Annotated in this window: 154 protein-coding genes, 5 tRNA genes, 1 pseudogene and 1 riboswitch; of the genes and pseudogenes, 123 read left to right on the top strand and 37 right to left on the bottom strand. The window is 55.2% G+C overall.

Annotated elements, in window-relative coordinates:
• Positions 1 to 169 precede the first annotated feature (169 nt).
• The 49 genes from KO499_RS01650 (at position 170) to rplQ (ending at position 34576) form a co-directional block, all read left to right on the top strand.
• Positions 170 to 1135, top strand: a complete 966-nt coding sequence (locus tag KO499_RS01650) for a biotin--[acetyl-CoA-carboxylase] ligase (protein ID WP_215981999.1) — start codon at positions 170 to 172, stop codon at positions 1133 to 1135.
• Entirely contained in the window at positions 1132 to 1866 is a 735-nt protein-coding gene (locus tag KO499_RS01645; protein WP_215981998.1) for a type III pantothenate kinase, read from the top strand. Before KO499_RS01650 ends, KO499_RS01645 begins: the two co-directional genes overlap by 4 nt.
• Positions 1863 to 2537 carry a hypothetical protein gene (locus KO499_RS01640; protein WP_228339712.1) on the top strand — a complete coding sequence of 225 codons (675 nt, stop codon included), beginning with the start codon at positions 1863 to 1865 and terminating at the stop codon, positions 2535 to 2537. The genes KO499_RS01645 and KO499_RS01640 overlap by 4 nt, the downstream gene beginning before the upstream one ends.
• A 31-nt stretch (positions 2538 to 2568) precedes the next feature.
• A tRNA-Thr gene (locus KO499_RS01635) sits at positions 2569 to 2644 on the top strand.
• Positions 2645 to 2684: 40 nt separating this feature from the next.
• Positions 2685 to 2769 (top strand) — tRNA-Tyr (locus tag KO499_RS01630).
• Positions 2770 to 2780: 11 nt separating this feature from the next.
• Positions 2781 to 2855, top strand: a tRNA-Gly gene (locus KO499_RS01625).
• Positions 2856 to 2869: 14 nt separating this feature from the next.
• Positions 2870 to 2945: transfer RNA gene (locus KO499_RS01620), tRNA-Thr, on the top strand.
• 51 nt (positions 2946 to 2996) lie between these two features.
• Positions 2997 to 4193, top strand: a complete 1197-nt coding sequence (tuf, locus tag KO499_RS01615; protein ID WP_215981997.1) for an elongation factor Tu — start codon at positions 2997 to 2999, stop codon at positions 4191 to 4193.
• A gap of 37 nt (positions 4194 to 4230) precedes the next feature.
• A tRNA-Trp gene (locus tag KO499_RS01610) sits at positions 4231 to 4306 on the top strand.
• 33 nt (positions 4307 to 4339) lie between these two features.
• Positions 4340 to 4708, top strand: coding sequence for a preprotein translocase subunit SecE (gene secE / locus KO499_RS01605; RefSeq protein WP_215981996.1), 369 nt, complete (start codon positions 4340 to 4342; stop codon positions 4706 to 4708).
• Between the two features lie 12 nt (positions 4709 to 4720).
• Complete coding sequence (gene nusG, locus KO499_RS01600) at positions 4721 to 5254, top strand: transcription termination/antitermination protein NusG (RefSeq protein WP_215981995.1); 534 nt, start codon at positions 4721 to 4723, stop codon at positions 5252 to 5254.
• A gap of 119 nt (positions 5255 to 5373) precedes the next feature.
• Positions 5374 to 5805, top strand: a complete 432-nt coding sequence (gene rplK, locus KO499_RS01595; RefSeq protein ID WP_008174831.1) for a 50S ribosomal protein L11 — start codon at positions 5374 to 5376, stop codon at positions 5803 to 5805.
• 1 nt (position 5806) lies between these two features.
• Complete coding sequence (rplA, locus tag KO499_RS01590) at positions 5807 to 6505, top strand: 50S ribosomal protein L1 (RefSeq protein ID WP_215981994.1); 699 nt, start codon at positions 5807 to 5809, stop codon at positions 6503 to 6505.
• Positions 6506 to 6730: 225 nt separating this feature from the next.
• Positions 6731 to 7261 (top strand): 50S ribosomal protein L10, encoded by a 531-nt coding sequence (gene rplJ, locus KO499_RS01585; RefSeq protein ID WP_215981993.1) that lies wholly within the window; start codon positions 6731 to 6733, stop codon positions 7259 to 7261.
• Between the two features lie 39 nt (positions 7262 to 7300).
• The gene (gene rplL, locus KO499_RS01580) at positions 7301 to 7678 is read left to right on the top strand and encodes a 50S ribosomal protein L7/L12 (protein WP_215981992.1); all 378 of its coding nucleotides are present in this window, start codon (positions 7301 to 7303) and stop codon (positions 7676 to 7678) included.
• Positions 7679 to 7919: 241 nt separating this feature from the next.
• Entirely contained in the window at positions 7920 to 11999 is a 4080-nt protein-coding gene (gene rpoB, locus KO499_RS01575; protein ID WP_215981991.1) for a DNA-directed RNA polymerase subunit beta, read from the top strand.
• A 76-nt stretch (positions 12000 to 12075) separates the two neighbouring features.
• Entirely contained in the window at positions 12076 to 16290 is a 4215-nt protein-coding gene (gene rpoC / locus KO499_RS01570) for a DNA-directed RNA polymerase subunit beta' (RefSeq protein ID WP_215981990.1), read from the top strand.
• Between the two features lie 162 nt (positions 16291 to 16452).
• The gene (gene rpsL, locus KO499_RS01565) at positions 16453 to 16827 is read left to right on the top strand and encodes a 30S ribosomal protein S12 (protein ID WP_008174844.1); all 375 of its coding nucleotides are present in this window, start codon (positions 16453 to 16455) and stop codon (positions 16825 to 16827) included.
• Positions 16828 to 16941: 114 nt separating this feature from the next.
• Complete coding sequence (rpsG, locus tag KO499_RS01560; protein ID WP_215981989.1) at positions 16942 to 17412, top strand: 30S ribosomal protein S7; 471 nt, start codon at positions 16942 to 16944, stop codon at positions 17410 to 17412.
• A gap of 18 nt (positions 17413 to 17430) precedes the next feature.
• Entirely contained in the window at positions 17431 to 19536 is a 2106-nt protein-coding gene (fusA, locus tag KO499_RS01555; RefSeq protein WP_215981988.1) for an elongation factor G, read from the top strand.
• Between the two features lie 35 nt (positions 19537 to 19571).
• Complete coding sequence (tuf, locus tag KO499_RS01550) at positions 19572 to 20768, top strand: elongation factor Tu (RefSeq protein WP_215981987.1); 1197 nt, start codon at positions 19572 to 19574, stop codon at positions 20766 to 20768.
• A 186-nt stretch (positions 20769 to 20954) separates the two neighbouring features.
• The gene (gene rpsJ, locus KO499_RS01545; RefSeq protein ID WP_004580743.1) at positions 20955 to 21266 is read left to right on the top strand and encodes a 30S ribosomal protein S10; all 312 of its coding nucleotides are present in this window, start codon (positions 20955 to 20957) and stop codon (positions 21264 to 21266) included.
• A 76-nt stretch (positions 21267 to 21342) separates the two neighbouring features.
• On the top strand, positions 21343 to 21981 hold the full coding sequence (rplC, locus tag KO499_RS01540; protein ID WP_008174858.1) for a 50S ribosomal protein L3: 639 nt from the start codon (positions 21343 to 21345) through the stop codon (positions 21979 to 21981).
• 11 nt (positions 21982 to 21992) lie between these two features.
• On the top strand, positions 21993 to 22598 hold the full coding sequence (rplD, locus tag KO499_RS01535) for a 50S ribosomal protein L4 (protein ID WP_215981986.1): 606 nt from the start codon (positions 21993 to 21995) through the stop codon (positions 22596 to 22598).
• Positions 22595 to 22888, top strand: coding sequence for a 50S ribosomal protein L23 (gene rplW / locus KO499_RS01530; RefSeq protein ID WP_041341428.1), 294 nt, complete (start codon positions 22595 to 22597; stop codon positions 22886 to 22888). Before rplD ends, rplW begins: the two co-directional genes overlap by 4 nt.
• A 17-nt stretch (positions 22889 to 22905) precedes the next feature.
• Positions 22906 to 23733, top strand: a complete 828-nt coding sequence (gene rplB, locus KO499_RS01525; RefSeq protein WP_215981985.1) for a 50S ribosomal protein L2 — start codon at positions 22906 to 22908, stop codon at positions 23731 to 23733.
• Positions 23734 to 23756: 23 nt separating this feature from the next.
• Positions 23757 to 24032: a 30S ribosomal protein S19 gene (rpsS, locus tag KO499_RS01520; protein ID WP_007154011.1), complete on the top strand. Its 276-nt coding sequence runs from the start codon at positions 23757 to 23759 to the stop codon at positions 24030 to 24032.
• A 16-nt stretch (positions 24033 to 24048) separates the two neighbouring features.
• Positions 24049 to 24381 carry a 50S ribosomal protein L22 gene (gene rplV, locus KO499_RS01515; protein ID WP_008174870.1) on the top strand — a complete coding sequence of 111 codons (333 nt, stop codon included), beginning with the start codon at positions 24049 to 24051 and terminating at the stop codon, positions 24379 to 24381.
• A gap of 11 nt (positions 24382 to 24392) precedes the next feature.
• Positions 24393 to 25076, top strand: a complete 684-nt coding sequence (gene rpsC, locus KO499_RS01510; RefSeq protein WP_008174872.1) for a 30S ribosomal protein S3 — start codon at positions 24393 to 24395, stop codon at positions 25074 to 25076.
• A 12-nt stretch (positions 25077 to 25088) separates the two neighbouring features.
• Entirely contained in the window at positions 25089 to 25502 is a 414-nt protein-coding gene (rplP, locus tag KO499_RS01505; RefSeq protein ID WP_008174875.1) for a 50S ribosomal protein L16, read from the top strand.
• On the top strand, positions 25502 to 25693 hold the full coding sequence (rpmC, locus tag KO499_RS01500) for a 50S ribosomal protein L29 (protein WP_215981984.1): 192 nt from the start codon (positions 25502 to 25504) through the stop codon (positions 25691 to 25693). Before rplP ends, rpmC begins: the two co-directional genes overlap by 1 nt.
• A gap of 1 nt (position 25694) precedes the next feature.
• Positions 25695 to 25961, top strand: a complete 267-nt coding sequence (gene rpsQ, locus KO499_RS01495; protein WP_215981983.1) for a 30S ribosomal protein S17 — start codon at positions 25695 to 25697, stop codon at positions 25959 to 25961.
• Between the two features lie 18 nt (positions 25962 to 25979).
• Positions 25980 to 26348, top strand: coding sequence for a 50S ribosomal protein L14 (gene rplN, locus KO499_RS01490; RefSeq protein ID WP_012139776.1), 369 nt, complete (start codon positions 25980 to 25982; stop codon positions 26346 to 26348).
• A gap of 17 nt (positions 26349 to 26365) precedes the next feature.
• Positions 26366 to 26686, top strand: coding sequence for a 50S ribosomal protein L24 (gene rplX, locus KO499_RS01485; protein WP_069185083.1), 321 nt, complete (start codon positions 26366 to 26368; stop codon positions 26684 to 26686).
• 15 nt (positions 26687 to 26701) lie between these two features.
• Complete coding sequence (rplE, locus tag KO499_RS01480) at positions 26702 to 27241, top strand: 50S ribosomal protein L5 (protein ID WP_215981982.1); 540 nt, start codon at positions 26702 to 26704, stop codon at positions 27239 to 27241.
• A gap of 12 nt (positions 27242 to 27253) precedes the next feature.
• Positions 27254 to 27559 carry a 30S ribosomal protein S14 gene (gene rpsN, locus KO499_RS01475; protein WP_008174884.1) on the top strand — a complete coding sequence of 102 codons (306 nt, stop codon included), beginning with the start codon at positions 27254 to 27256 and terminating at the stop codon, positions 27557 to 27559.
• A gap of 88 nt (positions 27560 to 27647) precedes the next feature.
• Entirely contained in the window at positions 27648 to 28040 is a 393-nt protein-coding gene (gene rpsH, locus KO499_RS01470; protein WP_215981981.1) for a 30S ribosomal protein S8, read from the top strand.
• A 9-nt stretch (positions 28041 to 28049) separates the two neighbouring features.
• On the top strand, positions 28050 to 28583 hold the full coding sequence (rplF, locus tag KO499_RS01465) for a 50S ribosomal protein L6 (protein ID WP_215981980.1): 534 nt from the start codon (positions 28050 to 28052) through the stop codon (positions 28581 to 28583).
• 9 nt (positions 28584 to 28592) lie between these two features.
• Positions 28593 to 28940: a 50S ribosomal protein L18 gene (rplR, locus tag KO499_RS01460; RefSeq protein ID WP_041341459.1), complete on the top strand. Its 348-nt coding sequence runs from the start codon at positions 28593 to 28595 to the stop codon at positions 28938 to 28940.
• A 12-nt stretch (positions 28941 to 28952) separates the two neighbouring features.
• Positions 28953 to 29453 (top strand): 30S ribosomal protein S5, encoded by a 501-nt coding sequence (rpsE, locus tag KO499_RS01455; protein ID WP_048497752.1) that lies wholly within the window; start codon positions 28953 to 28955, stop codon positions 29451 to 29453.
• A 4-nt stretch (positions 29454 to 29457) separates the two neighbouring features.
• Complete coding sequence (gene rpmD, locus KO499_RS01450; RefSeq protein ID WP_012139786.1) at positions 29458 to 29646, top strand: 50S ribosomal protein L30; 189 nt, start codon at positions 29458 to 29460, stop codon at positions 29644 to 29646.
• A gap of 1 nt (position 29647) precedes the next feature.
• Positions 29648 to 30082, top strand: a complete 435-nt coding sequence (gene rplO / locus KO499_RS01445) for a 50S ribosomal protein L15 (protein ID WP_215981979.1) — start codon at positions 29648 to 29650, stop codon at positions 30080 to 30082.
• 17 nt (positions 30083 to 30099) lie between these two features.
• Positions 30100 to 31422: a preprotein translocase subunit SecY gene (secY, locus tag KO499_RS01440; protein WP_215981978.1), complete on the top strand. Its 1323-nt coding sequence runs from the start codon at positions 30100 to 30102 to the stop codon at positions 31420 to 31422.
• Positions 31423 to 31451: 29 nt separating this feature from the next.
• On the top strand, positions 31452 to 31565 hold the full coding sequence (rpmJ, locus tag KO499_RS01435; RefSeq protein WP_008174902.1) for a 50S ribosomal protein L36: 114 nt from the start codon (positions 31452 to 31454) through the stop codon (positions 31563 to 31565).
• 140 nt (positions 31566 to 31705) lie between these two features.
• On the top strand, positions 31706 to 32062 hold the full coding sequence (gene rpsM, locus KO499_RS01430) for a 30S ribosomal protein S13 (RefSeq protein ID WP_008174904.1): 357 nt from the start codon (positions 31706 to 31708) through the stop codon (positions 32060 to 32062).
• Positions 32063 to 32075: 13 nt separating this feature from the next.
• Entirely contained in the window at positions 32076 to 32465 is a 390-nt protein-coding gene (gene rpsK, locus KO499_RS01425; RefSeq protein ID WP_007153992.1) for a 30S ribosomal protein S11, read from the top strand.
• Between the two features lie 18 nt (positions 32466 to 32483).
• Positions 32484 to 33104, top strand: a complete 621-nt coding sequence (gene rpsD / locus KO499_RS01420; RefSeq protein WP_215981977.1) for a 30S ribosomal protein S4 — start codon at positions 32484 to 32486, stop codon at positions 33102 to 33104.
• A gap of 35 nt (positions 33105 to 33139) precedes the next feature.
• On the top strand, positions 33140 to 34144 hold the full coding sequence (locus KO499_RS01415) for a DNA-directed RNA polymerase subunit alpha (RefSeq protein ID WP_215981976.1): 1005 nt from the start codon (positions 33140 to 33142) through the stop codon (positions 34142 to 34144).
• A gap of 33 nt (positions 34145 to 34177) precedes the next feature.
• Positions 34178 to 34576, top strand: coding sequence for a 50S ribosomal protein L17 (gene rplQ, locus KO499_RS01410; RefSeq protein WP_215981975.1), 399 nt, complete (start codon positions 34178 to 34180; stop codon positions 34574 to 34576).
• Between the two features lie 76 nt (positions 34577 to 34652).
• Here rplQ and uvrA read toward each other — a convergent pair whose 3' ends face one another.
• Entirely contained in the window at positions 34653 to 37475 is a 2823-nt protein-coding gene (gene uvrA / locus KO499_RS01405) for an excinuclease ABC subunit UvrA (RefSeq protein ID WP_215981974.1), read from the bottom strand.
• Positions 37476 to 37660: 185 nt separating this feature from the next.
• Between uvrA and KO499_RS01400 the strand changes: the two genes are divergently transcribed.
• Together KO499_RS01400 and ssb are read left to right on the top strand one after the other, a co-directional pair.
• Positions 37661 to 39028 carry an MFS transporter gene (locus KO499_RS01400; protein WP_215981973.1) on the top strand — a complete coding sequence of 456 codons (1368 nt, stop codon included), beginning with the start codon at positions 37661 to 37663 and terminating at the stop codon, positions 39026 to 39028.
• 58 nt (positions 39029 to 39086) lie between these two features.
• Positions 39087 to 39617: a single-stranded DNA-binding protein gene (gene ssb / locus KO499_RS01395; RefSeq protein ID WP_215981972.1), complete on the top strand. Its 531-nt coding sequence runs from the start codon at positions 39087 to 39089 to the stop codon at positions 39615 to 39617.
• A gap of 182 nt (positions 39618 to 39799) precedes the next feature.
• On the opposite strand, the gene ntrC is transcribed toward ssb, so the two are convergent.
• The 4 genes from ntrC to glnA form a co-directional block, all read right to left on the bottom strand.
• Positions 39800 to 41227, bottom strand: a complete 1428-nt coding sequence (gene ntrC, locus KO499_RS01390) for a nitrogen regulation protein NR(I) (protein WP_215981971.1) — start codon at positions 41225 to 41227, stop codon at positions 39800 to 39802.
• Positions 41224 to 42321, bottom strand: a complete 1098-nt coding sequence (gene glnL, locus KO499_RS01385; protein ID WP_215982006.1) for a nitrogen regulation protein NR(II) — start codon at positions 42319 to 42321, stop codon at positions 41224 to 41226. The genes ntrC and glnL overlap by 4 nt, the downstream gene beginning before the upstream one ends.
• 255 nt (positions 42322 to 42576) lie before the next feature.
• The gene (locus tag KO499_RS01380; protein WP_215981970.1) at positions 42577 to 43104 is read right to left on the bottom strand and encodes a DUF4124 domain-containing protein; all 528 of its coding nucleotides are present in this window, start codon (positions 43102 to 43104) and stop codon (positions 42577 to 42579) included.
• A 174-nt stretch (positions 43105 to 43278) separates the two neighbouring features.
• Positions 43279 to 44682, bottom strand: coding sequence for a glutamate--ammonia ligase (glnA, locus tag KO499_RS01375; RefSeq protein ID WP_215981969.1), 1404 nt, complete (start codon positions 44680 to 44682; stop codon positions 43279 to 43281).
• 569 nt (positions 44683 to 45251) lie between these two features.
• On the opposite strand from glnA, the gene typA reads away from it, so the two are divergent.
• The 5 genes from typA to KO499_RS01350 all read left to right on the top strand — a co-directional run bounded on the left by typA (position 45252) and on the right by KO499_RS01350 (position 51138).
• Positions 45252 to 47063, top strand: coding sequence for a translational GTPase TypA (gene typA, locus KO499_RS01370; RefSeq protein ID WP_323133305.1), 1812 nt, complete (start codon positions 45252 to 45254; stop codon positions 47061 to 47063).
• Between the two features lie 112 nt (positions 47064 to 47175).
• Positions 47176 to 48138: a prolyl aminopeptidase gene (pip, locus tag KO499_RS01365; protein ID WP_215981968.1), complete on the top strand. Its 963-nt coding sequence runs from the start codon at positions 47176 to 47178 to the stop codon at positions 48136 to 48138.
• A gap of 91 nt (positions 48139 to 48229) precedes the next feature.
• Complete coding sequence (gene dtd, locus KO499_RS01360) at positions 48230 to 48688, top strand: D-aminoacyl-tRNA deacylase (RefSeq protein ID WP_215981967.1); 459 nt, start codon at positions 48230 to 48232, stop codon at positions 48686 to 48688.
• A gap of 486 nt (positions 48689 to 49174) precedes the next feature.
• A complete protein-coding gene (locus tag KO499_RS01355) occupies positions 49175 to 50179 on the top strand; it encodes a porin (RefSeq protein WP_215981966.1) in 1005 nt (334 codons plus the stop codon).
• Positions 50180 to 50271: 92 nt separating this feature from the next.
• Positions 50272 to 51138, top strand: coding sequence for a CYTH domain-containing protein (locus KO499_RS01350; protein WP_215981965.1), 867 nt, complete (start codon positions 50272 to 50274; stop codon positions 51136 to 51138).
• 19 nt (positions 51139 to 51157) lie between these two features.
• Here the strand turns inward: KO499_RS01350 and KO499_RS01345 are convergent, their stop codons facing one another.
• Complete coding sequence (locus KO499_RS01345) at positions 51158 to 52336, bottom strand: potassium channel family protein (RefSeq protein WP_215981964.1); 1179 nt, start codon at positions 52334 to 52336, stop codon at positions 51158 to 51160.
• An 80-nt stretch (positions 52337 to 52416) separates the two neighbouring features.
• Here KO499_RS01345 and glnE point away from each other — a divergent pair, with 80 nt between their 5' ends.
• The 3 genes from glnE to KO499_RS01330 all read left to right on the top strand — a co-directional run bounded on the left by glnE (position 52417) and on the right by KO499_RS01330 (position 56822).
• The gene (glnE, locus tag KO499_RS01340) at positions 52417 to 55323 is read left to right on the top strand and encodes a bifunctional [glutamate--ammonia ligase]-adenylyl-L-tyrosine phosphorylase/[glutamate--ammonia-ligase] adenylyltransferase (protein WP_215981963.1); all 2907 of its coding nucleotides are present in this window, start codon (positions 52417 to 52419) and stop codon (positions 55321 to 55323) included.
• A gap of 76 nt (positions 55324 to 55399) precedes the next feature.
• Positions 55400 to 56326: a branched-chain amino acid transaminase gene (locus tag KO499_RS01335; RefSeq protein WP_215981962.1), complete on the top strand. Its 927-nt coding sequence runs from the start codon at positions 55400 to 55402 to the stop codon at positions 56324 to 56326.
• Positions 56327 to 56414: 88 nt separating this feature from the next.
• Positions 56415 to 56822: a DUF6165 family protein gene (locus tag KO499_RS01330; protein ID WP_215981961.1), complete on the top strand. Its 408-nt coding sequence runs from the start codon at positions 56415 to 56417 to the stop codon at positions 56820 to 56822.
• Between the two features lie 69 nt (positions 56823 to 56891).
• On the opposite strand, the gene KO499_RS01325 is transcribed toward KO499_RS01330, so the two are convergent.
• Positions 56892 to 57956: a glycosyltransferase family 9 protein gene (locus tag KO499_RS01325; protein WP_215981960.1), complete on the bottom strand. Its 1065-nt coding sequence runs from the start codon at positions 57954 to 57956 to the stop codon at positions 56892 to 56894.
• Between the two features lie 121 nt (positions 57957 to 58077).
• Here KO499_RS01325 and KO499_RS01320 point away from each other — a divergent pair, with 121 nt between their 5' ends.
• The 4 genes from KO499_RS01320 to KO499_RS01305 are packed head-to-tail and all read left to right on the top strand — an operon-like array spanning position 58078 to position 61778.
• On the top strand, positions 58078 to 58830 hold the full coding sequence (locus KO499_RS01320) for a 3-deoxy-D-manno-octulosonic acid kinase (RefSeq protein WP_323133304.1): 753 nt from the start codon (positions 58078 to 58080) through the stop codon (positions 58828 to 58830).
• A gap of 28 nt (positions 58831 to 58858) precedes the next feature.
• Entirely contained in the window at positions 58859 to 59971 is a 1113-nt protein-coding gene (locus KO499_RS01315; RefSeq protein ID WP_215981959.1) for a glycosyltransferase family 4 protein, read from the top strand.
• A complete protein-coding gene (locus KO499_RS01310; RefSeq protein WP_215981958.1) occupies positions 59968 to 61041 on the top strand; it encodes a CDP-glycerol glycerophosphotransferase family protein in 1074 nt (357 codons plus the stop codon). The genes KO499_RS01315 and KO499_RS01310 overlap by 4 nt, the downstream gene beginning before the upstream one ends.
• Positions 61038 to 61778, top strand: a complete 741-nt coding sequence (locus KO499_RS01305) for a glycosyltransferase family 25 protein (RefSeq protein ID WP_215981957.1) — start codon at positions 61038 to 61040, stop codon at positions 61776 to 61778. The genes KO499_RS01310 and KO499_RS01305 overlap by 4 nt, the downstream gene beginning before the upstream one ends.
• A gap of 14 nt (positions 61779 to 61792) precedes the next feature.
• On the opposite strand, the gene KO499_RS01300 is transcribed toward KO499_RS01305, so the two are convergent.
• Genes KO499_RS01300 through KO499_RS01290 form a run of 3 tightly spaced genes read right to left on the bottom strand, consistent with a single transcriptional unit; the run spans position 61793 to position 66113 of the window.
• Positions 61793 to 63796, bottom strand: coding sequence for an O-antigen ligase family protein (locus KO499_RS01300; RefSeq protein ID WP_215981956.1), 2004 nt, complete (start codon positions 63794 to 63796; stop codon positions 61793 to 61795).
• Positions 63790 to 64695 carry a lysophospholipid acyltransferase family protein gene (locus KO499_RS01295; protein ID WP_215981955.1) on the bottom strand — a complete coding sequence of 302 codons (906 nt, stop codon included), beginning with the start codon at positions 64693 to 64695 and terminating at the stop codon, positions 63790 to 63792. Before KO499_RS01295 ends, KO499_RS01300 begins: the two co-directional genes overlap by 7 nt.
• The gene (locus tag KO499_RS01290) at positions 64692 to 66113 is read right to left on the bottom strand and encodes a mannose-1-phosphate guanylyltransferase/mannose-6-phosphate isomerase (protein ID WP_215981954.1); all 1422 of its coding nucleotides are present in this window, start codon (positions 66111 to 66113) and stop codon (positions 64692 to 64694) included. The genes KO499_RS01295 and KO499_RS01290 overlap by 4 nt, the downstream gene beginning before the upstream one ends.
• 132 nt (positions 66114 to 66245) lie before the next feature.
• Between KO499_RS01290 and KO499_RS01285 the strand changes: the two genes are divergently transcribed.
• Positions 66246 to 67040, top strand: coding sequence for a glycosyltransferase family 2 protein (locus KO499_RS01285; RefSeq protein WP_215981953.1), 795 nt, complete (start codon positions 66246 to 66248; stop codon positions 67038 to 67040).
• 21 nt (positions 67041 to 67061) lie between these two features.
• Here KO499_RS01285 and KO499_RS01280 read toward each other — a convergent pair whose 3' ends face one another.
• The 4 genes from KO499_RS01280 to lpxL are packed head-to-tail and all read right to left on the bottom strand — an operon-like array spanning position 67062 to position 71215.
• Positions 67062 to 68117 carry a glycosyltransferase gene (locus KO499_RS01280; protein WP_215981952.1) on the bottom strand — a complete coding sequence of 352 codons (1056 nt, stop codon included), beginning with the start codon at positions 68115 to 68117 and terminating at the stop codon, positions 67062 to 67064.
• The gene (locus KO499_RS01275) at positions 68114 to 69226 is read right to left on the bottom strand and encodes a glycosyltransferase family 4 protein (protein ID WP_215981951.1); all 1113 of its coding nucleotides are present in this window, start codon (positions 69224 to 69226) and stop codon (positions 68114 to 68116) included. The genes KO499_RS01280 and KO499_RS01275 overlap by 4 nt, the downstream gene beginning before the upstream one ends.
• Positions 69223 to 70218: an ELM1/GtrOC1 family putative glycosyltransferase gene (locus tag KO499_RS01270; protein ID WP_215981950.1), complete on the bottom strand. Its 996-nt coding sequence runs from the start codon at positions 70216 to 70218 to the stop codon at positions 69223 to 69225. Before KO499_RS01270 ends, KO499_RS01275 begins: the two co-directional genes overlap by 4 nt.
• Positions 70219 to 70267: 49 nt before the next feature.
• On the bottom strand, positions 70268 to 71215 hold the full coding sequence (gene lpxL / locus KO499_RS01265; RefSeq protein WP_215981949.1) for an LpxL/LpxP family Kdo(2)-lipid IV(A) lauroyl/palmitoleoyl acyltransferase: 948 nt from the start codon (positions 71213 to 71215) through the stop codon (positions 70268 to 70270).
• Between the two features lie 121 nt (positions 71216 to 71336).
• Here lpxL and waaA point away from each other — a divergent pair, with 121 nt between their 5' ends.
• A complete protein-coding gene (gene waaA / locus KO499_RS01260; RefSeq protein WP_215981948.1) occupies positions 71337 to 72590 on the top strand; it encodes a lipid IV(A) 3-deoxy-D-manno-octulosonic acid transferase in 1254 nt (417 codons plus the stop codon).
• A 51-nt stretch (positions 72591 to 72641) separates the two neighbouring features.
• Here the strand turns inward: waaA and KO499_RS01255 are convergent, their stop codons facing one another.
• Entirely contained in the window at positions 72642 to 74009 is a 1368-nt protein-coding gene (locus tag KO499_RS01255; protein ID WP_215981947.1) for a TolC family outer membrane protein, read from the bottom strand.
• 179 nt (positions 74010 to 74188) lie between these two features.
• A riboswitch (TPP riboswitch) is annotated at positions 74189 to 74310 on the top strand.
• A gap of 88 nt (positions 74311 to 74398) precedes the next feature.
• On the opposite strand from KO499_RS01255, the gene thiC reads away from it, so the two are divergent.
• From thiC to cpdA, 4 genes are all read left to right on the top strand, one after another.
• Positions 74399 to 76276 carry a phosphomethylpyrimidine synthase ThiC gene (gene thiC, locus KO499_RS01250; RefSeq protein ID WP_215981946.1) on the top strand — a complete coding sequence of 626 codons (1878 nt, stop codon included), beginning with the start codon at positions 74399 to 74401 and terminating at the stop codon, positions 76274 to 76276.
• 61 nt (positions 76277 to 76337) lie between these two features.
• Positions 76338 to 76955 (top strand): NUDIX domain-containing protein, encoded by a 618-nt coding sequence (locus KO499_RS01245; RefSeq protein ID WP_215981945.1) that lies wholly within the window; start codon positions 76338 to 76340, stop codon positions 76953 to 76955.
• A complete protein-coding gene (locus KO499_RS01240) occupies positions 76955 to 77440 on the top strand; it encodes a DUF1249 domain-containing protein (RefSeq protein ID WP_215981944.1) in 486 nt (161 codons plus the stop codon). The genes KO499_RS01245 and KO499_RS01240 overlap by 1 nt, the downstream gene beginning before the upstream one ends.
• Positions 77441 to 77640: 200 nt before the next feature.
• Positions 77641 to 78447, top strand: coding sequence for a 3',5'-cyclic-AMP phosphodiesterase (cpdA, locus tag KO499_RS01235; protein ID WP_215981943.1), 807 nt, complete (start codon positions 77641 to 77643; stop codon positions 78445 to 78447).
• Here cpdA and metE read toward each other — a convergent pair.
• Positions 78441 to 80723 (bottom strand): 5-methyltetrahydropteroyltriglutamate--homocysteine S-methyltransferase, encoded by a 2283-nt coding sequence (gene metE, locus KO499_RS01230; protein ID WP_215981942.1) that lies wholly within the window; start codon positions 80721 to 80723, stop codon positions 78441 to 78443. The genes cpdA and metE overlap by 7 nt on opposite strands.
• A 173-nt stretch (positions 80724 to 80896) precedes the next feature.
• Here metE and KO499_RS19945 point away from each other — a divergent pair.
• The 3 genes and pseudogenes from KO499_RS19945 to KO499_RS01215 all read left to right on the top strand — a co-directional run.
• A pseudogene (locus KO499_RS19945) lies at positions 80897 to 81229 on the top strand (LysR family transcriptional regulator); the annotation flags it as partial.
• Between the two features lie 141 nt (positions 81230 to 81370).
• Entirely contained in the window at positions 81371 to 81763 is a 393-nt protein-coding gene (gene gcvH / locus KO499_RS01220) for a glycine cleavage system protein GcvH (RefSeq protein WP_215981941.1), read from the top strand.
• A 135-nt stretch (positions 81764 to 81898) separates the two neighbouring features.
• On the top strand, positions 81899 to 83095 hold the full coding sequence (locus KO499_RS01215) for a class I SAM-dependent rRNA methyltransferase (protein WP_215981940.1): 1197 nt from the start codon (positions 81899 to 81901) through the stop codon (positions 83093 to 83095).
• On the opposite strand, the gene KO499_RS01210 is transcribed toward KO499_RS01215, so the two are convergent.
• Positions 83092 to 83748, bottom strand: a complete 657-nt coding sequence (locus KO499_RS01210; protein ID WP_215981939.1) for an HAD family hydrolase — start codon at positions 83746 to 83748, stop codon at positions 83092 to 83094. The two genes, KO499_RS01215 and KO499_RS01210, sit on opposite strands and share 4 nt — an antisense overlap.
• A 173-nt stretch (positions 83749 to 83921) precedes the next feature.
• Here KO499_RS01210 and KO499_RS01205 point away from each other — a divergent pair, with 173 nt between their 5' ends.
• The 3 genes from KO499_RS01205 (at position 83922) to KO499_RS01195 (ending at position 88124) form a co-directional block, all read left to right on the top strand.
• Positions 83922 to 84452: an RNA pyrophosphohydrolase gene (locus tag KO499_RS01205; protein ID WP_215981938.1), complete on the top strand. Its 531-nt coding sequence runs from the start codon at positions 83922 to 83924 to the stop codon at positions 84450 to 84452.
• 15 nt (positions 84453 to 84467) lie between these two features.
• On the top strand, positions 84468 to 86774 hold the full coding sequence (ptsP, locus tag KO499_RS01200; protein ID WP_215981937.1) for a phosphoenolpyruvate--protein phosphotransferase: 2307 nt from the start codon (positions 84468 to 84470) through the stop codon (positions 86772 to 86774).
• Between the two features lie 108 nt (positions 86775 to 86882).
• Entirely contained in the window at positions 86883 to 88124 is a 1242-nt protein-coding gene (locus tag KO499_RS01195; RefSeq protein ID WP_215981936.1) for a patatin-like phospholipase family protein, read from the top strand.
• A 52-nt stretch (positions 88125 to 88176) separates the two neighbouring features.
• On the opposite strand, the gene hslU is transcribed toward KO499_RS01195, so the two are convergent.
• The 6 genes from hslU to KO499_RS01165 form a co-directional block, all read right to left on the bottom strand.
• Positions 88177 to 89505: an ATP-dependent protease ATPase subunit HslU gene (gene hslU, locus KO499_RS01190; RefSeq protein ID WP_215981935.1), complete on the bottom strand. Its 1329-nt coding sequence runs from the start codon at positions 89503 to 89505 to the stop codon at positions 88177 to 88179.
• A gap of 12 nt (positions 89506 to 89517) precedes the next feature.
• Positions 89518 to 90048 (bottom strand): ATP-dependent protease subunit HslV, encoded by a 531-nt coding sequence (gene hslV, locus KO499_RS01185; protein WP_215981934.1) that lies wholly within the window; start codon positions 90046 to 90048, stop codon positions 89518 to 89520.
• Positions 90049 to 90138: 90 nt separating this feature from the next.
• On the bottom strand, positions 90139 to 90774 hold the full coding sequence (locus tag KO499_RS01180; RefSeq protein ID WP_215981933.1) for an SPOR domain-containing protein: 636 nt from the start codon (positions 90772 to 90774) through the stop codon (positions 90139 to 90141).
• A 6-nt stretch (positions 90775 to 90780) separates the two neighbouring features.
• Positions 90781 to 92466 carry an arginine--tRNA ligase gene (argS, locus tag KO499_RS01175; RefSeq protein WP_215981932.1) on the bottom strand — a complete coding sequence of 562 codons (1686 nt, stop codon included), beginning with the start codon at positions 92464 to 92466 and terminating at the stop codon, positions 90781 to 90783.
• 405 nt (positions 92467 to 92871) lie between these two features.
• Complete coding sequence (locus KO499_RS01170; RefSeq protein ID WP_215981931.1) at positions 92872 to 94794, bottom strand: Ig-like domain-containing protein; 1923 nt, start codon at positions 94792 to 94794, stop codon at positions 92872 to 92874.
• Positions 94795 to 95019: 225 nt separating this feature from the next.
• Positions 95020 to 97206, bottom strand: a complete 2187-nt coding sequence (locus tag KO499_RS01165) for a primosomal protein N' (RefSeq protein ID WP_215981930.1) — start codon at positions 97204 to 97206, stop codon at positions 95020 to 95022.
• A gap of 249 nt (positions 97207 to 97455) precedes the next feature.
• Here KO499_RS01165 and rpmE point away from each other — a divergent pair, with 249 nt between their 5' ends.
• Together rpmE and KO499_RS01155 are read left to right on the top strand one after the other, a co-directional pair.
• Positions 97456 to 97680: a 50S ribosomal protein L31 gene (rpmE, locus tag KO499_RS01160; RefSeq protein ID WP_215981929.1), complete on the top strand. Its 225-nt coding sequence runs from the start codon at positions 97456 to 97458 to the stop codon at positions 97678 to 97680.
• A gap of 216 nt (positions 97681 to 97896) precedes the next feature.
• The gene (locus KO499_RS01155) at positions 97897 to 99162 is read left to right on the top strand and encodes a malic enzyme-like NAD(P)-binding protein (protein ID WP_215981928.1); all 1266 of its coding nucleotides are present in this window, start codon (positions 97897 to 97899) and stop codon (positions 99160 to 99162) included.
• A 64-nt stretch (positions 99163 to 99226) separates the two neighbouring features.
• On the opposite strand, the gene KO499_RS01150 is transcribed toward KO499_RS01155, so the two are convergent.
• Positions 99227 to 101755 carry a penicillin-binding protein 1A gene (locus KO499_RS01150; protein WP_215981927.1) on the bottom strand — a complete coding sequence of 843 codons (2529 nt, stop codon included), beginning with the start codon at positions 101753 to 101755 and terminating at the stop codon, positions 99227 to 99229.
• 196 nt (positions 101756 to 101951) lie between these two features.
• Between KO499_RS01150 and KO499_RS01145 the strand changes: the two genes are divergently transcribed.
• From KO499_RS01145 to KO499_RS01090, 12 genes are all read left to right on the top strand, one after another.
• Positions 101952 to 103013 (top strand): pilus assembly protein PilM, encoded by a 1062-nt coding sequence (locus KO499_RS01145; RefSeq protein WP_215981926.1) that lies wholly within the window; start codon positions 101952 to 101954, stop codon positions 103011 to 103013.
• Complete coding sequence (locus KO499_RS01140) at positions 103013 to 103576, top strand: PilN domain-containing protein (protein ID WP_215981925.1); 564 nt, start codon at positions 103013 to 103015, stop codon at positions 103574 to 103576. Before KO499_RS01145 ends, KO499_RS01140 begins: the two co-directional genes overlap by 1 nt.
• Positions 103576 to 104187: a type 4a pilus biogenesis protein PilO gene (locus KO499_RS01135; protein WP_215981924.1), complete on the top strand. Its 612-nt coding sequence runs from the start codon at positions 103576 to 103578 to the stop codon at positions 104185 to 104187. Before KO499_RS01140 ends, KO499_RS01135 begins: the two co-directional genes overlap by 1 nt.
• A 2-nt stretch (positions 104188 to 104189) precedes the next feature.
• Positions 104190 to 104738: a pilus assembly protein PilP gene (locus KO499_RS01130; protein ID WP_215981923.1), complete on the top strand. Its 549-nt coding sequence runs from the start codon at positions 104190 to 104192 to the stop codon at positions 104736 to 104738.
• A 65-nt stretch (positions 104739 to 104803) separates the two neighbouring features.
• Positions 104804 to 106870 (top strand): type IV pilus secretin PilQ family protein, encoded by a 2067-nt coding sequence (gene pilQ, locus KO499_RS01125; RefSeq protein WP_215981922.1) that lies wholly within the window; start codon positions 104804 to 104806, stop codon positions 106868 to 106870.
• Positions 106871 to 107006: 136 nt separating this feature from the next.
• On the top strand, positions 107007 to 107573 hold the full coding sequence (gene aroK / locus KO499_RS01120; RefSeq protein ID WP_228339710.1) for a shikimate kinase AroK: 567 nt from the start codon (positions 107007 to 107009) through the stop codon (positions 107571 to 107573).
• Positions 107566 to 108654: a 3-dehydroquinate synthase gene (gene aroB, locus KO499_RS01115; RefSeq protein ID WP_215981921.1), complete on the top strand. Its 1089-nt coding sequence runs from the start codon at positions 107566 to 107568 to the stop codon at positions 108652 to 108654. Before aroK ends, aroB begins: the two co-directional genes overlap by 8 nt.
• 61 nt (positions 108655 to 108715) lie before the next feature.
• Entirely contained in the window at positions 108716 to 110278 is a 1563-nt protein-coding gene (locus tag KO499_RS01110) for an AAA family ATPase (RefSeq protein ID WP_215981920.1), read from the top strand.
• 211 nt (positions 110279 to 110489) lie between these two features.
• Entirely contained in the window at positions 110490 to 114938 is a 4449-nt protein-coding gene (gene gltB, locus KO499_RS01105) for a glutamate synthase large subunit (RefSeq protein ID WP_215981919.1), read from the top strand.
• A 75-nt stretch (positions 114939 to 115013) separates the two neighbouring features.
• Positions 115014 to 116432, top strand: coding sequence for an FAD-dependent oxidoreductase (locus KO499_RS01100; protein WP_215981918.1), 1419 nt, complete (start codon positions 115014 to 115016; stop codon positions 116430 to 116432).
• 127 nt (positions 116433 to 116559) lie between these two features.
• Positions 116560 to 117624 carry a uroporphyrinogen decarboxylase gene (hemE, locus tag KO499_RS01095; RefSeq protein ID WP_215981917.1) on the top strand — a complete coding sequence of 355 codons (1065 nt, stop codon included), beginning with the start codon at positions 116560 to 116562 and terminating at the stop codon, positions 117622 to 117624.
• Between the two features lie 141 nt (positions 117625 to 117765).
• On the top strand, positions 117766 to 118134 hold the full coding sequence (locus tag KO499_RS01090; RefSeq protein WP_215981916.1) for a PilZ domain-containing protein: 369 nt from the start codon (positions 117766 to 117768) through the stop codon (positions 118132 to 118134).
• 6 nt (positions 118135 to 118140) lie between these two features.
• On the opposite strand, the gene radA is transcribed toward KO499_RS01090, so the two are convergent.
• Both radA and ettA read right to left on the bottom strand, forming a co-directional pair.
• On the bottom strand, positions 118141 to 119517 hold the full coding sequence (gene radA, locus KO499_RS01085) for a DNA repair protein RadA (RefSeq protein WP_215981915.1): 1377 nt from the start codon (positions 119515 to 119517) through the stop codon (positions 118141 to 118143).
• Entirely contained in the window at positions 119517 to 121178 is a 1662-nt protein-coding gene (gene ettA, locus KO499_RS01080) for an energy-dependent translational throttle protein EttA (RefSeq protein ID WP_215981914.1), read from the bottom strand. The genes radA and ettA overlap by 1 nt, the downstream gene beginning before the upstream one ends.
• 290 nt (positions 121179 to 121468) lie before the next feature.
• Between ettA and glyA the strand changes: the two genes are divergently transcribed.
• The 8 genes from glyA to KO499_RS01040 all read left to right on the top strand — a co-directional run bounded on the left by glyA (position 121469) and on the right by KO499_RS01040 (position 128097).
• The gene (glyA, locus tag KO499_RS01075; RefSeq protein WP_215981913.1) at positions 121469 to 122722 is read left to right on the top strand and encodes a serine hydroxymethyltransferase; all 1254 of its coding nucleotides are present in this window, start codon (positions 121469 to 121471) and stop codon (positions 122720 to 122722) included.
• 77 nt (positions 122723 to 122799) lie between these two features.
• Positions 122800 to 123318: a transcriptional regulator NrdR gene (gene nrdR, locus KO499_RS01070; RefSeq protein ID WP_215981912.1), complete on the top strand. Its 519-nt coding sequence runs from the start codon at positions 122800 to 122802 to the stop codon at positions 123316 to 123318.
• Positions 123315 to 124430, top strand: coding sequence for a bifunctional diaminohydroxyphosphoribosylaminopyrimidine deaminase/5-amino-6-(5-phosphoribosylamino)uracil reductase RibD (gene ribD, locus KO499_RS01065; protein WP_215981911.1), 1116 nt, complete (start codon positions 123315 to 123317; stop codon positions 124428 to 124430). Before nrdR ends, ribD begins: the two co-directional genes overlap by 4 nt.
• 64 nt (positions 124431 to 124494) lie before the next feature.
• A complete protein-coding gene (gene ribBA, locus KO499_RS01060) occupies positions 124495 to 125613 on the top strand; it encodes a bifunctional 3,4-dihydroxy-2-butanone-4-phosphate synthase/GTP cyclohydrolase II (RefSeq protein ID WP_215981910.1) in 1119 nt (372 codons plus the stop codon).
• 47 nt (positions 125614 to 125660) lie between these two features.
• On the top strand, positions 125661 to 126137 hold the full coding sequence (gene ribE, locus KO499_RS01055; protein WP_215981909.1) for a 6,7-dimethyl-8-ribityllumazine synthase: 477 nt from the start codon (positions 125661 to 125663) through the stop codon (positions 126135 to 126137).
• A complete protein-coding gene (nusB, locus tag KO499_RS01050) occupies positions 126137 to 126613 on the top strand; it encodes a transcription antitermination factor NusB (protein WP_215981908.1) in 477 nt (158 codons plus the stop codon). Before ribE ends, nusB begins: the two co-directional genes overlap by 1 nt.
• 3 nt (positions 126614 to 126616) lie before the next feature.
• Positions 126617 to 127573 carry a thiamine-phosphate kinase gene (gene thiL, locus KO499_RS01045; protein ID WP_215981907.1) on the top strand — a complete coding sequence of 319 codons (957 nt, stop codon included), beginning with the start codon at positions 126617 to 126619 and terminating at the stop codon, positions 127571 to 127573.
• Complete coding sequence (locus tag KO499_RS01040) at positions 127570 to 128097, top strand: phosphatidylglycerophosphatase A (RefSeq protein ID WP_215981906.1); 528 nt, start codon at positions 127570 to 127572, stop codon at positions 128095 to 128097. The genes thiL and KO499_RS01040 overlap by 4 nt, the downstream gene beginning before the upstream one ends.
• 18 nt (positions 128098 to 128115) lie before the next feature.
• Here the strand turns inward: KO499_RS01040 and KO499_RS01035 are convergent, their stop codons facing one another.
• Positions 128116 to 128319 carry a DUF6316 family protein gene (locus KO499_RS01035; protein WP_215981905.1) on the bottom strand — a complete coding sequence of 68 codons (204 nt, stop codon included), beginning with the start codon at positions 128317 to 128319 and terminating at the stop codon, positions 128116 to 128118.
• A gap of 269 nt (positions 128320 to 128588) precedes the next feature.
• On the opposite strand from KO499_RS01035, the gene KO499_RS01030 reads away from it, so the two are divergent.
• A complete protein-coding gene (locus KO499_RS01030; protein WP_215981904.1) occupies positions 128589 to 129284 on the top strand; it encodes a DUF2057 family protein in 696 nt (231 codons plus the stop codon).
• 33 nt (positions 129285 to 129317) lie between these two features.
• Here KO499_RS01030 and KO499_RS01025 read toward each other — a convergent pair whose 3' ends face one another.
• Positions 129318 to 130847, bottom strand: coding sequence for a WS/DGAT/MGAT family O-acyltransferase (locus KO499_RS01025; RefSeq protein WP_215982002.1), 1530 nt, complete (start codon positions 130845 to 130847; stop codon positions 129318 to 129320).
• 115 nt (positions 130848 to 130962) lie between these two features.
• Positions 130963 to 131874 (bottom strand): LysR substrate-binding domain-containing protein, encoded by a 912-nt coding sequence (locus KO499_RS01020; protein ID WP_215981903.1) that lies wholly within the window; start codon positions 131872 to 131874, stop codon positions 130963 to 130965.
• A 160-nt stretch (positions 131875 to 132034) separates the two neighbouring features.
• Between KO499_RS01020 and KO499_RS01015 the strand changes: the two genes are divergently transcribed.
• Positions 132035 to 133021, top strand: a complete 987-nt coding sequence (locus KO499_RS01015) for a glutathione S-transferase family protein (RefSeq protein ID WP_215981902.1) — start codon at positions 132035 to 132037, stop codon at positions 133019 to 133021.
• Positions 133022 to 133069: 48 nt separating this feature from the next.
• Here KO499_RS01015 and ispB read toward each other — a convergent pair whose 3' ends face one another.
• Entirely contained in the window at positions 133070 to 134038 is a 969-nt protein-coding gene (gene ispB, locus KO499_RS01010) for an octaprenyl diphosphate synthase (RefSeq protein WP_215981901.1), read from the bottom strand.
• Positions 134039 to 134282: 244 nt separating this feature from the next.
• Between ispB and rplU the strand changes: the two genes are divergently transcribed.
• From rplU to proB, 4 genes are all read left to right on the top strand, one after another.
• Entirely contained in the window at positions 134283 to 134594 is a 312-nt protein-coding gene (gene rplU / locus KO499_RS01005; protein ID WP_215981900.1) for a 50S ribosomal protein L21, read from the top strand.
• Between the two features lie 36 nt (positions 134595 to 134630).
• Positions 134631 to 134891, top strand: coding sequence for a 50S ribosomal protein L27 (gene rpmA / locus KO499_RS01000; RefSeq protein WP_215981899.1), 261 nt, complete (start codon positions 134631 to 134633; stop codon positions 134889 to 134891).
• Positions 134892 to 135035: 144 nt separating this feature from the next.
• Positions 135036 to 136229, top strand: a complete 1194-nt coding sequence (cgtA, locus tag KO499_RS00995) for an Obg family GTPase CgtA (RefSeq protein ID WP_215981898.1) — start codon at positions 135036 to 135038, stop codon at positions 136227 to 136229.
• A 35-nt stretch (positions 136230 to 136264) separates the two neighbouring features.
• Entirely contained in the window at positions 136265 to 137389 is a 1125-nt protein-coding gene (proB, locus tag KO499_RS00990; protein WP_215981897.1) for a glutamate 5-kinase, read from the top strand.
• Between the two features lie 63 nt (positions 137390 to 137452).
• Here the strand turns inward: proB and rpsT are convergent, their stop codons facing one another.
• On the bottom strand, positions 137453 to 137722 hold the full coding sequence (rpsT, locus tag KO499_RS00985; RefSeq protein ID WP_215981896.1) for a 30S ribosomal protein S20: 270 nt from the start codon (positions 137720 to 137722) through the stop codon (positions 137453 to 137455).
• 264 nt (positions 137723 to 137986) lie between these two features.
• Here rpsT and murJ point away from each other — a divergent pair, with 264 nt between their 5' ends.
• The 12 genes from murJ (at position 137987) to KO499_RS00925 (ending at position 152219) form a co-directional block, all read left to right on the top strand.
• Entirely contained in the window at positions 137987 to 139567 is a 1581-nt protein-coding gene (murJ, locus tag KO499_RS00980; RefSeq protein WP_215981895.1) for a murein biosynthesis integral membrane protein MurJ, read from the top strand.
• An 81-nt stretch (positions 139568 to 139648) separates the two neighbouring features.
• Positions 139649 to 140620 carry a bifunctional riboflavin kinase/FAD synthetase gene (ribF, locus tag KO499_RS00975; protein ID WP_215981894.1) on the top strand — a complete coding sequence of 324 codons (972 nt, stop codon included), beginning with the start codon at positions 139649 to 139651 and terminating at the stop codon, positions 140618 to 140620.
• Positions 140621 to 140694: 74 nt separating this feature from the next.
• Complete coding sequence (gene ileS / locus KO499_RS00970; RefSeq protein WP_215981893.1) at positions 140695 to 143514, top strand: isoleucine--tRNA ligase; 2820 nt, start codon at positions 140695 to 140697, stop codon at positions 143512 to 143514.
• The gene (gene lspA / locus KO499_RS00965) at positions 143514 to 144038 is read left to right on the top strand and encodes a signal peptidase II (protein WP_215981892.1); all 525 of its coding nucleotides are present in this window, start codon (positions 143514 to 143516) and stop codon (positions 144036 to 144038) included. The genes ileS and lspA overlap by 1 nt, the downstream gene beginning before the upstream one ends.
• A gap of 5 nt (positions 144039 to 144043) precedes the next feature.
• Positions 144044 to 144496: an FKBP-type peptidyl-prolyl cis-trans isomerase gene (gene fkpB, locus KO499_RS00960; RefSeq protein ID WP_215981891.1), complete on the top strand. Its 453-nt coding sequence runs from the start codon at positions 144044 to 144046 to the stop codon at positions 144494 to 144496.
• A gap of 17 nt (positions 144497 to 144513) precedes the next feature.
• The gene (gene ispH / locus KO499_RS00955; RefSeq protein WP_215981890.1) at positions 144514 to 145464 is read left to right on the top strand and encodes a 4-hydroxy-3-methylbut-2-enyl diphosphate reductase; all 951 of its coding nucleotides are present in this window, start codon (positions 144514 to 144516) and stop codon (positions 145462 to 145464) included.
• A 203-nt stretch (positions 145465 to 145667) separates the two neighbouring features.
• Positions 145668 to 146153, top strand: a complete 486-nt coding sequence (locus KO499_RS19695; RefSeq protein WP_323133301.1) for a GspH/FimT family pseudopilin — start codon at positions 145668 to 145670, stop codon at positions 146151 to 146153.
• Positions 146153 to 146593, top strand: coding sequence for a type IV pilus modification protein PilV (pilV, locus tag KO499_RS00945; protein WP_215981889.1), 441 nt, complete (start codon positions 146153 to 146155; stop codon positions 146591 to 146593). The genes KO499_RS19695 and pilV overlap by 1 nt, the downstream gene beginning before the upstream one ends.
• The gene (locus KO499_RS00940) at positions 146590 to 147693 is read left to right on the top strand and encodes a PilW family protein (RefSeq protein ID WP_215982001.1); all 1104 of its coding nucleotides are present in this window, start codon (positions 146590 to 146592) and stop codon (positions 147691 to 147693) included. The genes pilV and KO499_RS00940 overlap by 4 nt, the downstream gene beginning before the upstream one ends.
• On the top strand, positions 147671 to 148330 hold the full coding sequence (locus KO499_RS00935) for a pilus assembly PilX family protein (protein ID WP_323133300.1): 660 nt from the start codon (positions 147671 to 147673) through the stop codon (positions 148328 to 148330). The genes KO499_RS00940 and KO499_RS00935 overlap by 23 nt, the downstream gene beginning before the upstream one ends.
• A gap of 11 nt (positions 148331 to 148341) precedes the next feature.
• Entirely contained in the window at positions 148342 to 151803 is a 3462-nt protein-coding gene (locus tag KO499_RS00930) for a pilus assembly protein (protein ID WP_215981887.1), read from the top strand.
• Positions 151800 to 152219, top strand: a complete 420-nt coding sequence (locus KO499_RS00925) for a type IV pilin protein (RefSeq protein WP_323133299.1) — start codon at positions 151800 to 151802, stop codon at positions 152217 to 152219. Before KO499_RS00930 ends, KO499_RS00925 begins: the two co-directional genes overlap by 4 nt.
• 23 nt (positions 152220 to 152242) lie before the next feature.
• Here KO499_RS00925 and KO499_RS00920 read toward each other — a convergent pair whose 3' ends face one another.
• The 3 genes from KO499_RS00920 to KO499_RS00910 all read right to left on the bottom strand — a co-directional run bounded on the left by KO499_RS00920 (position 152243) and on the right by KO499_RS00910 (position 156030).
• Positions 152243 to 152806: a pilus assembly FimT family protein gene (locus tag KO499_RS00920; protein ID WP_215981886.1), complete on the bottom strand. Its 564-nt coding sequence runs from the start codon at positions 152804 to 152806 to the stop codon at positions 152243 to 152245.
• Between the two features lie 129 nt (positions 152807 to 152935).
• Complete coding sequence (locus KO499_RS00915) at positions 152936 to 154318, bottom strand: sigma-54-dependent transcriptional regulator (protein WP_215981885.1); 1383 nt, start codon at positions 154316 to 154318, stop codon at positions 152936 to 152938.
• Positions 154319 to 154374: 56 nt separating this feature from the next.
• Positions 154375 to 156030: an ATP-binding protein gene (locus KO499_RS00910; protein ID WP_215981884.1), complete on the bottom strand. Its 1656-nt coding sequence runs from the start codon at positions 156028 to 156030 to the stop codon at positions 154375 to 154377.
• Positions 156031 to 156123: 93 nt separating this feature from the next.
• Between KO499_RS00910 and KO499_RS00905 the strand changes: the two genes are divergently transcribed.
• Positions 156124 to 157794: an NAD+ synthase gene (locus tag KO499_RS00905; protein WP_215981883.1), complete on the top strand. Its 1671-nt coding sequence runs from the start codon at positions 156124 to 156126 to the stop codon at positions 157792 to 157794.
• Between the two features lie 51 nt (positions 157795 to 157845).
• On the opposite strand, the gene KO499_RS00900 is transcribed toward KO499_RS00905, so the two are convergent.
• The gene (locus KO499_RS00900; protein ID WP_215981882.1) at positions 157846 to 158679 is read right to left on the bottom strand and encodes an outer membrane protein assembly factor BamD; all 834 of its coding nucleotides are present in this window, start codon (positions 158677 to 158679) and stop codon (positions 157846 to 157848) included.
• 134 nt (positions 158680 to 158813) lie between these two features.
• On the opposite strand from KO499_RS00900, the gene rluD reads away from it, so the two are divergent.
• The 3 genes from rluD (at position 158814) to clpB (ending at position 163333) form a co-directional block, all read left to right on the top strand.
• The gene (rluD, locus tag KO499_RS00895) at positions 158814 to 159791 is read left to right on the top strand and encodes a 23S rRNA pseudouridine(1911/1915/1917) synthase RluD (protein ID WP_215981881.1); all 978 of its coding nucleotides are present in this window, start codon (positions 158814 to 158816) and stop codon (positions 159789 to 159791) included.
• Positions 159781 to 160536, top strand: a complete 756-nt coding sequence (pgeF, locus tag KO499_RS00890) for a peptidoglycan editing factor PgeF (RefSeq protein ID WP_215981880.1) — start codon at positions 159781 to 159783, stop codon at positions 160534 to 160536. Before rluD ends, pgeF begins: the two co-directional genes overlap by 11 nt.
• Positions 160537 to 160756: 220 nt before the next feature.
• The gene (gene clpB / locus KO499_RS00885; protein WP_215981879.1) at positions 160757 to 163333 is read left to right on the top strand and encodes an ATP-dependent chaperone ClpB; all 2577 of its coding nucleotides are present in this window, start codon (positions 160757 to 160759) and stop codon (positions 163331 to 163333) included.
• Positions 163334 to 163383: 50 nt separating this feature from the next.
• On the opposite strand, the gene KO499_RS00880 is transcribed toward clpB, so the two are convergent.
• On the bottom strand, positions 163384 to 163845 hold the full coding sequence (locus KO499_RS00880) for a DUF4124 domain-containing protein (RefSeq protein WP_215981878.1): 462 nt from the start codon (positions 163843 to 163845) through the stop codon (positions 163384 to 163386).
• A 521-nt stretch (positions 163846 to 164366) separates the two neighbouring features.
• On the opposite strand from KO499_RS00880, the gene KO499_RS00875 reads away from it, so the two are divergent.
• From KO499_RS00875 to pssA, 4 genes are all read left to right on the top strand, one after another.
• Entirely contained in the window at positions 164367 to 166085 is a 1719-nt protein-coding gene (locus KO499_RS00875; RefSeq protein WP_215981877.1) for an acetolactate synthase 3 large subunit, read from the top strand.
• Between the two features lie 2 nt (positions 166086 to 166087).
• Positions 166088 to 166579: an acetolactate synthase small subunit gene (gene ilvN / locus KO499_RS00870; protein WP_215981876.1), complete on the top strand. Its 492-nt coding sequence runs from the start codon at positions 166088 to 166090 to the stop codon at positions 166577 to 166579.
• Positions 166580 to 166643: 64 nt separating this feature from the next.
• Entirely contained in the window at positions 166644 to 167660 is a 1017-nt protein-coding gene (ilvC, locus tag KO499_RS00865; RefSeq protein WP_215981875.1) for a ketol-acid reductoisomerase, read from the top strand.
• 89 nt (positions 167661 to 167749) lie between these two features.
• Positions 167750 to 168568, top strand: a complete 819-nt coding sequence (pssA, locus tag KO499_RS00860) for a CDP-diacylglycerol--serine O-phosphatidyltransferase (protein WP_215981874.1) — start codon at positions 167750 to 167752, stop codon at positions 168566 to 168568.
• 232 nt (positions 168569 to 168800) lie between these two features.
• Here pssA and KO499_RS00855 read toward each other — a convergent pair.
• Positions 168801 to 169050 (bottom strand): hypothetical protein (locus KO499_RS00855; protein ID WP_215981873.1); only part of this gene is annotated, 250 nt, incomplete at its 5' end.

Raw genomic sequence — 169050 nt, 5'->3', positions numbered from 1 at the left:
CCCCTCAAGCATCGTTTCCGCGGAACGGAATCAAATAGGCTTCGTTTGATTAATGGAAGTAGTCCGATTTGGCCACTACGGCTTCGCAAAGTCGGGTTGCCGGCTTTGTCTTTTTTCCTTCCCTGGTGTTTAATCCGGCCTTACCTAATCTCATGGCTGGATACGTCTTATGAAATCCAAGGCACTAATAGAGCTCCTCAGTGATGGACAGGTCCACTCCGGGGAGGCCCTGGCCGAGAAGCTCGGAGTGAGTCGAACGGCGATCTGGAAACAGGCCCGGCGCGCGATGGATGACGGTGTTGAAATCGCTACCATCCGCGGTCGGGGGTATCAGCTTATGTCCCGGATTGATCTGCTCGACCGGGGCATGATTCTGGATAGTCTTGCGTCTGCGCGGAAAGAGCAGATTGTGCTTAAAGTGTTCGATGAGGTGGATTCAACGAATGCTGAAGTGGTCAGATTGATGGCGCATGGGGTCAATGGGGTCCCAGTGGTTATAGCCGACGGACAAACATCTGGCCGAGGGCGGCGAGGGAGAGTCTGGCAAAGTCCTCGAGGGGAAAACCTGTATTTGAGTATGGGGCTCACGTTTCATGGGGGCTTTGCGGTCCTGGATGGTTTAAGTCTGGTCTTGGGTGTCGCTGTTGCGAATGCTCTTGAGCGGCTAGGTGTGCCTGAGGTGGGACTAAAATGGCCGAATGATATTTTTCAGCCAGATGGTAAGCTCGGGGGTATTCTCGTTGAGCTCCAGGGAGAGCTGGAGGAGGGGGTGGTTCAAGTGATCGCCGGTATCGGTCTCAATGTGCATATGTCTCAGGCCGACCACGTTGATCAACCCTGGAGTAGTCTGGTTGGAGCATGTCCAGGGATCGCTTGGTCCCGTAACCAGATTGCCAGTAGTATTATCGATGCTGTCATCGATGCAGTCTCCTTGTTTTCCGATGTAGGGTTTGCGGACTTTCGTGAGCCCTGGCAGCGCCGGGATATCTTTATGGGTAAATTGCTTCAATCGAGAGGGGGAGACGTACAGGGTGTTGGTTGCGGTATTGACGAAACCGGAAACTATCAGATAAGAACTCAAACAGGCATCGTTCCGGTTCGGGCAGGTGAAATCAGTCTCCGGGTAATGCCATGAAACTCTTTATTGATTCCGGAAATACCCGCCTGAAATGGTGTCTCGATGATCGGGGAGGCCCGCTGGCATGTGGGACCGGATCCCTTGCGGACGAAAACCCATTGGCTGGCGCTGGAGACAGGCTCAGGGACGTTAAGAGTGTAGCCGTATCTACGGTTGCCTCTGAGCAAAGGCGAGCGCTGTTGAGCGAGCTACTTGCACGAGTATGCGCAGCGTCTGTGGATTTCTATTGGTCTGAGCGTGCCCGTAACGGCCTCGTTAATGCCTATCAGGATGTTGGGAAAATGGGAGCCGATCGATGGCATGCCATGTATGGTGCCTGGCTCGCACACAAACTGGGATATGTTGTGGTGGATGCGGGTAGTGCAATCACCGTCGATTACGTGGATCGGAGTGGTCAGCACCTGGGCGGCTATATCCTTCCGGGCCTGCAGATGATGTTGCGGAGCCTCAGGACAGATGCTGCACGAATCGACTTTGAAGCGCAGAGCGAATCGACTATCTATCCTGGCAAGAGTACGGGCGAATGCGTGAATCATGGGCTTTCCTGGCTGTTGTCAGCCATGATTCAGCGTCTCAATGCTGATGCTCGGAGATTAGCATTATCCGATGTGTTGGTGACTGGCGGAGACGCTGCGCGACTAATGGATCTTGGCTTGCCCGGCATGCTGTGTCCTGATCTTGTCCTCAAGGGTCTGCGGGCGATCCATGCTGAGGAAGCGTGCGAATGAGGCTGTTAGCGCTTTTGCTTTTGTTGCTCAGTGTGGCGCTCTATTACCTGCCGGCCCTGATTGGACCGTCTGGTGGTATGGCCAGTTTTGCGACCGGCAGTTTACCCAGAGTTGCTAGCTTGAAATCCCCGGAGCCGGACACCGCGGGGCGTGAGCATTTTTCCTCGCCGGTTCCGATAGTAAACTCCTGTGTGCGTCTCGGGTGGCTGGAAACTGCGGAGCGCGCACGAAACCTCCTAGATGGGCAGCCTCTTGCTGGCGAAACGGCTATCACGGTAGAGGAGGTCAACAGAGAGCTGCCGCCACTACATTGGATTCTGATTCCCCCTCAACCGGAGGATGTGGCGTTGAGGCAGTTTCGGGCAATTCAGCGGCAGGGTATCGATTCTTATCTGGTGACCGAAGGCGAGAACCGTAACGCCATCTCTCTCGGGTTGTTTGAATCACGTCAATCTGCAATATCCGTGCTCGAAGAAAAAAAACGCCAGAATCTTAATGCGGTACTGGTCAACTTCCCCCGAAATCAGATAAGCTACGCGCTCTCTTTTGAGGCAGAACCAGAGCTCGCTAACGAGTTGGTTCAGGCGGTTAAAGCGGATTACGGCAGCAATTTTGATTTCGTTGAAATTAGGCCTTGTGAAGGTGTTGCAACGCCAGAAAAAAATCCGTAGTATACCGCCCTCGCTGATGAGGCGAATGTGAGCTGGCGTAGCTCAGTTGGTAGAGCAGCTGACTTGTAATCAGCAGGTCGGGGGTTCGATTCCGTCCGCCAGCTCCACTTTTTAGTTTTGACGGGTTTGTGTATTCAAGCCCGACTCGGAGGGGTTCCCGAGTGGCCAAAGGGATCAGACTGTAAATCTGACGGCATCGCCTTCGCAGGTTCGAATCCTGCCCCCTCCACCACTAAATTGCTCGCGGGCATCGTATAGTGGCTATTACCTCAGCCTTCCAAGCTGATGACGCGGGTTCGATTCCCGCTGCCCGCTCCAGTTTATTTTGCAATGCTCATGTAGCTCAGTTGGTAGAGCACACCCTTGGTAAGGGTGAGGTCGGCGGTTCAAATCCGCCCATGAGCTCCATTATTTATCCGGTCAACGTTACGGTCCTGGTTGATTAGGGAGATTGGTCGAATGTCTAAGTCTAAGTTTGAACGTAATAAGCCGCACTTGAACGTGGGCACCATCGGTCACGTTGACCATGGTAAGACCACTCTGACCGCAGCGCTGACTCGTGTGTGTCACGAGGTGTTTGGCACTGGCGAGAGTCGTGCGTTTGACCAGATCGATAATGCGCCGGAAGAGCGTGCGCGTGGTATCACCATCGCGACGTCTCACGTTGAGTACGATTCTCCGACCCGTCATTATGCGCACGTGGATTGCCCGGGTCACGCTGACTATGTGAAGAATATGATCACTGGTGCGGCGCAGATGGACGGCGCTATCCTGGTTTGTTCTGCAGCTGACGGCCCCATGCCGCAGACTCGTGAGCATATCCTGCTGTCACGTCAGGTCGGTGTTCCTTACATTATCGTGTTCCTGAACAAGGCGGACATGGTTGATGATGAGGAGTTGCTTGAGCTGGTCGAGATGGAGGTTCGTGACCTGTTGAGTCAATATGACTTCCCTGGTGACGATACTCCGATCGTGACCGGTTCCGCGCTGATGGCCCTGGAAGGCAAAGACGACAACGAGATGGGTACTACCGCTGTCAAGAAGCTGGTAGAAGCTCTGGATGCTTATATTCCTGAGCCGGAGCGTGCGATTGATCAGCCGTTCCTGATGCCGATCGAGGACGTCTTCTCTATCTCTGGTCGTGGTACGGTTGTAACCGGCCGTGTTGAGCGTGGCATCATCAAAGTTGGTGACGAAGTGGAAATCGTTGGTATCAAGGATACCGTGAAGACCACTTGTACCGGTGTTGAGATGTTCCGCAAGCTGCTGGACGAAGGTCGAGCTGGTGAGAACGTTGGTGTTCTGCTGCGTGGTACCAAGCGTGACGACGTTGAGCGTGGTCAGGTTCTGTGTGTGCCAGGCTCCATCAAGCCGCACACTAAGTTCGAATGTGAAGTATACGTACTGAGCAAAGAAGAAGGTGGTCGTCATACTCCGTTCTTCAAGGGCTACCGTCCGCAGTTCTACTTCCGTACCACCGACGTAACCGGTTCTTGCGAACTGCCAGAAGGTGTGGAAATGGTAATGCCGGGTGACAACGTCAAAATGGACGTTACCCTGATTGCACCGATTGCCATGGAAGATGGTCTGCGTTTCGCGATTCGTGAAGGTGGTCGTACTGTAGGTGCCGGTGTCGTTTCCAAGATTATCGAGTAATTAGCTCGAGAGTAAGTGCGCTGAGTTGTTTCGGTGCAGGCCAGTAGCTCAATTGGCAGAGCAGCGGTCTCCAAAACCGCAGGTTGGGGGTTCGATTCCCTCCTGGCCTGCCATTTTTTAACATCCAGATACATAAGTTGATTCCTATGGAGTCAAAAGCCGTTCAGTCAACCAGCCGTTTCGATATCGTGAAGTGGTTGGTTGTTTTCGTTCTGATTGCCATCGGTGTGGTGGGAAATCAGTATTTTGGTGCCGAGTCTCTGCTGTACCGGGTTCTGGCTCTCGTGGCTTTGTCGGTTGTTGCGGCGCTTGTTGCCCTTCAAACCGATCGTGGTCGTCGTTTCGCGGCGCTGCTGAAAGAGGCGAGGGTAGAGATCCGGAAAGTGGTATGGCCCACCAGGCCTGAGCTCGTGCAGACGACAGCTATTGTTGTGGTTTTTGTGCTGGTTGTGGCTCTGTTGTTGTGGGGTATGGATTCGTTGATCAGTTTGCTGGTCGCCGGGTTTATCGGTTAACAGGAGTGGGCAATGGCTAAGCGCTGGTACGTCGTTCATGCGTATTCTGGCTTCGAAAAGCAGGTGATGCGCACTCTCAAGGAGCGTGTGGCGCTGCACGAGATGGAAGATCGTTTCGGTGATATCCTGGTTCCAACCGAGGAAGTCGTCGAGATGCGCGAAGGGAAGAAGCGCAAAAGTGAGCGCAAATTCTATCCCGGATACGTACTGGTCCAGATGGAAATGGACGATGCGACATGGCACCTTGTAAAAAATACTCCGCGGGTTCTTGGGTTTATTGGTGGCACAAAAGATAAACCTGCGCCGATTACTGAAAAGGAAGCAGAGGCGATCCTTCGCAGAGTTGAAAGTGGTTCAGACAAGCCTAAACCGAAAACGTTGTTTGAGCCTGGAGAAATTGTTCGTGTCATTGAAGGACCTTTTGCGGACTTCAATGGTGTGGTTGAAGAAGTTGACTACGATAAGAGTCGGGTCAAGGTTGCTGTCCTGATCTTTGGGCGTTCAACTCCGGTGGAGCTGGAGTTTGGGCAGGTCGAAAAAGACTGATCGGCAACAAAAAAGCTGAAAGCTCGCGCGCTCAAGCGACGCGGGCTTTTTGTGTCTGCTTCTGGCAGTTGTAACTACACGGGGAGCCGCAAGGCGATTGAACCCAAAGGAGAACTATTATGGCAAAGAAGATTGAAGCCTACATCAAGCTTCAGGTTGCTGCCGGCAAGGCCAACCCAAGTCCCCCCGTTGGGCCTGCATTGGGCCAGCGTGGCGTGAATATCATGGAATTCTGTAAGGCGTTCAACGCTCAGACGCAGGATATGGAGCCTGGGCTTCCAATTCCTACCGTGATCACTGTCTATAGCGATCGTAGTTTCACGTTTATCACCAAGACACCGCCCGCACCGGTCCTGCTGTTGAAGGCGGCTGGCATTAAGAGCGGTTCTGGTCGTCCGAATACCGAGAAAGTCGGTACGGTAACTCGTGAACAGCTTGAAGAAATTGCCAAAACGAAAGAGCCGGATCTGACTGCAGCCGATATGGATGCAGCAGTACGTACCATTGCAGGAACAGCCCGTAGTATGGGCCTGAACGTGGAGGGCCTGTAACATGGCAAAGCTGAGCAAGCGTCAAAAGCTTATTCGTGAAAAGGTAGACTCTGCACGTTCATATTCTGTCGATGAGGCAGTAGCGCTGCTGGTCGAGCTGGGTCAGAACGTTAAGTTTAAAGAATCTGTCGACGTTGCTGTCAACCTTGGTGTTGATGCGCGTAAATCGGATCAGGTTGTTCGTAGCAGTACGGTTCTGCCGCACGGCACCGGAAAGACTGTTCGAGTTGCTGTATTTACTCAGGGTGCCAATGCTGAGAAAGCAACAGCTGCCGGTGCAGATATCGTTGGTATGGACGATCTGGCGGATGAAGTTAAGAAAGGCAACATGGATTTCGATGTGGTTATCGCCACGCCGGACGCTATGCGTGTCGTTGGCCAGCTTGGCCAGATTCTCGGCCCGCGTGGCCTGATGCCGAACCCGAAGGTGGGTACTGTGACCCCTGACGTTGAGACTGCGGTCAAAAACGCCAAGGCTGGTCAGGTTCGTTACCGGACCGACAAAAACGGCATCATCCACGCACCGCTGGGTAATGTTGAGTTCTCTGCTCAGAACATCAAGGAAAACCTTGAGGCTCTGGTAGCAGATCTGAAAAAGGCCAAGCCATCGTCGGCGAAAGGTGTGTATCTCAAGAAGATCACCGTTTCTTCGACTATGGGCCCTGGCCTGACTATCGATCAGAGCGGTCTGGTTGTCTGACCTTCTGAACGATAGTTGCTTTGTAGTCTAGGCGGAAGCCAAGGCTGTCAAAGACCGCAGGCCCCTGAAGCGTTTCTGGTCCGATCGGAAACGCTGGAGGGGTTAAAGTAACGCCTGCGCAGACGGTGTGAAGACGTTCTCTCTGAACCCAAACACCGTTAGGAGCCCCGTGAGGGGTATATGTGGGTTTGCCGGGAAATTCCGGCGAAATCGAGGAGAAATCCAGTGGCAATTAGACTCGAAGACAAGAAAGCGATCGTCGCTGAAGTCAACGAGACTGCCGGTGGTGCCCTGTCTGTGGTTATGGCTGACTACCGTGGTGTTACCTCTGGTGACATGACGGCGCTTCGTGCCAAGGCTCGTGCCGAAAACGTGTGTCTGAAGGTTGTACGTAACAACCTGGCGAAGATCGCGATTCGTGGTACTGAGTTCGAGTGCATTGATGAAGCGTTGGTTGGTCCGACCATTCTGGCATTCTCTATGGAAGATCCGGGCGCGGCAGCGCGCCTGCTGAAGGATTTTGCCAAAGAGAAAGAAGCGTTCGAGATTAAAGGACTGGCCGTCGGCGGAGAGCTGATGGGTGCAGACCAGATCGATCGTCTTGCCAAGCTGCCAACACGTCACGAAGCGCTGACAATGCTGGCCGCTGTAACACAGGCACCGATCACCAAGCTGGCACGGACACTGAACGAAGTTCCTTCGAAAGTGACTCGTGCTGTAGCGGCAGTTCGCGACCAGAAGCAAGAAGCTGCTTGATTCTGTTGAACACCATTTTTTTATTTTTGGGAGAAAGTCATGGCTCTGTCTAACGAAGACATTTTGAATGCAATTGCTGAAATGAGCGTAATGGATGTTGTTGCGCTGGTTGAAGCAATGGAAGAGAAATTCGGTGTTTCTGCTGCTGCAGCAGTTGCTGCCGCTCCGGCCGCTGCTGGTGCTGGTGATGCTGGTGCTGAAGAGCAGACCGAGTTTGATGTTGTACTTACCGGTCCTGGTGAGAAGAAAGTAAACGTAATCAAGGCCGTTCGCGAACTGACCGGCCTGGGTCTGAAAGAAGCTAAAGAAATGGTCGACAGCGCGCCTTCCGTTATCAAGGAAGCAGCGAGCAAAGACGACGCTGAAGAAGCCAAGAAGAAGCTTGAGGAAGCAGGCGCTTCTGTTGAGCTTAAGTAAGAGTTGGCTGTTGATTGAAGCCGTGCGATAAGCATGGACAGGCTGGTGGCTTTGGGCCACCGGCCTTTTTCTGTTGTATATGCTATAGAGTCTGGTGAGCAATTGCAGGTTGATGTCAGATCTATAACCTACAGCCAGAGTCTTGTTCAAGACGGCGCGATAAGCCGAGCAATTCGGCCCCGAAGCAGAACAATGGTTGCTTCTTGATACCAGGTATCAGGTCTAAAGCTGGGGAATGCAGATGACTTACTCCTACACTGAGAAAAAGCGGATTCGCAAAGATTTTAGTAAATTGCCTTCCGTGATGGACGTCCCCTATTTGCTGTCTATTCAGCTGGATTCGTTCCGGGACTTCCTCCAAATGGAAGCCGCTCCTGAAGACCGCCGGGAAACCGGTCTTCACGCAGCATTCAAATCCGTATTCCCGATTGTCAGTTATTCTGGCAATGCCGCGCTCGAATACGTTAGTTACCGTATTGGCGAGCCGGTTTTTGATGTCAAGGAATGCCAGCTTAGGGGCGTAACCTATGCAGCGCCGCTGCGGGTGAAGGTCCGTCTTATCATTTATGATAAGGAGTCGTCGAACAAGGCGATCAAGGACATTAAAGAGCAGGAAGTCTACATGGGCGAAATGCCCCTGATGACCGAGAACGGTACCTTCGTTATCAATGGTACCGAGCGTGTTATTGTTTCCCAGCTCCACCGGTCACCGGGTGTATTCTTCGATCACGACAAGGGTAAGACCCACTCGTCAGGCAAGCTGCTGTATTCTGCCCGGGTGATTCCTTACCGTGGTTCCTGGTTGGACTTCGAATTCGATCCGAAAGACTCAGTATTTGTTCGAATCGATCGTCGTCGGAAACTTCCGGCGTCCATTCTTCTGCGTGGTCTTGGATACACATCCGAGCAGATGCTTGAGATGTTCTTCGAAACCAGTAAATTCAGCCTGGGCGCGGAAGTGTGCAAGCTGGAACTGGTGCCGAGCCGGCTGCGTGGCGACATCGCGACCTTCGATATCAAGGACAACGACGGCAACGTGATTGTCGAGGAAGGCCGCCGGATAACTGCTCGCCACATCAAGCAGTTGGAAAAAACAGGTATCAGCGAGCTGGAGGTGCCAACCGAGTACCTGTACGGCCGTGTTCTGGCGAAGGATATGATCGACCAGGCTTCTGGCGAAGTACTGGTAGAATGCAACTCCGAGCTCAGCGAAGAGCTAGTGACCAAGATTCTGGATGCAGGTGTGAAGGAAATAGAAACCCTTTACACGAATGATCTGGATTGTGGTCCGTTCATGTCTGACACCTTGCGGATTGATCCGACTCGCACGCCGCTCGAAGCGCTGGTTGAGATTTACCGCATGATGCGCCCGGGCGAGCCGCCTACCAAAGAGTCGGCGGAGAATCTGTTCAATAACCTGTTCTTCTCCGAAGAGCGGTATGACCTGTCTGCGGTAGGGCGAATGAAGCTCAACCGTCGCTTGCGCCGCGAGGAAAGTACCGGCGAGGGCATCCTGACCCATGAAGATATCATCGACGTTCTGAAGACGCTGATCGATATTCGTAACGGTCAGGGCAATGTGGACGATATCGATAACTTGGGTAACCGCCGTGTTCGCTGTGTTGGTGAAATGGCTGAAAACCAGTTCCGCGTCGGCCTGGTAAGGGTTGAACGGGCAGTTCGTGAGCGTCTGAGCCTGGCAGAAAGTGAAGGCCTGATGCCTCAGGATCTGATCAATGCCAAGCCAGTTGCGGCGGCAGTGAAGGAGTTCTTTGGCTCCAGTCAGTTGTCCCAGTTTATGGATCAGAACAACCCGCTTTCGGAAGTGACTCACAAGCGCCGTATCTCGGCCCTTGGTCCAGGTGGTCTGACCCGCGAGCGTGCCGGCTTTGAGGTTCGTGACGTACACCCGACTCACTACGGTCGTGTGTGTCCGATCGAGACGCCGGAAGGTCCGAACATCGGTCTGATCAACTCTCTGGCAACCTACGCCCGTTCCAACTCCTACGGCTTCCTTGAGAGTCCGTACCGTAAGGTTGTAGACGGCGTGGTCACTGATGAAGTGGTCTACCTGTCGGCCATTGAAGAAAGCAACTACGTTATCGCCCAGGCCAGCGCGGCCATGGACGAAAGCACTAAGCGCCTGACAGACGAACTCGTTACTGTTCGGCACCAGAACGAATTCACCGTTACTCCGCCGGAAAGCGTCAACTTCATGGACGTTTCTCCGCGCCAGGTAGTATCGGTTGCTGCGTCTCTGATTCCGTTCCTGGAGCATGATGATGCTAACCGGGCACTGATGGGTGCGAACATGCAGCGTCAGGCCGTTCCGACCCTGCGTTCTCAGGTGCCGTTGGTGGGTACAGGGGTTGAGCGCACGGTAGCACAGGACTCCGGTGTCTGTGTGACGGCGCGTCGTGGTGGTGTTATCGAGAGTGTGGATGCGGCCCGTATCGTGGTCCGTGTCAAAAACGAAGAAACCGAAGCGGGTGATGCAGGTGTGGATATCTACAACCTGACCAAATACACCCGTTCGAACCAGAACACCTGTATCAATCAGCGTTCCATTGTTCGTCAGGGCGATGTCATTGCTCGTGGTGACGTGTTGGCAGACGGCCCGTCCGTAGATCTGGGTGAGTTGGCGCTGGGTCAGAACATGCGCATCGCGTTCATGCCCTGGAACGGCTACAACTTTGAGGACTCGATCCTCATCTCAGAAAAGGTGGTTCAGGAAGACCGTCTGACGACGATCCACATCCAGGAACTGACCTGTGTGGCTCGGGACACCAAACTCGGAAGCGAAGAGATTACAGCGGACATTCCGAACGTTGGTGAAAGCGCGCTGTCCAAGCTGGATGAGTCTGGCATCGTTTACATCGGCGCAGAAGTGGGGCCTGGTGATATTCTGGTCGGCAAAGTGACGCCGAAGGGCGAGACCCAGCTGACGCCGGAAGAGAAGCTGCTGCGTGCGATCTTTGGTGAGAAGGCGTCCGATGTTAAGGACACCTCTTCCCGTGTGCCGACCGGTACCCGCGGTACCGTTATCGACGTGCAGGTCTTTACCCGTGATGGTATCGAAAAGGATCAGCGAGCCCAGTCCATCGAAAAAGAGCAGTTGGATCAGTATCGCAAAGACCTGAAGGACGAGTACCGGATTGTTGAAGGTGCGACGTTCGAACGTCTGATGAATGCGCTGAAAGGGCAGGAAGTGATCAGTGGACCTGGCCTGAAAAAAGGCCTGGCCCTCGAAGAAGGCTACCTCGCCGAGTTGCCGCGTTCCGACTGGTTCAAGCTCCGGATGAAAGACGAGAGCCTGAACGAGCTTCTTGAGAAGTCCGAGCAGGGTCTGGAGGATCGTAAGAAAGAGCACGAGGCCCGTTTCGACGACAAGAAGGGCAAGCTTCAACAGGGTGATGATCTCGCGCCGGGCGTCCTTAAAATCGTCAAGGTCTATCTGGCAATCAAGCGTCGGATCCAGCCGGGTGACAAGATGGCCGGTCGTCACGGTAACAAGGGTGTTATTTCCTCGGTAATGCCAATTGAGGACATGCCTTACGACGAGTATGGCAATACCGTTGACGTGGTGCTCAACCCGCTGGGTGTTCCTTCGCGGATGAACGTAGGTCAGGTGCTTGAGACACACTTGGGTGCGGCAGCCAAAGGACTGGGTGAGCGAATCAGTCAGATGCTGGATGAACAGCGTAAGGTGGCTGAGTTACGCAAGCTGCTGGATGAGATCTACAATCACTCAGATGAAGTTTTCAAGGTGGACCTGGATTCCCTGACCGATAAGGAAATCCTGGAAATGTGCCACAACCTTCGGGGCGGTGTGCCCATGGCGACGCCGGTCTTCGACGGCGCCAAGGAAGCCGAGGTCAAGCGTATGCTTGAACTGGCGGGAATGAGCACTACCGGGCAGACCAAGCTTTACGATGGTCGTACCGGTGATGCTTTTGATCGCCCGGTGACGGTTGGTTACATGTACATCCTGAAGCTGAACCACCTGATCGACGACAAGATGCACGCTCGTTCGACCGGCTCTTACAGCCTGGTTACCCAGCAGCCGCTGGGTGGTAAGGCGCAGTTTGGTGGCCAGCGCTTCGGTGAGATGGAAGTGTGGGCCCTCGAGGCTTACGGCGCAGCATACACGCTGCAGGAAATGCTCACCGTTAAGTCTGATGATGTGAACGGTCGGACCAAGATGTACAAGAACATTGTCGATGGCGATCATCGGATGGAGCCGGGCATGCCCGAATCCTTCAACGTTCTTGTCAAGGAAATCCGCTCGCTGGGTATCGACATCGAGCTGGAATCCGAGTGAGCCGAATTGTTTTTGGCAGCGTGAGCGGGTACGACCTGTGCCCGCCCGAGATTAACGCCATCCGGAGCTTTTACTGATGAAAGATTTGCTGAATCTTCTCAAGAGCCAGAACCAAAGCAAGGAATTCGACGCTATCCGTATTGGCCTGGCGTCGCCTGACATGATCCGTTCCTGGTCCTTCGGCGAAGTGAAGAAGCCTGAGACCATTAACTACCGTACCTTCAAGCCCGAGCGCGACGGTCTTTTCTGCGCCAAGATCTTTGGCCCGATAAAGGACTACGAGTGCCTGTGCGGCAAATACAAGCGCCTCAAGCATCGCGGTGTAATCTGCGAGAAATGTGGCGTTGAGGTTGCGCTTGCCAGTGTGCGTCGTGAGCGCATGGGGCACATCGAGCTGGCCAGCCCGGTAGCACATATCTGGTTCCTGAAGTCACTGCCGTCCCGTATCGGTCTGATGCTGGATATGACCCTGCGCGACATCGAGCGGGTCCTGTACTTTGAATCGTTTATTGTGATCGATCCGGGGATGACCACTCTGGAGAAGGGGCAACTGCTGAACGACGAGCAGTACTACGAAGCCCTTGAAGAATTCGGCGACGAGTTCGATGCGCGTATGGGTGCTGAAGCGGTCAAGGAGCTTCTCGAAGGAATCGACCTGCAGGAAGAGGTTGATGCACTGCGTGAGGAGATTCCTCAGACCAATTCTGAAACCAAGATCAAGAAATTCAGCAAGCGCCTGAAGATTCTTGAAGCGTTCCTGTACTCCGGTAACAAACCGGGCGATATGGTTATGACCGTGTTGCCGGTTCTTCCGCCGGATCTGCGTCCGCTGGTACCGCTCGATGGTGGCCGTTTCGCGACGTCTGACCTGAACGATCTTTACCGCCGTGTGATTAACCGGAACAACCGTCTCAAGCGCCTGCTGGAGCTGAACGCTCCGGACATCATCGTGCGCAACGAGAAACGGATGCTCCAGGAAGCCGTGGACGCACTGCTGGACAACGGTCGTCGTGGCCGGGCTATTACCGGCACCAACAAGCGTCCGTTGAAGTCTCTGGCTGACATGATCAAGGGTAAGCAGGGCCGCTTCCGTCAGAACCTGCTTGGTAAGCGTGTGGACTACTCGGGTCGTTCCGTGATCGTGGTTGGTCCCTACCTGCGTCTGCACCAGTGTGGTCTTCCGAAGAAGATGGCCCTGGAGCTGTTCAAGCCGTTTATTTTCTCCAAGCTGGAGCATCGCGGCCTGGCTACGACCATCAAGGCCGCCAAGAAGATGGTTGAGCGCGAGGAAGGCGTGGTCTGGGATATCCTGGATGAGGTCATCCGCGAGCATCCGATCATGCTGAACCGTGCGCCGACTCTGCACCGTCTGGGTATCCAGGCGTTCGAGCCGGTTCTGATCGAAGGTAAAGCGATCCAGCTGCACCCGCTGGTCTGTGCGGCCTACAACGCCGACTTTGACGGTGACCAGATGGCGGTACATGTACCGCTGACCCTCGAAGCTCAGCTCGAAGCCCGTGCGTTGATGATGTCTACCAACAACGTACTGTCTCCGGCTAACGGCGAGCCGATCATCGTGCCATCCCAGGACGTTGTACTTGGTCTGTACTACATGACCCGTGAGCGCAAGAGTGCCCTCGGTGAAGGCATGGTGTTTGCCGATGTTAAAGAGGCGCACCGGGCCTATGGTGCAGGCATGGTGGATCTCCAGGCAATTGTGAAGGTCCGGGTGAAAGAGGTATCGATTGCCGAAGACGGTTCGCGCTCAGAAGAGTACAAGATCGTTGAAACAACGGTTGGGCGAGCTCTGTTGTTTGATATCGTGCCAGATGGACTGTCCTATGAGCTTGTTAACAAGCCCATGGTCAAAAAGTCCATCTCCAACCTGATCAACACCTGTTACCGCGATGCCGGTCTGAAAGACACCGTGATCTTCGCAGATCAGCTGATGTATATGGGGTACCACTACGCCACCGTCTCTGGCATTTCGATCGGCTTCAACGATTTCGAGATTCCTCCGGAGAAGTACGAGCTGGTTGATGCGGCATCCGCAGAAGTAAAGGATATCGAAACCCAGTACGCGTCTGGTCTGCTGACCCAGGGCGAGAAGTACAACAAGGTTATTGATATCTGGTCTCGCGCCAACGATAAAGTCTCCAAGGCAATGATGGAGCGTCTGGCAAAAGAGCAGGTTATCGGGCCGGACGGGAAGCCTGTGAAAGGTGAAGACGGCAAAGACCTGATGCAGGAGTCGTTCAACTCGGTTTACATGATGGCGGATTCTGGTGCACGGGGTTCGGCCGCACAGATTCGTCAGCTTGCTGGTATGCGTGGCTTGATGGCCAAGCCGGATGGATCCATCATCGAAACGCCGATCACAGCGAACTTCCGTGAAGGTCTGAACGTACTGCAGTACTTCATCTCGACCCACGGTGCTCGTAAGGGTCTGGCAGATACGGCTCTGAAGACCGCTAACTCCGGTTACCTGACCCGTCGACTGGTGGATGTTTCACAGGATCTGGTCGTCACTGAGACCGATTGTGGTACCGATGAAGGCCTGCTGATGACGCCGCACATTGAAGGCGGCGACGTGGTCGTTCCCCTCGGTGATCGGGTTCTCGGTCGTGTTACTGCTCGTGATGCCTTTACACCGACCGACAAGGATAACGCGGTTATTTCCGCAGGTACTTTGTTGGACGAAAAGGCTGTTGAAACGCTTGAGCGTGCCGGTGTGGATGAGGTCTGGGTTCGCTCCGCGATCACCTGCGAAACCCGTCACGGTATCTGTTCTATGTGTTATGGCCGTGATCTCGCTCGTGGTCATGAGGTCAACGTTGGTGAGGCAGTGGGCGTTATCGCGGCACAGTCCATCGGCGAGCCGGGTACTCAGCTGACCATGCGTACGTTCCACATTGGTGGTGCGGCGAGTCGGGCATCTGCGGTCGACAATATCCAGGTCAAGCATGGCGGCACTGTTCGCCTGCATAACCTGAAGTCGATCGAGAAGAGCGATGGCTCCCTGGTAGTTATCTCTCGCTCCTCGGCATTGGCGATTGCGGATGATCAGGGTCGTGAGCGTGAATGGTACAAGCTCCCATACGGTGCAGTGCTTTCAGTCAAGAATGGCGATGCGGTAGAAGCTGGCGTTGTGGTTGCCAAATGGGATCCACACACCCACCCGATCATTGCCGAAGCGGGCGGTACTGCGAAGTTTGTCAACATGGATCAGGGCATCACCGTCCGTACCCAGACCGATGAACTGACCGGCCTGTCCACTATGGAGGTTATTGACCCCAAAGAGCGCCCTGCTGCTGGTAAGGATATTCGTCCGGCCATCCAGCTCATTGATGAGAAAGGCGAGGAAGTGCAATTGCCGGCAGGCGGTGCCGCAATCTTCTTCCTGCCGGCAAACGCGCTGGTGACCATGGCCAACGGTGCGAGGGTCGAGCTTGGTGATGTTGTGGCCCGTATTCCACAGGAAAGCTCGAAGACCCGGGATATTACAGGTGGTCTGCCAAGGGTTGCCGACCTCTTCGAGGCACGTCGTCCGAAGGAATCGTCCATCTTGGCTGAAATCAGCGGTATGGTCTCGTTCGGCAAAGAGACGAAGGGCAAAAAACGCCTGGTGATCACGCCAAAGGATGCGGATGCATACGAAGTGCTGATTCCCAAGCACCGACAGCTCAACGTTTTCGAAGGTGAGACCGTTGAGAAGGGCGAGGTGATTTCAGACGGGCCGTCCAATCCGCACGATATCCTCCGCCTTTTGGGCGTGGTTGAGTTGGCCAAGTACATCACCAACGAAATCCAGGACGTTTATCGTCTGCAGGGTGTTGTCATCAACGATAAACACATTGAGGTTATCGTTCGTCAGATGCTGCGTAAGGTCGAAATTACCGATCCGGGTGATACGACTCTGCTGTCCGGCGATCAGGTAGAAATTACTCAGGTGCTGGAAGAAAACGAGAAGGCTGAGGCCGCAGACAAGGAACCGGCAAGGTTCGATCGTCTGCTGCTGGGTATCACCAAGGCTTCCCTGGCTACAGAGTCGTTCATTTCCGCGGCTTCGTTCCAGGAAACCACCAGGGTACTCACCGAGGGTGCGGTTACCGGCAAGCGTGATTACCTGCGCGGCCTGAAAGAGAATGTTGTGGTTGGTCGACTGATTCCTGCGGGTACCGGTCTGGCCTACCATAGCGAACGTCGTCGCAAGCGTGAACTGGAAGAGCAGGGCGTGACCGCGGCGGATGTGGAAGAAGCGCTGAGTGCAGAGCTCAATCGCGAGAGCTGAGTTGGCGCACTGCCTCCGGGTAGTTACCTACCCGGGAGGTGGTTAAAAAGAGATCAGTCGTCTTGACTGTCCGGGGACGCAGGCTTACACTTGCGTCCCTTAAATTTTACCCCCTGCACAGGGGGTAAGTTTCATTGAAATGGTTTTTTGGAGTTTGCTTACATGGCAACGATTAATCAGTTGGTGCGTAAGCCTCGTAAGCGCAAGGTAGCCAAGAGCGATGTTCCTGCTCTTCAGGCCTGCCCTCAGCGCCGTGGTGTGTGCACTCGTGTATACACCACAACGCCGAAGAAGCCGAACTCAGCACTCCGTAAAGTGTGCCGTGTTCGTCTGACCAACGGCTACGAGGTTTCCTCATACATTGGTGGTGAAGGTCATAACCTTCAGGAGCACAGTGTTGTGCTGATCCGTGGTGGTCGAGTAAAAGACCTTCCGGGTGTGCGCTATCACACTGTTCGCGGAACGCTGGACACCCAGGGTGTGCAGAACCGTAAGCAGGGCCGCTCCAAGTACGGTGCAAAACGACCCAAGTCCTGATGTCCCTAGTGGATGTCTTTTATCGTTGCTTGTCAGAACGGTAAGAGTAAGGCTGAGTAGCATGTGCTATCTCAGGGGTTCCTGAAGACCTTTTAGATATATAAGGGCTTATCGATGCCTAGAAGAAGAGTTGCAGCTAAACGGGAGATTATCCCGGATCCGAAATTCGGCAGTGCACGTCTTGCCAAATTCATCAACCACGTGATGGAAAGTGGCAAGAAGTCTACGGCAGAGCGCATTGTTTATGGCGCTCTGGATATTGTTGCCGAGAAATCCAAGGAAGAGCCGATCGAGATGTTCGAGAAGGCGCTGGAGAGCATTCAGCCGATGGTTGAGGTTAAGTCCCGTCGTGTTGGTGGTGCTACGTACCAGGTGCCTGTCGAAGTGAGGCCTTCCCGTCAGAACGCGCTGGCCATGCGCTGGCTCGTAGAATTTTCACGGAAGCGCGGTGAGAAGTCCATGGCACAGCGTCTGGCTGGTGAAATCCTGGACGCCGCTGACAGCAAAGGCTCCGCTGTTAAGAAGCGCGAAGACGTTCACCGCATGGCAGAAGCCAACAAGGCGTTCTCTCACTTCCGTTTCTAATCAGCCGAGGTTTATACAGTGGCACGCAAGACTCCTATCAAGCGTTACAGAAACATTGGTATTTGTGCGCACGTTGATGCGGGCAAAACCACAACCACCGAGCGGGTGCTGTTTTACACAGGTATCTCCCACAAGATCGGTGAAGTTCATGATGGTGCTGCCACCATGGACTGGATGGAGCAGGAGCAGGAGCGTGGTATTACCATTACCTCTGCTGCGACTACAACATTCTGGCAGGGTATGGACAAGCAGTACCCGGAGCATCGGATTAACATTATCGATACCCCGGGCCACGTTGATTTCACCATCGAAGTAGAGCGCTCGTTGCGCGTGCTTGATGGTGCCGTTGTCGTGTTCTGCGGCTCCTCTGGTGTTGAGCCTCAGTCCGAGACTGTTTGGCGTCAGGCCAACAAGTACGAAGTTCCTCGTATGGTGTTCGTCAACAAGATGGACCGTGCCGGGGCGAACTTCCTGCGTGTGGTTGATCAGATCAAGCAGCGTCTGGGTGCAAATTGCGTCCCCATTCAGCTCCCGATCGGGGCTGAGGAAGACTTCGCTGGTATTGTGGACCTGATTCGTAACAAGGCCATTTACTGGAACGAAGCCGATGCTGGTGCCACCTACGAAGAAAAAGATGTGCCCGCGGAGATGGTGGACGATGTCGCCATGTATCGCGAGCAGATGGTTGAAGCAGCCGCAGAAGCCAACGAAGAGTTGATGGAGAAGTACCTTGATGAAGGTGAGCTTTCCGTCGAAGAGATCAAGAAAGGGCTGCGCATGCGTACCCTGGCTAATGAGATCGTGGTTGCGACCTGTGGCTCGGCGTTCAAGAACAAGGGCGTTCAGGCGGTTCTGGATTCCGTTGTTGAGTTCTTGCCAGCACCAGACGAAGTCAAGGCCATTCGTGGTGAAGTAGACGACGAAGGTACTGAAGAAACTCGTCCGGTTGATGATGAGGCTCCGTTTGCTGCTCTGGCATTCAAGATCGCTACCGACCCGTTTGTGGGCACGCTGACGTTCTTCCGGGTCTACTCAGGTAAGCTTGAGTCCGGTAACGCTGTTTACAACTCGGTCAAGAGCAAAAAAGAGCGTGTCGGCCGTATGGTGCAGATGCACTCCAAAGATCGCCAGGAAATCAAAGAGGTTCTGGCGGGCGACATCGCAGCTGCGATCGGTCTGAAGAGTGTTACCACCGGTGATACTCTGTGCGATGAGAATAATAAAATTATTCTCGAGCGTATGGAGTTCCCTGAGCCGGTAATCTCTGTGGCTGTTGAGCCGAAGTCCAAGGCAGATCAGGAGAAGATGGGTGTTGCTCTGGGTAAGTTGGCTCAGGAAGATCCGTCGTTCCGCGTTCGTACCGATGAAGAGTCCGGTCAGACCATTATCTCCGGTATGGGTGAGCTTCACCTTGATATTATCGTCGATCGCATGCGTCGCGAGTTCAAGGTAGAGGCCAACATCGGTAAGCCGCAGGTGGCGTATCGTGAGTGCATCCGCAAGCCGGTAGACGTTGAAGGTAAGTTTGTACGTCAGTCTGGTGGTCGCGGTCAGTACGGTCACGTTAAGTTGAAGCTTGAGCCTCTGCCTCTGGATGATGAGGACGGCGAAAACTTTATCTTCGTGAATGAGATTGTTGGTGGTGTTGTTCCTAAGGAATACATCCCGGCAGTTCAGCAGGGTATTGAAGAGCAGATGCAGAACGGCTGTCTGGCCGGTTATCCGCTGCTGCGTATCAAGGCAACCCTGTACGACGGTTCCTATCACGATGTCGACTCCAACGAAATGGCCTTTAAGGTCGCTGGTTCCATGGCAATGAAAAAGGGTGCTCTCGAGGCAAACCCGGCATTGCTCGAGCCGATTATGAAAGTTGAAGTTGTGACGCCGGAAGACTACATGGGTGACGTTGTTGGCGATCTTAACCGTCGTCGTGGTGTCATTCAGGGTATGGACGAAGGTCCTGCTGGAAAGGTCATCCGCGCAGAGGTTCCGTTGTCGGAAATGTTCGGTTACGCCACCGATCTGCGTTCTGCAACGCAGGGCCGGGCGTCCTACGCGATGGAGTTCTCTGGTTATTCAGAGGCCCCTTCGAACATTGCCGAAGCGATCATTAAAAAGGGTTGATCCCCAGGACTTAAGAAACAGTAAGAGGTGTAACCGTGTCTAAAGAAAAATTTGAGCGTAGTAAACCGCACTTGAACGTAGGCACCATTGGTCACGTAGACCATGGTAAAACCACTCTGACCGCCGCTCTGACTCGTGTATGTCACGAAGTTTGGGGTACAGGTACGGCCAGCGCGTTTGACCAGATCGATAATGCTCCGGAAGAGAAGGCTCGTGGTATCACTATCGCGACTTCCCACGTTGAGTACGATTCTCCGACCCGTCACTACGCGCACGTAGACTGCCCGGGTCACGCTGACTATGTGAAGAATATGATCACTGGTGCGGCGCAGATGGACGGCGCTATCCTGGTTTGTTCCGCAGCTGACGGCCCCATGCCGCAGACTCGCGAGCACATCCTGCTGTCACGTCAGGTTGGCGTACCTTTTATCGTCGTGTTCCTGAACAAGGCGGACATGGTTGATGACGAAGAGCTGCTCGAGCTGGTCGAGATGGAAGTTCGTGACCTGCTGAGTCAGTACGACTTCCCGGGCGACGACACTCCGATCGTAACCGGTTCTGCGCTGATGGCCCTGGAAGGCAAAGACGACAACGAGATGGGTACTACCGCTGTCAAGAAGCTGGTAGAAGCTCTGGATGACTACATTCCTGAGCCGGAGCGTGCGATTGATCAGCCGTTCCTGATGCCGATTGAGGACGTCTTCTCTATCTCTGGTCGTGGTACGGTTGTAACCGGTCGTGTTGAGCGTGGCATCATCAAAGTTGGTGACGAAGTGGAAATCGTTGGTATCAAGGATACCGTGAAGACCACTTGTACCGGTGTTGAGATGTTCCGCAAGCTGCTGGACGAAGGTCGTGCTGGTGAGAACGTTGGTGTTCTGCTGCGTGGTACCAAGCGTGACGACGTTGAGCGTGGTCAGGTTCTGTGTGTACCAGGCTCCATCAAGCCGCACACCAAGTTCGAATGTGAAGTATACGTACTGAGCAAAGAAGAAGGTGGTCGTCATACTCCGTTCTTCAAGGGCTACCGTCCGCAGTTCTACTTCCGTACCACCGACGTAACCGGTTCTTGCGAGCTGCCGGAAGGTGTGGAAATGGTAATGCCGGGTGACAACGTCAAGATGAGTGTTACCCTGATTGCTCCGATCGCCATGGAAGATGGTCTGCGCTTCGCGATTCGCGAAGGTGGCCGTACCGTTGGTGCCGGTGTAGTTGCCAAGATCATCGAGTAATCCGCTCGTTTGATCAGGAAAAAGGGGCTGATTCTTCAGCCCCTTTTTCTGTTTCAGTCGCAAAGCTCACCTGGCCCGGTCAATTAGCATAGCTGTTGACAGGGTTGGGTATTATGCATACAATGCGGCTCCTTTTTTTTGAAGGTCGGCTAACTAGTAGCTGCTACGAGTGGAGTTTGGTGCATCATGCAAAGCCAAAAAATTCGAATTCGGTTGAAGGCGTTTGATTATCGCCTGATCGACCAGTCCACGCAGGAGATTGTCGATACTGCTAAGCGGACCGGCGCTCAGGTGCGTGGTCCTATCCCTCTGCCGACGCGGAAGGAAAAGTACACTGTGTTGATTTCTCCGCACGTCAATAAAGACGCGCGTGATCAGTATGAAATTCGTACGCATAAGCGTTTGCTCGACATTGTTGAGCCGACGGAAAAGACAGTAGATGCTTTGATGAAGTTGGACCTGGCAGCAGGTGTAGACGTTCAGATCAGCCTCGGCTAATACCGCCCGGTATTAGTCTGTGTAACTGTCATAAGGCCATAGAGGGTGAGAGCCCCGTACACTTAAGAGGTGAAACATGGCAATTGGTGTTGTCGGTCGTAAGGCCGGTATGACCCGTATTTTTACGGAAGACGGGCAGGCGCTGCCCGTAACGGTAATCGAGGTTGAACCTAACCGCATTACCCAACTGAAAACTCTTGAAAGCGATGGCTACCGCGCCGTTCAGGTGACAGTCGGTACTCGTCGTTCCTCTCGTGTTACCAAGAGTGAAGCGGGCCACTTTGCGAAGGCTGGCGTTGAAGCCGGTCGTGGCATGTGGGAGTTCCGTCTTGCTGATGGTGAAGGTGAAGATCTTGCCGCTGGTGGCGAGATTACGGCTTCTGTATTCGAAGACGGTCAGGTGGTTGATGCCATCGGTCAGTCCAAGGGTAAGGGCTTCCAGGGCGGCGTAAAGCGCTGGAACTTCTCCATGCAGGATGCCACTCACGGTAACTCTCTGTCTCACCGTGCACCGGGTTCCATTGGTCAGAACCAGACTCCGGGCAAGGTATTCAAGGGCAAAAAGATGGCGGGCCAGATGGGTAATGCTCAGGTAACTGTGCAGAACCTGAAGATTGTCCGTGTCGACGCCGAGCGCAACCTGCTGCTGGTAAGTGGTGCCGTCCCCGGCGCAACTGGCGGCGATGTTGTCATCAAGCCTGCAGTTAAAGCCTGAGGAGCGGTGCGATGGAATTGACTATTACAGGTAGCGGCAAAGGAATCTCTGTTTCCGACGCTGCATTCGCCAAAGATTTTAACGAGTCGCTGGTTCACCAGGTGGTAACTGCCTATATGGCAGGTGCGCGTCAGGGTACCAAGGCTCAGAAGACGCGTTCCGAAGTTAGCGGTGGCGGTAAGAAGCCATGGCGTCAGAAGGGCACCGGTCGTGCTCGTGCCGGTACTATTCGTAGTCCGATCTGGCGTTCTGGTGGTGTTACCTTTGCAGCAAAGCCGCGTGGCTTTGAGCAAAAGGTTAACCGCAAAATGTACCGCGCAGCGATGCGCTCCATTTTTTCCGAGCTGGTTCGCCAAGAGCGCCTGGTTGTTGTCGACGAGATGAACGTTGATAGCCCTAAGACCAAGGCATTTAATGCGAAACTGAAGGATATCGGTGTGACCAATGCGCTGATTCTGTCCGACAGCGTCGAGCAGAACCTGCATCTGGCCTCACGTAATATTCCGCATGTTGATGTGCGCGATATTGCTGGTCTGGATCCGGTGAGCCTGGTTGCGTTCGAGAAGGTCGTTGTGACCGTTCCCGCTCTGAAGAAGATCGAGGAGATGCTGGGATGAATCAGGAACGTATTTACAAGGTCCTGCTTGGGCCGCACGTATCTGAAAAAGCTTCTCTGGTGGCCGAGCACGGCCAGGTAGTATTCCGGGTTGCCCCGGATGCAACCAAGCCCGAGATCAAGAAAGCCGTTGAGCAGCTGTTCAACGTCACCGTAGAAGGTGTTCAGGTTCTGAACCGCAAGGGTAAGCTCAAGCGTACTATCCGCGGGTTCGGCAAGCGTAATGACATTCGTAAGGCTTACGTCAAGCTGGCAGAAGGTCAGGACATCGATTTTCTGGATGTGGAATAAGGTAAAGGGGTCGTAATATGCCGATCGTCAAAACCAAGCCAACATCTGCCGGACGCCGTCACGTTGTAAAGCTTTACAACCCGGATCTGCACACTGGGCGCCCATACGAGCCGTTGGTAGAAAGAAAGAACAAGACGGGTGGTCGTAACAATGTAGGCCGCATTACAACCCGTCACACGGGTGGTGGTCACAAGAAACACTACCGCGTTATCGATTTTAAGCGGACTAAAGATGGTATTCCGGCGGTTATCGAGCGCCTCGAATACGATCCGAACCGCTCTGCGCACATCGCACTGTTGAAGTATGCCGATGGCGAGCGTCGTTACATTATCGCTCCCAAAGGTATGCAGATTGGTGATCCTGTGCGCTCCGGTATCGACGCACCAATCAAGGTGGGTAGCACGCTTCCTATCCGGAATATTCCGGTTGGTTCCGTTATCCATTGCGTCGAACTCAAGCCTGGCAAAGGTGCTCAGCTGGCTCGCTCTGCGGGCGCATCCGTACAGCTGGTTGCTCGGGAAGGTGCATACGCCACCATCCGCCTGCGCTCAGGTGAAATGCGTAAGGTGCTTGTAGATTGCCGTGCAACGCTGGGTGAAGTATCCAACAGCGAGCACAGTCTCAAGCAGCTTGGTAAAGCGGGTGCATCACGTTGGCGCGGCAAACGGCCAACAGTACGTGGTGTTGCTATGAACCCAGTTGACCACCCGCATGGTGGTGGTGAAGGGCGTACCTCTGGCGGGCGTCACCCGGTTACTCCGTGGGGTGTTCCGACCAAAGGGCATAAGACTCGTAAGAACAAGCGTACTGATAAGATGATAGTGCGTCGTCGTTCGGCCAAGTAAACGACTACATAGAGGTAATTGCTGTGCCACGTTCTTTAAAGAAAGGTCCTTTTATAGACCTGCATCTGTTGAAGAAGGTCGAGGCAGCTCTGGAAGCTAACGACAAGCGACCGATCAAAACCTGGTCCCGCCGGTCAACAGTATTTCCGGAGATGGTAGGCCTGACCATTGCAGTCCACAACGGCAAGCAGCACGTGCCGGTTTATGTCACCGAAGATATGGTAGGACATAAACTGGGTGAGTTCGCGGCAACGCGTACTTATCGTGGTCATGCGGCCGACAAGAAAGCTAAACGCTGATTCTGAGGTAATCGAAATGGAAGTAGCAGCCAAGTATAAGGGCGCTAACCTCTCAGCTCAGAAAGCACGTCTTGTCGCTGACCAAGTACGTGGCAAGGCTGTTGAGGATGCCCTGAACATTCTGACTTTCAGCCCGAAGAAGGCGGCGGTCGTGATCAAGAAAGCTCTTGAATCCGCCATCGCCAACGCTGAGCATAACGAAGGTCTGGACGTTGACGAACTGCGGGTTTCCACCGTAATGGTGGATGAGGGTCCGACGCTCAAGCGAATCAAAGCTCGAGCCAAGGGGCGCGCTGATCGAATTTTCAAGCGCACCTGCCATATCACCGTCAAGGTCGCCGACAAGTAGGAGATGCTCAGATGGGTCATAAAGTAAATCCAACCGGCATTCGCCTGGGTGTGATCAAAGAGCACAACTCAGTCTGGTATGCCGATAAGAAGGAATACTCCAAGAACCTGCTGAATGACATTCAGGTTCGTGAGTTCCTTGACAAGCGTCTGGTTAAGGCGTCTGTCAGCAAGATTGTGATCGAGCGCCCTGCTCAGAACGCCCGTATCACGATCCATACTGCCCGTCCCGGTATTGTTATCGGTAAGAAGGGTGAAGATGTTGATCGTCTGCGTCGTGAAGTCAGCGACATGATGGGTGTGCCTGTGCACATCAACATCGAAGAAGTCCGCAAGCCGGACCTCGATGCCCGCCTGGTAGCGCAAAACGTTGCCGGCCAGCTGGAGCGTCGTGTGATGTTCCGTCGCGCTATGAAGCGCGCGGTTCAGAACGCTATGCGCCAGGGTGCCAAGGGTATCAAGATCCAGGTCGGCGGTCGTCTCGGGGGTGCTGAAATTGCGCGTTCCGAGTGGTATCGCGAAGGTCGTGTTCCGCTGCACACATTGCGTGCAGATATTGATTACGCAACCTACGAAGCGCATACCACTTACGGCGTAATCGGCGTCAAGGTATGGATCTTCAAAGGTGAGATTCTTGGCGGTATGGAACAGGTCCGTGCTGACAAGAAAGCCTCTGGGAAGAAAGGTTCTAAGTAAAGGGGCACTCTTATGCTGCAACCAAAACGCACCAAATTCCGAAAGGTAATGAAAGGCCGTAACACTGGTCTTGCTCACCGCGCTAACAAGGTGAGCTTCGGTGAATACGGATTGAAGGCTACCAGTCGTGGGCGTATAACTGCGCGTCAGATTGAGGCAGCGCGTCGTACCATGACTCGCCGCATCAAACGGGGCGGTAAAATCTGGATCCGGGTATTCCCGGACAAGCCGATTACTGGTAAGCCGCTTGAAGTTCGAATGGGTAAAGGTAAAGGTTCTGTCGAGTATTGGGTGGCTGAGATTCAGCCGGGCCGCATGCTCTACGAGATGGAAGGTGTTTCCGAGGAAATCGCTCGTGACGCATTCACTCTCGCAGCGGCCAAACTGCCGGTACAGACCACCTTTGTAACGAGGACGGTGATGTGATGAAAGCAACAGAGCTGCGTGATAAGTCAGTCGAGGAGCTGAACAACAAGCTGATCGACCTCCTGAAGGAGCAGTTCAACCTGCGCATGCGCAAGGCGACGGGTCAGCTGAATCAGTCTCACCTTCTCGGCAAGGTGAAGCGCGAAATTGCTCGCGTGAAAACAGTATTGAATGAAAAGGCAGGACAGTGACATGACCGAAGCTACCCAAACTGCCAGAACTCTGAGCGGCAAGGTCGTGAGCAACAAGATGGAGAAGTCCATTGTGGTGCTGGTCGAGCGTCAGGTGAAACACCCGCTGTACGGTAAGTACATGAAACGTTCAACCAAGATCCACGCTCACGATGAGAGCAATCAGTGCAACATTGGTGACACTGTGACCATCCAGGAAACCCGTCCGGTCTCGAAGACCAAGAGTTGGGCCCTGGTGGAAGTCATCGAACGTGCATCTAAGGTGTAATTCGCCCGGAGAACAACCATGATTCAGACTCAAACAATGCTTGAAGTCGCGGATAACAGCGGTGCGCGTCAGGTGATGTGCATCAAGGTCCTGGGCGGTTCACACAGGCGTTATGCCAGCGTTGGGGATGTCATCAAGGTGACCGTAAAGGAAGCCATCCCCCGCGGTAAGGTGAAGAAAGGCCAGGTCCTGAAAGCTGTCGTGGTGCGCACTCGTAAGGGTGTACGTCGTCCCGACGGTTCGCTGATCCGTTTCGACGGAAACGCGGCAGTACTTCTGAACAATCAGGACGCTCCTATTGGTACCCGTATCTTCGGACCGGTTACCCGTGAACTGCGAAATGAGAAGTTCATGAAAATTATCTCACTGGCACCCGAAGTACTTTAAAGGACCAGAGGCCGGTTATGAAAAAGATCAAACGAGATGACGAAGTAATCGTCACCACGGGGAAAGATAAAGGCAAACGTGGTAAAGTCCTGAAGGTTCAGGACGATGGCCGCATGGTTGTTTCTGGGATCAACATGATCAAGAAGCACACCAAGCCAAACCCGATGCTGGGCACCCCAGGTGGCATCGTCGAAAAAGAAGCGCCTATCCAGGCTTCCAACGTGGCTATTTTTAATCCGCAGACCGGCAAAGCCGATCGTGTAGGCTTCCAGATCAAGGAAGACGGCGCGAAAGTGCGGATCTTTAAGTCCACGAACGAAGCTGTCGATAACCAGTAAGCGGTGGTGGTTACGATGCTTAACAGCAAAGAGCAATACAGTCAGGAAGTGGTACCCGCCCTGCAGAAAGAGTTCGGCTACAAGAACATCATGCAGGTGCCCCGTATCGAAAAGATTACCCTTAACATGGGTGTCGGCGAAGCGGTTGGTGACAAGAAGTTGATCGAGAATGCCGTCGCAGATCTTGAGCGTCTGGCAGGTCAGAAGGTTGTTGTTACCAAGGCTCGTAAATCCGTAGCGGGTTTTAAAATCCGTGAAGGTTGGCCGATCGGTTGTAAGGTTACCCTGCGCGGTGAGCGTATGTGGGATTTCTTTGATCGCCTGGTTCACATTGCGGTTCCCCGCATTCGTGACTTCCGTGGTCTGAATCCCAAGTCGTTCGACGGCCGCGGTAACTACAGCATGGGTGTGCGTGAGCAGATCATTTTCCCTGAGATCGAGTACGACAAGGTCGACAAGATCCGTGGTCTGGACATCACCATTACCACCACTGCCGGTACCGACGATGAAGGTCGCGAACTGTTGAAAGCCTTCGGCTTTCCGTTCAAGAAATAAGGAACGAGTGTAATGGCTAAGGTTTCCATGAAAAACCGTGAGCTCAAGCGCGAAAAGACCGTTGCGAAGTTTGCAGCGAAGCGTGCAGAGCTCAAGGCGATTATTAAGAACCCGAATACCAGCGATGATGACCGTTGGGATGCACAGATGAAGCTCCAGCAGCTTCCTCGCGATGCTTCTCCTTCGCGTCTTCGTAATCGTTGCCAGGTGACTGGTCGTCCCCACGGCGTTCTGCGCAAGTTCGAGCTTTCACGGATTAAACTCCGTGAATACGGCATGCGCGGTGACGTTCCGGGCCTGACTAAGGCAAGCTGGTAAGATAGGCACCCTGACTTCGGTCAGGTGCCTGTTGGTAAGCGGTGCGGCACGCCGCTGCACAACTAAAAAGATCAGGAGCCTCATACCAATGAGTATGCAAGACACGCTTGCGGATATGATTACCCGTATCCGTAATGCTCAGATGGCATCAAAAGCAGATGTTACGATGCCGTCTTCAAAAATGAAGATCTCTGTAGCCCAGGTCCTGAAGGACGAGGGTTACGTAGACGATTTCTCCGTTTCAGCCGACGTGAAGCCCGAGCTGACGATTACTCTGAAATATTTCGGCGGCAAGCCGGTTATTGAAGAGATCAAACGGGTCAGCCGTCCGAGTCTGCGCCAATACAAAGGCGCTGGGGAACTGCCGAAAGTATCCGGTGGTCTGGGAGTCGCGATTGTCTCAACGTCCAAGGGCGTTATGACAGACCGCGCCGCACGAGCTGCTGGCGTGGGTGGCGAAGTCATCTGCACCGTATTCTAGGAGATACACATGTCCAGGGTTGCCAATAATCCTGTCGTGCTGCCTTCCGGTGTTGAGGTTAAGCTGAACGGACAGGAAATTAATGTGAAGGGCTCCAAGGGAGCGCTTCAATTCACCATTCACCAAGCGGTTGAAGTAAAGCAGGAAGAAAACGTTCTGCGCTTTGCGGCTCGCGATGGTGCAACAAAGTCCCGCGCTCTTGCTGGTACTACTCGTGCATTGGTCAACAACATGGTGACCGGTGTTACCACAGGCTGGGAGCGTAAACTCCAGCTGACGGGCGTAGGTTACCGTGCCCAGGCGCAAGGTAAGAAGCTCAATCTTACGCTGGGTTTTTCACACCCGGTCGAGTATGAGCTGCCCGAGGGGATTACCGTAGAAACTCCGTCCAATACGGAAGTTGTGATTCGCGGTATCGACAAGCAACAGGTTGGCCAGGTCGCTGCGGAAGTTCGCGCGTTCCGTCCGCCCGAGCCTTATAAGGGTAAGGGTGTTCGTTATGCGGATGAGCAGGTCAGACGCAAAGAAGCCAAGAAGAAATAAGGCGGGACTATGAGCGCGAATAACGAAAGATTGCGTCGCGCACGCAAGGTGCGCATGAAGATCCGTGAGCTGGGTACTAATCGTCTGTGTGTTCATCGCACTCCACGTCACATGTACGCCCAGGTTACGACAGCAGATGGCAGCAAAGTGCTGGCTTCTGCCTCCACGTTGGATAAGGAACTGCGCCAGGGTGCAACCGGTAACGTGGACGCTGCCAAGAAGGTTGGTCAGCTGATTGCTGAGCGAGCCAAGGCAGCAGGTGTAGAGCAGGTTGCTTTTGACCGCTCCGGTTACCGTTATCACGGCCGTATTCAGGCTCTGGCAGATGCAGCCCGTGAAGCTGGCTTGCAATTCTAAGAGGTGGAGAAGATGAGCGTTAACGAACAGAAGGCGCCTGAGCTCCAGGAAAAGCTGGTTCAGGTCAATCGTGTCGCCAAAGTTGTTAAAGGTGGCCGTATTTTCGCCTTCACCGCACTGACTGTAGTGGGTGATGGTAAAGGTCGCGTAGGTTTCGGTCGTGGCAAGGCGCGTGAAGTGCCAGTTGCTATCCAGAAGGCCATGGAAGCTGCACGCAAGAACATGGTAGATGTCCCGCTTGACGGTACTACCCTGCAATACCCGGTCAAGGCTCAGCATGGCGGCTCCAAGGTCTACATGCAGCCTGCGTCCGAAGGTACTGGAATCATCGCCGGTGGCGCGATGCGTGCAGTGCTCGAAGTAGCGGGTGTTCAGAACGTACTGTCCAAGTGTTACGGGTCTACCAACCCGGTGAACGTGGTACGTTCCACCATCAAGGGTCTCCAGGCAACGCAAGCGCCTGAAGATATTGCAGCCAAGCGCGGTAAGACCGTGGAAGAGATTCTGGGTTGAAGTCATGGCGAACGCAAAAACGATCAAAGTAACTCTGACCCGCAGCCCCATCGGCTGCCAGCCCAAGCACAAACTGTGTGTTAAGGGCCTGGGTCTTCGTAAAATCGGTCACACCGTGGAAGTGGAAGACACTCCTTCTATCCGCGGCATGATCAACCGGGTTGATTACCTGGTTCGGGTTGAGGAGAACTAAGATGCGTCTTAACGAACTTAGTCCGGAGCCCGGTTCACGCCAAGCGCCAAAGCGCGTTGGTCGTGGTATCGGTAGCGGTCTCGGTAAAACAGGTGGTCGCGGTCACAAAGGTCTGAAAGCCCGTTCCGGTGGCAGTGTCGCTCCCGGTTTCGAGGGTGGTCAGCAGCCGTTGGCCCGTCGTCTGCCGAAGTTTGGCTTCACGTCCCGTCAGCAGCGCTACGTTGCTGAAATTCGCCTGAACGAACTGGCGAAAGTAGACGGTGATGTGGTTGATCTGGAAGCCCTGAAGAAGGCGGACATCATTCGCGAAGAGATTCGCGATGCCAAGGTTATCCTGTCTGGCGAACTGAGCCGGGCCGTAACCGTTAAGGGACTTCGGGTAACCAAAGGCGCGCGCGAGGCAATTTCTGCCGCGGGTGGTAAAGTCGAAGACTAAGGCGAGTCGAGGACTAAATGGCCAAGAACGCATCATTGCCTGCGGGCGCGGGTAAAGGACTGGCGGAGCTACGATCACGGCTCTGGTTTGTCTTCCTGGCATTGCTGGTGTACCGGATCGGTGCCCACATACCGGTGCCGGGCATCAACCCCGACCGTCTGGCGGCACTGTTTGAACAGAACCAGGGCACAATCCTGAGCATGTTCAACATGTTTTCCGGTGGTGCGCTTGAGCGCATGAGTATCTTCGCTCTCGGTATCATGCCGTATATCTCGGCTTCTATTATCATGCAGCTCATGACTGCGGTCAGTCCGCAGCTTGAGCAGCTGAAAAAGGAAGGCGAAGCAGGGCGTCGCAAGATTAGCCAATATACGCGGTATGGTACGGTTATCCTGGCCCTGGTTCAGGGCTTTGGTATTTCGGTCGGTCTGGCATCTCAGGGTGTCACTTTCAATGACAGCTTCAGCTTCCACTTTGTGGCGGTGGTGTCATTTGTAAGTGGTGCTGTGTTCATGATGTGGCTTGGCGAGCAGATTACGGAGCGGGGTGTTGGAAACGGCATTTCACTGCTGATCTTTGCCGGGATCGTCGCGGGGCTCCCCGGGGCTATCGGTCAGACGCTCGAGCAGGCCCGGAATGGCGAGATGAGTGTGTTCCTTGTATTGGGGATCGGCGCTCTTGCAATCGCGGTGATCGGCTTCGTGGTGTTCATGGAGCGTGGTCAGCGCAGGCTGACGATTAACTATGCCAAGCGCCAACAAGGCCGCCGGGTATTTGCTCAGCAGTCCAGTCATTTGCCCTTGAAGGTGAATATGGCAGGTGTGATTCCTCCCATCTTCGCTTCGTCTATCCTGCTGTTCCCTGCGTCACTGGGGCAGTGGTTTGGTCAGGGTGAGGGAATGGAGTGGTTGAGCGATGTCTCCCAGGCTCTTGCGCCTAGCCAGCCGTTATACATCATCCTGTTTGCTGCGGCAGTTGTTTTCTTCTGCTTCTTCTATACAGCGTTGATGTATAATCCGAAAGAAGTTGCGGATAACCTCAAGCGCTCTGGAGCGTTTATTCCGGGCATTCGTCCTGGTGATCAGACCGCCAAGTATATCGATGGTGTTCTGACGCGTCTGACGCTGTTCGGTGCAATGTACATTGCAGCAGTTTCCCTGTTTCCTCAGTTCCTGATGGTTGCCGGGAATGTACCGTTCTATCTGGGTGGTACCTCTCTGCTGATTGTTGTAGTCGTGGTGATGGATTTCATGGCGCAGGTTCAGTCGCACCTGATGTCTCATCAGTATGAGTCTCTGATGAAGAAGTCTAATCTCAAGGGCTATGGTCGGAACGGTTAATCCGTTCCCCTTGAAAACTGGAGTCGACAATGAAAGTACGCGCTTCGGTAAAGAAAATTTGCCGTAACTGCAAAGTAATTCGTCGCAATGGCTCGGTACGGGTCATTTGCTCGGAGCCTCGTCACAAGCAGCGCCAGGGTTGATTCTGAAAGGAATCGCTCTTGGCACTGTAGGGTTTCGGAATAATGGCGCTTGACTCCATACGGGGTCAGGCGCTATTATTTCGCGCCCTTTTTGTGGCGGAAAATTCACACAGCAAAGCTTTGAACGCGGAGTAATTTGGATGGCACGTATAGCCGGTGTCAATATACCCGATCACAAACATGCTGTTGTCTCGCTGACCTACATCTTTGGTGTTGGCAAGACCACAGCCCAGAAGCTTTGCGACGCAACCGGTGTAAAGCCGGACCTTAAGGTCAAGGACCTGAGCGACGAGCAGCTTGAAGCACTTCGTACTGAAGTGGGCAAGGTGTCTGTCGAAGGCGATCTGCGTCGCGAAGTACAGATGAACATCAAGCGTTTGAAGGATCTCGGATGTCACCGTGGTCTGCGTCATCGTCATGGACTACCGGTCCGTGGCCAGCGCACCAAGACCAACGCACGCACCCGTAAAGGTCCACGCAAACCTATTCGTAAGTAACAGGTAGGCAATCATGGCAAAGCCAGGTACACGTACCCGTAAAAAGGTGAAAAAGACGGTTGTTGATGGCGTCGCGCACATTCACGCGTCCTTCAACAACACTATCGTGACCATTTCTGACCGTCAGGGCAACGTCCTGTCCTGGGCCACTTCTGGTGGTTCCGGTTTTCGTGGGTCACGCAAGAGTACACCTTTTGCTGCGCAGGTAGCAGCTGAAAGAGCCGGTAATGCGGCTGCTGAATACGGCCTTAAAAACCTGGACGTAGAGGTTAAGGGTCCTGGGCCCGGACGTGAGTCTGCAGTTCGCGCGCTGAACGCGTGTGGCTACAAGATCACCAACATCACCGATGTGACGCCGATTCCCCACAACGGCTGTCGTCCGCCCAAGAAGCGCCGCGTCTAACACAGGAGACAGTGAATTATGGCTCGTTATATAGGCCCGAAGTGCAAGCTGTCTCGTCGTGAAGGGACAGATCTTTTTCTGAAGAGCGGTGTTCGCGCGCTCGATTCAAAGTGCAACATCGAGACTCCGCCGGGTATGCACGGCGCGCGTCGCGGTCGTCTGTCCGAGTACGGCGTACAGCTTCGTGAGAAACAAAAAGTTCGTCGTATTTACGGCGTACTGGAGAAGCAGTTCCGCAACTATTACAAAGAGGCAGCCCGTATCAAAGGTGCAACCGGTGAAAACCTGCTGCAGCTTCTGGAAGGTCGTCTCGATAACGTTGTATATCGCATGGGCTTTGGTTCTACCCGTGCAGAAGCCCGTCAGCTCGTCTCTCACAAGGCGATCCTGGTCAATGACAAGTCGGTTAATATTCCGTCCTATCAGGTCCGTCCGGGTGATGTTGTGAGCGTGCGTGAAAAGGCGAAGAATCAGCTGCGTGTTAAAGGCGCGCTGGATCTGTCTGCAAGCCGTGCACCGGTGAGCTGGGTAGAGGTCGACGCCAACAAGATGTCCGGAGTTTTTCAGTCAGTACCGGAGCGTACTGAACTGCCGGCGGACATCAACGAGAACCTCATCGTCGAGCTTTACTCCAAGTAAAGCCCAGTTAGCAACGATAGCAGATAGGGGCGTCTATGCAGCGTTCAGTACATGAGTTATTGACACCTCGTACCATTGACGTGAAGGAATCAAGCGCTACGCGTGCCAAGGTCACGCTGGAGCCTCTCGAAAGAGGCTTCGGGCACACCCTGGGTAGTGCACTGCGCCGGATCCTGTTGTCTTCGATGCCGGGCTGCGCTGTGACTGAAGCGCAGATTGACGGTGTCCTGCACGAGTACAGCGCCATTGAGGGTGTCCAGGAAGACGTTATTGAGATTCTTCTGAATCTCAAAGGCGTTGCCGTAAAAATGAACGGTCGGGATGATGCCGAGCTTTCGCTTAGCAAGAAAGGCCCGGGCGTTGTGACAGCCGGTGATATCAAGCTGGATCATGACGTTGAGATTGCCAACCCGGAGCACGTGATCTGTCACCTGAGCGCGAATGGTGAAGTGAATATGCGTCTCCGTGTTGCCCGCGGTCGCGGCTATGAGCCGGCAGACCAGCGTGGTCTCGATGAGGATGAAACTCGCGCTATCGGACGCCTGCAACTGGATGCGACATTCAGTCCGGTTCGTCGTGTCGCTTACGCCGTGGAAAGTGCACGGGTTGAGCAGCGTACCGATCTGGACAAGCTGGTTATTGATCTGGAAACGAATGGAACGATTGATCCGGAAGAAGCGATTCGCCGGGCAGCGACCATCCTCCAGCAACAACTTGCTGTGTTTGTTGATTTCGATCATGAAAAAGAACCCGAACGTGTTGAGGAAGAGGAAGAAATTGATCCGATTCTGCTGCGTCCGGTCGATGATCTGGAATTGACAGTGCGTTCAGCTAACTGCTTGAAGGCTGAGAATATTTACTACATCGGCGATCTTATCCAGCGCACAGAAGTAGAGCTGTTGAAGACGCCTAACCTTGGTAAAAAGTCGCTGACCGAGATCAAGGACGTTCTTGCGTCCCGTGGTCTGTCACTGGGAATGCGTCTTGATAACTGGCCACCGGCTAGCCTTCGTGGCGACGACCGGGTTCTGGGCGGTTAATCGCCGATTAGTTTAAGGTAAGGGATAAGAGCAATGCGTCATCGTAAGAGTGGTCGTAAGTTCAGCAGGACCAGTGCGCATCGCAAGGCCATGTTCCGTAACATGACTGCGTCACTGGTTGAACACGAGCTGATCAAAACAACGCTGCCGAAAGCCAAAGAGCTTCGTCGGGTAGCTGAGCCTTTGATCACGCTCTCCAAGAATGATTCGGTAGCGAATCGTCGTCTGGCGTTCGCTCGCCTTCGCGACGATGCTGCGGTTGCCAAGCTGTTTGATGAGCTTGGTCCCCGTTATAGCGAGCGTCCGGGTGGTTACCTTCGTATCCTGAAGTGCGGCTTCCGTGCTGGCGACAATGCCCCTATGGCATTCGTTGAGCTGGTTGGCCGTCCGCTGGACATCGAAGCGGAAGAGGTGGACGAAGGCGAGGAGTAAGTTCCTCGGCTTCGGCCAACAAAAAAACCGGGTTCCGAAAGGTTCCCGGTTTTTTTGTGCCTGGCTTTCGGATTTGTCAGCTCTGGAGTATAGGTTTCAGGTAGCGGCCTGTGTGTGAGGCGGGGTTCTCGGCGACATGTTCGGGTGTACCCTCGGCGATGATCTGGCCTCCGCCGGATCCACCTTCGGGGCCGAGATCAATGATCCAGTCAGCCGTCTTGATTACGTCGAGGTTGTGTTCGATGACCACTATCGTGTTGCCGTGATCTTTCAGGCGCGCGAGAACGTTCAGTAACTGCTGGATGTCATAAAAGTGGAGGCCCGTGGTGGGTTCATCCAGGATGTACAGGGTTTTCCCGGTATCGCGCTTGGAAAGTTCTTTTGCCAGCTTTACCCGTTGGGCTTCGCCGCCCGAGAGCGTGACGGCGCTCTGTCCCAGGCGGATATAGGAGAGGCCGACATCGATCAGGGTCTGAAGCTTACGGGCCAGGAAAGGCACGGCGTCAAAAAACTCGCGGCCTTCCTCAACGGTCATTTCCAGAACCTCGTTAATGTTCTTGCCTTTGTAGCGGACCTCCAGTGTCTCCCGGTTGTAGCGCTTGCCCTTGCATACATCACACGGAACATAGACATCCGGAAGAAAGTGCATCTCCACCTTTATTACACCGTCACCCTGGCATGCCTCGCAACGTCCGCCTTTTACGTTAAATGAGAAGCGTCCGGGTTTGTAACCCCGGGACCGGGCTTCCTGGGTGCCGGCAAAGAGTTCACGGATTGGTGTAAACAGGCCGGTGTAGGTGGCGGGGTTGGATCGAGGTGTTCGACCGATAGGGCTCTGATCAATGTCGATGACCTTATCCAGGTGGTCGAGCCCCTTGAGCGATTTGTAGGGGGAGTGGCTCAGGCTGGTTGCCTTGTTGAGCTTGGCGGCTGCGACCGGGTAGAGGGTGCTGTTGATCAGTGTCGACTTGCCGGACCCGGAGACACCGGTAATGCAGGTCATCAGTCCCAGGGGCAGGTTCAACGTGGCATCTTTCAGATTGTTTCCGGTCGCTCCTGACAAAGTTAGGGTTTTGCCGTTGCCTTTGTTACGTTGTTCGGGGATGGCAATTTCCCGGGTGCCATTCAGGTACTGGCCTGTTAGTGAGTCCGGGTTGTCGATGATCTGCTGAGGGGTTCCCTGGCCGATGACGTGGCCGCCATGGACGCCGGCGCCTGGCCCTATGTCGATGACATAATCCGCTGCACGAATGGCGTCTTCATCGTGCTCCACGACAATTACGGTGTTGCCCAGATCCCTGAGGTGGGTCAGGGTGGCAAGCAGTCGGTCGTTATCCCGCTGGTGCAGCCCGATTGAGGGTTCGTCCAGTATGTACATCACGCCCACGAGCCCGGCGCCAATCTGGCTTGCCAAGCGGATGCGTTGGGCTTCACCCCCGGACAGGGTGTCGGCGCTGCGCTCCAGGGTAAGGTATTCCAGACCCACGTTGACCAGGAATTGCAGCCGTTGACGAACTTCCTTCAGAATTTTTTCTGCTATTTCTCCTTTTCTGCCTGGTAGCGCCAGGGTTTCGAAGTAATCATGCGCTTCTCCAACGGGCAGGTGCGTCAGGTCAGAAATATTGTGTTCTTCAATAAAAACATGTCGGGCGCTTTGGCGGAGGCGGGACCCTCCACATTGTTTGCAGGGCTGTGTGCTCAGATTGCGGGCCAGCTCTTCGCGCACGCTCTGGGAGTCGGTTTCCCGGTAGCGGCGTTCAAGGTTGGGCAGGATGCCTTCGAACGGGTGGGCCTTTTCCATAATGTGGCCCCGGGAGTTCACATAACGAAAAGGGATGTCCTCACTACCAGAGCCGAACAGCAGAACCTCCCGAAACTCTTCGGGAAGGTCTATCCAGGCTGTCTCAAGGTCAATGCCGTAATGTTCGGCGACACTGCCCAGCATCTGGAAGTAATAAACCGCCCGGCGGTCCCACCCCTTGATGGCCCCGGATGCAAGTGTTGCCTCCGGATGCTGGACAATCTTCTCGGGGTCAAAGAACTGCTTGACGCCGAGCCCGTCGCAGGTGGGGCAAGCACCCGCTGGATTGTTGAATGAAAACAGTCGGGGCTCAAGTTCGCTCAGGGAATAGCCACACTGAGTGCAGGCGTAAAGGGCTGAAAACGTGTGTTCCTCGCCTTCGCCGTCCATTGGCGCCACCAGGGCAATTCCCTCGGCTAGACCCAGGGCGGTCTCAAAGCTCTCGGCCAGACGCTGCTCAAGTCCCGGTTTGACCTTGAAGCGGTCGACGACTACGTCAATCTGGTGTTTGCGTTTCTTGTCCAGAGCCGGCACATCGTCAATGTCGTAGACGGTGCCGTCCACGCGCAGGCGGATGAACCCCTGGCTGCGCATGGTTTCAATAACCTGCAGGTGCTCCCCTTTGCGATCGCGGATTACCGGCGCCAGGATCATCAGCTTGCTGTCTTCAGGCATGGCCAGTACCTGATCCACCATCTGGCTGATGGTCTGAGCTTCCAACGGTTGGCCGTGATCCGGACAGCGTGGCTCACCTGCCCGGGCAAAAAGAAGGCGCAGGTAGTCGTAAATTTCGGTGATGGTGCCGACCGTAGAGCGGGGATTATGGGAGGTGGATTTCTGTTCGATGGAAATGGCCGGCGACAGGCCCTCAATATGGTCGACGTCCGGTTTCTCCATCATGGATAGAAACTGGCGGGCGTAGGTGGACAAAGACTCCACGTACCGGCGTTGACCTTCGGCATAGAGTGTGTCGAATGCAAGGGACGATTTACCGGAACCTGAGAGGCCGGTGATCACGATCAGCTTATCCCGAGGCATATCCAGGTCGATGTTCTTCAGGTTGTGGGTTCGTGCCCCTTTGATCTGGATATGGTCCATAACACCTCGCTCAAATGAAAACGGAAATTATACCGCGTTGGGCCTGTTGCGGCGAAAATGATGATGACTTCAGGCATTCGGGAGCGGTCCCCCGATAGGGCACCATCTGCTACAATGCGCCGCCTGCGAGGGATATCTGCCCTCAATCTGACCGCTTTCAACCCCGGCTGAGGTACGTAATTGCCATGAATGCGCTGGAAAAACGCTCCGTAATGGCCCTGGCGTCTGTTTATGCCATGCGCATGCTCGGACTGTTCATGGTGATGCCGGTGTTCATGCTCCTGGGTGAAGACCTGAAGGGTGCTACTCCGGCCCTGCTCGGTCTTGCCATTGGCGCATACGGACTCAGCCAGGCCCTGTTGCAGATTCCTTTCGGTATGCTGTCGGACCGGGTTGGTCGCAAGCGCATGATCTACATCGGGCTATTGCTTTTTGCTGCGGGCAGCCTGCTAGCTGGCGCCACGGATTCCATATACGTTGTGATTGCCGGTCGGATTCTTCAGGGAGCCGGAGCAATCGCCAGCGTCCTGATGGCACTGCTCAGTGATCTCACCCGGGAAGAAGAGCGCACCAAGGCCATGGCGACCGTGGGGATTACCATAGGGTTATCCTTTTCGGTCTCGCTGGTCCTTGGGCCTTTACTTGGTGCCTTGTGGGGCTTGTCGGGTATTTTCTATGTTACCGCGGCGCTTGCGGTGGTGGCGTTGGTAATCGTCAATCGTTTGGTTCCGACGCCGCACCAACATAAAACAAGCGCCGACACCCATCCTGCCATGGGTATGCTGGCCCGGGTAGTTTCCGACGGCCGTCTGTTAAGGCTGGACTTTGGTATCTTCGCGCTGCATCTGGTGCTGACAGCTCTGTTTCTGGTATTTCCTTCAATGCTGCAGCAGCAGCTCGGTCTTGCCAGCAGTTCCCATTGGTGGTTTTACCTGAGTGTCATGGTGACGTCTTTCTTTGCGATGGTGCCTTTTATCATCATTGGTGAAAAAAAGCGCAAGATGAAGCCAGTGTTGTGCGGAGCGATAGGGCTGCTGACACTGGCCACTGCCGGGTTGTCCGGTGTATCAGGAAGCTTGATAGCGGCCTGGTGCGTACTGTTCTTCTTCTTCATGGCCTTCAATCTGCTTGAGGCCAGCCTGCCGTCGCTGATCAGCAAGGAGGCACCGGCGGCAAGTAAAGGTACTGCGATGGGGGTGTATTCCACCTCCCAGTTCATGGGCGCGTTCCTCGGGGGGGCGTTGGGTGGCTTCCTGCTGGAGGCAGCCGGTATTCAGGGCGTGCTCTGGTTTATGGTTTCGGTGCTTGGTCTATGGTTGCTGCTGGCTTTCACAATGCCTGCTCCCGGCTACACGACCAGTTTCGTGGTACAGTTGCACCAGGTCATGAACGACCAGTACGAAGACATTGATGACCATCTTCGTCGCCTTCCAGGGGTGAAAGATGTAGTCATTGTGGAAGGTGCTGCTGCCTATCTCAAGGTGGATCGCCAACAATTTGATGAAGCGTTACTTGCGGACTTTTCGTTTGTCCGGCAGGCTAACAATTCTTGAAATCCGGAAGCTCGCAAGGAACGCGGGTTGTCCCTGAAAACAGAGTCAGGAGCAGAACATGGCACGAGGCGTAAACAAAGTAATTCTTATCGGTAATCTGGGGCAGGACCCGGATACCCGCTACACCCCCAACGGCAACGCCGTGGTGAACCTGAACCTTGCAACAGATGAAAGCTACAAGGACCGTCAGACGGGTCAGTTGGTTCCCAAGACCGAGTGGCATCGGGTCGTTATGTTCGGCAAGATTGCCGAAGTCGCCGGCCAGTACCTGCACAAGGGGTCGAAGGTTTACATCGAGGGCAAGCTGCAGACCCGCAAGTGGCAGAACAAGGAAGGTCAGGACGTTTACACCACGGAAGTGGTGGTCGATATCAATGGCCAGATGCAGATGCTTGACAGTCGGGGTAGCGAGGGCGGCATGAATCAGGGTGCGCCAGCGGGACGTCCGCAGCAGGCTGGTTATAATGCGCCGGCAGGGCAGCAGAACAACCCACCACCGCAGCCTCAATCAGGCGGCTACAGCAACCAGCCGTCACAGGGCGGTATGCCCGAGCCGGTTGATGATTTTGATGATGATATTCCCTTCTAGGATTTGGCGGGGAATTATTGATTAGATGGTATTTTTTATGGCCCTGAATTTTCAGGGCTTTTTATTGTTTGTACCGTTGTTCGATGAGGGTTTCTAACTTCTCTTGGACTGGTCTGAAAGAAAAAAAGGCAGAACCTGAGTTCTGCCCCAAAACATCAACGAACCCGGCGGTTCGCCAATCGTCAATCTTCTTCGTGTTCGGGATGGTCCATCCCCAGCTCATTGATCTTCCGAGTCAGCGTATTTCGTCCCCACCCCAACAGAATTGAAGCATCACGGCGCCGACCTCCGGTATGTTTCAGTGCGGTTTCAATCATGATTTTCTCGAATTCCGGGACAGCTGTATCGAGAATGCCTTTTTTGCCCCGCTTGAGTTCCTGTTCCGCCCAGTTCTTGAGGCCTTCCTGCCAGGTCGTGCCCGTGGTTGGTGCTTCGGCCTGGTGCAGTAGCTCAGGCGGGAGGTCGTCAATGTGGATCTCACGGCCGCTGGCCATGACGGTCAGCCAACGACAGGTATTTTCCAATTGGCGGACGTTGCCGGGCCAGGGCAGGGTAGTGAGATATTCTTCCGCTTCTTCTCGGAGAATCTTGGGCTCTACAGCCAGCTCTTTTGCGGCCCGTTTCAGGAAATGCTGCATCAGCCTGGGGATGTCTTCCCGACGTTCGGCCAGCTTGGGGAGGTGCACACGAATTACATTCAGGCGGTGGAACAAGTCTTCTCGAAACGTCCCGGCCTGTACCAGTCTTTCCAGGTCCTGGTGTGTTGCGGCTATGATGCGCACGTCCACCTTTATCGGGGTTGTACCACCGACGCGGTAAAACTCGCCATCGGCCAGAACACGCAGTAGTCGGGTCTGGGTGTCGGCGGGCATGTCCCCGATTTCATCCAGAAATAGCGTGCCGCCATTAGCTTGTTCGAATCGACCCTGTCGAGCGCCACCCGCTCCAGTAAAAGCGCCCTTTTCGTGACCAAACAGTTCGGACTCAATCAGGTCTTTCGGGATTGCGGCCATGTTCAGTGCAATGAACGGATGCTTGGCTCGTGGGCTATGATTATGCAGTGCCTGGGCAACCAGTTCTTTGCCGGTGCCGCTTTCGCCGTTGATCAATACGGTGATATTGGAATGCGACAGCCGCCCGATAGCGCGGAAAACTTCCTGCATGGCGGGTGCTTCACCGATGATTTCGGCGCTGCGCTGAACCATCTCGGCCTGAGGCTCGCCATTAGCGCGCTTCTCGTGGCTGTGGGCGACGGCGCGTTTGACCAGCGCTACGGCGTCATCCACATCAAACGGCTTTGGAAGATATTCAAATGCGCCAGTCTGATAACTGGTTACAGCACTTTCCAGATCCGAGTGAGCTGTCATGATGATGACAGGTACGTCCGGGTGGGCGTCCACGATCTGGGACAGCAGTGTGATACCGTCGATTCCAGGCATCCGGATATCGCTTACGATGGCATCCGGCTGTTCATGTTCCAGCCGCATCATGATGCTTTCACCACTGTCAAAAACTCGAGGCTGCATACCGGCCTGGTTAAGGGCGCGCTCCAGCACCCATCGAATACTGCGGTCGTCGTCTATGATCCAGACGTTTGCCGGTTGGCTCATGGGGTGTCCTCCAGAGGCAGGAAGATGATGAAGTCGGTTCGGCCTGGTTCGCTCTCGCATTCAACCAGTCCACGGTGTTGGCCGATGATGCTCTGGGTAATTGACAGGCCCAGACCGGTGCCACTGGCACGGCCACTGATCATCGGATAGAAAATATTCTGTACAAGCTCCGGCGGAATGCCGGGACCGTTGTCGATAACGTCGATACGACATACCAGCCGGTGGCGTCGATTTCCGATAGTGAACTGGCGGAAGGTTCGAGTGCGGAAGGTAATTGTTGGCGGCTCTTCAGAGCTGTGGCCGCCCTGGTTCTCGAAAGCGGCTTCCATGGCATTTCGGGCAATATTCAGAAACGCCTGAATCAACTGCTCCTTGTCGCCCTTGAATTCTGGGATGCTGGGGTCGTAATCCCGTCTGAAATTCAGGCGCCCTTTACTTTCCGCCTCAAGTAACGTGCCCACTCGTTCGAGGATTTCATGAATGTTGGTTGGTGCAAGTTTGAGGGCTTTGTTGGGGCCTAGCATCCGGTCTACAAGGCCTCTGAGCCGATCGGCTTCATCAATGATGACCCGGGTATATTCCCGCTGGTCTTCACTGTTGAGTTCCCGGTCAAGAAGCTGAGCTGCGCCCCGGATGCCACCGAGCGGATTCTTGATCTCGTGGGCCATGCCCCGAACCAGAATTCGAGTGGTTTCCTGTTGGGAGATGATGTCTTCTTCCCGGCTGATTCGCATCAGCCTGTCCCTGGGCTGGATTTCGATCAGCAGTTCAGTTGGGTCCAGGCTGATAGGCGTTACGGAATAATCGACGGTCAGTCGTGAGCCACTTGTAAGGTGAAATTCGGCTTCACGGCGAGTATAGGATTGTCCGTTACGGGCTGACGAGAACAAAGTTTTCAGGGCGTCCTCAGATTCGACCAGAATGTCCTGGAACGATTGGCCATAGCTCCGAGTCATGCTTGTTTCGAACAGGCTTTCGGCCGCTGGATTGAGATACCGGATGGTCAGGGTGCCCTCAAGTACCAGGACGGCCGTGGTGAGGCTGTCGAGTATGCTCTTGTATCCGGTTTGATAGGGGGCCGAAGGCAGTGCCATGCGTGAATCCCGTTGGTTCGACATAATGTGACCTCCGGAGTTTTGCAAAAAGCGAACCACTTTGAACCAAGTTCGCAAATGAATGGGCAAAGGGCGAGCAGAGGGTACGTATCAGCGCCAAAACGTGACGTAAGCTGGTGCAAATGGAAGGGGCGCCCCCGATCTGCGCGGATGTGCCGCCCCGTTGCCGATCAAAGCATAGCGCGTTTCTGGTGCGAGCGCACCACAACGGTGCGCTCTGGTTGAGGTGCTCGATTAGTTTAGTGCAGAGGGGCGGTGAACGGTGAAGGTAATCTGTGAACCGGTTTTTATCTGAACTCCGTTTTCATCCACAATATGAGCACGTGCTTCGTGGGTGCCACGGAAGACGTTGTTGACAAGAATCGAGCCTGACTCACTTTGCCCGATTGGCTGTCCGTCCAGGGTAACTTCGTATTTATGGCCTGACTGCAGGGGAGGGGTGCTGCGCACCTCGAACTGGACGTCGCCACTGCCACTGTGAAATGCCTGGTTGTTGTTCGGAGAGGTGAAAGAAACGCTTTCGTAGGCTGCGCCCTGTCGCTGAACTTCTTCGCGCAGCTTTATGGTTTCCTCCACAACCTCTGGCTTGGGCAGGGTAATTGTCGTGACCGGTTTGACATCGATCGTTTCAGAGCCCTCGCTGGGCTCATCAGAGTAGGTGACGTTGCCGTAAGCATCGACGTTGCGGTAAACCTCGGCAGAGACCGCCGGAGCCGTCAAAACAAACAGAAGGCTGATAACCAATCCAGACTTTGGATTCATAAGCTCACCTGATATAGAGTTTTCCCGATTATCGGCGGCACCCATTGTCTTTTCAACGCCTGCGGCCCCGGATATTGGTTACATATCGTTAAGGGCTTCAGGTAGTGTGCATTTGCGCACAAAAAAAGCCCCGCACGAGGCGGGGCTTGTCTGCTGATTCTCTCGGGAGAGAGATTAGCAGGAGTAGTACAGATCGAACTCGACCGGGTGAGTGGTCATGTTCAGTTTTTCCACTTCACCGCGCTTCAGCTCTACGTAGCCTGCGATCATATCTTCGGTGAATACGCCGCCACGAGTCAGGAACTCGTGATCTGCTTCCAGGCAATCCAGCGCTTCAGAGAATGTCTCGGCAACGGTCGGAATGCTCAGGGCTTCTTCCTTCGGCAGGTCGTACAGATCCTTGTCCATGGCATCGCCCGGGTGGATCTTGTTCTGGATGCCGTCGAGACCAGCCATCATCAGAGCTGCGAACGCCAGGTACGGGTTGGCAGACGCATCAGGGAAGCGTACTTCGATACGACGCGCTTTCGGGCTGTTGACGTACGGAATACGGATTGAAGCGGAACGGTTGCGGGCAGAGTAGGCCAGCATAACCGGAGCTTCGAAGCCCGGAACCAGACGCTTGTAGGAGTTGGTGGAGCTGTTGGTGAAGGCGTTGATGGCCTTGGCATGCTTGATAACGCCGCCGATGTAATACAGGGCGGATTCGCTCAGGCCAGCGTAGCTGTCACCGGCAAACAGGTTCTTGCCGTCTTTGTTCAGAGACATGTGAACGTGCATGCCAGAGCCGTTGTCACCTACAACCGGCTTGGGCATGAAGGTGGCAGTCTTGCCGTATGCGTGAGCTACGTTGTGTACGCAGTATTTCAGGATCTGAACTTCATCAGCCTTGCGAGTCAGGGTGTTGGCGCCAACGCCGATTTCGCACTGGCCAGCGGTTCCCACTTCGTGGTGATGAACTTCAATTTCGAGTCCCATGGATTCCATGGCGGCACACATAGCACCACGCAGGTCGTGCAGGCTGTCGACCGGCGGAACCGGGAAGTAACCACCTTTAACGCCCGGGCGGTGACCGATGTTGTTGCGATCGAAATCTTCGCCGGATACCCAGGCGGCTTCTTCAGAGTGAATGCTGTACATCGCACCCTGCATGTCGACATTCCACTTCACGGAGTCAAATACGAAGAACTCCGGCTCCGGGCCAAACAGGGCGCCGTCAGCGATGCCGGTAGACTTGAGGTATTCCTCTGCACGACGGGCAACGGAGCGCGGGTCGCGCTCATAACCCTGCATGGTAGAAGGCTCTACGATGTTGCAGGTGATGTTCACGGTGGTTTCTTCGGTGAACGGGTCGAGAACGGAGGTCTCGTCGTCCGGCATCAGGATCATGTCGGATTCGTTGATGCCTTTCCAGCCCGCGATGGAGGAGCCGTCAAACATTTTGCCATCTACAAAAAAGTCTTCATCTACTTCGGTGGCGGGCAGTGTAACGTGCTGCTCTTTACCGCGGCTGTCAGTGAAGCGCAGGTCAACCCATTTGACTTCGTGTTCTTTGATCAAATCAACTGTCTTGGACATTGTGCATGCTCCGTAAGTTATACCGCACAGGCGGCTATATTCATGTTCGTGGTGACGGATCGCCCGGTTTTACGGCTTCCGATCTGCTTCTCAGGTTTTCGCAGCTTAGCAAATGCCGTTGCGTCTTACCTGTAAATTTCGGCTGAGTTCGTTAAAGCAAGGCGCTTGCCAATTTTTAGGGCATGCTCCAGAGCGGCGCAACTGCAAGGGTTTGGGGCGCATTGGGAAGAATTTTGAGGCTGCCCGAACGTTCTTTGCACTTGATTGGCGCACCAGTGTGGTGCATTAATTTTGGCGGCGCGCCAAAAAAGTGCGGAATATTTGTTTTCAACTGTTTGGGCGGTAGGCGTTTTTCTTCATATTAACGACACAGACTTTTCGCTATACTGCGCGCCGCTTCATTTTTTACCCTGTCACTTCCTGGTTAATGGCCGGAAACATCGTGCAGGGTGCCGGGCAATCAGCGCCGGTGAATGAGTTCATTTTACGGATTTGAGACGGCATGTGCTGGGATTGTCCCTGCGAACGACCTTCTCAGGTCATTGAGTGCATGCCGCAGGAATATTTTTGTGATTGAAAAACTTCGTAATATCGCCATCATCGCCCATGTTGACCATGGTAAAACCACCCTTGTAGACCAGTTGCTGCGCCAGTCGGGCACGCTGGAGCGCAAGGAGCTCGACAGCGAGCGGGTCATGGACTCCAACGACCAGGAGAAAGAACGGGGCATCACCATTCTGGCCAAGAACACTGCTCTGAAATGGAACGACTACGATATCAACATCGTAGACACACCTGGGCACGCTGATTTCGGTGGCGAAGTCGAGCGGGTAATGAGCATGGTTGATTGTGTGCTGTTGGTGGTTGATTCCATTGATGGCCCGATGCCACAGACCCGCTTTGTAACCCAGAAGGCATTTGCCGCTGGCCTTCGCCCCATTGTGGTCGTCAACAAAATCGATCGCCCGGGTGCTCGCCCGGATTGGGTCGTTGATCAGGTGTTTGATCTGTTTGATGCTCTTGGCGCTACGGATGAACAGCTCGATTTTCCGATCGTGTATGCCAGTGCGCTGAATGGTATTGCCGGTATGGATCATGAGAGCCTGGATGACAACATGGACGCCGTGTTCCAGGCGGTTGTTGATCATGTGCCGGCACCGAGTGTTGATCTGGACGGTCCGTTCCAGATGCAGATCTCCCAGCTGGACTACAACAGCTTCCTGGGCGTCATTGGTATCGGTCGTATCATGCGCGGAAAAATCAAGACCAATTCGCCGGTAACGGCGATTGGCGCTGATGGCAAAAAACGCAACGGCCGTATCCTGAAAATCATGGGGCACTCCGGTCTGCAGCGTGTTGAGGTGGAAGAGGCCCAGGCTGGCGACATCGTGTGTGTCAGCGGCATGGACGAGTTGTTCATCTCGGACACACTGTGTGATCAGGCTAACGTTGAGGCTCTGCCTGCACTGACTGTCGATGAGCCGACGGTATCCATGACTTTCCAGGTTAATGATTCGCCTTTTGCCGGTAAGGAAGGCAAGTACGTGACCAGCCGGAACATCAAGGAACGGCTGGAAAAAGAGCTGCTGCACAACGTGGCTTTGCGTGTTGAGGAAGGTGAGTCGGCAGACAAATTCAAGGTTTCCGGTCGTGGTGAGCTGCACCTGTCGGTACTGATTGAAAATATGCGTCGTGAGAATTTCGAGCTGGCCGTCGGTCGCCCGGAAGTTGTTATTCGCGAAGTTGACGGAGTGAAGCAAGAGCCGTACGAGAATGTCATCGTCGACATTGAAGAGCAGCATCAGGGCCCGATCATGGAGCAAATGGGGCTGCGCAAAGGCGATCTGACCAACATGGTGCCGGATGGCAAGGGGCGGATGCGTCTTGAGTACACCATCCCAGCCCGTGGCCTGATCGGCTTCCGGAACACCTTCCTGACCATGACTTCAGGCACGGGTATTCTGACGTCTACCTTCAGCCATTACGGTCCGATCAAGGTTGGCGATGTCACCAGCCGGCAGAACGGCGTCATTGTATCCATGGCAACAGGCACCGCACTGACCTACTCGCTGGAAACACTGCAGAGCCGGGGCAAGTTGTTCCTGGATCCCGGGCAGGAGATCTATGAAGGGCAGCTGTGTGGTATCCACAGTCGGGACAATGACCTGGTGGTTAACCCGACCAAGGGCAAGAAGCTCGATAACATGCGCGCCTCTGGCAAGGATGAAGTTATCGGTCTGGTGCCGCCCATCAAGTTTACTCTTGAGCAGGCTTTGGAGTTCATTGATGACGACGAGCTGGTAGAGGTGACGCCGAAGTCCATTCGGCTGCGCAAGAAGCTGCTGACTGAGAACGAGCGTAAGCGGGCCAACAAAAAATAATGGGCTGACGCTTTCAGATCGAATTGGAAAAGGGCCGGGTGATTCATTCATTCGGCCCTTTTTTTATGGCCTTGAGCTAAACTCCCGGTAAATCCTCTGTACGGAGCCGTCCATGCTCACTTTGTACCCGGAAATCAAACCCAACGCCCAGCATCGAATTGCTGTTGATCCTCCCCACGAGCTGTATGTCGAGGAAAGCGGGAACCCGGACGGGATGCCGGTTCTGGTGGTGCATGGCGGCCCGGGTGGAGGGTGTGAAGACTATCACCGGCGTTTCTTCGATGCTGAGAGGTTTCGTATTATTCTGATGGATCAGCGGGGTGCCGGGCGCTCCACCCCGCTGGCAGAGCTTGAGGGCAACAGCACAGACAAGCTGGTGGCGGATATCGAGGCGGTGCGGTCGTTTCTGGGTATCGACAAGTGGCTTTTGTTTGGTGGCAGTTGGGGTGCAACCCTGAGTCTTGTTTATGCGCAGGCTTACCCGGAGCGAGTCTCTGGGCTTGTTCTTCGGGGCATTTTTCTCTGTCGGCCCCGGGATATCCAATGGTTCTATCAGGACGGTGCCAGTCGTATCTTCCCGGATTACTGGTCGGATTTTGAAGCGCAAATCCCTGAATCTGAACGGGGCAATATGGTGGCGGCCTACTACCGAAAACTGACCAGCTCCAACGAGTTGGAGCAGATTCAGGCCGCCAAGGCCTGGTCTGTCTGGGAAGGCCGGTGTGCGACGCTGCATCCGAATCCCAGAGTGGTGGAGCATTTCGGCCATCCGCATGTCGCCATCGCCCTGGCACGCATTGAATGCCACTACTTTATGAATTCCGGTTTCCTTGAGTCAGATCAGATCGTTCGCAATGCTGATCGGCTGGCGGACATTCCAGGAATTATCGTTCACGGACGCTACGATATGGTCTGCCCGCTGGAGAATGCGCTTGTACTCAGCCGGGCCTGGAAAGAGGCGGAACTCCAGATTATTCGTGATGCGGGCCATTCGGCTTCAGAGCCTGCCATCGTCGACGCGCTCATTCGGGGTATTGAATCCGTGGTGGCGAAAACGGAAAAAAGTGCAGGCTGAATTCCATTGACAGGGTTGCGACCCTTAATCGTCATGGATACACTCTTTCTAAATCTTAATTTTGCCTGTTCAATGGTCCCCGCGTCCGTTAATGAAAGGTCTGATCCAGCGTGTATCTCAAGCCAGTGTTACTGTGGATGGGGAGGAAATAGCCTCAATCAACGCAGGCCTTTTGTTGTTGCTGGGTGTCGAGAAGCACGATGGCGAGGGTGAAACAAAGGAGCTTTGCCGGAAAATCCTCAATTACCGAGTATTTCCCGATGACGCAGGTCGGATGAACTGCAGCTTGCTTGATATCGGTGGGGATCTCCTTGTTGTCCCGCAGTTCACCTTGGCGGCGGATACCTCTTCCGGAGCCAGGCCCGGGTTTTCCCTGGCTGCGGCCCCTGATGTCGCCAAAAAGCTGTACGGATCGTTTTTGGCAGATGCTCGATTGCAGCTTGGCGTGGGCAAGGTGAAGGAAGGCAGATTTGGCGCGGACATGAAGGTGGGGTTGGTCAACGAAGGGCCTGCGACCTTTATGCTGGAAAGTAGATTAAAGGGTGGATAGGTCGTTGCCCTGCTATTGTGCGATTGCCGTCATGCCGGTCTGTATTGGTGCGGAATTGTCTTGGTGAACGTTGATGGTTTGGGTGGAAAGGCACCTAACATTTTGTTTATTAAGAGTTAATGTGAATCTGGCCTCGGATTTGAACGCAACTGTAACGCCGCTCGTGAGTACGAAATGGCATAAACACTTGCGTTTCTGCTGTGAAAAGAGCTAAAACTGCCGCGCAGTTAATTTGCAAAATGAGAACTATTGTATTAAAACAGGTTCATCATCCAGAGCTTTAAAAAAGTTCTGTAAGTGTTTGAGCTGTATAGATCTGGAATTTGTCCGATTTATTCAAAAAGAAGAAAAGCTATTCCTCTGTCATGAAAGTGACATAGGGGTAATGCAGAATCGGCCTCATCCAGCCTGGCTGGTGAAGCCATACAAAATCGGGATAAGAACCCGTCGCTAAAACCTGAGTTAACTCAAAAAGGAAGACGCAACATGAAAAAAACGCTCATTGCCTCAGCTATTGCAGCAGCGACATTCTCCGGCTCAGCGCTGGCTATGGAGAGTGCATCTGAACTGGCCGCTAAAATGGACTCCATGCCGGAAGTATACGGCAACATCCAGTATGCCCTCACGCACACAAACGTAGACGGCTCTGGTTCTGTTGTTGATCATTCCGATAACGGTTCAACCCTCGGCATCAAGCACGACCACGAAATCGCTCCTGGTATCACTGGCTTCTTCAAACTGGAGCTCGAAGGTATCAACGCTGACGACAAGTCCAGCAGCAACGGTATTGACGGCCTGGATGAAGCCTACATCGGTGTGAAAGGCGACAGCTTCGGTCAGGTTTGGGTTGGTTCTGACGACTCTGTTTACGAAAGTGCCATCGTTAAGATTGGTAACTTCCACGAAATCGGTTCTGACATCTTCGCCAACTACTCTACCGGTGAAGGCGACCTGGTTCAGTACATGTCACCGTCTTTCGGCGGCCTGACTGTGTCTGCCGCTGTTCAGGTTAATGGCGACAACGACACCAAAGGTGGTTCTGACAAGTCTTACCCTTACCAGCTGGTAGCTACCTACGCAGTTGACGCTCTGGAAATCTCTGCCGGTGTTGATTCTAACGACGGCGCTGGCGTGAACAACGAAAACAGCTACGGCCTGAGCGCAACTTACAGTGCTGGCGATTTCAGCCTGATCGGTGAATACCAGACTCGCAAAGACGTTAGCGACATCATGGGTGTGATGGGTGTTTACACCATGGGCGCGAACCAGTTCGCTCTGTCCTACCAGGTACAGGACGTTGACGCTACTGATGACAAGAACGACACCATCATTCTGCAGGCTCTGCACAACGTGTCTGATCACATGTACGTCTACTTCGAAGGCTACCTGTCCAGTGCTGACGCAGATACTTACTATGCCGATCCGGACGGTGTTGCTGCCGGCGGTGACGAGCGCACTATCGCAGCTGTTGGCGCTGTATACTACTTCTGATCAGCCAATCGGCTAATCCAGTAGTATGAAAACCGGCGATCTTCGGATCGCCGGTTTTTGCGTTTTGGAACTCTGAAAAACAGGCCGTTGAAATGGCAACCGAGCTGGAAATCAAACTCAGTGTTTCTGCCGGTGCGCAGACTCGGGCAGTTGAGTGGTTATCTTCCTGCCCACAGGTACGTACGGGTACTTTGAAGTCGTTAATCAATCGTTATTTTGACACCCCCAATGCTGACCTGAATCGCGCCAAGGCCGCATTGAGGGTTCGTAAAGGCGGTGATGGCTATATCCAGACCCTGAAAACACAAGGTCAGTTTGTTGATGGCGCTCATCGTCGCGAAGAGTGGGAGTGGCCGGTATCCGGACCAGAACTCGATTCGTCATTGCTGGGAGGAACGCCGTTGAGCGCTGAGTTGGATCTCAGCAGCCTTCAGGTGGTTTTCGAAACCAACTTTCAGCGCCAGGTACTCTGGCTCGAAGAGAGACAGGCGGTGATTGAAATCGCGGTTGATTCCGGCAGTGTCTCTGGTAATACCGTCCAATGGCCGCTGCACGAAGTGGAGTTTGAACTGAAAGACGGGGAAAGCGGACAGCTTGTCGCATGGGCGCTCGAACTGGCCCGGGAAGTGCCGGTTTTCCTGAATTTTGTCAGCAAAGCCGAGCAGGGCTATTTTCTTGCAGGGTTGTATCGTCCGGAGGTTGCACACTCCGGGCAGTTGCTCAGTGTCATCGAGTTTCTCCGGGCACTAAGCGTCTGTTGGCTGCTGGATAAAACGTTCGAGGCAGGGCAGTACGATCTTTCAGAGATTGCAAAAGCCGCCGAAGCAGCAGGCTGCAGGCAGCTTTGGCAGCAGGTGGTTTCCGATCTTTCCAGCGGCGCTGGTGTTCGGGAGCTGGCGGAAGGATCCACCGGGCTGGGCGTTCTTCAGTTGCAGCTCGCTGCATTGAAAAGCAGCTGATCTTCGATGGGAGGGGCCGTCAAGGATTGGCCCCTGTCTTCGGTGGTTGCTTTTCTCCTGTTGCCTCAGAGGCCGACTGCTGGCGCCATTGTTTCAGGAATGCCCGGTATCGGTCCAGGGCCTCTATCACCACAGATACATCCGGTGTTTCAGTGGAATTTACCAGCACAATCAGTCCTTTACCTTCAACCTCCTGATTCGACGAAGGGTGACAGATTACTTCGTTGTCGTTATCAATGTAGGCGAGCGCGGTTCCGATACCGTGGCGTACCAGAGCACTGACGATATCGGCCCAGTTCAGGTCGTCCAGTTTCAGGTCGTATCGGTGGGGATGGTCCTTCTCGTAACTGAACAGATCCTCCAGCACTTTCTCCGAGCCCGGCGCCACGACTGAGCGGACCATGATTTCCGGGTAAGTCCGAACCGGACGGATGATGGTACGGACCCCCAGGGTCTTGAAGCGCTCCCGGTTCTCGTCACTGACGGCTTCAACAATGGTGTGGTTGCCAAGGTTCAGCTCTGCCAGGCGGTGGGCAATGTCGAAGGTCAGGCTGTCGGAATAGGGGTCAGCCTCGTCGGCTGCCAGAACAATGATGTGGCGAGCGCTGCCTGCGTGAACTGCTTTCAGTGCCGTCTTGTCAAAACCGGCGCCGTGGTAGTGAACAACTCCGATGTCTGACAGCTCCTTCGGAAGGCCGGAAGGGAACTCGCGAGTCAGAAGCATAATGGGAATGGTTTCGTAGCCGGGTATTGCCCGAATCTGCGAGGCGAAGCGCATAAAATACTGCTGCCCGCCGTTCTTTGGCGTGTTGATGATGACTATGTGATCTTTCATCTTGTAGATCCATCTCCCAGTAAGGATACGTTCACGGCGGTAGAAGCGGTACTCGATATAATCACTGACAATCAGTGTCATCAAGGTGATCGCGGTAATGAACATCAACACGATGGTGCTGAGTCGCCCGATCAGCGTTTGGGGGGCGTAATCGCCGTAGCCTACCGTCACCAGCGTGGTCATGGTCAGCCACGCAGACTCGAAAATAGTCAGGTCCTCTGCCGTCCAGAGAATCAGAGTCTGAACCGAAAGCAACAAACCCAGTATCGCGAAAAGCCGTCTGATACGGCCCCGAATCATCCCCCCCATTGGCAGGTGGGTTTGTTGGTGCTCCGGATTCAGCGGGCGGCGGTTTCTTAGCATCCGTAGGGGCGACCTGTTCAGTTGCGGGTAAGTTCGTTATACAGTACCGGAAATATAACAGAGAGACAGGGGTTTGCATTATGTCCGAGCCATGGCACAGCCTTCCGAAACTGCTGGCGGATGAAGTATCCGGTTGTTGGCATTCAGTGTTTCCGGAGGGAGTGCCGGCGTGGCTCACGTCGTCAGAAGGCATGGATGCCTCTGTGGTTGCGACTGCGATTTCCCGCAGCCTGTTCCTGCGTCAGACTCTGGAGCGCCATTCCGAACAGGTTCAGTCTCTGCAGTCATCGCGAGCCCTCACGGAGCCGACTACTTCCAGCTACCTTGAGAGTCGCTGGAAGGAATACCTGGCAGGGGTGGACAGCGAGCCGGCCCTGCATTCAGCCTTACGCCAATTTCGCATGGAGTCCCAGTTCCGGATTATATGGCGGGATTTGATGCGGTGGGCAGATCTGGCCGAAACCATGGCTGCAACCAGTGCCTTTGCTGGCATCTGCATTGACGGCGCACTGGAGTGGCTGCACCAGGATGCGTGTGAACAGTACGGCACGCCTCGCGCTGTGGATCCGGTGACCGGCCAGGAATCAGACCAGAAGATGGTTGTCCTGGGCATGGGGAAACTTGGTGGCCGTGAATTGAATGTCTCTTCGGATATCGACCTGATTTTTGCGTTCCCTGGCAATGGGGAAACGGTCGGGGGGCGACGGTCTCTGGATAATCAGCAGTTTTTCGTTCGCCTGGGGCAGCGGTTGATTCAGGCTCTCGACCAGATAACGGCGGATGGCTTTGTTTTTCGGGTTGATATGCGCCTGCGGCCCTACGGTCAGAGCGGAGCCCTGGCCCTGAGCTTTGCTGCCCTGGAGGCCTATTATCAGGATCAGGGGCGGGACTGGGAGCGATATGCCATGGTCAAGGCCCGGGTGGTGGCGGGGGATCAGCTTGCCGGAGAGGTTCTGATGGAGAGCCTGCGTCCGTTTGTTTATCGCAAGTACATCGATTTCAGTGCCTTCGAATCCCTCCGCAGTATGAAGGCCATGATCAGCCGGGAAGTGCGTCGGAAAGGGTTGGAAAATAACATCAAACTCGGAAGCGGTGGTATCCGTGAGATCGAGTTTGTCGTGCAGGCCTTTCAGCTCATTCGTGGTGGTCGTGACAGAGAGCTTCAGCAACGCGAATTGCTGGTGATCCTGACCGAGCTTGAAGAATTGGAGTTGTTACCTTCACCTGTGGTTCGTGAACTTCGGGAAGCCTATGTGTTTTTGCGCAACCTGGAACACGCCCTTCAGGGTATGGAGGACAAACAGACGCAGCTACTGCCGGACGATGAGATGTCGCAGGCGCGGGTGTCGGCGATCATGGGGTTTGATTCGTGGCAGGCCTGTGAGCAGAGTCTCAGAGAACACCGGGAACGAGTGGCCACCCATTTTGCCAATATCATCACCACTGAAGATGAAGAGGATAAAGGGCAGGCATCACTGGATGAGGGATGGTTCGAGCTTTGGCTGTCCGAAATGGAAGAGGACACAGCCGTTGATTGGCTGAAAGGTCAGGGATACGAAGCCCCAGAGAAGACGCTGGCCGAGCTGGCTGAGCTGCATGACAACCGAACGGTACAGAATCTTCAGACCCAGGGGAGAGAGCGGTTAAACCAGTTCATGCCTAAATTGCTGGAGGCGCTCACCCAGGTTCATAACCCCTCCGAGACCCTATCCAGGGTGTTGCAGCTGGTAGAGGCCATTCTGCGACGCACGGCCTACATGGTGTTGCTGCTGGAAAATCCGGGCGCCAGTACTCAACTGGTCCGCCTGTGCAGCGAGAGCCCCTGGATTGCCCGGCAGCTGGCGGAGACGCCGTTACTGCTGGATGAGCTCCTGAACGCGGAGAGCCTCTACCACCCGCCGGCCAAGGCCGAGTTACAGGATGACTTGCGCCAGCAGATGCTGCGGATTCCGTTTGAGGATCTGGAAGAGCAGATGGAATCCCTGCGGCATTTCAAGAAAGCGCACATCCTGCGGGTAGCCGCTTCCGAGTTGAAAGGAACCTTGCCGTTGATGAAGGTCAGTGATTATCTGACCTGGATTGCCGAGGTTGTTCTGGATCATGTCGTGGATGTTGCGTTTGCCAATCTGGTCAGCCGTCACGGCTACCCACGCAGAGCTGATGGTTCTGCCTGTGAGACGGACTTCGTCATCATAGGCTATGGCAAGCTGGGCGGGATTGAGCTTGGGTATACCTCGGATCTGGATCTGGTGTTTGTGCACAATGCCGATCCGGAATTGTCGACCGATGGCGACAAGCCCATTGATAATGCGGTTTTCTACACCCGGCTGGGACAAAGGGTTGTTCACATCCTCAATACCCAGACGCCGTCAGGGCAACTCTACGAAGTGGATATGCGTCTTCGACCGTCCGGTAACTCCGGACTCCTGGTCAGCACCTTGCAGGCTTTCGAAAAATACCAGCGCGACGATGCCTGGACATGGGAGCATCAGGCACTGGCCCGTGCCCGGGGCGTTGCCGGGTGTGGCGAGACGCTTGAAGCCTTTGAGTCCATCCGCCGTGACATCCTCTGCCAGGCACGTGATCGTGAAAAGCTGCGTACCGAGGTGGTCGATATGCGCGAGAAAATGCGTGCCAACCTTGCTACGCCTGAGAGTCGGCAGGCGGAGGTCTTCCATATCAAGCATGATACCGGAGGTATTGTTGATATCGAGTTTCTGGTCCAATACCTGATGCTGGCCTGGTGCTCGGAGCATCCGGAGCTGACTCAGTGGTCCGACAACATTCGTCAGATGGAGGAGTTGGGCCGCGCCGGTGTCCTTGCGGTGGAGGATGCTGAAAAACTCAGAGAAGCCTTTATCGCACTCCGTTCCACGATTCACCGGCGGGCATTGCAAAACCTGAACAGCCAGGTCGCCGGCGATGCCTTTACCGAAGAGCGTGATTACATCCGGGCCATGTGGAAAAAAGTCATGATTGATGTCTGAGGCAAATTCAATTCCGGCAGTTTTTCCTGCTAGAATGCCAATTCCCCTCAAAACGCTTTTTTAGGAGCAATGAAGAATGTCGATGGCTGATCGCGATGGCGTTATCTGGCTGGATGGTGAAATGGTTCCCTGGCGGGAAGCCAAGACTCACGTCCTGACTCACACCCTGCATTACGGCCTCGGCTGTTTTGAAGGTGTGCGAGCCTACAATACCGCGAATGGCCCGGCTATTTTTCGCCTGAAAGAGCATACGGACAGACTGTTCCGTTCGGCCCATATCCTGAATATGAAAATGCCGTTCACCAAGGACGAACTGAATGAGGCGCAGTGTGCAGCCGTTCGCGAAAACAACCTTGATGAAGCCTATCTGCGTCCGATGGTGTTTCTGGGGTCAGAGGGTATGGGGCTGAGAGCCGACAACCTGAATGTACACGTGATGGTTGCAGCCTGGAGCTGGCCTTCCTACATGTCCCCGGAAGCGAAGGAAATGGGGATCAAGGTTCGCACGTCGTCCTATACCCGACACCACGTGAATATCACCATGTGTAAGGCCAAGGCCAACGGCAACTACATCAACTCGATGCTGGCGTTGAATGAGGCTATTTCTGGCGGAGCTGAGGAAGCCCTGCTTCTGGACAACGAGGGATACGTTGCCGAAGGCTCCGGGGAAAATATCTTTATCATGCGTGATGGTGTACTGCATACGCCGGAGCTCACTTCCTGCCTGGAAGGGATTACCCGTGCCACGATCCTGGATTTCGCCCGCGAACTGAATATTCCGGTCAAGGAGCGCAGAATTACCCGCGATGAAGTCTATATCGCTGATGAAGCCTTCTTTACTGGCACGGCGGCAGAGGTGCTTCCGATTCGTGAGTTGGATGGCCGCATGATCGGTGCCGGCAAGCGTGGCCCGGTGACAGAGAAGCTTCAGAGCATGTACTTCGATGCCGTCAAGGGCAAGCTGGACAAGCACAGCGGTTGGCTGACCCACGTTAAAGGCTGATTACAGTCGCACTCGCAAGCCGCCGTTTACTGTTTCAGCACGGCGGCTTTGTTGTTTTACGCACTTTGTTTACGGGCGGGACGAGCAAATGGCAGATGTTATCAAGGTACCAGTGTCTTTCGGCGAGGTACTGGACAAAATCACCATCCTGGAAATCAAATCTGAGCGCATCAAGGATGAAGCAAAGGTTAAAAATGTACGGCTTGAACTGAATGAGCTAAGTGCCACCTGGGACGAAGCAGTGAGCGGCAAAGCAACTGAAATTGCCGATCTTCGCAAGCAGCTCAAAGCGGTCAACGAAGAGCTTTGGGTGATTGAAGACGATATCCGTGACCAGGAAGCGGCCCAGGATTTTGGCCCGAAGTTTATTGCTCTGGCCCGCGCTGTGTATGTCACCAATGATAAGCGTGCAGCCATCAAGAAAGAGGTTAACCTGGCCCTGGGGTCACGTTTTGTGGAAGAGAAATCCTATCAGGATTATACGGCCCGCAAATAACCAGTGCTCCGTCTGCCGGTGGGTCTGATTGGCAAAACCTGATCCGGCAAGCTCATGGAACGGCGCCCGTCAGCTCTGCTCGGGCGCCGTTTGTGTTTCCGGGGCCGGATGAGTTTCAACCCACCGATCCAGCATATCCGTTGCATCGGCCACTGCAATCATCTCCATCGCACCTTCGAACTCCGCTTTTGCCCCCCAGCGAGCCTGCTCGATAGTTTTGTCGGTGAACTTTTCCAGAGCCTCGGGATAACGGTTCACGCACCACTGAAGTGAATTATACGGCCCCGACCTGTAAGGATTGCTTGCAGCAAATAACCCCAGAACATCTGTGCCGACCGAACTGGCAATATGGGTCGGCCCAGTGTCGGGTGCCACCACCAGATCAGCGTGGGTCAGCAATGCGGTCAGCTGTTTGAGGGTATCCTTGCCGCAGATATTATGGGCTTTCTCTTTCATTGCCGCTGTAATTGCGGCGCAAAATTCGGCCTCGAAGGGGGCAGGGCTACCTACAAGGATGACCTTCATCCCGTGGATTCGGGCCGCGTGATCGGCGAGCTGGGCATAGCGCTCAACAGGCCAGTTGCGCAAGATGTGGCTGGCGCAGGGGCTGATCACAATGTTTCTGCGATCGACCGCGAGTTGTGCTCTGGCAAACTCATGGTCTGAATCACTCAACGGAATCTGCCAGCGCGGCGGGGCTGCCTCAAGCCCCAACGGCTCCAGGAAACTGGCGAGACAATCCCGAACATGCTGCTGCGGCGCCGGTTTGATCCGGCGGTTTATAAACAGGCTGTGGAGGTCTTTGCTTCGGGCCTTGTCATAACCAATTCGAATCCGGGCAGGAATACAGGCTGCGGCGAGACTGGCTCTGAATGCCACCTGCATGTGAAGCAGGGCATCAAACTTGCGGCCTTGCATCTGTCTGCGAAGCTCCATATAGCCTTTCAGGCCGGCCTTTTTGTCGAAAACGATGAACTCAACGCCGGGCAGATCGCCGATCAGCTTTGCTTCTATCTTGCCAATGACCCAGGTGATTTTCACGCCGGGAAGCTGTTCCTGGAGGCTCAGAACGACAGGTATCACATGGGTCACGTCGCCGATGGCAGACAGACGAAGAATGCAGATGGAGTTCATCAGGTTTTGATCCGGTTCAGGTTGTGGCCTGGTGCTGTGGAGCTTTGTCGCCAATCATTGGTAAACTGGCGACCATTCTAACGCACTCGCGCCGGTCCGTCCCGGCGTGGGCGGGCGAGGTGTGTCTTCTTTCATTTTCGGTGACCGGGTGTCCAGCATGGTGGAGTCTGAAATCTGTATTCGGGAAAGGGCTTCGGCAATGCTGATTCACCCCGATTACGAGGGCCGGGTTGTCGAAAACTGGTTCAATGCCGCTTACTGGGGCGAAGATGCGTGCCCGGTAAGCAGTGGCGGCCGGGGTGGAGCCTGGTTTTTGCAAGCCGGAGAGGACAGTCTGGTACTTCGGGAATATCGTCGGGGCGGGTTGGTCGCGAAAGTGTCCTCAGCGGCTTATTTGTATACCCGCGAATCCGAGGTTCGCTCCTTCGCCGAGTTCAGGTTGCTGAATCAACTGGTGTCTTTTGGTCTTCCTGTTCCTGCTCCTGTGGCTGCCTGGTATCGCAAACTCTCGCCGATTCAGTATCGCGCCGCCATAATTATTGAAAGACTTGAAGGGACAACACCCCTCGCTGAACTATTCCAGACCTTGAACCATGAGGCCTGGGCTGCACTTGGTGCGACTATCCGCGAGTTTCACGATGCTGGCGTCAGGCATGCGGACCTGAACTGTTTCAATGTTCTGGTTCGTGGAACGGAATATTTCCTGATCGACTTCGATAAGGGGGCAATCTGCACGCCAGATTCTAACTCGGGCTGGAAGGAGCAGAATCTTTCCCGGCTTCGTCGTTCACTGGTGAAGGTCAACGCTGGAGAGAGTGCCTCTCTGAGTCAGGCCTGGCAAGCATTCCTTGCTGGCTACCGCCGATCTTCCTGAATCTACCATCATTTTCTGACAGGCAACTATGACTTCGAAGAGTAACGCGCCGGTTGTACTGTGCATTACGGATTCCTGTGATTTACCTGAATCCGAGCTGTTCATCGGGCTGCATAAGGCAGGTTTGGCCATTGAGGTAATGGCCAATCCGAAAGGCCGAAACTACCAGCGGATTGTCGATGCAGGTGTTCCGGTATCCCCCATTGCCTTGAAAGGACGTTTTGATCGGGATGGAACCCGGCAGATTCGTGAAACGTTGAAAACCCGCCCCTTTACAGTGGTGCAGTCCTTTAACCCCAGGGCCTTGGCCTGTTCTCTCCGGGCGTCCCGAGGAATGGACGTGAAAATTGTTGTATACCGGGGTGTTATCGGAAATGTTGGATTGTGGAGTCCGGAATCCTGGATTACGTTCCTTCACCCGCGCGTGGATCGGATAATGTGTGTTTCGGATGCTGTGAAGCACTACTTCCTGAATATCCGCTGTCTGGGGAAAACAATTCCGCCGCACAAGATTGTTCGCATATACAAGGGCCATAACCTGGAGTGGTACACCTCACCGGCAGCAGATATTTCCGGGTTTGCTTTCCCGGACAATGCCTTCGTATTTTGCTGTACTGGTCGTGATCGACCCGGCAAAGGGTTTTCAACACTGATTGATGCCATGGGGTATCTGGATGAGGGGTCACCCGTTCACCTCTTGCTGGTGGGCGATATTCTGGATAATCAGGAGCTGGCAGCCAGAATCCGCGAATCCAGGCACGCCAACCGAATCAAGCTGGCGGGATTCCGAACCGATGCCCCCCAGGTCGCTGCGGCCTGTGACGGCCTTGTATTGCCGTCCGAGAGCGAAGGGTTGCCTCGGGTTGTGATTGAGGCTATGGCCTACCGGCGGCCCGTGGTTGTAACCGAGGCCGGTGGTATGCCCGAACTCGTTCGGGATGGGGTAGACGGGTTGGTGGTCCCGATAAAAGATCCCGAGGCTTTGGCCCTGGCTTTAGACAGGGTTGCTCGTGATCCCGGGCTGGCCAAGACCTTCGGTGACAATGGCCACCAACGCATCAGTACAGACTTTAATACTGACAAGACAGTACAGCAGACACTTGAGCTCTATCAGGAGCTGACCGATGAGCTTCACGCATGAAAAAATACCTGTTCTTCGTTAATCAGCCATACTCCTATTCCATTCTTCGTCCGTTGCAGGAAGAAATCCGGAAGCGTGGAGATGAGGTTGCGTGGTTTGTGGCAGGTTGTACGGCTGCGCCGCTTGGGCCGGACGAAAAACACTTGAAAACAGTGGCTGAGGTTATGGATTACAACGCCATTGCCACCTTCGTCCCCGGGGATTGGGTGCCCTATTTTTTCCCTGGTATCAAAGTCGAGGTGTTCCACGGTATGGCCCGTAACAAACGGGGCCACAGCAGCGAGGATGAAAGTGACCACTACCGTATTCGCGGCTGGTTCGATCTATACTGCACACACGCCGAGCGGGACACCGCCAAGTTCAGGGAGCTGGCCGGGAAGTATCGCCATTTCTCGGTGGCCCATACGGGTTGGCCAAAACTGGATCCGTTGTTGTCTCAGCCGGTGCATGGTCAGACGGCGCGCGAAGAGGGCGAACCGCCGGTGGTGTTTTATGCCTCAACGTTCAGTCGATCGGTTACGTCAGCACCGGCTCTGGTAGAGAAAATCGGTGAGCTTGCCAGAAGTGGTCGCTGGCGTTTCATCGTTACTCTTCATCCTAAAATGGATGCCGAGATCGTGGAACAATACCGAAATCTGGCCGGTGAAAATCTGCGCTTTGTGGAGAGCGATGAGGACCTTCTTCCCATTCTCCCGGAAGCAGATGTCATGCTGTGTGATACCTCATCAATCATGTTTGAGTTCATGTTTCTGAACCGGCCGGTAGTGACCTACCGCACGAAAATGCCCGGGCAGTATCTGATCGACGTGGAAGACGTTGGGGAGGTTGAGGTTGCGTTGAAGAAAGCGCTGGAATACCCGGCTGAACTTATGCAGGCCACCCGGGCGCTCTGTGACGATCTGCATAGTTTCCGGGACGGCTGTTCCAGTGCTCGAGTTCTGGATGCGGTGGAGTACTTTCTGGCCTCCGAATATCACAACCTGGACAGGAAACCCCTTAACCTCATTAGAAAACTGAAAGTCAGGCGCCGGTTAAGGAAAGAGTTGAGAAAGGGAGGGCTCATTCAGTGATCCCGATTCTGGTCATTAACATTGAATCGGCTGAGGAAAGATGGAACAACGTTTCTCGCCAATTGAAGACCTACTGGGAAAACGTTCAGCGTTTTGACGCGGTGAATGGCAAAGACTTTGACCATTTCCTTTTTGAAAACTATGACGCCGCTTTGAGAAAGCGGCGAAAAGGAGGGGAGCTCTCTCGTGGCCAGCTTGGCTGTTTTGCAAGCCACTATCTTGCCTGGGAGGCGTGCGTCCGTATGGGCCGTCCGGTCATTATTCTTGAAGATGACATAACGTTGATCGAGCCTGAGTTTTCAGATTTCTATGACAAGGCCAGGTTGCTTGATTCTCGCTTCGAATGTGTGCGTTTGTTTGCCAATAACTCGAAGAATCACAATGAAGTGCCGGTTGCCGATGCGCCTGGCATTGGCATTGTGAAATATACCAAAGGGCCAATGAGCGCTATGGGGTACTACCTGACGCCTGCCGGTGCAAAGAAATTCCTCTCGAACTCTAAGCCCTGGTTTTTGCCCGTTGATATCTATATGGACCGGTTTTGGAAAAACGGTGTCGAGTGCTATGGCCTGAAAACGCCAGTTGTGAAGCATGAACACATTTTCGAGTCCATGATTGGTTATGAGAGGGATCGACCAAAACGACCACTGACACTGACGTTAAAGCGTGAGTGGTTCGCCGTTTTCGAAATAAGCAGACGATTTCTTCACAACCTGCGTTTTAGGATGATTCGCTGATCTGATCCGTTACTCTAATCGCGGGTTTTGTGTCTGTTCAGCGTCCACAGGCCAGCATACTTGTTGAAGGTTACCTGCGCATAGGTAACCGCCGTAAGGTACCCCACGGCGCCGTCAAGAAACCCGAAACGAATAAAATACACCTGCACAAAGGTCAGAAGTCCCCGCAGAGTGGGGTAGATCATGGTGCGGGTCTTCTTGCCTTTACGATGCTTTTCCAGAGAGCCAAGCCAGGCGTATTTTGCACTTTTCTCAAGGGAGTGGCCGAAATCCCGATGTGTATAATGCGTGAGTCGGCCTCTCAGGGTTTTGACCTTGCGACCGGCCGGGATCAATATCCGCTCGTGTACCAGGGCGTCGGAAAAGCTCACACCGTCCCGACGGAACAGGCGCAGTGGTGCTCGTCCGCTGCGTCCGAAATCCAGGCGGCTGCCGTAAATGGTTACCGCCCAGGGGAGCTTGTAGGCGTCCGCGTCAGGGTTGGCCAGGTGATCATTGATCTCCCTTGCCAGCTCTGGAGTGATACGCTCATCGGCATCCAGTGATAACACCCACTCCCCGGTAGCTTTCTCAAGGGCGCGCTGTTTCTGGATGCCGAAACCCGGCCAGTCCGTCACTTCAACGATATCCGCCAGTTCTTTCGCCCGTTCTACCGTTCTGTCGGTACTGCCGCTGTCCAGCACGATGATCTCATCGGCAACCAGTCTCGCTGACTTCAGGCAGTCGGTAATGTGGTCTTCTTCGTTCTTCGTGATGATGGTCGCTGTTACTTTCCGGGCCCTGTTGCGAACGTACGAAGCACTCAACTCTGTGAACATGGCAGAGGCGATGGAGGCAACCGTCAGCAGGTAGAAAGTAAGGAACAGGGTTCGATTGAAGGTGGCCTCTGTCAGGCCAAAGAAAAAGTAGCCAACAGGCACCATGCAACCGGCTGCTGCCAGGTGAGCCGTTGCAGCGTGACGGCTGAACAGGTTTCTGGCAAAGATGGCCAGAGGTATGAAGATAAGCAGTGCCCAGCTGAGAATGCCCGGAATGCCGATGGTGGCGGCATTATTGAGAAGGTCGTTATGGGCATGCCCGCTGCAGCAGTCCAGGAAATATGCCGGTAATTCGCCACTGGCAACTTCCGACTCGATTCGATGGGTGTACCCACCCAGGCCAGCCCCGGTCCAGGGGTTTTCGCTGAGTAGGTTCAAGGCTTGCCCCCACACTTCCAGGCGAGCTTGCATGCCGGCATCCAGATGATCATCCTGCAGCAATCCCTGTACTGTGCTGGACATCCGGTCGCTGGTGACAAGTGCGCCGGCAACGAGCAGTGGAACGACGATCAGTCCGGCAATTCGGAGTCGTTTGCCAAGCAGCGGAACAAGGGCGACCAGCAGGAAGGGCAGAGCGACGAGATTGCTTCGGGTTTCCGACAGCATGGAGATCAGGACCGCAGCGGTTCCGCCGGAGAAGAACAGTATCGCCACACCCAAGCGCTTGTCCCGGATAAAAAAGTGAGCCGCTACAATGGTAAGCATGCCGCCAAGGAGAGCGAGATTGCCAAAGCTGATGGGATTGATTCCACCGCTGAAACGGGAATTCAGCACTTGCTCCAGAGCGCCATCGTGGGAAAAGGCGGCTGCCAGAAAAATTGCTATAACGGATACCGCCAGAAGACCGAAGGCCGAAAAGGTCGTGCGGGCGCCGGTTCGGGCATAACTCATGGCAACAATCAGGGGCCAGAACAGGATAAATCTGGCATGTGTGCCAAAGGTTTTCCCCCCCTCATAATCAAACCCTTCAAGGGCCCATGAAAGAAAACTGACCAGCACGAAAAACCAGAACGCAAAATGCAGCAGTCGTAACTCTTTAGGCTTGTCCCAGCCGGCTTTGTGCAGTGATTTCCGAGTGCTGAGTACCAGGCCGGCAATTGCGAGCAACAGGGTGGCGGCGGCCAGAATGCTCGAAGACAGGAGTGCGCCGCCCAGCCCGATGATCAACAGCGCGTTGAAGGCGAGTCTGGTATTCAGCATACGCGGTCCGGATTGTAGGGATTGATCTCGCCGGGCGGCCGATGACGCATACGCTTGTACTCCCATTGATACTGTTCGGGAATCTCTCTCACGCATTGCTCGATGGCCTGATTCATGGCTGTGGTTGCGGCGACAGGATCCTTGTCGCCCAGACCCGGACCTGTCTCACGCACGACGATCCGGAAACCGGAAGCGTCCGGCAGTCGCTCGGCGTAGGTGATCAGCACGTTGGCACCTGTGCGTTGGATCAGTTTGGACACCAGCGTCATGGTCTTTACTTCCATGCCAAAGAAAGGCGCAAAGGCGTTGCCTTTTCCCCGGGGAGACTGATCCGGCAGGATGCCGGCAACGCCGCCTTCCCGAAGAATTGACGCAAGCCGGGCGAGGCCGCGCCGATCACCCCGGACCAGTTCAGATCCGAGCCGCCCGCGAACTTTGATCATGTAGTCTTCCAGCTCAGCCATGTTAGGCGGGCTGTAAAGTGCGGCCATCTTGTAACGTGAGGAGAAAAACAAGCCTGCCAGTTCCCAGTTACCGAGATGCGGCGCAAGCAATATAAGCCCTCTGTCGTCAGCCATGGCCTGGTCGACCAGGTCGAGGCCTTCGGTTTCCCGGATCAGCTCAAGGCATTTCTCTACCGGCCACTCCCACATCAGGGGAACTTCGAGTATGGTCATGCCCGTATGGGCAAGGGACGCCTTCGACATGGAGGCGCGCTCAGCGTCAGAAACCTCGGGCAGGCAAATGGACACGTTAATGTCGGTAACCTGCCGCGACTTGGTGGGCAGTCGCCACACCAGGTAGCCAACGAGACGACCCACTCGCTGGGCGCCGGCAAGCGACAGCCAGCCGGCGATCCTGAGCAGCCCGGCAATAACGAAATACTTCAGCTTACTCATTTCCGGCCGTACCGATCCTCATAGCGAACAATGTCGTCCTCGCCGAGGTAAGATCCTGACTGGACTTCAATAAGCTCCAGGTCAATCACCCCCGGATTTTCCAGCGAGTGTACCTGGCCAATTGGAATGAACGTGGACTGGTTTTCGGTGACAAGATAGGTTTTTTCACCATTAGTCACCCGAGCGGTACCGCTCACTACGATCCAATGCTCGGCGCGATGGTGGTGCATCTGCACAGAAAGCTTGGCTCCGGGTTTTACCGTAATGCGTTTGACCTGGTAGCGGGTGCCGTTGTCGATTGAATCGTAAACACCCCAGGGGCGGTAAACTTCCCGATGGTTCATGTGCTCGTGGCGACCATCGGTTTTGATGCGCTCCACCACGGTTTTAACGTCCTGGACTTTGTCTTTATGGGCAACCAGCACGGCATCCTTGGTTTCGATAACCACCAGGTTATCCACCCCAACCGTTGCCACCAGCCGGTTGTCGGCCCGGACAAGCGTGTTTATCGTATCGTGGGCAATTACGTCGCCTGTGAGGCTGTTGCCATCACCGTCCTTGTCACTGACTTCCCAGAGTGAGGACCAGGAACCGATATCACTCCACCCGGCGGCCAGGGAAACCATGGCCGCTTTGTCCGTTTTTTCCATGACGGCATAATCAACCGACTCGGCCGGACATTCCGCAAAGCGTTCGGCGTTGATCCGGGTAAAGTGCAGGTCGTCCGCAGTCTCGGCGATGGCGGAACGGCATGCAGCGAGAATGTCCGGGCGATGGGTTTCCAGTTGTTCCAGATATTCCCGGGCGCCAAACAGGAACATCCCGCTGTTCCAGAGATAATCGCCGGAATCCAGGTAACTGTTGGCGGTCGCCTGATCCGGTTTTTCGACAAAGGTATCCACCAGGTAGCTGTCCGGGCCCAGTTCAGTGCCTTGACGGATGTAGCCGTACCCGGTTTCCGGATGGTTCGGGATGATTCCGAAGGTCACCAGCCTGCCTTCCCGTGCGAGAGGGATGGCCTTTTTTATCCCTTCCTGAAACGCCGCAACATCTTTAATCAAATGGTCGGCAGCCAACACCAGCATCAGAGGATCGTCATCAGCATCTTTTGCCGCTTGGGTTAATTGCAGCGCTGCCAGAGCGATTGCCGGCGCGGTATTCCGGCCGCAGGGCTCCAGAATGATCCGCGAGTCTTCGTGGCCGGATTGCCGCATTTGTTCCGCAGCCAGGAACCTGTGTTCTTCGTTGCAAATCAGAAGAGGGTTCGCTGCGTCCATGCCCTCAAGCCGCGCCACGGTAGCTTGCAGCATTGACAAGGAACCGTTGGTCAGGCTCAGGAACTGTTTCGGATTCAGCTGGCGGGACATGGGCCAAAGGCGTGAGCCGGTACCGCCAGCCATAATGACGGGGTAAATCATCTGTACACTCCGGGTTTGAGTAAAAGATTGCCACGGATAACATCAAAATCAGGTGCGTCATCTTATCATAAGGCAACCATGATATTGTTCTGACCATTCCGTTAACTGATGGCTCTGAAACCAGGAATTGCGATGAAGTTACCGCTATCTGTTTATTACATTACCCAGAACGAGGAGCTTCGGTTGCCGGAGTCCCTGGCGAAGGTTTCCGGTTGGGTGGATGAGGTTATCGTTGTTGATTCCGGCAGCACTGACGGAACCCGAGAAATTGTCGAAGCGGCGGGAGCGAGGTTTGTTCATAACGACTGGCAGGGATTTGCCTGCCAGAAAGCCTTCGCGGCGAGCCTGTGTCGCAATGACTGGGTACTGGATCTGGATGCCGATGAAGTGCTATCTGATGAACTGGTGGCCAACATCAAAACGTTGTTTGCAAAGCCGGTTGACTCTGATATTGCCGGGTTCAGGATGCGTTGGGTACTGTCTCAGCCGGACCCCCGGCATCCCTTCCGTCACGATAAATCGAAGAAGATTCTCAGGCTCTACAATCGCAACCGAGCGGTGATTGAGGCTGAAAAGGACAGCAACAATGACCGTCCACAGGTAAAAGTTGGCCGGATCGTGGATTTGAAGGGAGACGTATTGCATCGTACGCTGATTTCCCTGGAGCAGATGGAGCGCAAGTACTGTCAATTATCGACGGAGCAAGCCCGCTTCATGGCCAAAAAAAGAAGGCGCATCTCCGGTGTCCGGCTGTTCGCAGAGTTCCCTCTGAAGTTTCTAAAATACTACCTGTTGCACCGCCAGATTCTGAACGGCTGGTTTGGCCTGAGCGTTGCTATAGTTGCGGCGAACCGGAACTTTATGCGACTGGCGAAGGCTCGTGAGATGCAGATGCTTTCTGAGTTTGATAAGGACCGTACCCGGTAAGTTTCCTCATCAGAATACCTGTCAGGTGCTCCGGCGCCCGGCCGTTGCACGCAGGTACAGGGCTTCCGTTTGTTCAGCCATCGCGTTGACCGTCAGCGTTTCACGAGCAAATGCCATTGCGGACTGTTGGCTCTGTTTCAGCGTCTTCAGATTACTGAGCGCCAGGTTCATCAGATCGGCGAGATCCTGTTCCTGGATCCCCGAACTGAGCGAGGCCGCCGGGAGAAGGTCCCGGGGGCCGGATACTGGCGTAGAGATAACCGGGCAGCCAGAGAGAAGCGACTCTGCCAGTACGTACGGAAAACCTTCCCGTTCGGAACTGATCACCGTCAAGTCGGCTTGGCCGTAGACCGGCGCCAGATTCTGTCTGAATCCTGCCAGAGTGACCGAGTCTCCGAGAGCTGATTGATGAATGAAACGCTCCAGATGTAACCGCTGGCTTCCGTCGCCGAAAATCGTCAGATGGCAGCGGTCCGGAGACGCATCAACTATTGCCCAGGCCTTGAGCAGTCGATCAAACCCCTTGACCGGCTCCAGTCGCCCCACGGCAATCACATTGGTGACCCCTGTGGGGAGTGTCGGTGCAGCCTCCGCCAGACTTGCCTGGTGCTCGATGTTCACACCGTTGTAGATGAGATGTTTACGGGGATGTCGAAGAGCAGCCAGTATCCGGGGGCTCACTGCAATGACCTCGTCCAGGCGGTCAAAGGCCTTGTGGCTGGACTTGGTGCCGTGCACCGTTCCGACTCGTACGCAGTGGTGCGCACCGGTTTTTCCTGCCAGTTGAGCGGCCTTGTTGCCCTGGGCGTGAAGAATGTCCGGCGATAATTGGCGAAGGTGTCGTCGGAGAGTCAGTAGGAGCCAGGGGTTCCGTCGTCCGAGCTGAACGGGAATGGAATGAAAGTGGGCTGAGGCCGGGAACTTATTCCGGTAGGTTTTGTGACCAAACACATGAACGCTGTGGCCCCGTTTCGCTAGTGCAAGTGCCAGGTCGGCGGTGTGCTGCTCCATACCGCCCCAGGTGGTTCCGGGTGTGGCGAGCAGGAGGGCAACGGTTAATTGGCGAGCAGGGGTCATGATCGACCAGTGTTTTTCAGCACGTTTTCATAGACCTGCAAACTGGCCTCGGTCTGTGCTTCCAGTCGGAATCGATAGGGAATCTCGAGGGTGGGCTGTTCGGCATCCAGCAGCCGGGAAACGGCCAGTGCAAACTCTTCCACGTTATCCGGTGTTACCAGTCCATCCCGGAAGCAGGCCTGCAGGGTTTCTGCAGCGCCCCCTCTGTTATAGGCCACTACGGGGGTTCCGGAGGCCAGTGCTTCCGTCACTGTCCGACCAAAGGGCTCTGGTTTGGTGCTCATATGGCAAACCACATTGGCGAGCAGGTATAAGGTCGTCATATCATTGCGCTGACCAAGGAAGCTGATCTTGTCGGTCAGGCCCAGGCGGGTCCGTTCCTTTTCGAGCTCATCGAGGAAGTGTTCTTTACCCGGTTCCGCGCCTCCCACGATAATGCCATGGCAATCAGGCCTGTCCCGCACCAGCTTCGCCATCATGGCCAGGAAGTCCAGCTGGCCCTTCCAGCGCGAGATCCTGCCCGGCATCATGATGATTTTCTTGCCGGCGAGCTGCGGGTATTGGCGGAACCAGCGGTCCAGCCATTGCTGGCTGAGCTCCCGTTGGCGGAAGGCCTCCACATCGACACCGCGCTGTATAACCGTCAGTTTTTCTGCTGGTACGGGGTAATTGTTCATAACGTAGTCCCGAACGCACTGAGACACGGCAATGATGTGGTCTGCGCGGGTCATGATGGCACTATAAGGTGTGACCGAGTACATGCCGTGGAATGTCGATACCACCGCAGGGCGTTCGTGCTTCGGCATGCTTTTCAGGGCAAGGAAAATAATCCAGGCGGGCATGCGCGAGCGGATATGTACGATGTCCGGTTTCAGCTCAAGAAGCAGTTTTCGCATCGGCAGGATTTGTCCGAAGGACGCCGGGCTTTTCCGGTGTATCGGCATAAAAAAATGGGTTGAACCCTGTCCTCGCAGTTGCTCTGCCATGGGGCCGCCTTTGGAGACGACAAAGGACTCGTGACCACGTTTGACGAGGTCGGCGGCGAACTCTACGGTGCCTCTTTCAACACCACCGCTGTACAGCGCTGGAAGTGCCTGAAGAATTCTCAAGGTTTGATCCCCTTGTGCAGGCGTTGATTGGTTTTCCGGCTCGTCGGCAGAAGTCCGTTATCGAGTATCCACCGGGCTGCGCGATTGGCTTCCCAGAGAGACCGGTCATGGTTGGTCCTGCCTGCCATCACACTGGCATGGTCTGTCCACTGGGCAACGTACCCGTCCCGGATCAGTCGATCCACGCCGTCGGCGACCCGGCTGCCGGGTCTGGTCGGCAGTTTGAAAAGGCCTGTTGGTACCCCGGAGGTAGCCGCCTCACTGACCATGGACATGCTGTCAGGGGTTACCCAGGCTGCCCGTGAGGCGGACAGCTGATGGCTTAGCCAGTCTTCGTGGGTCCGCTCGGGGTGGACAACGGTAATCCGCAGTCCTGCCATTTCGTCGAGGCGTTCGTGAATGGACTCCGGTGTGCGGCGCGAGGTGCTGATGGTCCAGCGCCAGTCGGGGTAGTGGCCTATCAGATGAGAAATCTGGCCAAGGACGACATCGTCGTCCCAGTCGACATGAGGTGAAGGTCCGCCAATCAGCAAAAGCGCTTCCCGTTTATCGGTGATTCTGGCCAGGGGGGTAATGGTATTCAGAACACCCTCGGTGAATAGAATCTTCGGGCCGGGCTGGACGCGATCATGGGCGGGAATCAGGGCGCCGCTGATCAGAGACAGCGGGAACGCGGGCTTCATGATGACCAGTGTCCGCAGTCCGCGTAGTTTGCGCAGTGCCAGTAGCAATCGGTGCGTGCCGGATCCGGCTGCGATAACCAGGTCGGGGCGGGGCAGTGACGCCTCCATTTTTGGCGGGGAAGCCAGCAACGCGCGCCAGAGCGGTACCTTCATGGCGGTGGCATCGACCCAGTAGGTGCTTGCCCCGGCAAGAACGCGAAGCCGGTTGCCTAGCCCTTTCAGCTGATTCCGGTGGCCCGGTTTGTTATCGGTCAGAAGCCATACTACCGGTGTGGATGCATCCTGCGTTCTAAGCTCGGGTTTGACCATGGTGTTCCGGCATGCGATACCGGCCTCCGTGTTGCCTGAGTTTTCCGTTTCACCGGTGTTTGTAGAACCCCGGGTCCTTCTCATCCGGGCGGGTTTTGAAGCGCCGGTGCATCCACAGATATTGATCCGGCGCTCGCCGCACCTCTTGCTCGATCGTCTGGTTGATCCGTATTGCATCCGTCAGATCATCGCCACTGGGGAAGTTTTCAAGAGCAGGGTGGAAGTAAATATCGTAACCCGGCCCATCTTCACGCCTGAAATGGCTGAACGGAACCACCGTGCATCCACTGCGTTCTGCGATTCGGGACGTGGCGGTAATTGTTCCCGCCGGTATCCCGAAGAACGGTGCAAAGACAATATCCTTACGGCCGTAATCCTGATCGGTGGCATACCAGACTGCCCGGTTTTTCTTCAGGCTTCGGAACAGTCCCCGTAGGTCTTTGGCGCCCAGAACTGTGCCATAGCGACGTTCCCGGGCTCTTGTCATCACTGCGTTCATCAGCGGGTTGTTATGGTCCCGTTGCATGACATCCGATTCGATAAACTCGGTTGCCAGACATCCCCCGAGATCCAGGGTGCTGTAATGAGCCCCCAGCAATAGAACGCCTTTGCCCTGCTCAAGGGCGCGCTCAAAATGCTCCAGGCCATGTACCTTGGTGATAGCCGTCAGTTTGGACGGATCACGAAACCAGGCAATGCCAAGTTCCAATAAGCCAATACCGTTGGCGATAAAGGCGTTTCGAACCAGAGCGGTTTGCTGGCTGGCGGTCAGTTCCGGGAAGCACAGGCGGATGTTGACTTCAGCGATGTGTCGGCGACTGTGGGCAAGGCGGAACGCAATGAGGCCGGCCAGCTTGCCCAACCACCACTGGACGCGTATCGGCAGTCTTGATACGCACCACATCAGGGAAATTCCCAGCCAGGTCGGCCACCAGCGCGGATGGCGGTAGGCAGAGTAATCAGTATTTCGCGGTAATTTGCGATATTTCTTTTTCACGTAGAACGGATCCTGCCAAGTCTGAATTGACTGACGGTGGCACATTTGCCGGACCGATCAATCAGAAGCAAATCAATAGGTTTTGCGCTATGATAGCGCACTGTTTTGCCCGGAGTCCTGTGTGCTGCAATTTATCTATTCCCAGCTTATTCGGCTGATTCTGCCGTTCATTCTGCTGCGCCTGTGGTGGAACGGACGCAGGGCTCCGGAACTCAGGCGCAACTGGTACCAGCGCCTGGGCATTGTACCCAGAGCAAGCGGAACAGTTGTATGGGTGCACGCCGTTTCAGTGGGTGAAACCATAGCGGCGGCGCCAATGGTGCGGCGCCTGCTTGTCCGGAATCCGGGTATTGTTATCCTGATGACCGCTATGACTGACACCGGTCTGGCGCAGGCGCGCAAGATGTTCGGTGATCAGGTACATTACGCTTACGCACCCTATGACACTCCGGGTGCTATCCGCCGTTTCCTCGACCGGGCCAGTCCACGGATACTGGTTATCATGGAGACCGAGATCTGGCCAAACATGATTCGCCAGTGTCGCGCCCGTCGAGTTCCCGTTTTTCTGGTTAATGCCCGCCTTTCCGAGCGATCAGCTCGTGGTTACGAACGAGTTCGCAGCCTGGCAGCCCCTATCATGCGCAGTATCAGTTGGGTGGCGGCCCAGGCCGAGAAGGACGCTGAGCGATTTCGGCGGATAGGCGTCGCACCATCGAAAGTGGCGGTCACGGGAAGTGTGAAATTCGATGTGGATATTCCGGACGATGTGCGAGCAGCGGCTATGGCGCTGCGCCAGACACTGGGAGGTCGGCCAGTCTGGATCGCCGGGAGTACGCACGGGGTTGAGAATGATCAGCTTCTGGCTGCCCATGGCAAAGTACTGGAAGATCACCCGGAGGCTTTGCTGATTCTGGTACCCAGACATCCTGACCGTTTTGAACCCGTGGCAGAGAAAGCGGTGCGTGAGGGTCTGAAACTGGCCCGTCGGTCAAAGGAAGAGGACCCGAGTCAGGTGCAAGTGTACCTGGGGGATACCATGGGAGAGCTGATGATGCTCTATGGAGCCAGTGACCTGGCCTTTGTCGGTGGTTCGCTGATTGAGCGTGGCGGTCATAATCCTCTTGAACCTGCAGGATGGGGAATTCCGGTGTTTTCGGGCCCGCAGATCTTCAATTTTGAGACAATCTACCAGCGCCTTCTTGATGACAGGGGGGTCAAACTGGTCAGTGATGCCGATGAGCTGGCCGTCCACGTGTCGTCCCTGTTCAGTGATGAGCAGGAACGTAAGGCCATTGGCCAGAGGGCACTGGAGGTGGTCAACAAGAACCGGGGCGCCCTGGATAAAGTGGTCGATGGCATTATCGAACGGGTCTGAGGGTGTGCCACGGTGTGAGGTGCGGGCGAGCCGTCCGGCTCGCCCAATGGATCACTGGGTCGGATCGTCCAGTGTTTCTTCTTCGTTAGCCAGTGCTTCGATACCCATAGCTCCGTCGCTGAGCCAGTTATTCAACTCAAGAAGGTCGTTCGGGCTCAGGATGCCGGCCGCCTGCTTCAGCTGAAGACTGTTAACGACGTAGTCGTAGCGGGCATTGGCATAGTCACGCAGAGCGACATAATAGGCCCGCTCGGCGTCCAGGACTTCCACGATATTTCGTGTACCCACATCGTAACCGGCCCGGGTGGCGTCCAGTGCACTCCGGCGGGAGATGATGGTCTGTGCCAGCGCGTTGGCTGTTTCAACATTGTTGTTGATGGTCAGGAACAGGCTCCGGGTATTGACCCGGACATCCCGGCGTGCGGTTTTCAGGTCTTCTTCAGCTCCGGTCACCAGCGAGCGCTGCTGCCTGACTCCAGCCTGGGTTCCGCCCCCTGAATACAGCGGAAGGTTCAGCGACAGGCCGATGACCTTTTCGGTACCTTCCGATGCAGTCGAAAAAGCATTTTCCAGACCAATGGTGGCGTAGGATGCGGTCAGGTCCAGTGTCGGCAGGTGACCTGATTTCGCCTGCTTCAGGTTTGCTTCACTGACATTAAGCTGGGACAGGGCTGCCTGGATGGACCAGTTCTGCTCGAGTGCTGTGCTTTCCCAGGCAGCCGGATCCGTTGGTTCCGGACGGCCAAGCGGGAAGTTCTGGCGCAGATTTTCCAGGTCTTCCGGATATTCGCCTATCAGTCTTGCCACTTGCTCACGAGCGACGTTCAGCTGGTTTTCCGCAGCAATGCGCTGGCTTTTGGCGTCATCGTAGCTGGCGCGGGCTTCATAGACTTCGGTGATGGCAATCAGGCCGACATCGAAACGTTCCTGGGCCTGATCGTACTGGCGCTGGATCGCCGCTTCGGTAGCCTTGGCCGTGGTCACTGTGTCCTGGGCTCTCAGAACGTCAAAGTAGGCGGTAGACACATCCAGCATGAGTTGCTGTTGGGCCAGATTGTACTGGGCTTCTGCCGCGTCGGTCTGGAACTGGCTGGCGTCATACTGGAACCAGGTCTGCGCCCGGAAAAGGGGCTGACTGAGCTGCACGCCATAGTACAGGGTGCGGTAGCTGTCGTCCGTTGCCGTACCGGCTTCGGGTTCAAAGTCGGTGTGGTCTGCCTGGGCGAAAGCACTGATTTGCGGCAGCAGCTGGCTCTTACTGACGTCTGTGGCAGATTGTTGCGCCTCAAAGCTGGCCCGGGCGGATGCGATTCCGGAATCGTAAGACAGCGCCTTTTCATAGGTATCCATGAGGTCCAGAGCCAACGCAGGCTGGGCAGCGAACAGGGTGATCAGCCCTGGAAGTAAGCGGTTCTTCATTTTTTCTCCTGACAAACTGTCTCCGGGCATCCCTGGTCCTGAAAATGGCCGGAAGCCTCTGGGTAATTGAGCCCCCGGTTTCCCGGACTCTGGAATGGAAAGGGACATTATGGACAATAATGGTTCCCGTCTCTACACTTGCAATTGACACCCATTGTGGGTGTCATGAATTACAGATTCGCGTCTTGACGGGGTGCTGGTCTGCTTTCCTGAATCTGGAAGCAGCTGGCTGAGATTGCATCGCAGAACCCGCGACCTGATCCGGATAATACCGGCGTAGGGATTTAAGACCATCGTGCAGAGTGATCAGTGTTCTCTCCGAAGGGAGAGCGCGCGTCGAGAGCTCCGTCATACGCGACCCGAAAACCAATTTGTTCCGGGAGCGAATGATGACTGACTTGCCTGATTACCTTAGCGATTCCGCCCAGGTGGATACCGCCGCTATTAAGCCCCTTCCCAGTTCACGCAAAATCTACGTACAGGGTAGCCGACCTGATCTGAAGGTGCCTATGCGGGAAATTACCGTTCAGGACACGCCAACAGAAATGGGGGGTGAGAAGAATGCTCCGGTTGTTGTCTATGACACCTCCGGCCCCTACACCGATCCAGAGGCTGGCATTGATCTCCGCAAAGGACTCCGGCCACTCCGCGCGGCCTGGATCGACGAGCGGGGCGATGTTGAGTTGTTGCCCGGTTATTCCTCAGAGTTTACCCGCCGCCGCATGAAAGACCCGCAGCTTGACCCGTTGAGGTTCATGGACGAGCGCAAACCTCTGAGGGCAAGAGCCGGCTGCAATGTCTCGCAGATGCACTATGCTCGCCAGGGTATCATTACCCCGGAGATGGAGTTCATCGCGATCAGGGAAAACATGAAGCTGCAGGAGGCGCGGGAGCGTGGTCTTTTGCAGGATCAGCACCCGGGGCAGTCCCACGGGGCCAGCCTGCCGGATGAGATAACGCCGGAATTTGTTCGCGATGAGGTGGCTCGTGGGCGAGCTATCATTCCGGCCAATATCAACCATCCGGAAATTGAGCCGATGATTATCGGCCGCAACTTCCTGGTGAAAATCAATGGCAATATCGGCAACTCAGCGGTCAGCTCCTCTATTGAAGAGGAGGTGGACAAGCTGACCTGGGGTATCCGCTGGGGCGCCGACACCATCATGGACCTGTCGACGGGCAAGAACATCCATGAGACCCGTGAGTGGATCATTCGGAATTCCCCGGTTCCCATCGGTACGGTGCCCATTTACCAGGCTCTGGAAAAAGTTGGCGGTGTCGCTGAAGATCTGACCTGGGAAATCTTCCGAGACACCCTGATTGAGCAGGCTGAGCAAGGGGTCGATTACTTCACTATACATGCGGGTGTCCGTCTCCATCACGTACCGCTCACCGCCAAACGAACCACCGGCATCGTTTCCAGGGGTGGCTCGATCATGGCCAAATGGTGTCTTGCCCATCACAGGGAAAGCTTCCTGTACGAGCATTTCGAAGACATCTGCCACATCATGAAGGCGTACGATGTGTCCTTCAGTCTCGGGGATGGTTTGCGTCCCGGCTCCATCGCGGATGCCAATGACGAGGCTCAGTTCGGTGAGCTGGAAACGCTTGGCGAGCTCACCAAAATAGCCTGGAAACATGATGTCCAGTGCATGATCGAAGGCCCCGGCCATGTGCCCATGCACCTGGTAAAAGAGAACATGGACAAACAGCTGGAATGCTGCGACGAAGCTCCGTTTTATACCCTCGGCCCGCTGATCACTGACATCGCCCCGGGCTACGACCATATAACCTCCGGCATCGGCGCCGCCATGATCGGGTGGTACGGCTGTGCCATGCTCTGCTATGTGACCCCGAAAGAGCACCTGGGCCTGCCCAACAAGGATGACGTAAAAACCGGCATCATTACCTACAAGATTGCCGCCCACGCCGCCGACCTTGCAAAAGGCCATCCAGGTGCCCAGATTCGAGATAACGCCCTTTCCAAGGCGCGCTTCGAGTTCCGCTGGGAAGACCAGTTCAATCTCGGCCTGGACCCGGATACGGCCCGCGCCTATCACGACGAAACCCTGCCCAAGGAATCGGCCAAGGTGGCGCACTTTTGTTCCATGTGTGGCCCGAAATTCTGCTCGATGCAGATATCTCAGGAGGTGCGGGATTATGCGAGGGAGCGTGGCCTTGATGACGTATCGGCGGTGGATGCCGGCATGCAGGAGAAGTCCCGCGAGTTTCTGGAGTCCGGAAGTAAGCTGTACGACAAGGTTTGAGCTTGAAGTAAGGCCCAACTAAAGGCTATCGTTCAACGTCGATCCTTCAATCGGGTAACAGATGGCCAAGCCGTTCCAGTTCAAAGCTAACGACGTCAACGTCGAAAAACGTGAGACTGTTTTCCAGGGCTTCTTCCGCATGGATAAGCTCTGGTTGACCCATCCGCGTTTTGATAACAGGGAGATGCCGGTCTTTACCCGGGAACTCTTTATCCGGGGCGATGCCACCTGTGTGTTGCCCTACGATCCAGAGCGGGACGAAGTGGTACTTCTGGAACAGTTCCGCCTGGGAGCGCTGGGGCGTGACCAGTCGCCGTGGTTGCTTGAGTTGGTCGCCGGCATGAATGAGGAGGGTGAGAGTCCGGAAGAGGTTGCCCAGCGTGAGGGGCAGGAAGAAGCCGGACTGAGCTTTGATCCGCTGGAAAAAATCTGCGCTTACCTGGTGTCCCCCGGCGGCAGTACCGAGATGATTCATCTGTATTGTGGCCGGGTCAGCACCGAGGGTGCAGGCGGGCTTTATGGTATGGAGCACGAACACGAGGATATTCGTGCCCATGTGGTGTCGTACGAAGATGCCATAGCGATGATCCACGATGGTCGTATCAACAACGCCGCCGCCATTATTGCGCTCCAGTGGCTCGAGCTGAATCGGGCCCGTTTGAGGAAGGGGTGGCAGTAATGGGTGAGTGGGCCATGAAACCCAAGCCGTATGTTCCGGATTTGAGGCAACTGGGTGCCCTCTGTGAAGGAAATTATCGGCGGTTGGAGAAGCTGCGGCAGCTTGAGGTGGGCGGTAAACCTGTGTGCGAGTTTGAACTGCATCGGGAAAACCACTATATGGGGCGCGTTCGGATTCAGGTGCTGCAAACCGCAAAGTTCACCGAGACCCTTTTGCTTGAGCAGATCCACAACTCCGGGCGCTGGCTTAACAACCCCCAGATGACCGTCCGTGTCTACCACGATGCCAATCTGGCAGAGGTGATCAGCTGTTATCGAGATCGTCAGATCGCCCCCGTCAATGATTATCCCAATCGATTCATGCACCATCCCGACGAAAAAGTTCAGGTTAACGGCTTTCTCGCCGATTGGTTGGACTATTGTCTGCGATTCGGTCATTTACCGATGGAACATGCCGCCTGGTCCGCGGGCGAGGGCGTCGACTGACGCGGGGTTTGCGGGCTCAGCCAGTCCTGACGTGGTGTGGCGACGACCTTCCTGTGTGCCATAGTTGTCAAAAACTGTAATATTTCACCAGCGCTTGATCAGAATGTGATCTCTGTTCCATTCAGTAGTGATGAATCCGGGAACTGGCGTCGTAAACTTGGGTGTAAACCGAATATCGCCACTGGGTAGATCCGAAAGCCATGACCATGAAGGAATCATCCGGGCCACTCCGGGTATTGCAGCTGACCGACCCGCACCTGATGGCGCATGCTGAGGGGGCCCTGTTGGGAGTGAAAACCCGGGACAGTCTTCAGGCGGTCATTTCCGATGTTCTCAGAGAGCACGGCCAGCCAGACCTTATTCTGGCCACCGGCGATATTGCTCAGGACGGCTCGATTGATGCCTATCGGGTGTTTGGCGAAAGTCTGAAAGCATTTTCGTGCTCCTCAGCCTGGATTGAAGGTAATCATGATCATGCGGGTAACCTGGTCAAGGTCGCGGGTGAGTACAATGCCGGTGCCCGCCACATTACTCTGGGTGGCTGGCAATTTGTCATGCTGGACTCGTCCGTGCCCGGCAAGGTTTTTGGGGCCCTGGCCGATTCGGAGCTGAAATTCCTCGAGGAAACCCTTGAGCAGCATCCTGATCTGCCTGCGGTCGTTGCCTTGCATCACCATCCTGTGGACATCGGATCTGACTGGATGGAAAAAATCGGCCTTACTAACCGGGAGGCGTTCTGGCGGGTTCTGGACCGTTTCCCTCAGGTCAGAATCGTCCTGTGGGGGCATATTCATCAGGAGCATGAAGTCGAGCGGAACGGCGTGCACCTTATGGCGACGCCGTCCACTTGTATCCAGTTTACGTCCGGCTCCAGCAAATTTTCAGTTGAGAATGTGCCGCCGGGCTACCGCTGGTTTGAGTTCCATGACACCGGAGAATTCACAACCGAAGTCTGCCGGGCCAAAGATTTCCAGTTCGAGCTCGATCAGAACAGCACAGGTTATTGAACGGTCTCCCGCAATTCCCTGGCTGCAGCAACCATGTTTTTCAGAGCTGGAAGGACTTCATCCCATTGGCGGGTTTTCAATCCGCAGTCCGGGTTAACCCATAGCCGCTCCGCCGGTATCCGCTCGGCCGCCTTGATCATCAACGCCGTGATCTGCTTGCTCTCCGGTATGTTCGGTGAGTGAATGTCATAGACACCGGGACCGATATCGTTCGGATACTGGAAACCACGGAAGGCATCAAGAAGTTCCATGTCAGACCGCGAGGTCTCGATGGTTATGACGTCTGCGTCCATGCGGGCGATGGACTCGATGATGTCATTAAACTCCGAGTAGCACATATGTGTGTGGATCTGGGTTTCATCGCGCACGCCGTTAGCGGTAATCCGGAATGCTTCGATAGACCAGTCCAGGTAGTTTGCCCAATCGGACTGTCGCAACGGCAAGCCTTCTCTGAGGGCCGCTTCGTCAATCTGAATGATCCCGACCCCGGCGGCTTCCAGGTCAAGAACTTCCTCCCGGATTGCCAGTGCCAGTTGAAAACAGCTATCCCGTCGGGGTTGATCGTCTCGTACGAACGACCAGTTAAGGATCGTAACGGGACCTGTCAGCATACCCTTGAGCGGCTTTTCAGTGAGGGACTGAGCATAGTTGATCCATTCGACGGTCATGGCTTGTGGGCGGGCAATGTCACCGAACAGGATGGGAGGCTTCACGCACCGTGAGCCATAAGACTGGACCCAGCCGAACTGGCTGAAGGCGTAGCCGTCCAGCTGTTCGCCGAAATACTCGACCATGTCGTTGCGCTCCGCCTCGCCGTGAACCAGAACATCCAGTCCAAGAGCTTCCTGCTCGGCAACACAGCGTCGTACTTCCTCGCGGATCCGCGTGGTGTAGTTTGCTTCGGTCAGTTCGCCCTTGCGGAATTGCAGGCGGGTCTGACGGATATCCGGCGTCTGGGGAAAAGAACCGATGGTGGTCGTTGGAAAGCGGGGTAGCTCCAGCTTCTCTTGCTGGATTGCGATGCGTTCGGAATAGGGACTTTGGCGTTGCCCGAGCTCTGCGCGGATCTCCGTCGTCCGGGAACGAACCGAGGGATTATGAACTCTTTCTGAGGTTCTTCGGGATTGCGCGGCCGAAGAAGAGCTTGCCAGGGCCTCGCGAACGACGTCCCTGCCATCATTCAGGGCAGTCGCAAGAATGTTCAGCTCATCCAGCTTCTGAATCGCAAATGCCAGCCAGCTGCGAAGCTCGGAATCCAGCTTCTCTTCGCTATCAAGATCGACCGGCACATGGAGCAGCGAGCAGGATGGTGCAAGCCACAGACGGGCTCCCAGCTTCTGGTAAGCCGGTTCCAGCCAGTCGAGCACTTTCTCCAGATCCGTGCGCCAGACGTTCCGGCCATTGATGACGCCCAGGGATAATTGTTTGTGTGGAGGCAGCCAGTCAACAACCCGGGCAACCTCCTGGGGGGCACTGATGGCATCCAGATGCAGGCCAGCCACAGGCAGTTCACAGGCCAGTTGCAGGTTTTCCCTTAATTCACCGAAGTAAGTGGCTACCAACAGTTTTGGCGCGCAGGTTTTCAGATGGTGATAAGCCAGGGTAAACGCATGGCGCCAGTCGGCATCAAGGTCAGTAACAAGCGCTGGTTCGTCCACCTGAACCCACTCGACGCCTTGAGCTGACAGCACATCGAGTAGCTCGGAGTACACCGGGAGAAGTGACTTGAGCAGAGCCAGCCTGTCACTCTCATCCTTTGTTTTACCGAGCCAAAGGTAGGTTACGGGCCCGATGATGACAGGTTTCGGGGTGAGTCCCTGAGCTCTGGCCTCTGCGATTTGGTCAATCAGCCGGTCGGCATTAAGCTGAAAACGGGTATGTTGGTGGAATTCGGGCACGATGTAGTGATAGTTGGTGTCGAACCACTTCGTCATTTCACCGGCGTGCACGCCTTCAAATGATGTGGTTTCCTGTCCGGAGCGCCCCCGGGCTGCCCGGAAATACTGGTCGAGCTCAGTGCCACCAGTCTCTTTCACCCGCTTCGGCAGGTTGCCCAGGGTGGCACTCATGTCCAGTACCTGATCGTAAAAGGAAAAGTCACCAACGGGGACAAGATCAAGCTGGCGCTGATTCTGCCAATGCTTGTGCCGTAGTTCGGCACCGGTAGTTTTCAGTTCCTCTTGGCTGATCTGGCCTTTCCAGAAGCTTTCCTGAGCGAACTTCAGCTCGCGGCGGGCGCCGATGCGCGGGAACCCGAGGTTGTGTGTGGTTACCATGGTGTGTCCTCTGCTTGATTCTATCGTGTGTAAGAGCGTGCAGAATATTCGTCTGGTAAGATGAATAATAATGGTATTATTTCAGGTATCGATGAATTTTAGTCATGTAGGGATTGGCAATGATCGAGCGTAGCCATCTGGAGATTCTCAGAGCGATCAAACAATAAGGTTCCCTGACAGCGGCGGCCAAGCGGCTGCATCTCACTCAGTCTGCCCTCAGCCATTCCATTCGCAAGCAGGAACATCAGCTTGGTACCGACGTCTGGCTGCGGGAAGGGCGACAACTGCGATTAACCCAGTCAGGTGAATATATGCTGTCTCTTGCGAACAGGTTGTTGCCGCAGATAGAGCATGCTGAGATGCTGATTGGCCAGTTTGCCAAGGGGCAGCGAGGTACGTTGCGCATCGGGATGGAATGCCACCCCTGCTATCAATGGTTGCTTAAAGTGGTGGGGCCCTATCTGGAACTCTGGCCGGGCGTAGATGTGGATGTGAAGCCGGGATTCCCAAGCAGATCTTTCTGGGCCTTCGTGAGCGGAATCGGGACGTGGATTACCTGAATTCTTTCATGAAGCTGGCAAGCGAGGTTCGCTGGCGTTAATGTCTTCGGTTAAACTGCGCAAAAAATCTGTTCAGGAAATCAGACTATGAGTGAAACTCCCGCAGACCTGAAATACATTGAAACCCACCAGTGGGTTCGTGTGTCCGACGACGGCACTGCGACCGTCGGCATTACTGATTTTGCCCAGGAGCAGCTGGGCGATGTTGTTTATATTGGTGTTCCGGACCTGGGCGTGACGGTCAACGGTGGCGAGGAAGCTGGCGTGGCGGAATCCGTAAAATCGGCTTCGGATGTATTCAGTCCGGTCACTGGTGAGGTTATCGAAGTGAACGAGAGCCTGGAGGATGAGCCGGAGAAAGTTAACGAGGATCCGTATGGCGACGGCTGGCTTTATAAGGTCAGGCTTGAGGATGCTGGTGAGCTGGACGGCCTGATGGACGCGGCCGCCTATGCGGAGCATGTGGCTGCCGAGCAGTAGTGGTTTTCCCGGGACCATGAGCGGACGGGTATGGCTTTCGAAAGGCCTGCCTCGCCTGCTCAGGTCGTTTGGATGTTGTCCTTCCCTGTTCATGTATAATCCTCGCCCCGAATTTACCTCTGTCTGGTGGTCTATATGAATTTTCCCGTTCTGTATCTTCGAAAAGGCGCAGAGCGCCGTCTCCGCGCTGGCCATCTCTGGGTTTACAGCAACGAGGTGGATACCCGCCGCAGTCCGTTGTCGGACTTTGAGGCCGGTGCTCAGGCAGAACTTCGGGCTTCGAATGACAAGCCTTTGGGCACGGTATTTGTGAACCCTCATGCACTGATCTGCGGTCGGCTGATCAGTCGGGACTCTGGCCATGGAATGACGCCACAGCGTCTGACCCAGCGGATGGAGGCGGCACTGGCGTTGCGGGAGCGGCTGTTTGACAAGCCATTTTACCGTTGGGTGTTTGGTGACAGTGACGGGCTTTCCGGGTTGGTGATCGACCGGTTTGGCTCCACGGTGGTGGTGCAGATCTCGACGGCCGGTATGGAGCTGATGAAGGAGGCGGTGGTCCGGGCGGTTCAGCGCCTGGTTCACCCCGAGGCGATCATTCTCAAGAACGACGGCAAGATGCGCAAGGTAGAAGGGCTGGATACTTATGTGGAACTGGCCTACGGAACTGAGGTCAGCTTGCTGGAGGTCGAGGAGAATGGTGTCCGGTTTGAGGTGCCTTTGGAGGGGGGGCAGAAAACGGGCTGGTTCTATGACCACCGGATGAATCGTGCGCGCCTGCAGGCCTATGCGCCGGGCAAGAGGGTTCTGGATGTGTTCAGTTACGTTGGTGGCTGGGGCATTCAGGCGGCCTGTGCCGGAGCCACGCAGGTGACCTGTGTGGACAGTTCGGCCGGTGCCATTGATTCGGTTCACCATAACGCGAGGCTCAATGGTCTCGATAATGTTGAAACCATTGAAGGCGATGCCTTCGAGGCCCTCAAAGCGCTGGCGGATGAGAAGGAGAAGTACGATGTTGTGGTGCTGGATCCGCCGGCACTGATTCCCCGTCGACGGGATCAGAAGGCAGGGGAAGAGGCCTATGCCCGGCTGAACCAGCTTGGTCTGCGTTTACTCGAGCGCGACGGTATCCTGGTTTCCGCGTCCTGTTCGATGCACCTTTCACAGGAAAAGCTGGTAGATATCATTCGCGGTAGCGGTCGAAAAATTGACCGCTTTGTCCAGCTCCTGGAGCAGGGGCATCAGGCCCCGGATCATCCGGTGATTCCAGGTATTCCCGAGACCGATTACATCAAATCCTGCTTTGTCCGCTCACTGACGGGGTTCTTTTAATCCCGCAGTGACATTACCTTCCAGCCGTTGTCCCGGGCATATTTTTCCAGGGTTGGGTCCGGATCAACGGCGACCGGGTTATCTACCAGCTTCAGTAGTGGCAAGTCGTTGTGGGAATCGCTGTAGAACCACGCCCCTTCAAGTGTCCTTTTATGGGCGTTCAGCCAGTCGTTCAGCCGCGTTACCTTGCCGTCCTGAAAGCTCGGGGTGCCAGCCACTTCGCCGGTGTAGTGGCCGTTAACCAGTTCTGGTTCGGTGGCGATCAGATGCTCGATGCCGAGCGCTTGGGCAATGGGTTCGGTTACAAACCGGTTGGTGGCGGTAATGATCATCAGGGTGTGGCCCTGATCGCGATGGCGGTTAAGGAGGGCTTTGGCACCCGCCAGCATCATGGGACGCACTTTTCTCTCCATGAACAGGTTTCGCCAGGCTAACAGCTCGCTCACGTTGTGATTTGCAAGTGGCTGAAGGGCAAAGCCGAGGTAACGCAGGATATCCAGTTCGCCGTTCAGGTATTCCTGGTAAAAGCGATCATTGGCAAGACGATATTCTTCAGCATCTACAATGCCTTCTTCTACCAGAAACTCACCCCAGGCATGGTCGCTGTCGCCGGCCAGAAGGGTGTTGTCCAGATCAAAAATTGCGAGCGTCAAGCAGTTACCTCCGATCATCACAGGGCTTTCGGGAAAGCGCCAAGTCTAACACGACCTCTTCCCAACGGCTTCGTTTGCTGAACCCTTGGGTTTCTGTAAGAATGAGAGCAACTTGGACAATTCCGACCGGTGAATTTTTGTACCGGTCCACCGACTTTTGAGAGGACTGTGCCGTGATCGATTCAGACGGTTTCAGACCCAACGTCGGAATCATTCTGGCCAATCACAGAGGGGAAGTTCTCTGGGCAAGGCGAATAGGGCAGGATTCCTGGCAGTTTCCCCAGGGCGGCATCAAACATGATGAATCCCCTGAGGACGCGCTTTTCCGGGAACTTGGAGAGGAAGTTGGTCTGTGTGCAAATGATGTGGAAATCATCAGTTGTACGCGAGGCTGGCTGAGGTATCGACTCCCGAGGAGGATGGTACGCCAAAACTCCCACCCCGTTTGTGTGGGCCAAAAACAGAAATGGTTCCTGCTGAGGATGTTATCGCCGGACGCGCAGGTGTGTGTGGACGGTACGGATTCACCGGAGTTCGACGGCTGGCAGTGGGTAAGTTACTGGTATCCGTTGGGACAGGTGGTTTCATTCAAGCGAGAAGTATATCGACGTGCGCTGAGAGAGCTCGCGCCAAGACTGTTCTACAACATGGAGCAGTGGTATCGGGCGGAACAGAATCAGCGTTTACAGGAACAAAAGAAATGACGGACTGACACCGCCATGCTGAGCATTCTGCGAAGTCTTGTACAAGAGGTAAACAGCGCCCGCGATCTGCAGGAGGCGCTGGATATCATTGTATCGCGGGTGCAAAAAGCCATGGGAACCGAGGTCTGTTCCGTCTATCTGCTAGATCCTGCCACCAACCGCTACATTCTGATGGCCACGGAAGGTCTGTACCGAAAGGCCGTTGGCGAGGTGAGTCTGGCATATTCCGAAGGGCTTGTCGGGCTTGTGGGCTCTCGCGAAGAGCCCATCAATCTGGAAGATGCCCCCTCCCATCCCCGATATCGCTATTTCCCTGAAACTGGTGAGGAGCGGTTCCGCTCTTTTCTGGGTGTGCCGATTATTCACCATCGCCGAGTGCTGGGAGTACTGGTTGTTCAGCAACGGGAAAGCTCCCGGTGTTTTGATGAGGGTGAAGAGGCCTTTCTGGTCACCGTTTCCGCCCAGCTGGCGGGAGTGATCGCCCACAGTGAGGCGACCGGGGCTATCAGCGGACTGTCATTGACCGGGGAAGAAGCCCACGATGTCAGTTTCAATGGTGTACCGGGCGCTCCGGGTGTCGCCATTGGTGAAAGCGCGGTGGTCTACCCGGCAGCCGATCTGGACGTTGTCCCGGAAAAACCAACCGATGACATTGATCAGGAGCTGGCGCTCTTCCGGTCGGCGGTGACGGCGGTTCGTGAGGATATAGAGCGTGTGGCGAAGCGTCTCGCTTCGCAGTTGCGTCCGGAAGAGCAGGCGCTGTTCGATGTGTATTTGCGGATGCTGGGTGACGACGCGCTGCCGGGAGAAGTATCCAACCGAATTCGTGAGGGTATATGGGCCCAGGGGGCTCTGAAACAGGTGGTGCAACAGTATATCCGTCATTTTGAAATGATGGACGATCACTATCTTCAGGAGCGCGCAGTTGATATCAGGGATCTGGGCCGCCGCCTGCTATCCCATCTCCAGGCCGGTGAGCAAAAGCATCTGAATTACCCGGAGCGGACGGTGCTGGTCAGTGAAGAGCTGACGCCTGCGATGCTTGGGGAGGTTCCCAAAGGGCAACTGGTGGGCCTTGTGTCGGTCAAGGGATCCAGTAATTCTCACGTGGCGATCCTTGCCCGTGCTATGGGAGTCCCCACGGTTATGGGGCTTGTGGATATTCCCGTCAATCAGCTCGATGGCAAGGAGCTGATCGTCGATGGTTTCGAGGGCCAGATATTTGCCTCACCTTCTTCCGACCTCCGCTCTTACTATCAGGCGATTTGTGATGAAGAAGATGAGCTGGTCCGGGGGCTCGAGGTACTCAGGGACAAACCCTGTGAAACCACGGACCATCATCGGGTTTCATTGCTGGTCAACACCGGTCTGATGACGGATGTTGTCCGGTCACTTTCTCACGGTGCCGAGGGAATTGGTCTGTACCGCACCGAAGTGCCTTTCATGATCAAGGAACGTTTCCCTTCTGAGCAGGAACAGCGTGAGTATTACCGGGAGCAACTTGAAGCCTTCGCTCCCAGCCCGGTGACCATGCGCACGCTCGATATTGGCGGCGATAAGTCGCTGACCTATTTTCCGATCCAGGAGGAAAACCCGTTCCTCGGCTGGAGGGGGATCCGCGTTACGCTGGATCATCCCGAGATCTTCCTTGTCCAGGTCCGGGCCATGCTCAAGGCCAGTGAAGGCCTGAATAATCTCCAGATCATGCTTCCGATGATTTCGAATATTTCGGAAGTCGAAGAGTCCCTGCATCTGATTTACCGGGTATATCACGAGGTTCGCGAGGAAGGTTTCGACATCCATATGCCGAAAGTGGGTGTAATGGTCGAGATTCCTGCCGCCGTTTACCAGATTCGGGAGCTGGCAGACCGGGTGGATTTCCTCTCGGTGGGTTCCAACGACCTGACCCAGTATTTGCTGGCGGTGGACCGTAACAATCCGAGGGTGGCCCAACTCTATCATTCCTATCATCCGGCGGTACTTCAGGCACTGGTAAGGATTGCCCAGGATGCTCACTCGGTGGGTAAGCCGGTAGGGATCTGCGGTGAGCTGGCGGGGGATCCCGGTGGCGCACTTCTGCTGATGGCGATGGGGTACGACTCGCTATCGATGAATGCGGCCAGTTTGCCCAAGGTCAAGTCGGTGATTCGCAGTGTCAGCCGGGAGTGGACCATGCAGCTGCTGGAGGACGTGCTGTTGCTGGATTCGCCGCACGTTATAAAGAGTTGCGTCGATCTGGCGTTGCGGAATGCGGGGTTTGGCCGTTATCTGCGCCCCGGAAAGTCGACAGCCATTACTGTATCGGAGTCTGCCACTTCCTGATCAACCGTCGGGTTTCAGGTTTGTAGGGTGTGTACTCTAAACATGGCTGTTATCTTGGTGCTGAGTTAGCCGTCGGTTCTGCATTCTTTACACGGAAAAGGGAAGGCCATGACATCGCCATCTGATCATAAATCCGCTCCCCGCATAGGGCTTGCCCTGGGTGGTGGCGGGCCTTTGGGGGGGATTTATGAAATCGGAGCTCTCCGGGCTCTGGATGAGGCGCTTGATGGACTCGACTTCAATAACATCGATGTATACGTTGGCGTCAATGGTGGATCCTTTGTGGCGGCGAATCTCGCCAATCAGATGACCACGGCCCAATTGTGCCGGATCTTCGTGCGGAACGAAGCGGAAGTGCACCCTTTCCACCCAGAAGTGTTCTATCGTCCGGCCTTCCGGGAGATCGGCAGTCGATTACTGGCAATACCCGGGTTGGTTTCCACGGCGGTGAGTCGTTTCGTCAACAACCCTTACGATCAGAGTCTGCTGGAAGCGATGACTATCCTCGCCCAGGCAGCTCCGGCCGGATTATTCAATAATGAGGGCCTGCATGAGTATCTCAATCGGGCCTTCAGTATGCTGGGGCGCACCAATGATTTTCGTCAACTCAAGCGCAGTCTTTATATAGTCGCGGCCGATGTTGAAAGTACCGAGGCGGTTTGTTTTGGTGCTCCCGGCTTTGATCATGTGCCTATTTCCAAGGCCATTCAGGCCAGTACCGCATCGCCGGGACTGTATGTGCCGGTAGATATCGATGGCCGCTATTATGTGGATGGCACTCTCCGCAAGGGCTTGCACGCCTCCGTAGCATTTGAAGACGGGGCCGACCTTGTCTTCGCAGTGAATCCCCAGGTTCCTATTGATGCCAGTGCCGCAGTCAGATCGGGGTCCATGAAGCCCGGTGAACTGACCCGCTCAGGAATGCCCAACCTTTTGTCCCAGACGTTAAGAACCATGGTGTACTCGAGGATGCAGTCTGGCATTGCCCAGTACGCCCGGGATTATCCGGACAAGGACATTCTCCTGTTTGAGCCTACCCGTGACGACGCCAAGTTATTCTTTTCCAACGTGTTCAGTTTTCAGTCGCGCCGGATGGTATGTGAACACGCCTATCAGATGACCCGGCAGGATCTGCTGAGTCGCGCCGATCAACTGGAGCCCAGGCTGGCTAAATATGGGATCACGCTGCGACGGGATCGTCTTGAAGATGAACAGCGTACCATCAGCACCAGTCTCTATGGCGAGATGTTGCCTCTGTATGTGGCCAAGGGCAGGAAAAACAAAGCAGAAAAGGGGCGGTTGGCCACTGGTCTGGGGAACGTTTCGCACCTGTTTTCGAAGGCGCAATAGTCTTGAGACGTCAGGCGGGGGAGACGAAGCCTTCATCTCCCCCGCCTGAGGTTTAGAGGATATAACGGCTCAGATCTTCGTCTTCAGACAACTCTCCAAGCTTCTCGTCTACGTACTCAGCGGTAACTTCAAAGCCATCGGTAACCTTGTCGCCTGCATCAAAGGACAGAGTCTCCAGCAAGCGCTCCAGTACGGTATGCAGCCGTCGGGCACCGATGTTCTCAGTGCTCTCGTTCACCTTCCAGGCAACCTCGGCAATGCGGGCGATGGCATCTTCCCGGAACGTCAGTTGCACACCTTCGGTCAGCATCAGTGCTTCGTACTGTTGCACCAGAGAGGCATCGGGTTCGGTCAGAATGCGTTTGAAGTCCTCCGGTGTCAGGGCCTGAAGCTCCACGCGAATGGGTAGGCGCCCCTGCAGCTCTGGAATCAGATCGGAAGGCTTTGACAAGTGGAACGCGCCGGAAGCAATGAACAGTATGTGATCTGTACGCACAGAGCCGTATTTGGTGCTTACGGTACTGCCTTCGATCAGCGGTAGCAGGTCACGTTGAACGCCCTCGCGAGAAACGTCTGATGACGTGTTCTCGGATCGCTTGGCCACCTTGTCGATCTCATCCACGAAGACAATGCCATTCTGCTCTACGGCTTGAATGGCCTTGTGTTTGATCTCCTCTTCGTTGACCAGTTTCGCAGCCTCTTCTTCCTTGGCTCTCTTGAGTGCGTCGGATACCTTCATCTTCCGGGTTTTACGCTTGTCGGAAGACAGGTTGGAGAACATGCTCTGCAACTGGTTTGTCATCTCTTCCATGCCCGGCGGTGCCATGATTTCCACACCGGCGCTGGCATTGTGCAGGTCGATCTCGATTTCCTTGTCATCAAGTTCGCCTTCCCGGAGTTTCTTCCGGAACAGTTGGCGAGTGGAGGAATCTGAGCTGCGCTGGCTGTCTTCGTTAAAATCTCTGGGTGGCGGAATCAGGGCATCGAGGATGCGCTCTTCCGCGCAATCCAGCGCTCGCTCTTCGTGGCGTTTCATTTCCGCTTCACGGAGCATTTTGACGGCCATATCGGCCAGATCACGGATAATGGACTCGACATCACGGCCCACATAGCCGACTTCCGTGAACTTCGTGGCTTCTACTTTCAGAAACGGGGCATCGGCCAGCTTTGCCAGGCGCCGGGCAATCTCGGTTTTACCGACACCAGTGGGACCGATCATCAGAATATTCTTGGGCGTGATCTCATCGCGCAGGCTGCTGTCCAGTTGCATCCGGCGCCAGCGGTTTCTGAGGGCGATGGCTACCGCCCGCTTGGCTTCTTCCTGACCCACGATGTGTTTGTTGAGCTCGTGGACAATCTCACGGGGAGTCATTGCAGACATGGTCGCTCCGGATCAGTCGTTTGAGGAGAGCACTTCAAGGGTGCGATTGTGGTTGGTATAGATACAAATGTCAGCGGCGATATCGAGACCTTTTTCGACGATCTCGTGGGCAGACAGATCGGTATTCTCGAGCAGTGCGCGGGCGGAGGCTTGGGCAAACGGGCCCCCCGAACCAATCGCAATCAGGCCCTGCTCGGGCTCTATGACATCGCCATTGCCGGTAATGATCAGCGAGGCTGTTTTATCCGCCACCGCCAGTAATGCTTCGAGTTTGCGCAGTGCGCGATCTGTCCGCCAGTCTTTTGCCAGCTCCACGGCAGCTCTGGTGAGGTTGCCCTGGTGTTTCTCAAGCTGGGCCTCGAATCGCTCAAACAACGTAAACGCATCGGCTGTGCCGCCCGCGAAACCGGCGATTACCTTGCCGTTGTATAGGCGGCGCACCTTCCGGGCATTGCCTTTCATTACTGTATTGCCGAGGGAAACCTGGCCGTCGCCACCCATGGCAACTTCGTCATCGCGCCTGACGGAAAGAATGGTAGTCATTTGGGCTCCAATTGCCTGATTGAAATTGGTATCCCGTTGTTATGGAGGCTTCTGTTGCGAATTCAAGGTGCTTGTGCCGAGCCCGGAAGATCAGCCCTGCTTGGGAATCTTCCGGACCAATGGCTGGATATTGAGAGACACCAGTTTGTCGATTGCGGAATTCATCTGGCTTCGGGAAGTGAAGGGGCCAACGTTCACCCGATACCAGACGGACCCACTGTCCAGATCGATCCGCTGGATCGTCGCGCGCAAACCCTGGAACGCAATCTGGGCACGCTGCCGCTCGGCGTCTTCCTTGCTTCTGAAGGAACCAGACTGAACCAGATAATTAAAGTCCTGTCGGGTCGGGCCTGGTGTGTACTCGTCGACTTTGGGCGGAACAACCTCGGACTCCGGCAACATTTCATAGAAGCGGAAACCGGGGGCCTCCTCTTCGCTGGCAGTCTCGGGGGATTTCTGTACCGGTTTTTCCACGGATTTTTGTGCCGCTGGTTGCGGTGTTCCGCGACTGGCTGGCAGTGAGTTCAGGTAAACGATAAACCCGATAAAGCCCCCGACAGCGGCCAGGGACAGTATCCATTTCAACGACAAGCCACCGTGCTGGGAACGCGCACTTGGTGCGGGCTTTGGTCGTGCAGACTTTGGCTTCGACTGCTTTGCAGGCTTCCTGCGCGACGTGGCTGAAGCCTTGGCGGGTTTGTCCTTGCGGGCATAATCTCGGGACATTCGTTTTTACATCTCTTCCGGTGCGCTGACGCCCAGCAGATCCAGACCGTTGGCGATAACCTGTCTGATCGCGAGATAGAGGCTGAGTCTGGCATCACGAACTGCCGTGTCCTCAATCAATACCTTGTGGGCGTTGTAATAGGTATGGAACTGGCCCGCCAAATCCCGCAGATAGTGGGTCAGGTGATGAGGCTCCCGCTGATCGGCGGAATTAGCGATCAGTTCCGGGTATTTCGCCAACTGGTTCGCCAGGTCTTTTTCCTCGTCCAGAGTCAGCAGTGACAGATCGCCTATGCATTCGTTGCGGCCACGCTCTATTCCCTCCTCTGCCAGTTTACGAAGAACGCTGCAGATTCGCGCGTGGGCATACTGAATGTAATACACCGGGTTTTCATTGGTCTGGGAGCGCGCCAGATCGATATCGAAGGTCAGTTGGGAGTCTACCCGGCGCGCGGCCAGAAAGAATCGGGTTGCGTCGCGGCCAACTTCATCAATCAGATCCCGGATTGTCACGTAGCTGCCAGCGCGTTTGGAGATTTTCACCTCCTGGCCGGAGCGGGTCACCATCACCATCTGGTGCAGTACGTAGTCAGGCCAGCCCTTTGGAATGCCGGCATTGAGCGCCTGCAAGCCGGCGCGAACCCGTGTAACGGTCGAGTGATGGTCGGCACCCTGTTCATTGATAACCGTGGTAAAGCCTCGCTGCCACTTGTCGAGGTGATAGGCAACGTCCGGCAGGAAATAGGTATAGCCGCCGTCCTTCTTGCGCATGACCCGATCCTTGTCATCGCCGAAGTCGGTGGTCTTCAGCCACATGGCGCCATCCTGCTCATAGGTATAGCCATTCTCCTGCAGGCGCTTGACCGTAGCTTCAACCTTTCCGTCCTCATACAGCGAGGACTCCAGGAAATAGACATCGAACTGGACGCCGAAGGCTTTCAGGTCAAGATCCTGTTCCCGACGCAGGTAGGCTACGGCAAATTCGCGGATAGCGTCGCGGTCTTCCGGATCCCCTTTGGCGGTGACCTCCCGGTCGTCGGCAGTCACCGTTTCGCCGGCAAGGTAGGCATTGGCGACATCAATAATGTAATTGCCCCGGTACCCATCGGCGGGCCAGCTCTCGTCTTCCGGCGACAGACCGGATACCCGGGCCTGAACAGAGAGTGCCAGGTTGTTGATCTGGGCGCCTGCGTCGTTGTAGTAAAACTCACGGGTGACGTTGTACCCGTTGGCTTCCAGTAGCCGGCAAAGGCAGTCACCAATTGCTGCACCGCGACCATGGCCGACATGCAGAGGGCCCGTGGGGTTGGCGGAAACAAACTCCACCTGAACGTTTTCGCCTTTTCCGTGATTGTTGCGACCGAAACGATCGCCTTTTTCAAGGATGGCATTGACGACCTCAAAAGCACTGGCTGTGCTCATGAAAAAATTAATGAAACCGGGGCCGGCAATCTCTACTTTCTCCACCGCCTTGCTCTGAGGCAGGTTTTCGATCAGCGCTTCCGCCAGTTTTCGCGGTGGACAGCCAGCTGCCTTTGAGGCAACAAGGGCGATGTTGCAGGCATAGTCCCCGTGGGACTTGTCCTTGGTGTTCCCTACCTGAGGGGTAAAGGACTGGTCCGCAGGCAGGGTGCCATCGGCTTGGAGTGCTGCCAGTGCAGACTGGAGCAGATCGGAAACGGTCTCTTTCATGCTGTCAGATGACTCGGTTTACAGGAGAATTAGCTTCGGGGCAGGAGGCCCAATGAAAACAGAAGGCAGCTATTATCGCGGAAAGTTTGGGTGTAAGCAAAAGCTCGATGTGGACGCGATGGAAAACTGCCTGTTCACAACGTGTCGGAATATTTATTGTCTGGGTCGATAAAGAGGAAGATGCCGTGACGGCTCCGGTCAGTACGAAAGTTTATGCCATACATTGCTAGCTAAGTGCGAAGATTAGTCAATAACTTGAATCAGGGGCTTAATTGTGAACGTTCCTTATTGCAAGGCAGTTCACAAAATAACCGTGAACAATGCCACGGTTATTTTGTGTGGTCGGAAGGCTGCGCTTAAGCAGTCTTGTATGGCCTGCTATCCTTGAGGATTCTATTAAGTCGGTTAGTCATTGATCGAGCAGCTTAGGACGTTTCCGTATTTACCTTCGACACCGAAAGTGGTATCCGCCGTACTTTCAGCTGGGGGTGTGACCTCAGGGTCTTGCAGGTCAGAAGCCGCGCACGGCAATGTAATCGTTGCTTCTTCTCCATACTCTGTGCCGTCCACGCTAGTTCTAGCTTCCACTTTTACATCTACCCAGGCACAGCTGCTTTGCGCGTAACGAATATCGAAATGTGCGGAGCCATCGGATGCGGTGATATTATCGTCAACAACTGCAACAGCGTCATTCGTTGGTTCGATGTTGCCAGAATTGTTGGTGTCCGATTCGCTGACATCGAGAATGCCGTTACCATTCAGGTCTTCAGATGGACAGGAGAATTCGTTGTCCGCCGCCCAATAGTCATATTCACCGTCATCGTCTTCGTCAATGAGTATAAAATTGCCTTTTCTGTAGGCAACTGGCGTTACAGATAACTCAACATCTGCTCCTTCCACTGGCTGTCCATTTGCGTCGCTTACAAATACCACCCAGTCCTTTACATAGTGATCAGCGTCTGGCTCTGCCAGTGTGTTACCGGTTCCAACAGTAAGACGGAGTGCTCCGTTTGAGACGGTTAAGGCAATGTCGTCGGATATGGCTGTGTTTTTAACTTTTGTTGAAATAATAACCCCATCTCGGCCGGTTGAACTCTGTCCAGCAGTGTAGGTAACCGATGAGCGACCTAGCGAGTCGGTGGTTCCTGTTGCGGAGGAGAGAACGCCGCCACTTACATCTGACTCGATCTTAAATTCGACGATCTTATTTTTGACCAAATTTCCCGCACTATCTCTTACGACCGCAGTTATGCGGGACTGTTCATTCGCTATGAGCTGTGTCTTGCTAGCTTGGGCTGTCACAAGAGCAGGCGTTGTGGCTACAAACTCTACAGTCTGTTGGGTTGAGATCGATACGTTAGTGTCTGGATCGGTAGCGTTTGCAACGATCGTTGCTGGACCAGCTGTGTCTCCCTGAATGGAGATGGTTGCATTGCCGTTTCCGTCTGTAATTGCTGTGGGGTTCGAGAGCGTGCCTCGTGTGCTCGCAAAAGAAATGCTTTCAGTTGCGATGCCTGCTCCACCAGCTGTCCACTGCAGTGTAACGTTTGCTGGAGTGTTAAGAGGGATTTCCTGGTCTACGCTAGGGGTCGAAAACCGGAATGAGTTATCTGAAACAGAGATTGTTGTAGACGTCGTTAGATCGCCCGAAAACGCGGACGCAGTAATGGTGTCGCTTCCTGAGGAATTTGCATCCAATGTAAATTGGATTTCACCACTGTCACCAGTTGTATTGGTGCTGAAGCTGATAGAGTTGTTTGGGTTGCTGTTGGTTATCGCAATTGTTTCAAGCGGAATGCCTTCGTTGGCCGAGTCGGCAAGGCTGGCTGTAAAAGTGGCTGAATTCCCTGCCGATACCGCGCTCGGGCCATCAAGTGATAAGGTTGTGCCGCTTATAGCAATAGAGATTGAGCTTTCCTGATTGCCAGCAGATGCGGAAACGGTCGCTATTCTATTGCGTGGATCATTAAGAGGTCTGAGGGATGCAAGTGCACTGCCGCTAGCGTCAGTAATCTCACGCTCTACTTGAAGAGAGGAGCCAGCACTTCCGCTAAATTGAACAGGAACGTCGGGAACCAAAATGTTGTCTTCGTCTCTCACGTAAACAAGGATTTCTGATTCTGCGTTTGAGGTGGTCCCTATTTGCACAGGGCTTGCACTGATGCTAAGAGATCCTACAGTAACCCCTTCTGGTGTGTCGGTTCCATCACTGCCCCCACTCTGATTGTCTGTACCGACTAGCTTGGAAGAGCTATCATCTCCTCCGCACGCTGCAAGAACCAAAACCAGCGAGACAGCTGACGCACGCGCTAGGATTTTCCCCGACATTATCTTTTTCTCCAGTTTCCGTATTGGCGGCACAACGCCTGTATATATTGCGGAATCTTGTTATCGACTGGATTCCGATTCAAAAAATTTTAAAGGCATTCCCTTATATTATGCAGAGATCATAGCACATAGTTTTTGAAGGAAACTCTTTAGGTGTGGGCTTTGTGAAAAAGTTTGTAACGAATCGCATTAACGAGTGTTGAGTCTCATATTAAGCTAAATTCCTTACCCTGTTTCCTGAGGGTCAACATCAATCATCCATTTGACCCCGGGCGGTCGTTTTCTCTGATCCAGCTCCTGGCAGATTCCTGACAGTAAATTGTTCAGGTGTTTTCGGTTTCGAGCGTTGAGAATGAGCTGTGCCCGGTATTTGTCGGCACGTCGGGCAATCATGGCAGGGAGTGGGCCCCAGGTTTCGATGCCAGTGCTGTTGGTGAGGGGTTTTATCGAATCCAGTACTTGCAGGCTCTTCTCCATGGTGTCTGCTTCGGCACGGAAGATGGCCATCGCGCGAAATGGTGGGAACTGACCTTCCTCGCGCTCTTTGAGGAGTTGCTCTGCGATATCAAGATATTTGCCCTCGCAGAGTGTTTTCAGTAGCGGGTGGTCGCTGTGGCAGGTCTGGATCAGGACTTTGCCGGGCTTTGTGCCACGACCGGCGCGACCACTGACCTGGAGAAGCGTCTGTATGAGTTGTTCGGGCGCCCGGAAGTCCACGCTGAACAGGCCTCCGTCGGCATTGACCACCACAACGAGCGTCACATTGGGGAAGTCGTGCCCCTTGGCCAGCATCTGGGTGCCGACAAGAACGCATGGTTTGCCGCTGTTTACCCGGCTCAGAATGCTCTGAATACTGCCCTTGCGTTGCGTGCTGTCGCGATCCACTCGCACAACCGGAGTGTCCGGGAAAGCTGTGGTGAGTATCTCTTCGGTTCTTTCGGTGCCTTGTCCCAGGGGCTTGAAAGCCGCGCTGTGGCATTTCGGGCAGTGTTCGGTGGCTGCCGTCTGATAATCGCAGTGATGGCAGCGCATTGCTCGGTCGCGACGGTGGTAGGTCAGGCGGGTGTCACAACGAGGGCACTCGACCATGTGACCGCAGTCAAAGCACATCATAACGGGGGCAAATCCGCGTCGGTTGACGAAAACCAGGGCTTGTTCGCCCCTGGCCAGGGTTTGCTGGATGGCATTCATTGCTGGCCGGGACAGGCCGCCTTCCAAAGGTCGGCTGCGGATGTCCAGCAAGCTGACCATCGGCGGTGCCGCCGCGCCTGCGCGCTCTTCAAGTTTTGCCAGTCGATATTTGTCCTGCTTTGCGTTGTGTATGGATTCCAGTGACGGTGTCGCGGATCCCAGGATTACAGGGCAATTATTCAGGTGAGCCCGGTAGACTGCCAGGTCGCGGCCCGAGTAACGGAAGCCATCGCCTTGCTTGTAGGAGCTGTCGTGTTCTTCGTCGACAATGATGGTGCGCAAGTTGGTAAAGGGGAGTAGCACCGCCGACCGGGTGCCTACCAGTATAACGGGTTCGCCGTTGCGGACTTTCAGCCATGTTGTCAGACGCTCTCCGTCGTTCAGGGCTGAGTGCCATACCACGATCCGTCTGCCGAAATAGTGCTCAAACCGAGCCACGGTTTGTGGTGTGAGATTGATCTCCGGAACCAGTATAAGGGCCTGGTCACGGGCACCAAGGTGTTGTTTCAGATAATGCAGGTAGATTTCGGTTTTTCCGCTGCCGGTGATGCCGTATAAAAGGGATGCGCCAAACCCTTCGCCTGGCGTTGTCAGTTCGTCTGCTGCCAAGGCCTGGGCACTGGACAGTACGGGGTGTCGGGCCAGGATTTCAGGCGCTTCATGGTCTGTCTCGGCGCCGGGAGTTGAAATGGTTTCTATGAGCCCCTTCTCCCGAAGGGCATTGAGTTGCGTTCGGCTGAAACCGGCCTTTATGATATCCGTTGCCGGTGCGCCATTGGTGTGGTGGCGGAGCCAGTCAATGAGCGCCTTTTGCTTATGGGCATTTGCCGGGAGTGATGCGTCATTATCGAGCGTTCTCCACCATTCGGCCTTTTTCGCTTCCGCTTTATTTCCTCGTCGAAGACCCGGGGGCAGGGCGGTGAAGAGGCATTCTCCCAGTGGATGCTGGTAGTAATCGCTCGCCCAGCTCAGAAGTCTGAAGGTTTCTTCGGGTAGTGCTGGCCATTCCTCGGTGACGGCTGTCACCGGTTTCAGGGTTATTCCCGGGGGAGGTTCTACGCCAGTCTGAACAACGAGGCCGGTCGCTTGCTGGCGGCCAAACGGGACTTGCACTCTCTGGCCCGGAATCAGCTCAAGGTGTTCTGGGACGATGTAATCGAAGAGTCGGCGCAGCGGACGATTCAGGGCAATGCGTGCTATCAGGGGCACTGAGTGTTCCATTGGGTTGCGATTGTCACGGTTTTTCCTTGTCCTGTTTTGGCTCGAGGCCAGCAGTGATGCCTCGGTCGGCGGATCCGAAATCAAGGTGTGGCTTGCCTGTAGTCGTATTTGCAAGTAAGATTCGCGAGCTGTTGCCGACAGGGCATGATTGTGCCCCGTCTTCTCAATTGATTCAAACATGCGGTGCCTGGCGCCTGGGTAAATATAAGCCCCGTGATCAGGTAGCGGCATGACCTAACGAGGTTCGCCATGAAAGAAGGTATTCACCCTAAGTACGAAGAAATTACCGCAACGTGTTCCTGCGGAAATTCATTCAAGACTCGTTCTACTTACACCCATGATCTGCAGTTGGATGTGTGCTCCCAGTGTCACCCGTTCTATACTGGCAAGCAGAAAGTGATGGATACAGGTGGCCGTATCGATCGCTTCCAGAAGCGGTTCGGTGGTCGTATCGGCGGCAAGAAAGAAGACTGATTGCTGCGGATCGAAAAAAGCGCCTTCGGGCGCTTTTTTTTGTGCCTGAATTCCGATATGTATTCAACAAGTACATACGCAATTAGCACTATTGACTGTTTGCGAAATGTTCATGGGCCACTTGTCGTTTCGAGTTTGGCGAGCCATAATGGCGCGCTCCGCTGGGCAAGCTCTGGCGGTTCATTACCTTTAAACGTGACAAACGGAACAGTGGCAATGTCTCAAGATCTGAAAGAAGCAGCCCTTGAATATCACGCCAAGCCGCGGCCTGGTAAGGTGAGCGTTGAAATCACCAAGCCGACCAAGACTTCCCGCGATCTTTCCCTGGCGTATAGCCCCGGGGTTGCCGAACCGGTCCGCGAGATCGCAAAGGACCCAGAGAATGCATACAAATACACCGCCAAGGGCAACCTGGTGGCTGTAATCTCTGATGGTTCCGCGATTCTTGGTCTGGGTAACCTGGGTCCGCTGGCAAGTAAGCCGGTTATGGAAGGCAAAGGCGTGCTGTTCAAGCGCTTTGCCGGAATTGATGTTTTCGATATTGAGGTCAATTCCGAGAGCCCGCAAGCGTTTATTGAAACAGTTGAGCGTATTGCGGATACCTTTGGTGGTATCAACCTGGAGGATATCAAGGCGCCTGAGTGTTTTGAGATCGAGCGTGCACTGATTGAAAAATGCAACGTGCCTGTCTTCCATGATGACCAGCATGGTACTGCTATTGTAACAGCCGCTGGCATGCTCAATGCCCTTGAGTTGCAGGGCAAAAAGATTGAAGAGGCGAGGGTGGTGTGTCTGGGTGCCGGTGCGGCCGCCAATGCCTGCATGAAGATTCTTGTCAGCTGCGGTATTCGCTCTGAAAACATCTACATGATCGACCGTAAGGGTGTGATCCACTCTGGTCGTGATGATCTGAATCAGTACAAGGCAATGTTTGCCACCGATACAGACAAGCGCACTCTGGACGACGCCATTGAAGGTGCTGATGTGTTTTTGGGGCTGTCTGGCCCGGATCTGCTGACGGCGGATCAGCTGAAGAAGATGGCTCCCAAGCCAATTGTCTTTGCCTGCTCAAATCCGGATCCTGAAATCAGTCCGGCAATTGCCCTGGCTGCCCGTGATGACTTGATCATGGCTACCGGCCGCTCGGATTATCCGAACCAGGTCAATAACGTGTTGGGCTTCCCGTTCATTTTCCGTGGGGCGCTGGATGTGCGTGCTACCACGATCAATGAAGAAATGAAGGTGGCGGCCGTCAACGCAATCCGTGAGCTGGCTAAAGAGCCTGTGCCTCAGGAGATCTGTGAGGCTTACGGTGTGGACAGCTTTGAGTTCGGGAAAGAGTACATCATTCCTAAACCGATGGATGTCCGCTTGCTTGAGGTTGTGCCGGCAGCTGTTGCTCGGGCTGCTGTGGATTCCGGGGTTGCCCGGAACGCATATCCTGCGCACTACCCGCTCAAATCGATGGATGACATTATCTGATCGATTGTTCGGAATGAAAAAAACCGGCGGTGATCCCGCCGGTTTTTTTGTGCCTGTCTGAAAATCAGAAGATTCGTCGTGACAAGTCGTCTTCTGCGGAGTCGCCGTTACGATCGCTCTCAGATTCTGATGTCAGAGGCGGCGGTGCATCTTCTTCCCGGAATACCTCAAATACACCGTCTTCACCTGGTCGCGCACGTTGTCCGGTGTTTGGATCAATGCGTATGTTCACGAGTCCATTGGGACGCGGCATAAAGGAAGAAGGGGTGCCCTCAAGCGACGCTTTCATGTAATCGAGCCAGATGGGCAAGGCGGTGCTGGCGCCAAACTCGCGTCTGCCGAGCGGAGCGGGCTGATCCAGTCCGACCCAGGTGGTTGTGGCTATATCGTGGTTGAAGCCTGCAAACCAGGTGTCTTTCTGTTCGTTGGTGGTGCCGGTTTTTCCTGCAATGTCGTCCCGTCCGAGAGCCAGAGCTCGCCTGCCTGTGCCGCGGCGGACAACGTCTCGCATCATCGAGTGCAAAATGAAGACGGCGCGTTCATCTGCCAGTCTGGGCATTACGCGAATCTCCGGTGATTCTTCGCTGGTTACCGAGGCGTCTGTGTTCGTGTCCGCCTCGCTTTCTTCTGTGCCGGAGGTCTCTTGCATTTGAAGCTCATCACAGGCGGTGTCACACAGGATGGTTTTCGGCGCCTGGTAGATGATCTCGCCGTTGAAGTCCTTGATGGTTTCAATCAGGTAGGGTTTCACGTCGTAACCGCCATTGGCGATAACGGCCATCCCCCTTGCCAGCTCCATGGGGGTGAGTTGTCCGCTACCCAGGGAGAGCGACAGGTTATCTGGCATATTTTCAACTGGGATTTTCAGCTGCTCAAGATAATTCAGAGTGTTCTTTATGCCGAGATCGCGCAGAAGCCGTATCGAGACGAGGTTGCGAGAACGGTAGAGGGCTTCCCGAAGGCGCGTGGGGCCATAAAATTGTCCGGATGAGTTCTGGGGGCGCCATGCGGTTTCCAGTTCCGAGTCGTCGAACACAATAGGAGCATCGTTGTAGATCGTTGCCGGCGTCATGCCGTTTTCGAGTGCGCTCAAGTAAAGAAAGGGTTTGAAGGTTGAGCCCGGCTGGCGGCGAGCCTGGATAGCCCGATTGTATTTGCTCTGGCCGAAGCTGTAGCCGCCGCTCAGAGCCTCAATGGCACCTGTTTCGGCCTTGAGGGAGATTAGCGCGCCTTCGACCCTCGGCACTTGGGCGAGAGCGACGTTTGCTGTGGCAGATTGTTCTGGCTCGCCGTTTTCAGGTCTGTTGTCGTTGCCTCCGTTATCTGGTGGCGTCAGGTTCGGGGTTTGAGCGCGCACATAGACAACATCGCCGGGAGAAACAACGTCTGACGGTTTTTCCGGCTCAGGACCTGTGTAGTTTTCGGTTTTGTACCGGCTTGCCCATGTCATGGTTTCGAAAGGCATTGTGGCCGGACCAATGCGGCGCGCGTGGACTCTCACCTCGGCTGCAGCGTCATCAACGTCCGTTACGATTGCCGGCAGCAATGACTCCACCCGCCGATAGTTCAGGACCAGGTCGGACAGTTCGCCGGAGGCCAGTGTTTCCGGGTCAATCTGCCCGATGGGGCCGCGAAAGCCGTGGCGTCGATCATAGGCTTCTAGTCCGTTTCTGAGCGCTTCTGTGGCAACCTGTTGTTTTTTGCCATCAACTGTCAGGGTGACAGTGTAGCCGTCGGTGTAAGCCTCTTCTCCGAATCGCCTAACCATTTCGGAGCGTGCCATTTCGGCAATGTAGTCGGCGTCAACTTCCGTTTCCGTGCTGTTATAGCTGGCCGTGATAGGGGCTGACACAGCGAGTTCGTGGGCATCCGGGGTGATGTAGCCCAGGTCGCGCATGCGTCCGAGAATCCAGTTTCTCCGGATCATCGCGCGATCCGGGTTGGCCAGAGGGTTGAAGGCTGAGGGTGCTTTGGGCAAACCGGCAAGCATGGCCATCTGGGCAAGTGATAGCTCGGCGACCGGTTTGTTGTAATAAACCTGGGCGGCAGCGGCAATTCCATAGGCGCGATTGCCAAGGTAAATCTTGTTCAGATAGAGCTCGAGTATGCGGTTCTTATCCAGTTCACGTTCAATCTGAAGAGCTAGAAGTATCTCGTTGAACTTCCGAATAAAGGTTCTGTCCCGTGACAAAAAGTAATTTTTTGCAACCTGCATTGTGATCGTACTGCCTCCGGACTGGATCCTGCCGGTTGAGACAAGTTCGATGGCAGCCCGCGCCAGGCCTTTGATGTCGACCCCGTAGTGCTCGTAAAAACGGGAGTCCTCAGCAGCCATAAAGGCTTGTAACTGAATTGTTGGGATCTGTTCGATTGTGATCGGTGCCCTTCTCTTTTCACCGAATTCTGCTATTAATCTGTTGTCTTTGCTATAGACCCGTAATGGCGTTTGGAGCTTGATGTCCAGAAGTTGATGTACGGGTGGTAGGCCAGGACGTAGGTAAAGATAGAAGCCTGAGGTTACGATAACGGCGACACTCAGTCCGGTAAGAAACAACCAGGCAAAAAGGCGAGATGTGCGCAACAAATGAGACATTTTTTTCTGACAACTGTTGGATATAGGTCTATCATTTGAGAAATTGCTTTAGGAAGGAAGAATCGCTTCGCTGTCGCAATAGTTCTCGGCTAAAAAAGAACAGGTATTGTAGACGGAATGTTGAAGGAATTCTCTTAAATAAAAAACACATAAGTTACGTAACCGGGTGCATCTAACCAGGTAATAGGGTGAGCGCGTGTTTGGATTAGGAAAGAAATCCAGTGCAGTGCTGGGCGTGGATATAAGCTCCAGCTCGGTCAAGCTTCTGGGGCTGTCAAAGCAGGGTGACCGGTATAAGGTCGAGAGCTACGCAGTTGAGCCATTACCGGCCAACGCTGTGGTCGAAAAAAATATTACTGACGTTGAGGCAGTGGGCGAAGTGATGAAGCGCGTTGCCTCAAAGTCTCGCTCAGGCGTCAAGCAAGTTGCAGTGGCCGTATCCGGCTCTGCCGTCATTACCAAGGTTATCCAGATGGACGGTGGCCTGAACGAATTCGAAATGGAAGATCAGATCGCTCTTGAGGCCGATCAGTACATTCCATACCCGCTTGATGAAGTGGCGATCGATTTCGAAGTTCAGGGACCCTCTGAAAGCAACCCCGATCAGGTGGACGTTCTCTTGGCTGCATGCCGGAAGGAGAATGTCGATATCCGTGAGGATGCACTCGAGATTGCTTCGTTGACGACCAAGGTGGTTGATGTCGAGGCCTATGCCCTCGAGCGCGCCTATGAATTGATCGAGCCCCAGCTGGACTCACAAGGTGAGGAGCTGGTGGTGGCGATTGTGGATATTGGTGCGACCATGACCACTCTGAGCGTTCTGGCCGATGGCAAGACCGTTTATACGCGCGAACAGATTTTCGGTGGCAAGCAGCTGACTGAGGAAATCCAGCGTCGCTACGGCTTGTCGCTCGAAGAGGCTGGCCTGGCCAAAAAGCAGGGCGGGTTGCCGGATGATTACGAATCCGAAGTGCTGACGCCATTCCGGGAGGCGGTGGTGCAGCAGGTTGCCCGGGCGCTTCAGTTCTTCTTTGGCGCCAGTCAGTACAATGCGGTTGATTATGTCGTCCTGGCGGGCGGCACTGCTTCGATACCGGTCCTGACAGAGATGGTTGAGGAGAAAACAGGGACGCCGGCACTGGTTGCAAATCCGTTTGCCGACATGGCTGTGGGGTCTCGGGTTAATGCATCGGCACTGAGCAATGACGCGCCATCTCTGATGATTGCCTGCGGCCTGGCAATGAGGAGCTTTGACTGATGGCAAAGATTAACCTTCGACCGTGGCGCGAAGAACTTCGTGCCGAGAGACAGAAGCAGTTCGTGGTTATGATCCTTGGTGCCGCGATCATTGCCGGTGGTCTCGTCTTCCTCTGGAAATCTGATATGGATAGCAGAATTGCCTATCAGCAATCCCGTAACGCTTACATCGAGACAGCGGCCAAAAAGCTCGACGAGCAAATCAAAGAAATTGAAGACCTCAAGCGTAAGCGTGATGAGCTTCTCGCCAGGATGCAGGTGATCCAGGATCTTCAGGGTAAGCGTCCGGTTATTGTGCGAGTCTTTGATGAATTGGTCAGGACATTGCCCGATGGCTTGTTTTACACAGATATCAGGCGCTCAGGTGATTCTTTAAGCATTGTGGGTATGGCTGAATCCAACAGCCGGGTTTCTTCGCTGATGCGTCAATTCGATGAGTCCGACTGGTTCACGGATCCCAACCTCGCTAACGTATCTGCCGCCGATGATCTTCGAGCGGGTTACAGCGAGTTCAACCTGTCCGTAAAACAAAAAACGCCCGAGCCCGAAGGGGAGGATGAATAATGAGCCTCGCGGACTCTTTCAAAAGCCTTAGTGAATTTGATGTCAATGATCTCGATATCAACAATGCGGGTATCTGGCCAGCGCCAGTCAAGGCCATCGTCGTATTGCTTGTTTTTGGGCTCATCGTCGGAGGCGGTTACTGGTTCGTTATCAAGGATCAGTATACGCAGCTTGAGCGCGTGGAGCAGACTGAGCAGGAACTGCGCAAAACCTATGAAGAGAAGGCCTATCAGGTAGCGAATCTCGAGGTTTTCAAGGCTCAGATGTTGGAAATGGAGGAGACCTTTGGTGCTCTGGTACGACAGCTTCCAAGTGAAACGGAAGTGCCGGGGTTGCTTGAAGACATTACCAATACGGCTTTGGGTAATGGTCTCGCGCTGCAAGAAGTGAAGCTGCAGCCGGAGCAGCGTCGGGATTTCTATTCCGAGCTGCCAATCAACATTCGGGTGTCGGGCTCTTATCATGAGCTGGCGTCGTTCGTTAGCAGCGTTGCGAGCCTGCCACGGATTGTGACGCTGCACGACCTGACCATAAAACCAATTGGCGTAGACGGAGATCAGCTTGATATGCAGGTTGTGGCTCGTACTTATCGCTACCGGGCTGGAGAGTGAGCATGAGAAAACAGCATGCGGTAAAGGCCTGGATGGGTATTTGTCTGGCGTCTCTCCTGACAGCCTGTTCCCAGGGCGGAGGATTCTCGGATCTTGATCAGTTCATGGCCGAGACGAGAGCAAAGCCGAGGGGGTATGTCGAACCTCTGCCGGAGTTCAAAGCCTATGAGGCTTTCAGTTACTCTGCGGCGGATCGTCGAGCGCCTTTTGAGCCGCCCATCGATGTGCAGTTGACTATGGTGGACGAGCAACCTGTCAGCGATGTTGAACCGGACCTGGATCGGCCGAGAGAAGTTCTTGAGAACTTTGATCTGAAAGCGCTTGAAATGGTCGGAACGCTTCAGGGCGCATCGGGTAACCTGTTTGCGCTAATTGAAGATGATACCGGCGGAATCCATAGGGTTCGTACCGGCAATTACATGGGGCAGAGCTACGGCCGTATTGTGGGCGTCAGTGAAACCCGGATTGAGCTCATTGAAATCGTTCCCAATGGCCGGGGTGGCTGGGTCGAGCGTCCTCGCTCCCTGACCCTGGATGAGGGCGCAGGCTAAGGAGCGGCTGAATGAAAATTGAAAGAAACATGCACGTACAAAAAAGTTTAGGGTCGAGGCTAGCGATGTTCAGAAAACTCAATGTATACGTCAGCGTGGTTGCTTTTGGGTTGTTCTCCGGCCTGGCCAATGCGGTCACGCTGGAAGACGTGTCGTTTTCGTCGCTACCGGGCGAGCGGCTTGAAGTTACACTCCAGTTTGATGGGACGCCTCCGGAACCTTCCGGATACACCGTTGAACGCCCTGCTCGCATTGCGGTTGACCTTCGGGACACGACCAGCGGTCTGGACAGTCGCAGCGTGCCACTGGGTTCAGGTAATGCCCAGAGTATGACGGTGGTGGAAACCAAAGATCGTACCCGGTTGATTTTTAACCTGGTTGAGTTGACACCTTACGATACCGTTCGTTCCGGCAACTCTCTGATTATGACAATCGGTGGGCAGACTGACGGTGTTGCGGTGAGTTCGACCGCTCCTCAGCCCCAAACTGTCTCATCTTCGAGCTCAACTTCGTCTAACGCCCTTGCCGGAGTGGATTTCCGCCGTGGCAAGGACGGTGAAGGCCGTGTGCTGGTTGATCTCGGGAGTTCCAGTGCGTCGGTGGACCTGACCGAGCGTGCCGGCAAGATCCGCCTGACAATGGATGGGATTGAAGTTCCCTCGGATCTTCGTCGCCGGTTGGATGTGACAGATTTTGCCACGCCGGTCACCCGCATCGACACCTTTGTTGAAGATGGGAATGCGGTCGTTGAGATCAGTCCGGAAGGGAACTACGACTATATCGCTTACCAGTCTGGCAGCGAGTTTACGGTCAGTGTCGAGGAGCTGAGCCAGGAAGAAGCTGATTCCCGCAGGGAAGAGAAGTTCCCGTACACCGGTGACAAGCTGTCTCTGAACTTCCAGGATATTGAAGTCCGTTCGGTTCTGCAGTTGATTGCTGATTTTACCGGGTTGAACCTGGTGGCCAGTGACACGGTCGGTGGCAGTATTACGCTGCGTCTTCAGAACGTACCCTGGGACCAGGCACTGGAACTGATCCTAAAGACCAAAGGGCTTGATAAGCGCCAGATCGGTAACGTTCTGCTGGTAGCGCCTGCGGATGAGATCGCTGCACGGGAGAAGCTGGAGCTGGAAACCAGCAAGCAGATTGCTGAACTGGCACCTGTGCGTCTGGACATTGTTCAGGTGAACTACGCCAAGGCGGCTGATATTGTTGCCTTGATCAAAGAAGACGAAGAGCTGATCTCTGATCGTGGCTTCGTGTCTTCCGACGTTCGAACAAACACCATCAGTGTTCGTGAGACTGCGGATAAGCTTGAGGAAATTCGCAGATTGGTGTCGACCTGGGATGTTCCTGTGCGTCAGGTGTCTATTGAGGCGCGTATTGTTCGGGCCCAGACCAATGTCGCTGAAGATCTGGGGGTTAGCTGGGGCGGCGCAGCCTATGATGTCAGCGGGGACAATGTGTTCACCGTTGGTGGTTCTCAAAGTGCTGTAGAAGAAGCCAGGCAGGCTGCCGGTGGAACCAGCAACACCATCACTTTCCCGGGCGCACTTGCGGTGGATCTTGGTGTTACTGACGACGGTGCTTCTTCTTTTGCCATAGGCTGGGGTAGCGATAACTTCCTGGTTGATCTTGAGTTGTCCGCTTTGGAAAGCGATGGCAAGGCAGAAGTGGTTTCCCAGCCAAGGGTGGTGACTGCCGATCGTCAAACGGCATCAATCAAGTCAGGTGAAGAAATTCCCTATCAGGAGGCCACCTCCAGCGGTGCAACCAACATTGAGTTCAAAGAGGCCGTTCTCTCACTGGAAGTAACGCCTCAGATTACGCCTGATGACAAAATCATCATGGACCTGGTGGTGAATCAGGATTCCAGAGGCGAAGTCACGGCTGGTATTCCGTCTATCAATACAAACTCTGTCACAACTCAGGTTTTGGTGGGCAATGGCGAAACCGTAGTCCTTGGCGGTATCTTCCAGTCTGAGGTCGCAACTCAGACGACCAAGACACCGTTCCTTGGTGATATTCCCTACCTGGGGCGCCTTTTCAAGCGTACAGAGCACATTGACGAGCGTAGTGAGCTGTTGATCTTCATTACACCGAAGATCATCAAGAACGACTTGCTCCGTTAATCGTTCAGATCGAAAAGCCGCCGCGTGAAACCGGCGGCTTTTTTGTGCCTGAACGATGCCTGGGGTTATTCCTGAACTTATGCAATCCCGGGCCCTGTGATATTCTCACCCGCCTGAACAAAACTGAGCGGAAGTTATGTCTTTGCCGAAACGCGTCATCCTGGTTGGCCCCATGGGAGCAGGGAAAAGTACGATTGGTCGGATGCTTGCCAAAGAGCTAGGTTATCGTTTTCTCGATTCTGACCGCATAATAGAAGAGCGATGTGGGGCCAACATCCCGTGGATCTTCGATGTGGAGGGGGAGGACGGATTCCGTTCAAGAGAAACCGCCATGCTGGATGAGCTGTCTCATGAACATAATACGGTACTGGCTACCGGAGGTGGGGCCGTCATGCGTCCGGAAAACCATCCTATCCTCAAGAGGGATGCGACGGTCATCTATCTGAAAACGTCCATAGAGCAACAGGTAGAGCGCACACGCAAGGATCGAAACAGGCCTTTGCTTCAGAATGACGACCCGGAAGCGGTCTTGCGGAAGCTCTTCTTGATCCGTGACCCCCTTTATTCGAGTTTGGCAGACATCATCATGTACACAGACAGGAAAAGCCCGAGGCTGGTTGTGCGTCAACTGGTGAATCGACTGAATCCGAAAACACCACGTCATAAAAGGCAGATCCGAAAGGAAGGGCGTAATCATGTCTAATCTGTTTCGCGAACTTTCAGTAGAGCTCGGTGAGCGCAGTTATCCCATTTTTATCGGCCCGGACCTTCTTGGGAGCATGGACATGTCACCTTATGTGTCCGCGGCACAGGTAATGATAGTGACCAACGAGACGGTCGCACCGCTCTATCTTGAGCGAGCAAAGGCCTGTTTTCCGGGCAAACGGATTGATACTGTCATCCTGCCGGATGGCGAAAAATTCAAGGACTGGCAGAACCTTAACCGCATCTTTGATGCGCTTCTCGAGCAGCGGCATACCCGCAGAACCACACTCGTTGCCCTGGGCGGCGGTGTTATCGGAGATATGACCGGTTTTGCTGCCGCATGCTATCAGCGAGGTGTTCCGTTCATTCAGATTCCCACGACACTGCTTTCCCAGGTGGATTCGTCGGTTGGTGGTAAAACCGGTATCAACCACCCCCTTGGCAAGAATATGGTGGGTGCGTTTCATCAGCCGCAGTCGGTTCTGATCGATACATCTAGCCTGAAGACATTGCCGCCGAGGGAAGTGTCAGCGGGGCTGGCGGAAGTGATCAAATATGGGCTGATTCGCGATCATGATTTTCTTGTCTGGCTTGAAGAAAATATGGAGTCGTTGATCAGACTCGAACCGGAGCCTGTTGCCGAGGCTATCTTCAGGTCCTGTGCCTGTAAGGCCGAGATTGTTGCTATTGACGAACACGAGGGTGGGATCAGGGCGATACTGAATCTTGGGCATACCTTCGGGCATGCGATAGAAACCTATTCAGGTTATGGTAACTGGCTCCACGGCGAAGCGGTGGGAACCGGAATGCTGATGGCGGCGGAGTTGTCCGCTCTTGAGGGGATGATTAGCCGTTCCGATTATGACCGGATAAGACGTCTGATCCTGAGTGCCGGGTTGCCGGAAAAGCCGCCAGCTGGAATGACCGCAGAGGACTTTATGTCCCTGATGGCTGTTGACAAGAAAAACGTGGATGGGCGTCTCAGGCTTGTCCTGCTTCGTTCGGTCGCTGATGCGGTGGTCACCTCAGAGGCGAGCCCCGAAAACCTGGCCTTAACCTTTGCCCGTTTTTGCAGCTAGAAAGACAGTCAGCTTGATGGCTTTGATGAGTTGGTAGCAGACCAGTAGACAAGGAAGACCCGTGACTGAAGAAAGCTTGAGCAGTCTTGAAGGTGGCGGACTGTTTCCGAGGTTGCAACAGCGCTTCGGTCTGCGCGCCAATCCCCTGGAAATGGAGAACCCGTTTTTTCCAGATGCAATGCGTCATCATGCACTGGAGGCGTTACGCCACCTCTGCGGTTTTGGTGATATGGCGCTGCTGTTGACGGGGGCGGCCGGAGCGGGCAAAACGCGGATACTTGCAGAGCTGGTAAGAAGTGAATCATCCCGGCTGGATTTTCATCGGATTCCTGCCGCTGCTCTGACGGGTGCCCAGGCCCTGGCCCGGGATCTGAAATCGGTTGCCGGTCCAGGTCTTGGCGCGGAGGACAACCCGAGAGACCTGGTTTATCATTTCTTCAGGTGGTCGGAGTCCCGGGTCAGAAAGGGGCAGCGCATGATCCTGTTGATTGACGACGCGGATCGGGTGCCGGTTGAATTGCTCAGGCTCATTCTCTCTGCCTATCTGGCTTCCGAGCGGGGGTCTTCGGCGGTGCCGGTTTTTGCGGGAACCGATAATCTGGTGCAGATGCTGGCTCTTGACGATGCCTCGACCAGCGTTCATCAAATTCACCTTCGCCCACTGACGCAGGACGAGATTGTTGCCTATCTGGAGCCAAGGGTTCATGCGGCAGGTGGTAAGACGCAAGAGCTGCTCAATCCTGCCCGTGTGTCGAAAATTCATGCTCTGAGCCAGGGTAGTTTCGCGCGGTTGAAACGGGTAACCCCGGGCGTCTGGCTGGATATGGTGGCTCTGTCGACGCAGAGTCATTCTGTGAAAATTCCCATTAAGCGTTTTGTCTGGCCCGGATTGGCTCTGTTACTCCTTGCGGGTTCCTGGTGGTTTGTATCCCGCCAGTACGATGCGTCGGTTGCCGACGTGCCGGCCCAGTCCTCTGAGCCGGTACGCCGGAGCATCACCATTGGCCCGGAAACCGGGGATGCCGCGTCGGCAGTTGATGAGACGGGACCCGAACCCGGCAACCCGGGGGCAGGGCCGGTCATGGGGTCGGAGGCGGTGGAGTCAGAGTCCGTGCCAGAACCGGCGCCAAAGCTTCAACCCGAGCCAGAGCTTCAACCTGTGCCTGAGACAGTGCCAGAGCCTGAACCAGAACCGGCGCCTGAACCTGAACCAGAGCCTGAACCGGAACTTGAGCCTGAACCGGAACTTGAGCCTGAACCAGAACCGGCGCCTGAACCGGAACCGGAACCGGCGCCAGAGCCAGAGCCGGAACCTGAGCCTGAGCCCGGCTTCGTTCCCGCCGATGCGGCGCATTATGTTGCGCTGGAGCAGATCCGAGCCCGGGAGGGCTGGACGATTCAGTTGGTCGCCGGAAATCTGGAGCAGACTGTTTTGAATGTCATATCTCGTCACCCAGAGCTTGATGAACTGGTGTACACCAAAGGGGAAAGACAAGGTCAGGCCTGGTTTATGGTATTCTATGGCGAATTCCCGACCCGGGAGGCGGCAAGAGCCGCAGTATCCAGCTTGCCCGAGGAGCTGGCTTCCCGGTCGCCTTGGGTTCGTACGGTTGACAATTTATAAGGTGCCGTTTCTGGCGCTAACTTGTTGTTACGTAACCTAGTCGGCTGGTAATTCCTTTTTTGGCTTTCCACAATAACTCAACGCCGATTTGAGTACGTATTTCTACGTGTGTAAAATAGCCAGCCCCCATTTTCAGTGTCAAAGGGTGGATGAGCGGCCTTGTGCCAATTAACTCTTTGATTGAAAAGCATTTCTACGCGAGAGAACGCTTATGATGACAGGTTTGTATCATCCCGATGAATTCAGGGACAACTGCGGATTTGGTCTGATTGCCCACATGAAGGGCGAGGCCAGCCACAAGTTGTTGCAAACTGCCATCGAGTCTCTGACCTGCATGACCCACCGAGGTGGTATTGCTGCAGATGGCAAGACCGGCGATGGTTGTGGCTTGCTGATCCAGAGCCCGGATGGCTTTCTGAAGAAAGCCGCAAAGGCAGCTTTCGGCAAAGAACCCGGCGATCTCTTCGCCGTGGGCCAGGTCTTCCTGAGCCCGGATGAGACCAAGGCTGCCGCTGGCCGGGCTGCCGTTGAGAAGCGCCTGACAGAACAGGGTCTGGACATCATGGGCTGGCGTGAAGTTCCGGTCGATGACAGTTGCCTTGGGCCTATGGCTCTGGATTGCCTGCCTCGGATTGAGCAGGTCTTTGTGGTGCCTGCCGGCAAAGAAGAACGTGAGTTTGCGATCAGCCTGTTTGTCGGACGCCGACACGCAGAAAGCGACATGGCTGACGATTCGGAGTTCTATATTTGCAGTCTGTCGCACCGCACGCTGGCCTACAAAGGTTTGATGATGCCGGCGGACCTTGCGAACTTCTACAAGGATCTGGGTGACCCGGATCTGGAAACGGCCATTTGTGTGTTCCACCAGCGTTTCTCTACCAATACCATGCCGCGCTGGCCGTTGGCCCAGCCGTTCCGGTACCTTGCCCATAACGGTGAAATCAACACCATCGACGGTAACCGGAACTGGGCGATTGCGCGCGCTGCAAAGTTCAGTTCCCCGGAACTGCCGGATCTGCAGACTCTGCAGCCTCTGGTCAATTTGACCGGTTCCGACTCCTCAAGCATGGATAACATGCTCGAGGTGCTGCTTGCGGGTGGCGTTGACCTTTTCCGAGCGGTCCGGATGATGATTCCGCCGGCCTGGCAGAATGTTGACAGCATGGATTCAGAACTCCGGGCGTTCTATGAATACAACTCCATGCACATGGAGCCCTGGGATGGTCCTGCAGGGTTGGTTATGTCTGACGGGCGTTATGCCGTCTGTATGCTTGACCGGAACGGTTTGCGCCCAGCCCGGTGGGTAATCACCAAAGACGATTTCATAACCCTGGCTTCGGAAATCGGTACATACGGGTATCAGCCTGACGACGTGGTTGCCAAAGGCCGTGTCGGCCCGGGCCAGATGCTGGCGATTGATACCGAGTCCGGTGAGGTTCTGCATACCAAGGATATTGATCAACGCCTGAAGACGTCTCAACCGTACAAGCGCTGGCTGCGCGAGAATGCGCTGCGGGTTGAGACCACGCTGAATCAGGACACCCCTGATTTCAGGTTGATGGATGCGGAGGAACTTCTGGTCCACCAGAAGATGTTTATGGTTTCGTTCGAGGAGCGTGATCAGGTCTTGCGTCCGCTGGCTGAAAATGGCCAGGAGGCGGTCGGCTCCATGGGTGACGATACGCCGATGGCGGTCCTTTCAAGTAAAGTACGTCACGTGGCGGACTACTTCCGTCAGAAGTTTGCCCAGGTCACCAACCCGGCGATCGATCCTTTGCGGGAAGCGATTGTCATGTCTCTGGAGACATGCCTGGGAGCCGAGCGCAACGTGTTTGAGGAAACCGCAGACCATGCGGACCGAATCATTCTGACGACACCGGTATTGTCTCCGGCCAAGTTCCTCAAGATTGCCAACAATGACCGGCCAGGCTTTGAAGTGGCGCGTATTTCCATGAGTTATCGTCCCGAACAGGGGCTGGAACAGGCTGTGCGTGAGGTTTGTGCTCAAGCCGAACAGGCGGTCCGCGATGGTAACGTGCTGCTGATTCTTACCGATAAAGACCTGAAGGAAGGCGAGTTGCCTGTTAATGCCCTCATGGCGACCGGCGCCGTTCATCACCATCTGGTCCGGCAGGGGTTGCGTTGTGACTCCAACATTATCGTCGAGACAGGTTGGGCCCGGGATCCCCATCACTTCGCGGTGCTCTTCGGCTTCGGCGCGACTGCAGTCTATCCTTATCTCGCCTATCAGGTGCTGAACGATCTGATCCGCACGGGTGAAGTGCTGATGGATCCGATTGATGCGAAGAACAATTATCGTAAGGGCATCAATAAGGGGCTGTTAAAGATCCTTTCCAAAATGGGGATCTCTACCATCACCTCTTACCGTGGCGCTCAGTTGTTCGAGGCAATCGGTCTGTCGGATGATGTGGTTGATCTGTGCTTCAAGGGTGTTCCGAGCCGGATCCAGGGTGCCAGTTTCTTCGATTTTCAGCAGGATCAGGAGCAGTTGGCGTCGATTGCCTGGAAGCCTCGCAAGCCCGTTATGCAGGGTGGCCTGTTGAAATACGTTCATGGCCAGGAATACCATGCCTTCAACCCGGATGTCGTGGGTAAGTTGCAGGAAGCCGTGACCAGTGGTGACTACGGTCATTACAAGGAGTACGCGGGTCTGGTCAATGAGCGCCCCGTCGCGACCCTGCGGGACCTGCTGGGCTTCCGGAGCGATATCAAGCAGATCGACCTCTCCGAAGTTGAGTCGGTTGAGAACATTTTCCCGCGCTTTGACTCGGCGGCAATGTCTTTGGGGGCGCTGTCGCCGGAGGCTCATGAAGCCCTGGCGGTTGCCATGAACACGCTGGGCGGGCGTTCGAACTCCGGTGAGGGCGGTGAAGACCCTGCCCGTTACGGCACGGAAAAGCGTTCAAAGATCAAGCAGGTTGCATCCGGTCGTTTCGGCGTTACGGCTGAGTATCTGCGTAGCGCCGATGTTATGCAGATCAAGGTGGCTCAGGGTGCGAAGCCCGGAGAGGGCGGCCAGTTACCGGGCGGCAAGGTGAATGATCTGATCGCTCGTCTGCGCTATTCGGTGCCTGGCGTGACGCTGATCTCGCCACCGCCGCATCACGATATCTACTCCATTGAGGATCTGGCCCAGTTGATCTTTGATCTCAAGCAGGTCAATCCTCAGGCTCTGGTGTCTGTGAAACTGGTCTCGGAGCCTGGTGTTGGTACCATCGCGGCCGGTGTTGCCAAGGCTTACGCCGACCTGATTACCGTCTCCGGTTACGATGGTGGCACGGCAGCTAGCCCGCTGACTTCAATCCGTTACGCCGGCTCTCCCTGGGAGCTGGGCCTGACCGAGACCCAGCAAGCCCTGCGGGCCAACGATTTGCGTGGCAAGATCCGTCTGCAAACCGATGGCGGTATTAAAACCGGTCTGGATGTAGTGAAAGCGGCCATTCTGGGTGCTGAAAGTTTTGGTTTCGGTACTACGCCGATGGTGGCGCTGGGTTGCAAGTACCTCCGGATTTGCCACTTGAACAACTGCGCTACCGGTGTTGCCACCCAGAATGACCATCTGCGCGAAGAGCACTTCAAGGGCACGGTGGAAATGGCCATGAACTTCTTCCGCTTTGTGGCTGAGGAAACCCGCGAGTGGATGGCGAAACTGGGCGTGCGCAGCCTGGAAGAGCTGATTGGGCGTGTTGATCTGCTTGAGCGGTTGCCAGGTGACACGGAGCGCCAGAAGAAACTGGATCTGAGTCGCCTGGTTTCCAACGACCACATTCCGACTGACAAGCCACAGACCTGCCAGGTTGAGCGGAATCATCCGTTTGACGAGGGAGCACTTGCCGAGCAGATGGTTCGTGACATGGCAGCGGCTCTCAAAGAGAAGAGTGGTGGTGCCTGGTCCTACAAGGTAACTAACTGTGATCGCTCCATTGGTGCCCGATTGTCCGGCGAAATCGCCGCACTGCACGGGAACCAGGGCATGGTTGATGCGCCGGTTACCCTGGATCTTACGGGCACCGCTGGCCAGAGCTTTGGTGTCTGGAACGTGGGCGGCCTCAACCTGATCCTCGAGGGTGATGCCAATGACTACGTAGGCAAGGGCATGACCGGAGGAAAACTGGTGGTCAAGCCGCCCCGTGGCAGCGTTTTCAAGACCCAGGAAACCTCTATTATTGGTAACACCTGCCTGTACGGCGCAACCGGAGGCAAACTCTTTGCTGCTGGAACCGCGGGCGAACGCTTTGCTGTTCGTAATTCTGGCGCCCATGCTGTTGTGGAGGGTGCGGGAGATCACTGTTGCGAATACATGACCGGCGGCCTGGTGACGGTTCTTGGCTCTATCGGGCACAACTTTGGCGCGGGCATGACCGGTGGTTTTGCCTATGTCATGGATCTCAATAACACCTTTGTGGACAGATATAACCATGAATTGGTGGAGATTCAGCGGATTTCCAGTGAGGACATGGAATCCTACCGAAACCATCTGCGCGGCGTGATCCGGGAACACATTTCGGAAACCGGCAGTGAGTGGGCTGAGCACATTCTTGAGAATTTCGACGACTACATCGGCCGCTTCTGGCTGGTGAAACCCAAGGCTGCCAATCTGCGCAGCTTGCTGGCCAGCACCCGGGCACGCCCGGAATAAGGCCTCGGATTAAGGGTTCGGGGTGAGCAGAGTGACTGCCACCCTTGTCGAAATCGAGTTGATGAGAGCGTCATAATGAAAGAACGACTGAGTAACGACTTCCAGTTTGTGGAGGTAGGGCGAGTTGACCCGAAGAAGGTGCCTGCCAAGAAGCGAAAAAAAGAATTCGGTGAAATCTACCACCAGTTCACTGCCGACCATGCGTCGTCACAGGCGCATCGGTGTCTTGAGTGCGGTAACCCGTATTGCGAATGGAAATGCCCGGTTCACAACTACATCCCGAACTGGCTCAAGCTGGTTTCCGAAGGCAACATCATGCGTGCCGTCGAACTGTGTCACCAGACCAATTCCCTGCCCGAGGTGTGTGGCCGGGTTTGTCCGCAGGATCGTCTGTGCGAGGGTGCCTGCACACTGAATGATGGCTTTGGTGCGGTCACCATCGGGTCTGTAGAGAAGTACATTACCGACACCGCTTTCGCACTTGGCTGGAAGCCGGATATGTCCTCGGTTAAGTGGACCGACAAGAAGGTTGCGGTTATCGGTGCCGGTCCTGCCGGTCTGGGCTGTGCGGACGTTCTGGTTCGCAATGGTGTCAAGCCGGTGGTGTTTGATATCTATCCGGAAATCGGTGGTCTGCTGACCTTCGGTATCCCGGAGTTCAAGCTGGAAAAGTCGGTCATGTCCCGTCGCCGTAAAGTGTTTGAAGAAATGGGTGTGGAATTCCGCCTGTCCACTGAGGTGGGCAAGGACGTCCAGCTGCAGGGTATCATTGACGAATATGATGCCGTCTTCATGGGCATGGGCACCTACACGTACATGAAGGGTGGGTTCCCGGGTGAAAATCTGCCCGGTGTATATGATGCACTGCCATTCCTTGTGTCCAACGTGAACCGCCGTCTTGGCTTTGAGAAAGACGAGGCGGACTTTATTGATATGAAAGGCAAGCGAGTTGTTGTTCTGGGCGGCGGAGATACCGCCATGGACTGCAACCGAACGTCTATCCGTCAGCAGGCCGAAAGCGTCACCTGTGCCTACCGTCGGGACGAAGCCAATATGCCGGGCTCGCGCCGGGAAGTGGCCAACGCCAAGGAAGAGGGGGTGAAATTCCTTTTTAACCGGCAGCCTATCGCCATCATTGGTGAAGATCAGGTCGAGGGCGTTAAAGTGGTCCAGACCCGTCTGGGTGACCCCGATGAAAACGGCCGTCGTCGACCGGAAGTGGTACCGGGTAGTGAAGAGGTCATTCCTGCCGACGCGGTTCTGGTCGCCTTCGGGTTCCGTCCGAGCCCGGCCGAGTGGTTCGATGAACTGAAAGTGAATACTGACGATTCCGGCCGGGTGACAGCTCCCGAGGAAGCTGAGTTCATGTTCCAGACCAGCAACCCGAAAATCTTTGCTGGCGGTGACATGGTCCGGGGCTCGGATCTGGTCGTAACCGCTATCTGGGAAGGTCGTAAGGCTGCCGAAGGCATCATGGATTACCTGGACATCTGATTGCAGGATTGATTCTGATCATAAGGGCGGTTTCCTTAGGGAAAGCCGCCCTTTTTTATTCGCACAAACCGGGTATTATGGCTTCCCGTCACACTTTCTCCATTGTACAGAACACACTGGACCTTCTATGACCGAGCTGAAGAATGACCGTTTCCTGCGCGCGCTGATGCGCCAGCCCGTTGACCGAACACCGGTATGGATGATGCGCCAGGCAGGTCGATACCTGCCGGAATACCGCGCGACGAGAGCCAGGGCGGGCGACTTCCTCAGTTTGTGCAAGAACACGCCTCTGGCCTGTGAAGTAACTCTGCAGCCTCTTGAGCGGTTTCCTCTGGACGCGGCTATTCTGTTTTCCGACATCCTGACCATCCCGGATGCCCTTGGCCTGGGCCTGTACTTCGAAACCGGTGAGGGGCCAAAATTCCGCAACACGATTCGTTCTGAGGCGGACGTCGCGGCGCTGCCGAAGATCAATGCAGAGGTGGATCTGGACTACGTCATGAATGCGGTGTCCACCATTCGTGGCGCCCTGAACGGTAGTGTGCCCCTGATTGGTTTTTCCGGTAGTCCGTGGACCTTGGCCACCTATATGATTGAAGGCGGTTCTTCAAAGGATTTCCGGGAAGCGAAGAAGCTGATGTACGGCCAACCTGAGGTCATGCATCGATTGCTGGACCATCTGGCGGATGCGGTGATCGACTATCTGAATGGTCAGATCAAGGCTGGCGCTCAGGCGGTCCAGATCTTCGATACCTGGGGAGGCGTGCTGAGTAGCTGGGCCTATGAGGAGTTCTCACTCCGTTATATGAAGAAGATCGTCGCAGGTCTGATTCGTGAAAATGAGGGGCGCCGGGTGCCGGTCATTCTGTTCACCAAGAACGGCGGGCAGTGGCTGGAATCCATTGCCGATTCCGGTGCCGATGCTGTGGGCCTGGACTGGACCACGGACATTGGCAGTGCTCGCGCCCGTATCGGCGATCAAGTGGCTCTTCAGGGCAATATGGATCCTGCCATGCTCTACGCGCCGCCCGAGCGGATCCGGCAGGAAGTGGCGGATATCCTGCGGCGGTTTGGTTCCGGTGCCGGCCATATCTTCAACCTTGGCCACGGCATTACACCGGATGTGGATCCGGAGCACGCCAGGGCATTTATTGAGGCGGTTGTTGAGTTAAGCCCGGAATACCACCGCTGAGCCTTTGATTCCGTCGATCGGATCAGGGCGCGCGAGGCGTACCCTGATCCGGAATCCCTTCAACCCGAAAACTCCTCTGGATGCAATCTTCTGTCCGGTCTATAGTCAGTTAAAACAAGACGGTCAAACAGGAGCATTCACTTGCCCACCAAGACTTCCGAAAAACGCCGATTCCACCGGATCGAATTCGACGCGCCGTGCGAGCTTCACTGTCAGGAGTTGGTCTGGAAGACCGAGGTACTGGATATATCCTTGAAAGGCGTTCTGGTCAAGCGACCGGAAGAGTGGGATGTGCCGCTAAAGCAACCCTGTGAAGTGATTGTTCACCTCAACGACGATGAGGCGGGCATTGTGATGGCTGTAGAGCTGCGGCATGTAGAGCCGCACAGACTTGGGTTTACATGTCAGTACATTGACCTTGAAAGTGCGACCCACCTGAAACGCCTCGTTGAGCTGAACCTGGGTGACCAGGCGTTGCTCGAACGAGAGTTTGCCCATCTTATCGAGTAAGCGCGATCAGAGTTCTTCCAGTGCCGTGAGCGCGTCACTGAGCTTGGTTACAGGAATCACCTTCATACCCTCAATTGCCTTGCGTGGTGCATTGGGTTTCGGCACCAGAGCGCGGGTAAAGCCGTGTTTTGCTGCTTCGTAGATTCGTTCCTGGCCGCTGGGAACCGGACGGATTTCACCGGAGAGGCCAACTTCGCCGAATATCACCAGATCCTGGGGCAGGGCACGGTCGCGGAAGGAGGAAACGATCGCGGCCAGCAGGGCCAGGTCTGCGCTGGTTTCATTGACTTTCACACCGCCAACCACGTTCACGAAGACGTCCTGGTCTGACACGTGCATTCCTCCGTGCCGGTGCAGGACCGCGAGCAGCATGGCTAGCCGGTTCTGGTCCAGGCCAACCGCCACCCTTCTCGGATACCCCCCCTGAGCCATGTCCACCAGGGCCTGGATCTCCACGAGCATTGGGCGTGTGCCTTCCCAGACCACCATGACTACGCTACCGGGCGCCGCTTCTTCACCGCGATTCAGGAATATGGCGCTGGGATTCTTCACTTCCTTCAGGCCTTGCTCGAGCATGGCAAACACGCCGAGTTCATTGACCGCACCAAAGCGGTTCTTGATGCCGCGCAGAGTGCGATAACGGCTGTCGCTGGAACCTTCCAGAAGAATGGAGCAATCGATCATGTGCTCCAGGACTTTCGGGCCGGCCAGACTGCCGTCTTTGGTGACATGGCCGACGAGGAACAAAATGGTGCCGGTCTGTTTGGCGAAGCGCGTCAGATAGGCGGCGCTTTCGCGCACTTGGGAGACACTGCCGGGTGCGGACTCGATGTCCGCTACATGCATCACCTGGATACTGTCTACGACCAGAATTCGGGGCTTCTCCGCCTCGGCGACCTGCATGACGCGTTCAACACTGGTTTCAGACAGCATCTTCAGATCGCTGGTGGGTAATCCGAGCCGTTTGGCTCGCATGGCGACCTGCTGAAGAGATTCCTCGCCGGTGACGTACAGAGCGGGGACACTGGCGGCGAGATGGCAGACCGCCTGAAGCAGAAGGGTACTCTTGCCTGCGCCCGGATGGCCGCCCATCAGAACAGCCGAGCCCTCGACGAGACCTCCGCCCAGAACCCGGTCAAACTCCTGCATACCGGAGCTGATACGGGGCTGCTCTGCCAGGCTGACATCATCCAGGCTCTGGACTTCCGACAAGCTGCCGGCGAATCCCTCGAAGCGGGCGCCACGGGCACCTTTGGCATTGCTGCTGACGCCACGGACTTCGCTGATGGTATTCCAGGCCTGGCAGGCTGTGCACTGGCCCTGCCATTTGGAATAGTCTGCACCGCATTCGGTGCAGACATATGCGGTTTTGGCTTTTGCCATCAGGCCAGCTTCTTGTACTTCATGCGCTGGGGCTGCATCGCAGAATCCCCTTTGCGCTTCTTGAAGTCCTCGTCGTACTCCGTGAAGTTGCCCTCGAAGTACACGACCTCTCCATCATCCTCAAACGCCAGGATGTGGCTGGCTACCCGGTCCAGGAACCAGCGGTCGTGCGAGATCACCAGAGCTGAGCCCGGGAAATTGAGCAGGGCCTCTTCCAGGGCCCGCAGGGTTTCCACGTCCAGATCGTTGGTTGGTTCGTCCAGCAGCAACACGTTGCCGCCCTGTTTCAGCAGCTTGGCCAGGTGCAGACGGTTGCGTTCGCCGCCAGACAGGTCGCCAACCCGCTTCTGCTGGTCGCTGCCCTTGAAGTTGAAGCGGCCAACGTAGGCCCTGGAAGGTGTCTCGTAGTTGCCGACCTTGATGATGTCGTTGCCATCAGAGAGCTCTTCCCAGACAGTCTTGCTGCCGTCCAGATCGCGCATCTGGTCCACGTAGGCGAGTTCCACTGTTTCGCCGACGGTGATGTCGCCTGAATCGGGCGTGTCGTAACCCCCAATCATCTTGAACAGGGTGGATTTGCCGGCCCCGTTACCACCGATAATGCCCACAATGGCACCCGGCGGCACACTGAACGACACGTTTTCATAAAGCAGGCGATCCCCGAAGGACTTGCTGATTCCGTCTACCTCAATCACCTTGTTGCCAAGACGTGGTCCGGGCGGAATGTACAGCTCATTGGTTTCGTTACGCTTCTGGAATTCCTGGGAGCTCATTTCCTCAAAGCGGGCCAGGCGGGCCTTGCTCTTGGACTGGCGCCCTTTAGCATTGCTGCGAACCCACTCCAGCTCCTGCTTGATGGCTTTCTGATGAGAGGCTTCCTGTTTGGACTCCATCTCCAGACGCTTTTCCTTGTTCTCCAGCCACTGACTATAGTTGCCTTCAAACGGTATGCCGTGGCCACGGTCCAGTTCCAGGATCCAGCCCGCGACGTTATCCAGGAAGTATCGGTCGTGGGTAATCGCAACCACGGTGCCTTCGTAATCGTGCAGGAAGCGCTCGAGCCACGCTACGGATTCGGCATCCAGGTGGTTGGTAGGCTCGTCAAGCAGCAGCATGTCCGGCCCCGACAGCAGCAGGCGGCACAGGGCAACGCGGCGGCGCTCACCGCCAGACAGTACTTTGACCTGCTGATCCCATGGTGGAAGTCGCAGAGCGTCTGCGGCGACGTTCATCTTGCGCTCGATGTCGTGCCCGTCAGTGGCCTGAATGTAGGCTTCCAGTTGACCCTGTTTCTTGGCGAGCGCGTCGAAATCTGCATCGGGTTCGGCATAGGCCGCGTAAACCTGGTCCAGTTCAGCCAGAGCGTCATGAACGCCAGAAACGGCTTCGTCGACGATTTCCTTGACGGTTTTCTCCTCGTCGAGCTCTGGCTCCTGGGGCAGATAGCCTACATTAATGCCGGGCTGTGGACGGGCTTCTCCGATGTAATCCTGGTCAACGCCCGCCATAATGCGGAGCAGGGTGGATTTACCGGCACCGTTCAAGCCCAGAACGCCGATCTTGGCGCCGGGGAAGAAGCTCAGTGAGATGTCTTTCAGGATCTCGCGCTTGGGCGGTACAACCTTGCCCACGCGGTTCATGGTGTATACGTATTGGGCCATGTTGGCGTAAACCTCTTTAAAAACAGGTTCGTGAATTCGAATGCTGGTGGCGAGGTCGGCTGGACCTCCCTCGATAGGACTGCGTGCTGTTGACCCGGTAAGGTATCGAAACCCATCGGTGATAGCAATTGAGCAGAAACCGGAGTTGGCCGCATGCCGGTATCTGCGGACGGTATAAAGGATGATTTTTTACCCGTTTGTAAGATAGAATAGCGGCCCAATTTTTCAGGGAGCCTGCGGAGATTCTCAAACCTCTCCGGGCCAGCCAAGCACACAGGGGCAGCGCATCCATGTTTAATCGTGAAATGAAAATCGCCGGCTTTGACGACGAGCTCTGGAACGCCATGCAGGCGGAAGAGAAACGCCAGGAAGCTCACATCGAGCTGATCGCGTCTGAGAATTACACCAGCCCCCGGGTGATGGAAGCCCAGGGCAGCGTGCTGACCAATAAATACGCGGAAGGCTATCCGGGCAAGCGCTACTACGGCGGTTGTGAGTTTGTCGATATCGCTGAAGATCTGGCGATTGAGCGTGCCAAAGAACTGTTTGGTGCAGCCTACGCGAACGTTCAGCCGCATTCCGGCTCCCAGGCTAACTCTGCGGTGTTTATGGCGCTGCTGAAGCCCGGCGATACCGTGCTCGGTATGAGCCTGGCTCACGGTGGTCACCTGACCCACGGTGCCAGCGTAAACTTTTCCGGCAAGATCTATCATGCCGTTCAGTATGGCCTGAACCCGGAAACCGGCCTGATTGATTACGACGAAGTGGAAGCGCTGGCGGTTGAGCATAAGCCGAAAATGGTTATTGCCGGTTTCTCAGCCTACTCACAGGAACTGGATTTTGCCCGCTTCCGCGAGATTGCTGACAAGGTTGGCGCCTATCTGTTCGTTGACATGGCTCATGTCGCGGGCCTTGTTGCTGCCGGTGTTTACCCGGACCCGGTTCCCCACGCCCACGTGGTTGCAACCACGACCCACAAGACCCTGCGCGGTCCCCGTGGCGGCCTGATTCTGGCCTGTGATGACGCCGATCTTCACAAGAAGCTGAACTCTGCGGTGTTCCCGGGCGGTCAGGGTGGTCCGTTGATGCACGTAATCGCCGCCAAGGCTATTTGCTTCAAGGAAGCCATGAGCGACGAGTTCAAGGTTTACCAGCAACAGGTCGTCAAGAATGCCTCTGCCATGGCTCAGGTATTTGTAGATCGCGGCTATGACGTGGTGTCTGGTGGCACAAAGAACCACCTGTTCCTGGTCAGCCTGATCAAACAGGACATCACCGGTAAAGATGCTGATGCTGCTCTTGGCCGGGCTCATATCACCGTGAACAAAAACGCGGTTCCCAACGATCCCCGCTCGCCATTTGTCACATCCGGTCTGCGCATTGGTACTCCGGCGATCACCACCCGCGGTTTTGGTGAATCCGAGTGCCGCGATCTGGCTGGCTGGATCTGCGATATCCTCGATAACCTTGACGATGAGGCGGTAAACAGCCGGGTTCGTGAACAGGTGAGTGCTCTGTGCGCACGTTTCCCTGTGTATGGCTGATTGTCTTGTAGCCAGGTTACAGGCATGACCCGCCGGGCCAATCAGTTGGCCCGGCTTCCTCTTCGGAGTTCCCGACTATGCATTGTCCCTTCTGTGGTGAAGCAGATACCAAGGTGATTGACTCGCGGCTGGTGGCTGAGGGTGATCAGGTGCGTCGCCGCAGGGAATGTCTGTCGTGCCGTGAGCGTTTTACCACGTTCGAGTCTGCTGAACTGGTAATGCCGCGCGTCGTTAAGCAGGACGGCACCCGCCAGCCGTTTGATGAAGAAAAGCTGCGCTCGGGACTGATGAAGGCCCTGGAGAAGCGGCCCGTCAGTATTGAGCAGATTGATGCTGCGCTCAACCGGATCAAATACCGTTTGCGGGCGACTGGCGAGCGGGAAGTGAAATCGATGCAGTTGGGTGAAGAGGTAATGACTGAGTTGCGTCAGTTGGACAAAGTTGCTTACGTTCGTTTCGCTTCAGTATATCGGAGCTTTCAGGATATCAACGAGTTCAAGGAAGAGATCGAGAGGCTGTCGGCTAGCAATGGCGAAGCTGCTGTTGATGTCGCCAAAGCGTTGGCCGATAACCACGCTCCCGAAGGAAAAGCATGATCGAAAACCGCGACAGGGCCATGATGGCGCGAGCTGTCCAGCTTGCCTGGCGTGGTCGCTACTCTACTCATCCCAACCCCCGGGTTGGTTGCGTTATCGCCCGTGGAGATCTGGTGCTGGGTGAGGGTTGGCACGAACGTGCCGGGGAAGCTCATGCCGAAATTCGTGCTTTGAGCCAGGCAGGTCCCGAGGCGCGTGGCGCGACAGCGTATGTGACACTGGAGCCCTGCAGCCATTTCGGCCGTACCCCGCCTTGTGCGAGAGCATTGATTGATGCGGGTATAGCTCATGTCTATGCGGCAACCAAAGATCCGAACCCATCGGTATCCGGTCGCGGGCTGGATATGCTCAGGGAAGCCGGAGTGCGTGTCACGGAAGGGCTGCTGGCGGACGAGGCCGGTCGCCTGAATCCGGGGTTCATGAAGCGTATGAATACCGGCCGCCCCTGGGTGCGATTGAAAATGGCTGCAAGTCTGGATGGCCGGACGGCGATGGCCTCGGGCGAGAGTCAGTGGATAACCGGCCCTGAGGCTCGCCGGGATGTCCAACGCCTGAGAGCGATCAGTGATGCCATTCTCACGGGTGTGGGTACGGTCCTCGCCGATGACCCTTCGTTGACGGTTCGGCGCGAGGATCTGGGTGATATCGGCGATGCGACAGAGCCCTCCAGGCAGCCCCTGCGGGTGATTGCCGACCGGGATGCACGTTCACCGTCTTCGGCAAAGATCCTGCAGGGCGGGAATGTCCAGGTGTTCTGCGCGTCGTCAACACTGGCTACTGCGCCGGCTCAGGACCTGGCGGCTCTGGGGATCAGCCTGACCGGTGTCGCCTGGAAAGACAACGGCATCGACCTGGCTGAACTGTTGGACTCCCTAGGCGAGCTTGGGATCAATGAGTTGCTGGTAGAGGCGGGTCCGACACTCGCTGGCACGTTTATCAGCGAAAAACTGGTCGACGAACTCTGGCTTTATCAGGCGCCAGTTTTCCTTGGTAGCACTGGCCGGCCGACCGCACACCTGCCACTGGAAACCATGGCAGATAAAGTACAATGGAAGGTCCTGGATCGACGCCAGGTGGGGGAGGATCAGCGCCTGATCCTCGTTCGCCGGTAATCAATAAACTCAGGGTAGTCTGGTGGCCAAAACCAGCCGGAACTCCGCAAGGGTGCAAAACCATATGGCACTGAACAGCATTGAAGACATTATTGAAGATATCCGTCAGGGCAAAATGGTCATACTGATGGATGACGAAGATCGCGAGAACGAGGGCGATCTCGTCATGGCTGCTGAGCATTGTACGGCCGAAGCTATCAACTTCATGGCCCGATTTGGCCGTGGCCTGATCTGTATGCCCATGACCCGGGGCCGCTGTGAGCAACTGGGTCTGCCGTTGATGGTCCAGCAGAATGCCTCCGGGTTCGGAACCAAGTTTACCCTCTCTATCGAGGCGGCTGTAGGCGTGACCACGGGCATTTCGGCCGCAGATCGCGCGCGCACGGTTCAGGCGGCGGTAGCACGTGATGCCAAAGCCAGTGACCTGGTCCAGCCTGGTCATATTTTCCCGTTGATGTCTGATCCGGGCGGGGTTCTGAGCCGGGCCGGTCATACGGAAGCATCCTGCGACCTTGCGTCCCTGGCGGGTTGCGAACCAGCTGGTGTTATTTGTGAGATCATGAATGACGACGGCTCCATGGCCCGTCGGGAAGACCTGGAGTTGTTTGCAGAAGAGCACAACCTCAAGATCGGTACCATTGCCGACCTGATTCATTATCGAACCATGAACGAACGCACCGTAGAGTGCGTTGAAGAGAATGATCTGGATACCGAATACGGCGTTTTCAGACTTCGTACCTACCGGGACAACATTCAGGGGGCGACGCATCTGGCCATGGTGATGGGGGAGATTTCTCCCGATGAGCCGGCCTATGTCCGGGTCCACATCACCGACACCCTGCGGGATCTTCTGGGGGCTCGCCGAAAGGATTCACGAAGCTGGCCGCTGCACCACGCTCTGGAAAAAGTGGCGGCAGAAGGCAAGGGTGCGGTCGTTCTGCTGAACAGCGCCGAGGACAGCTATAATCTGGAAGATCGTATCCACAAGTTCTTTGATGAAGGTAAAGGGGCCTCCTCCAGCAAGGGTAGTTCCGGTGTCTATTTCACTGTGGGTACTGGCTCCCAGATTCTGCGGGACATAGGCGTTGGGCAGATGCGCCTGCTGAGCCCGCCCATTAAATTCTCAGCCATTTCCGGTTTCGATCTGGAAGTTGTTGAATACGTTCCCTATACCCCTGAATGATAAACCTGGTCGCAGCCATGTTGCCGCGACCCGCGAAGGAGCCATCGATGGCAGATATCAGAGTAATTGAAGGTGATTTTACCGGATGTACCGGGCGTTATGCGCTGGTCGTGGGCCGGTTCAACGGCTTTGTTGTGGAAAGCCTGGTGGAAGGAGCTCTGGATACCCTGCGCCGACACGGTATTTCTGATGACAATGTTACTATCGTCCGTGTGCCCGGGGCCTATGAAATGCCTCTGGCGGTCAAGCGTGTTGCCGAAACGGGCAATTTTGACGCTATTATCGCCCTGGGTGCCGTCATCCGTGGCGGAACGCCGCATTTCGAATACGTTGCGGGTGAAGCCTCCAGTGGTCTTGGCGCCGTGAGCCTGGATACCGATGTGCCCGTGACCTTCGGCGTACTGACGGTGGATTCTATTGAGCAGGCCATTGAGCGCTCGGGCACCAAGGCCGGTAACAAAGGCGCTGAAGCGGCCATCACGGCCCTTGAAATGGTCAGCCTTTTCAAAAAGCTGGGTGAGTAATGAGCGAAACTGAAGGTACATCACCGAGGCCGGCATCGTCCGGCCAACCAAAAGCCGGTGATCGACGCAGAGCCAGGGCTCTGGCAATGCAGGGGTTGTATCAGCGTCATTTCAGCAAGACTGCGATTTCTGACATTGAAGCCGAGTTCATGGTCGACAATGACATGAGCAAGGTAGACCTGCTGTATTTCCGGGATCTGCTGCGGGGCGTGCACCGGGAGCAGGGTGACCTGGATAAGCTGATTGAACCGTTTCTGGACCGTCCCATCCATGAGGTGGACCCGGTTGAAATGGCCATTGTCCGTCTGGGCGCCTATGAGTTGAAGCATCGGCTGGATGTGCCCTACAAGGTCGTCATCAACGAAGGCATTGAAATGGCCAAACGCTTTGGTGGCACAGAGGGGCACAAGTTTGTGAACAGTATTCTCGACAAGCTGAGCGGCCGCCTCCGGCTTGCCGAGACCCGATCCCGCTAGCCGATGGGCGAGTTTGATCTGATTCGGCGGTATTTTCTTCCACTGGTGGGCCAAAGAGAATCCCGGTCCCTACTCCTGGGGCCCGGGGATGATTGCGCGATTCAGCGGATCCCTCCCGGTCGGGACCTTGTCTTTTCCGTGGACGCCCTTGTGGAGGGGGTCCACTTTCCCCGGAACTATCGTCCCGACTACCTGGGTTGGCGTGCTCTTGCGGTAGCAGCCAGTGATCTTGCCGCGATGGGCGCCGATCCGGAATGTTTCACGCTTGCGCTGACATTGCCGGCTGTCGATGAGTGCTGGCTTGAAAGTTTTTCGAGGGGGCTAAAAAGCGCCAGTGAGGCATTCGGTCTCGCATTGGCTGGCGGGGATACTACGTCCGGCCCGCTAACGTTGAGTGTGCAGGTACATGGCACCGTGGAGAGTGGGAAAGGTGTTCGGCGTTCCGGGGCCCGTCCCGGCGATCTGGTAGCCGTTTCTGGAACCCTTGGTAACGCCGGCGCGGCCCTCGATTATCTTTCAGACCCTGCGCCCTCGGCTGATATGCTCGCCGTACTGGAACATTACCACCGTCCCCGCCCAAGACTGGATCTTGCAGAGGCTGTGCGTCAGTTTGCCAGCGCCGCCATTGATATCTCTGATGGCTTGCTGGCTGATCTCGGTCATATTCTTGCGGCTTCAGAAGTCGGTGCCCGGATCAACAGCGACCGACTGCCGCTTTCTCCGGCTCTTTCCAGGCTTAAAGAAGGTCGAGCCATAGATTACGCATTGCGTTCAGGGGACGATTACGAGCTTTGCCTTTGCTTTTCTGCGGAAAACTGGGATCGTGCACCGGAATTATTGAAAAGCCAGGTTACGCTGATCGGCACTGTTGAAGCTGAGCCGGGTTTGTATCTCGATGGTGAGCACTGGGCTTTGGAAGCCTTGCCTTCGGGATTTGATCATTTCAGGAGTGAATCATGAGTCAAGACGATCAGGCCTCGGAACCCGAAACTCCCGCAATGATATTGCCGCCGGGCTTTCTTCGAAATCCGGTACATCTGCTGGCATTCGGATTTGGCAGTGGCGCAACGGCGAGGGCGCCCGGTACCTGGGGCAGCCTTGCAGCGATCCCGATCTGGTATGCGTTTGCCTGGTTGCCGCCTGTGGGCTACTGGCTGGTGGTTCTGGCTGCTTTCCTTGTGGGTATCTGGTTGTGCGGAAAGACAGCTGAAGATCTCAAAGTGCATGATCATGGCGGTATTGTCTGGGACGAATTCGTCGGAATGTGGATTGCGCTTGGCTTGTTCCCTGACAACCTTTACGGGGTATTGTCCGCGTTTGCTCTTTTTCGGCTGTTTGATATTGCAAAACCCTGGCCCATCAATTGGTTGGACCAGCATCTCCCTGGAGGGCTGGGGATCATGGTGGACGATGTGATCGCCGGTCTCATGGCGCTGGTGTGCTTGTGGGCCGTGGACTGGTGGCTGGTACCTGTGATGGTTTAGATGGCTTCAGGAACCTGGTCAGTGAAGCTGCGGCTCTTCGGGCAACATACGGACAACATGAAGAAACCGCTTAAGGCCAACCTCTGCTCGCTCACGTGAGGCGAAAGGTCCGCTGTCAAACCCTTCACGGGTGGTGAAGTACCATTTGCTCCCTACGCAGAAGAAACGACTGCTGCGGAAGGGGACCCGTCCCTCTTCTCCGGTCCTGTGCTGGGTTTCCATGGCATCTCCTGTGCCGCCCGCTTTTCGTTTTTGCTTCTCGGGCTCCGCGTTGATATTTGTCATTCTGTATAAAATTAAACCAATTCAGGGCGAATTCAACATTTATTTACAATTTCCTGGATTGCGTTCTCATTGGAGCCCGTATTTAAAAGCACCCAGTGCCATCGTGAAACGTGCTGCTGTCTTGCCCTTGTCAGATGCACTCGTCAGAATGTTATGAAACAGGCGCCAGCCTGATGCTGTTTTCATCCTCATATCCAGGAGACTAAATGAACATTTCTCATGTTAACCGTGTGTTCCACGTAACAGGAAAGGGAGCGCGCAGGTTGTTTGCACGCGCTCGCGCAGGACTGGTTGCCGCACTGGTATTGTTTCTGGCTGGGTGCGCCTCCAGCATAAGTGTCATCGAAACCTGGGACGGCAACCCTCCCGCTGCGGCCAATGCAGCGACACTTGAGTCACCGGGTGAAATTCGTGTTATCTCGGTGAACGGCCGCTCCATGACCAATTTCCTTATGGATGATCTGGCCTTGGATTACGCTCTGCTTCCTGGTGAGAACGAAGTTGCCTTCGTCTACAAGACAATCTGGGCGAAAAGTGGTGTTGTCAGAAACGGAGAATCGAAGGTTCACGTGATTGAGAGTGAACCGCAGTTCGTTCGCTTTGAGGCAGACGCCGGTGAGACCTATCGATTCGAGTTTGATAAGCCCGGGTCGCGTCAGGAGGCGGAGCAGGAGATGCCAGACTTCTCCGCAGACATCGTCTCCTCAGAAGGATTGTCCGTAGCAACCTCAACCATCTGGGATCCGGAAGAGCAGATCACCAGTTCCCGAACACCGATTCCGCCATCTACCTCCGGTAGCGATAAGGTCAGTGATGATAGCGCACTCGAACAGCTTAAGACTGTTTGGGGGAAAGCAAGTGAGGACGAGAAGAAAGCCTTTCTCCGTTGGGCGTTTGAATAATCTGAGCGACGTGTAATCGTTTCCGGCGCCAGTTCAGGGCCGGAAACGTTTGAGTGCTTTTTTGAGGAGTCCCTCCATTGCCGTCATAGCGTCATCGGCCAGGGTTTGTGTTGGCGAGGGGGCCGCGGGCCCTTCGGCATCGTTCGAGTCGAGTCGTTGCATAGCGACTTCGATGGCTTTGAGGCTTTCGTTCACGTGAGCCTCGAGGGATTCTCCTTCAGCCACCACATCCGGGCAGGCGGTGAAATTGAGAGTCAGCTTTCCTTCATAGCTCACCGCAACGATGACCAGTCCCATACTGTCGAACAGTGGAGCGGTATTGTATTGCTGGGTCAGGCGAGCTCCCTGCAGATAGAGCGGTACCTGAGGCCCGGGAACGTTGGTAATGGGCAGATTGAACACCGGCTGGTATCGCTGGGCAATCTGCAGTTCCGAGTAAAGTCTCGCGGACAGCGCCAGCATGGTGGACGGCAAGAGTTCCGTCAGCCGATCGGCAGCAATGGCTTCCCTGTAAGGTTCCGAAGCAACTGCGTTCCAGTGAATCCGGCGAATTCGTTGGGCTGGGTTGGTTTCATCGGTTGCCAGATCCAGTAGCATGGCGGACATCTGGTTCCCGGTTGCCCGGCGGAGACTGTTGGAGCGTACCGAGATTGGTGTCATGGCCACCAGAGACTTGTCGGCATTGGCGCCTTCGCTGATCAGATAGCGCCTCAGGGTTTCGGCACACAGACCAAGAACCACATCGTTCAGTGTCACGTCGCCGAGAAATGCCTTGATAGTTTTCAGTCTGGAAAGCTCTACATTGGCGGAGACAATCTGCCGATTTGCCGTTATCTGCCGATTGAAGGGGCTGTGTGGGGCCGAAAACAGCGGCAGCGGGAGTGGAAGTTTACGCAACTGTTTCTGGATCAGGCCACGGGCTGTGGCCTCAGCGGCGTTGAACACCAGAGAGGTGAACTGAAGCGGTGTGCGAACGATGTTCGCGCCGGCTTGCAGCACCACTCGCTCCTCAGAGGGTTCCGGCTCGGGCTGCCAGGGTCGCGGTGGTGTAATCGGGCTGGGCTCGGGCGTGTATTCGAGCAGTTTGCCCATGATTTCCTCGCCACTGAAGGCGTCAATAGCGGCGTGATGCAGTTTGACAATGAGGGCAAAACCGTCGCTGCCAGTGTTGTTCTCACCGAGCTTGAAGCCGTCAATGAAGGTGATGTGCCAGAGGGGACGATCTCTCTTTAGTGGCTCTTCCAGGATCCGGGAGGCCAGCGTCATCAGGCTTGCCTTTCGGCCGTGTTCGCCCAGATTGACATAAGCGAGATGGCGCTCAATGCTGAAATCAGGGTCATCAATCCAATAGGGGCGGCCCAGACGCAAAGGGATTTCTTTCAGGCGCTGGCGAAAGACCGGCACGACATGCAGGCGGCTTCGCAGATAGGCGACAAAAGTGCTGAAAGAAAGCGGCCTGTCCTGCTCGGAGGCATCGAAGAGATAGATGCCTCCGATGTGCATCGGTGTTGTTTCCGATTCCAGATACAGAAATGAGGCATCCAATTCAGACAGTTGGCGCATCATGAAGCTCCCTCCCGCGTTGGTGTGAGCCGCAGTATAAACGAATGGCCCGGCTACCTGTTGGCTCAATTGCCCGATTTGGCTGTGGCTACAGTTGTAACATTCTCTTTTTTTTTCAGCCTGTTAGCCAGTTCGCAATGGCGCTGTCTGCACTGAGCCGATCCCAGAACCACATCAACGCTTTGCCCTGGTCCTCTGCATGTCTGGCCAGATAAAGCGTAACGGGTTGGCGGGCTGCCTGAACCTCTTTAATGATGAGCTCTCCCTCTTCCAGCTGAGTGCTGATTCTTGCAAGCGGCAACCAGCCTACGCCCAGACCCGCGACCTGTATGGCGATCTTCTGGTCGATGTTGGCGACCGTCAGGGTTCGTTGCCGATGGAATATGCCTGCGTGTCCCGGTGGTAGTGATCGCGATGTGTCCGCCGCGACGGCCGCCGGATAACTCGAGATTTCTTCCTCCGAAAGGGGCGCTTCGGCGTTTGCCAGGGGGTGGCCAGACGCTACTGCAAATCCAAACGGCATGTTGCCCAGGGGCTTTGTGGTGTAGTTTCCGGCGGGTTTGCTGACATTATCTGCACCGATTATCAGGTCTACCCGGCGGCTTTGCAGGGCGTCCCAGGTTCCGGCAAAGACTTCCTCAACGATCTGGACATCCACTGGTACACCAAGCGCATAGAACTCCTCGATTGCCGGAAACAGGCATTCTGCCGGCAACAGGGAATTAAAGCCTATGCGCAGCCTGGTTTCCCAGCCCTGGGCTACCTGACGGGTAGTGTGTGCGAGGTTCTCCGCCGCCTCCAGCAGGGTGCGGCCCTCTTCCAGCAGGTACCGTCCCGCGGGCGTCAGGCGCGCGCGATGGCCCGTGCGATCGAATAGGGCAACGTTGAGGTCTTCTTCCAGCTTCTGCACGGTGTAGCTAATCGCCGAGGGGACGCGGAAAAGTTCATTGGCGGCTCCGGCAAAACTGCCTTTGCGGTCGATGGCATCAAGGACTTTCAGGGCGTCTATGGTGATGGCTGTGTGCATGTTCGAATTATCTGAAGTTGTTGGCCAGAAATGCTTGTTTGAGAGGGTAGCAGGGTCGCGGGTATTCTGCCTGTTAAATTAATGGCCCCGGTGAAAGCGGATGAAAATCGTCACTGGAAGGCCGGATTTGATTAATTCAGATTTTCTGAGGAGATTTTTCATGGGCCTGTTAGTCGACGGTCAGTGGCATGATCAGTGGTATGACACAGACAAGAGCGGTGGCAAATTTGAACGGGAGGCTGCCCGATTCCGGAACTGGGTGACACATGATGGTTCTCCGGGGCCGGACGGTGAGGGTGGCTTCAAGGCTGAGTCCGGTCGTTATCATCTCTATGTGTCCATGGCGTGTCCGTGGGCTCATCGCACGTTGATTTTCAGGAAGCTCAAAGGGCTGGAAAAGCATGTTTCGGCCTCGGTGGTGCATCCCGATATGATGGAGAACGGCTGGGAGTTCCGGCCAGACAGTGAGCCGCATCGTGACCACCTACATGGCTTCCGATTCATGCACCAGGTCTACACCAAAGCCGCGCCCGGGTACTCAGGCCGGGTGACAGTGCCGGTGCTCTGGGACAAGGAGAAGCAGACAATTGCGAGTAATGAATCCGCCGAGATCATCCGGATGTTCAATTCTGCCTTTAATGAACTTGACGGTGTTCGTTCCGACCTGGATTTCTGCCCCGAGGAGCTTCAGGGGGAGATCGAAAGAGTGAATGCCCGGGTCTATGACACGGTTAACAACGGTGTCTACAAGGCGGGTTTTGCAACCGCCCAGGATAAATATGAGGACGCCTACAAAGCGCTGTTCGATTCGCTGGATTGGCTTGAGGAGCGGTTGTCGGGGCAGCGGTACCTGGTGGGTGGCCAGTTAACCGAGGCAGACTGGCGCCTGTTTACCACGTTGATCCGGTTTGATGCGGTCTACTTCGGCCATTTCAAATGCAATCGGCAGAGGATCACCGATTTCCCGGCACTTTCCGCCTATGTGCGGGACCTGTATCAGGTTCACGGTGTGGCGGAAACGGTGGATATCGGGCAGATAAAACGTCATTACTACGTGAGTCAGCGAACCATCAATCCGACGCAGATTGTGCCGGTTGGCCCTGAGCTGGACTTTGACGCCCCCCACGGGCGCGAGCGCTTGAGCTGAGATCCGGGACGGGTCAGATGAAGCCGTTCATCTGACCCCGTGGTCAAATCAGCTTACTCGGGCAACAGCAACGTCGGTCAGCAGCTCCATGGCTTCTTTATGGCTTGAGTCTGGCAGGGATCTCAGGCACGCCTTCGCCAGGTTGGCTTGTTCCCGCGCTGTTGTCATGGTGTATTCAATCGCGCCTGAGCGCTCAACAATGTCCAGAATACGTGGCAGGTCGTCCAGTCCGCCCTTGCGGATGGCCTGGCGAATCAGTTGACGCTCTTCTTCAGGACAATGGGCCATGGCATAGATCAGGGGCAGGGTGGTCTTGCCTTCGGCCAGATCATCACCGACATTCTTGCCCATGGCCTCGGCATCGCCCTGGTAGTCGAGTACATCGTCCACCAGCTGGAAAGCCAGGCCCAGGTGTTTTCCGTAACCTTTCAGTCCCAGCTCCTGCTCTGCATTGGCATTGGCTAGCAGCGACCCGGTGTGGGAGGCGGCTTCGAACAGCATGGCGGTCTTGTTGTGGATGACCTTCATATACTGGTCTTCGGTCAGGTCGGGATTCTTCACGTTCATCAGTTGCATCACTTCGCCTTCAGCGATCACGGCTGTGGCGTGGGACAGCACGTCCATAATGCTCAGGCTTTTCAGTTCGACCATCATCTCGAAAGCCCGGGCGTAGAGGAAATCACCTACCAGTACACTTGGCGCGTTGCCCCAGCGGGCATTTGCGGTGCTCCGCCCGCGGCGCATGTCTGAAGTGTCCACCACGTCGTCGTGCAGCAGGGTGGCGGTGTGCAGGAATTCGATCACCGCCGCGAGCTTGAGGTGATCGTCGTGTTCGTAACCGACCGCCTGACTGGAGAGTAGAACCAGTAAGGGTCTCAAGCGCTTACCGCCGCTTTCAATGATGTATTGGGCAATTTTTTCCACCAGAGGAACATCTGAGGAAAGCCGCTGGATGATCAGATCATTAACGCGGCTGAAGTCGTCGGCCACTGTGTCGTGAATACGCTGGGCTGTCATACGGCTTGTAGATCCCTTGCTGGTGTAGTCGTCAGTGTGATTGCTGATGTTGAAAGGCAGGACGCGGCAATGCTAGGTATTGCCGCGGGTAGTGTCAACTTGGCTTGTGTTGCGGTGCGACTTTTCGTACAATCACGCGCCCAACTCATCCCAACCTGCGCTCCCTGCTATAGGGTCGCCAGAGCGCCTCCCTTAGAACCAGGTGGATAAGAGCAGGGATGGGTCAATCGTGGAGAACGAGCAAATGTACGCAGTTATTGTTAGCGGTGGCAAACAGCACCGTGTGAAAGAAGGCGAAACCCTGAAGCTGGAAAAGCTGGAAGTTGAAACCGGTGGCAACGTTGAGTTCGATCGCGTTCTGCTGATTGCCGATGGCGACAAGGTTCAGGTAGGCGCGCCGGTTGTTGATGGTGCCAAAGTGACTGCAGAAGTGGTAAGCCACGGGCGTCATGACAAGATCAATATCATCAAGTTCCGTCGTCGGAAGCATCACATGAAGCGTCAGGGCCACCGTCAGTGGTTTACTGAAGTCAAGATCACGGGTATCAAGGGCTGAGGCTCTCGAATTACCCCTTAAATAAGGAGGCTGGTAATGGCTCATAAAAAGGCAGCAGGTAGTACCCGTAACGGTCGCGATTCCGAGTCGAAACGACTTGGTGTGAAGCGCTACGGCGGCGAGTCTGTATCTGCAGGCAGCATCATCATTCGTCAGCGCGGTACACGTTTCCACGCTGGTAGCAACGTAGGCATTGGCAAGGACCACACTCTGTTTGCGAAAGCAGACGGACAGGTGAAGTTCGAGACCAAAGGCCCACAGAGCCGTAAGTTCGTGAGCATCGTTCCGGCTGCGTAAGCAGCGGCGATCCGGTTCTGTCGAACCTTGGGTGGTGCTGATATCCTGATATTGTCAGGCACTCAGAGCCATCCGGAGCCCCGCAAAGCTTCCTTGAGGCTGCGGGGCTTTTTAGTTTATGCGCATAGCGCAAAGGGTTGATTCATGAAATTCGTAGACGAAGCCACCATCATTGTGGAAGCCGGAAAGGGCGGTCACGGCTGTCTCAGTTTCCGGCGTGAAAAGTATGTTCCCAAGGGTGGCCCCGACGGCGGCGACGGGGGCGATGGTGGTTCCGTGTATCTGGAAGCTGAGGAGTCACTCAATACACTGATCGACTACCGCTTTCAGCGCAAACACAAAGCCCAGAACGGTGAGCCCGGTTCCGGTCGCAACTGCACCGGCAACAAGGGTGAAGAGCTGGTTCTGCCGGTTCCGGTGGGTACCACGGTTGTAGATATGGACACCCATGAGGTGCTTGGGGATCTGACCCATGCCGGTCAGCGTCTGAAAGTCGCTCAGGGTGGTTTTCATGGGCTGGGCAATACTCGATTCAAATCGTCGGTGAACCGTGCGCCTCGTCAGACCACAAAAGGCTCCGAGGGTGAGTTGCGCAACCTGCGACTGGAGCTGAAGGTGTTGGCGGATGTGGGGCTTCTGGGTATGCCCAATGCCGGCAAGTCCACCTTTATTCGTTCCGTCTCTGCCGCGCGTCCAAAGGTGGCGGATTATCCGTTCACCACGCTGGTGCCCAACCTGGGTGTCGTCAGTGTGCAGGCGCATCAGAGCTTTGTGATCGCCGATATTCCTGGGTTGATTGAAGGGGCCGCCGAAGGTGCCGGGCTTGGTATCCGGTTTCTCAAGCACCTTGTTCGTACTCGCCTGCTTTTGCACCTGGTAGACGTGGCGCCGTTCGATGGCTCTTCTCCCGTCGATGCGGTCAAGGCCATTGAGCACGAACTGGAGAAATTCAGCGAGACCCTGGCCAATCGCCCAAGATGGCTTGTGTTGAACAAGGTGGACATGGTGGCCGAGGAAGACCGCGACGGTCATTGTCAGGCAATTGTCGATGAGCTCGGCTGGGAAGGGCCGGTGTTCTGGATTTCTGCGCTCAGTGGTGAGGGGACCAAGCCCCTGGCTCAGGCCGTTATGCGCTGGATTGAGCTGCAGGCTGAGGAAGAGGCTCAGAATCCCGAGTTCGCCGAGCGTGAAGCTGATCGGCGTCGGCAAATGGATGATGAAGCTCGGGCTCGTATCGAAGCCGAGCGCCAGGCCCGACGCGCCGCCCGCGAAGAGGGTGATGACGACGACTTTGACGACGATGATTACGACGTCGAAGTGGTTTACGCGCCGGAATAAAGCAGATTGGGTGCCAGAGAGACCGCTTAAACACCATGACTGAACGCGTGCAGTTGCGCCGGGCTCGTCGCCTGGTAATCAAGATCGGAAGCGCATTGCTGACCAACGACGGCCGGGGCCTGGATGAGGCGGCCCTCGGTTTGTGGGTGGATCAGATTGCCGAGCTGATCGACGAGGGTGTGGAAGTGGTTGTGGTCTCCTCCGGCTCGGTCGCGGTGGGGATGAGTCGGCTTGGTTTGACGGCGAGGCCCGAGCAGTTGCACGAGCTTCAGGCGGCTGCGGCTATCGGTCAGATGGGCCTGGTGCAAACCTGGGAGGCTCAGTTCAAGCGGCACGATATCCATGCTGCCCAGATTTTGCTGACCCATGACGACCTTTCGGACCGCAAGCGTTATCTCAACGGCCGAAGCACCCTCAGGGCTCTGTTGGATTTCGGGGTTGTACCTATCGTCAATGAGAACGATACCGTGGTTACCGACGAGATCCGGTTTGGCGACAACGATACCCTTGGGGCTCTCGTTGCCAATCTGATTGAAGCGGATGGTCTGATTATTCTGACAGATCAGCTTGGGTTGTTTGATAGCGATCCCAGGAAGAATGCTGATGCACGGCTGGTGACCGAGCGCAGGGCTGGCGACCAGGAGCTTGATGCCATGGCTGGTGGTGGTGCGGGAGCGCTCGGTCGCGGAGGTATGCAGACAAAACTGCGAGCGGCGCGTCTGGCGGCCCGTTCTGGTGCTTTTACTGTGATTGTGGGTGGTCGAATTGAGGGGGTGATTGGCCGGCTAAGGCAGGGGGATGTCATTGGAACCCTGCTGCTGCCGGAGCAGGGCAGGATTGCCGCGCGCAAGCAGTGGCTGGCGAGTCATCTCAAGACTCGGGGTAGATTGACGCTGGATGCCGGTGCCGTGAAAGTGCTTTGTCGGGGTGGTCGCAGCCTTCTGCCTGTAGGCGTGAAAAGCGTCGAGGGTAAGTTCCGTCGCGGCGAAATGGTTTCCTGTGTCGATGAATCTGGCGCGGAGGTCGCGCGTGGGCTGGTCAATTACGATGCAAGTGAGGCCAGAGCGATTGCCGGACGTTCCAGCGACCGAATTGCAGATGTTCTGGGGTACATCTATGGTGAGGAGATGATTCATCGAGACAATATGGTGATCGTCTGATGACTGTTTGCCCATAAAAAAACCGGCCAGATGGCCGGTTTTTTTGTGCCTGATGCGAGCAGCTTATGCGCTCTTCAGGGACTTGATCTTGGCGCTCAGGCGGCTCTTGTGACGAGCAACCTTGTTCTTTGCGAAGATGCCTTTGTTGACCATGCTGTCCAGGATCGGCTGGGCCTGCTGGAAAGCTGCCTTGGCTTCTTCGTAGTTGCCGGCTTCGATCTTGGATTGAATCTTTTTCATGTAAGTACGAGCCATGGAACGCAGGCTTGCATTGTGCTTGCGGTTCTTCTCGTTCTGACGTGCGCGCTTCTTGGCTTGCGGGGTATTTGCCACCGTAAAACTCCTGAAAATCTCAAATTCGTTGCTGAATGATTCGTTACATCGCGGGCGCGCCAAAACCAGCGCGTCGAAATAAATGACGCGGAACTATGCCGCTCATACCTCGAAATGTCAAGGCCAAAACCCATTTCATCCCCCGACGCAGAAGGCCTGTGGTAAACTCGCCGCTCACTGAATGCGGGTGGTTGTATCGGGAAGCAGGTAATTCCCGAAATGCCCGACTCTATAGGAACTTTAGAATGTCAGACCAGAGCCTGCATGTCGTCGGAACCTGAATCAGTCCCTGAACAGAAGCATTTGCCCAGGGCGCCGGGCCTGCTGAGGTCGTCGGGGCTGGTGGGTATTATGACCATGCTGTCCCGGGTGCTTGGCCTGGTTCGGGATATGGTAATTGCCCGCTATTTCGGCGCCGGCGCCGGGGCGGATGCCTTTTTTGTCGCTTTCAAAATTCCAAATTTCCTGCGCCGACTGTTTGCTGAAGGCGCCTTTTCCCAGGCGTTTGTTCCGGTATTGTCATCGTACCGGGAGAATCAATCTCTCTCGGAGGTCCGGCGTCTGGTCAATGCCGTGGCTGGCTCACTCGGGCTGGTGTTGCTGGGGGTTACGCTGGTTGCCATGCTTGGGGCGCCGGTTCTGACGGCGGTTTTTGCGCCTGGATTTCTGGACGATGACGTCAAATTTGCGCTGACCAGCGACATGCTGCGCATTACCTTTCCGTATTTGCTGCTGATCTCTCTGACCGCTTTCGCTGGCGGCATCCTCAACAGCTACGACCGGTTTGCTGTGCCCGCATTTACTCCGGTGCTGCTGAATCTGGCCATGATTGCCGCAGCCATCTGGCTCACGCCGTTGATGGATGAGCCGGTCATGGCTCTGGCCTGGGGAGTGTTTATTGCTGGTGCCTTGCAGTTGTTCTTCCAGCTGCCTTTTCTAATGCGTCTGGGGTTGATGCCAAGACCGCGGGTGGATTATCGACACGATGGCGTCAGCCGGATTCTCAAGTTGATGGCACCCGCTTTGTTCGGGGTGTCGGTCAGTCAGATCAATCTGCTGCTCGATACTGTTCTGGCTTCCTTTCTCCAGACGGGCAGTGTGTCCTGGCTTTATTATTCTGACCGACTCTCGGAGCTCCCGTTGGGTGTTTTCGGCATAGCCATTGCGACGGTGATTCTGCCCAGCCTGTCCCGTAAGCATGCGGCGGCTTCTTCGGACCAGTTTGCGGCAACTCTGGACTGGGCGGTTCGGGCGGTGCTGTTGATTGGCCTGCCCGCAGCGCTGGCACTTGCGCTTCTGGCTGAGCAGTTGATCGCCACTTTGTTCCATTACGGCGAGGTGACAGATCGTGATGTGGCGATGTCGGCTCAGAGTTTGCGAGCCTATTCAGCCGGGCTCATGGCATTCATGCTGATCAAGGTTCTGGCGCCCGGTTTTTTTGCCAGGGAAGACACCAGGACGCCGGTCAAGATAGGCATTGTTGCCATGGTGGCTAACATGGTGTTCAACCTGATCCTGATTTTTCCGTTGGCTCACGCCGGCCTGGCGCTTGCCACCTCCCTCTCGGCCTGGCTGAATGGCTACCTCTTGTGGCGGGGCTTGCGCAAAGAAGGTGCGTGGCAGAGTCAGCCGGGCTGGCCTCGTTTTCTGATGCAGCTCCTGTTTGCCAACGGCGCGCTGGCCGTCACCATTATCTGGCTAAAAGCTCCGGTGGCGGTGTGGTTGGCAAGTGGTGGGTATCAGCGGGCGGCGGATATGGCATTGCTGGTTGGGGCGGGCGTATCGGTTTACTTCGTTGCGTTGGCGCTGGCAGGGGTACGGGTAAGACATTTCCGCCACAGGTAAGGTATAATCGCGCGTTTTCTCACCAGCGCTGCGGTAAAAGTAAGCGCTGAAAGCCAGCTGGCAATTGAAGGTTCGCATTGCATGCGTCTGATCCGGGGCCTGACCAACCTGAAAATGATTTCCCGTCGGGAGGACTCACCGCTCGCGAATGGATGCGTTGCGACCATTGGGAATTTTGACGGTGTGCATCTGGGCCACAAGACCATTATTGATCAGGTCAAAAGTAAGGCGGAAGCTCTTGGTGTGCCTTCTGTGGTCATGATTTTTGAGCCGCAGGCGAGGGAGTTTTTCCAGGGCCTGGATGCCCCGCCAAGGCTGATGGGCTTCCGTCAGAAATTTGAGTCCCTCCTGGCCGAGGGTATTGATATTGTGCTCTGCCTGCGTTTCAACGGCGCGTTCCGTAGCTACTCAGCCATGGGCTTTGTTGAAGATGTGCTGATTCAGGGGCTGGCGGTCCGGCATCTGGTGGTGGGAGACGATTTCCGGTTTGGCTGCGACCGGGCCGGAGACTTCACTCTTCTGGCCAAGGTGGGCGAAGAAGCCGGTTTTACCGTCGAGAGCACCCGAACGGTCGCATTGGATGACGAGCGCGTGAGTAGTACCCGTGTCCGGGAGCTGCTGACGGTGAATGGACTGGAGCAGGCAGAGTCGCTTCTGGGGCACCCATACAGAATCCGGGGTCGGGTTGTTTACGGGCGTCAACTGGGGCGTCAGATCGGCGCACCGACTGCGAACATTCTTTTGCACCGGGCGCCCGCACTTCGCGGGGTGTATGTGGTTGCCGCTACGTTGGATGATGGCACCGTATATGATGGTGTTGCCAACATCGGGGTTCGTCCCACCGTTGATGGCAAACAGCCGTCTCTGGAAGTGCACCTGTTTGATTTTGCTGGCACACTTTATGGACAGCATCTGGAGGTGGCATTCCGGCATGGCCTGCGGGACGAGGAGAAATTCGCGTCTGTGGATGCACTGAAAGAACAGATAGCCCGGGATTTTGAACACGCCCGTGCATGGATTGTCGAGCACGGCTCCGTGAAAGACGCGGATTGAAACGCCCTGCTGCGCCCCAACAAATAAACGACTGACCAAAACTGACCAAGACCAAAAGAGTACGCACACAAACCATGAGCGACTACAAGCACACTCTGAATCTGCCGGAAACCGCCTTCCCCATGCGCGGTAACCTGGCCAAGCGCGAGCCGGAAATGCTCAAACGCTGGCAGGATCTCGATGTCTACGGCAACCTGCGTAAGCAGCGGGAAGGGCGGGACAAGTTTATTCTTCATGATGGCCCTCCCTACGCCAACGGCAGCATTCACATTGGTCATGCGGTCAACAAGATTCTCAAGGATATGATCGTCAAATCCCGAAGTTTCATGGGTTATGACGCGCCATACGTACCGGGCTGGGACTGCCACGGTCTGCCCATCGAGCACAAGGTGGAGCAGGAAATTGGCAAGGCGGGCGTTAAGGTGGATTACAAGACCTTCCGCCAGGCCTGTCGCGATTATGCAACCAAACAGATTGCCGGTCAGAAAGCCGACTTTATCCGCCTGGGAGTGATGGGCGAGTGGGACAAGCCTTACCTGACCATGGATCCGAAGGTAGAGGCAGGCATTGTCCGTGCCCTTGGAAAAATCGTCGCCAAGGGCCATCTGGTGCGTGGTTACAAGCCGGTTTACTGGAGTGTGGTGGGTCAGTCCGCACTGGCAGAAGCCGAGGTGGAGTATCAGGACAAAACCTCTACCCAGATCGATGTGCGTTTTACCGCCGTTGATCAGGCGGGCGCGCTCTCACTGTTTGGCACCGATAGTGGCGATGGCGATGTGTCCGTTGTTATCTGGACCACCACCCCATGGACCATTCCGGCTAACCAGGCCGTTTCCCTGAATGCGGATCTGGACTACGCGTTAGTGCAGGCCGATGTGGGACAAGGGCCTGAGCGAATGATTCTGGCGGCCGACATGGTCGAAGGCATCATGGCCCGCTGGCAGGTTGAAGGCTACGAGGTGCTGGCGACCTGTTCCGGCGCCAATCTGGAACACCTGATGCTCCAGCACCCGATCTATGATAAGCAGGTGCCGGTCATCCTTGGCGATCACGTCTCCACAGATGCCGGTACCGGCGCTGTCCACACTGCGCCCGATCACGGGATGGAAGATTTTGAGGTTGGCAAGGCCTACAACATCGACACCATCAATCTGGTGCAGGCTGATGGCACCTATACCTCGGCTGCGGGTGAGCTGGCAGGGGTGCACGTATACAAGGCGGATGAGCCGGTTTGCAGTGCACTTGAGCGAGAAGGCAAGCTGGTTCGTTCCGAGAAATTCCGTCACAGCTATCCTCATTGCTGGCGAACCAAGACCCCGCTGATCTACCGGGCAACGCCGCAGTGGTTTATCAGCATGGACAAGCAAAACCTCCGGGCGGACGCTCTTGAGGCTATCAAAGGTGTGCGCTGGGTGCCGTCCTGGGGTCAGAATCGTATCGAAGCCATGTTTAACCAGTCCCCCGACTGGTGCATTTCCCGTCAGCGTACCTGGGGCGTACCCATCACCCTGTTTATCCACAAGGAAACTCAGGAGTTGCATCCGGACACCCAGAGCCTGATCGAGAAGGTGGCCGAACAGATCGAGGAAGGCGGAATTGATGCCTGGTACGAGCTGGATGGTGCTTCTCTGTTAGGCAGTGATGCTGATCAGTACGAAAAGGTGACGGATACCCTGGATGTCTGGTTTGATTCCGGCGTGACCCACGAGTCGGTGCTGCGGGTTCGCGAAGAGCTGGGTCAGTTCCCTGCAGACATGTACCTGGAGGGGTCCGATCAGCATCGTGGCTGGTTCCAGTCTTCCCTTAAGACTTCTATTGCCATGAACGGCGTTGCTCCGTACCGGCAAGTTCTGACCCACGGTTTTACCGTCGATGGTAAGGGCCACAAGATGTCCAAGTCCCTGGGGAACGTGATCGCGCCTCAGGAGGTTATGAACGAACTGGGTGCCGACATATTGCGCCTCTGGGTGGCGGCGACCGATTACAGCGGGGAGATGACGGTCTCGAAAGATATCCTCCGTCAGACCGCCGACGGCTATCGCCGGATCCGGAACACCTCCCGCTTCCTGTTGAGCAACCTGTCCGGATTTGATCCGGAGCAGCACATGGTCGCGCCCGATGACATGCTGGCCCTCGATCGCTGGATGGTAGACCGGGCTCTGCAGTTGCAGGAAGAGCTTCATGAAGACTATGGCAACTATGCCTTCCTGAGGATCTACCAGAAGGTGTACAACTTCTGCGAGGCCACCCTGGGTGGTTTCTATCTGGATATCATCAAGGATCGGCAGTACACCACCCAGGCTGACAGTCTGGCACGTCGTTCCTGTCAGACTGCCCTGTATCATGTTGCCGAGGCGCTGGTTCGCTGGATTGCCCCGATTCTCAGCTTTACTGCTGATGAAATCTGGCAACACCTGCCGGGGAAACGTGGCGACACCGTGTTCTACGAAACCTGGTACGAAGGCCTGACCGCGATGCCGGACAACGCCGAACTTGGTCGCGACTACTGGCGCGAGATGTACAGCGTGAAAGAAGCCGTTAACAAGTGCCTGGAAGAGGCAAGGGCGCGGGGTGAAATCAAAGGTTCCCTGAGTGCGGAAGTGACCCTCTTCTGTGAAGGTGATCTCGCAGCGGATCTGAAGCACCTTGGCGAGGAGCTGCGCTTCGTGCTGATCACCTCTGAGGCCAGCGTGAAGCCGGTGGCGGAGGCCGGAGATGCGGAAATGACTTCGCATGAGGGGCTGCGGGTCAAGGTAACGCCGGCCACTTACACCAAGTGCGAGCGCTGCTGGCACCACCGGGAAGACGTAGGGCGCAATGCCAAGTACGACGACCTTTGTGGTCGCTGTGTGACCAACGTCGAAGGGCCTGGCGAAGCCCGCGCTTACGCCTGATGGAAGCCACCATGACGGAGCAGGTCGCCGGGAGCAAACTGAAGTGGCTGTGGCTGGCGGTGCTGGTGATCGTCCTGGATCTGGGCACCAAGGCCATGGCCACCGCCATGCTGACCTACGGTGATCCGGTTCCGGTGATTCCCATGTTCAACCTGACGCTGCTTCACAACACCGGAGCCGCGTTCAGTTTCCTGGCCGAAGCGGCGGGTTGGCAGCGCTGGTTCTTCGTAACCCTGGCCCTGGTGGTCAGCGTTGTGCTGATCTACTGGCTGAAAAATCTGCAGCGTCATGAAACCTGGACCGCCATTGCCATCGTACTCATACTTGGCGGCGCCCTGGGCAATGTCTACGACCGGGTGGTGCATGGCTACGTCGTCGACTTCCTGCATTTCTACTGGCAGGACTGGCACTTTCCCGCCTTTAACCTGGCCGACACCGCCATAACCATCGGTGCTGGCATGATGATCCTTGATATGTTTCGCAAACCCGCCGGTTCCGGTGGGGACGCAGAAAGGAGTGAGTAACTCGTATGAACGAACTGCCTGTCGACAAGGGGACCCGGGTCAAGCTGCATTTTGCGCTCAAGTTCTCTGATGGCGAAGTGATTGACTCCACCTTTGAGAAAGAGCCGGCCTCCCTGGAAATCGGTGATGACAACCTGCCGGAAAACTTCGAAGCCTACCTGATGGGCATGAAGGCCGGCGACAGGGACAGTTTCGAGGTTCCACCAGAAAAAGCCTTTGGTCAGTACAATCCGAACAATGTTCAGACATTCAAGCGCCACGAGTTCAGTCCTGACATGGTGCTTGAGCCGGGAGTAATGATCTCCTTCGCCGATGCGCGCCAGAGCGAGCTACCTGGAGTTGTCAGCCGTGTAGAAGGTGATGAAGTGGAGGTGGATTTCAATCACCCCCTGGCAGGGCGTACACTGACGTTTGAGGTTGAGATCATTGATGTGGAGCCGGTCGGACCGGCCCACTAAACGGGGTAGAGGGCTATATGCAGATCCGACTCGCCAACCCACGAGGTTTTTGTGCCGGTGTGGACCGCGCCATTGAAATTGTGAACCGGGCGCTGGACGTGTTCGGCGCGCCGATCTACGTTCGTCACGAAGTGGTTCACAACAAGTTTGTGGTTAATAACCTTCGCAACCGCGGTGCGGTTTTTGTAGACGAACTGGATGAAGTCCCGGACGACAGGCTCGTTATCTTCAGTGCTCACGGCGTCTCCCAGGCGGTTCAGAATGAGGCGGCCCGTCGGGGCCTTAAAGTCTTCGATGCCACCTGCCCGCTGGTCACCAAAGTCCACCTGGAAGTGATGCGCTACAGTCGTGACGGGCGCGAGTGCGTTTTGATCGGTCACCATGGTCACCCGGAGGTTGAGGGCACCATGGGGCAGTACGACCACAGCAACGGCGGCGAGATCTACCTCGTGGAGAACGAGGAAGATGTGGCGACGCTGGAGGTGAAAGACCCGGCGAAACTCTCCTATGTTACCCAGACGACCTTATCCATGGATGACACCGCCAGGGTGATTGACGCGCTGCGCAGGAAATTTCCGGAGATCCAGGGGCCGCGCAAGGATGACATCTGCTATGCCACCCAGAACCGCCAGGATGCAGTGAAGCAGTTAGCGGGCGATTGTGATCTGATGTTGGTGGTGGGGTCCCCGAACAGTTCCAATTCGAACCGCCTGCGTGAACTGGCGGAACGGATGGGCACCCCGGCCCATCTGATTGATGAGGCCTCCCAGATCCATCCCGACTGGCTGCAAGGTAAAACTTCTGTGGGTGTTACCGCTGGCGCCTCGGCGCCTGAAGTGCTGGTGAACGATGTGATTACTCGCCTCCAGGAGCTTGGCGGCAGTGTTCCTGAGGAAATTGCCGGGCGTGAGGAGAATATTGTGTTCTCAATGCCGAAAGAGCTCAGGATAGACGCGGTCAACGTCTGACCGGGGGGAGGCTTTTGCCTCCTCCGCTCCGAGCCCCCCCCTGTTCCTTCCTGCCCAGATCGCCTCAAAATGAGCAATCTGTCACATTTCGTGCTCTTGTTGACCGTTCATTCCAGTCACAAAGCCGCTCGTCGCATTTCAATACCCACAAATCTGAAGAATCAGTAATCTGCCTGATGAGAAACTATTAAGAGGCTGGGGGCATGAAGCCAAAGCATTCAGGATTCACACTGATCGAGTTGATGATCGTCGTTGTGCTGATATCAATCATCGCAACCATCGCGGTTCCCGGATTTCAGTCCATGATTGAGTCCAATCGATTGACGTCGACAGCAAACGGCACCTTGGGGCTGCTGAACTACGCGCGCTCAGAGGCAGTGAAGCGTGGTGAGCCTGTTCAGGTGCAGCCGCGAAATGGAGATTTGAAGGAAGGTCTGGAGGTCCGGCTGGTATCGGCCGAGTCAACTGCCGATCCTATTCGGGTGAGCGACAAGATGCCAGGCGACGTCACTCTCACAATACCGTCGCCAGGTACTCTGCCAATGCTGTTCAGTGGCAGGGGAGAAAGACTGGGTGACAACAATGTTACTTACCGTCTTTGCCCCGGTAATGGCAGGCCTGGTGTTGATATTGTCGTGAACAGAGGCGGTCAAGCCAACCGGGCTGAGACTGATCCGGGGTGTTCGTGATGTCTGTAGAAGCTGGCATGAATCATCACAAAAAGGTGGTGGGTATGAGAACAAAACAGAACGGTGTGACCATGATCGAAGTGATGGTCGCTGTGCTTGTCCTGGCAGTTGGATTGTTGGGGGTTGCTGGCATGCAGACAGTTTCCATACAACAAACACAGGGTGCCGACAAACGATCCGTGGCAGTGCTCCATCTTCAAAGCATTGCAGATGAAATCAGATCGGAAAAATCAGTTGGTGATATATCAGACTGGACAGCGGCTCTTCAGAAAGACCTGGGTGCAAACGCAGAATTAAATATCGAGACATCAACGGTTGGCATCTATCGTCAGGCCACGATTAGTGTCGAGTGGGAAGGGAGGGCTTCCATCTGGGACGGTTCCGACGCCGATGACCTCTCCGCTAACACCTTCGATTTGATTGTGAGGTACATGCCATGACGCTGAACGTCACACTTGAAAAGCGCCAGCAAGGTTTGTCAATTGTTGAGCTGATGATCGCGTTACTGCTGGGGTCGCTGCTGGTTGGCGGGCTTGTTCAGATTCTGACGTCCAACAGTCAGGCCTTTCGTATGGCGGAGGCCACAGCGCGGACCCAGGAGTTTGGGCGTATTGCCTCTGAAATGATCAGCCGTGAGGCGAGGGGCGCCGGCTACTTCGGCTGTAATTCCGATCAGATGGTAAACAATCTGGATGTTGACCCGGACGACGATGACTATAACTGGGATCCGGGAGTAGGAATCAGTTCTGAGAACTCTCTCCGTCCTGCTGCAGCGATATCAGGAACAGATTTCATATTTTTCAGCGGGCTTGACGGCGGTGGCCTGGAAATTTCCGCGAGTTCACCGCCAACATCGGCGTCCACGAAGGTGCGGAGCAGAGGAGGTGCAAACCCCAACAGTTTCCTGAGTGACGGAGATGTGATTGCAATCGCTGACTGTCAGGGCGTCGATATTGTTCAGATCACGAACATCAGTGGTGGCGGTGACGATTCGGAAGTGACACTGGTTACAAATAGTGGCTCCGGGGAGTCTCCCGGTAACGACTTCACCAACAACACCTGCAGCAATACCGGCAACGGAGGCGCTGGAAACAACTGCCTTTCAAATGACTACGGCATCGGCGCTCAGATTTTCAAGCCGTACGACAGGACCTATTACATCGGTACCAGTGCGACGACTGGTGAGCCTGCGTTAATGATGCTTGAGCTGAGCAATGGTGCACTGCAGGCCCATGAAATGGTTGAGGGGGTCGTTGATATGCAGGTGCGCTACGGTCTGTCTGTCGACAAATTTCAGGCAGTGGATCGTTGGGAGGACGCTACCGCCATGGCAGCTTCTGACTGGGAGCAAATCAGGGCAGTGAGAGTCAGCCTGCTTGTTCGTGGCGGATCCGATAACGTTTTCGAAGACCCGGCCTCTTTGTGCTATCCGGCCTGGACAGATTGCACGAGCGGCAATAATTACACGGCGCCGGAGGGTGATAGCCATATGTATCGCGCTTACGAGTTCACAACCAATGTTCGCAACAAGTCAAACTGAAGGGGGCCCTATGATGTACAGGCAAAAGGGCATAGCCCTCTTGATGTCACTGATTATTCTATTGGTTTTATCGCTGTTGGCTACGTCCTCTATGCAGAACTCTGTCATGCAGGAACGTATGTCAAACTCCAGCCGGGAAGGTCTGATCACGCTTGAGGCCGCTGAAGCCGCCTTGAGGGAGATTGAAGACAGCCTTGAATCGCTGGATAGCCTGGAAAATTTCGGCGAGCTCAATGAAGACGAAGATGACTACAGTTCAGACCCCGAGGACGGCTGGCATTGGGCCGGATTTGCTCCGCCCGTATTGGATGACGCTACCTGGGAAGACGATGAACTGGTTTTAAAAGCAGATCCGGTAGATGGCCTGGAGCCCAAATATTTCATTGAGTATCTCGGCCGGGTATCGGTATTGCCCGGTGCCGTAGGTGATCGGAGCCTCAGAAATCTGAACTTTGAGGGTACCGGGGATACCTATGGGGGTGGTGGTGCTGCTGGACCTGGAGACTCTGAAATATCGGTTCAGGCCGAATCCATGCGAATTGTTGTAATGGCCATTGGGCCATCAGAACAAAGCCGGAAAATCATTGAAAGCTATTATTTTATCAGCGCCAATAATATTGAGTCTTCTGAAGGATGAGGATGGCAGCTATGTTCAAACAATTTAAAGCTCGGGTAGCGACTCTGGGCATGATCATGATTCTCCCGGTATCTGGTTGGGGGGATGTCAACTTTTCCCATAAGCCGTTGATGGCAGGCGGAGGGGTAGACCCCAACTTGATGTTCATGTTGGATGATTCTGGATCGATGCTATGGGGGTATATGCCAGATGGTCTTATCGGTCAGGCAGATTTTAGCGGAAACTGTTATTCGAATTCCTCTTATGCAGGATTGAACCCCTACCGCTGCCGGATCAGCGGCAACCGCTTTCTGGCATCGAGCTATCTCAACAAGGTTTATTACAATCCTGATATTCAGTACGTGCCTCCACTGAGGGCAGACGGTACTAGTATGGATACGGCTGATTTTACCAACGCAGCCGCAGACGGTTATTCCTCATCCTCGGCGAGAGTTAATCTATCGAATAACTTTCGAGCGATTATGGACCCGTACAGTTACGGGGGGCGGGGGTTTACGCTAACTGAAAACGGCGCTAACGCCGAGGCTGCGTTCTATTACAACTTTTCAGGCAGCGGCTGGTGCACCAGTAACCCATATAATGACGGTTGTTATAACAAGATAGTCGTCGGAACCGCTGAGCGTGAAAATTTCGCGAACTGGTTCTCCTACTACAGAACGCGTGAAATGGCCGCGAAGGCCGGCATTGGCACTGTATTCGCCAACCCTGATCTCAGCGACCAATTCCGTCTCGGATGGGGGCGGATCAACAAAGGTAACGGAACGGTTGATGACGCTTCCGGGATCCGAGGGGTGCTCGAGGGTGTGAGGCCTTTCGAGGACGTGAGGGAAGACTTCATTGACTGGCTTTATGGCGAAAATGCAGGAGGATCAACACCTCTTTTGTCTGCCCTGGAAGGTGCTGGTGAGTACTTCAGGAAAAGCGAAAGGGCATGGCTGGAAACCCCGTCTCAATCGAAAAGCACTGGAAACCCGGCCAGAGAATGTCGCATTTCAGCTACGATGCTGATGACTGACGGTTATTACAGTACGAGTTCAAGTGCACGTGCAAATTTGAACGAACATGCTGATGGTTCCGATGGGCCTGTGTATACGAGTGACGGAAATTCCGCCGGGTACGTGGCGGAAGCTCCCTATTCGGACAACTTCAACAGTTGGGTGACGTTGGGAGATATTGCGGCCTATTACTGGAAGAATGACCTGAGACCCGATATCGATAATTTTGTCCCGACTACGGATGCCGTCGAAGACGTTAACAATGATGGCACCCGTGAAACGCTCGCCGATCCTGCCTTCTGGCAACACATGATGACGTTTGGCATTGGGTTCGGCGTCGAGGGGTCTGTGTCCCGCGATGAAGCGATATCTGCGGCACTTAATGGCACTCCGATTGACTGGTGGGGCGGGAGCAGCAATGAAGATAAAATCAATGACTTGCTTCATGCGTCAGTCAACGGACGAGGCGATTTCTTTAGTGCTGGTGACCCGGCCACTTTCCAGGTAGAGCTGCAGGACCTTCTGGACCGTTATTTGGGAATGGCCGGTTCTGCGTCGGGGGTTGATTTCAACGTTGCAACCATCGAGGCCGACGACGCCTTGATTTTCTCAAGCAAGTTTGATCCGAACGGGTGGTCTGGGGAGCTGGAGGCAAGGACCGTTACGAAGGGGAGTTCAGGGAGTCCGGCGGAAGTCGAAGACAGCGTAGCCTGGTCTGCAAGAGCGGCACTCGACAGCTTGGATCCGGACGAGCGGGTAGTGTTGACGTACAATTCTGACGATGGCGAAGGCGTTGCATTCAGGTCTGAATCGACGTTCTGGGGTAACCTGGATACAGCGCAGAAGTCGGATCTGGCAGTTGATGCCGATGACGCGTTTGCTAAAAAGCGGTTGGACTATTTAAGGGGCAAGCGTAAAGCGACGTTCGAATCGGAAAACAATGGTGATGGCAGTTTGTTCCGTCAGCGCCAGCATCTGCTTGGCACAATGGTCAATTCAACACCACGATTCGTGGGTGCGCCGGATTCCAGTTGGCCCAACGACAGTACAATAGGAGACGGGCTCTACACCGTTTTCCATAACGAAAAGATTGATCGCACGCCTGTCGTATATGTTGGCGCCAACGATGGCATGCTGCACGGTTTCAAGGCAACCGATTACGCTGAGGGCGGCGGCAGTGAGGTCTTGGCGTACGTACCTTCGTTCATATCTTCCACGGAAGAGGAAGAAGGTTTGCACTACCTGACAGAGCCAGGGTATGACCACCGGTTCTATGTGGACCTGAATCTTGAGGTCGTCGACGTCTACTCGAAAGGACGGGAGAATGGACCGGCCGACTGGAGAACGGTTCTGATTGGTGGTGCCCGAGCTGGTGCCAAAGGTATTTTTGCGCTTGATATCACCAATCCGGATGAATTCTCTGAGGATAACGCAGACGAACTTGTTCTCTGGGAGTTCACCCATCCGGACCTCGGGTATATCACCGAACCTCCTCAGGTCGCCCTGATGCGCTGGCCGGACAAGAAGGTTAGATGGACTGTCTTTGTTCCGACAGGTTATAACTCGGGCAAGACAGGGTTCTTTATGCTGGACCTCGAGGGTGGGCTCGACGGCAAGTGGAGCAACAGTGAGGTTGAATACCACTCCTTCGAATCAGGCGGAACGGGCCTCTCTCCGCTGACTCTGGTTGATACGGATCTTGAAACCGGTGAGCCCGATTACCTGGTTGATCGTGTTTATGCAGGTGATCTGGATGGAAATCTGTGGGTCGCTGAAATTGATGTGGATGGTGTTGTTGATACGGCACATGACGGAAGAGCCTATTTCAATACCGGCGGTGAGCCGATTACATCAGCACCTGCTGTCGGGTTGGGTGGAGAGAACAGTGGAACGGATCCGAATCTGATGATTCTGTTCGGCACTGGCAAGTATCTTGAAAGTGGTGATCATGGCTATACAGGGGACCGGCATTTCTATTCGGTTCACGAGGTCACCGATGTGAACTATACACTCACCAAAAATGACCTGCTGAACGTCGGTTGGAAGAACCTGGGTTCAGGTGATCGCCAGATTAACGACGGAGAAGATGACCGCGTTGATTACCAGGTCGATAGAGGGTGGTATGTGGAGTTACCGACATCGGGTGAGCGCGTGGTTAATTATCCGATTATTCGGGGAGAGTACGTGTACGTTAATACCTTGATTCCAGGCTCCGATCCATGCCTGGGCGGTGGTGACGGATGGGTGCTTGGCTTCGAGATCATTCGGGCGAAGGGCAGTACACCTGTCTACAAGGCCTTCGCGAACTATGAGTCTGATGTGGCAGGGATCCATGTGGATGGCGGGACGCCCTCGCAGCTGGCAACCTGGGGCAGCTTGCTGACCTTTGGAACTAGCGGTGGTGGGGCTGGCTTTATCGAGCTGGATCCTTTTGATGACGTACTCGGTCGTAAAGGCTGGAGGGAGATCACAGAATGATGAATTCAAAGCTCCCGGAGTGGGGACGTAGCCGCGGGTTTACGCTGATTGAGGTGATGATCGTGGTGGTCATTATCGGCATCATTGCCTCGATAGCCTACCCGTCCTATCGAAACAACATGCTGGCCACCCACAGAACCAATGCTCAGGCAGATCTGATGGAGCTGGCCCAGTGGATGGAAAGAAAGTACTTGCAGCAGAACTATGACTACACCGGAGGTGGTACGCCAACGTTACCTCAGACTCAGTCTCCGGAGTCGGGGACGGCGATGTACAATCTCACGCTCAGTGCAGTTGCCAAGAACAGTTTCACGTTGGTTGCCACGCCCGTTGGTGGGCAGGGAGATGACCGCTGTGGAACACTGACCCTTGAGCAATCAGGAGAAAAGGGCGCCGCCGAGTCGGATTGTTGGTAAGTCCGAAACGGTGGCTTGAGTTCTCAGCATTGCAGTAGTTTGCCATTTGCTTTGTCAGGGATGCCGTCTCCATTGGTATCCTTGGCAATCCGAATGGTTCCGCCTTTTCGGATAACAAAATGTACGGCTTTTCGGGGATTCTTGTCGTCAGGGCACCAGGTTATGTTGCCAAGGTCACTCAGGATTCTGCCGTCAGGGCGGTACTGGAAAAAGCTCTTGTGTAAGGAGGCGGCCTTCAGAAAGCCTCTCTTGGGTGGCATTAACACATGAACCACATGATCTTTGGAGGACAGCTTCCGTTTGTTGCCGGGATCCCGGAACAGCGTCAGCGGTTTGCTCCAGTCTTTTCCGCAGCTTCCTGTGGTCGTCAGGGGACACAGGGTGAGGACGGTGCCTGTAAGTACCGATCGCTCGCGCCCCATCGCCAGGAAGCCGAGAATGTCGTTCACAACGGCTCGTTGCTGAGAATTGTCTACAAGGTTCTGAGTTGCCGGAAACGCGATAGTGGCCAGAGTAATGATTATGACTGTGACAACGGCCAGCTCGATGAGGCTGAAGGCTCGTTGCGGCTGCTTTAACGTGATCATCCTTGATCCTATTGTTGGCTTTCATCCTGAAAGCGCGTGTCTGAAGATCTCCTTCTGAGAGCTGGGACGTTAACAAGTCTTCGTGTTGGAAATCAGAGGATCAGAGAGAGGATCCGTGTAGGAAATTTCTCACTCCATGCCCAGTTTCTTTAGACGGTACCTCAATGCCCGGAAACTGATTCCCAATCGTTTTGCTGCGGCGGTTTTATTCCACCGTGTCGCGTCCAGAGCTTTCTCAATGGCCTGTCGTTCGATTTTTTCCAGGTAACCCTCAAGATCAATTGCTCCGTCCGGAACCGATACGCTTTCACCAGTATGACGCTCTGCGATGATTTGGGAGGCGGAGGGTGCATGCTGAACGCCATTCCCCAGATGGAGATCGTCGGCGTTAATCTGGTCCGCATCGCACAGGGTAAATGCGCGCTCCAATATGTTTTCCAGTTCCCGGACATTGCCAGGGAAGTCGTAGTCCCGAAGCCGTTCGACGGCAGTGGGCGTTAACGATGCGGGGTCGCATTCATACTCTTTCGCGATTCGCTGCAGAATATGGTCGGAGAGCAGGGGGATGTCGTCCGGCCGTTCCCGCAAAGGTGGGACTGCCAGCTCGATCACGTTGATACGGTAGAAAAGATCCTGGCGGAAACTGCCTTCCTGCACCAGTTCCGGAAGGTTTTTGTGAGTGGCACTCAAGACCCGGATATCCACCGGCGCTTCTTTGGTATCGCCGACCGGCCGAACGGCTTTCTCCTGAATCGCGCGGAGTAGTTTAACCTGCATGGCCAAGGGCAAATCTGCGACCTCATCCAGGAATAATGTGCCGCCGTTGGCCGATCGGAACAGGCCGTCCTTGTTTTCAAGGGCGCCAGTAAAACTGCCTTTTTTGTGGCCAAAGAATTCGCTTTCCATCAATTCAGAGGGAATGGCGCCACAGTTAACGGCAATAAACGGACCTTCGCGTCGGGGCCCCTGAAGATGGATCATTCTGGCGACCAGTTCCTTACCGCTACCCGACTCGCCACTGATAAACACCGGCGCCTGGCTTCGGGCCAGTTTGCGGGTCTGGTTGCGAAGCTTGCTGATTTGCGGCGAGTTGCCAAGCAGCAGGCCAGGTTCATCGATCGCTTCTTCAATCTCAGCTTTGGGGCTCGACAGCTTCAACGCGCTGGTGACAAGTTCCCGCAACCGCGGCAACTCGACCGGTTTGGATACGAAATCGAAAGCGCCCGCTTTGAGTGATTCGATCGCAGTGTCCATGTTGCCATAAGCGGTAATCACGGCAACCGGGGTGGCGGGTGTGTGTCGCTGTATCCACTGCACCAGTTCGATACCGTTGCCATCCGGCAGGTTCATGTCAGTCAGGCAGAGATTGGGCTTGTTTTCCTCCAGCAGCTGTTTGGCGCTGGAGACGTCTGGCGCCGCGAAGGTTTTTATACCCATCCGGGTGAGGGTGATTTCAAGCAATCCCCGGATGTCCGGTTCATCATCAACGATAAGCGCTGTGTGTGTGGTCATCTTTTATTGTCGGTTCCATGTCGTTGTTCAAACGCCCGATATCCACCGGTGCGTGGTCAGATCATTCGCCCCGGATGAGCAAAGGTAATACGGAAACAGCAGCCAGGTTTATCATCTTCTACCAGGGAGAGATGTGCCTGATTAGCCTCGCACAGTTCTCGGGCCAGATAAAGCCCGAGGCCGGTTCCCGCCTTGTCCGTCGTATAAAATGGCTCGAAAACGGAGTCCCGGTTTTCTGGCGCAATTCCGGGCCCCATGTCACGAACATCGATGTAGGCCCGTTCGCCGTCATCGGTTGCCCCGGCATGTATCCCTATTTTTCGTTGTCCTGAGTGTTGCTGGCTGTAGCGCAGGCCGTTGTCGCACAGGTTAACCATGACCTGCTCTATCTGACTTTTGTCGAATCTGGCTGACGGCAACTGCGGGTCAATTTTGAGTACGATGTTGGCATCGGTACAGTCATCGTCCTGTGTCTGCAGAAAGTCTTCCCGGAATTCCTGGAGCCAGGGCGCCAGTTCTATCAGATCCGCATTGGCCGCTCGGCGCCGAGAAAGGTCAAGGACATTCTCAATAATCCCGTTCACCCGGCGGGAATGACGCCGAATAATCTCCAGCATGTGTCTGTCGCCGTCTTCAAGGTCGGGTGCTTCTTCCATCAGTTGTGCCGCATGACTGATTGCACCGAGTGGATTGCGTATCTCATGGGCGATACCCGCAGTCAGTCGCCCCAACGATGCAAGTTTCATCTGCTGGGCCTGCTGGGTGACTTTGCTCATGTCTTCAATGAAAACGAGAATCTGGTCACCCCGGTCCTGGTCCAGCTGGGTAAAGTTTGCCTGTAGCAGCGGTGATGTCGGTGATGCCTGGAACGCCTCAATTCGCTGTGCAGGATCTTTTAACCAGGTGTCGAGCCCCTGTTTAAGTGGCCTTGGCAATACAGTTGTACGCTCATGAATCGGTTCCGCCGCTTTGGGGGCGCCGTATAGAAGCTCTTCTGCAGCCGCGTTGGCAAGGCGGATCTGACCGAATCGGTCAAGTACCAGAATACCAGTGCGCATGCGCTGAATAATCTGTTGGTTGATTTTTTCCAGCTCGGCGATACTGCGGGCCCGGCTGCTGGCCAATGCTTCGCTGCGCATCATTCGGCGAGAGATGCTTTGCAGGATGAAAGCGGCCGCAAAGTAAAGGATGCCGAGCGATCCGGCACGGACAATGTCGTCGCCGGACTCTCCAAAAGCCAGAACCGCCCCCACTGAAACCCCCAGAGAGCATATTGCAGCCAGAGCCGCATAGAAGGTTCCCATGCGGCTCGGCGTCAGAATATTGCCCGCCGCTACGGACACGATTACCAGGTTGGCAAGACCGTTAGTAATACCTGTGCTGGCAAGCAGCAAGCCGTGCATGATCAGGATATCCAGCAGAATTGAAAGAGTAATGTGGCGTTGGCTTGGATGAAATCCGGCGATTAGCAGCAGGGCAATAAAAGCGTTCAGCGCCAGATATACGGATACGCCCGCCTGATAGTACGCCAGCAGGCGGAAACTCATATCAAAATTGATTGGATCTATAAAAAGTAACCCGACCAATATCAGGCTTATGACCAGTCGATATACGTTGTAGATCCTGAATAGCTTTTCATGTTGCAGGCTCGGAGGTGTTGGGTTGGACTTCCCGAGCGTTTCGGCCGGTTGTTCTGGTGTCTCTGCTGCCATGATTTACTGGAATCCGCTGTTGGTCGGAGGAAATTCACCTCTCTGCGGGGTTATAATAGCCTTTTCATGGCAATGAGTTACAGGAGCCGATTTATGTCCGTGTCCGGAAACCAGGCAGCGACCGCGGTGTCTGCCAGAAAATTGCGGGTAGTGATGGCCCAGCTGGATTTTCTGGTGGGTGATATACCCGGTAATACGAAGCTTGTCCTGGAGGCAGCTCGGCGGGCATGGTCTGAATATCAGGCGGATATTGTGGTTTTCCCGGAACTGTGCCTGACTGGTTATCCGCCGGAAGATTTGCTGCTGCGTCCAAGCCTGGAAGTGCGGGTTAGCGAAGCTCTGGAGCGATTGCAGGCGGAACCGCTGGAACCGGTGATCGTTATCGGTGCTCCTCTGCGTCAGGGCGCGCACCTGTACAATGCGGCGGTGGTGATTGATGGTGGAGAAATTACGGGCAGATATTTCAAGCGTTTCCCGCCTAACTATCAGGTGTTTGACGAGAAGCGATATTTCTCGGAAGGGCAAGAGGTTCTGACACTTGATATCCGGGGCGTTCCTGTAGGCATCACTGTCTGTGAAGATCTCTGGAAGGACGGGCCGGTGGAGGACTGTGCCGCCGCTGGTGCTCGCTTGATCCTGAATCTGAATGCATCGCCTTACGATATCGACAAGCAGGCACGTCGTAAGGCGCTCCTGGAACGTAAGTCCCGTGAGAATCTGGTCAGTATCGTGTACGTCAATCTGGTGGGTGGCCAGGACGAACTGGTTTTCGATGGTGGTTCCATGGTTTTTGACCATTCGGGCGAGCTCACGGCAGAGGTGGCTCAATTCGAAGAGGGACTGTACCCGGTAGACTTCCTTTGTGAACATCATTGCCAACCTGTGTCCCAGCCATTGCCGGAAGAGCCGTCGTTAGAGGCCAATGTCTATAACGCCTTGGTGACGGGTGTTCGGGATTACGTGAACAAGAACGGCTTTAAATCGGTGGTACTTGGCCTTTCAGGAGGCATCGATTCGGCGGTGACTCTGGCGGTCGCTGCTGATGCACTGGGAAAGGACCGGGTCCGAGCGGTGATGATGCCGTTTCGCTACACCTCCAGCATGAGTCTTGAAGACGCCGAGGCTGAGGCCATTGCGTTGGGCGTTCAATATGACGTGTTTTCCATTGAGCCTATGTACGATGCGTTCATGGAAACCTTGGCTGCCCCGTTCGAAGGCACTACTCCGGACACAACGGAGGAAAACCTGCAAGCGCGCCTGCGTGGTGTCCTGCTGATGTCTCTGTCCAACAAGTTCGGTTCACTGGTACTGACAACCGGGAACAAGAGCGAGATGGCGGTGGGTTACTCAACCCTCTATGGCGATATGGCTGGCGGCTTTGACGTCCTGAAAGATGTGCCTAAAACCCTGGTATTCCGTTTGGCCAGATACCGCAATACGCTCGCCAAGGAAGAGATCATTCCCGGGCGGGTGATCACCCGGCCTCCGTCTGCCGAGCTGGCGCCCGACCAGAAAGACGAAGACAGTTTGCCCGGTTACGACGTGCTGGATCAGATTCTGAATCTCTATGTAGAGCGAGATTTCAGCGCCGACGCGATCATTGCAGAGGGCTTTGCCCGAGTTGACGTTGAGCGGGTTATCCGCCTGGTGGACATTAACGAGTACAAGCGTCGGCAGGCGCCGATTGGTGTGAGGATTACCGAGCGAGGATTTGGCAAGGACCGTCGCTATCCAATTACGAACGGTTGGAAGAGTGGTAAGTAACGCGGGCGCCCGGGATCAGATTCTGTTCTGATCTGACCCCGGTTTCTGGTCTTACTCGTCGCCCATGAGGCCAAAGGTGACAGCGTTCATCAGTGAACGATTTTCTCCTTTTAGAAGATTCACCTCGAACTCGCCACTGTCATTGAACGCCTCGCTGTCCGGGAAATTGGTGCGAAGCATGGCAACAGCATCCTGGGCTCCTTTGTTCAGATCAAGAAAACGGAACGTTTCCGCGAGGATAATGAGGGCTTCTTCGGTAACTGTGGCCGTCGGATAATTTTCGATGATGTATCTCGCCCGATTGTTGGCAGCGACATAAGCCTGGCGTTTGACGTAATAGCGGGCGGCGTGAAGTTCAAGTTCCGCCATGCGATTGCGCACGGCAATCATTCGCTGGCGGGCATCTGCGACGTATTGGCTATCAGGGTAGCGGCTCAGCAGTTCCGAAAAATCCCGAAAAGACTGCAGCTGTTCGCCTGGATCCCGGGCTGCCGCTTCGATAGGGAAGTAGCGTGCAGCAAGCCCGATGTCCAGGTTGTATGAAGCAAGACCGCGCATGTAAAGCGCGTAGTCCGCATGGTCGCTTTGAGGGTTAAGGCGCAGAAAGCGGTCGGCCGCCGCGCGGGAGCCCTCAAGATCCAGATTCTGGTAGCGGGCATAAATCAGGTCGAGCTGTGCCTGTTCGGCGTAGCGGCCAAACGGATAGTAAGTTTCAAGAGAATCAAGATTTTGCTCTGCCTCGTTGAAATTGCCAGAGTTCATGGCCTGGCGGGCGTTCTCATAATAGGTCTTCTCCGGAAGCACTTCTTCCTGCTTGTGGGAGGCGCAGGCACTGACCAGAACAACCAGTGTGGAAAGTAGCAGTAAACGAAGACCTGATCTCATTCCGGAATCCCGTATAATGTCGATTAATTCAAGGGCAGTCATTGTAGCGGGGAACGCTCTCCATGTGCAGAGGAACGCCCCGTTGTTTCAAGTAATCTGACCGAAACGTAACACACACAGGCCCTGGGGGCTTAATGTCATCTGAAAAACGAATCGTTGCCAATTTTGTTGTGCCGCCGGAATTGAGTGATCGACGGCTTGACCAGGCCGCAGCAGAACTGATGCCTGAACATTCCCGATCCCGACTGCAGTCCTGGATTAAAAGCGGCGCGTTGACGGTGAATGGTGAGGCGCGAAAGCCTCGGGACAAAGTGATGCTGGATGACCGGCTGATGCTCGATGCCGAGCCAGAGGCTCAGGTGAGCTGGCAGGCGGAGGAAATCTCTCTGGATATTGTGTACCAGGACGAGCACTTGCTGGTAATCAATAAACCTGCGGGCCTGGTGGTACATCCGGCTGCCGGACATGCCGATGGAACGCTCGTCAATGCGCTGTTGAATTACGCGCCTGAAGTCGAGAATTTACCCAGGGCAGGTATTGTACACCGCCTCGACAAAGATACGTCTGGGATCATGGTTGTTGCTCGCAGTCTCATTGCGCATACGTCACTGGTCGATCAACTGCAAACCCGAACCATGGGGCGCGAGTATGAGGCCGTCGTGGTCGGTACCCTTACCGGCGGTGCTACGGTTGATGCGCCGATTGGCCGTCATCCGCGGGAGCGCAAGAAAATGGCAGTGGTTGCCTCTGGTAAACCGGCGGTCACACACTATCGTTTGGTGGAGCGTTTTTCGGCGCACACGCACGTTCGTTGCAAGCTGGAGAGCGGGCGAACGCATCAGATCCGGGTGCATATGGCCTATGTGAAACACCCGCTGGTGGGCGATCCGTTATACGGTGGTCGACTCAGGTTGCCCAAGGGAACCACCGAAGAGCTCCGGGAGGCTCTCTCGGCGTTCAATCGTCAGGCTCTTCACGCCCGGCAGTTGACCCTGGAACATCCGGAAACCGGTGAAATCCTGACCTGGGAGGTTCCTTTGCCCGAGGATATGGTTGCGCTGATCGAAGACTTGCGCAAACACGCCCGGGAGTTGGATAGCCGTGATTACTGATGAGAGCGCCATCAAGCCGGACTGGCCTGTGTCGGGTAGCGTGCGGGCCATAAGCACCACCCGGGAGGGAGGTATGAGCAGGCCGCCCTGGGCCACCCTCAATTTGGGAGCGCATGTCGGAGATTCTCCCGCCAAAGTACAGGAAAACCGGAGAAGGCTCGCAGAGCACATACAACTGGATATCGATCGGATTGGCTGGCTTGATCAGGTCCACGGCACCGATGTTGTAGAGCTTACCCCTGAAAACATCGGGCAGATCAGAAAGGCTGATGCCAGCTATACCCGCCACCCGGGCATAGCATGCGCCGTCCTCACCGCCGATTGTTTGCCCATTATTTTTGCGAATATCGAAGGTACGGTGGTTGGCGCCGCCCACTGCGGTTGGCGAAGTCTGTGTGGCGGAGTCATTGAGAAATTGGTGAGCGCTATGGAGGTCGCGCCTGAGGCTCTGCGAGTCTGGCTTGGACCGGCTATCGGCCCAGATAGCTTTGAGGTCGGCCCGGAGGTTCGTGATGGGTTCATAGAGAGCGACCCGGATCTTGCTGTTGCCTTCAAAACTGAAGGCGCCCGCCCCGGGCATTTCATGGCAGATCTCTGCGCTCTTGCCACATTGCGGCTCAATCACCTCGGTGTTACAGATGTCACTGGCGGAGGGATGTGTACTGTTAACGATGCGGATCGCTTCTTTTCTTACCGCAGAGATGGGCAGACCGGTCGCATGGCAACCTTGATCTGGTTGATATAACAGGCTCAGCGCCCAGCTGAAGACCTCATCTCGCCGCGTTACTGCTGAAGTGCGTCCCGGGATTGCACAAAATCCAAACATGACGACCGTCAATTTTCTGACGAATACTCGGATGCCACGCTTGAAGTCCCTCCGCTTGCCCCTACATTAAATGTCAAAGCAATCGAATATCCGCCGCAAGCGGCACCACGGTATTCGCAGACATTTGGGGAATGAGCACATGAGAATCGACAAGCTGACCAGCAAGCTGCAGACCGCACTCGCGGATGCGCAATCCATCGCGGTCGGGAAAGATCACAATTTCATCGAGCCGGTGCACCTGATGCAGGCACTGCTGGATCAGGAGGGCAGCGCTATCAAGCCGCTGCTCAAGCAGGCCGGTGCAGAGCCGGGACGTATTCGCCAGGCGATTGCTCGGGAAATCGAGAACCTGCCGGAGGTCCAGGGATCGGCCGGTGACGTTTCCATGTCCAATGACATGGGGCGTCTGTTCAACATTTCCGACAAGTTGGCCCAGAAGCGCAAAGACCAGTACATCTCCAGTGAGCTGATGTTGTTGGCCGCCCTAGAAGATCGCGGCACTCTTGGCCGGGTACTGCGGGAGCAGGGTGTTGATAAAGGAGCCGTGGAAAAGGCAATTGATGAGGTCCGCGGTGGCGAAGCCGTCAACGACGCCGGCGCCGAAGAAAACCGGCAGGCTCTGTCAAAGTACACCATCGATCTTACCGAGCGGGCAGAGGCGGGAAAGCTGGATCCGGTGATTGGTCGCGACGACGAAATCCGACGCACGATCCAGGTGCTGCAACGGCGTCGGAAAAACAATCCGGTGCTTATTGGTGAACCCGGCGTGGGTAAAACGGCGATCGTTGAGGGGCTTGCCCAGCGCATTGTCAACGGCGAGGTGCCCGATGGTCTCAAGGACAAGAAAGTCCTGTCGCTCGATATGGGTGCCCTGATTGCCGGCGCGAAATTCCGCGGTGAGTTCGAAGAGCGTCTGAAAGCCGTTCTGAACGAACTTTCAAAGCAGGAAGGTCAGATCATCCTGTTCATTGACGAAATCCACACCATGGTCGGTGCCGGCAAGGCTGAAGGTTCCATGGATGCCGGTAATATGCTCAAGCCGGCCCTGGCTCGCGGTGAACTGCACTGTGTGGGTGCGACCACCCTTGATGAATATCGTGAAAACATTGAGAAAGATGCCGCTCTTGAGCGCCGCTTCCAGAAGGTGCTGGTCAGCGAGCCCAGCGAGGAAGATACCATCGCTATCCTGCGAGGCCTGAAAGAGCGCTATGAGGTCCACCACGGGGTGGAAGTGACCGATGGTGCCATCATTGCTGCCGCGAAACTGTCTCACCGGTATATTGCCGACCGACAGCTGCCGGATAAGGCCATTGACCTGGTGGACGAGGCTGCTTCCCAGATTCGAATGGAGATGGACTCCAAGCCGGAGGCACTGGATCGCCTTGAGCGTCGCCTGATACAGCTGAAGATCGAGCGGGAGGCCCTCAAGAAAGAGACCGATGCTGCTTCGAAAAAGCGTCTGACCGAATTGTCCGCTGTGATTACCGGTGTTGAGCGTGAATACGCCGACCTGGAGGAAGTCTGGAATACCGAAAAAGCGGCTCTTCACGGTTCTCAGAAGATCAAGAGCCGGCTGGAGCAGGCACGGATTGACCTCGAGAACGCGCGTCGTGCAGGTGATCTCGGCAAGATGTCGGAACTCCAGTATGGCCAGATTCCCGAGTTAGAGCGCCAGCTGGATATGGCCAGTCAGGCCGAGATGATGGAAATGAAGTTGCTCAGGAACCGGGTGACAGACGAGGAGATCGCCGAGATCGTTTCCAAGTGGACCGGAATTCCAGTCTCCAAGATGCTTGAGGGTGAGCGCGATAAGCTGATGCGCATGGAAGAAGCACTGCACGACCGGGTTATTGGTCAGGATGAAGCTGTTGAAGCGGTATCTAACGCGGTACGTCGCTCCCGGGCTGGTCTGTCTGATCCGAATCGCCCCAACGGTTCGTTCCTGTTCCTTGGGCCGACTGGTGTAGGTAAAACCGAGTTGTGCAAGTCTCTGGCCTCGTTCTTGTTCGATACCGAGGAGGCTATGGTTCGCATCGATATGTCTGAGTTTATGGAGAAGCATTCCGTTGCTCGGCTGATTGGTGCGCCTCCAGGGTATGTGGGCTACGAGGAAGGCGGCTACCTCACCGAAGCTGTTCGCCGTAGGCCTTATTCAGTATTGCTGCTGGATGAGGTGGAAAAAGCGCATCCGGATGTGTTCAACATTCTGCTGCAGGTGCTTGAGGATGGTCGCTTGACGGATGGGCAGGGTCGAACCGTGGACTTCCGCAACACTGTAATTGTCATGACCTCAAACCTTGGCTCGGACATCATCCAGCAGAAGGCCGGCGAGGGAAATTACGAATCCATGAAAAATGCAGTCATGGAGGTGGTAGGCAGTCACTTCCGGCCTGAGTTCATCAATCGGGTGGATGAGGTGGTGGTCTTCCATCCCCTGGCGGAGAATCAGATCCAGGGCATTGCCCGGATTCAGATCGAGTCTTTGAGCAAGCGTTTGAAAGAGCAGGATATGACGCTTGAGTTGGATGCTGCTGCGATGGAATTGCTGGCCGAAGTGGGGTACGACCCGGTCTACGGAGCGCGGCCGTTGAAGCGGGCTATCCAGCGTATGATCGAGAATCCGCTGGCTCAGAGGTTACTCAAAGGAGAATTCGTGCCAGGTGATGTGATCAGGGGGGAGGTGAAGGATCACCAGCTCGACTTTACCAAGGCTTGAGTCGAAATTCAGGGTCAGATGAAGGTTTTCATCTGACCCTTATCCCGACGTTACTGCTCTGCAGGCTCACAATTCTCTTCAGCTATCCGCTCAAACTCCGCCCGTTTCTCGGCGATCTCTTCCTCAGAGAGGTAGCGCTGCTCTCCATTTTCTTCAACCCGTATACGTGCATTGAGCTTAATCACATCCAGGTTGGAGCGCGCCGTCGCGCAGTTTGCGTCTCTCTGTTTTCTCAGGGCTTCTTCAGCGGCCGTTGCCTGTCGCTGTTCTGCTTCGGTTGCCTGCTGTTCCTGCTGGTTCTGCAGGCGTTCCTGAGGGCTTTGCTGATTGCCGGATGCATCCGCAGATGTGCCTGAACGAACGTTGACCCGTTCGGCCTTTGCGCCTGTGGGCTGCCGGTCGCCAAAATGAATAACACCGTTTTCGTCTGTCCATTTGTACACAGATGCGCCCATGGCGGCACCTGGTACAATGACCATTAATAAGGTCAGCGTCAGGATTTTTCTGTTCATGGCTCTACTCGCATACGTTCACTGCTCCCGGGCAGGTAGACAACCTGGATGAACCGGGCCCGTTTTTTCTCCGATCATTATCGCCTATCATGCCACCTGAGTTGAGGTTTTTCTTCCATCTGGTTCAAAACTTTGTATCGAAATTGTGTCGGGCATGACCGACCTTGGGCCAGTATAGGCACAGAATCCTGCAAGGGCTATTGACAGGGAGTTTCGCGCTGTCAGAATTACCGATTGCCTGAAGACTGGGGTCAATACGGCAGGCAATCCCGAGCGAGTAACCCCCGTTAATTACCACACTGAACGTGCCGCGCCTCTGTCGCGGGATGGTTGTTGCTTACGTGCAACCCGTTGATTGGCCGTTCTCCGCAACCCTCAGGAGGGCGGCTGGCCAGGAGACAACCTCTCAACACGGTGTGGAGGAGTAGCCGGTTCCGCTTTCACAAGAAGCAGGGATACCGTGAATCCAGGCAACCGGGCTCAGTCCCGGCTCATTCACTCGTAGAAGAGGGTAGAAAATCGTGGAGTTATTGTCTGGCGCCGATATGCTGATCCGGTCTCTTCAAGATGAAGGGATCGAATACATATATGGCTATCCGGGTGGTGCAGCCCTTCATATTTATGATGCGTTGTTCAGGCAGGACAAGGTCAAGCACATTCTGGTGAGGCACGAGCAAGCGGCGGTCCACATGGCTGATGGCTATGCCCGTGCAACCGGAAAGCCAGGGACTGTTCTGGTGACGTCGGGTCCTGGAGCCACTAACACCATCACTGGCATCGCCACCGCATTTATGGATTCCATTCCGATGGTGGTTCTGTGCGGGCAGGTCGCGTCCACCCTTATAGGTGAGGACGCTTTCCAGGAAACCGATATGATGGGCGTCTCCCGCCCGGTCGTTAAGCACAACCTCAGCGTTCGTCATCCCGAGGAGATCCCGGAAATCATCCGCAAGGCGTACTATATCGCCGCCACTGGCCGTCCCGGCCCGGTTGTTGTGGATATTCCCAAGGATATGACCACGCCGAATGAGCGGTATGAGTACTTATACCCGAAGAAGGTCAAGTTGCGTTCCTATAATCCCGCTATCCGCGGTCATGCGGGTCAGATCAAGAAAGCGGTCGACATGATGCTGGCGGCCAAGCGACCGATTATCTACGCCGGCGGCGGGGTAATTCTTGGCAAGGCGTCGGACCTACTGACCGAGCTGGTCCGGATGCTGGGGTATCCGATCACCAATACGCTGATGGGCATTGGCTGTTACCCGGCCAGTGACAAGCAGCACCTCGGCTGGCTTGGTATGCATGGCACCTACGAAGCCAATATGGCCATGCATCACTCGGATCTGATCCTCTGTGTAGGGGCCCGCTTCGACGATCGCGTTACCAATGCGACCGAGAAGTTCTGTCCGGGTGCTCGAATTATCCATATCGACATTGATCCCGCTTCGATTTCCAAGACGGTAGATGCAGATGTGCCGATTGTTGGGCCAGTAGACGCGGTGCTCAAGGAAATGTTGTCGCTGGTCAGGGAAAGCAAGGAAAAGCCCGACTCGGATGCGATTGCTTCCTGGTGGAAGCAGATTGACGAATGGCGGGCATTTCATGGCATGCGGTATGAGACAAGTCCCGATGTGATCAAGCCGCAGGAAGTGATTGAAATGCTGTGTCGTCTGACCAATGGTGAGGCATTCGTAGCTTCCGATGTTGGCCAGCACCAGATGTTTGCTGCCCAGTATTATAAGTTCGATAAGCCTAACCGCTGGATCAACTCCGGTGGTCTGGGCACCATGGGGTTCGGATTGCCCGCAGCCATGGGGGTCAAGTTGACCCATCCGGACGATGAGGTTCTGTGCATTACAGGTGAAGGTAGTATCCAGATGAATATTCAGGAGCTGTCCACCTGCAAACAATACAACCTGCCAGTGAAAATTATTAACCTGAATAACCAGGCGTTGGGCATGGTGAAGCAATGGCAGGATATGAACTACGAATCCCGTCATGCCGAGTCTTATATGGAGTCGCTGCCTGATTTCATCAAGCTGGCGGAGTCATACGGCCACCGTGGTGTCCGGATTGAAAAGAAGGAAGATCTGGAGACCAAGCTGAAAGAAGTTCTGGCAATGAAAGATGACCTGGTATTCGTGGATATCTATGTGGATCGGTTTGAACACGTGTATCCGATGCAGGTTGCCCGTGGTGCCATGAAGGATATGTGGCTCAGCAAAACGGAGAGGGTGTGATCATGCGTCGAATCATTTCTGTTTTGCTTGAGAACGAACCGGGAGCACTGTCAAGAGTTGTCGGTTTGTTCTCCCAGCGTAACTATAATATCGAAACACTGACTGTGGCCCCGACCGAAGATGAGTCCCTGTCCCGTCTGACTGTGACCACGTCGGGCTCGGATAAGGTGATCGAACAGATTACCAAGCAACTTAACAAGCTTATTGAAGTGGTTAAATTGGTGGATCTGACCGAAGGTGCCCATATTGAGCGCGAGCTGATGCTGGTGAAGCTGAAAGCCACCGGCTCTCAGCGTGCCGAGATCAAGCGTACGGTAGATATCTTTCGTGGCCAGATTGTTGATGTGACCAGTTCGGTTTACACGGTGCAGCTGGCGGGTGACAGCGATAAGCTGGACGGCTTTATTCAGGCCGTCGGCACTTCGGGCGTGCTGGAAGTGGTGCGCAGTGGTGTGTCCGGTATCGCCCGGGGCGAGAAGGTGCTCAGCCTTTAACAATTTCAAACAGGGTTTGAACATTTTGGCCCTCCGGGGTCATCACAAATAACAGAGGTTTCTCATGCAGGTTTACTACGATAAGGATTGCGATCTTTCCATCATCCAGGGCAAGAAAGTTGCCATCATCGGCTTCGGTTCTCAGGGGCATGCTCACGCTTGCAACCTGAAGGAATCCGGCGTTGACGTAACCGTGGGTCTGCGCCCCGGTTCTTCTTCAATCGCCAAGGCGGAAGCCTATGGCCTGAAGACCAATGATGTGCCTTCTGCTGTTGCTGCAGCCGACGTGGTGATGGTTCTTACCCCGGATGAGTTTCAGGCTCAGCTCTATGCCGCTGAAATCGAGCCGAACCTGAAGCAGGGCGCAACTCTGGCATTCGCCCATGGCTTTGCTATCCACTACAACCAGATTGTGCCGCGCAAAGATCTGGACGTTATCATGGTTGCCCCCAAGGCACCTGGTCATACGGTTCGCACCGAGTTTGCCAATGGTGGCGGTATTCCCGACCTCATTGCGATTTTCCAGGATGCCTCCGGCAACGCCAAGAACCTGGCTTTGTCATACGCTAGCGGTATTGGTGGCGGTCGTACAGGTATCATCGAGACGTCCTTCAAGGATGAGACTGAAACCGATCTGTTCGGCGAGCAGGCGGTTCTGTGTGGTGGCGCCGTGGAATTGGTCAAAGCTGGCTTCGAGACTCTGGTTGAAGCCGGTTATGCACCAGAAATGGCTTACTTTGAGTGTCTGCATGAGCTGAAGCTGATCGTGGACCTGATGTACGAAGGTGGCATCGCGAATATGAACTACTCCATCTCCAATAATGCGGAGTACGGTGAATACGTGACAGGGCCTGAGGTTATCAACGAGGAGTCCCGTGAAGCCATGCGCAACGCACTGAAGCGTATCCAGAGTGGTGAGTACGCCAAGATGTTTATCTCTGAAGGCGCTCTGAACTACCCGTCCATGACTGCGCGTCGTCGTCAGAACGCTGCTCACGACATCGAAGTCGTTGGTGAGAAGCTGCGAGGAATGATGCCGTGGATCTCCGCGAACAAGATCGTGGATAAGGACAAAAACTAAGCGGAATTCCGCCTGGTTTTGAAAAACGCGGCCCGGGTGGCCGCGTTTTTCGTATATACTCCGCCCAAATGCTTTCCGGAGTAGTGGGAATGACTGAAGAAAGAAAATCCGCCGAAGATAATCAAGCCCCGGAGTATGAAGTGGAGGCCGGGGAAGTGGTCGAAGAAGAGCTTGTTGAGGGTGCGCCAGTTCGTCGCAAGGGTATCTACCTCCTTCCAAACGCCCTCACAACAGCGTCTCTGTTTTCGGGCTTCTATGCCATAGTATCTGCTGCAAACGGCGTCTTTGATAACGCTGCAATTGCCATTTTTGTCTCGATGATCCTGGATGGTCTGGATGGTCGTGTAGCCAGGATGACCAACACCCAGAGCAAGTTCGGCGAGGAGTACGACAGCCTTGCCGATATGGTGGCTTTTGGTGTTGCTCCGGGGCTTGTTGCCTTTTTCTGGTCCCTGAACGCTTTCGATAAAGTTGGCTGGGCCATCACCTTTATCTACGTGGCCGGGGCAGCCTTGCGTTTGGCTCGTTTCAATACGCAGATTGGTTCGGTCGACAAAAAATTCTTTGTTGGTTTGCCAAGTCCTGCTGCGGCGGCCTGTGTTGCTGGCCTGGTCTGGTGCTTTCATCTTTTCGAACCGTCCACTTGGCTTACGTTGTTGACGATGTTCGTGGTTGGAGGAACCGGTGTTCTGATGGTCAGCAATATCCTGTACCGCAGCTTTAAAGATCTGGATCTTCGTGGCCGCGTACCTTTCGCCGCGATTCTTCTTGTTGTGCTGGTATTTGTCGTAGTCGCTCTTGATCCGGCTACCGTGCTCTTTACAGGGTTCCTGTTGTACGCCTTGTCTGGCCCGGTACGTGCCCTGTTTCGCGGTAAGCCGCGAAAAGCGGCTGATACTGCTGATTGACTTCCCTGTTCCCCGGACCTCTCTGGCGAGGTTCGGGGGCATTCTCTCCTCTTGCAGCGTTCCCTCTGATCTTTCTTGCCTAGTCTCCGCGATTCTTGCCCATGTATGGCGCGTTTGGCCTCGGTCTGCCTGGCGTTCCTAGAGTGCCGTGAACTGATCTTTTTCCCAAGACAGGTTCTTTACGACAACAGGTATACGTCGCGTCAGATAGAAGTTGGCATTACCAGGTTCGTTAGCTGCTATTGCCTGTCGACTTGATTTCCCGCAGAAGAGTCCCGGTATTGCCTGAAAAGCGACCGGTTTGATCGATATCTGAGCGGGGGAGTAGGGGGAAACCGAGATACTTGCCAATTAATTTAAAAACGTCGTTGACAGTTTCTCTGACGCCTGTAGAATGCGCATCTCTTTCGAGGGGAACGCCACTGAGGCGGTTCGGAAATCGAGAGATAACTGTTTGAAAGTGCTGAAGAAAATGAGTTTTA

Source organism: Marinobacter sp. F3R08 (genome assembly GCF_018860425.1).
GTDB lineage: Bacteria > Pseudomonadota > Gammaproteobacteria > Pseudomonadales > Oleiphilaceae > Marinobacter.
Note: the sequence above shows the minus strand (reverse complement) of the source record. Positions and strands in the feature narration are given on the sequence as shown.

Coding starts and splice junctions, on each gene's coding strand:
- KO499_RS01255 (WP_215981947.1), bottom strand. CDS start 74,009: ATGAAGAACCGCTTACTTCCAGGGCTGATCACCCTGTTCGCTGCCCAG.
- KO499_RS01040 (WP_215981906.1), top strand. CDS start 127,570: ATGAGTCAAGACGATCAGGCCTCGGAACCCGAAACTCCCGCAATGATA.
- KO499_RS01300 (WP_215981956.1), bottom strand. CDS start 63,796: ATGCTGAATACCAGACTCGCCTTCAACGCGCTGTTGATCATCGGGCTG.
- rpsG (WP_215981989.1), top strand. CDS start 16,942: ATGCCTAGAAGAAGAGTTGCAGCTAAACGGGAGATTATCCCGGATCCG.
- KO499_RS19695 (WP_323133301.1), top strand. CDS start 145,668: ATGAAGCCAAAGCATTCAGGATTCACACTGATCGAGTTGATGATCGTC.
- KO499_RS01380 (WP_215981970.1), bottom strand. CDS start 43,104: ATGAATCCAAAGTCTGGATTGGTTATCAGCCTTCTGTTTGTTTTGACG.
- rpsH (WP_215981981.1), top strand. CDS start 27,648: ATGAGTATGCAAGACACGCTTGCGGATATGATTACCCGTATCCGTAAT.
- thiL (WP_215981907.1), top strand. CDS start 126,617: ATGGGCGAGTTTGATCTGATTCGGCGGTATTTTCTTCCACTGGTGGGC.
- ispB (WP_215981901.1), bottom strand. CDS start 134,038: ATGACAGCCCAGCGTATTCACGACACAGTGGCCGACGACTTCAGCCGC.
- rplE (WP_215981982.1), top strand. CDS start 26,702: ATGCTTAACAGCAAAGAGCAATACAGTCAGGAAGTGGTACCCGCCCTG.
- rpsD (WP_215981977.1), top strand. CDS start 32,484: ATGGCTCGTTATATAGGCCCGAAGTGCAAGCTGTCTCGTCGTGAAGGG.
- KO499_RS01030 (WP_215981904.1), top strand. CDS start 128,589: ATGAACATTTCTCATGTTAACCGTGTGTTCCACGTAACAGGAAAGGGA.
- KO499_RS00915 (WP_215981885.1), bottom strand. CDS start 154,318: ATGACCACACACACAGCGCTTATCGTTGATGATGAACCGGACATCCGG.
- KO499_RS01280 (WP_215981952.1), bottom strand. CDS start 68,117: ATGACCCCTGCTCGCCAATTAACCGTTGCCCTCCTGCTCGCCACACCC.
- KO499_RS01035 (WP_215981905.1), bottom strand. CDS start 128,319: ATGGAAACCCAGCACAGGACCGGAGAAGAGGGACGGGTCCCCTTCCGC.
- KO499_RS01325 (WP_215981960.1), bottom strand. CDS start 57,956: ATGAACTCCATCTGCATTCTTCGTCTGTCTGCCATCGGCGACGTGACC.
- nusG (WP_215981995.1), top strand. CDS start 4,721: ATGGCTAAGCGCTGGTACGTCGTTCATGCGTATTCTGGCTTCGAAAAG.
- KO499_RS01355 (WP_215981966.1), top strand. CDS start 49,175: ATGAAAAAAACGCTCATTGCCTCAGCTATTGCAGCAGCGACATTCTCC.
- pilV (WP_215981889.1), top strand. CDS start 146,153: ATGTCTGTAGAAGCTGGCATGAATCATCACAAAAAGGTGGTGGGTATG.
- KO499_RS01150 (WP_215981927.1), bottom strand. CDS start 101,755: ATGTCTCATTTGTTGCGCACATCTCGCCTTTTTGCCTGGTTGTTTCTT.
- nrdR (WP_215981912.1), top strand. CDS start 122,800: ATGCATTGTCCCTTCTGTGGTGAAGCAGATACCAAGGTGATTGACTCG.
- clpB (WP_215981879.1), top strand. CDS start 160,757: ATGAGAATCGACAAGCTGACCAGCAAGCTGCAGACCGCACTCGCGGAT.
- ntrC (WP_215981971.1), bottom strand. CDS start 41,227: ATGAGCCAACCGGCAAACGTCTGGATCATAGACGACGACCGCAGTATT.
- rplF (WP_215981980.1), top strand. CDS start 28,050: ATGTCCAGGGTTGCCAATAATCCTGTCGTGCTGCCTTCCGGTGTTGAG.
- KO499_RS01650 (WP_215981999.1), top strand. CDS start 170: ATGAAATCCAAGGCACTAATAGAGCTCCTCAGTGATGGACAGGTCCAC.
- glnL (WP_215982006.1), bottom strand. CDS start 42,321: ATGGCACTGCCTTCGGCCCCCTATCAAACCGGATACAAGAGCATACTC.
- rpoC (WP_215981990.1), top strand. CDS start 12,076: ATGAAAGATTTGCTGAATCTTCTCAAGAGCCAGAACCAAAGCAAGGAA.
- rpsE (WP_048497752.1), top strand. CDS start 28,953: ATGAGCGTTAACGAACAGAAGGCGCCTGAGCTCCAGGAAAAGCTGGTT.
- KO499_RS01330 (WP_215981961.1), top strand. CDS start 56,415: ATGGCAGATGTTATCAAGGTACCAGTGTCTTTCGGCGAGGTACTGGAC.
- aroB (WP_215981921.1), top strand. CDS start 107,566: ATGTCTAATCTGTTTCGCGAACTTTCAGTAGAGCTCGGTGAGCGCAGT.
- nusB (WP_215981908.1), top strand. CDS start 126,137: ATGAGCGAAACTGAAGGTACATCACCGAGGCCGGCATCGTCCGGCCAA.
- rpoB (WP_215981991.1), top strand. CDS start 7,920: ATGACTTACTCCTACACTGAGAAAAAGCGGATTCGCAAAGATTTTAGT.
- dtd (WP_215981967.1), top strand. CDS start 48,230: ATGAAAGGTCTGATCCAGCGTGTATCTCAAGCCAGTGTTACTGTGGAT.
- KO499_RS01140 (WP_215981925.1), top strand. CDS start 103,013: ATGGCAAAGATTAACCTTCGACCGTGGCGCGAAGAACTTCGTGCCGAG.
- rplN (WP_012139776.1), top strand. CDS start 25,980: ATGATTCAGACTCAAACAATGCTTGAAGTCGCGGATAACAGCGGTGCG.
- KO499_RS00910 (WP_215981884.1), bottom strand. CDS start 156,030: ATGGCAGCAGAGACACCAGAACAACCGGCCGAAACGCTCGGGAAGTCC.
- KO499_RS00880 (WP_215981878.1), bottom strand. CDS start 163,845: ATGAACAGAAAAATCCTGACGCTGACCTTATTAATGGTCATTGTACCA.
- rplQ (WP_215981975.1), top strand. CDS start 34,178: ATGCGTCATCGTAAGAGTGGTCGTAAGTTCAGCAGGACCAGTGCGCAT.
- ribD (WP_215981911.1), top strand. CDS start 123,315: ATGATCGAAAACCGCGACAGGGCCATGATGGCGCGAGCTGTCCAGCTT.
- ribF (WP_215981894.1), top strand. CDS start 139,649: ATGCGTCTGATCCGGGGCCTGACCAACCTGAAAATGATTTCCCGTCGG.
- KO499_RS01180 (WP_215981933.1), bottom strand. CDS start 90,774: ATGTCCCGAGATTATGCCCGCAAGGACAAACCCGCCAAGGCTTCAGCC.
- rpsL (WP_008174844.1), top strand. CDS start 16,453: ATGGCAACGATTAATCAGTTGGTGCGTAAGCCTCGTAAGCGCAAGGTA.
- rplR (WP_041341459.1), top strand. CDS start 28,593: ATGAGCGCGAATAACGAAAGATTGCGTCGCGCACGCAAGGTGCGCATG.
- KO499_RS01645 (WP_215981998.1), top strand. CDS start 1,132: ATGAAACTCTTTATTGATTCCGGAAATACCCGCCTGAAATGGTGTCTC.
- rpsQ (WP_215981983.1), top strand. CDS start 25,695: ATGACCGAAGCTACCCAAACTGCCAGAACTCTGAGCGGCAAGGTCGTG.
- KO499_RS01170 (WP_215981931.1), bottom strand. CDS start 94,794: ATGTCGGGGAAAATCCTAGCGCGTGCGTCAGCTGTCTCGCTGGTTTTG.
- glyA (WP_215981913.1), top strand. CDS start 121,469: ATGTTTAATCGTGAAATGAAAATCGCCGGCTTTGACGACGAGCTCTGG.
- KO499_RS01285 (WP_215981953.1), top strand. CDS start 66,246: ATGAAGTTACCGCTATCTGTTTATTACATTACCCAGAACGAGGAGCTT.
- rplL (WP_215981992.1), top strand. CDS start 7,301: ATGGCTCTGTCTAACGAAGACATTTTGAATGCAATTGCTGAAATGAGC.
- ribE (WP_215981909.1), top strand. CDS start 125,661: ATGGCAGATATCAGAGTAATTGAAGGTGATTTTACCGGATGTACCGGG.
- rplX (WP_069185083.1), top strand. CDS start 26,366: ATGAAAAAGATCAAACGAGATGACGAAGTAATCGTCACCACGGGGAAA.
- rpsK (WP_007153992.1), top strand. CDS start 32,076: ATGGCAAAGCCAGGTACACGTACCCGTAAAAAGGTGAAAAAGACGGTT.
- KO499_RS00940 (WP_215982001.1), top strand. CDS start 146,590: ATGACGCTGAACGTCACACTTGAAAAGCGCCAGCAAGGTTTGTCAATT.
- metE (WP_215981942.1), bottom strand. CDS start 80,723: ATGGTAACCACACACAACCTCGGGTTCCCGCGCATCGGCGCCCGCCGC.
- ilvC (WP_215981875.1), top strand. CDS start 166,644: ATGCAGGTTTACTACGATAAGGATTGCGATCTTTCCATCATCCAGGGC.
- pip (WP_215981968.1), top strand. CDS start 47,176: ATGCTCACTTTGTACCCGGAAATCAAACCCAACGCCCAGCATCGAATT.
- KO499_RS00935 (WP_323133300.1), top strand. CDS start 147,671: ATGTTCGCAACAAGTCAAACTGAAGGGGGCCCTATGATGTACAGGCAA.
- ettA (WP_215981914.1), bottom strand. CDS start 121,178: ATGGCCCAATACGTATACACCATGAACCGCGTGGGCAAGGTTGTACCG.
- KO499_RS01165 (WP_215981930.1), bottom strand. CDS start 97,206: ATGGAACACTCAGTGCCCCTGATAGCACGCATTGCCCTGAATCGTCCG.
- KO499_RS00925 (WP_323133299.1), top strand. CDS start 151,800: ATGATGAATTCAAAGCTCCCGGAGTGGGGACGTAGCCGCGGGTTTACG.
- gcvH (WP_215981941.1), top strand. CDS start 81,371: ATGAGTGAAACTCCCGCAGACCTGAAATACATTGAAACCCACCAGTGG.
- rpmC (WP_215981984.1), top strand. CDS start 25,502: ATGAAAGCAACAGAGCTGCGTGATAAGTCAGTCGAGGAGCTGAACAAC.
- KO499_RS00920 (WP_215981886.1), bottom strand. CDS start 152,806: ATGATCACGTTAAAGCAGCCGCAACGAGCCTTCAGCCTCATCGAGCTG.
- ssb (WP_215981972.1), top strand. CDS start 39,087: ATGGCACGAGGCGTAAACAAAGTAATTCTTATCGGTAATCTGGGGCAG.
- murJ (WP_215981895.1), top strand. CDS start 137,987: ATGTCGTCGGAACCTGAATCAGTCCCTGAACAGAAGCATTTGCCCAGG.
- ptsP (WP_215981937.1), top strand. CDS start 84,468: ATGCTGAGCATTCTGCGAAGTCTTGTACAAGAGGTAAACAGCGCCCGC.
- rpmA (WP_215981899.1), top strand. CDS start 134,631: ATGGCTCATAAAAAGGCAGCAGGTAGTACCCGTAACGGTCGCGATTCC.
- ilvN (WP_215981876.1), top strand. CDS start 166,088: ATGCGTCGAATCATTTCTGTTTTGCTTGAGAACGAACCGGGAGCACTG.
- fkpB (WP_215981891.1), top strand. CDS start 144,044: ATGAACGAACTGCCTGTCGACAAGGGGACCCGGGTCAAGCTGCATTTT.
- KO499_RS01215 (WP_215981940.1), top strand. CDS start 81,899: ATGAATTTTCCCGTTCTGTATCTTCGAAAAGGCGCAGAGCGCCGTCTC.
- ileS (WP_215981893.1), top strand. CDS start 140,695: ATGAGCGACTACAAGCACACTCTGAATCTGCCGGAAACCGCCTTCCCC.
- ribBA (WP_215981910.1), top strand. CDS start 124,495: ATGGCACTGAACAGCATTGAAGACATTATTGAAGATATCCGTCAGGGC.
- KO499_RS01270 (WP_215981950.1), bottom strand. CDS start 70,218: ATGGTCAAACCCGAGCTTAGAACGCAGGATGCATCCACACCGGTAGTA.
- rplA (WP_215981994.1), top strand. CDS start 5,807: ATGGCAAAGCTGAGCAAGCGTCAAAAGCTTATTCGTGAAAAGGTAGAC.
- cgtA (WP_215981898.1), top strand. CDS start 135,036: ATGAAATTCGTAGACGAAGCCACCATCATTGTGGAAGCCGGAAAGGGC.
- pssA (WP_215981874.1), top strand. CDS start 167,750: ATGACTGAAGAAAGAAAATCCGCCGAAGATAATCAAGCCCCGGAGTAT.
- KO499_RS01350 (WP_215981965.1), top strand. CDS start 50,272: ATGGCAACCGAGCTGGAAATCAAACTCAGTGTTTCTGCCGGTGCGCAG.
- argS (WP_215981932.1), bottom strand. CDS start 92,466: ATGAAAGAGACCGTTTCCGATCTGCTCCAGTCTGCACTGGCAGCACTC.
- aroK (WP_228339710.1), top strand. CDS start 107,007: ATGTCTTTGCCGAAACGCGTCATCCTGGTTGGCCCCATGGGAGCAGGG.
- KO499_RS01245 (WP_215981945.1), top strand. CDS start 76,338: ATGGCCAAGCCGTTCCAGTTCAAAGCTAACGACGTCAACGTCGAAAAA.
- rpsC (WP_008174872.1), top strand. CDS start 24,393: ATGGGTCATAAAGTAAATCCAACCGGCATTCGCCTGGGTGTGATCAAA.
- pilQ (WP_215981922.1), top strand. CDS start 104,804: ATGTTCAGAAAACTCAATGTATACGTCAGCGTGGTTGCTTTTGGGTTG.
- cpdA (WP_215981943.1), top strand. CDS start 77,641: ATGACCATGAAGGAATCATCCGGGCCACTCCGGGTATTGCAGCTGACC.
- KO499_RS00900 (WP_215981882.1), bottom strand. CDS start 158,679: ATGAGATCAGGTCTTCGTTTACTGCTACTTTCCACACTGGTTGTTCTG.
- KO499_RS01240 (WP_215981944.1), top strand. CDS start 76,955: ATGGGTGAGTGGGCCATGAAACCCAAGCCGTATGTTCCGGATTTGAGG.
- rpmD (WP_012139786.1), top strand. CDS start 29,458: ATGGCGAACGCAAAAACGATCAAAGTAACTCTGACCCGCAGCCCCATC.
- KO499_RS01315 (WP_215981959.1), top strand. CDS start 58,859: ATGACTTCGAAGAGTAACGCGCCGGTTGTACTGTGCATTACGGATTCC.
- rplP (WP_008174875.1), top strand. CDS start 25,089: ATGCTGCAACCAAAACGCACCAAATTCCGAAAGGTAATGAAAGGCCGT.
- rpsJ (WP_004580743.1), top strand. CDS start 20,955: ATGCAAAGCCAAAAAATTCGAATTCGGTTGAAGGCGTTTGATTATCGC.
- lspA (WP_215981892.1), top strand. CDS start 143,514: ATGGAAGCCACCATGACGGAGCAGGTCGCCGGGAGCAAACTGAAGTGG.
- tuf (WP_215981997.1), top strand. CDS start 2,997: ATGTCTAAGTCTAAGTTTGAACGTAATAAGCCGCACTTGAACGTGGGC.
- KO499_RS01290 (WP_215981954.1), bottom strand. CDS start 66,113: ATGATTTACCCCGTCATTATGGCTGGCGGTACCGGCTCACGCCTTTGG.
- thiC (WP_215981946.1), top strand. CDS start 74,399: ATGACTGACTTGCCTGATTACCTTAGCGATTCCGCCCAGGTGGATACC.
- rplO (WP_215981979.1), top strand. CDS start 29,648: ATGCGTCTTAACGAACTTAGTCCGGAGCCCGGTTCACGCCAAGCGCCA.
- rluD (WP_215981881.1), top strand. CDS start 158,814: ATGTCATCTGAAAAACGAATCGTTGCCAATTTTGTTGTGCCGCCGGAA.
- rplK (WP_008174831.1), top strand. CDS start 5,374: ATGGCAAAGAAGATTGAAGCCTACATCAAGCTTCAGGTTGCTGCCGGC.
- KO499_RS01400 (WP_215981973.1), top strand. CDS start 37,661: ATGAATGCGCTGGAAAAACGCTCCGTAATGGCCCTGGCGTCTGTTTAT.
- glnE (WP_215981963.1), top strand. CDS start 52,417: ATGTCCGAGCCATGGCACAGCCTTCCGAAACTGCTGGCGGATGAAGTA.
- rpmE (WP_215981929.1), top strand. CDS start 97,456: ATGAAAGAAGGTATTCACCCTAAGTACGAAGAAATTACCGCAACGTGT.
- ispH (WP_215981890.1), top strand. CDS start 144,514: ATGCAGATCCGACTCGCCAACCCACGAGGTTTTTGTGCCGGTGTGGAC.
- rplW (WP_041341428.1), top strand. CDS start 22,595: ATGAATCAGGAACGTATTTACAAGGTCCTGCTTGGGCCGCACGTATCT.
- secY (WP_215981978.1), top strand. CDS start 30,100: ATGGCCAAGAACGCATCATTGCCTGCGGGCGCGGGTAAAGGACTGGCG.
- secE (WP_215981996.1), top strand. CDS start 4,340: ATGGAGTCAAAAGCCGTTCAGTCAACCAGCCGTTTCGATATCGTGAAG.
- rplV (WP_008174870.1), top strand. CDS start 24,049: ATGGAAGTAGCAGCCAAGTATAAGGGCGCTAACCTCTCAGCTCAGAAA.
- rpsN (WP_008174884.1), top strand. CDS start 27,254: ATGGCTAAGGTTTCCATGAAAAACCGTGAGCTCAAGCGCGAAAAGACC.
- KO499_RS01015 (WP_215981902.1), top strand. CDS start 132,035: ATGGGCCTGTTAGTCGACGGTCAGTGGCATGATCAGTGGTATGACACA.
- rplU (WP_215981900.1), top strand. CDS start 134,283: ATGTACGCAGTTATTGTTAGCGGTGGCAAACAGCACCGTGTGAAAGAA.
- uvrA (WP_215981974.1), bottom strand. CDS start 37,475: ATGGACCATATCCAGATCAAAGGGGCACGAACCCACAACCTGAAGAAC.
- hslU (WP_215981935.1), bottom strand. CDS start 89,505: ATGTCTGCAATGACTCCCCGTGAGATTGTCCACGAGCTCAACAAACAC.
- KO499_RS01640 (WP_228339712.1), top strand. CDS start 1,863: ATGAGGCTGTTAGCGCTTTTGCTTTTGTTGCTCAGTGTGGCGCTCTAT.
- KO499_RS01130 (WP_215981923.1), top strand. CDS start 104,190: ATGAGAAAACAGCATGCGGTAAAGGCCTGGATGGGTATTTGTCTGGCG.
- gltB (WP_215981919.1), top strand. CDS start 110,490: ATGATGACAGGTTTGTATCATCCCGATGAATTCAGGGACAACTGCGGA.
- KO499_RS01335 (WP_215981962.1), top strand. CDS start 55,400: ATGTCGATGGCTGATCGCGATGGCGTTATCTGGCTGGATGGTGAAATG.
- KO499_RS01310 (WP_215981958.1), top strand. CDS start 59,968: ATGAAAAAATACCTGTTCTTCGTTAATCAGCCATACTCCTATTCCATT.
- radA (WP_215981915.1), bottom strand. CDS start 119,517: ATGGCAAAAGCCAAAACCGCATATGTCTGCACCGAATGCGGTGCAGAC.
- KO499_RS01135 (WP_215981924.1), top strand. CDS start 103,576: ATGAGCCTCGCGGACTCTTTCAAAAGCCTTAGTGAATTTGATGTCAAT.
- rplD (WP_215981986.1), top strand. CDS start 21,993: ATGGAATTGACTATTACAGGTAGCGGCAAAGGAATCTCTGTTTCCGAC.
- KO499_RS01020 (WP_215981903.1), bottom strand. CDS start 131,874: ATGCACACAGCCATCACCATAGACGCCCTGAAAGTCCTTGATGCCATC.
- KO499_RS01295 (WP_215981955.1), bottom strand. CDS start 64,695: ATGAGTAAGCTGAAGTATTTCGTTATTGCCGGGCTGCTCAGGATCGCC.
- rpsM (WP_008174904.1), top strand. CDS start 31,706: ATGGCACGTATAGCCGGTGTCAATATACCCGATCACAAACATGCTGTT.
- glnA (WP_215981969.1), bottom strand. CDS start 44,682: ATGTCCAAGACAGTTGATTTGATCAAAGAACACGAAGTCAAATGGGTT.
- KO499_RS00905 (WP_215981883.1), top strand. CDS start 156,124: ATGTCCGTGTCCGGAAACCAGGCAGCGACCGCGGTGTCTGCCAGAAAA.
- rplB (WP_215981985.1), top strand. CDS start 22,906: ATGCCGATCGTCAAAACCAAGCCAACATCTGCCGGACGCCGTCACGTT.
- hslV (WP_215981934.1), bottom strand. CDS start 90,048: ATGACTACCATTCTTTCCGTCAGGCGCGATGACGAAGTTGCCATGGGT.
- KO499_RS01345 (WP_215981964.1), bottom strand. CDS start 52,336: ATGCTAAGAAACCGCCGCCCGCTGAATCCGGAGCACCAACAAACCCAC.
- proB (WP_215981897.1), top strand. CDS start 136,265: ATGACTGAACGCGTGCAGTTGCGCCGGGCTCGTCGCCTGGTAATCAAG.
- KO499_RS00930 (WP_215981887.1), top strand. CDS start 148,342: ATGTTCAAACAATTTAAAGCTCGGGTAGCGACTCTGGGCATGATCATG.
- rplC (WP_008174858.1), top strand. CDS start 21,343: ATGGCAATTGGTGTTGTCGGTCGTAAGGCCGGTATGACCCGTATTTTT.
- KO499_RS01155 (WP_215981928.1), top strand. CDS start 97,897: ATGTCTCAAGATCTGAAAGAAGCAGCCCTTGAATATCACGCCAAGCCG.
- KO499_RS01025 (WP_215982002.1), bottom strand. CDS start 130,847: ATGCGCCAACTGTCTGAATTGGATGCCTCATTTCTGTATCTGGAATCG.
- rpmJ (WP_008174902.1), top strand. CDS start 31,452: ATGAAAGTACGCGCTTCGGTAAAGAAAATTTGCCGTAACTGCAAAGTA.
- KO499_RS01100 (WP_215981918.1), top strand. CDS start 115,014: ATGAAAGAACGACTGAGTAACGACTTCCAGTTTGTGGAGGTAGGGCGA.
- KO499_RS01195 (WP_215981936.1), top strand. CDS start 86,883: ATGACATCGCCATCTGATCATAAATCCGCTCCCCGCATAGGGCTTGCC.
- KO499_RS01415 (WP_215981976.1), top strand. CDS start 33,140: ATGCAGCGTTCAGTACATGAGTTATTGACACCTCGTACCATTGACGTG.
- hemE (WP_215981917.1), top strand. CDS start 116,560: ATGACCGAGCTGAAGAATGACCGTTTCCTGCGCGCGCTGATGCGCCAG.